A 230686-nucleotide genomic window follows, 5' to 3' on the forward strand; every position below is an offset into this window, starting at 1 on the left:
TCTATTTTTTTTTGGTCCCGTGGTGTAGCGGTTAACATGCCTGCCTGTCACGCAGGAGATCGCCGGTTCGATCCCGGTCGGGACCGTAATTTTGATGATGAACACAGCGATCCTGCTGTGTTTATTTTTTTTGTTTTCATTAAAAACCACTGACAAAACGATATATTTTGATTTACTTCAACAATTTCGCTAAACTATGTAAAGACTCAATAGAGGTGACACGATAATGGCATACACAATTACATTGAACTCGCCTGCAGAAACCGAAGCGTTTGCGGCCAGTTTGGCTGAACTGCTCGAACCTAGAGACCTCTTGACGCTCGAAGGCGATTTAGGGGCTGGGAAAACGACATTTACAAAAGGCTTAGCAAAAGGACTTGGAATTCAGCGGATGGTCAACAGTCCGACTTTTACAATCTTAAAACAATATTCCGGTCGTCTGGAATTGAATCATTTTGATGTCTACCGTCTTGAGAACAGTGACGAAGACATCGGGTTTGATGAATTTTTCAGCAGCGAAGCAGTATCGGTAGTTGAATGGGCAACATTTATAGAAGAATACCTACCCACGGAGCGTCTGGAAATTACAATTACCCGGCAATCAGAGCAAGAACGCAAGATTATCCTCCACCCGATTGGCAGACGCTATGAAAATCTTTGCAAGGAGCTAAACTTATCATGATTTATCTAGGAATCGATACCTCGAATTCTCCTTTGGCGCTTGCGTTAATTGAAGATGGCAAGGTTTTAATAGAAGAAACATCTAATTTAAAAATCAATCATTCGCTAACTGCGATGCCGGCAATTGAAGAAATGATGAAAAAAGCGAAAGTGGCGCCTGCTGATCTGACGCACATTGCCGTAGCGGAAGGACCAGGTTCTTATACAGGTGTGCGTATTGGATTGACCATTGCCAAAACATTGGCTTGGTCTTTGAAAATTCCCCTTCATCCAGTCTCGAGCTTGAAGGTGCTTGCTGCAAACGGCCAAGGGTTTGAGGGGCTGGTTTGTCCACTGATGGATGCGCGGCGCGGTACCGCCTTTATCGGCTTATATGAGGGCAGCAGCTTGATGCCGGTGATTGGCGATCAGCATAGTGATGTAAAAGAGTTTTTATTGAAAGTGAAAGAATTCAATCGTCCTGTACTCTTCACTGGGATGGATGTGTCCTTGCACGAAGCATTAATCAGTGAAGTGTTGGGTGAAACAGCTCATTTCAGCGGAATGCAGAACCGGTTGCCGCGTGCTTCCAATCTCATTTTGCTGGCTCAGGAATCTCCAGAAAGCAATGTTCATCATGCTGTTCCTGAATACCGCCGCATTACAGAAGCAGAAGCCAATTATAATAAAGCGCAAGAAGGACAACCTCTATGATTGAAGATGTGAGATTCAGAAAAATGACTATTGCGGACATTGACGAGGTTTATGAAATAGAGCGCCTGTCTTTTACCTTGCCTTGGACCAAAGACGCTTTTTACTATGAAATGATCAACAACGAACATGCATATTATGTGATTGCTGAAACAAGTGAAGGCATCGTAGGTTATTGCGGAATGTGGCTCGTCATGGACGAAGCACATGTGACGAATATCGCCATCCTTCCCGAACAGCGTGGTAAAAAACTGGGCGAGGGCTTGATGCAGGCGGCAATTGATACTGCGAAAGCGCATGGTGCGATCTTGATGACATTGGAAGCCCGTGTCAGCAACACAGTCGCACAAAATCTTTACCGTAAATTAGGATTTAAAAATGGAGGCATCCGTAAGCGGTATTATACGGACAATTATGAGGATGCCATAGTGATGTGGGTGAATTTTGATGAATAAAGACATTTATATATTAGGAATTGAGACGAGCTGTGATGAGACGGCAGCTTCGATTGTTAAAAATGGCACCGAAATCATCTCCAATGTGGTGGCTTCCCAAATTGAGAGCCACAAACGTTTTGGTGGGGTCGTGCCGGAAATTGCTTCTAGGCACCATGTAGAACAAATTACATTGGTTATTGAAGAAGCGCTTCAGTTGGCAGCAATGGAACCGCATCAGCTGAATGCCGTGGCGGTAACGGAAGGGCCAGGTCTAGTAGGTGCTTTACTGATTGGCGTCAATGCGGCCAAAGCGTTTGCTTTTGCCCATCAGCTGCCTTTAGTAGGAGTCCATCATATCGCAGGCCATATTTATGCCAATCGTTTGGAGCAAGAGATGGAATTTCCACTTCTGGCGCTGGTTATCTCGGGTGGCCATACGGAATTGATCTATATGAAAGAACATGGTGATTTCACTGTAATCGGAGAAACACGGGACGATGCAGCTGGAGAAGCCTATGATAAAGTTGCCCGGACACTGGATCTCCCTTATCCAGGCGGCCCTCATATTGATCGATTGGCACATGCCAGTGATGAGGCTATTGCATTTCCAAGAATTTGGCTGGAGGAAGGTTCTTACGATTTCAGTTTCAGTGGATTGAAATCGTCTGTCTTGAATTACATGCATAACGCAGCTCAGCGCGGCGAAAAAATAGCTCCAGAACATGTAGCAGCCGGTTTCCAGAACAGTGTGGTGGAAGTGGTGACTGGAAAAACGCTGCGCGCAGCTGAGGAATACAAAGTCCAGCAAGTGATTGCTGCTGGTGGAGTAGCCGCGAATAAAGGCTTGCGAAGCTCGTTGGAATCGGTATTCAAAGAAAAAGAGATTCCCTTCTATATTCCTTCTTTGCCTTTATGTACAGATAATGCAGCGATGATTGCAGCCGCAGGCACTGTCATGTACGAAAAAGGATTATATGGCACGATGGCAATGAATGGCCGGCCGGGTATGCCATTAACCTCATGGATTTAATAAAAGCAAGTAATTTCATCATTTCAGGTCATCTGGAATGTGTGTAATTACTTGCTTTTTTTTACCGTAAAATTCAGATATTTATGAAGATGGCAGAATTTTTCTGTCAAGAGAGAACATTTGTACTTATGCACAATTTGTGAATAAACTGTTTATAACTAGGGGGTAAATAGAGGATATCCTACATATTGTGTAAGTAGAAGTGGAAAACTATGTGGATAGTATTTTGTTAACCTGTGGATAACGGGGATAAGTCTGTTGACAGTTGATAAGACAACTTCGAAGTTGTGGGGAAATCTGTGGAAATAAATATTTTGCGAAACCCTATTGACCTATATATAGTAACAAAAAACCGGCTGAAAAACAGCCGGTTCAAAACTAAATACTTTCAATTTTTTCCTGTAGTTCTAACCATTGTGCCATGGTTTCTTCGTGAGAGGCTTTTAAGGATTCCAATTGGTTTTGAAGCGGCAAGACCCGCTCGTGGTCCTGGAAGATTTCCGGCTCACACAATTGTTCTTCAATTTCAGCAATTTGCTGATCTAGTTTCTCCATTACCTGTTCGGCTTCTTCAGATTGGCGGACCAGCTGGCGCTCCAGTTTTTTCGCTTCTTTGTTGATCTGCGAAGTGGAAGTTGCGGTTGGCGCTTTTACTTCCGTCATCGACTCTGCTTCATCAAGAGCTTTCAATTCAGCGATTTCCAATTTTTTCTCTACATAATAATCATAGTCGCCCAGGTATTCGGTTGTGCCGTCTTTAGTAAGCTCAATGACTTTTGTAGCGATCCGGTTCATAAAATAACGGTCATGCGATACAAATAGCAGGGTGCCGGGATAATCCAGCAAGGCGTTCTCGAGTACTTCCTTGCTGTCGAGATCCAAGTGGTTTGTCGGCTCATCAAGAAGCAGGACATTGGCTTTTTGCATCATCAGCTTGGCAAGGGCCACTCGTGCCTTCTCGCCGCCTGATAAAGTTGAGACCGGTTTAAGGACATCATCCCCTGTAAACAAAAAACGCCCAAGGATGCCGCGTATGTCTTTTTCATTGATGAGAGGGTAATCATCCCATAATTCGTTCAGCACCAGCTTATTGCCCTTTAAATTGGCTTGTTCCTGGTCGTAATAGCCGAATTGGATGCCGGTTCCGTAATGAATATCGCCATCAAGCGGTTTCAGCTCTTTCATGATGGTTTTCAGCAACGTCGATTTGCCGACGCCGTTGGGTCCGACCAATGCCATGCTTTCCTGGCGGTACAGTTTTAATGAAATGTTTTCGGATACAGGCTTGCTGCTATAGCCGATTTTCAGCGATTGGACATTCAAGACGTCATTGCCGCTTTGTTTGCCAATAGTAAAGCCGAAGCGGGCTGATTTTTCATTGCCGTCGGGAGCCTCCATCCATTCGGTTTTTTGCAGGGTCTTCCTGCGGCTTTGTGCCATCTTGGTCGTTGAAGCCCGTGCCAGATTGCGTTGGACATAATCTTCCAGCTTGGCTTTTTCGCCTTGCTGTTTTTCAAACTGCTTTTGGTCCAATTCGTATTGTTTAGCTTTTTCATTCAAATAACGGCTGTAGTTGCCGGTATACTTTTTTACTCGGTGTCTGGAAACTTCATAGACCAGCGTTACCACTTGGTCGAGGAAATAACGGTCATGCGAAACGATCAGCAAAGCACCCGGGTAGTTCTTCAAGTAGTTCTCCAGCCAGCTGAGCGTTTCGATGTCCAAGTGGTTGGTCGGTTCATCGAGAATCAGCAATTGCGGCTTGCTGAGCAGGTGCTTGGCAAGCATCAATCTGGTTTTCTGGCCACCGGATAATGACACCACTTTCTTGTCGTAGTCTTCGGGATAGAACTTCATGCCATTCAGGATGGCTCGTGTATCCGCTTCATATTGATAGCCGCCTGCATCTTTGAAATCATGCTGGAGCAGATCGTATTCTTTCATGACTTTGTCGTTTTCTTCAGGATTATTGTATATATCAGGATCGGCCATTTGTGCTTCCAAGCGGCGAAGTTTCGATTCCTGTTCACGGAAATGATGGAAAATCGTCATCATTTCATCCCAGATGGTGGCATCCGACTCCAAATTGGTCTGTTGTTCCAAATAGCCGATCGTCAAATCTTTCGGCATGATGATGTCGCCGCTGTCATGGGACATTTCACCGGCGATGATTTTCAATAAAGTGGATTTTCCTGCACCGTTGCGGCCTACTAATGCAACACGGTCGCGATGCTGTACTTCCAATTTGACGCCTGAAAGGATCTCTTCTGCGCCAAATGATTTATGGACTTGATTCACTTGTAAAACTATCATGTAGGTCACCTCTATTCTCTCTAAGTGTAGCTGATGGGGCGTTGGTTCGCAATTGCACAAGCCTTTACATATCAAGGCTCCTAATGTAAGATGAAAGCGATTTGACAACACCTCAGGAGGATGCGAAAGCGTATGTTACATGAGACATCTAAAATTCCGCAAGCCACAACCAAACGGCTGCCTTTGTATTACCGTTTCCTTCAAAATTTTGCGAATGCCGGACAAAAACGGATCTCTTCGCAGGAATTGAGCGAAGCGATGAAAATTGATTCGGCCACAATCCGCCGCGACTTTTCCCATCTGGGAGCGCTCGGAAAAAAAGGCTATGGCTACGATGTCCAGGAACTGCTGCTCTTTTTTCGGAAGACTTTGGATCAGGACGAAGCTACCAATGTGGCGCTGATCGGTGTCGGAGGACTCGGAAGTGCGTTCTTAAAGTATAATTTCCATCGCAACCACAACACGAAAATCATTGTGGCTTTCGACTCGAACAGTCCGGTGGAAGGCGAAAAGATCAGTGATATCGATACCTACCATCCAGACAAGATTGAAGAGAAGATCAAAGAGTACGGCGTAGAACTGGTTATTTTGACAGTGCCGTCACGCTCGGCCCAGGAAGTGACAGACCGTTTGGCGAAGACCGAAATCAAAGGGATTTTGAATTTTACGCCCGTCCGCATTTCGGTTCCCGACCATATCCGTGTCCAGACCATCGATTTGTCCGTTGAACTGCAGACTTTGATATACCAGATCAAGCAGCAATGACTTAAAACCTTCACATTTCAAAGGCCTTTGGAAATAGCCAAAACAGCTTGAATGATGTAAAATAGAGCCATAATACAGGAGGTGCCACGTATGCCAGGTCCAATGAGTATCATCGTTATCGGGGTTGTTGCCTTGTTAGTTTTCGGTCCTAAAAAGTTGCCGGAACTTGGAAAAGCATTCGGTTCGTCTTTGCGCGAGTTTAAAAACGCTACAAAAGGACTTGTGGATGACGACGACGATAAAGTAGATTTGAAAAAGAAAGATGAGCAAAAGGAAATACGATAGGATGTTTGTCTGATGACAGAAAAAGATATGACGTTAGTTGAACATATAGGTGAATTGAGAAAACGGCTGACCATTGTAGTCGTTTTCTTTGTATTAGCGCTTATTGTCAGCTTTTTTCTTGCCCAACCGCTGATCCAGTATCTGCAGTATACCGAAGAAGCGAAAAACCTGACGTTGAATGCGTTTAAAATTACGGATCCGCTGAAAATTTTTATGCAGGTTACGATGATTTTAGCGCTGATCATCACGTCCCCATTGATCATGTATCAGTTCTGGGCGTTTATCAGTCCAGGTCTTCTCGATAAAGAACGCAGAGCGACATTAAGTTACATTCCGTTCTCTGTTCTATTATTTCTGGGAGGCATCGCTTTTGCGTATTTGATTCTATTTCCTTATGTCATCGGATTTATGCTGAATATCTCTGACAATATGGATATTCAAGAAACAATTGGGATCAATGAGTACTTCCAGTTTCTGTTCCAGATTACGTTGCCGTTCGGTTTGATTTTCCAACTGCCGGTCCTTATGCTGTTTCTGACAAGGCTTGGGATCATTACCCCGATGCTGATGACGAAATACCGCAAGTACTCCTATCTTGGTTTAGTGATCATTGCAGCGTTCATTACACCGCCGGACATCGTCTCGCATATGATTGTGACTTTGCCGTTGATTGTGCTGTATGAATTCAGTGTCATCATCGCTAAGATTGGTTACCGTAAGTTCTTGAAAGCGGAGCAACAGCAGATTATCGAAGAACAGCAACAAATCATTGAAGAAAAATAAAGCCTTCCACCGATCAAAATCGGGGAAGGCTTTTTCTTATGGGAAATATGTTTTTCGTCTCTTTACAGCTGATTAAAAGAAAGTAGAAAAACCGGTTGTTTGAAGTTTTTCCATCTGTTCCTGGAATTCCAAAATTTTGTCCATATTGAGTTGAATCAGCATGACATAGCCATTCAAGCACATATGGGCAATAATCGGGGTGATGATCCGTTTGGTCTTCTGATACAGGAACGCCAAGATCAAGCCGGTAGTGAAGTAAAGCAGCAAATGCGTAAAATCAAAGTGAATCAAAGCGAACACCAATGCACTGATCGCTGTTGCGAAAAAGAAATTGGTCGTTTGGTTCAGTGAACCGAACAGGACGCGGCGAAAAACCAGTTCTTCGAGAATTGGTCCGAACAAGACGATTGAAACGATAGCGAGCGGCACCGCTTCAGCGATATAGACTAAGGAAGCGGTATTCTCAGAACCGGGATCAATGCCGAGAACCTTCATTTCAATTAAAGCGGCGACTGATTGGCCGATCAGCAGAAGCAGAAAGCCGAGAAAGCCCCAGACAACCGACATGAGGACCGTGGATTTTGTGCCTTTCCATATATCGAAAAAGCGCTTGTCCCGGAAAATGATCAGGAGCGTTAAAATGAAACCGATGCCCATAGTCAGGAAAATCAGCCAGCCTGAAGTGGCGGCGCCGGCAGCTTCCCGGTCCATGCCTTGGTCCAGGAAATAATTCAAGGTAGGGGAGATGAACAGAATCGGTGATAACTGTGCAGCAATAAAGATCAACAATACATAAAGCGGCGTTTTTGTCCCTTGTGCTTTCGGGCGGTAGCTGCTGTTCTTTTTGGTTTTCGGGCGAGAGGAGCTGCCGTTTTTCAAGAAACTGTCTATAAAGGTTTTTCGTTTGGTGGGCATGATGTAATTCCTTTCACTGGGGGATGCTCCTTCTATTGTAGAGCTTTCAAAGAACAACCGCAAAGAAATCAAAATACTAATGGTTACCGCTTGCAAAAGACTGAAGATTTTATTAAACTTGGTAGTGGGTTAGCACTCAGAGGTTGAGAGTGCTAATCGAGAACATTTAGATAATTTGAGGAGGGTGTTTCAATTGTTAAGACCACTAGGAGATCGTGTAATTATTGAGCTCATCGAAGCGGAAGAAAAAACGTCAAGCGGAATCGTCTTGCCGGGTTCAGCACAGGAAAAACCGCAGGAGGGCCATGTGATCGCTGTAGGAAATGGACTTATCCGTGAAAACGGGCAGCGCACAGAATTGGACGTGCAAGCTGGCGACCGCGTCATCTTCTCGAAATACGCAGGATCTGAATTGAAATATGAAGGCAAAGAATATTTGATTTTACGTGAAAACGATATATTAGCAGTTTTAGGCTAAAATAAACCAGCGAAACAGGAGGAAGCTAAACATGGCAAAAGATATTAAGTTCAGTGAAGACGCACGCAGTCTAATGCTGCAAGGCGTAGATAAATTAGCAAATGCAGTGAAAGTGACACTTGGGCCAAAAGGGCGCAACGTGGTTCTTGATAAAAAATTCGGTTCGCCGTTGATCACCAATGATGGTGTAACGATTGCAAAAGAAATCGAACTTGAAAATGCTTTTGAAAACATGGGGGCGAGACTTGTTGCGGAAGTAGCTTCTAAAACAAACGACATCGCCGGTGACGGTACAACGACAGCGACGGTTCTTGCGCAGGCAATGATCCGTGAAGGCTTGAAGAACGTTACAGCTGGCGCGAACCCTGTAGGCATCCGCCGTGGAATCGAATTGGCAGTGGAAAACGCGCTTGTGGAATTGAAAGCCATTTCCAAGCCAATCGAAGGAAAAGAGTCGATTGCACAAGTTGCAGCGATTTCATCTGGTGATGAAGAAGTCGGCAAACTGATCGCAGAAGCAATGGAGCGCGTCGGCAACGACGGCGTCATCACTTTGGAAGAATCTCGCGGCTTCACAACTGAACTTGATGTGGTTGAAGGAATGCAATTCGACCGTGGATACCAGTCTCCATACATGGTGACGGATTCAGACAAAATGGAAGCGGTATTGGATAACCCATTCATCTTGGTTACTGACAAGAAAATCGGCAACATCCAGGAAATCCTTCCGATTCTTGAGCAAGTCGTTCAGCAAAGCAAGCCATTGTTGATCGTGGCTGAAGATGTTGAAGGCGAAGCATTGGCGACATTGGTTGTCAATAAATTGCGCGGCACATTCAATGCTGTAGCTGTTAAGGCACCAGGCTTCGGTGACCGCCGCAAAGCGATGCTGGAAGATATCGCTGCACTAACTGGCGCAGAAGTGATTACAGAAGATCTTGGACTTGAATTGAAGACAACGAACATCGCTCAGCTTGGGCGCGCATCAAAAGTGGTTGTTTCGAAAGAAAACACAACCATCGTGGAAGGCGCCGGCGACCAGGAACAAATCGTCGCTCGTGTTACACAGATCCGCAACCAGCTCGAAGAAACAACTTCTGAATTCGACAAAGAGAAATTGCAGGAGCGTCTAGCTAAATTGGCTGGCGGCGTTGCAGTCATCAAAGTCGGAGCGGCTACTGAAACAGAATTGAAAGAACGTAAACTTCGCATTGAAGATGCGTTGAACTCAACTCGTGCAGCTGTCGAAGAAGGCATTGTTGCCGGCGGTGGTACAGCGCTAGTCAACATTTACAACAAGGTTGCAGAACTTCTTGAAACAGAGGAAGGCGACGTAGCAACAGGCGTCAACATTGTGCTTCGTGCACTTGAAGAGCCGGTTCGCCAAATCGCGACAAACGCAGGCCTTGAAGGATCAATCGTCGTTCACCGCCTGAAATCCGAAGAAATCGGCATCGGCTTCAACGCAGCAAATGGACAGTGGGTTAACATGGTGGAAGAAGGAATCGTCGATCCAACCAAAGTTACCCGTTCAGCGCTTCAAAACGCAGCTTCTGTTGCAGCTATGTTCTTGACGACTGAAGCAGTCGTAGCAGACATCCCGGAACCAGCAGCACCAATGGGTGGAATGCCTGATATGGGCGGCATGGGCGGCATGATGTAAGTAATTCTTTAAGTCCTTGAATTGCCTGGGACGAAAAGATGCTTCAATAAACCGTGATTATGTAGCAGTCATAAAAAGTTTAAAGCCATAAGCCACCTCTCAATTTATTGAATTGAGAGGTGGCTTTTTTCTCGTAAACAAAAGAAAATCAGCAATATATGTTCAAATCATGTCGGCCAATGTAGAACTTTTTCTGTATATGACGGCTGTCACTAGCACTCGATTAAATCCTCCTGTAAGTTAGCAAGAGCAGGCCACTTACGATGCTGATAAACTCACATTTAGAGGAGAAACGTCAATGAAAAAAATAGCTTGGATTACCGATACGGCTGCGCAATTGGATGAGGATTTCATCCGAAAACACAATGTCCACATTCTGCCTCTTAGTGTGGTTTTTTCGGATGGATCGTTTCGGGAATCCATCGATTTTACACAAGAAGAGTTTTACGATAAATTACGGATAGCGAAAGTCTCACCTAAAACTTCACAGCCTGCAATTGGCGAGATGGTATCTTTGTATGAAAAATTGGAGTCGGAAGGGTATGACTTTGCGATTGCGCTTCATTTATCGAGTGGCCTGTCAGGGACATTTGAAAGTGCCCAGGCAGCTGCGAAGATGACAAATTTCAATGTCTATCCCATCGATTCAAAAATCGGCTCTTTTCCAATGGGGAAGATGATTGAAGTAGGCGCAGGGTTGTTTGCAGAAGGCAAAGACGCGGAAGAAGTGATGGCAACGATCAATAAAATGGCGACTCGGTCGAGATTGTCCTTTATTCCTTCAAGCTTGAATCAATTGCATAAAAGCGGGCGTGTGTCTGGAACACAAACCTTCGTCACCAATCTGCTGAACATTAAAGTGGTGATCACTTTTGAAGATGGAATAACCGTCCTGAAAGAAAAGGTTCGTTTAAACAAACGGGCGAAAGACAAAGTCACTCTTTCCCTTCGTGCGGATATGGAGACGGGCACTGTTCCGGAAGTTTCCGTTATTCACTGCAATAATGCCACTGACGCAGAAATATGGAAGAGCGAGCTTTTGCAAGAATTTCCAGCATTGAAAGTGCAAGTTGCTGCACTAAGTGTTTGTGTAGGCGTCCATGCAGGCGAAGGAACTACAGGATTAAGCTGGGTTTCTTATTGAGTGTTTTATTGCAAACTGTAACTGAACGAAAAATTGTTGCGATTAACAAACTGGCTGGAAGACCGTATTCTCAAGACCATCAGCAAAAGGGATGAAACCACACCGGTTTCGTCCTTTTTTATTAGGTGTAAATTAAGAAGCAATCTTTGCCGATGAGAAGAAATATTTTTGAATTCATATTAAATGCTTATCAGCTTGATATGTTAAGCTTTAAGAAATACAACAAGATCCCCGTTTTTTGAAGCAAAGAAATGATTTTAAGATTGCTTCATTTCCTTAAGAGAGGATGGATCGATAAAATGAAATTTGAAAATATTCGAGGTGTGCCATGGTAACTACGTATCAAGAATTGCAGATGTATAAAAACTTTGATGAACTGGCCAACGATGTGCTGGAATTGGCAAAAGAAATCTTGCCGGATCAATTGATCTATTTAACGTCACTTAGCGATAGCCAACAAGTTATTCTCAAGCTTTCAAATGAAGATACCAGTATTGCCGTGGCAGAAGGACTGGTGTTAAACCTGAATGAAACGCTTTGCAATCGAGTGGATTTTCAAAACAACCAGCCTCTGATCTATGAAGATATCCAAAAAGAAAGCAGCTTAGAGAAACTTCAGCAGAAGCTTGATGAAGTGAATATCCGGTCTTACTTGGGCTTGCCGATTTCTCTTGTGAATGGAGAGAAATTTGGAACATTATGTGCAATCAATGATGAAGTCACCCACTTTGATGCGAAGAGTATCCAATTACTGCAAAAAATTGTTCGGATGTTTTCTTATTATTTGGATCTTGAGCGTTTTGCTTATCGGGATGCGTTGACGGATCTGTATAACAGACGGTATCTCTCTAATTTCTTTGACAATCATTCCAGTAAAGGTGGCGTGATTTTCTTTCTGGATTTGGATGGGTTTAAAAAGGTAAATGATATCCATGGCCATGAAGCAGGCGATGGCGTGTTGAAGGAAGTAGCTTCCAGGCTTCAGAAGTTGGCGGCTGAACAGCCGGACGCTTTTGCGGTCAGATTAGGAGGCGATGAGTTTGTCATGCATTTTCCTTCTATAGGCAGTAAAGAAGACATAAGCCAACAGGCGCAGCATGTACTCGATCGCTTAAGTAAGTGGGATGCCCAGTATCAACTTTCTACAAGTATCGGAGTTGTCACATATCCGGCCAGTGGTACTGAAGAATTAGCGGCGCTTCTTAAACACGCTGATCAGGCTTTGTACGAGGCAAAAACTTCAGGAAAGAATACGTATAAGTTTTTCTGAAAGGGGTTTATAAGATGGGTGAAGAAAATCAATTGGAGAGGGCCTATAATCAAACGGCCTATAAACTGGCGGGAAATGGTGAACGGAATATCCAGGTTTTAAAAGAAGCATTTCAAAATATAGAAGATGATCTGGAAAGTGATAAGTATGGTAAGGGCCGGGTCATTGAGGATTTCCAAAAGAAAATGGCAGTTTTATTAGGGAAAGAGGATGCGGTCTTTTTCCCGAGCGGCACAATGGCCCAGCAAATTGCCTTGCGAATCTGGTGTGATGAAAAGGGAACCGGAAAAGTAGCGTACCATCCACTTAGCCATTTAGAGATTCATGAAGAAGGCGGTTTAAAAGAATTGCATCATATTGACTCGGTTTTCCTTACTGAACGTGATCAGGTAATCGATCTGAATGACGTCATCAAAATGGAAGACGGGGTTGCGGCTATCTTATTGGAACTGCCCCAACGGGAAATAGGCGGTCAGTTGCCAAGTTTTGAAACGCTTGAACAAATTTCTCAATATTGCCGTGATCGGCAGATTCGGCTTCATCTCGACGGTGCCCGGTTATTGGAAGTTCTCCCTTACTATCAGAAAACAGCACATGATGTCTGTTCTTTATTCGATAGCGTTTACCTTTCTTTATATAAAGGGATTGGCGGAATTGTGGGTGCTATATTAGCAGGTGACAATGATTTTATCAAGCAATCAAAAGTTTGGAAAAGGCGCCACGGCGGCAATCTGATCAGTTTGTATCCTTATATCATACCCGCAGATTATTACTTTGACATGCGTTCCAATAAAATGGAACAGTATTATGAGGAAGCTAAGGAAGTGGCTGAACGGTTTAATGCGTGTTATGGGATTTCAACACTTCCTGCTGTTCCGGTTTCTAATATGTTTCATGTCCAGTTCAGGCAAGCTAAAGAGCAAGTCGAACCGATTTTATTGGAGCTGGAACAGCAAACGGGGATAGGGATAACCAGTTACCTCAAAGAAATGGATGAACAGTCCTGTTATTTCGAAGTACATATGGGAGACGGGTATTCAAAAATTCCAAAAGAATTGCTAGACAGCACATTCGAACAACTCGGCAAAAGCATGAAGAACAGGTTCAACCAGTAGAACGACCTCTCAACAATGCGGTGAATTGTTGAGAGGTTTTTCTGTGCTTCTTGTTTACTAATTGCTGAGGCACTGTATGGGAACTTCCCTTCAAAGCACGTCTCTTTCCAGAAGCGCACGATTCGTGTAAACTGTATAAGGTTAAGAAAAAGTGGAGTGCCTTATATATTGTTGAAAATCAATGATCATAGAATAGATAAATGAAGCACATTTGGATGAAGGCCTGGCCTTCCATCCCGTAATGAAAGGATTGGAATTTGCATATGAAAGAAAATTTTTGGCGTGAGTTGCCGCGACCGTTTTTTGTATTGGCGCCGATGGAAGATGTCACCAATGTGGTATTTCGCCATGTAGTGGCGGAAGCAGCACGGCCTGATGTATTTTTTACGGAGTTCACGAACACGGAAAGTTATTGTCATCCGGAAGGCATTTTCAGTGTACGGGGACGTCTGACGTTTACCGAAGATGAGCAGCCGATGGTGGCTCACATATGGGGCAACAAGCCTGAGCATTTCCGGGAAATGAGCATCGGAATGGCGAAGCAGGGCTTCAAAGGGATTGATATCAATATGGGCTGTCCGGTACCGAACGTTGCCGCCAAAGGAAAAGGCAGTGGGCTGATCAATTATCCGGACAACGCTGCTGAAATCATCCAGGCGGCCAAAGCTGGCGGCTTGCCTGTCAGTGTCAAGACGCGCCTCGGCTACACGGATGTGGAGGAATGGAAAGGCTGGCTGACCCATGTACTGGAGCAGGACATCGCCAATCTGTCGATTCATTTGCGGACGAAAAAAGAAATGAGCGCAGTGCCTGCGCATTGGGAATTGATTCCCGAAATCAAGCAGCTTCGTGATGAAATCGCACCGAATACTTTGTTGACGATCAACGGAGATATTCCAGATCGCCAAACAGGCATGGAACTTGCCGAGAAATACGGCATCGATGGCGTTATGATCGGACGAGGCATTTTCCACAATCCGTTCGCTTTCGAAAAAGAGCCGCGAGAACACAGCACGAAGGAATTGTTTGATCTTTTGCGCTTGCAGCTGGACCTTCATGATAAATATTCGACAGACATCGAGCCGATTGCCTTCAAGCCTCTCCGCCGCTTCTTTAAGATTTATGTTCGCGGAGTCCGTGGAGCCGGTGAATTGAGAAATCAATTGATGTATACCGAAACAACGGATCAAGTGCGTGCCTTGCTGGATGCTTTTGAAGCTTCGAATCAAGAAGTGGAGCTAGCAGAAGCGGTTGAAAAATAAACGCGTTTGAATGGAAGCAGGAGCTTCGTAACAAGCATCTTCCGTTTTTTATTGCAGATTTAACAGTTAAGATGAGTAGCAACAAAATAAAGGACTTTCCACCGCTGGTGGGAAGTCCTTTTGTGATCTTTATTGTAAAAGTAAAAGGGATTTCCAATGTTTTAGGGAATTATGTTATTAACTATTCTGGCAGAAACGAAAAATGGTACAGCTCAATCAAATCGCTAAGAAAGTACAAATAGAGGCGAATAAGGGGATCTAAATGGATTGGAGGGCAGGGGAAGTACAGAAAACCAAAGAAGCTGCTGTTGCTCCTCTTTCAAAATGCTTATTTTAAAGGAAGTCATGAACGATTAAGGCGGGGGAATTGATGAGATACAAAACTTCTTTTGAATACCCGGCAATCCAGCTTCAATGCAGTGAAAAAATGAATCTTCAAAAATTTGTTTAACAGAAGGGAGTTGCTTAAAGTGAAAAAATATTTGGCGGAATTTATCGGTACGTTTATCTTGGTGTTCTTAGGGACAGGGGCAGCAGTTGTTCTCGGAGGGTACACGGGTGGAACAGATACAGGATTTCTTGGCGTTTTGGCCATCGCATTCGCTTTCGGTCTGTCGATTGTAGCGGGCGCATACGCCATCGGCCATATTTCAGGATGCCACGTCAATCCCGCAGTTTCGTTGGCTGTGCTGATTTCCGGTAATATGACAGCTAAGGAGTTTGGCGGTTATGTCGTTGCACAGATATTGGGAGCATTTGCAGGGAGTTCGATTCTGGCTTTTGTTGTCGCAAGTTCGACCAGCTTGGAAGGGTTTGGCGCAAACGGATATGGTGAGTTGAGTGCAGTCGGTTTGAATTTGACAGGAGCGCTTGTGATTGAAGTCATCCTTACCTTCATCTTTGTCCTTGCCATTTTGGGTGTCACTACAAGTAAAGCCACTTCCCACATGGGAGGGATTGTCATCGGCTTGACGTTGACATTGGTTCATATCATCGGCATACCATTGACAGGTACTTCTGTAAACCCTGCCAGAAGTTTAGCTCCTGCTATTTTTGCTGGCGGCGACGCACTTGCTCAATTATGGGTATTTATCGTAGCACCTCTTGTCGGAGCGGCTCTTGCAGCCTTCGTCTTTAAATCTTTCTTTGTCGTTAAAGACGAGACAGGCATTGAAATAGCTGGAGAATCCGATATGAGTGCCACACGCAAATAAAGAAAAGACAGTTTCCTGTTAATTTAGGAAGCTGTCTTTTTCTGTCTTCAGGAAGTTTGTGGTTCATAAATTCTTGATAAAGAAGATAATCTGAATATACATTTCAGCCATTTGTTTAGGCGTTTCTGCTAAGTCATTATCCAGCCACTGCTCGATGAGCCCCAAAAAAGCTGAAGTGGCAAAAGAAGACAAATAATCTTGTGGAACCGTGGTACTGTTGAAAAAAAGTTCGTTGCTAATCATTTTTTCCAGGAAATGCTCTACGAAGAATTGTTTCAACCGCTTATGAAAGCCGACGCGGTTATTGCCGCCTAAAAACACCTTAAAGGTTTCGGCATTCAGTTGAATATAGCGAAATACTTCAACCGCATGCATCGAGATGTTTCCTTTTTCTGCTTCCAGCAACAAGCGATCGGGTTGGAGCCGTTCCAATTGAACTTCCAGACCAGCAAGCAAGTTTTCTTCCATTTGGTCGAGAAGATCGTACTTATCTAAGTAGTGAAGATAAAAAGTTCCTCTGTTTATACCTGAGGCTTTTGCAATGTCCTGGACAGAAACTTTTATAAAGTTCTTTTCCTGAAGCAATTGAAGGAAGCTCTTTTGGATCTTTTCTTTTGTTTTTTCATTCATGTCATCGTAAACAGCCATCATCCATATCCCTCCACAGCTATCAACAGTTAAGTGTTTTTTGTTTATTGCTTTCATTATAGCAGACCCCTAAAATTAACCTATAACCACTCAACAGTGTGTTTAGTGGAATTCGGGGAAAAGGTGATGGAAATGAAAAAAACAACGATCGTCATGTGGATTATGCTACTTATTGCGGCTGTCGTGTTGTCGAAAGCTTTTGTATTAAACGAAGACATTAAAATGTTTTTACTGATCTTTTTTGGAATTGGATCGGCTCTTGCATTCTTGCGTTTGTTTGTGAATAACTCGATTAAAAAAATGAAAGGCAAGAATTGGAAAGTGAAAGTGTTATTTTTCGCTGTGCTCTTAGGATTCGGCCTCCCATTCCAATCGTGGTTCAGAAAGGAAGTCCTGTTTTCGATGGATTCAACTTATTTAGCAGGAAGCATCTCCATGTTGGCGGTCGGGATGGTGTTCATGACGTTATTCGTTGGGTATGCGAAGAATAAGCTGCAGGAGAGAAATGCTGGGGAACCATATACTATTATTAAAAGTAAAGATGAAAAACCTCTAGCCTAGAGGTTTTTTTGTTTGTTCATTAAATTTTGCTGAATATAATGATTGATTATTCAGATATTTATATTGAATTATCTTTGGGTCGCTTCTATAATAAGAGTGATATCAAAGGTGCGCAACAAGAACATTTGTAAAGCCTAAAGAAAAAATCATGTTATTCAATTAAATTTTTTCTACTGATTCAAAAAAGGAGAGGAGAAGATGAGAATAGAGGAAGATCTGGTCTTCATCGACTTGGAGGCTGCAACAAAAGAAGAAGCATTGCAGTTAATGGGGACCCGTTTAGCCGCGGGAGGATTCGTCAAAGAAGGGTTTATCGACAGCGTTATGGGAAGGGAAAAAAATTACCCGACCGGATTGCCTACAGAACCTTACGGGGTAGCGATTCCACATACGGATGGGGACATGGTCCATGAATCGAGAATTGCTTTTGCAAGCTTAAAAAATCCCGTTCAATTTTTAATGATGGGTACAGATGACAAACTCGTGGATGTAAAGCTGATATTCATGCTTGCATTGAACAATCCGGAAGATCAACTGGAAACCCTGCAAAAATTAATAGAATTAATCCAGAATCCCGATATGGTTATAAAACTGGCACACATCAAAAGCGTTGATGAACTGAATGAACTAGTCGAGGGCAGGCTGTAAACTTGCTCGGCTATCCCTAAAATGAGCCTTTTCTTTCTATCAATGAAAATATGAATAGAGGAGTGAACTTGATGGGGTTTCTGCAATGGTTTGTGGATCTAGGGGCTACTGTCTTACTGCCGATTTTGATATTTATCTTCGCGTTGGTATTGGGGACTAAACCGGGAAAAGCATTGCGTGCCGGGATTATTGTCGGGATTGGGTTTGTCGGAATCAATTTGGTCATTGGCTTGCTTGTCGACAGTTTGGGGCCAGCTGCCCAATCGATGGTCGATAATTTCGGTTTTCAGTTGAATACCATTGACGTAGGTTGGCCAGCAGCTTCTGCCATTTCCTATGGTACGTCGTTGGGGAGTTTGGCTATTCCGTTGGGGGTGGGCGTCAACATTCTGTTGCTGACTTTCGGTTTAACCAAAACCTTGAACGTCGATATCTGGAATTTCTGGCATGTGGCATTTACAGGATCGTTGGTCTACGCCTTAACTTCAGATTTTTGGCTTGGGGTATTGACCATAATTGTTCACTTGCTGCTTCTTTATCTGATGGCAGACGTTTTGGCAAAGCATATTGAAAAGTTTTACGGTTTCCAAAACATTACGTTTCCGCACGGGACATCGGCGCCATCCGCTTTTGTTGCCATGCCGATGAATTGGATTTTTGATAGGATTCCCGGTTTCAACAAATTGGAAGCCGATCCGGAATCCATTCAAAAAAGACTCGGGATTCTCGGAGACTCAACCATCATTGGTGTGTTGATCGGAATTCTGATCGGGATACTGGCCGGCTATGACATCCCGGGTATTCTGCAGCTGTCCATTCAGACCGGTGCCGTTATGGTTCTCCTTCCGCGTATGGTCGCTTTGTTGATGGAGGGCTTGATTCCGGTTTCGGAAGCTGCAGGCGAATTTGTTAAGAAACGCTTCCCCGGAAGAGATCTCTATATCGGCATGGACAGCGCTTTGGCAATTGGGCATCCGGCGGTTTTATCCTCCGCGTTGCTGATTATCCCAATTACGATTTTTATGGCTGTTCTGCTGCCTGGAAATTCCGTTTTGCCTTTTGCTGATTTGGCTTCAATTCCATTCTTGATTTGCTTAATGGTGCCGATTTTCAGAGGCAATATTATCCGTACCGTTATCGGAGGTTCCATTTACATCGGAATTGGTTTTTATATCGCTACGTGGATTGCACCCTTATTTACAGAAGCAGCCATTGCATCGAATTTTGAAATGGGCGAGAATACCAGTATTTCCTCATTGATTGATGGAGCGGTTTGGACCACCTTCATCTTTGTTTGGATACCTAAAATCCTTAGCTGGTATGGCATGATCGGGCTGGGGCTGCTAATCTTATTCGGATTGATTTACCAGAATAAAATCAAACCAAAGCGACAGAAACGGACGGAAGCAGTCGCAGAAGGGGAGGAAGTTAAGTGAAAAAGCTATTGATCATGTGCGGAACAGGCATCGCCACTTCGACTGTGGTTAAAGGAAAAGTGGAACAGTGGTTGAAAGACAATAACTTGAGCCAGGATGTGAAGATTTACCAATCAAAAGTCAGTGACGAGATAAACCGGATTGATGAATACGATGTCGTGCTGTCCACCACGTTGGTGCCAAATAATATAAAAGAAAAAGTGATCGATGGGGTGCCGTTGTTGACTGGCATCGGAATAGAGAGCATGTACGAGAAAGTAATGGCTGAGATCAAACGTGAGTAGCTTGTAAAAAAAATACAATCAGCCAGTGGCGTGTAGTGAATCTCGCAACTGGCTGATTGTATTAAGGGTACTAAAGCTCTTCTCCACGTGTCTCAATTATTTGCCTATACCAATGGAATGACAGCTTTTTCTTGCGGTTTAATCCATTTTTGTGGTCGACGTAGATAAAGCCGTACTGCTTTTTATAGCCGTTGAGCCAGCTTAGCAGATCAATGGCAGACCAGGCGTAATAACCTTTCAGGTTAATGCCTTGGCTTATGGCTTTTTTGATGACTTTTAGATGTTCTTCAATGTATTTGATTCGCGGAATGTCGACAATTTCACCGGCGATGATCGGGTCTTCATCACCCAAACCGTTTTCTGTAACATACATCTTGACGTCCCCATAGCGCGCTTTCAGCATATGGAGTCCATCCAGAAACCCTTGTGGCGAGATTTCCCAGCCCCATTTGGTATAAGTTTTATCGTCCATTTTGACAGTTCGGTAAAAGCCATCGAAAGAAGGACTGCCAGGAACCAACGTAGAAGTCTCCCGTGAATGTTCGATAGAAGAAACGGCTTCATGATTTTTTTCTACACGGATGGGCTGGTAGTAATTGAGTCCGATGAAATCATTGTGGTCAGCGTTTCTTTTCAACATGTCCAGCTCTTCGTCAGTCCAATCGGGCGTCCAGCCTTTTTCCTCCAGGTGCTTCACAACATACGGAGGATATTCGCCTTTTAAAATCGGATCGTAATACCAGTGGGTCTCGTACGCATTGGCATGCTCGGCAGCTCTCAAGTTTTCTTCGGTGTCGTCGACGCTATAGGCCGGAAGAAAGACGTGGGTGATACCGATTTCACCGTATTGCTTGAGCGATTTATAGGTTTCCACTGCCTTGGCGTGTGCATAGAAAACATGATGGGTCGCCTGGAAGTATTTCTTTTCATCGTTCTGAATGCCTGGTGGGTGGGCGCCTTTCAAATAGCCCAACCCGCAGAACATGACGGTTTCGTTGAAAGTGATCCAATGCTTGACGCGGTCGCCGAACGATCGGAAACAGATGTCTGCGTATTTGACGAAAGCTTCCGCTGTCCGCTTATTGGTCCAGCCGCCATCTTTTTCAAGTGCCATCGGCAAATCCCAATGATACAGTGTGACAAACGGAACGATGCCGTATTTCAGGCATTCATCGATTAGGTTATTATAAAATTCCAGTCCTTTTTCATTGATACTGCCGTCACCGTCCGGCAAAATACGTGCCCATGAAACGGAGAAGCGGTAAGACTCCAGCCCCATCTCTGCCATCAAACGGATATCTTCTTTGTAGCGATGGTAATGGTCGACGGCGATGTCGCCGTTGGTGCCTTCGAATGTTTTGCCGGGAATTTTGGAAAAGACGTCCCAATTGGTCGGCCCTTTACCATCTTCGTTGGCGGCGCCTTCTACTTGATAGGAAGCAGAAGCTGCACCGAATAAAAAGTCATGTGGAAATTTCCGTGGAATGTCCTTGTTTTGCATAACTTAAAAACCTCCATCTTCAGCTATTATTCAGAGTATAACAGGAGGGAGGGGAACCAGACCACTTTCCGCAAACTTGTAAGTATTTCTACAAATTGACTTCGCCAGATGGAATCGGTATATTAAATGGCGAAGAAGATGATAGGAGTGAACTGTTTGGCCCCGGACGCGGAATTACAGAAGTTGAATTTGATCGATTTGATAAGCGAACGCCATATAACAACGCGGAGAATTTCGGAGAAGGCATGGAATGATAATAGCGAATTCCATATTTCCAATTCTGAATGGTACATTATGGCACGCATTTATAAAAAACAGCCCACCATTGCCTACGTTACGAAAAATGTGGATATTTCCAGGCAGGCGATCCATAAGTTCATTAAAAATTTAGCTTCTAAAGGATTAGTGGAAGTAAGGAATGTGGAAAATAATAAAAAAGAAAAGTGTATCCGGCTGACGGCTTTTGGGGAAGAATGCTATGAGAAAAACGAAGCACTAAAAGTTCAGTTGGAAAATAAGGTCGCTGAGAAAATCGGCCCCGATCAAATGGAAATCCTCAAGGACATTTTGAAATCCGATTGGGGTATTTAGCCGAAAATTCGAAGAACGCCCTGCTTCATCAACCGATTGATGAAGCAGGGCGTTCTTGTATAGTGAAAAGCAGTTATTACACGACCGGAAGAGGTTCATCTTCCTTGATCATGTCATTGATTTGTTTATTGATTTCCTCAAAACTGGTGCCAAGCGCACGTGCCAGTTCTTTGAAAAGAATGATTTGGGTATTGTTTAAAAGTTTATAATCGCGTTCATAGAGCGTCTTTTTCTCTAGTTGCGTTTCAAACTTCTTGCGCATCAGCGTGTTGACGACTCTCGCAATTTCCATGCGTTCTCCCGTATTGATAACTTCAGAATATTTCTTTAAGCGGGAGTTTGGATGGTTGGTCCACTCGCCTCCAGGCTGCTTGAACGTTTCAATGATTTCAAGGGCTTCTTCTTTTTGAAGAAGTTTCAGCATGACAACTTTTTCGTTGTCGACTGGTGTACTGATGGTCACTCGGGTATTCTCCAAAGGATGCAATTTATAATACTGCTTGGTGACGCCAGAAACGGTTACGTCCTGAATATCGTCAATTCTACATAAACCATGGGCGGAATAAATGATGTGATCTCCAATAGTGAACATTTTTTTCCTCCTCAACTTATCTCAACTAAATTCATCATAACATAAAAAACCTAAATTGTAAACTTAGTTGACAATTTAAGCGGATGTATCTATAGACACAGAAAAGACAAAAATAAAAGGTTAAAAAGGTTTAGAAAAGGGAAACTAGAAAAGAATAGGTTAGTTGGTCATCAAAGCGGAGGTCACAATAAAATGAAGAGTGTAGAAGAAGCGAAGCAATTGATCATTGCGGAAAAACTGAGGCATTATAATGAACGGTTTGCGGATATTGAACGGGACCTGCAGTTTTTTTATGATGAATCATTAAATGACCCTGAATCCCTGGAAATTATTACGGTTCTGCAGGATAAAGTAAAGCAACTAAAAGACATTAAAAATAAAGAAAATCAAGAGACAGCGATATAAAGCTGTCTTTTTTTGCTGTCTTTCCGGAAGCCTGATGAACTGTGAATTATGTGCTATTATTAGGGATGGATTTATCCCGCTTTACGGTCAGTGAATCAACTAACAATCAGTGGGGGATGAAGAAAACCCCCACTGATTGAAGTTTGTCTTTATAGTGGATAAGCATTCATTACTGGAAATCAACAGGAGGCAAAGAAAATGGATAATAATGATTTATTGATCAGATTGCGTTATGCACTGGATATAAAAAATAACGACATGGTTGAGATTTTTAAATTGGGCGGCATTGACTTAAGCAAGGACGAAGTGCTGAAAGTGCTGACGAAAACACCTGAAAGCGAAGAAGAGGATGACAGCATTTGGGCCGAACAAGATAACGATGACTACATCCGAGCGGATGACCATCTGTTTGAATCGTTTTTGAATGGCTTCATCATTTTCAAGAGAGGCCGTCAGGAGCCGAAACCAGGGCAACCTGAATTCCCGGAATCGACAAACGAGCGTTCCAACAACTTGCTTTTGAAGAAAGTGAAAATCGCTTTGCAGCTGAACAGTGAGGACATGCTGGAGATTTGGGATTTGGCAGGCGTCACGGTGACAAGAGGCGAGCTGGGTGCATTGCTGCGAAAAGTGGGACATAAAAACTATAAAGAATGCGGAGACCGCTATGCGCGCAATTTCTTGAAAGGCTTGGCGATCAAGTACAGAAGTTAACGCTCTTTATCAGCTCAAAAGGACTTGGAATGAATTATTCCAAGTCCTTTTTATTATTCATCAAAAGCCGCAATTCCCGGAGTGACGCTTCTTGTGACGCAACTTGTAAAAAGGATTCATCCAGAAAGCCACGGAGGTATTCTTCTTTTGCGTTTTTTGAAATTGTTGTTTTCTTGAGAAGCTGCCTTGCTTCAAAAAGAAAATCTAGGTATTGTTCATAACTTTCATCAAACTGAGACTTCAGATCTTGCTTGATTTTCTTTGCAAGCATCGGGCTGGCGCCGTTTGTAGAAACTGCGATGCTCAATTTTCCCCTTTTGACATGAGCAGGGAAATGGATATTGCCAGCCTCCGCTTCATCAGAGGCGTTCACTAGGCAATTGGAAGGTGCAGCTTTTCTGGACTCTGCGTTTGTAGCCGGATCATCGGTGGCGATGATCATCATGAAAGCCTCTTCGGCATCCGCTGGCTCGAAACATTTCTGCTTCCAGAGAATTTTACCTTCATCATCCCAAGCGATTATGGCAGGATCGGCCACCGGACTGATGACCAACAGCTCTGCTCCACTATCTATCAAACCACTCAGCTTGCGCTTCGCGATGCGTCCTCCACCTACCACAATCACTTTTTTTCCTTTCATTTCAATCATGATCGGAATCACCGTCATCTTCTCCGCCTCCTCAACTCTTTTAATATTACCAAAAATAATCTCTATGCGTTTTGTGGCCGCTATTCAATTCAACCTGGTAATTCAGATCTCATTTTTTTCATTAGAAAAATATTTTTTATCCATCACCTGTTGATAGACTAACTTTTCTGTATAGAAAAAAATAAAAAACTTAAAACATAGTTTGACACTAGGAATAGTCTATTATATACTTTGTGAAATCAAATATTTCAAACAATTCAAATGAAAATTGAATATGCGTTCTTATCAAGAGAGACGGAGGGATTGGCCCTTTGATGTCTCAGCAACCCTCCTTTAAGGAAACGGTGCTAACTCCAATAGGCTTTCAATAGCCTAGAAGATAAGAAGATCGTTTTGTTTTTTGGGACCTTCTTCTTGTCGAAGAGGGTCCTTTTCTTTTTGTCCGAACGCCTTGGAGATTTGGTTTCAGAACGTTTTTGAAATAGACGGCACTACATAAAACTAACCTTGGAGGTAATGAAATGACAAGCAAAGCACACGGTGGAGATTTGGTAAACAGACAGGTGACGGGCAGTGAAAGAGAAAAGGCATTGAAAAATGCAGAGTCGCTTCCTTCTTTATTCATTTCGGATTGGGCAATCTCGGATTTGGAATTGATCGGCATCGGCGGCTTCAGTCCGTTGACCGGATTCCTCAGCCAAAAAGATTATGAAAGTGTGGTACATACATCCCGTCTCAGCAATGGAACGGTTTGGAGTGTTCCGATTACGCTATCGGTTACGGCAGGAGAAGCGGACAGCTATCAGGTCGGCGATGAAATTGCTTTAAAAGGCGAAGACGGCGTCATTTACGGAACAATCGAACTGACGGAAAAATACGCATATGACAAGCAATTGGAAGCACAGAAAATTTACGGAACAACAGAAGAAGCACACGCCGGCGTGAAGAAATTATACGAACGCGGCGATGTTTACCTAGCTGGTCCGATTACTTTATTGAATCGACCAGACCACAGCGAATTCGAGGAATTCCACTTGGATCCGGTTGAAACGCGCCAGTTGTTCCAGGAACTTGGCTGGAAGACGATTGTCGGTTTCCAAACGCGCAACCCGGTGCACCGTGCACATGAATACATTCAGAAAGCAGCACTGGAAGTAGTCGACGGCTTATTATTGAACCCATTGGTGGGTGAAACGAAATCGGATGACATTTCAGCGGCAGTGCGGATGGAAAGTTACCAGGTCATTTTGAAGCATTACTATCCGGCAGATAGAGCACGCCTCGCGATCTATCCAGCAGCAATGCGTTATGCAGGGCCAAAAGAAGCGGTTCTTCATGCCATTGTCCGCAAGAATTACGGCTGCACACATTTCATTGTCGGCCGCGACCATGCAGGGGTCGGCGACTATTACGGCACATACGAAGCACAGGAGTTCATCAGCCAGTTTGAAGAAGAACTGGGCATCCAAATCTTTAAATTTGAGCATTCGTTCTACTGCAATGCATGTGAGAACATGGCAACAGCCAAAACGTGCCCGCACACTGCAGAAAACCACGTCCATTTAAGCGGCACGAAAGTGCGCGAATTGCTTCGCAACGGAGAAAAACCGCCAAAACAGTTTTCCCGTCCGGAAGTAGCCGATGTACTTATTAAAGGATTGCGGGAGACCGTAACAAGTAACTAAATTGAAGGATGGTTGCCCATGTCAGTCTCAATGGTTTTTGTGCTAATTGTCATCGTCGCTATGGTCAGTGCGCTCCTGTTTGAAATTGCCCGCCCAGATATGATTGTGTTTTCGGCATTGGTGGTTTTGCTGCTGTCTGGAATTTTAACGACAGAAGAAGCGTTGCGCGGCTTTTCCAATCCGGGAATGCTGACCATCGCCTTATTGTTCATCGTAGTCGGGACTGTACAAAAGCATGGCCTAATCGACCAGATGATGATTGGCTGGCTGAACAAGGGCAAAAGCCTGAAAGGTTCACTGTTCCGTATTTTTCTGCCGCTTCCGTTAATCTCTGCTTTTTTGAATAACACGCCGATTGTCGTGACACTGACCCCATTATTGAAGAAATGGTGTGAAGAAAGGAACATTGCACCATCAAAGGTTTTAATTCCTTTGTCGTATGTAACGATTTTAGGAGGGACCATCACGCTGATGGGAACTTCAACGAATCTGGTAGTCCACGGCATGCTGATCGATTATGGGCTTCCTGGATTTTCACTGTTCCAATTGGCGATTGTCGGCATCCCCATCACTATTGTCGGCTTGATCTATCTATTCACCATCGGCAATATGCTTTTGCCCGAGAATAAAGGATTCAGCCAACAGGTGGCTGAAGATTCCCGGAAATACATTGCTGAAATGGTGGTGGAAGAAACCTTTCCACATATCAACCAAACAGTGGAAGAAGCTAAATTACGTGATTTAAAGGGATTGTACTTGATAGAAATCATCCGGAATCAGACACGGATTTCGTCGGTCAGCTCCAAAACGGTCATCCAGTCTGGAGACCGCTTAATCTTTACCGGGCTCATTGCCACCATCGCAGATCTCCAAAAAAGAAAAGGTCTGACCTTGAAGACGGGTACCAACCTCCAATTGGATGACTTGAAAAACGGCAATACGCAGCTTGCAGAAGCTGTCGTTTCCCATGAATCGTCGCTATTGTCAAAAACCATCAAGCAATCCCAATTCCGCTCACGTTTTGATGCAGGTGTAATGGCCGTTCACCGCAATAACGAACGCATCAAAAGCAAAGTCGGCGATATCATTCTGCGGCCGGGTGACACCTTGCTATTGCTCGCCGGCAATGGGTTTGTGGAAAAGTACCAGCAATCCAACGACTTTTATGTAGTGTCTTCTATGAAAATGCCTAAGGCACTTGAGGAAAGCCGCTTGGTGGGCTGGTTTTCATTACTGGTACTTTTGGGGGCAATCGCCTGTGTCATTGTCGGTTGGTTGAGCATGTTCAAAGCCATGGCATTGGCTGTGCTGATTTTGCTGGTGACCAAGTCGGTTTCAATGGACGATGCAAAAAACGACGTGCAGTTCAATGTGCTGCTGCTGATCGCCAGTGCATTCGGGGTAGGGGCGGCCATGACCAAAACTGGTCTGGCGCAATGGGCGGCGGATGGCTTGTTGGCAATCGGACAGCCGTTCGGCCTGCTAGCTATTCTGATTTTAATTTACCTGCTGACCAGCATCTTCACAGAACTGATCACCAATAGCGCTGCGGCTGTCCTGATGATTCCAATCGGCATTGAAATGGCCAGCAACCTGCAGCTTGATCCCATGGGCTTCGCAGTGATCATCACGATTGCTGCCTCTGCAAGCTTTATTACCCCAATCGGTTATCAGACCAACTTGATCGTCTATGGGCCAGGCGGCTACAAATTCATGGATTATGTCAAAGTGGGCACGCCGCTCAGCATTCTGGTTATGTCGGTGACCATCGGAATCGTTTACTATTACTGGTTTTAGGAGGAGAAAAGATGACCAAATCAACGAATATTGTATGGCATGAATCAAGTGTCACAAAAGAGGACAGACAAAAATTGAATAACCACAAAAGCGGGGTGCTGTGGTTCACCGGGTTATCGGGATCAGGAAAATCGACGGTATCTGTTGCCTTGGAAAAAGAGATCCACGCACTTGGAATCCGTACCTATCTATTGGATGGGGATAATGTTCGCCACGGATTGAATAAAAATTTGGGATTCAGCCCGGAAGACCGGACAGAAAACATTCGCCGCATCGGTGAAGTTGGAAAACTGATGAGTGATGCAGGGGTATTGACGCTATCGGCATTTATTTCGCCGTATCAGGAAAATCGCGACCAGGTGCGTGCCTTGCTTGAAGAAGATGAGTTCATTGAAATATACGTCAAATGCAGTGTGGACACTTGCGAAGACCGCGACCCGAAAGGCCTCTATAAAAAAGCAAGAGCCGGCGAAATCAAAGGATTCACAGGCATCGATGCGCCATATGAAGAACCGGTAAATCCTGAAATCGTCATTGAAACCGACAAGCAGACTTTGGAAGAGTCGGTTCAGGCAATTACAGATTATTTGAAGAAAGCGGGTTACCTGGGCTGATGGCTGGTGGTATTGATCCGGTCAAACTGCTGGAAATCAGTCTTGCAGCTGGCAAAGAAATCATGGCGGTTTACGGACAGGAACTGATCGTTGAAGCGAAAGCGGACGATTCACCACTGACCATTGCCGATCAGCGGTCACATCAGACCATTGAAAGAGGACTGCAGATTGCCTACCCAGACATACCGGTTCTCAGCGAAGAGGGCAGTAAAATCCCTTATGAAGAGCGGAAAAACTGGCAGCGTTTTTGGCTGGTGGATCCACTCGACGGCACGAAGGAATTCATCAAACGCAATGGTGAGTTCACCGTCAACATCGCTTTAATAGAAGAGAACTATCCGGTTTTGGGTGTGATTTACGTGCCGGCCATGGATGTTTTCTACTACGGTGAAGAAAACAGCGGCGCATTTAAATTGGAAGCTGCTTCAGCTGGAAAGTTTGAAAAAGCCGATGAATTATTCGAGGGAAGCATTCTGTTGACTGCAAAAAAAGCTTTAGACCGGACTCGAATCGTAACAAGCCGTTCGCATATGTCCGCTGAAACACAGGAATTCATCGATCGGATAAACGACGATAGCCAACCAATCGAACAGATATCGGCAGGCAGTTCACTGAAGTTTTGTCTGGTAGCAGAAGGGGGAGCGGATTATTACCCCCGCTTTGCGCCGACTATGGAATGGGATACGGCAGCCGGCCAGGCGATTGTCGAAGCAGCTGGCGGAGTTGTGCAGAGCGTTAAAGACCAAACCCGCTTTTCCTACAACAAAGAAAGCCTGAAGAATGGCTGGTTTTTGGCAAGAATCTAAAAAGCTTAAGGCTAGTGAATGAAGAAAATGGAAACTCTTTATTGCAGAAAGTAAATAAATGATATTTTCAGAGTTTTATTGACAGTTATCTTTTATTGCTATAGTATTTAGAGAAATTATTAAAACCAAGTAATCTTATAAGGTATTTCTTATCGTGAGAGGTGGAGGGACTGGCCCTTTGAAGCCTCGGCAACAAGTTCTGGTTTTTGACCGGATACACTGTGCCAATTCCAGCAGGTTCCATTGGGATCTGGAAGATAAGAAGACAGGCCCCGCAAACTGCGAATTGGTACCCTCTCTTCTTGTTCCATTGGAAGAGGGGGGTTTTTTATTTTAGTGGTACGGAGGAATATCCAACCAACGGGACTGCTTACTGAAAATCTTTAATTCAATATATAGAAGTTTAAAGGAGGAAGTTAGGATGAGCCACGCTGTTTCGTACGAGCAATTTACTGGAGATCCATTTAAAGATTTGGCACCGACCGATCTCTTGAAAGGGGCTGCTGATATTCTGCAATGGGCCTATGAATCCTATGGAGAGAATATTGTCTATGCTTGCAGCTTTGGGGCAGAAGGCATGGTGCTGATTGATTTGATCTCCAAGGTGAAAAGCGATGCCGAAGTGGTGTTTCTCGATACCGACGTCCACTTCAACCAAACTTATGAACTGATTGAACGCGTTAAGAAGCGCTACCCGAAATTGAATATCCGGATGAAAAAGCCGGAATTGACGTTAGAAGAGCAAGCCAGCCAGTTCGGTGATGAACTATGGAACAGCCAGCCGGATAAATGCTGTGATATCCGCAAGGTCAAGCCGTTGGAACAAACACTTTCGGGTGCACAGGCTTGGATTTCAGGCCTTAGAAGAGAGCAGTCAGCCAGCCGCAGCAAGACGGATTTCATCAACAAGGACAACCGGTTCAAGTCGGTTAAAGTTTGTCCGCTGATTCATTGGACATGGGACGATGTTTGGCAGTATATCCAATTGAATGGCCTGGAATACAACATTCTGCATGACGAAGGTTATCCGAGCATCGGCTGCAAGCATTGCTCTTTTGCAGTGACGACTGATGGAGACAGCCGCGACGGCAGATGGAAAGGCTTTGCGAAAACTGAATGTGGCCTGCATACATAATTAGGCCGGCAATAGAGTAAATTACCGATCAGAAAATGGCATAATCATCGTTTCTCTGGTTGAAAAAAGGAGTCTAGGAAGCTTATGAAAAAAGTCTATTTAGTGGGTGCAGGTCCAGGCGACCTTGATTTGATTACAGTGAAAGGGTTGAAAGCCATTCAGAAGGCTGATGTCATCCTTTATGATCGCTTAATAAACCAGGAATTGCTGGACGAAGCGAAAGAACATGCCCAATTGATTTATTGCGGCAAAAAACCCGATAACCATTCCTTGAAGCAAGAAGAAATCAACGAGCTGCTTTGCCGGTTCGCATTGCAGGGGAAAATCGTGACACGTTTAAAAGGAGGCGATCCTTTCGTCTTCGGCAGAGGCGGAGAAGAAGCAGAGGCATTGGTGGACCACAATATCCCGTTTGAAATTGTTCCAGGTATCACAGCGGGCATTGCAGCGCCGGCTTACGCCGGAATTCCGGTCACTCACCGTGATTACAGTTCTTCCGTAGCCTTTATTTCAGGAGTCAGCAAAGTGGGCGTCGACCAGGATGAATACTGGGAACATGTCGTCAAAAGCATGGATACGTTGTGCATCTACATGGGTGTCAGCAAGCTTCCTGAAATCTGTGGCCGCTTAATGCGCCACGGATTAAAACCGACGACACCGATCGCCTTGATTGAATGGGGGACGACAGAACGCCAACGGACGGTTACGGGAACACTCGAAGACATTATCCGAAACGCCAAGGATTTCGAGAATCCATCGATGATTGTGGTGGGAGAAGTGGTTCGATTGAGAGACAAATTGCAATGGTATGAGCAGCTGCAGGACGAACAGCAATTCCAGCTTGCCGCCCATGTTGGATAAGGAGATGGTGACATGCAGGCTGTACTTTACGTAAGCCATGGAAGCCGTGTAAAAGAAACACGCGATGAAGCGATGGCGTTTATGGAGCAGGTTCATCAAAAGGTAGATGTAACTCTTCACGAAACCTGCTTTTTGGAGCTGGCCAGTCCGGATATTGGGGAAGGAATTGACAGCCTTGTCAAACAAGGCGCGACAGCAATTGCAGTCGTTCCAGTTCTGTTGCTGAGCGCCGGACATTATTACGAAGACATTCCAGATGAAATCAAAAAATCGGTCTTGCGTTATCCGGATATCCGCTTTACTTACGGAAAACCGCTTGGCGTCCAAGATCGGCTCGTTGAGATTTTAGCTGAGCGTCTGCAGGAGACGACAGTGGAGCGATTGCCTGAAGCGAAGATTCTGCTGGTCGGAAGAGGCGGGAAGAGCTCGGAAATCACCCGTTCGGTTGAAGAAATTGCTGCGAAACTGGCAGTGAAAGCAAATGTACCGAACGTGGAAGTCTGTTATTTGGCTGCAGCTGCCCCGTCATTTGATGAAGGATTGCAAGCTTCCATCAATTCCGGCAGCAACCAGATTTTCGTGGTTCCTTATTTATGGTTCACGGGCCTTTTGGTGAAATCAATGCAGAAGAAAATCAACGCTTTGTCTTCAGACGACCAGCAAATCATCTTATGCGGATATTTAGGCGACCATCCATCCATGGTGGATGCCCTTGCCGAACGCACACAGGAAGCGCTGCAAAGTGAACAGCAATTAGCATGGTGAATGACAGAAGGAGAGATTGAACATGAATGGATTGGCCGGCAAGAAAATCGGCGTCGCCGCAGTCCGCGCTGCAAAAGAAATCAGCTTGCTGATCGAAAAGCAGTCCGGTACACCTGTCATTCTCCCGATTCAGGGAAGACAGCGGCTGAACGAAGACATCAGCGCGCAGAACATCACAGATTTTTTAGCCGAATCTTTTGACTGGGCCATCTTTACGACGGGGATCGGAGCAAGAACTTTAACCGATTCGGCAGAAAGCATCGGACTTCAGTCGCGTTATATCGACAAGCTGAAAGAAACAAAATTGGCTGTTCGAGGCAGCAAAACAATGAAATGGATCAAAGAACATGGCTTAGAACCGGTCCATGTTTCAGAAGACGGAACCATGAATAACCTGCTCGCGGCTTTGGCTGAAGAATATGAAGGCAAGAGCCCGCAGCGGATCTTTTTACAAGCCTACGACCAGGACGACGATAAACTGAAAAGCATCTTGGAGGAAAAGGGCCACTCGGTTTACTTATCCCGGCCTTACTCCTATGAAAAACCAGATCTTTACGTAGTGGACCAATTAAAACAATCCATCATCGCACAGTCCTTGGATGCCATCGTTTTCACCAGTAAAACGCAGGTGAGGAATATCTTCGCCGACGCTGAGCAAAGCCAAGAACTGGCCAACGCTTTCAATGACCGGGTGCTGGCAGTTGCCGTCGGAAAAGTCACCGCCAATGAGCTGGAAAGCAATGGCATCAATCAAGTGCTGCAGCCCGAACACCAAAAGATGGGGGCGATGATCGTAGCAATCGATCATCATTACCGCCAGCAGCAAATTCTTCAATAAATAAAAATAAACGAATTTCGAGGTGAAACAATTTGCAATTGCAGACAATGAACAGCCCATTCGATCAGGAACAGGTCGAGCTTATCAATCGCTTATTGCCGATGCTGACCGACAATCAGAAAATTTGGCTGAACGGCTATTTGGCCGGCACACAATCAGCCGCCACAGTAGCGGTGCAGGAACAACCCGGATTGGAATGGTATGCACAGCAAGGCGGTGCACCGGTTGCCACGCGTGAAATCACCATTCTGGTCGGCTCCCATACCGGCAACTGTCAATCGGTTGCCAAAGAGGTTTCGAAAAAACTGCAGGACAAAGACTATCAAGTGAAGCTTACGCCAATGGATGAGTTTAAACCGAAAGACTTGAAAAAAGTCGAAGATTTATTGGTCATCACCAGTACGCACGGAGACGGCCATCCGCCGGATAACGCCATTGCTCTTTATGACTTCCTGCACAGCAAACGTGCTCCGAAGCTTGATGATGTCCGGTTCTCGGTGTTGTCATTGGGGGACAGCTCCTACGAATTCTTTTGCCAGACCGGGAAGGATTTCGATAAGCGTCTGGAGGAATTGGGCGCCAAACGCATTCATCCGCGTGTAGACGCCGATTTGGATTTTGAAGAACCGGCAGAGGAATGGTTCGACGGCGTCTTCAGCATCTTGAACAAAGACAAAGAAACAGATCGTCCTGGTCCGGGAGCTGCTTCGGCTGCTCAAGAAATTCCAGCTGCCAGCAAGCCTGCCTATTCCCGCAGCAATCCATTCAACGCGGAAGTTCTGGAAAATATCAATTTGAATGGCCGTGGGTCAAATAAGGAAACGCGCCACCTGGAACTCGACTTGGAAGGCTCCGGCCTGCAATACGAACCGGGAGACAGCTTAGGGATCGTTCCTGAAAACGAAGATAAATTGGTTGACCAACTGATTGCAGCGGCAGGATGGAATCCAAATGATTCGGTATCGATCAACAAGCAAGGCGATACGAGTTCCTTGCGGGATGCATTGATCACGATTTTTGAAATCACCAGCTTGTCGAAGCCGTTGCTTGAAAAAGCGGCAGCTTTTGCCCAAGGGGATGCGCTGAACAATTTATTGGAACCTGAAAACAAAGAACAGCTCCAGGCCTACATTTATGGAAGAGACCTGATCGATTTAACGGAAGATTTCGGCCCATGGCAAGCGCCTGCTGCTGAATTCATTAAAATCCTGCGCAAAATACCGGTTCGCCTGTATTCGATTGCCAGCAGTGCAAAAGCGAATCCGGATGAAGTTCATTTGACCGTAGGCGCATTGCGCTACGAAGCGAACGGACGGAAACGGACGGGCGTCTGCTCGACGCAATGTGCAGAACGTTCAGAAGCCGGCGCAACGCTCCCAGTGTTCATCCAAAGCAATAATAGTTTCCGTTTGCCTGAAAATCCGGAGACGCCGATCATCATGATCGGTGCTGGAACAGGAGTCGCTCCTTACCGTGCTTTCATGGAAGAACGGGAAGAAACGGATGCACAAGGAGACGCATGGCTGTTCTTCGGTGAACAGCATTTCGTCACCGATTTCCTTTACCAGACTGAATGGCAAAGATGGTTGAAGGATGGCGTCCTGACGAAGATGGATGTCGCCTTCTCCCGGGATACGGCAGAAAAGATTTATGTGCAGCACCGTTTGATGGAAAAGAGCCAGGAAGTGTATCAATGGTTGGAAGCTGGAGCGAATGTCTATGTCTGCGGCGATGAAAAATACATGGCCAAAGATGTCCATGCTACGTTGGCGACCATTCTGGAGCAGGAAGGCAATATGAGTGCAGAGCAAGCGGAAGAGTATTTGACTTCCATGCGCAGCGACAAACGTTACTTGCGCGATGTTTATTAAGCAGACCCGCTCAACATTGAAAGGAGCTTATCATGAAAATTAAAGAATTGACTGACATAGAAGGCACTCCAAGTGAAATGGAGGTCATCAAAGACCGAACCAACTACTTGCGGGGCAATATTGAAGAAAGCTTTGCGGAGCGCTTGACGGCTTCGATTCCGGATGAAGACACCAAACTATTGAAATTCCACGGCAGCTATATGCAGGATGATCGGGATATCCGCAACGAACGTGCCCAGCAGAAACTTGAGCCTGCCTACCAATTCATGATCCGTGTCCGCCTGCCCGCAGGCGTTGCAACGCCGCATCAATGGCTGACGATGGACAACCTGGCAAACACACATGGCAATGGCACTTTAAAGCTGACGACACGCCAGACTTTCCAGATGCACGGCATTTTGAAATGGAATATGAAGAGCACCATCCAGGAAATGAACCATGCCCTGATGGACACGATTGCTGCTTGCGGAGATGTCAACCGGAATGTCATGTCGACATCCAATCCCTATCAGTCGGATGTTCACGGAGAAGTTTATGACATTTCCCGCGAATTAAGTGAACACCTGCTTCCGAAAACAAGAGCCTATCACGAGATTTGGCTGGATGAAGAAAAAGTTGTCGACAGCAACGAAGCAGAAGAAGTGGAGCCGATGTACGGGCGCTATTATTTGCCGCGGAAATTCAAAATCGGTTTTGCGATTCCACCTGCCAATGATGTCGATATCTACTCCCAGGATCTTGGGTTTATTGCCATCTTGGAAGGCGGCAAGCTGCAAGGCTTCAACGTTACGGTCGGAGGCGGCATGGGCATGACGCATGGCGACACGAACACGTACCCGCAATTGGCACGCGTCATCGGATTCTGCCCGCCGGACAAAGTCAATGAAGTCGGTGAGAAGATCCTGACCATCCAGCGTGATTACGGAAACCGAACGGACCGGAAAAATGCCCGTTTCAAATACACTGTCGACAGATTGGGGCTTGATTGGATCAGAAATGAACTGAACACGCGCCTCGGCTGGGAGATTGAAGAAGAGCGTCCATTCCAGTTCGACCGTAACGGCGACCGTTATGGCTGGATTGAAAGCGACGGCAAATGGCATTTGACGCTATTCATCGAGAATGGCCGTGTTAAAGACTTTGACGGCTACCCATTGATGACAGGGCTCCGTGAAATTGCCCATGTCCACACAGGGGAATTCCGCCTGACAGCCAACCAGAACTTGATCATCAGCAATGTCACAGCGACAAACAAAGCGAAAATCGATGCTTTGGTCGAGAAATACGGACTGACTGATGGCAAAGAAAATTCAGCGCTGCGCCAGAATTCGATGGCGTGTGTGGCATTGCCGACTTGTGGTTTAGCAATGGCAGAAGCGGAACGGTATTTGCCGGTGCTGATCAGCAAAATCGAAGATACGCTGGACGAAGCTGGCCTGCGTGACGAAGAAATCATCATCCGTATGTCGGGCTGCCCGAATAGCTGTTCACGCCCTGCACTTGGGGAAATTGGCTTTATCGGCAAAGCGCCCGGAAAATACAATATGTATTTAGGGGCGGGTTTTGCAGGAGACCGGCTGAACAAAATGTATCGTGAAAACATTGGAGAAGAAGAGATTTTAGCGACGCTGAAACCGATCTTTTTCCAATTTGCAAAAGAACGCCAGGAAAACGAACATTTCGGTGATTTCGTTATTCGCACCGGTTATGTAGCGACGGTCACATCGGGTCTTAATTTCCATAGCTAATCATATAAAGTCCAATCGATAGCCCGGGGGTAGTTTCCGGGCTATTGTTGTCAGGAAAATCCATGAAAGAGGAGTGTTCACATTGAAATACAGTTACATATCCCATCTTTATTGCCCGAAATGCGAGGCCATTTACGATACGAAGCAACAGCATCAATTATGCACATGCGGTTCGCCATTATTGGTGGATTACCATTGGGACGAACTGAAAGCGGATCTGAAACGCGATGAGGTAGAAAAAAGGCAGCCGACTTTATGGAGATACCATGAGATGCTGCCGGTGGAAGACGAAGCGAACGTGGTGTCGCAAGGCGAGGGCATGACGCCGCTGATAGCGATGCCAGCCCTTGGAAAAGACATGGATGTGGAAAATCTCTATATGAAAGACGAGGGATTGGTGCCGACAGGGACGTTTAAAGCAAGAGGCGCAGCTGTCGGCGTGTCCAAGGCGAAGGAAGTAGGCGTCAAGGAATTCGCAATGCCGACTAACGGCAATGCGGGGGCTGCATGGGCCCTTTATGGCGCCAAAGCCGGCATCCAATCGACCATCGTCATGCCGCAGGACGCACCGAAAATCACGCGCAACGAAGTGGCCTTGTCCGGGGCGAATCTGTATTTAGTCAATGGACTGATCAGCGATGCCGGAAAAATCGTCGGACAAGCTGTAAAGGACTTTGGCCTGTACGATGTATCGACGCTAAAAGAGCCATACCGCATCGAAGGCAAGAAAACGATGGGTTTGGAAATTGCCGAACAGATGGGCTGGGAAATGCCGGACGTCATTCTCTACCCGACTGGCGGGGGAGTGGGCTTGATCGGCATCTATAAAGCCTTGAATGAACTGAAGAAACTGGGGTGGATCGAGGGCAATCTGCCGCGCTTGGTGGCTGTTCAGGCGATGGGTTGCGCGCCGATTGTCAAAGCCTGGGAAGAAGGGAAGAACGAATCCGAATTCTGGGCAAGTTCCAGCACACAGGCTTTTGGCATCAATGTGCCGAAAGCGCTGGGCGATTTCCTGGTGTTGGATGCCATCTACAAAACAAAGGGCTGCGCTATTGCAGTGGACGATCAGGAAATGCTTGCTGAACAAGGGAAAATTGCCCGTCTGGAAGGATCCTTCATCTGCCCTGAAGGCGCGGCTGTTTTTGTAGCCATCCGCGAATTGCGGAAACAGAACTGGATTAAAGCTGGTGAAACGGTTGTCGCTTTGAACACCGGAGCGGGCATCAAATACCCGGATACCGTAAATATCGATGTGCCCATTTTGGAAATCGGTGATTCGATCACTGTGAAGTCATAAGGAAGATGGAGAAATTCAGATACGTTGAAGGGGTGAACGAATCATGAAAATTAAAGGGAATTTGCTGGCACAGATTTTAATCGCTTTTGCGGTGGCAGTCATTTTGGGAATTGTGTTTGGTCCGGCAATTGAGGTTGTCGCACCATTGGGCGATTTGTTCTTAAGGCTGATCAAATTTATCATTGCACCTTTGATTTTGGCGACCTTGGTAGTCGGAATCGCCAGCACAGGAGACCCGAAACAGCTCGGGAGAATCGGGATAAAAACCATTTTGTATTATTTGGCCACCACCGGGATTGCCGTTGTCATCGGTTTGGGATTTGCTTATTTGATTTCACCGGGCAAAGGGCTTGATCTCAGCATTCCGGATACGACGGTGGAAGTAAATGAAACAGGCGGCGCCATCGCCACTTTGCTGAATATCATTCCGGAAAATCCGTTTGAAGCACTTGCTTCAGGCAACATTCTGCAGATTATCTTTTTCGCAGTTTTTATTGGGCTGGCGATTACGTTGGTCGGAAAACCGGCTGCGCCCGTCCGGCGTTTCTTCGAAGGGTTTGCAGAGGTGATGTATAAAATAACAGGCATTATCATGCGATTCGCTCCAATCGGTGTTTTAGGGCTAGTGGCACCGGTTGTCGGCCAATACGGGTTATCCGTCTTGCTGCCCTTGGCGAAATTGATTTTGGCGGTGGCCCTTGCCTGCTTATTCCATGCAGCTGTCGTCTATTCACTGGCGGTCAAAACTTTAGGGAAGACCCGTCCGTTGAAATTCTTCCGAGGAATTGCTCCGGCTGCGGCCGTTGCGTTCAGTACGTGCAGCAGTTCGGGCACCTTGCCTGTAACATTCAAGAATACCCAGGAAAACTTAGGGGTTTCCAGAAAAATAAGCAGTTTTGTGCTGCCTCTTGGCGCAACCCTGAATATGGATGGCGCAGCCATTTATCAAGGCATCGCTGTCGTTTTTATCGCCCAGGTTTCTGGAGTAGAGCTTACCTTGTCACAATTGCTGATTGTTATCTTTACAACCATATTAGCTTCCATCGGTGCAGCTGGGGTACCGGGCGCTGGCCTGGTTATGCTGGCGATGGTAGTGAGTGCTGCCGGTCTGCCGCTTGAAGGCATTGCTTTGGTTGCCGGAGTGGACCGCATCCTTGATATGTTCAGAACATCTGTCAACGTGGTTGGCGACGCTTCAGCCGCCGTTGTGGTGGCTGCCACTGAAAACGAGCTGTGGATTGATGAGCCGGCTACAGACATCAGCTCTGATGAAGTTCCAGCTGGTGAGCTCAGTGCTTGGAACTTCAAGTGATAGTGGAATAAAGAACTTAACAACAAGCTGAATTCTGAAACCCTTCATCAGTCCTTAAACCTGGTGAAGGGTTTTTAGTTGGGTGAAATCGTCATTCATGAAAGGGTGCTGTGGAGTTGTCGCCTATCTTATTTGCTTTTGCTGTTCTATGATAAGGAAAGAAGAAAGCCAGAGCGTTTTTTGGAAGGAAGATTAATATGGCAGCGGAAAAATGGAAGGCTTTATTTTGGATCGCACTGGCAGAGCTGTTTGCGCTGAGTCTATGGTTCAGCGCGAGCGTGACAGGACCAGAATTAAAAGAACTGTGGAGCCTCACGACACGAACGGAAGCCTGGTTGTCGGCAGCTGTTCCAGTCGGGTTTATCATCGGCACATTGTTCAGCGTCTACTTCGGCATTGCAGATCGCTTTAATGCGCGGAAAGTCTTTGCACTTTCCGCATTGGCAGGAGCGCTGATCAACGGACTGTTGCCGATTGCCGACAGCGCTCTTACTGGCATTGCATTGCGTGTATTGACTGGGGTGTCACTTGCCGGTGTTTATCCGACCGCGGTCAAACTGCTCTCACTTTGGTTTCCGACAAAACGAGGGTTAGCCCTCGGGATTTTGATTGCCGCTTTGACCTTAGGCTCGTCACTCCCCCATTTTATCAGCATCTTTTTTTCCTCTGTAGATTGGAAACTGGTCATCGTTGTAAGCTCGCTGCTGGCATTGGCTGCATCGGCTATTATGAACTGGATTGTGAAGGACGCCCCAGCTTCTTCACAACGTATGGTATTCTCCTTTAAATTAATTAAAAAAGTCTTGCTTAATAAACCTGTTATGCTGGCGAACTACGGCTATTTCGGCCACATGTGGGAATTGTATGCGATGTGGACATGGTTGCCTGTTTTTATTGCTGCCAGCTTTGCAAGTGCCTTGCCTCAAGTCAGTTCGGCAACCATCGCTTTCTCGTCTTTTGCCTCAATTGGAATTGCAGGAGCGGTTGGCTGTGTACTGGGAGGTTTAGTGGCAGACAAGTTAGGCAGGTCGCGGCTGACCGTTCTTTCTCTCGGAGTCAGTGGTGCCTGTTCAGTTATCATCGGTTTCACGTTCGGACAGGCTTTATGGCTGACGTTGCTGGTCGCAGTGATTTGGGGGATGTCTGTGATTTCCGATTCTGCCCAATTTTCAGCAGCGGTAACGGAATTTGCAGATGCTCCGTATTTAGGGACAGCTCTGACATTCCAAATGTGCATCGGGTTTTTGATCACCATTTTCTCAATCAATTTAATTCCAATTGTGCAAAGCATTATCGGGTGGGAGTGGGTGTTTGCAGTATTGAGCATCGGTCCTGTATTGGGCTTGATTTCCATGATGAAATTCCGTATCTATGAAATAAAATCAGCTAAACAATAGTCTTTAGTACATAGACAAAAAGAACTATCGCTTTTGCGTGAAAATGATTATGATAGAGAGAAAAGAACGTAGATGGTTGCAAAGGGGATAGCAGGATGAATTGGTTGCCGAAGAGAAAAGATAAGGTAGCAGCTTTCTGGGAATGGTTTGAAGATAATAAAGAAGCCTATTTTGATTTGGACGATTCCGGTAGAGACAAGCTCTTTAACCAATTGGAAAAGAAGTTGCATAAAGTAAATCGGCATCTGGCTTTTGAACTCAGTGAAGGGCTGGTGGACGGAAAACGGGAATTCATCGTCAGCGCTGATGGCATGGTGGAAGCATTTGATGCTGTGATCAATCTGGTCGGCCAAGCCCCTGATTTGCCACTCTTTACGATCGTGGCGTTTCGTCAGCCGCAGGAAGAAGAGGTTTCCATCGAGTATGGTGAAATTGAACTGTCATGGGAAGACATTTTCTGTACCTTCGAAAAAGACAGCGATGAAGTCAACCTGATTTTGTACATCAAAGGATTTACAGAAGACAATGAAGATGAATTCGTCTCGGCTTCATTTATTCTGCTGGATACGATCATCGGCGAATACAATGCCGGCATGCGCATCGGTGAAATCGAATTTACCAGTTACGAAGGGCAGCCGGACGTCCGGCCAGTGAAGGAACTGCAAAGCCTTTTTTAATGGAGAGTGAAACCGTACTGAATAACCCAAGCAAAAGGCCTGTCTGAAATCTTCAGACAGGCCTAGACTATAGACAAAGTCTTTCAAAAATGAATAGCGGTGCATACCCCAACCGGTCCGGCCACTTCGCGTTCCGTGGGCTCAGCTTCAGCCTCCTCGTCACTGCGTTCCTGCGGGGTCTTCAGCTTTCGCTGTCCCACAGGAGTCTCCGTGGCCAGCCCGATCGGGGGCGTGTAGCTTCAATCAAAGGAAATAGCCTGCTAGTCAGAATCCGGAAACCATCGTCATCGTCCCAATAAACTTAGTAACTCCTTCATACAAAAATCCGTAACGCAAGGCGGCGAAGGGCAAAGATATGCTCCTGCATCGCTTCGCTAGCTTCGTCGCAAGCCCGCAGGAAAGCGTCCACCTGGAGTGCAGGATCCAATAGAAAGACAACAAATTGCATATTCACCCTTTGAGCGACATAAATATTCTTTTGTCTACAAGCTGGGGCTGTCTGAAATCTTCAGACAGGCCTTTTGCTTTTGAACTTATGAGGATTGTTCTTGCTTATTAAGGCGTTGGCGGGCAGATGAAAGGGCGGGAGTGATGGCTTTCTTTCCAAGTGCTTTGGCTAAGCCGAATTCATAACTGATTTTCCAAAAATGGTTCAGGCTTGTATCAATCATTTGCTTGATCGAATAGCCTGTGCGGCAGTCTGTTGTCAATAGACCAAGAATGGCATATTGCGAATGATTTTCTCTAGCCATTTATACGCCTCCCTATATCAAGTTGATATATATCACTTTGCTATAAAATACTCTTTTTTTGACCTTTCGTATAAAATTTGATAATAAAATGCTTTATGCATTCAATAAACAGGTATAGCAAGTAAAAGGAGGGAGAGTGATGGAGAATAAAGAAAAAGCTGGAAAGAAAACAGGTCGGGCAATTTCCAACAAACTGACAGCAGATATGATTAGCTCACTGCCAACCTGTATAAAAGGGTGGTTATCCGAAATTGGGGCTATTGGCCATGAACAAATCAATTTGGTGAGTCTTAAGCAATCGGGGTAATGAAACTGAAACCAGAACAGAAGCAGTGGACCGTATCCGAAGCAGAGCAAATCAGCTATACGGATCCACCTGCTTTCCGATGGATCGTGAAGCTGAAAATGGGCAAAGGCGTAGTTGTGACAGGAAAAGACAATTTCCTGGAAGGGAAGGCAAGTATGCACATCAAGCTTGCAGGCATCATTCCGATTTCCAAAACAGTTGATGATGAAAAGACCAATGAATCGGCACTCCAGCGCTACCTGATGGAACTCGCCTGGTATCCTTCGGCTGTCCTCAGTCCCTTCATTTCCTGGTAGGAGGTGGACGCACACTCCGCAACAGCGACCATGAATTTTGAAGGCCTTAAAGGTTCTGTCACTTATTTTTTCAATGAACAAAACGAATTGCTGAAAGTGGAAGCCTGGCGCTACAAAGACAGTGGAGAAGACGCCCGTTCCCTGCTGTGCGTGGGCACTGTTAAAAAGCAGCGGAAAGTGGGGGGACTGACCGTTCCAGTGAAGATGGAAATCAGCTGGATGCTGGAAGAAAGGCCGTTTACTTGGTATCGATTTGATGTACATGACATACGATTCAATTCTATCAATGGACAATTTTCATGAAATGATGCTTTTAAGTGATGGACTGCAGACAGGATCAGTAGGCATTCTTGATTTCTTCCAATCATATTTATAGAACTTAACTCCTTTTCCTGGTCCATTTTCAACGGTTAGTTGAACGCATTAAGCTGTTTTATACATTAAATGTATACATTGTGAAAAAAATCACAGAAATTTCATTGTTTTTTGACAGATTGCCTTGACCTGCTCTTCAGATACAGGTACCATATTTAGAATACTTAAAACTGAATAGTGAATTCTTATCGAGAGAAGTTGAGGGACTGGCCCTATGATGCTTCAGCAACCAGCCGAAAGGTCAGGTGCTAAATCCAGCAGGCAAGAAATTGTCTGGCAGATGAAAAGGAACGAGTTTGATATCGTAAAGCCTTCTTTTTCATGAAGGCTTTTTTTGTATATATAGGAGGTTGAGAAGAGTGGGATTATTAGACGAATTAAAGACCAGGATTTTGACGGCGGATGGTGCCATGGGAACATTGCTGTATTCATACGGCATCGAGTATTGCAATGAGGAATTGAATCTGCAGCGCCCGGAAGTGATTGAGAAAATCCATTTGGATTACATCAAAGCCGGCGCGGATATTATCCAGACCAACACATACGGAGCGAATGCAGCGAAGCTGGCACGCTACGGTTTGGAAGAGCAAGTCGCTGGCATCAATAAAGCCGCGATCGACATCGCCAAACGTGCAGCAGCGCCGGGCGGCCAATTCGTTTTCGGAACCATCGGCGGAATCCGCGGAATCCGGAAAAGCGATGCCACCCTGCAGGAAATCATTGCGATGGTGGACCAGCAGGCAAGCCACTTGTTGGCGGGAAATCCCGACGGCCTATTGCTGGAAACCTATTACGATTTCGAAGAACTCGCAGAAACGGTCAAGCACCTGAAAGGGATGACGGATACGCCGTTGATTGCGCAAGTATCCATGCACGACCCGGGGATTCTGCAAAATGGAATGTCGCTGAACGAAGCTCTTCATCAACTGGAAAGTCTGGGAGCGGATATTGTCGGCGTCAACTGCCGTCTTGGCCCGCACCATACCATTCAGGCCTTTGAAGAAGTCACATTGCCTGAAAAAGCGTTTTTATCGGCTTACCCGAACGCCAGCCTGCTGGATGTGGAGGATGGTCGGATCGTCTATGAATCGGAAGCGGATTATTTTGGGCGTGCCGCTTTGTTATTGAGAGAAGAAGGGGTCCGTTTAATTGGAGGCTGCTGCGGCACGACGCCGAAGCACATTGAAGCGGTGAAAAAGCACCTGAACCATTTGCCGCCGATTGTCCATAAAGAAGTCACGAAAAGAAAACCGATTGTCATCCGTGAAGCGGAAGCATTGGCAGTCAAACCGCTTCATGAAAAAGCCAAAACGGAACGGACCATCATTGTGGAACTGGACACACCGCGCCATTTGGATACCACTAAATTCCTGGAAGGCTCTGCCGCTTTGAACGAGGCCGGAGTGGATGCCGTAACCATGGCGGACAATTCTTTGGCATCGCCGCGCATCAGCAATATGGCGATGGGCTCCATCCTCAAACACAAGCAAGACATTCGGGCGCTTGCCCACATTACTTGCCGTGACCGCAACCTGATCGGTCTGCAATCGCATTTGATGGGGCTCGATGCGCTCGGAATCCATGATATACTCGCCGTAACAGGAGATCCGACCAAAGTCGGCGATTTCCCGGGAGCAACCAGCGTCTATGACGTCTCGAGCATGGAATTGATCCAATTGATCAAAAAGCTCAATGAAGGGATTTCATTTTCCGGCAAGCCTTTGCGGAAAAAAGCCAACTTTTCAGTCGCTGCGGCATTCAACCCGAATGTCCGTGTGCTGGACCGGGCCGTAGCGAGACTGGAGAAAAAAATCGAAAGCGGTGCAGATTATTTCATTTCGCAGCCGGTTTACACAAAAGAGAAAATCATCGAAATCCACGAAGCGACCAAACACCTGGAAACACCGATTTTTATCGGAGTTATGCCGTTGACGAGCATCCGCAGTGCCGAATTCCTGCACAATGAAGTGCCGGGAATCAAACTGTCGGAAGATGCGCTTGAACGTATGCGTGCCTGCGGCGAAGACAAAGGCCGCGCGACGGAAGAAGGCATCCAGATTGCGAAAGAATTGATCGATACAGCAGCCGAACTGTTCCATGGCATCTACCTGATCACACCGTTTGTCCGTTACGATATGACCGTGGAATTGATCCATTACATCAGACAACTAGATCAACAGAAAGAGAGCGATCCTATACATGTCCAAACATCTTATTGAACAACAACTCGAAAAAAGAATATTGATCATCGATGGAGCTATGGGAACGATGATCCAGAATGCGGATCTTTCCCCTGAAGATTTTGGTGGTGATGAATTCGACGGCTGCAACGAATATTTGAATATTGTCCGTCCGGAGGTCATTGAAGAAATTCATGCGGCCTATCTGAAAGCGGGAGCTGATATTCTTTGCACCAATACATTCGGCGGAACGCCGATTGTGTTGGATGAGTATGGAATCGGCGATCAGGCAGCGGAAATCAACCGGCGTGGAGTGGAAATCGCCAAAAAGGCGGCTGCTGCTTTTTCGACGCCGGAATGGCCGCGTTTTGTGGCCGGCGCTATTGGACCGACGACAAAAACATTGTCGGTGACGGGCGGCGCGACATTCGATGAAATGCTGGAAAACTTTTATGTGCAAGCCAAGGCTTTGATTGAAGGCGGAGCGGATTTGATCTTGCTGGAGACGAGCCAGGACATGCTGAATGTTAAAGCGGCGACCATCGGCATCAAGCAAGCTTTTGAAGAAACCGGAATCGAATTGCCGATTATGGTGTCCGGAACCATCGAACCAATGGGCACCACACTTGCCGGACAAAGCATCGAAGCGTTTTACATCTCGATCGAACACGTCAAACCTTTGTCGGTCGGCTTGAACTGTGCAACAGGACCGGAATTCATGACGGACCATATCCGTTCACTATCGGAGTTGTCGGACGGCTATGTCAGCTGTTACCCGAACGCCGGCCTGCCCGATGAAGATGGCCATTACCATGAAACGCCGGAATCACTGGCGAAAAAATTGCGCGGCTTTGCCGATAAAGGCTGGCTGAATGTCGTAGGCGGCTGTTGTGGGACGACGCCTGCACATATCAAAGCAGTCCGTGAAGCAATGGAGGGGCTGGCACCAAGAAAGCCGGATCCGGTTGACCATGGCCACGTAGTGTCTGGGATTGAACCACTGCAATACGATGAAACCATGCGTCCGCTGTTTATCGGGGAACGCACAAATGTCATCGGTTCCCGCAAATTCAAGCGCTTGATTATCGATGGGCAGTTTGAAGAAGCTGCAGAAATCGCCCGTGCACAAGTCAAGAATGGTGCACATGTCATCGATATCTGCCTGGCGAACCCGGACCGGGACGAAGTGGAAGACATGACCAACTTCATGAAAGAAGTCGTCAAGAAAGTCAAAGTGCCATTGGTGATTGATTCCACGGATGAAGAAGTCATTGAAGTGGCGCTGAAATATTCACAAGGCAAAGCAATCATCAACTCGATCAACCTGGAAGATGGGGAAGAGCGTTTTGACGCAGTGATGCCGCTGGTGAAAAAATATGGGGCAGCAGTTGTTGTCGGAACGATCGACGAGCCGGGAATGGCCGTTACACGTGAGCGCAAACTGGAAATTGCCGAACGGTCTTATGATCTGCTGGTCAATAAATGGGGTCTGGCACCGGAAGATATCATTTTCGATCCACTGGTCTTCCCGGTCGGTACAGGAGATCAGCAATACATCGGCTCTGCAGTAGAAACCATTGAAGGCATTCGCCTGATCAAGGAAAAAATGCCGCGAGCTTTGACCATTCTTGGCGTCAGCAATGTATCTTTCGGTTTGCCGCCGGTTGGCCGTGAAGTGCTGAATGCGGTTTATCTATACCACTGTACGCAGGCTGGATTGGATTACGCCATCGTCAATACAGAGAAACTGGAGCGTTATGCATCGATTCCGAAGCAGGAAATCGATATGGCCAATGAATTGCTGTTTACGACAACTGATGAAACTTTAGCTGAATTCACCGCTTTCTACCGCGATAAGAAAAAAGAAAAGACCGAAGACGATATCCCGAAAACGGTGCCTGACCGTTTGGCTTATTACATTATCGAAGGCACAAAAGAAGGGTTGATTCCAGACTTGGAAAAAGCCCTGGAGATGTACGATGAACCGCTGGATGTTATCAATGGACCTTTGATGAAAGGAATGGCTGAAGTTGGCCGGCTGTTCAATGACAATCAATTGATTGTCGCCGAAGTGCTGCAAAGTGCCGGCGTCATGAAAGCCGCGGTTTCATTCCTTGAACAGTTCATGGAGAAGAAAGAAGACGATTCCGGAAAAGGAAAAATCGTTCTGGCTACCGTAAAAGGCGATGTCCACGACATCGGCAAAAACCTGGTCGAAATCATTTTGAGCAATAATGGCTTTAAAGTAATCGATGTCGGCATTAAAGTGTCGCCGGCGACTTTGATTGAAGTGATCCGCAAAGAAAAGCCGGACATGATCGGCTTGTCTGGCTTGCTGGTCAAGTCTGCAAAACAGATGGTCATCACCGCCCAGGATTTCAAGGAAGCGGGCATCGATGTGCCGATTCTGGTAGGCGGCGCGGCTTTGTCGAGACGCTTTACGGAAACCAAGATTTCAGCGGAATACGATGGACCGGTCATTTACGCAAAAGACGCGATGCAAGGGCTGGATCTCGCCAACCGTCTTCAAAGTGGAGCCGGAAAAGAGGAATTGCTGCTGGAATTGGATGCCCAACAGGAAAAGCGCCAAGCTTCTGAAGCAGCGCGCGCAGCCAAGCCGGCTGTTGCTGTTGCTGAAAAGCCGGTCAAGACGGTTCGTGAAGACGTACCGGTTTACGTACCGAATGATTTACGGCGCCATGTGCTGAAGGAATATTCAGTGGCGCACCTGTATCCTTACGTCAACATGCGCACCTTGATCGGCCATCATCTTGGGCTGAAAGGCTATAATGATAAAACCCTGGCAAATGGGGATCCGCGTGCGGTTCAGCTGCATGAACTGGCTACGAATTTCTTGGGCTCCGGCTTATTGAAGCCATCTGGACTTTATCAATTTTTCCCGGCTCAAAGTGACGGCGACGATGTCGTCATCTACGACCCGAAAGACGCCAAAACGGAAATCGAACGCTTTACGTTCCCGCGCCAATCGGCTCCGCCATTCCTATGCCTGGCCGATTATTTGAAATCGGTCGACAGCGGGGTAATGGATTATGTGGCCTTTATGCAAGTGACTGCAGGATTCGGTGTCCGTGACGAAGCAACACGTTTGAAAGAACAAGGCAAGTTCCTGGAAAGCCATGCACTTCAAGCAACTGCGCTGGAATTGGCAGAAGGCTTTGCCGAACGCATCCATCAGGAAATCCGCGACCAATGGGGCTTCCCCGACGCAACGGATTTCTCGATGCGCGAACGCTTTGCCGCGAAATACCAAGGACAGCGATTCTCCTTCGGCTACCCGGCTTGTCCGAACCTGGAAGACCAGGCAAAACTGTTCAACCTCATCAAACCCGAGGACATCGGCGTCCATCTGACAGAAGAATACATGATGGATCCCGAAGCTTCCGTATCGGCAATCGTTTTTGCCCATCCTGATGCAAGGTATTTTATTGTGGATCAATGAAGAAAAGCGGAAACGGCCGTGTAGCTCTGCCGGGCATAAGGCAGACCGGCAAAGTGGCGCTCTTTGCCACGGCGCTGGGTTGGCTTATGACCCAAAGAGCTGGGCGCTGTAGCTGGACAAGAAGAAAAGCGGAAGTAGCCGTGTAGCTGGACAATACGTAAACAAAATAATAAGCAGAAGCAGGAAATTAAATTTTCCTTGCTTCTGCTTTTAATTTTGTTTAAAAAAAGACACTCAGCTTGATGCTGAATGTCTTTTCGGGCAGATAGATCAATTAACTTTATCCAGCAAAAAGCCGTAGCCTTCTGCTTCCATTTCCGCTTCTGGGATAAACAGCAGGGCGGCGCTGTTCATGCAATAGCGAAGTCCACCTTTGTCTTTGGGTCCGTCATTGAAAACGTGCCCCAAGTGGCTGTCGCCGGCGCGGCTTCTGATTTCAGTCCGTTTCATGAACAGCATGCCGTCCTCGTGCTCAGTGACGACAGCTGGATCAATGGGTTTAGTGAAACTCGGCCATCCGGTTGTGGAGTCATATTTATCCGCAGAGGAGAACAAGGGCTCTCCGGTAGTGATGTCCACATAAATGCCCGGTTCGTAGAAACCATCGTATTCATTGGAGAAAGAAGGTTCGGTCGCGTCTTCCTGTGTCACTTCATATTGGATGTCCGTCAATTTCGCTTTCAATTCTTCGTCGCTTGGTTTCGGATAAAGCGCCGGATCGATCAATGACTGGGCATCTCCATCGATTTCCTGATCTTCCAACGTATCAAACTCAACGTGGCAATAACCATCCGGATTTTTTTCAAGGTAATCCTGGTGGTATTCTTCTGCCAGATAATAATGCTCAAGCGCTTCGACTTCAGTGACGATCGGGTCGTCATAGCGTTCTTTCTCTGCAGCGACTACTTTGTCGATGACAGCACGGTCGGCTTCATTTTCATAATAAATGCCGGTTCGGTATTGCTCACCACGGTCATTTCCTTGCTGGTTCAGCAGCGTCGGATCGATAATCATGAAGTAATGGCCAAGCAACTTCTCCAAGTCCACACGTTCGGGATCGTATCGGACGTGGACCGTTTCGGCATGTCCGGTATTGTCATGAATCACTTCTTCATAGCTCGGATTTTCGGTGTTGCCGTTTGCATAGCCCGAGGTGACGTCATAGACACCGAAAACCCGTGCCATATAAGCTTCGACTCCCCAGAAGCAGCCGCCGGCCAGCCAAATATCCTGCAGTTTGTCTGTGTCGAATTCGAGGTCTGTGTTTGGATTGTCCGGAAATTTGGAAGTGCTTGTATCTGCCGATTGACCGGTGGCTGCACTGCCGGAATTGAAGGCTGAACACCCGGAAAGTACCAGCAGCAATAAAATCAATAAGCCTAAAAATGAGATCTTTTTCATGAGGAAGCTCCTGCCTTTCATAATTGAGTAAGTTCACATGGATGGATAGGTTGACCGCAGGCAAGGGCAGCTTAAAGTTCATTGATGGAATGGAAATGGTGTAAACGTTTTCTTTGTTTTTCTATCTACAGTTTAATCGAATGCCTGAAAAAGAGGAACTGAAGCGGTTCGAAACAAACGGCTATTTTATGAAGTGTGTCACAAAATGGATTCATGATTTATTGCAGAGCACGTGAGTGGAGAGGAATCGGAATGGCATGCTAAGATTTAAGGACTTGCGAAGGGAGATAGACAGATGATTTCATTGAATATCCTCGATTATTCGCCGATTGACGAAGGCGGGACCGCAGCGGCTGCCCTGAAACAGACGACTGAACTCGCTCAGTTGGCCGAACGTCTCGGCTATAAGCGCTTTTGGGTGGCTGAACATCACCAGGTGGAGTCGGTTGCCGGCAGTACGCCTGAAATGCTGATGATGCATTTGGCGACGTCCACTGAGACCATCCGAATCGGTTCGGGAGGCGTTATGCTGCCGCATTACAGCGCTTATAAAGTTGCGGAGAATTTCCGGATGCTTGAAGCACTGCATCCGGGCCGCATCGATCTTGACATCGGCCGCTCCCGCAGCTACCGGATTGTCAATGAAGCTTTAAATGAAAGCAAAACGAAACGGCTGCCTTATGATCAGCAATTGACGGATTTGCAGAAATACTTTAGTGATGACATTAACAGCGAGCACCGCTTTCGATCGTTGAAGGCCATGCCGATTGTGGAGACAGCGCCTGAATTGTGGCTGCTTGGAACCGGGCAGGGCAGCGCCCGTCTTGCTGCTGAACAAGGAATGGGCTATGCGTATGCCCATTTCGCTAAGCCATCGCAGCAAGGCGTGGAGGTAGTGGACACATACCGTGAAGAATTCCAGCCATCGCCCTTTCTTCAGGAACCGAGAGTAATCATCGCTGTTTTTGCAGTCGTTGCTGAAACGCTGGAAAAAGCCGAGGAGCTGGCGACGGCTTTTGATCTATGGCTGTTGTTTGTTGAATCCGATTCACCGCCTCCTTATTACCCGTCCGTTGAGACGGCGAAAAAGCGCGGCTTCAGCGCCAGTGAACAGAAAAAAGTGGCACGCAACCGGCAGCGTATGCTGATCGGCACACCGGAACAAGTAAAAGCCCAGGTCGAATCCATTGCAGAACGCTATAAGACAGACGAAATCACCATCATTCCGAACATTTTCGGAGCGGATAACCGCATGGACACGCTGCGTTTATTGGCAGGTGCATTTAATCTCAATGGAAAATGAAACCATTTCTGCTGCTTCTGCGTATACATTAAAAAGCAGAAGAGGCGGGGATGATGGATGGCAATCAAAACGAGAAGCAAGGAGAAAAAAGATCGCTGGTGGATTTTTGATGTAATAGACTTTTTCACTAGTATCTTGGATGTGATTTTCTTTCTTCCGCGTTCAGTTTTCCGGTTCCTCAAGGAATTATAAGGAAATCTGCTCGTTGGGGAGTGGAAAATAGTTGTCCTGGAAAATGTGTATCCGCATAAACAGAAAAACCGCGTCAGCGAGTGAGCTGACGCGGCTTTTTCGTGTTCGGAAAGTATTTATGTGAGTTTGGAAAGTATTTCATTCGAAATGGAAAGTATTTGCGCCGTTTTGGAAAGTATTTCACTCCATGCGGATAGTATCGCCAATTAAATGGAAAAAAACCGCCCGAAAAGGCGGCTTTCCACAGTTTTATAGCTTTGCAAAATCAGGGTCAGCGACTTTTACCAATTGCTTGCCGAGGTTGGTGCCTTTGAAGAGTCCAAAAAATGCTTCCGGTGTGTTTTCAAAGCCTTCGACAATCGTTTCGTCGTATTTCAATTTGCCTTCCTGCAGCCATTCGGCAAGTGCCGCGGCGCCTGTCGGCAACTCTTTCGCGTAATCGCCGAGCGTGAAGCCTTTCATCATGGAGCTGGTCTTGATGAATTTCCATTGCATACGCGGACCGACGTCTTCGCCTGGCGAGTTGTAAGACGAAATTGAACCGCATAGTGAAACGCGTGCATTTCTGTTCAGCTGATTGATGACCGCGTCAGATACGTCGCCGCCGACGTTATCGAAGTAAACATCGACGCCATCCGGAAGCGCGTTGATCAAGTCTTCTTCGAAGCTGTCTTTCTTGTAGTTGACGGCTGCGTCAAAGCCGAGCTCATTGACCAAGTAATCGACTTTGTCATCAGATCCCGCGATGCCTACTGCACGTGCGCCTTTGATTTTAGCGATTTGTCCGACAATCGAACCGACTGCACCGGCCGCGCCTGAAACGACAACCGTTTCGCCAGCCTGTGGTTTGCCGATGTCCAGCAAGCCGAAGTAAGCTGTAAGGCCGGTCAATCCAAGAACGCTGAGGCGTGCCGTAATCGGTGCTTGAGATGGATCGACTTTTTGCAATTTCTCTGGAGCTGCTACATTGTATTCAGCCCAGCTAAGGTTACTGTTGACGATGTCGCCTTTTTTAAATAAATCCGAATTGGACTCGACCACTTCGGCAAGAACGCCGCCGACCAATACTTTATTTAATTCGAATGGTGCGATATACGATTTTACGTCTCGCATCCGGCCGCGCATATAAGGGTCTACTGATAAGTAAAGTGTTTTCAAGAGGACTTCGTTTTCGCCCGGTGCCGGAACGTTTTTTTCGACAAATTTAAAATCATCGTTGGTCGGCATGCCTTCAGGGCGATTCACCAAATGAATTTCTTTATGAGTTTGTGCTGTCATGGAAAATTCCTCCTAATTTACGAATTCGTTGAAAAGCGTAACATTCGAACTGGGGCTGGTCAAAAATAATGTACCAGAAAAAGGGGCCGAGCGTGTATTCTTGATTCCTGAAAATCCGTATGCTATTTTGAAATACCGAAGCCTTTCGGAAGAGAACCTATATGCAGAAAAGAGGACGTTTCATGAATCCACTATATACAGAATTATTTAAAGAAATTACATTGCCGAACGGCGTCGTACTGGACGACCGCTTAGGTGTTGCCCCGATGACGACGTATTCCGGAAATGAAGACGGCACCGTCTCCGATCAGGAACTAACCTATTATAACCGCCGCGCTGGACTGGGAAGCCTGTACATATCTGCGTGCATCGCCGTTTCAGAAAACGGCATCGCGTTTCCGAACCAGTTTATCGGTTTTGAAGACAATGCAATTCCGCGTTTAACTCAAATGGCTAAAGAAATGAAATCAAAAGGCAGCAAAGCGATTCTGCAAATTCAGCATGGCGGACGACAAGGGCAGGCTGAGCTGATCAAGACGAATGAAACGGTTGCGCCAAGTTCAGTGCCGAATGCATCAGGCAAGCCGGCACCACGTGAATTGACAGAAGCGGAAATCGAAGCGATCATCGTTGATTTTGGTGAAACGACTAGAAGAGCGATTGAAGCGGGCTTTGACGGCGTAGAAATCCATGGTGCCAATACTTACTTGCTTCAGCAATTCATTTCTACGGCTACAAACCTGCGCCAGGATCAATGGGGAGGCAGTTTGGAAAACCGCATGAAGTTCCCGTTGGCTGTATTGAAAAAAGTCAAAGACATTGTCGCTGAATATGCAGATGAACAGTTTATCGTCGGTTACCGATTGTCTCCGGAAGAAAACAATGAAACGACAGTTGGCTATACTATAGAAGAAACAAAAATTTTGGTGGAAGAATTGATTCAAGGCGGCATCCATTATCTTCATGTATCGCTGATGGAATTCAAGAAAAAACCAAGAGGCGCTGAACAAGGCGACAGCATTGTCCGTATCCTCGCGAACCACATCAATGGCCGCATTGCTTTTGTCGCAGTCGGAAGTGTGAAAACACCTGAAGATGCATTGACGGCATTGGAAGAAGGGGCGGATATCGTCGTGATCGGCCGCCAAGCACTGATCGATCCGGAATGGACCGAAAAAGTGAAGCAAGGCAAAGAACAGGAAATCCATCCGGTCATCACACAAAAAATGGTCGGCACCTTGGATATCCCGCAAAATATGTGGCACCTCATCACATCGTACGGCATGGTCAAAGTAGCAGATAATTGATGCAATAACTCTGAACGCCCAACTCTGGTTGGGCGTCTTTTATTGGTAAGGAAAATAAAATGAAGACCCATTTTGTGGAATACTAGACGTTAAAATTAACTACTTTTTCTGACTTGGTTGATTTTGAAAGCACTTTCATTTAAACTATTACTAAACCGGTTTAGTAAACCGATTTAGTAATAGTTTAATTATTGATAATGAAAATATAAAACTGCTTATATATTGGAAGGAGCAACCAATTTGTCTGATATCTATAGTGTTTTTACGCTGGGCGATGCATTAATCACCTTCAATCCGTCAGAAACGGGCCCATTACGCTACGTTCCGAATTTCACAAGAAAAGTCGGAGGAGCAGAATTGAATTTTGCAATCGGATGCGCACGCTTAGGTTTGCATTCCAAATGGGCTAGCCGCCTTGGCGGCGATGAATTCGGCCGTGTCATTTATAACTTTGCGCGTGGCGAAGGCGTGGACATGGCAGATGTGGAGTTTGTAGAAGGGTATCCGACTTCATTGAACTTTAAGGAAATCCGGGAAGACGGCTCAGGCAAAACCTTCTACTACCGCTACCAGTCTCCGATTTTGACAATGGAACCGAATGACATTGCAGAGGCGATGTTTGAAGGCATCGATATCATTCATCTGACGGGTGTATTTCTGGCGATCGACCCGAAAAACCTGGCGATTGCCAAACGGGTTCTTGAAATTGCTGAACAGTTGGATATCCGTGTTTCATTTGATCCAAACATCCGCTTAAAACTTTGGACCATCGAACAGGCGAAAGCCGCGTATATGGAAATTTTGCCTTCAGTGGATATTTTGTTGACAGGACTGGATGAAATTGAATTGATTATCGGAGATGCTTCTAGAGGAGCGCTGGAACAATGCGCAGCAGACTTTTCCATCAGTCAAATGGTCATCAAAGACGGCGGCAATGGTGCACGTGTCTTTATGGATGGTAAGTGGCACGAAAAAGAAGCGTTCCGTGTCACCCCAATCGATACGGTAGGAGCAGGTGACGGTTTTGATGCCGGATATATTTACTCGGTGCTGCACGGTTACTCTCCTGAAGAGTCACTGGAATTCGCCAATGGCGTCGGTGCGTTGGTGACAACTGTCTCAGGAGATAATGAAGGGTTGCCTTATCTGAAGGAAGTGCAGTCATTGATCCGCAAAGAAACCGTAATTGAACGTTAACCTGAAGGAGGAAATTAATGATGTTAAAACATGATATTCTATCCCAATTGTCTGAAACGAAAGTGGTGGCGGTTATCCGCAGCAATAGCGCAGAAGAAGCGGTTGAATTATCGAAAGCAGCGGTACAAGGCGGTATCCGCGCAATTGAGCTGACGTATACAACGCCGCATGTGCAGCGGGTATTTGAAGCGCTGGAAAATGAAGATGTCCTGCTCGGCGCAGGTTCCGTACTGGACCCGGAAACAGCACGCCATGCCATTTTGGCTGGTGCGAAGTTTATTGTCAGCCCGTCTTTTAGTGAGGACATTGCGCCGATATGCAATCGCTACGGCATTCCTTACCTGCCAGGTTGTATGACAATCCGTGAAATGGTTAAAGCATTGGAATCAGGAAGCGACATCATCAAATTGTTTCCGGCAAATAATTTCGATCCTTCATTTATCAAATCAGTCAACGGACCGTTGCCGCATGTGCGCATTATGCCGACTGGCGGCGTCAATTTGGAAAACATTCAAGATTGGCTGGCAGCCGGCGCAGTAGCCGTAGGGATTGCCAGCGATTTGAATAAAGCTTATGCAGCAGACGGTTTTGATGGAGCAGTGGAACTGAGCCGAAAATACTTGCAGAAAACTGCAGAGTAGAAGGAGTGATGACGATGAATATGACATTTCGTTGGTACGGACAAGGCAATGACACGGTAACACTTGAACACATCAAACAAATTCCGGGCGTTAAAGGAATCGTCTGGGCACTTCATGACAAACCAGCCGGTGAAATTTGGGGAAAAGAAGAAATCCAAAAAGAAGTGGCCTATATTGAATCACACGGTTTTCATGCGGACGTCGTTGAAAGCGTCAATGTTCACGAATCCATTAAACTTGGTAACGCAGAACGCGATCAATACATCGAAAATTATAAGGAATCCATTCGCAACCTGGCGGAAGTGGGCGTCAAAGTCATCTGCTATAATTTCATGCCGATCTTCGACTGGACACGGACCGAAATGTTCCATCCATTGGATGACGGGTCGACAGCTTTGTTCTTTGAAAAATCAAAAGTAGAACAGATGGACCCACAGGAATTGATCCGTACGGTCAGCGAAGCTTCGGATTTGACGCTTCCTGGTTGGGAGCCGGAAAAACTTGAACGCATCACTGAATTGTTTGAGGCTTATAAAGAAGTGGACGAAGCAAAATTGTGGAGTAACTTGGAATTCTTTCTGAAAGAAATCCTGCCGGTTGCTGAAGAAGCAGGCATCAGCATGGCCATTCACCCCGATGATCCGCCATACTCGATTTTCGGATTGCCGCGCATCATCACTGGGGAAGAAAGCTACGAAAAACTTATCGAGATTTCCGATTCGCCGTCCAACGCATTTACTATGTGCACCGGCTCGATGGGGGCAAGCCCGCAGAATGATATGGTTCAAGTGGCTAAAAAATATGCCAGCCGTTCGCCATTCGCGCATATCCGCAACGTCAAAATTTACGACAATGGCGATTTCACAGAAACGTCCCATTACACACAAGATGGTTCGATTGATGTAAAAGGCGTCGTCAAGGAATTGCATGCACAAGACTACAGAGGTTACATACGGCCGGATCATGGCCGCCATATCTGGGGTGAAGTATGCAGACCGGGTTACGGTTTGTATGACCGTGCACTCGGCATCATGTATTTGCTTGGATTATGGGATGCTTATGAAGCAGCTGGAAAAGAAGGTGCAGAATGATTCCAATTCATGAAAACCTGAAAGGCCGTGTAGCGGTAATCACTGGAGGCAGCGGAGTCCTTTGTTCAGAAATGGCGAAAGAACTGGCGCGTCAAGGAATGAAAGTAGCCATTCTTAATCGTACTGCCGAAAAAGGCAAAAGCATCGCAATTGCTATCAAAGAAGCAGGCGGGGAAGCCCTTGCGCTTCCAGCGGATGTATTGGACCGGGCTTCATTGGAACTAGCGAAACAGCAGATTCTTGAAAAATTCGGGCGCATTGATTTGCTGGTCAACGGTGCGGGCGGCAATCACCCAGATGCTATCACGGGACCTGAAAGTTATACAGAAGAATCGGTTGGGCAATCATTCTTCGATTTGGATGCAGCCGGCTTTTCTTCTGTATTCTCATTGAATTTCACTGGTACATTCTTGGCGTGTCAGGTGTTCGGCAAGGAATTGCTGAAAAGCGAAGCACCGGCCATCATTAATTTATCTTCGATGAGCTCATATGCACCGCTGACAAAAATTCCAGCTTACAGTGCGGCAAAAGCATCGATTAACAACTTCACGCAATGGATGGCCGTTCATTTTGCTGAAACTGGTTTGCGTGTCAACTCGATTGCGCCCGGCTTTTTCCTGACAACACAGAACCGCGATTTGTTGATGGACAAAGACGGCAATCCGACGGCCCGCACGAAAAAAATACTGGAAGCGACACCGATGAATAAATTTGGTGAGCCGGAAAACCTGCTCGGAGCCTTATTGTTCTTGGCGGATGAATCCTATTCTTCTTTCGTCACTGGAACTACGATGGCAGTAGATGGTGGTTTCATGGCTTATTCCGGTGTATAAAAATATGCCCGTGCATTTTCCGCGCGGGTCTCTTCTAAAGTTCGTTGAAAGCGATTGCAAATTTTGGAAAAATAAATCAACCATCTACCAGAGTCGATGCGGCATAAGAGTTGGATAGGTTTTAACGGAGGAAAGAATATGGAATGGATTATAGAATCGCTGCCGATTATTTGGGTGGCACTGGGCGTAGCCTTGTTATTGTTCTTGAATATGAAAGTGAAATTAAACAGTTTCCTGTCTTTATTGATTGTAGCGATCATCGTCGGGATTCTGAATGGCTTAAGCCTGAACGATGTAGTCGAATCTGTTAAAGCCGGTTTCGGAAGCACGCTTGGAAGCCTCGCGTTGATTATTGGATTAGGTGCTGTACTCGGTAAGCTGATGGTCGACTCTGGAGCTGCGCAACAAGTTGCTTCAACTTTGTTAAGAAAGTTCGGTGTTAAAAATATTGAATGGGCAATCATCATCGTCGGTGGGATTTTCGGAATCTCTGTTTTCTACGAAGTGGCTTTCATCATTTTGGCGCCTTTGGTCATCAGTATTGCTATTGAAGCAAAAGTTTCCTACATGCGCCTTGGAATAACAATGGTTGCAGCGGCGACTTTGGCACATAGTCTGTTTCCGCCACAACCTGGGCCAACTGCGTTGGTTGCAGCATACGGCGCGGATATGGGAATGGTCTATATATTGGGGGTCGTGGTCTTTATTCCAGCCGTCATTGCTGCGGGGATTATCCTGCCTCGTCTGCTCGGCAATATGGAAAAACCGGTACCGCCTCTTTTAAAAAAGCCGAAAGAATTTAAAGAAGATGAAATGCCAGGATTCGCAATTAGCATCCTTGTACCACTGTTGCCGGCAATCATCATCACCAGTACAACCGTTTTCAATATTTTCGTTGAAGAAGGGACGACGTTCCACGAAATCATCAACTTCTTCGGTACAGCTGAAATCAGCATGCTGCTGGCTGTTTTGGTTGCTATTTATGTCTTCGGACTGCGTCGTGGCAAGAAAATGCACGAAGTCATGGATTCATTCGGCAGCGCCATCCAAAGTATTTCGATGATTATTTTGATTGTTGGTGCAGGTGGTGCCTTTAAACAAATCATCCTGGATTCCGGCGTCGGCGATTATATCGCTGTACTGATGCAGAACACCAGCGTCTCACCGCTGATCATGGCGTGGGTCATTACTGCCATGCTTAGAATCGCAACGGGTACGGGCGTCGTTTCCGCCATCACAGCAGCAGGAATCGTGGGGCCATTGATCCCGACATTCGACGTCAACCCTGTGCTGATGGTACTGGCGACTGCAGCGGGCAGCAACACGATTACACATGTCAATGATGCGTCATTCTGGTTGTTCAAAGAGTACTTCAACTTATCCATCAAAGAAACATTCCAAACATGGGGGCTTTTGCTGTTGACGACATCTGTTGTCGGTCTTGGCGTTGTTCTTCTGTTGAGTTTGTTCATGTAAGGAATCGAAAAAAGTGCAGCATCCAGATTTTTGGGATGCTGCACTTTTTTATTTTCAACCGGTATATACCGAATCGTAAGGATATCGGTAATGTTCATTGCGCGGTTTCATTAAGATAAAGAACAAAGTCAACGGCCCGACACGGCCGGTGAACATCACCAGGCTCAACAGGATTTCGCCAAGAGGACTTAAATCACCGGTAATGCCCATCGACAAGCCGACCGTTCCAAAAGCGGAAACCACTTCAAATGCCAAAGGCAGGAACGGAATTTTCTCCGTCACAGCCAATAAAAACAGGAAGAAGATTACCAGCAATACACTGATTGTGGTGATGGCGAGTGAACGCAATATCGCTTCCAGCCGGATGGATCTTCCAAAAATCTCAGGTTCGCGTTGTGAACGCAAAAACGCAACAGCTGCCAGGATGACAACGACAAATGTGGTCAACTTGATGCCGGAAGCCGTCGAAGCGCTGCCGCCGCCGATGAACATCAACAGCATGGTGAACAGCAGAGTTGGATCTTCAAAATTTCCGTAGTTCAGCGTATTGAATCCTGCAGTACGCGGAGTTACTGCACTGAAATAGGAAGCCCATAACTTATCCGGCAAGGACATATGCCCGAGAGTGCCCGGGTTGCCATATTCCAAAGCGAAAATGACGATCATGCCAATCGCATTTAAAATTAAAGTGCCGCTGACCATCAGTTTGGTATGCAATGCCCATTGGCGAACTGCTTTTTTTTGATAGACATCGATGACAACGGTGAACCCGATGCCCCCTACGATAAATAACGCAGAGATTAATAGGTTCACAAGCGGATCTCCGGTAAAACTCATCAAGTTATCAGGAAACAAGGAGAACCCGGCGTTATTGAACGCGGAAATGACATGGAAGACACTGTAATGGAGTGCATCTTTAAAGCCGAATTCCGGTATCCAGTAGAGGGTCAGCAGTATGATGGCAACCGCTTCTACAGATAAAGCAAAAGTGAGAATCAGTTTAACAAGCTTGACGATGCCGCCAATAGTACTTTGCGACAGTGATTCCTGGACGTAAATCCGGTTTTGGAGCCCAATTTTCTTACGGAACAGAATGAGGATGGCAACCGCGAATGTCATCAATCCGATGCCTCCGCATTGAATCATCACAAGAAGGACCAGCTCCCCAAATCCTGTAAGTACCGTGCCTGGATCAAAGACGCTGAGTCCAGTCACTGTCGTGGCCGAAGTAGCAGTGAAAAAAGCATCGGTCCAGGAAATTGGCCGTGTAGTCGCGAACGGCATCTTCAACAAAATTGTACCTGCCAAGATCAACAACAAAAAGCTTCCGGAAATCACCACCGGGGGAGAAACGGCGATCCGCTTCTTTTTCCAGGAACGCATACGAGACCCTTCCTTCATCGAGAGAACTGAAATATGAGCCTACTCTATGCCTGTTTGAAGAAACTGTCAATGAAAATTATCCACTAATACAACCCTTTCTTTAAAGTTTTGAAAAGAGCATCCGTAGTTGCAGTCTTTTAGTAGTTAGTATAATCAGAAAAAAGTGAATACTTCCTATGAATCCATACAGAATATCGGTATAATTAAAAAAAACAAGGGGGTAGAGAGATGAAGAAAACGAAGGCAAGTGCATTTTCTTTAGTCATTGCCGGAAGCATGGTCTTGGCAGCTTGTGGAGAAGACAATACGACGACGAATCCGGAAGAAGGCGGTGGGGACACTGCTGGATTGGAAGCGAATATTGTCACCATTGCTACTGGTGGAGCATCCGGGCCCTATAACATCATTGGATCAACGCTGGCTGAAACCTACAGTTCACAGTACGGCGTCAACTCGAGAACCCAAACAACCGGGGCCTCTGTGGAGAACGTCAACTTGATCAAAGAAGACAAAATCGAAATGGCATTTACGATGAGTGACGTGGTCAGCCAAGCGGTGGAAGGAACTGAAGGCTTTACAGAGCCGACAGATAAAATCAGCCAAATCGCTGCTTTGTATCCTAACTATGTGCAAATCGTCACCACAGCGGATTCAGGTATTGAAACTTTCGAGGACCTGCGCGGCAAGCGAATTGCAGTGGGCGATCAGAACTCGGGAGTGGAAGTGAACGCGCGTACGCTGCTTGAAGGCTACGGCATCACCTACGATGACATTCAAGTGGATTATCTGGGGTATGCGGAAGCGGCTGACGGCTTGCGTGCCGGACAGATCGACGCGGCCTTCCTGACAAGCGGCCTGCCGAATGCATCACTGCTGGAGCTTTCTGAAACACTGGACATCCGCATGGTTTCCATCGCTCCTGAAGATGTAGAGCGGGTAGCGGAAGACCAGTCCTACTTTATTGCACTTGAGATTCCAGCAGATACTTACGGAAATGAAGAACCTGTTCCGACTGCAGCAATCATGAACGCATTGGTGGTCCACTCGGATATGAGCGAAGACGATGTCTACGAATTGACCAAAACCTTCTTCGAAAATCTGGACACGCTCGAGAATTCTCACCAGGCAGCCGCCGATATTACATTGGAAGCTGCACAGGAAGGCTTGGTGGCACCGTTGCATCCAGGGGCACAGCGTTACTACGATGAACAATAAAGTATTGGCGGGAGGAGCATGTGTGATTATGCTCCTTTTTTTCCTGTTGTGGCGGATCCCTGTCGTACAATTCAACTTTGGCGGGGAACGCTATTATTTGAAAGAAACGGATTTTACCTTGCAATGGATCCATTCAGTGGAAAAAGAACAGTGGCTGGAGTTTTATGAGCGGGACGGCGACAGCCTGTTGCTGGCAGAAACGAAGTTTAAAACTTACGGCGCAGGTGTCCCTTCAGATGGAAAAATCATCCCGTCAAAAGATGGCTATGTCCATATGGAAATCGGACGGCTCTTCAAAGAAATGAATTTGACGGTCTCACAAAATGCACAAACAACGATAAAAACCGCCAACAAGGAAATTCCATTATATGACTATACGGAAGATTACGAGATGGTGACGATCACGATTGAATTTATTGATCTGTGGGATTATATGAGGGGGAATAAACTATGACAAAAGACAACCGGGATTTGGATGTTGAAAGCGTTTCTGCCCATGAAGAAGACAAAACCCTCAGCCAGGAAGTGCTGGAGAAATACGATACAGATGCCAAAGTCCGCAAACTGAAAAATCGGAAGCTGGTTTTTCTGATAGCAGCGATCGCCATCGCTTATTCGATTTATCATCTCTATGTGACCTTCAATCCGATGCCTGCCCTTCAGGCGCGGTCGATCCACGTAGCTGTCGGGATGGGCTTGATTTTCCTTGTCTATCCAACTTTCAAAAAGCAGGATCGCACGAAAATCCCTTTCTATGACTGGATTTTATTTATCTTCAGTTTGGGGACCGCGGGTTATTTGATATACGAATACAACGATATCATGACCACGCGCGGAGGAATCCCGAATACGTTGGATATCATTTTTGCGGTTCTGACGGTTGTGCTGGTCCTTGAAGCAGCACGGCGCGTAACCGGCATCATCCTGCCGATTTTGGCGTTGGTGTTCCTGGCCTACCCATTCATCAGCCATTTCGTTTGGATGCCAAACATGCTGATGACGAGGCCATTCGACCTTGGCGATATTTTTGGGCAACTCTATTTGAAGACGGAAGGTCTTTATTCGACGGCCATTTCGGCTTCCCTGCAATTCATCTTCCTGTTCATCCTGTTTGGTGCGTTTCTCGCCAAATCGGGGATGGGCCAATTGTTCAATGACCTAGCTATGGCTTTAGCCGGCAGCAGGCAAGGCGGACCTGCCAAAGTCGCGGTTATTTCCAGTGGGTTCATGGGCAGCATCAACGGTTCGGCGATTGCCAACGTTGTGGGAACCGGTGCGTTCACCATCCCCTTGATGAAAAAAATCGGCTACAATAAAAACTTTGCCGGCGCCGTAGAAGCGAGTGCCTCTGTGGGCGGGCAAATTTTGCCGCCGATCATGGGGGCGAGTGCCTTTATCATGGCTGAAACCACGGGCATCTCCTACGGAACGATTGCGCTTGCAGCTTTACTGCCGGCAGTGCTGTACTTTCTGGGCGTCATCATGCAGGTGCATTTCCGTGCCGGCAAAGAAAACCTGAAAGGCATTCCGAAAGCGGATTTGCCAAGAACCAAAGAAGTGCTGAAAGAAAAAGGCCATTTGCTGTTGCCGATTGTGGGCTTGATCTTCATGCTTTATACGGGAATGCCGATTGCCTATGCGGCATTCTATACCATCGTGCTGACGGTCATCGTGGCTGCGTTCAGAAAATCGACGCGCATGGGCTTTAAGGATATACTCGAAGCGCTGGAAAATGGCGCACGGCAATCCTTGTCTGTCATGATCGCCTGTGCGGTCGTCGGCATCATCATCGGTGTCGTCAGCCTGACCAGTTTTGGTACGGTTATGACGTCAGCGATTACAAGCTTTGGCGCAGGGTCGTTGTTCTGGACCTTGTTCCTGACAATGCTTGCCTCTATTGTTTTGGGAATGGGCTTGCCGTCCATCCCGGCCTATATCATCACGGCTACCATGACAGCGCCGGCACTTGCTGAATTCGGCATTCCGGTACTGGTTGCGCATTTGTTCGTATTCTACTTCGGAATTTTTGCCAACATTACACCACCGGTCGCACTCGCCGCATTTGCCGGTGCGGGGATATCCGGAGGCGATCCGATGCGGACCGGTTTAAACGCGCTGCGTTTGTCGATTGCGGGATTCATTATCCCGTACCTGTTCGTCTATAACCCAGCCATGCTGATGATCGATACGACCGGCATTGCGGTCAACGCCACCGAGTTTGCCTTGCCGCCGATACTGGAAATCGTGATGATCACCATCACCGCTATAATCGGCATCATTGGTTTAAGTGCAGCTGCAGAAGGCTATTTCCAGACAAAGCTCAATGTGCTGTTCCGCATCGTTCTCGGGGCGGGAGCGTTGATGCTGATTGTCCCCGAAACCTTGACGGATATCATCGGCTTGGCTATTGTATTAGGGATTTTCGTCATCAATTTCCTGAAGAGCAAAAAAGAAAATACGGCAGCCGCTGCCTCGTAACTTTATATCCCAGCCGGACAACAGGACTTCTGTTGTCCGGTTTTTTCAAGATAAATGGAATAAAGCAGCAACTTACGCAGACATATACTTCATTGGGAGAAGTGACTCAACATCTGCAGGACTTTCATGTATGCTAGATAAGTTGAATGAAAAATCTTTACGCACTGCTTTGGGATTTGGATAGGCAATCAGTAAATCTCGAAAGCAGAATTACAGGAGGTTCAAAGATGACTTCTTTGATGCAGAAAATAAAAGAAGTACTGCCCCAGTTATCTGATGCAGAGGGACGGATCGGTGAGTATGTTCTTGAAAATCCAGAAGCTGTCCCACATATGACGATAAAAGAACTCTCTGAAAAATCAAGTGTCAGTGAAGCAACGATTATCCGCTTCTGTAAATCGATCGGCATTGGCAGCTTTAAATCCTTTAAGCTGGCGCTGATGAAAGACTTGACCTTGACGGATAGCAATCTCACGGATTTTTCGGCTTTGACTAAGAAAGACTCTCCTTACGATCTCTTCCATAAAATCATTTACGTCAATAAATCTGCGATTGAATCATGTGCAGACTCGATGGACCGAAAAGAATTGGCAAAAGCGGTTGAAGCGATTCAACATGCTGGGAAAATTGTCTTTTTCGGAGTTGGGGGTTCTTCGACTGCTGCAGTGGATGCCCAGTACAAATTCACCAAACTGGGCTATCATTCGATTACCTCACTTGATTTTCATTACATGCTGTCGGTCATTCCGCACTTAACGGAAAAAGACGTCTTTGTCGCCATCAGTACTTCTGGAAAAACGAAAGATGTACTGGAACTTACACGTTTTGCCCAGAAAAAAGGAGCAACGGCTATTGCCATCACCACGCTGAGCAAATCGCCATTGTACAAAGAAGCAGATATCCGGCTATGCACGCCGAATGTGGAACAGGATTTCCGCATTGGCAGCATTCCTTCCCGGATGACTCAATTGACGGTCATCGACACGCTGTACATGAGCATTTTCCAACAGATTGGAGAAAAGGTTTTGCAGCAATATTACGATGCGCGCAGTGAAATGGAAAATCTGCGAAGATGAAGAGCCGTTAATAAGGCTCTTTTTTTCATGAGAGTTATGAAATTAAAATTCATTATTTAATTAATTTATATTGACATTAAATTTCTTGAGGATAAAATGAAAACAAGAAATAAAAGTAAAAGAGGTGATCCGATGCTGGAGAATTTATCCACAGAGAAACGCAATACCAACACCATGAAGATGGATGAAATGTCAGTGCTGGAAATACTGAAGACAATGAACCAAGAGGATCGTCTCGTACCAAAAGCCATTGAAATGGAATTGGCAGCGATTGAAAAAGCTGTCCAAAAAGCAATCCGTTCTTTTAAAGCCGGTGGACGATTGATTTATATCGGCGCTGGAACGAGTGGCCGCTTAGGGATTTTGGATGCAGTCGAATGTGTCCCGACTTTCGGAGTTTCACCGGAGCAGGTTATTGGGATCATTGCCGGTGGCACAGAAGCGATCAAGACGGCAATTGAAGGTGTAGAAGACAATCCGGAACAGGGTATGGCAGATTTGAAAGCGGTTTCTTTGGCGGCTGAAGATACGGTGGTGGGAATTGCGGCTAGCGGACGGACACCTTATGTAATCGGAGCTCTTCAATATGCTAAGCAAGTCGGTGCAGAAACGGTTGCCATGTCGTGCAATAAAGGTGCCGAGATCAGTGACTATGCAGACACGGCAATCGAAATTGAAACAGGAGCCGAAGTATTGACGGGTTCAACCCGGTTGAAAGCCGGTACTGCCCAGAAGCTGGTTTTGAATATGGTTTCAACAGCTGCTATGATCGGCATCGGCAAAGTGTACGGCAATCTGATGGTGGATGTTCAGGCCACCAATGAAAAATTGATTGAGCGTTCGAAACGCATCATCATGGATGCTGCTCAAATCGATTACGATTCGGCTCAGCATTATTACGACAAAGCGGACGGGCAAGTAAAAACGGCGATCGTCATGAGTCTGCTGGATTGCACGAAAGAGCAGGCCATCGAAAAACTGGAAACGGCCGGTGGATTTATTCGAAAGACTTTATAACATTTGGGGGAGCGGAGGGGCAGTATGAAAAAAGAACAACAAATGGCACATGACATTCTTGCCAAAATCGGTGGAAAAGGGAATGTCAATCAAGTAGCACATTGTATGACACGCTTGCGTTTATCGATTAAAGATGACAGCCTCGTAAATCTAAATGAATTGAAACGTGTTGATGGCGTGATGGGCGTCATTGAAGACGATACACTTCAAATCGTTGTAGGGCCGGGAACAGTCAATAAAGTTGCTGCTGAAATGAGCAATGAAACTGGCTTGGCGATTGGCGAAATGGCTGATATCGATGAAAACGATATGGACTTTGAAGAAAAAGCCGCTTTGAAAAAAGCCAAGCTGAAAGAAAAGAACAAGACACCATTCAAGCTTTTCCTGCGTCGTGTCGGGAATATCTTTATCCCGCTGATTCCAGGCCTGGTGGCTTCAGGAATTATCAACGGAGCAGCCAACTTCGCTAAAAATGCTGGAGTGGATGCTACTGAAACCTGGATGCAGATTTTATTGCTGCTTGGAAGTACAGTATTCGCTTATTTGGCTATTTTGGTCGGCTGGAACACAGCCAAAGAATTTGGCGGAACGCCGGTGCTCGGAGCCATTGCAGGAGGAATCCTATTCAACCCAATGCTGGCCGACATCGTGATTTATGGAGAGCCGCTGGTCGTCGGAAGAGGCGGGTTGTTCGGCGTAATTTTTGCTGCCTGGTTGATGACATTTGTTGAGAAGAACGTCCGCAAAGTGATGCACAGCTCAGTCGATATCCTGTTTACGCCACTGATCACGCTATTGGTTGTCGGCTTCTTCTCGCTTTATGCTGTTGTGCCGGTCGCTGGTCTCCTGTCAGACGGCATCATGACTGTTTTGACGTCTGTACTTGATGTTGGTGGAGTATTGGCAGGAGGGATCCTGGCTGGATTCTTCCTTCCGCTTGTTATGCTCGGCCTGCACCATGGTTTGACGCCGATTCACCTGGAGTTGATGAACACGGTAGGGGCGACTGCTTTGTTGCCGATTCTGGCGATGGCTGGAGCCGGACAAGTTGGCGCTACGATTGCCGTATTTATGAAAACAAAAAATCAGCGCTTAAGAAACATCATTAAAGGAGCTTTGCCTGTTGGCTTCTTAGGCATCGGGGAACCGCTTCTTTACGGCGTGACCTTGCCGCTTGGGCGTCCATTTATCACGGCTTGTATGGGAGCAGCATTTGGTGGAGCTTTCCAGGCAGTGATGCATACAGCTGCGCTGGGAATAGGCGTATCAGGTATCTCGTTGATCCCGTTGATTGCCGAAAGCAAATATCTCTGGTATTTCGTTGGTTTGGTCGTTTCATATATTTTCGGCTTTATCTTCACTTATCTATTTGGATTTAAAGAAGAGATGGCAGAAGGGATTTAAAAGAAAGGGAGAGAAATCTCCCTTTTTTCTATTTAATAAAATGCATGAGTCTAGTGAAAAGGAGTTGGCAGTATGCGTGGAATTTCAGTTTATTTGGGGGACGAGTCGTTTCAGAAATTGGAAATTTATATTGAAAAGGTCAGCAAGCTCGGTTTTGCATCGATTTTCACTTCGCTGCATATTCCGGAGGACAATCCATTGCTTTACAAGGAACGGCTGCAGCAATTAGGGCGCTGGGCAAGACAGTTTGATATGGAACTGATGGCCGACATTGCACCGCAGTCATTGGCTCATCTCGGATTTGGCTGGGATAACGCAGAAGGGTTGCTGGAGTGGGGACTGACAGGGCTACGGATCGATTACGGAGTAGACAATGAAATAATCGCAGCACTTTCCCATCAGATGAAAATCGCATTGAATGCCAGCACCTTAACAAAGGAAGGGCTAGCTGAGTTGGAAGCTGCAGGTTTGAAGAAAAATGCTGTGGAAATGTGGCATAATTTCTATCCGCGACCGGAAACAGGTCTGGACCTTCTGGAATTTGTACATACCAATCGCTGGCTGAAAAGTGAAGGATTGACCGTGATGGCTTTTATTCCGGGAGATGGAATTCTTCGCGGACCTTTACATAAAAGACTGCCGACTCTGGAAGAACACCGGGACATGGCTCCTTTTCAAGCCTATTTGCATTTGAAGGAATACGGCGAAGTGGATAAAGTCCTGGTAGGCGACATTACACTCAGCGAAGATAGCTTAGAGCAATTCAGTTTGTTCAATCAAGGAGAAATCCGGCTGCGGGCACAAGCCCTCGTGGAGGTGGAACCGCTGGCTGTCCAAACCAATCGCTGGGACGCAGCGCGGGACTGCATCCGTTCCATGGAATCGCGCCAATACGGTTTGATCGGCACACATCTGCTCGAACCGAACAACACTCTTGCAAGAGAAAAAGGCAGCATTACGGTCGACAACGAGCGTTATGGCCGTTACCGGGGCGAGTTGCAAATTACGAAGCGAGACTTGCCTGCAGATGACAAGGTCAACGTCATCGGCAAAGTCATTGATGAAGATCTGGCGTTACTTTCCTATATAAAAGGCGGAATGAAGTTTCGGATAGAGTGGATTTGAATAATCGGGAAAAGAGCTGGAATCTTCTTGGGATTCCAGCTCTTTTTCTCCTAGTAGGCTTCAAAGAAACCGCTTACTTTATTTCCGAAATCATTAAAATTGGTATAGACAACTATACCGATAATAGCTATAGTGAAAATTAAGAATACATAAAAGGGAGGAAATTCTATGTTCAGTTTTCTGCAGAAAATAGGGAAATCGTTGATGTTCCCAATCGCTACACTGCCAGCGGCGGCGTTGCTGTTACGCTTTGGGCAGGAAGATATGCTCGGCATTCCGTTCATGTCGGCAGCCGGCGCAGGAATCATCGATAACCTGGCAATCATTTTTGCTATCGGGATTGCGATGGGTCTTGCCCATGATGGAAATGGTGGAGCGGCTTTGGCCGGTGCCATCGCTTATCTCGTATTGACTTCCGCAATCGTGACAATCAACGAGTCGATCAATATGGGCGTTTTTGCCGGTATTTTGTCCGGTATTGTCGGAGGTCTTTTGTATAATAAATTCTATAATGTGAAGTTTCCGCAATGGCTTGCCTTCTTTGGCGGCAGGCGCTTTGTGCCGATCATCACTGCAGCAACCATGACCATTCTGGCTGGTGTGCTCGGCTATGCATGGCCACCGATCCAAGAAGGCATCGACAGTGCAGGCGAGTGGATTTTAAATGCCGGCATGTTCGGTGTCGGGGCATACGGTTTCTTGAACCGCCTGTTGTTGCCGACTGGATTGCACCATGTCATCAACACCATCGTTTGGTTTGATTTCGGTACTTTTACAGATGCTTCCGGAGAAGTAGTCCGTGGGGAAATCAACCGTTTCCTGAAAGGGGATCCAACAGCAGGGCCATTCCTGTCCGGATTCTTCCCGATCATGATGTTCGGTTTGCCGGCTGCTTGTCTTGCCATGTATGCGGCAGCTAAAAAAGAGCGCAAAGCCATTGTTGGCGGCATGCTCTTCAGTATCGCCTTTACATCGTTTTTAACAGGAATCACAGAACCGATTGAATTCTCATTCATGTTCCTATCGCCTATTCTTTACGTAGTCCATGCTTTATTGACAGGTGTCTCGATGATGGTCGCCTATGCATTGGATATCCACCACGGTTTCGGCTTTTCAGCTGGAGCGATTGACTATGTGCTGAATTATGGACTCGCTCAGAATCCATTGCTTTTATTGGTAATGGGCTTGGTTGTCGGAGCCATTTATTTTGTCATCTTCTACTTCCTGATCGTTAAGCTGGACCTGAAAACACCAGGCCGTGAAGACGAAGATGAAGAAGGTGCAGAAAATGCAGGCACTGGCAATAAAGCCGTTGACGCCAGAGCTTACCACACAATTGAAGCGCTTGGCGGGACAGACAATATTGTCGCCGTTGATTATTGCACGACGCGCCTGCGCATGACCGTTAAAGATTCAGATCGTGTAAACGAAAAAGACCTTAAGCGCCACGGTGCAATGGGGGTCATGAAAGTCAATAAAACCAATGTCCAGGTTGTCATCGGCACAGCGGTTGAATTCCTGGCAGACGCCATGAAGCCGCGTTTGGCCAATGGCAATCCGGCTCCTGCAGCTGGATCCGAAGCAGAAGTGATTGAAGAAACAACTGCTGAAGAACCGGCAATGAAAGCGATTGTCGCAGAAGATTTCGAAATGCCGATTACAGGCGAACTGATTCCGTTGTCACAAGTGCCGGATGAAGTGTTTGCAAAAGGCATGATGGGGCCAGGTCTTGCCATCTTGCCAACTGGAGATACGCTCTATTCACCGGTTGACGGACGTGTGGTCAGTGTATTCCCGACTAAACACGCCATCGGCATTGAAACAGATACTGGAATTGAAATCCTGATTCATGTGGGCCTTGATACAGTCAACTTAAAAGGCGAAGGTTTTGAAACATTGGTGGAGCAAGGACAGCTTGTGCAGCGCGGAGATGCAATGTTGAAGCTTGATCTGGAATTCCTGAAAGCCAATGCGCCTTCAATCGCAACACCGATTATTTTCACAAACTTAACTGAACAACAAGTCACTGTCATGAAAGAAGGCTTCCAGGAGCACGGAACAGCTTCCATCCTGAAAGTCGAATAATACTAGTAGAAAAACCAGGAACATCCACCGCGATTTTCCTGGTTTTTCGCAAGGAGTGGTCAAGATGAACAAAAGCATACTGATTTCCGGCATCACCATAGCGGATGCGGTAAAAGAAAGTTACGTTGGAGATCTTCTCTTAAAAGACGGGAAAATCAGCCGCGCCGCAGAAAAGCTTGAAGCACAGGCGGATATTCATATAGACGCAACGGGCAAAAACTGGACAGCGTTTCCCGGGTTTATTGACGTCCACATTCACGGCGCAGCAGGGCACGACGCCATGGATGCCACACCTGAAGCATTAAAGGGATTGGCCGGTGTGTTGCCGAAAGAAGGCACGACGAGTTTTCTGGCGACAACAATGACTCAATCAGATGAAGCCATTTCAGCTGCATTGAAAAATATTCGGGACTTCCGGATAGAGGATGGCCAGGCTGAAATGCTGGGTGTCCACTTGGAAGGGCCGTTCATTTCCGATAAACGGGCAGGGGCACAGCCGGTCGAACACATTGCGGAACCTTCCTATCCATTGTTCCAGAAATGGCAGAAACTCAGTGGGAACCAAATCCGGCTGGTGACGCTTGCTCCCGAAACAACTAATGGATTGGCATTCATTAAGAGCCTGGCAGAGGACGGCGTGATTGCGTCGATCGGCCATTCGGATGGAACGCTTGAAGAAGTGCAGGCAGCTGTCCGTGCAGGCGCGAGCCATGTCACTCATCTTTATAACCAGATGAGTCCATTCCATCACCGCAATCCTGGTGTCGTAGGCGCTGCTTTGACAGAAAAAGACCTGACGGTGGAAGTGATTGCTGATTTTATTCACAGCCATCCGACTTCTGTTGAACTGGCTTTCCGCCAAAAAGGGGCAGAGCGCTTAATCCTCATCACTGATGCGATGCGTGCAAAAGGCCTGGCGCCAGGCGTTTACGATTTGGGTGGGCAGGATGTGCAAGTCACACGGAAAGATGCGCGGCTTGCCGACGGTACATTGGCGGGCAGCATCCTGACGATGGATGCCGCTATCCAAAACGTCCAATCGATTACGGGCTGCAGTTTGAACGAACTGGTTTCAATGACTTCCGCCAATGCGGCAAAAGAACTCGGCCTTACGAATAAAGGCAGTTTGCAGGAAGGGTCAGACGCGGATGTGGCGATTCTTGACGACAGCTTCGCTGTACAACTGACCATTTGCCGAGGAACAATCGCTTATACGAAGGAGTGACTGTGATGAAACTGATACGAGTCGAAAACTACGAAGAGATGAGCAGCAAGGCGGCGCAATTGGTGGAACAACAGATCCGGGACAATCCCCGTTCGGTGCTGGGGCTTGCAACTGGGTCGACTCCGCTCGGCCTTTATGAAAAGCTGATTGAAGGCGTTCGGGAACGCGGCATTTCCTACCGGGATGTCCAAACGTTCAATTTAGATGAATACCGTGGCCTGTCTGGTGAACACCCAAACAGTTATCGCCATTTTATGAATGACAAATTGTTTCAATCCATCGATATTCAGCTGAAAAATACCTACGTTCCAAACGGCAAAGCGTTGCCGGTCGAAGAAGAATGCCGCCGTTACGAAGCATTGATTGATGAACTCGGTCCGCCTCATCTGCAGATTCTTGGCATGGGGACAAACGGCCATATTGGTTTTAATGAGCCAGGCACGCCGGAAACGAGCCGGACTCATTGCGTCAAGCTTGAACAGTCGACGCGCAACAGCAATGCGCGATTTTTCAGCGACCGCGATGAAGTGCCGACGCACGCCATTACAATGGGCATCGAGTCGATCTTAAAAAGTGAAAAAGTTCTCCTGTTGGCTTCGGGCAAAAAGAAAGCACAGGCAGTCAAACGTTTTCTGGAAGGGCGCGTCAGCAAAGATTTTCCGGCTTCATTTTTATGGAAGCACAGCGATGTTACACTGATTGTAGACCGGGAAGCATACGGGCTCGTGAAGGCTGAAGAGGAGTGATCGCTGTGCTGGACAAACAATCGCCGATTCCCATTTACATTCAAATAGAAGAACAGTTGAAACAGCAGATCCAGCAAGGGGATTTCCCGATTGGCACCACGATTCCTTCTGAACGTGAACTGACTGAACGTTTTGACGTCAGCCGCATGACGGTGCGCCAGGCCATCACCAATCTCGTCAATGACGGCTTATTGTACCGTGAAAAAGGGCGTGGCACATTTGTGGCATCACCGAAAGTCGAGCAGCCGCTGAATGGTTTGACGAGCTTCACGGAGGATATGATGGCGCGCGGTATGGTCCCGAGCAGCAAGATGATTAACTTTGAGATTCTGGAGCCGGAATCCGACATTTCGGCCGCTCTGCAAATGGCACAAGGGGATGAGGTCTATTTCGTCGAACGCATTCGCTTTGCCGACGACAAGCCAATGGCTATTGAACGCACCTATTTGCCGGTCAAACAGTTTCCGGACCTGCACCAGGATTCGTTCAAAGGTTCGCTGTATGCTATGATCGAGAAAGACCAGCAACTGACCATCAGCCGCGCCACTCAACGGATGGAAGCGGGCTTGGTGAAAAAAGAAGATGCTGATCTGCTGCAAATCAAACCGCCGGCAGCCATCCTGATGATTGAACGCATCAGCTATCTCGCGGGTGAAATGCCATTCGAAGTGGTCCGCAGCACCTATCGTGCCGACCGCTACAAATTTACGACCGACATACAAAGATAACAAAAGAGGAGAAATGGACATGATTGAAAAAAGCTATACCATCACAAGCGACGAAGGTCTTCATGCACGCCCGGCTTCAAAATTGGTAGGAGCGGTATCCCCGTTTTCTTCAGACGTCAAAATGGTTTATAAGGAAAGAGAAGTAAACCTGAAATCCATCATGGGCGTCATGTCACTTGGCGTTTCCAAAGGCAACAGCATCACTATCACAGCTGACGGCAGCGACGAAGAATCGTTGATGGCCAAAGTCGACGAATTGATCGTGGCTGAAGGACTTGGACAAGCGTAAGCAGCTAGACTGGAGCTGATCGGATGTTAAGCAGTTATTTCAAACAAGTACAGGAACGTCTGGAGCTTGTCGAGAAAAATGAAGCAAAGGCGATGCTTGAAGCAGCCGGGAAAGTGGCATCTGCCATTCAGTCCGGCGGCATCATCCAATTGTTCGGCTGCGGGCATTCGCATATTCTGGCGGAGGAAGTGTTTTACCGCGCCGGTGGTTTGGTGCCGATCAAGCCGATTTTTGTGGAACCGTTGATGCTGCACGAAGGCGCGGTCCAATCGTCGCAACTTGAGCGGCAAAGCGAGTATGCGGCAGGATTCCTGAAAGAACAGGACTTCCGCGCAGGCGATATAGTCTTTATCATCTCGACTTCCGGGCGCAACCCCGTGCCGGTGGATGTTGCATTGGCGGCGCGGGAAAAAGGGGCATTCGTCATCGGCCTGACGTCACTGGAGTATTCCGGTAACCAGCCTTCGCGCCACATAACAGGCCAACACCTGTTTAATGCAGTAGACCTGGTCATCGACAATCATTCCGTGGCAGGGGATGCGATCCTGTCATACGAAGGTGTCGACGTTCCATTCGGCCCGACTTCCACTGTCGTCGGAGCGGCCATACTGAACGGCATTTTCGCGGAAGCCATCAAGAAAATGGCTGATGCGGGCTTTGAACCGCCCATTTTCCGGAGCGGCAATATCGACGGAGCGGACGAACATAACACGCAAATGATCAAGAAATACCACGAACGGATTCCATTGCTTTCCTGATCGTTTTTAGTGCACGGCAGAGATTTTCTGCCGTGCTTTTTTTTGTGCGATTAGGGCTGAACGTGCGTAAATCTGTTTGAGCGTGCGCAAAAGTCGCTGGGCGTGCGTATATATCCATATTCTGCAAACAACCAAAGAAATCCACATCAAAAAGCCAGCCACAGGTCCACTGTGGCTGGCTCTTAAACTATTTCCTTACACAACGCCAATCAAAATCGAAATTCCAAGCAAGACGATACTGAATCCCCACATGATTGGAAGCGAATAACGGATATGGCGCCCCATTTCGAGTCCGGCCAATCCAAGAGCCAGCCAAAGAGCTGGAGAAAACGGGCTGACGAATGTGCCGATGATATTGCCGATCATCATGGCATAGGCAGCCGACAAGGATGAGACGCCGAATTCAGTAACCACTTGTTCCACAATCGGGAATAAAGCGAAGTAATAAGCATCAGTACTAAGCAATAAATCAAAAGGTACACCCAAAAATCCGATGATGATGTGAAGATACGGAATGACGAAGGCGGGCAGGATTTTCACCAGATCATTGGCGATTGAATCCAGCATCAAGGTGCCGTTCAAAATACCAAGGAACGAACCGGCTGCCAAAATGATGGCGGCCATCAACAATGCGTTTGGTGCATGGTCTTTGATTCGGTCCATCTGGTCTTTCATATTCGGGTAGTTCAATGGCAAAGCCAAGCTGACACCAATCATAAAGGCAAAGCCGGCAGGGATGATGCCCCAAACCAAAATGCCGATGACGGCAATGGCCAAAAGAGTATTGACCCAAAGCAATTTCGGACGGCGAAGAGATGCGGCTTTCAATGAAGCTTCATCTTGCGCCCCTTTAACAAGGGGTTGTGCTTCTTCATAAAGTTCTTCGTTAAAATCTCCGCGTTTGGCAATCAAGCGCTTTTCACGGATGGCCAATAAAACAGCCAATCCAATCAACAACACCAACCCAATCACCTGGACTTTGATCAACGGACGCCATAATTCGGTAACATCAACGCCCAGCACAGCTGCCGTACGGCCAAGGGGGCCGCCCCAAGGCAGCATGTTCATGATACTGGCGGAAGTACCGACCAATAGCAGCAACAAGTAAGGGTTCATTTTCAAGCGTTTATACAATGGCAATAAAGCAGGGATGGTGATCAGGAATGTCGAAGCGCCTGATCCATCAAGTTGTGCGACTGCTGCAATCAGCACAGTTCCGACTGCCACTGCAATGACATTTCCACGTGATACCGCAATCATTTTATTGATCAGCGGGTCGAACAAGCCGACATCCTGCATGATGCCGAAAAACAGAATCGCGAAGATGAACATGATGACAACGCTCATCACTGATTCAATGCCACTGTTGAAGAAATCGCCGATTTCAGCAAAGCTGAAGCCCGCTACAAAAGCAGCAACAATCGGCACAAGAACAAGCGCGACGATCGGTGTAATTTTATTGCTGATCAACAATCCGACAATGACAACGATGGTCAATAATCCAATAAGACTTAACATAAGAATTCCTCCCTGTAGATAAAAGACTAAAATGAAGGAGGAATTGTAAACGCATACAAAATCGCATTTTGTGTAAAATCCCTCTGCTTCTAAGTTATTGTTCTTAACTTAGCACAGAGGGATTTGAAAAATAAGATTATTCAATTAAGCAAACTAAAGAGCATTAAGGTGGTTTTGATCATTTTGTCCACGGAATATAACGTCTTTCGGGCCTGCCGATTTCTCCGTAATTCAATTGTGCTTTTGCTTCGCCGATGGAAACGAGATGTTCCAAGTAACGCCGGGCAGTGGAACGGCTGACGCCCACCGCTTTTCCAGTCTCCATGGCGTTGAGGCCTTCCGGGGCGGAGGATTGCAGAATTTCGATGACGCCGACCAAGGTCAGCTGGTCAATGCCTTTAGGCAAATGCCCATCAGCCGTCTCGGAAAGAACGGCAATAGGTTCGATGCCAATCAGCCTGTCGATGTCCGTCTGTTCCAGTTCTTGCCGGGAAGCAAGCAATGCTTTTTGTTCGCCGAAGCGCAATAGTGCTTGTTCAAAACGGGAAAAATCCACCGGCTTGACGAGGTAATCGAAAATGCCGCAGCGCAGCGCTTCTTCAATTGTGGCCGTATCCTTGGCAGCCGACAGCATCATCACGTCAACAGCGTGGAAACTGTGCCGGATTTCCTGAAGCAGTTCCAGCCCCTTGCGGTCAGGAATAAAAACGTCCAGTAAAATCAAATCCGGCAGCTGTCCGCAACTTTGCAGGAACGCCATCGCTTCATCGCCTGTTTTGGCGACGCCATCGACTTGGTAGCCAGCGACCTGCTCCACAAGCTGGCGATTGATTTCGGCAACGCGGAAATCGTCTTCAATAATCAGTACATGAAGCATCTGTCTCATAACGCATTCTCCTTTTTCGGTAATGAAACGACAAAGCAGGCTCCGCCGAGTTCACTTTCCTCTGCATGCAATTCACCGCCGGCACCGGCAATAAGCTGTCTCGTGGTATTTAGCCCATAACCGCGGTCTGGGCCGCTTTTCGATGAAAAGCCCTTGTCGAATAATTGTTGCTCTTGCCCATCCGGAATTCCCGGTCCCGAATCATCGATTTCCAGTAAGATATCATCTCCGACGTCCGTGAAATAGAGGCTGATTTGCTTTCTGTCCGGCGAACATTCCTTCACTGCGTCAAGTGCATTGTCGATCAGATTGCCGATAGCGGTCAGCAATGCACGGCTTTGCTGTTCCGACAAAGGTGTCTGCAGCCGGCTATCCGGGTCAATCGTGAGTTGGACCTGCTGTTCGCTTGCTTGATTGAGCTTGCCGATCAGAATGCCACTGATCAATGGATCGTTAACTTTGTCGATGACTTGCTGGATCCATTCCTGCTGAATGTCATTTTCCATCCGAATAAAATCAAGGACTTCCTCCTTTTTATTCAAATGGACCAGCCCTGAAATGGTGTAGAGCTTATTGGAAAACTCATGGGTTTGTGCGCGCAGTGCGTTGGCGTATTGCTTGATATGTGACAGCTCTTTTGTCAGCCGGTCGATTTCGGTTTTATTGCGGAAAGTGGAAACGGCGCCGACCAGCGTATCTTCATAATAAATCGGACCTGAGTTGACGTAGACCGCATAGCTTCCATAGACCTCTTCCTGATCAAAATGGCTCATCCGGGTTTTCAGAATATCCGGCAAATCGGAAGTGGGGAGGACTTGCCGAATGGGCTGGCCAATGAGTTTGTCCCCATCCCGTTCGTTGCCGAACAACAATTGCTGCGCCATCTGATTGAGCAAGGTAATCCTTCCGGTATCGTCCACGGCGATGATGCCTTCGTGTGTCGACTGCAGGATGGTCTCTTTCTGAAACAGCAGACGCGAGATTTCCTCAGGTTCCAGGCCATGCAGTTTCCGTTTAATGTAGGTGGCGATGGCAATCGCAACAATAATGCCAACTAGCCCAATGATCAACAGCATCAGCCATAACTCATGGTTGTAGTCGCCGATCAGCGTCTGGATGTCTTTAGCGAGAAACCCAACGGACACGACACCGATAATGTCATCTCCTGAGTAAATCGGCACTTTCGCGCGCAGTGAATTGCCAAGCGTTCCAGTAGCCTCAGAAACGTAGGATTCACCATTGTTCAGTGCTCGTTCATTGTCTTCGCCGACCATCTTTTTGCCGATCTGTTCAGGATTGGGGTGCGAGTAGCGGATTTCGTCCCTGTTTCCGACCACGATAAATTCAGCCGCGGTTGACTGCTGAACTGGGGAAACAAGCGGCTGAATAATCGCCGCGGGATCTTGCGTTTTAAAAGCCTCCGCAATATCGGGATTGAGCGCCACGCTTTCGGCTACGCTCAGGGCCTGTTCGCCCATCTGAGCTTCCAGCGTATCGGTGATGAAGTGATTGAGGAAAATGCCAATGACCAAAACGATCGACAAAATCAGCAGAGCGATCAATCCGATCATCTTCATTTTTAAATTTATGGTATCTTTCGGCTGAAAAGGCCGCTTTTGAATATCAGCTTTGTGAAATCGGATCATGGTGAAAAGCTCCTTCATACAGATGTGCTTTTTGTAATAATACCATATGTGGAAAGCGGGGGATCCATGCTTCTTCCAGGCGGAAATCTGGTTCAGTGGAATAAATGCTCGTTCATCAATGAAAAAAGCATCCTCCGCGAAAAATGCAGAGGATGCTGGCTTTATTCAGCGGATAATTCGCTTTCAGTAACCCATTTATGGTTTGTGACGTCTTCATCGGTGTCAGTTGTTTTAAAGTCGACCATGTAGACGGTAGTTGTTTCTGCCGAATCGATCGTGGCCGTGGCGCCGTCCATGCCTTCCATATGATCGGCGGCAATCACCGCTTCATCACCTGGAGAAAGGGGGGCGTCTCCGGGATTCTTCAGTTCTTCATGAATCACCCATTTATGGTTTTCGACCGGTTCGCCGCCTGACGTCGGTGTGAAACTCAACGCGTAGACGGTCGTGTCGTATGCACCGGAGATGGTCGCTTGAGCGCCGTCCATTCCAGGCATATGATCCGCACTTATGATAGCTTGGCTGCCAACAGGAAATGTCGGATTCTCAGCTTCGGCCAGTCCTTCCGGCACTTCACCGGAACTGGAATGATCCATTCCGCCGTGCCCCATCTCTTCGTCCATTTCTTCATTCATCTCGATTTGGTTGTCGGGATCTGCCGGGTTCACTGCGTTTTCCGCCGGTTCATTGCAGGCCGCCAATGTGACAGCTGTCAAAGCGGACATCGTCATCAGGAGAAAGTTGTTTTTCTTCATGTGAATCCCTCTTTCATGTGTTTGGTCTTTACACTGTACCCAAAAAATATGCAAATGCTGTGCAGAATCTGCACAAAAAATCAAAACTTTTCTTGTACAATGAATCCAGATGGGAAGACGAAAGGAATGAGCGGAATGAACAGAAAATGGTTTGCAGCTCCTTTGCTGGCAGGCCTGTTGCTTGCAGGATGTGGAGAAGCCGAAGAACCGGAAGAGTCAAACCCGGAGACGACAACCAACAGCGAGACGGAGACGAATGAAACAGCCGAAACCACGGAGGATTTTGAAGTAGCTTTTGATGGCCGCATGGATCATGTCCACGGTATGGGTTATATTGAAAATGAAGAGGGCCTTTATTTTGCCTCGCATCACGGGTTGAAGATTTACCGGGACGGAAAATGGCTGGAAACCAGTGACCATCTCCATGATTACATGGGCTTTAATGCAGTGGATGACGGCTTTTATACATCAGGCCACCCGGGTCCCGGATCGATGATGCAAAATCCGATCGGCATCCAGCGCAGCAAGGACGGCGGCCGGTCGCTCAATCACATGGGCTTTGAAGGAGAAACGGATTTTCATGGCATGGCGGCCGGCTACCGCAGCCACCACTTGTTTGTTATGAATCCGCAGGAAAATTCACAGATGGGACCAGGGTATTTCCGCAGTGAAGACGAAGGAGAGAACTGGCAACAGGTAAGCGGAACAGGGCTTGAAGGCGAGGTTTCTTCTTTTGCGATGCATCCGAGCGATTCGCAATTGATTGCCGCTGCGACCACTGAAGGGATCTTCCTGTCGAAAGACGGTGGGGAAAGCTTCACCCGGCTGACGGAAGATGGAATCTACGGAACCGCGGTTTTCTTCTATGAGGAAGCGTTGTATTACGCAACATATGGCACACAAGCGGAGCTCATCCAGTATACTTGGGAAAAGGATGAAGAACAGGCGTTTGAACTGCCGGATATGCCGGAAGATGGCATCCTCTATATTGCTCAAAACCCGTCGGATACTGATGAAATAGCCATCTACACAGCTGCGGGGCATGCTTTTATTTCTGAAGATGGCGGAGGTGCCTGGAAGCAGATCCTGAATGCTGGACAAGTTGAAGAATAACAGAAATTTCCTTGATTGGCGGAGGTCCACATGTTCAATAAATTATCCTTGAAAATCGGCTTGTTGTTTTTTGGTTTTATTTTAATCATCGAAGCGCTTTTATTTTCAACGCTTTATTTCACGTTGGTCAATGAACGCGTTGACGAAGTGATGGAGAATTTATTGGCGCGCGGTGAGACACACAGCGATGTGCTGGAGGATAGTTTTGAAGAGATGACGTTAACCCATGTCGGCATTATGGAATCGGCCTCTGATTTTATTGTCGTCATTACCGATGTTTCGGGTGAAATTCTAGTCAATTCCGATGCGTTGGAACCGGAAATGGTGGAAGTGCTCGAGCATACCGATTTCGAAGAGGTGCCTGTCGACGGAGCCATCATCGAGGAAGACTGGCAGGACAAGCGCTATATCGCGACGGACAGTCCCATTACGATAGACGGCCGCCATGAAGGGCATGTCTTTATGTTTGCGCCAACCACCAACATCGAGCGCATCATTGGCCATCTGAAAAACCAATTTCTGTGGATTGGCATGATTACAGTGGTCTTGACCATCATCACCATCCTGCTGCTGTCGCGGTTCATCACGCTGCCGCTGATCCGTATGAAGGAAGCGACGGAGCAATTGAGCCAGGGCAACAACCGGGTGGATCTGACAAATGAACGAAATGATGAGCTCGGGGAATTGGCGAACGCCATCACCAAATTGTCGACGGACCTCGATCACCTGAAAAATGCCCGCAATGAATTCCTGTCGAGCATTTCACATGAATTGCGGACACCACTGACTTATATCAAGGGCTATGCAGATATTCTGGACCGTCCGGACACGACAGAGCGGGAACGCGAAGAATACATGGGCATCATCCGTGAAGAAGCCGCTCATTTAACGGTGCTGGTCGGAAATCTATTCGACTTGGCAAAGCTGGACCGCAATCAATTCGCCATTGAGCAGAACGACGTTTCGATTGCAGCATTGTTGAAGTCGGTGGCGCTGTTGGTTAAACCAGCTTTTGACGAACAGCAAATTTCATTGTCCGTTAATTGCGGGGAAGATATCCAGGCCTTTATTGATTCTGAACGCATTCAACAGGTGTTGTTGAACATACTCGACAACGCCCGCAAACATTCAAGTGCGGGTGGCCATGTAGATGTGGAATGCTGTGAAGAAGGGGATGGCATCGCTATTCGAGTCAGTGACGAAGGCCAGGGAATTCCCCAGGAAGAGCTGCCCTTTGTCTTTGACCGGTTGTACCGCGTAGAAAAATCACGGTCACGTGAACGTGGAGGATCGGGGCTGGGGTTGGCAATCGCCAAAGAAATCGTCGAGTCGCATGGCGGCAGAATCCGCATTGATAGCCAATTGAACAAAGGGACCGCTGTTACGATCCGGCTGAAAAGGGGTGGAAATCATTCATAAAGTATTATTGGTCGATGACGAAAAACGGATGCTCGATCTGGTGGCGCTGTATTTGCGGCCATATGATTACCGTTGCGTCAAAGCAGACAGCGGCAAACAGGCACTCGAGCTGTTGAATAAAGAAGCCTTCGATTTGGTGCTGCTGGATATCATGATGCCGGATATGGACGGCTGGGAAGTGTGCCGCGAAATCCGCAAATTCTCCAATGTGCCGATCATCATGCTGACTGCCCGTGAGCAGCAAGAAGACATCGTTAAAGGGCTTCGGCTTGGAGCGGACGATTACATGACGAAGCCTTTTGGAGAAGAGGAATTGCTGGCGCGGATGGAAGCTCTGCTGCGCCGCAGCGCCCCGCCAAAGCGCATTGAATTGGACGGCTTGGTCTGGGAAGAAGAGGGTTTCGAGTTGAGCTTTAACCACCAGCCGATCCGCCTGACACCTAAAGAGTTTTCCATGCTCGGCCTGTTGATGAAAAACCCGAATAAAGTATTCGAGCGGGACCGCTTGCTCGAATTAGTGTGGGGCTTTGACTCGGAAACGGAAGGCCGTACAGTGGATTCTCATGTCCGCAACGTTCGAGAGAAAATTCGTCAGGCCGGCTTTCCAATCGACGACCATTTCCAGACAGTGTGGGGCATCGGTTATAAATGGATCAATTAGAAAACCGCTGTTGGGAAACTCTCGACAGCGGTTTTCATTGTGCCTTTGGGCTGGTTCGTGCTTCAACTGCCTTACACCAATCGTTCACCCGATACCGACCGTGCTGCATGAATCCCGCTGGCAGCCGCGCCTATGGTTCCGCCGCCAGGGAAAATATGATCGCCGCAGACATACAGGTTCGGCAAACCGGAATGATGCGAAATGGAATTGAACAATGCCGCATCCAAAGTTTGCGGGAAGCCCCCGACGAAACCATTCGGACGTCCTGCAAAACGTTCCCACGCTTTAGGCGCGCCGCTTTCCATATGGACGATGGCTTCCCGGAATTCAGGGATGGCATCTTGGATGGCCTGGAGCATGCGCTCTGTTAAAACCGCACGCGTCTCTTCGTATTTTTCTTTGCCAATCCACTGGTCTGTCCGCGAATGCGTAGAAATCGTCACGGTCTGAAAACCTTCAGGCGCACGCAATTCATCGCCGGGAACCGAGGAGGACATGAAAAAATGGCCGCCTTCTGCCAGCCCGTCACCTGTTGAAATCTGGCGGAAAGCCGGCAGCGGTTCTTTCAGCTTGGCCGAATCGACCGCCAGATACAGCGTCAGGGTCGCCCACGTCTCGCCGGCAATGCCGTCGCGCAACGAAACTTTCAGTTTAGAAACCAGCTCCGGCGCCAAAATCTTCGGCAATTGCTGGATCGGCACATTCAAGATGACATCCGTTGCTTCATAGACATTGCCGCGATGATCGGTTGCCATCCACAAGTTGCCTTTCCGTTCCAACTTCTCCAGCGTCCGCCGCTTTTTCAGGACACCGCCATTGTCTTTCAGGCTGTCGCCCATCAATTCGGAAAAACGGTATAAGCCGCCGGGCACATAATAGGCCCCTTCATGGTAAATATCAAGCGCCACTGCCGCCAATAAATACGCCACATCTTCGCTGCCGGTCTGCATGCTGTCGATCAGCAGGCCGTCGAGCATATGGCGAAACTCCTGCAAGTCACCAAGTCCATGCTTTTTCAGCCGATGGCCTAGAGTTTGATTAAAGAAAGGCAGAAGCTTGACGTGTTTTGGGCGTATGGATTTTGCCAGAAATGCCCATTCGGCCGCCGTTGAAGGAGGCAGGGCAGGGAGCGGGTCCATCAAGGTACGCACAATGGCCGCAGTCTGGTAGATTTCCTTATAGAATGTATGAATCTGATCGCTGTATTCAGGGAAATGTGCCGCAATGCCGTCGACATGGCGTACGCGGTCTTTATGGAACACAAACGTTGCTTCTGGATGGACCATTTCCATGACTTGCTCAAGCGGTTCGATGGCCATCGGTTTGCCGAGAAACCGGAAGACCCGCTCGTGGATGCCTCCCGGTTCAATGCCCATGCCAAGCGTGGCACCGGCAGGAAATAAATACTTATGGCGCTTGAATTTCCCTGCACAGCCCCCGAGTTCCGAAGAAGCTTCGAGCAGCGTCACCGGCCATCCCGCTTTTGCGAGCAACGAACCCGCCGTTAATCCACCGATGCCGGCGCCTATCACCAATACTGTTCGAGCCATCCGAATCCACTCCTTTGGTTCCATTATGTCGAAAAACCCCTATTCCTGCCATCATAAAAGCCCGGCTGCCGGGAATCTCCCAGCAGCCGGGTTTTCAGTAAAAGATTAAGCTACGCTGCGGCAAGCTTCTGCACATTTCTTGCAGGCCTCCGCACATTTTTGGCAGTGGTCATGATCGTGTTTCGCACATTCATCGCCGCATGCTTCACAAATGGCTGCGCAAGCTTGTGCCAACTCAGCAACGAATGGAGAGTTGCGGGTAATGGCGTGTTCCAGATACGCACAAATATCTGCACATTCCCGGTCCAAGCGAATGCATTGCGCCATCATCTTCACATCGTCTTCCTGTAAGCACGCGTCAAAACAGTGGTTGCACGCTGCTGCGCAATCGTGCAAGGTTTTAATCAGTTCTGCATGTTGTTCATGTGCCATCAATAAAACCTCCAGTTTCAGATTTTGTTGCTTCTCTTTTTGATTTCCCTTTCACTTGCTAATTAAACGGAAATCGAGAAACTCCACAAAAACTGCACAATCAGTTTTTTGGCGGCCCTTTTAAATCACGCAGTTGTTCATTGTATTCTTCCTTGGTGATTTCGCCGTTGATATAGCTCTGATGCAGCGCATCAACCGCTCGGTTCGGTCCGCTTGGCTCTGTACTGGCTGATTTTTTGCGTGCTTTAAGCAACGTCAGCCAAAGCAATGTTCCGATTCCGGCTAACAGAACGATAAATCCAACAGCGATGGTTACGCCAAGTGCCGGGTTGCCCGGCGTGAAAAACTCTCCCATGGTCTCCAACTTCCTTTCTGTAACAGACGTTATGGTTTGGTGGATTGTTTCTCCAACTCTTTCATGCGTTTCCGATATTCTTCTTCGCTGATTTCGCCATTGGCATACTGTTCCGCCAGCAGCTTGGATTGCTTATTCTGTGGCGGCAGAATGTCGCGTGGCATGCTTTTGCGGCTCGTGTAGATGACCAAGCCGATAAACGCCATCACCAGAAACATCAAGAATAAAAACATCCACAAGTATAACGGAATTCCGGGGTCGACGGTTTCCATACTCTTCACGCTCCTCCCTGAAATAAAGTCACGCTTTGTTCTCTATTCATTTTACACGTTTCACCATGTGAATAAGAGCACAAATCTACAAATTAGGTTTTTCCTGCGCAAAAAATTACGGATGGAAAATTCTGATAGGTATGCTACGATGGTCTACATATAAAAAGGAGGCACCGCCATGTTCATACATAAAATTGACGAAGACCTGTCCCTCAAACTTCAGGAAATGCGGGATGCCGAACGTATTTTCGAACTAACCGATGCCTCGCGGGACTATTTGAAAGAGTGGCTGCCGTGGCTCGATTTCACCACTAAATTGCAGGATACTCAAGACTTCATCAAGTCCGGCAGCAGCAACTTTGTTGAAGGAAAAAGCCTGGGCGCAGTGATTCTCTATCAAGGGGAAATCGTCGGAATCGCAGGTTTCAACAACATCAACCATGCCAACAAGACAGCCTACATCGGCTACTGGCTGGGCCATGAATACCAAGGAAATGGCATCATGACCCGCGTCGCCAAAGCCTTGACCGATTATGCGCTGAAAGATCTCCAGTTGAATAAAGTCGAGATCCGTGCAGCAGTCGACAACCACAAAAGCCGCAGCATTCCTGAACGCCTCGGCTATACCGAAGAAGGCACCATCCGACAAGCCGAATGGCTGTACGACCACTATGTTGACCATGTGGTGTATGGGATGTTGGCCTCTGAATGGGAATAGGAAAAGCGAGGGCGGCCGTTTAGCTCTGCCGGGTGGACGATCTGGCGAAGCGGCTCGAGGAGCTGGCTGCGGAGTCTGGACAAGGAAAAGCGGAGGCGGCCGTTTAGCTCCGACAAGCGCTGGAGGCCTTGCCGGTAATGGCGTTTCTTCAGCCATTTCTGGAAAGGCTGAAGCGACTCGAGGAGCTGGCTGCCGGAGTCTGGACAAAGAAAAGCAGAGGCGCCCGTTCTGTGCTGATGATTCTTATACACTTCCATTACCCTATTACCCAAAAGCAAAGCAGCAAACCCGCTGCTTTGCTTTTTTAAAAATGAGCGTAGAATACAAAGTATCAACAGGTTTTTATTCTGACTGGAGGGAATGCATATGGACACCAGCATCTCCATCAATAAACTCAGCAAAACCTATGGGAAAACGGCAGTGCTCAAAGAAGTCGACCTGCAAGTTGCAGGCGGCGAGATTTTCGGATTGATCGGTCCATCGGGTTCGGGGAAAACCACTTTGGTGAAGATGATTGTCGGCATCGATTCACCGAGCGGCGGTATGGTAGAGGTGCTCGGCAAACAGGTGCCCAATTTGTCGTTGCTCCAAGACATCGGCTACATGGCGCAATCCGACGCTTTGTATCCGGAACTGACGGGCAGGGAAAACCTGCGTTTTTTCGCTTCACTTTACAAAATGAAACAGGCAGTGCTGAAAGAACGCCTCGCCTATGCAGCGGATTTGGTCCAGTTGACTGATGAACTTGGCAAGAAAGTAGCTGCTTATTCGGGAGGCATGAAGCGCCGATTGTCGCTGGCTATCGCTTTGGTCCACGATCCGCAAATTTTGATTCTGGACGAGCCGACTGTCGGCATCGATCCGGAACTTCGATTGTCGATTTGGAACGAATTGATGCTTTTGAAACGCCAGCAGGGAAAAACCATCATTGTAACAACGCATGTTATGGATGAAGCGGAAAAATGCGATCGCATCGCCATGGTTCGTGAAGGCGGAATCCTGGCAACTGGCACGCCGGACGAATTAAAGGCTGCATATGGAGCAGTTGATTTGGAAGGCGTCTTTCTGCAGGCAGGAAGGGGTGCGCAATGAGAATTTTGGCACTGATTAAACGGATCATGCTGCAGCTGCTGCGCGACAAGCGGACAATGGCACTACTGTTTTTTGCGCCGCTCATCGTCCTGACCCTGATGTATTTCTTTTTCAACGGCGATAATGAAAACCCGCGGCTTGGCGTTGTCGGCGGCACTGAGCTGCTCACCGTTGCTTTGGAAAATGCGTCGATCGATGTGGTTCCCTATAGTGAAGCCGATAGTCAAACCGTCGTCGAAGATGGATTGGACGGCTTGCTGGAAGTAAACGATGGCGGTTTTGAGGTGACATTGGAAAACAATGACCCAGGCACATCACGGGCTTTATTGATGCAGGTGACACAAGCTGCCGCTATGCAAGGGGGAGCGGGAGTCTCTGCAAGCATTGAAGCGGAATATATTTATGGAGATGAGGAGACGGAATTCTTTGATGTTCTCGGACCGATACTTGTGGGCTTTTTCGTTTTCTTTTTCGTCTTCTTGATTTCGGGAATCGGTTTGTTGAAAGAACGGGTGTCCGGCACCTTGGAGCGATTGCTGGCGACGCCAATCCGGCGCTGGGAAATCGTTTTCGCCTATTTGATCGGTTTCGGGATTTTCGCCATCATCCAAACCATCATTGTGGTGTTTTATTCCATTCGGGTTTTGGAGATGGTCATGGTCGGCCAAGTGTGGCACGTCATCGTGATAAATCTTATGCTGGCGTTGGTGGCCTTGTCGCTCGGCATTTTGCTGTCGACTTTTGCATCCTCCGAATTCCAAATGGTCCAGTTCATCCCGATTGTCGTCGTTCCACAAATCTTCTTCGCCGGCATCATCCCGCTCGAAGGCATGGCAGATTGGCTGCAGAACATCAGCCGCATCATGCCGCTGTACTATGCGGCCGATGCCTTGAAAGCCATCATGTACAGAGGGGAAGGGTTGGCGGATGTTTCCAGCAATTTGCTGGCACTCGCTACTTTTGCAGCGGTTTTCATCTTCCTGAACATCATCGCTTTAAAGCGGTACCGCAAATTATGAAATCAAAGCAAGCTGTTCGCTGCGGCGGGCGGCTTTTGCGATTCTTTAGGTTAAGCAGCCGGCTTCAGGAGAACAGTGATTTGAAGTGGTTGATCGCAGTTCGCGCAGGCGGACTGCATCATTTTTCGGGCTTGAACGGGGTTGGAATTCTTGGGGCTTGTAGGGAGCTGGATAGTTGAGGTAGCAGGGGCGGGTAATGAGGTTGAAACGTGGAGTGTTCATGTAGGGGTGTGGAATTCATGTAGAGAGTCGACTAGTTCAGGTAGCGGGATGAATTAGTGAGGTAGAAACCCCAGCTAGTCATGTAGCAACTTGGAGTGTTCATGTAGAGGTGTGGAATTCGTGTAGAGAGTCGACTAGTTCATGTAGCCGGTTGAATTAGTGAGGTAGAAACCCTATATAGGCATGTAGCAACGCGCTATGTTCAGGTAGAAAGACAAAACCCCTGTAAGAACCTGAATAGCTCATGTAGCCGGCTGAAATAGTCATGTAGAAACTTCAAATCACCTTCTAACAACTCATCCGCTCGAGCCAGGATTCAAAAATCCTCGCTAACAGCTACCTCTATCGGGTGACATTTGATAAAATTGATGTGCAGGGAAGTTTTAACCATCCACAGCAGCTAAAGGAGAGAGCAATAGCATGAAATACTTTTTAACTGGAACAGTCATCGCTTTGATCGGCGTGTTGGTGGCCTATTTGATGAACGATTGGTCACTGGTCTACATCATCAGCGGCATCGTTGCAGGCGTTGCATTAATTTGGGGCGTCTTGGCATTGGGCACCGGCAAAAATAAGTCCACAAGAACAACAAGTTCAGAAAAACGCCGCGAAAAGCAGCAGCGCGTAACGAAAATGAGAAATTGGGTATTGTTGGCTGTACCAAATATCATCGCAGTCATTGTTAACTTATTTGTGATTTCATAAAGCGGATGGGGTGATGGGTTGTTAGGGTATTACAGCAGGTTGTCGTCAGAAGTCTATGACCTCGATAAGCCGATCGGCAGTTCGTTCGGGGACATCGAATATTATTTGGAGCGGCTCGCTTCCTGCAACGGACGCATTCTGGAGCCGGCGACAGGAACGGGTCGCATGCTCGTGCCCATGCTGGAAAAAGGCTTCCAGGTGGACGGCTTTGATTTATCCGAGGAAACGCTGGATACGTGCCGTGCCAATTGCAAAGCGCGGGGGCTGGAGCCGAAATTGTTCAATGCCAAAATGGAGTCGTTCTCGATTGATGCAAAGTATGCAGCTATTGTCATTCCGACAGGGACCTTCCTGTTGCTTTATGAACGCGAGGCATCGGTGCAGGCGTTGCACAATTTCCATCACCATTTGGAAGCAGGCGGGCGATTGATTGTCGATTTGCATGTGCCTTCAAACATCGAACTGGAGAAAACGTCGACGCGGACGTGGCAAGCTGCGAACGGCGACACGCTGACAGTGGAAAGCAAGAAAATCGAAGTGGACTGGATCCGGCAATACTTCGTTTCGCAAGGGCGATACGAACGTTGGCGTGAAGGACGGCTTGTCGAGATAGAACTTGAACGTTACCCGATGCGTTGGTACGGAGTTGAGGAATTCAAAGCGATTCTGGAGAAAGTCGGTTTCAACAACATCAGCATCTCATCAGGCTATCAATTTGGCCAGTACCCGAAAAATGCAGATTCCATCATCACTTTTGAAGCAATAAAATAGAAAAACGAGGCGGATTGCGCCTCGTTTTTTTTATGTGTTTAAGGTTATTTTCAATGTGCAGCAATTCGGCTGCCTTCACTTTTCTTATTGTCCAGACTCCAGCACCCAGATTCTAGGGTCATAAGCCCCCTTGGCTATGCGGCTGAAGAAACGCCGCTTCGCCAATGCGTCTTATGCCCGTCGAATCTACATGGGCGCTTCCGCTTTTCGTTATTTCCGATTCAATTCCACTGCATCCCAGATTAGCAGCTTCAGCTCATCCGCCTGGATGTCATCGGCCCGGTTCAGCCGGACATGACGCATTTTTTTGCCGTCGCCTTCCAGTAGATTGGATTCGTCGCGAAGTTCGGCGCCCCGGTAGAAACCGAAGTTGACGTGGTTTTTGGCGGTCTGCATATAGCACACCAGCCCTTCTTTGGCGTAGCTCGGCTTAGCCCATTTAAAGCCTTCGTCCATTTCGGGATAGGCTTCGAACACCAATGTGCGCAGCTGCGCCACGATTTCCTGTGTCGGGCTTTCCAGCGCTTCGATAAATTCATCTACTTGCGGATCTTTGATTGGATGCATAGACGGACTCCCCTTAATTCGTTTTGGATGATACCAGTAAAAACCGTACATCTTGTTCCGTTAAGTTGAACCAATAATGTTTTTGGCGTGCATCGAACAGGATCGACTGCTGCTGGGCGAGCTCGGTGCGTTCGCCTTCGACTTCCACAGTCAACACCCCATCCACCACAAATAAAAACTCGTAGCCGCTGTGCGCAAAAGGATTGCCTTCTGAATCACCCGGCTTCAAGGTCACCAGCATCGGTACGAAGCTGGCTTCTTTTACTCCTTGTGACAAATCTTTGTAATAAAACCGTTCGAGGCGCGTTGCCCAATCGATTTCCTCGGTTTCATTCGTAAAAAACAGGCTGGGGTCCACGTTCAGGGCATCCGCTATTTTGCGCAGCGATTCCAGCGTCACGCTCGATTTGCCGCGTTCAACCTGCGACAGAAAACTGATGGAGACATCCGTTTGTTCCGCCAGCTCTTTTAACGTCATCTTGCGCTCCTTGCGAAGGCTTTTCAGTGTAATCCCAATTGTTCCGTCCGACATGCAGAAACCCCTCTTTGCTAAATGTTCTGCTTTCATCATACCGTAGATGGTGGAGAAATAAAATTATGACAAGATATTGACAGAATATTGCTAACTGACTAAACTGTTGAAAAGGGAGAATTAAAGTGTCACTTCAATTTATTCGCAAGGGGGAAATAGAATGGATAAAAAACAAACACGTAAGGTATTGACAGCGAGTCTGGTGGGAAGTTCGATTGAATGGTTTGATTATTTCCTGTACGGTACGATGGCAGCTTTGGTATTCAATCAATTGTTTTTCGTCAATGAAGATCCGACAGTCGGGCTGATGCTCGCTTACGCATCTTTTGCCTTATCGTTCTTTATCCGTCCATTCGGCGGCATCATCTTCAGCCATATCGGCGATCGCATCGGCCGCAAAAAGACGCTGGTCATCACCTTAAGTTTGATGGGATTTGCCACGTTCGCTATGGGGTTATTGCCGACATATCAGGCGATTGGCGTTGCAGCACCTATTCTGTTGATTTCGCTTCGTTTGATTCAAGGGCTTGGCATCGGCGGCGAGTGGGGAGGGGCGCTGTTGCTGGCAACAGAATACGCACCGCCTGAAAGACGCGGATTTTTCGGCAGTATCCCGCAAATGGGCGTCACCATCGGTATGGTTATGGGAACCTTGGCTTTATACATCATGACGTTATTGCCGGAAGCGGCGTTCATGAGCTGGGGCTGGCGTGTGCCGTTCATCCTGAGTGCGTTCCTGGTGATCTTCGGCTTATGGATCCGTAAAGGCATCGACGAAACGCCGGAATTTAAAGCCGTTCAGGCATCCGGTGAAATTCCTAAAGTGCCGATTGTGGAAACCTTGAAATACCACTGGCGCGAAGTATTGATTGCCATCGGCGCAAAAGTTGTTGAAACGGCACCGTTCTACATTTTCGGAACTTTTGTCGTATCGTATGCAACAACGAATCTTGAATTTTCAAGAACCGCGACGCTGGCGGCGGTTATGATTGCGACAGTCATCACAACGATTTTAATTCCAATCATGGGTGCATTATCCGACCGTGTCGGCCGCAAAAAGATGTACATTACAGGATCTGTGGCGATGGCGTTATTCGCTTTCCCGTATTTCTGGTTGTTGCAGCAAGGGTCTATAGCTTTATTGATCATCGCGACGATTATCGGGCTTGGCATCATTTGGGCGCCGATTACAGCAGTGCTGGGCACGATGTTTTCAGAAATCTTCGACGCCAAAGTGCGTTATACTGGAGTTACATTAGGCTATCAGATCGGTGCAGCCCTGGCAGGCGGAACAGCGCCGCTCGTCGCAACATTCCTATTGGCGACATTCGATAATTCTTATGTGCCGGTAGCGCTTTACATCATCCTGACGGCGGTCATTTCACTCCTGTCCATCTGGGCAGTAAAGGATTTGAGCGGTAGACAGGCTCAACCGGAACCAACTTTAGTAACAAAAGAAAGCCGCGTCTAAGCGGCTTATTTTTTAGGGGGCTATTTACTGTGCTTATCATCAACGAACAGCAGATTCAGCAGCAATACCACATGGAAGACGCCATCCGTGACGTTACGGAAATGCTTCGGGCCAAGCAAGAGGGACAGATCAACAGTCCGCATCGTACGGTTCTTGATTTCCCGGAACGGCAGGCATCGGCGTTATACATGCCGAGTGCCGATATGGCGAATAAAATCTCTGGCGTCAAAATCGTCACCATCTTCCCGGAAAATCCGGCACAGGGCAAGCCGACTACGCAAGGCGTCATCTTATTATCCGACGGCGACAATGGCGAGCATGTCGCGATGATGACCGCTTCTTATTTAACCCGCTTGCGGACAGGGGCGCTCAGCGGCATCGCCACCGATTTGTTGGCACGCAAAGAAAGCCGTGTGCTGACCGTCATCGGCACAGGCGCGATGGCATTTGAGCAGGTGCTTGGCGTACTGGCGGTGCGGCCAATCGAAAAGATCATCCTGGTCAACCGGACGCCGGCAAAAGCGGAGCGCTTCGGGGAAAGCCTTGTGGCATTCGGTGTGGAAATTCCATATGTCGTTGAGACCATCGTCTCGTCGGCAGTTCAACAGGCAGACATCATCTGCTGCGCGACACGTTCGAACGAGCCTGTGTTTAACGGGGAAGACTTGAAGCCAGGAACGCATATCAACGGCGTCGGCTCTTACTTGCCTAGCATGCGTGAAATGGACGAAACCACTATCCTGCGCGCCAATAAAATCGTGGCGGATGACATTGCCGGCGTCAAAGACGAAGCGGGCGAACTGATCCACAGCGCGGCAAGCGGCGCCTGGTCATTCGACCAGCTGCATGCAGAACTTGCGCAATTGGTTGCTGGCGACATTGCCGGACGTGAAGCAGAATCCGAAATCACTTTCTTCAAATGCGTCGGCGCCGCTTATTTCGACTTAGCCGTCGCCAAAGGCGTTTACAGCAAAGCAGAAGCAAGCGGAGCGGGCATGAAAGTGGAATTGTAGTTTTTTGAAGAGGGGATCCCGTAAGCGGCAATTGGCGCTTACGGGATCCTTTCATTATGTGGAGGTTTTGGGTTTTACATGAGATTTTTGTGGTGCTACCTGAACTATTTGCGATTCTACATGAAGAGTGAAGATCTTTACCTGAACAAATCGCGTTTCTACCTGAAGTCTTCGCGGCTACACGAACTATTTGCGATTCTACATGAAGAGTGAGGATCTTTACCTGAACAAATCGCGTTTCTACCTGAAGCCTTCGCGGCTACCTGAACTATTTGCGATTCTACATGAAGAGTGACGATCTTTACCTGAACAAATCGCGTTTCTACCTGAAGCCTTCGCGGCTACACGAACTATTTGCGATTCTACCTGACATATTCTCATCTTTACAGGAACTCCAACAATCCAAAACCTAGAATGCCGAAAAACGCAGTTCGGCTGCGCGAACTGCGTTTTGCTAAAAGCGGTAGGAGCTTACTCCAAACTAGATGGTTGAACGCAGCAACAAGCTTTTAGGGGATATCTCAAGAAAACGGATAAATATGCAAAACTCTCATAAAAACTTATACACTTCATGGGATATTTTGTATAATGATGGAAAGAGGTGGGAGAAGTGAAGCTGATTAGAGGAGACGTTCTGGGGTATAGAGGGATAACAGTCCCTTATAATTTTATTCGAAATTCTGGAAAGGCAAAAACCTTGGCGATTTTTTTTCCGGGAGCAGGATACAAGACCACGTCGCCGTTGTTTCATTTTACAGAGGAAGTCTATCTAAACAGAGTTTATGATGTGCTGTGTGTGGACTATCGTTATGTAGACAAAGAGTACGATGATTTTACAAATGAAGAATTGGACCAAGCTGTGAAAGTGGATGCAGCTGCTGTTTTGGATAAGTTCTTTTTAGATGCGCAATACGATGAATACTACATAGTAGGCAAATCGTTGGGGACCATAGCGATGAGTTTGGAAGTGAAGAAGAGGCGGTTTGAAAAGGCCAAACTGATTTGGCTGACGCCGTTGATCAATCAGCCGGGGGTTTTGGATGCGATGATTGACAGCCCCCACCGCGCTTTATGTTTTATTGGTGATCAGGATCGTTATTATTCTGAAGAAAATTACCGCAAGCTTGAAGCCAATCCAAATCTGGCAACGAAATTGTATCCCGGATTGAATCATAGTTTGGAGTACGGGGACAGGCCGGTGGATTCGATTGGCATGCTCCAGAACATTATTGCAGACATCGATAAATTTTAATCAAAAAAGCAACGCGCCGATGCGCATTGCCTCTTATTCTTCGATATGGCCGATTGGTTTTGCGGGATTGCCGCCGACGATGGTATTGGCGGGTACATCTTTGGTGACCACGGCACCCGAAGCGATGACGGCGTTGTCGCCGATAGTGATGCCGGGATTGATGACAGCACGGCCGCCGATCCAAACATTGTGGCCGATGGTGACGGGTTTGCCGAATTCTTTGCCGGAATTGCGGGCAACCGGATCGAGCGGATGAGTCGCTGTGTAAATGTGGACACCCGGCGCAATCATGCAATTGTCACCGATCCTGATTTCGCAGACATCCAGAAACACACAATCGAAATTGGCGTAGAAGTTATTGCCGACGTGGATGTTAAAACCATAATCGCAGCGGAGATTCGGTTCAACATGGATCAATTCGCCGGTTGAACCAAAGAGTTTTTTCAGCAGAATGGTCCGGTCCTGGCCATCCATTTCGGTTGTTACATTGAACAAGCGGCTAAGGCGGCGGGCATTCATGCGTTTTTGGCGCAGCTCGGAATCCTGCGGATCATACATTTCACTAGCCAGCATCTTTTCTTTTTCCGTTTTCATTCGTCAACCTCCCAGCAATAATCATGATAATCTGATTATATCATAGCTAATTCAGGAAACATTTAGTAAACTTATGGAATATTCTTTATAATAGAGAGAGATAGGAGTGGGAGTTATGAAAGCAATTAACAACAAAGTCATCGGCTACAAAGGAATCGAGGTTCCTTACACAGTGGTGCTGACAGAGGATTATACAAAGAAGTTGGCGATCTTTTTGCCGGGTGCGGGGTACACCGCAAAAAGTCCAATGTTTCATTTTGCAGAAGAGATTTTCTTAAATCAAAACTATGACGTCTTGCGGGTCAACTATCAATATACAGACAAAGCATACGATGAGTTCACCATGAAAGAATTAAATGAAGCGATTGTCCAGGATGTGCGTTTGGTAATCAGTGAAGTGCTCAAAGGAAGAAACTATCAGGAATTCTACTTGATCGGCAAATCCCTCGGCACCATTGCGATGGCTGCCGAAATGAAGCGTCCGGAATTTAACGAAGCCAAAGCCGTTTGGGTAACGCCGTTAATGAATCAAGAAGACGTACTGAACACCATGGTAAACAGCAGGAATCCTGCCCAATGCTATATCGGCGATAAGGATCGCTACTACTCGGCGGGAGCTTTCGAATTGCTGAAAACGAATCCGAGCCTGGAGTCAACATTGCTGCCCGACATCAATCACCGATTGGATTGCGAAACCGATCCACTCAAATCCATCGATGCGTTAAAGCAGATCATCGCTGGAATTAAGAACTTTTAACCATCCACCATCCGCATAACTGTGGGTGGTATTTTTTTAGCTTTGCCGTAGTATTTATTCAGCTATAGTCCAGCCGCAAACAAATAAGAGGACGTGTGTTCTCTTTTTCTGTATAATAAGCCCAGTAAAACTTTGTCTGAAGTTGAAAATGATGAAGGGGTGATAAATTGAACAAAAATATGTTGCAATTATTTGAAGAATGCAGAGATGTCCACGTCCTGTATTCGTATGAGGAAACCGAAAAATATATCGAACAAGTCGTGGCTTATGCCAAGCACGGCGTTGAAGCGGGAGATTATGTCATTCTGATTGAAAATCCCCGTTTGACTCCCAAAATACAAACTGAACTCAAGCTTCAACTTTCTGAACAGCAAATGGAATTCATTCATTTTGTAAGAAGTTATGACTTTTATTATTCCAGCGGAAGTTATCATCCGCCAGCGATTCAGGCGTATTTTGAAAAAACGATCGAACCTTATTTAGCCAAACAAGCCACGTTCAGATCCTGGGCGCATGTAGAATGGGCGACGATGGAAGACCCGATCCACTTGGTGAAGGATTTTGAAAAGATCATCGATGTTGCGGTAAAAGAATACGAATTTCCATTGATTTGCGCCTACGCAAACAAATCAATGCCGAAAGATATTAAAAATATGCTGCTCGAAGTGCATCCATATGTTCTGGTAGAAGACGATGTAGTCGTCTCAGATTTATATGCCGCAGCAGAAGCTTAATCACATAGCCTGTGAAACGTGGCAAAATCTATCGTTAACCTCACACTACCGGGAAAGCCCGGTAGTGTTTTTTTGATTTATGCTAGACTCGCCATCGGAAAAATTTCAGCGGAAACAGTCAATGTTATCTATCTGAGCTATTGCTATCTACGGCTTTCTACAAGGATAATTTGTCTCGCTACATGCCCAAGTGGGGCTGCTACATGAACAAGCGCCACTCCTACCGCGATTGCCACTCTCTACCGGAAGTTACCGCGTTTATACAAGGATAATGTGTCTCGCTACATGCCCAAGTGGGGGTGCTACATGAACAATCGCCACTCCTACCGCGATTGCCACTCTCTACCGGAAGTTACCGCGTTTATACAAGGATAATGTGTCTCGCTACATGCCCAAGTGGGGCTGCTACATGAACAATCGCCACTCCTACCGCGGTTGCCGCTCTCTACCGGAAGCTACCGGGTTTCTACAAGGATAATTTGTCTTGCTACATGCCCAAGTGGGGCTGCTACATGAACAATCGCCACTCCTACCGCGAAAGACGCCTCTTAAGAAAGCATCCTAATAAAAAGCGTTAGCCATCTTCAACCGAAACGCTTATAAAAATCAATGAATTGCCAACATTTAGTTGGCAATTCTGCAAATTCATGTATGATGTTAGAATAATATTCACTTTAAGGGGAAGAGGGGATTTTGATGGCAGAATGGTGGAAAAAGTCGACGGTGTATCAAATTTATCCGAGGAGTTTCATGGATTCGGATGGAGACGGCATCGGCGACATTAGAGGCATTATTCAAAAACTTGATTACTTGCATGAGCTTGGGGTGGACATTCTTTGGTTGTCGCCGGTCTATGATTCACCGAACGATGACAATGGCTACGACATCCGCGATTATTACCAAATCATGAAAGAATTCGGCACCATGGCAGATTTTGATGAATTGCTGGAAGGGGTTCATGCTCGCGGCATGAAGCTCGTTATGGATCTTGTCGTCAATCACACGTCTGATGAACACGAATGGTTCAAAAACCATCCCGACTTTTACATATGGCGCGACGAGCCGACGAATTGGCGTTCATTCTTCAGTGGCTCGACATGGGAATTCGAGAAAGAACGCGGCCAGTATTACCTGCATTTGTTTTCCAAAAAGCAGCCGGATTTAAATTGGGACAATCCGGAATTGCGTGAAGCGGTCTACGAAATGATGCGTTGGTGGCTCGATAAAGGGGTAGATGGCTTCCGCATGGACGTCATCAACATGATTTCAAAAGTGCCGGTCATGCATGATGCACCGGGCGGCGACGGCAGCCATCAATTCATGAATGGTCCGAATGTCCACACCTACTTGAGAGAAATGAACCAGCAGGTGTTGTCGCAATACGATATTGTTACGGTCGGTGAAATGCCGGGCACAACGCCGAAAGAAGCGCGCGATTACACGGCTGCAGAAAACCGCGAACTTAATATGATTTTTACGTTTGAGCATATGGGGCTCGATCAGGCATCTGGCGAGAAATGGGATTTGAAGCCGCTGAAATTGACGGACTTGAAAGAGAATCTGGAAAAATGGCAGCATGGCCTCCATGATGAAGGCTGGAACAGTTTATACTGGAACAACCACGACCAACCGCGTATCGTTTCCCGTTTCGGCAACGACACGGACTATCGTTTGGAATCGGCGAAGATGCTCGCCACATGCCTTCATTTCATGCAAGGGACGCCTTATATTTACCAAGGTGAAGAAATTGGCATGACCAATGTACGCTTTGATTCAATTGCCGATTACAAAGACATCGAAACAGTGAATATGTACGCGGAAAAAAGCGAAGCCGGTATTCCGCACGAGATCATCATGGAGAAGATCCATGTCAAAAGCCGCGACAACGCCCGGACGCCGATGCAATGGTCGGCTGAGCCGAACGGCGGATTTACAACCGGGACGCCTTGGCTGAAAGTGAACCCGAATTACACGGAAATCAATGCTCTGCAGCATAAAGATCCAGAGTCGATTTATCAGTATTACAAAAAACTGATCGGTTTCCGCAAAGACATGGACATCATCACGCACGGCAATTTTGAACTGCAGTACCGCGAAGACGATGAACTGTTTGCCTACACGCGTTCATGGAATGATGAATTGCTGACGGTTTACTGCAATTTTTCGGACCAGCCAAAAGCGGCAGCTCGCCCTGAAGGCCATGTGCTGATCGGCAATTACTCAGCTGATGCCGGTGAAGGGGATATTTTGTTGAGACCGTACGAAGCGGTTGTTTATTACAAATAAAAGCGTAAATGGAGGAAAAGCTATGGCAAACGTATTAGGCGTCGACATTGGTGGAACAAAAGTCCGCATGGGTGTCATTGATGACAAGGGACAGATTTTATACGACGAACAGATTCCAACCGAGATTCCGTTGTACCCGTATCTGGAAGCGAATATCCTGCGCATGCTGGAGGCGAGGCCAGAAATCGATGCAATCGGCATCGGCACACATGGCTTTGTCGATCCGAAGCAAGGCAAAGTCATCTATGCTGCGGAAACATTACCGGGCTGGACCGGCACACCAGTTAAGGAATGGCTGGAGAAGGCAACAGGAAAGCGCGTCGAAGTGGAAAACGATGCAAATGTTGTCGCACTTGCGGAAGCGAAGTTTGGTGCGGCGCAAGGACTGGACCGCGTGGTCGTCTTAACGCTCGGCACAGGCCTTGGCGGTGGCGTATTGTGGGACGGAAAGCTTTTGAGTGGCGGCCCTCATGGAGGAGCAGCTGAACTTGGCCATATGATCCTTTATCCAAATGGCGTGAAATGTGCATGCGGAAGACTGGGCTGCAGCGAAATGTACGTTTCCGGCACGGCATTGCGCCGCCGGATCCGCGAAGCGGGGCTGGACATCACGCCGCCTGAACTGTTTGAGAATGCGGAGAAAGATCCGGCAGCAAAAAAAGTAGTGGAAGAGTTTACAGGCGACTTGGCCCTTGTCATCAGCAGCCTGCAGGCAGCATTTGATATGGAAATGGTCATTATCGGCGGCGGTGTTTCCGAAGCAGCGGACTTATGGATGGAGCCTTTCCAACGGCAGCTCAAACCGATGTTATTGAATCCGTTGCAAGTGGAAGTGGCGCGTTTTGAAAACGATGCAGGCATTTTAGGTGCTGCATTGCTGGTGTTGGAAAATGAATGATCCGCAGAAAAGCAGTGACGGCCTAAGAGCTGTTGCTGCTTTTTTCTGCTCGTGCTAAAACGCAAATTAAGCAAAAAAAAAATGAAATAATTTTAAATTACATATTGTGCAAACGTTTTCATGGTGGTATGATACAAATAATTAATTATTGGAAACACGCTTCAGAGAGTTTCCATTTTTTATTTACGACTTTGTGCAAACGATTGCATAAAAACCAAAAGGGGGAGTTTGGGATGAAGGATTTTAAGTTCAGCAAGGGGTTAGTGGCATCATTGATGTTGTCGGCAGCAGTATTGGCGGGGTGCAGCAGCGACGGGGAAGAAGCTTCAGGTTCAGGAAGCGAAGATCAGGTAACGGTTGATATTTTCCAGTTCAAAGTGGAATTTAAAGACCAGTTTGAAGACGTAGTGGCGCTTTACGAAAAAGAGAACCCGGACGTCAATATTGAAATCACTACTGTCGGAGGCGGAGAAGATTATGGCGCGGCACTTCGTTCACGCTTTGCATCCGGAAACGAACCGGCAATCTTCAACATCGGTGGACCTCAGGACGTTGCGGACTGGAAAGACAATTTGTCTGACTTGGCTGAAACAAAAGCAGCGGGAGCCGCACTTGAAGGCACACTGGACGGCGTAACGGTTGAATCTGAAGTGCTTGGACTTCCTTATAACCAAGAAGGATACGGCTTTATCTACAACACACGCCTGTTTGAAGAAGCCGGAATCGATCCGGCGTCCATCACAGATTTCGCATCACTTGAAGAAGCTGTGAAAGCATTGGATTCGAAAAAAGACGAATTAGGACTTGAATCGGTTTTTGCTTTTCCAGGAAAAGAAGCATGGGTAACAGGACTTCACTTATCGAATACATTCCTGGCACCTGAATTCGACAACAATGTATTGGCGGCATTTGACGCAGAAACTGTCGACTTTAAATACGCAGACGGTTACAAGAAAATCGTCGATCTGCAAAACGAATATTCGAAACAGCCGACTGTGAGCCTTGATTATTCTCAACAAGTCGAAGAACTGTTCTCTCTTGAGCGTGTAGCGATCATCCAACAAGGAAACTGGGCTTACGGCTCAATCGCTGGAATTGACCCTGAACTTGCAGACAGCGGTGTCGGCCTGATGCCGATTCCTGTAGAAGGTCTGGATAACGCAGGCTTACCGGTTGGCGTACCGATGTACTGGGGCGTAAACAAACAAGCGGACGAAGATGTCATCAGAGAATCAAAAGAATTCTTGGATTGGCTTTATACTTCAGACGCTGGAAAAACAGCAGTAGTGGAAGACTTTAAATTCATTCCTGCCTATGAAGGGTACGATACTTCAAAAATCTCCGATCCAATGTCGAAAGCGATTTATGATGCATCCGAGTCAGGCAACACAATCGGTTGGGTGTTCATGGGCTATCCGACTGGATGGGGTGAAGATGAACTTGGCGCAAGTATCCAAAAATACTTGAGCGACGAAGCAAGCTGGGACGAAGTCATCGAATCAGCTAAAGAAGCTTGGAAAACAAGCAGAGCTGAATAATAACATAACAATCCGGTTTTCATCATGAGCGTGATAAACAAAGTAGCCTCTGTGCTACTTTGTTTTGTTACCGGAGCTTTCATGGAATGAGTTAAGGAAGGAAAGGTGCCTACATGCGTACAAAAGATTTATCCTATTGGTTGTTCCTCGCCCCCGTTTTACTGGCGCTAACGCTGGTTGTCATCGTTCCGATGCTGCTTGGAGTTTATTATTCATTCACTTCCTGGAACGGTATTGTAACTGGTGAATTCGTCGGTTTACAAAATTACATTGATTTGTTCAAAGATGAGCGGTTCTTGGATTCTCTGTGGTTCACAACAAAATTCTCGATTGTTTCAGTTATCCTGATCAACATCATCGGACTGTCGCTGGCATTGCTAGTGACGGGACGCGTCCGTTCAAGCAAATTATTGCGTACAACATTCTTTATGCCGAACTTAATCGGCGGATTGATCTTAGGATTCATTTGGCAGTTCATTTTCATCAAAGTATTCGCCAGTGTCGGTGAAATCATCGGCATGGAAAGCCTGCAAGGTTGGCTGTCTACGACAGACACCGGATTCTGGGGCTTGGTTATTTTGATGAGCTGGCAGATGGCCGGGTACATCATGGTCATCTACATCGCTTATTTGGAGGGGATGCCGAAAGAATTGCTGGAGGCTTCTGAAATTGATGGAGCTTCCACATTCCAGCGTTTCCGTTACATCGTCTTCCCACTTGTTGCGCCTGCGTTCACAGTCAGCATGTTCCTGACGCTGTCCAACTCGTTCAAATTGTATGACCAGAACTTGTCGCTGACAGGCGGCGGACCTTACAACTCAACTGAAATGGTGGCAATGGAAATTTTCAAGACTGCGTTCACGCAAAATGCCTTCGCTTATGCGCAGGCCAAAGCGGTCATATTCTTTGTCATCGTTGCAATCATCGCTCTTGTTCAAGTTTATGTGAACAAACGCAAGGAGGTTGAAATGTAATGCGGAAAAAGTGGGACATCAAACTGGAAGTCCTCGGGGGATTATTGGCGCTTTTATGGCTGGCCCCTTTTTATCTCATGTTCGTCAACTCGTTCAAATCAAAAAAAGAAATATTCATGGATACCATCAGCCTGCCGGCAGAATGGAACTTCGATAATTACATCACCGCTTTCGAAGAGCTTGATTTTATGCGTACGCTTTTCAATTCACTGCTGATCACTATCGTCAGCGTGGTTTTGATCATCGTCTTCTCTGCGATGGCTGCGTATGCGCTGTCCCGTGCGAAAAGCAAACTCAGCACGGTGCTGTTTTTTGTATTCGTTGCAGCGATGTTGATTCCATTCCAGTCGGTCATGATTCCGCTCGTGACGGTATTTGGCCAATTTGAAATGCTGAACCGCGGCGGCTTGATTTTCATGTATCTCGGATTCGGTGCAAGCCTATCGATTTTCCTTTACCACGGCGCCTTGAACAATGTTTCGCGCTCGCTGGATGAAGCAGCAACAATCGACGGAGCCAACCGCTGGCAGGTATTCTGGTACATTATCTTCCCGATTCTGAAGCCGATTACGGTGACTGTGGCGATCCTGAACATTATCTGGATTTGGAATGATTACTTATTGCCGTCATTGGTCATCAACACCCCGGGAAGCGAGACAATCCCATTGAAGATGTTCTTCTTCTTTGGGGAATATACGAAACAATGGCATCTGGCGCTTGCCGGCTTGACGCTTGCCATCATTCCAGTTATCATTTTCTACTTTATTGCACAACGTGAAATCATAAAAGGCGTATCGGATGGAGCAGTAAAATAAGGGGGCAGCATCATGGCAGTCACGATTAAAGACGTTGCGAAACAAGCTGGCGTGTCGCCGGCCACTGTGTCCCGTGTCATCGCCGATAATCCACGAATCAGCAGCAAGACCAAACAAAAAGTACGGGAAGTCATGGAAGAACTGGGCTACTTCCCGAATTTCCAGGCCCGTAATCTGGTAGCGAAAAAGAGCCAGACTCTTGGCATCGTTATGGAAAATTCGGCGACACTGGCATTTCAAAATCCTTTCTTTCCGGAAGTGCTGCGTGGCATTTCAACACGTGCGCACGGCAGCCAGTATGGCTTGTATTTGTCGACAGGCGCTACACAGGAAGAAATCCACAGGGAAGTCGTGGAAATGGCACAAGGGAAACGAGTCGACGGCATCATCCTGTTGTATTCGAAAATCGGCGATCCGGTTATGGAATACTTGGGACAATGCGGGTTGCCGTACTCTGTAGTTGGACGTCCGTATAAAGATCCGGAAACCATCTCGTATGTCGACAACGATAACATCAACAACGCCAAAGAAACGGTGGAATATTTGATTAGCCTCGGACATCAGCATATCGCTTTTGTTGGAGGGGCTACGGATTTCGTCGTTTCGCTGGATCGGATGGAAGGTTACCGGCAGGCACTGGACCAACACGGCATCCCCTTTGTTGAAGCCTACGCAGTGAACCAGGAACTCATGCAAGGCAAGGAACGCGAAGCAATCCGCCAGTTGATGGCGCTCGACGTGCCGCCGACAGCCATCGTCACACATGACGACATGGTCGCATACGAAGTGATCGGCTACCTTGAGGATCTGCAAATCAGAGTACCCGAAGACATTTCCATCATCGGTTTTAACAATCACGCCATTTCAAAACATTTAAAGCCGCCGCTCAGCACCGTCGACATTTCCATTTATGAACTCGGACTGCATGCAGCGGAATTGGTATTAGAGAAAATAACGGACGAATCGGTGCCTCCAAAGCAAGTCGTGGTTTCATCCCGGCTGATTGAAAGAGGATCTTGCCGCCGTCTTTGAGAGGGATCGGATATGAATAAAAAATGGTGGAAAGAAGCAGTCGTTTATCAGGTTTATCCGCGCAGCTTCATGGATTCTGACGGCAATGGCCTGGGCGACATCAACGGCATCACAAGCAAATTGGATTACTTGAAAGAATTGGGCATCGATGTCATTTGGGTATGTCCGATGTACAAATCGCCGAATGACGACAATGGGTACGACATCAGCGATTACCAGGCCATTTTGGAAGATTTCGGAACCATGGAGGATTTCGACCGCCTGCTGGAAGAAGTGCACGCGCGTGGCATGAAATTGATCATCGACTTGGTGATCAACCACACGAGCGATGAACATCCTTGGTTTGTGGAATCGCGTTCCTCCCGCCACAATCCGAAGCGTGATTGGTATGTCTGGCGCGATGAGCCGCTCAACTGGGAAAGCATCTTTGGTGGACCGGCTTGGGAATACGACGAAAAGACCGACCAATATTACTTGCATGTCTTTTCAAAAAAACAGCCCGATTTGAACTGGGAAAACCCTGAAGTCCGCAATGAACTCTTTAAAATGGTCAATTGGTGGGTAGCGAAGGGCATCGACGGATTCCGCGTAGATGCCATCAGCCACATCAAAAAAGAGTACACGAACGTTCCGGATCTGGACGGCCATCTCTTTGTACCTTCATGGGAAAAGATGATGAATGTCGACGGCATCCAACCGCTGCTTCAGGAATTATACGATGAAACCTTCAGCAAACACGACATCATGACAGTCGGTGAAGCGAACGGCGTTTCAGCGGATGAAATCCACGATTGGGTCAGTCCCGAGAATGGCAAATTCAATATGATTTTCCAGTTTGAAGACATCGGCTTATGGAACACCGAAGTGCGCAATGGTGTCAACGTCCCGGAATTGAAGACAGTCCTCAGCAAATGGCAGGAAAAAGTGAACGGCAATGGCTGGAATGCTTTATTCATCGAAAACCATGACCGGCCGCGCATCGTTTCGACTTGGGGCAACGACCAGTCGTACTGGCGTGAAAGCGCGACGGCACTCGGCTGCATGTATTTCTTCATGCAAGGGACACCGTTCATCTACCAGGGCCAGGAAATCGGCATGACGAATGCGCCGTTTGAAGAACTCGATCATTTTGATGACGTCCATACACATAATCTGTATTTCCATAAGAAAGAAAGCGGAATGGAACATGATGCCATCATGACCGTTTTGCGTGCGACCAGCCGTGACCATTCCCGCACACCGATGCAATGGAACAGCAGCAACCACGCCGGCTTCTCGGACGTTTTGCCATGGATGGGCGTCAATCCGAATTACGAATGGCTGAATGTCGAAGCGCAGGAAAACGATCCGCATTCGGTACTGTCTTTTTACAAACAGATGATTTGGCTGCGCAAAAACATGGATGTATTCGTCTACGGCGACTACCAGCTGGTGGACATGAACCACGACTCCGTATTTGCCTATACGCGTGAAAACAAAGACGACAAGGTATTGGTCGTAACGAACCTTGCTCAGCATGCGGTCTTATGCGCAGTGGATCCAGAAGATTCCACACTGCTTCTGGCCAATCATCAAAGCATCGACCCCGCGCAATTGCTTCCATATGAAGCGCGTGTCTACAAAATCTCAAAAGATACAAACCTGAATGGATAAGACCAGGGGGCTGAAAAACGCCCCCGACGATAAAGACCGGAGGAAACCGTGGAGGTTTTCTCTGGTTTTTTGTTTTTTATAGGAGGGATGGGGTTTCTACCGGGGTCGCCACTCTTTACAGGAGGATACCGGTTTTCTACCTGCACAACTTGTGTTGCTACATGACAAGTGGAGCTTTCTACATGAACAATCTTCATTTCTACCGGGGTCGCCATTCTCTACAGGAGGATATTGGATTTCTACCCGCATAACTCGCTACGCTACATGACTAGTTGAGCTTTCTACATGAACAATCTTCATTTCTACCGGGGTCGCCACTTTCTACAGGAGGATACCGGTTTTCTACCCGCACAACTCGCGTCGCTACATGACAAGTGGAGCTTTCTACATGAACAATCGGCGTTTCTACCGTGATTACCACTTTTTACAGGAGGATACCGGTTTTCTACCCGCACAACTCGCGCCGCTACATGACAAGTGGAGCTTTCTACATGAACAATCGGCGTTTCTACCAGGGTCGCCACTCTCTACAGAAGGATATTGGATTTCTACCTGCACAACTTGTGCCGCTACATGACTAGTGGAGCTTTCTACATGAACAATCGGGGTTTCTACCGGGGTCGCCACTCTTTACAGGAGGATACCGGTTTTCTACCCACACAACTCGCGCCGCTACATGACAAGTTGAGCTTTCTACATGAACAACCCCCATTTCTACCGCAATCCCACTCTCCACACAAAGACTCAACGCTTCACTTCCTATGGATTCACCCACCCCAATCAAGGGTATAACTCTAACAAAGCAATCAGTATAAAGGAGTCGATCAACGTGGCGTTTGATTATGATTTGGATTACGAGAATTTGGATTTGCGGAAACATCCTGAGCTGTATCGTGTGGGAAAAGGTGAGCAGGGGGTGTTGCTGGTGGAGCCGTATAAGAGTGAAATTTTGCCGCATTGGCGTTTCAAGACGCCGGAAATTGCGCAGGAATCGTGCGATAAGATTTCGGAGATGTTCGAGGAGTACCGTAAGCAGGATGATTTTGTGGGAATGGACATGGCGCGCAAATTCATTCAGATGGGCTACACGCGGGCGCGCCGCTACACCAATTACAAAGGCGGCCGCAAATACAATGAAGACGGCAGCATCAAGGAAAGGGAAATCGATCCGGTGAAGGCGGAATCGGCAGCGATCTTCAAAAAGCGCTGGGACGAAATCCGGGAAGATGAAGATTACTTGAAGCGCAAAAAGAAACATCAAAAAGAATTTGGCTGAGGCGCATCTTTTATTCCACTAAAGCGTCAAGTAGCTTGAGACCAACTTACAGAAAATGGGTGATTGGATGAAGAAGATCGTATTGGCTGGAGGCACCGGATTTGTCGGACAGTATTTGGAACAGAAATTCACAGACCAGGGGTATCAGGTTGTCATTATTTCACGGCAGCCCGGCCATTTGAATTGGAGCAACCATACCGGAATCGTCAACGCGTTGGAAGGCGCTGAGATGGTGATCAATTTGGCGGGGAAATCGGTGAACTGCCGGTATACCGAAGCGAATAAGCGCGAGATTTTCGATTCGCGGATGGAGACGACGGAAGCATTGGGAACCGCGATTCTGGCTTGTGACAATCCGCCTCCGCTTTGGATTAATTCCAGTACGTCGACGATCTACCGCCATGCGGAAGACCGGCCGATGACCGAAGCGAATGGGGAATTCGGCAGCGGCTTTTCGGTGGAGGTCGGCAAAGCGTGGGAGCAGGCGTTTTTCACGTTCAAGCTGCCGAATACACGGCAAGCGGCATTGCGTCTGTCGATTGTTCTCGGCAAAGACGGCGGTGTCATGCCGCCATACGAAAACTTGGTGCGCTTCGGACTTGGGGGCAAGCAAGGCAACGGACGTCAAATGTTCAGCTGGATTCATCTTGAAGATGTTTATCGCATCATCCTGTTTATACGTGACAATGAAAACATCAGCGGCGTCATCAATACCACGTCGCCGGAACCTGTCACCAATCGCGAACTGATGAAGCAATTGCGGCTAACGATGGACCGGAAGTTTGCTTTGCCGGCAACCAAGTGGATGCTGGGAATAGGCGCAGTGGTTATTGGGACAGAACCGGAATTGATCTTGAAAAGCCGCTGGATTTTGCCGGAGCGGCTGCAGCAGGCTGGATTTCGTTTTACCTACCCGACGCTCGATAAAGCGTTGGAAAACATTTTGAACAATTAAATGAGATAGACCGATAGCACTAGAAAACTCTGCGAAAGGCGGAATTTTCTGGTGTTTTCTATTTTATTTTAAAAAAATGCCTTTATTTCGAGATAGTTGGGTTTAGGACGATTGCCTAAAGGCAATGGCAGAGGAGGGGGTGACAAATTGACCATAGACGAGAAATTAATGATGGGCATACTGAACCGGGAACAACAGGCGCTGTCCGATTTGTATGACCGCTACCACCGGATCTTATGGAACATTGCACGCCAAGCCGATTCAGACTCGTCCGTCTGTGAGCAGCTTGTCGCTCAGGTGTTTCACACGGTTTGGAACGAGCCGAGAAACTTTATGCAGAACCGCAAACTGCTGGCGCAGCTCATTGACTGTTGCCATTCGCATAGCGCCAAATCCACCATAAAAATATGTTCTTGAAGCAGTCGCATCTCCGCTTGTTGGAGATGTTTTTTATTGCCATAAAAGCCGGTACTCCAAAGTTGACGGACCGGACCAATCGGAGTAGCTTATAGGATATGTAATGATAGTTCCATTTGGAACGGTTCGGAAATGAAGGAAGGTGCTATAGATGAATGAGAACAAAGAAATGGATGCGTATATGCAATTGATGCTGTCATTTGCCCATGTACAGAAAAATATGGTGCGCTTCATTCAAAAGTCGGCAGTGGAAAAAGGGCTGTCGATTCCGCAATATTCGATTTTGATGACGATCATCAGCTGCAAGGAAATGACCCAGAAAAATATTGGGGAAAAGACCTTCCTGCCGAAAAGTACGTTGAGCCAGGCGGTGGATGGACTAGTCAAAGAAGGCTATCTTGACCGCCGGCAAGTCGAGGACAACCGCCGTGAAACCTTGCTGGCACTCAGCCCGAAAGGCCAGGCGTTGGTGGAGGAACTTCATCTTCAGGAAGATGGCCTGCATCAGGTGTTCAAAGCGGCCAGTGAACAGTTTACGGACGAGCAGGTAAAAGAACTGCTTCGCGCGCACCAAAAAATTTCGACGTATTTAAAAGAAGTGGAATTAGAGGTGGCAACGAAATGATTAAAATCCTGAAAAACCTCAATCCGTATAAATGGGTTGTGCTGGCAGTCGTGTTGCTGGTATTCGGCCAATCGATGGCAGAACTATTCTTGCCGACCTTGATGGCGGACATCATCGACAACGGCGTCGTTAAAGGGGACATTCCGTATATATGGCGGATCGGCGGCTGGATGCTGCTGGTTTCGGCAATCGGTGCTGTCGCTGCGGTCTTTGCCAGTTTTTATTCGTCACAAGCGGCGATGGGGCTCGGACGCGATTTGCGGCAGAAAGTCTTTAAACACGTCAGCCAGTTTTCACTGCAGGAATTCGATGAAGTGGGAACGGCTTCACTGATCACACGCACCACAAACGATATCACCCAGGTGCAGCAAGTGGTCATCATGATGCTGCGCATGGTCATCAGCGCGCCGATCATGCTGGTCGGCGGCGTCATTATGGCGGTTTCGAAAGACGCACAATTGTCGCTGGTCATCATCGGCGCGATGCCGGTATTGGCCATTGCGATCTTGTTGATCTTGAAATACGGAATGCCTTTATTCCAGGAAGTCCAAAAACGTTTGGACGGCTTGAACCTGGTGGTGCGTGAAAACCTGACGGGCATTCGTGTCATCCGCGCTTTTAACCGCGAGCCGGAAGAAAAGGAACGCCTTCAAAAAGCCAACCGTGAATTGGCCGATGTTTCCATTAAAGTCAATAAAGTCATGGCTTTCCTGATGCCGGTGATGATGTTGGTCATGAACATGACCGTCGTCGCTGTCATCTGGTTCGGGGGTATCCGCATCAACAACGGCGCCATGCAAATCGGGGATCTGATGGCCTTTATCCAATACGTCATGATGATCATGTTCGCATTGGTCATGGCTTCGTTCATGTTCGTCATGGTTCCGCGTGCAGCGGTATCGGCGAAGCGCATCAACGAAGTATTGGAAATGAAACCGGCGTTCGCGGACGACGGCACCGCCAAAGCGGACCGTGCACGGGGCACGCTGGAGTTCGAAGATGTCACTTTCTATTATCCGGGAGCGGAAGAACCGGCGCTGTCGAACATCAGCTTCACCGCCAAACCGGGAGAAATCACCGCCTTGATCGGCGGGACGGGCTCCGGCAAGTCGACGCTGGTCAATCTGGTGCCGCGCTTTTATGATGTCAAGAGCGGAACCATCCGCGTCAACGGCGTCGATATCCGCGAAGCTTCGCAACAGGAAATCCGTTCGAAAATCGGCTTTGTGCCACAGAAATCGGTTCTTTTCACCGGGACCATTGCGGACAATATCCGCTTCGGCAAACAAGACGCCACGCAAGCGGAAATGGAACACGCGGCAAGCATTGCGCAAGCGACAGAGTTTATCGATCAAATCAAAGGCGGCTACGCAGCTGAAATCGAGCAGGGAGGTTCCAATCTGTCAGGCGGACAGAAGCAGCGCCTGTCGATTGCCCGTGCATTGATCCGCAAGCCGGATCTCTATATTTTCGATGACAGTTTCTCGGCGCTCGACTTCAAGACAGATGCCAAGCTGCGCAGAGCATTAAAAGACGAAACGCGAAACGCTACAGTCCTATTGGTGGCACAGCGCGTCAGCACCGTCGTCGATGCGGACCGCATCATTGTTTTGGAAAAAGGAAAAATGGTGGGCATGGGCACACACGAAGAACTGTTGAAATCCAATGAAGTTTACCGTGAAATCGCCTTATCCCAATTGTCAGAGGAGGAGATCGCATGACCAAGATGGGACCTCCTCATGGCGGAGCGAACATGCCGCCGCAAAAAGCCAAGGATTTCAAAGGCACATTCCGCCGCCTTGTTTCTTATTTAAAACCGCGCCGCAAGAAACTGGCAGCGGTCTTCCTGGTCGCCATACTCAGTACGGTGTTCACCATCGTCGGACCGAAAATCATGGGGATGGCGATCACCGAATTGTTCGAAGGGGCATACGGCCAGTTGCAGGGCGTGCCGGGCGGCGGCATTGACTTTGGGGTCATCGGCCAGATTCTCGCCGTCCTTGCCGGACTCTATCTGTTCAGCAGTTTGTTCAGCTATATCCAGCAGTATATGATGTCGACGGTGGCGCAGGACACGGTCTATGATCTGCGCCAGGACGTCAATAAAAAACTGGAGAAACTGCCGCTGAAGTATTTTGATGGACACGCAAACGGCGAAACCTTAAGCCGTATGACCAACGACATCGACACCATCGGCAGCACGCTGCAGCAAAGTTTAACGCAATTCATTACTTCCATCGTTACCATTGTCGGGATTCTGGTGATGATGCTGACCATCAGTCCTTTATTGACATTGATCGCACTTGTTTCGTTGCCGCTGTCTTTATTCGTCATCGGACCGATTTTGAAGAAATCCCAGAAATACTTCAGCAGCCAGCAAAAAAATCTGGGGCGCTTGAACGGCCATGTGGAAGAAATGTACACAGGCCACCAAGTCGTCAAAGCATTCGGCCATGAAGCGAAATCCAACGAACAATTCGATGAAGTCAATGAAGAACTGTACCAAGCGGGCCGCAAAGCCCAATTTATTTCGGGGATCATCATGCCGATGATGACGCTGATCGGCAACTTGAGTTATGTCGTTATCAGCATCGTCGGCGGGATCCTGGTGACGCAGCGTGCCATCTCCATCGGGGATATCCAAGCGTTCATCACCTATTCCAAACAGTTTACGCAGCCGATCACCCAAACCGCGAACATCGCCAACATCATTCAATCGACGATTGCCGCGGCTGAACGGGTCTTCGAATTGCTGGATGAGCAAGAGGAAGTGGAAGAAGTGACGACTTCCGTTCTGCCACGTGCGAAAGGCGCTGTCGCTTTTGAAGATGTCGACTTCGGCTATGACCAAGACTTGCTGATCGACAAAATGAACATCGATGTACGGCCTGGGCAGACGGTTGCGATCGTCGGGCCAACCGGTGCCGGCAAAACGACTTTGATCAACCTATTGATGCGCTTCTATGAATTGAATGGCGGACGCATCCTGATTGATGGCCTGGATTCGCGGGAAATGTCGCGTCATGAGCTGCGCCAGAACTTCGGTATGGTGCTGCAGGATACGTGGCTCTTCAACGGCACGATCCGCGACAATATCGCCTACGGTAAAACCGGTGCCAGCGAAGAAGAGATTTTGGCAGCGGCAGAAGCGGCACATGCCGATCACTTTATCCGGACCTTGCCGGATGGCTACGATACCATCCTGAACCAGGAAGTATCGAATATTTCACAAGGGCAAAAACAATTACTGACCATCGCCCGTGCGATTCTCGCCGATCCGCCGATCATGATTCTTGATGAAGCGACTTCGAGCGTCGACACACGGACCGAAATCTTTATCCAGCAAGCGATGAACCTATTGATGAAAGGGCGCACCAGCTTTGTCATCGCCCATCGCCTGTCGACCATCAAAGACGCCGATTTGATTCTTGTAATGGACAAAGGAACGGTCATCGAGCAAGGCACGCACCAACAGCTTCTCGACAAAGACGGTTTCTATGCCGATCTGTACCACAGCCAATTTTCAACGGAAGTGGCTGTTTAAGCCCAAAAAGGTCGACCGCACGATTTGTGCACGGTCGACCTTTTTCTATTGTTGGATTTCTTCAGGCGCTTTTGGCAAGCCGCGCCCCAGCCAGAAAATGGCGCCGATCAACAGCACCGCGCTGATGCCAAGTACTACGGCATTCGGAGCCGCTTTCGCATAGATATCGGCCAGACTGAAAATGGCGAGCGATTCCGGCCAAGTCGGTGCCAGAAACAACGCAGCCGCTGCCAATGAATTATTGATGATGTGCAATAAAATCGGCACCAATAAATTATTGGTCTGCAAATACAGCAGCGACGCCACCACACCAAAGAGGAAAGCGCCGACAATATCCAAATGCAAAATACCGAACAGCAGGCTGGAGATCAAAATGCCTCCCCACATGGAGGTTTTCGCAATCATGCGCTTCAGCAGCACGCCGCGGAACATGAACTCTTCCACAATCGGTGCCAAAATGGCAATCGTGAAAATCGTGAAAACGATATACCCGGGCGTATTCGGCACCGGGAATTCTTCCAGCATGAAATTCACCAACCACGGGGCGACGGGCGCCAACATGAACAACTGGAACCAGAACATGCTGATGGAAAAAGCAATCGACACCACCACCAACGCGAATAAAGCCGGCAGCCATTTCCGGATGCCGTTTAAAGACAGCACATCCCAGACAGAAGACTGGTGTTTGCGGAAATAATAGCCGAAGTAAAGGCCAGGGACCACAACATACAGCACCAATTGGCTGACGACATCAAGCGTGATATCGCTGACATCGAGCGCAATCAGGATAATCAGAGTCGCGATCATCCCTAATACCGAAAACAGGATCAAGTAACGCGCCTTCATTTGTTCAAACATGGAGCACCCCTTTCTGATAAGCAGTTTGGAATTAGTTATATAGAGTATACGCCATTTAACGCAGCGGGTTTCATTTAATAACGGAACCTGGATACCGGCTAACTTTAGACACGGCCAGGCAAACAAGGTATGCTTAACCCAGTTGACCTGACCGTTTTAACGGCGGGGGAAACGGAAGGATGATCTAAATGACATTTCTAGACAAGCTGAATCAATTAAAAGACAAGTCGATTGAAAAAGGCAAAGCGCATTGGGAAGAAAACAAAGACGACTACAAAGAAAAAGCATCGAATTATAAAGATAAAGCCATGGTCATGAAAGACGACGTTGCGAATAAAATCAAAGAGAAGACAAAGAAGTAACTGTGAGTTAACCAGGCGTGTATGCGCTTGGTTATTTTTTTGTGGAGAGGGGGGCTGGGTGAGGGGATGGGGTGGTGTTTTTACAGGTGCTATATGAGTTTGTACATGACATTTTAACGCTCTTACATGAACAATTCGTGTTTCTATCGGGATAGCGGGGGGCAAGGTGAAGATATGTTGTTTCTACAGGCGCTATCCGATTTTCTACCTCACCTATCCTCGCTCTTACATGAACAACTCGCGTTTCTATCGAGATAGTGGGAGGCTAGGTGAGGATATCCGATTTCTACCAGCACTATCCGATTTTCTACCTCGTCTATCTTCGCTCTTACATGAACAACTCACATTCCTACCGTGAGAGCAGAAGTCTACCAGAGGATATGCGGTTTCTACCAGCACTATTTGAGTTTGTACATGAGATATCCTCGCTCCTACATGAACAACTCACATTCCTACCGTGAGAGCAGAAGTCTACCAGAGGATATGTGGTTTCTACCAGCACTATCCGATTTTCTACCTCACCTATCGTCGCTCTTACACGAACAACTCTCAATCCAACCACGAAAGCAGCACCCTACCTCACAAATTCCGCTTTCTACAAGCACTATTCCCATCTCTACCTGCACACTCCACGTCTCTACCTAAACTATCAAGCATCCTACTTTAACGCCCCCTCAAAACCCAACCACTCCTATACAATGAAGTTAATACAGAAAATTCAGTCTTTATATTCTGACCCATTCAAGCGATAATAAGAGAAAGCTAAAGAGCGGAGGTCATGTGATGAGGAAGACCATCTTATCAGCCATCTTCTTTCTATTGATTCTCGTAGTAACGGCGTGCCAGGAGGAGGACGCACAGCCGGCACCTGAACCGCAGGCGGAAGAAGCCGCCGAGACGGTCGAGTCGCCGGAACCCCGTGTTGCCGAGTTTATTGAGCTGTGGAAAGCCGGCGATTTTGCCGGCATGCATACCCATTATTTGAACCAGGGCACGCAGTCGGTTTATGGGGAAGAAAATTTTGTGGTGTGGCAGCGGGAGCTTCACGAACAGTTGGGCATCGACAATTTGGAAATTTCCTACACCAAACCGGAGGAAGATGCCGAATGGACTCAAGAACAGCCGGCGGACTTCACGATTCGGGTAAAATTCGATACGATCATCGGTCCGGTGGAATTCGAAAAGACGCTTACTTTATTGTATGAAGCGCATGGCGAAGTGGAAGACTGGTTTGTGGAATGGGATCCGTCTTTCATTCTGCCGAATCTGGAAGCTGGGGACCAGGTGACGACTGAAATCACTGAGGGTCCGCGCGGCGAGATTGTGGACCGCAACGGGCAAGCGATCGCTTCAAGCAGCACAGGCTATGAAGTCAGTGTGATTCCGGAAAACTTCGATGAGGCCAAGAAGTCACAGCTCGCGGAATTGCTGGGGATGAGCGAGCAGGCGCTGGAGGACAAGCTCAATCAGCCGTGGGTCCAGCCACATTTTCTGGTGCCGATTGCGCAGATCAAAGCGGATCAAAAGAAGTTGGATGAATTGTTTACAATTCGCGGCACGAAGCGGGACGAAGTGGCGATGCGGACCTATCCGTATGGCGCTGCATTGGCGCATATTACCGGCTATACCGGCCCTATTACTGCGGAGCAGCTGGATGCGTGGAGCGGCCAGGGCTATTCGGCTGAAACGCTGGTCGGGCGGCAGGGGCTTGAAAAAATTTTGCAGGAGCGGCTCCGCGGAGAAGCGGGCGGCCGCATCATTTTGAAGAAGCAACGGGAAAACGCCGTCATCACGTCGGTGGACAATGAACCCGTGCCTGGCGAAACGGTGGCGCTGACCATCGATGCCGAATTGCAAAAAGCACTCTACCTTGCAATGGGCGGCAAGGCAGGAACCAGTGCGGCGATCGATCCGGATACCGGCGAAACGCTGGCGCTGGTCAGTTCACCGGGGTTCGATCCCAACGAATTTATTCCGAACATCACCAATAGCCGCTTCCAGGAACTTGCGAACGATTCGCTGCAGCCGTTCTTCAACCGGTTTGCTGCAGTGTATACACCGGGGCAGGTCATACAGCCGGTCACCGCAGCCATCGGACTGGAAAGGGGTACGCTCGATCCGGCGGAAGGGCTCGATATCACCGGAAAGTCTTGGCAGCGCTACCGTTCGTGGGGCGATTACCGGGTGACGCGTCCGCATGACGACGTGCCGAATCCGATTGATTTGAATAAAGCGCTGGCCCATTCGGACAATATCTACTTTGCCCAACAGGCACTCAATATTCCAAATGATGAATTCCGGAGTGGCTTAGAAGACTTCGGCTTTGGCGAAGAAATCGCCTTCCCGATCGAGCTCACTCCTTCGCGGATTTCCAGGGACGGCACATTCGGTTCGGAAGGCCAGCTCGCCGGGACGGCTTCCGGACAAGGGCAGATGCAAGTCAACATCCTGCATCTCGCCACTCTCTACAGTCCCATTTTGGCAAACGGCACTCTCTATAAGCCGACTTTATTACTCGATGACGCAGACCAACAAGTATGGAATGAAGGCTTGCTTAACGCTGAAAATGCCGAAACGCTGCAGGCAAGCTTGGTCAACGCCGGCAGCGAGCTGGGGCTGGAGCTCGCGGGCAAAAGCGGCACCACACGCGAAAGCGGCGAGCAGAACGGTTGGTTTGTCGGCTACAGCCTGGAAAGCCCGGATCTCATTTTCGCGATGATGGTCGAAGGGGAAGAATCCATAGGGGGATTGGTGGAACAGGTAATCAAAGGGCAAGACTAAGCATGGAGCCAGGCGGATACCGCTTGGCTTTTTATTATTTTCCGACAAAAAACGCCCCAAAGGACGCTTGCTGCCAACAACTGCTATTCAAATTGCTGATTTTCCGGCGGACCCAATCGATCGGTCAACACCTCCAAAATGTCATCGAAATATTTTCCTTCGTACCACATTTCCTTATACGACGCGGAGCGGATAATCGCTTTTTTGTCCACTTTCGTCACGTCAATCTGTGCCGTGTGGCTGGACCCCGTCTCCTCGATTTCCTTCCTCTTCTCGCGGATAAATGTCTCCATGTCATCCGCTTCGTAATGCTGGAACGTCTCCACTACCTCGTCAAACAGCGGCATGGTATCTTCCGGGCTTTCGAACAGCCAGGAATACCCCTTATTTTCATTGGCCAAGCGCAAAGTCAGTTGATATTCCAAAAACGCCATCTCCTTTTCAAAGCTAGTTGCCAAACCTGAACATCGATTTTACGAATAAACCCCGTGGCTAAAGACCGTCATCCAGCAAGAAATTGCTGTATTAAGGCTATACCCGATTGGCCGGCAGTCAGTCCTGAAAAATGAAAAATAGGCGAGAGAGAAGTCAAATTGGCGGAAAAAGTATCTTGTTTGCAGAATCCCGCACGTTGTTTGCAGAATCCCAAAAACCACAATTGGAAAAAGAAGAAAGACCACTTCAGGCATCCCGTGCCCGAACCACTCTTTCGTTAAAACCAACACTCCCGGACAAAAAATGTCGATATCATGTCGAATCTCCTAAGTATTTCAATATTTCCAACAAAAAGCGGCACGTGTCACTGTATGCTTTTTATTGGCATGTGCTATATTTCTATTACATAGAAAAGCTGCTTTGTCGCAGTGGATCAAAACGGATTTCAGCTGCTCGTAATTTTAGCGGCTGAACGGAATCAAAAAGGGAGGCGTCTGCATTGGGAAGGGATTAATGAAAATCGGAGAAGTTGCAAAAATGAGCGGAGTATCAACCAGAACCATCGATTACTACACGGTATCCGGCTTGCTGCATAGCGAACGTTCTGAAGCCAACTACCGGCTTTATCCGGCATCCACTTTGCAGACGCTTGAACGGATCCAGCTGCTGAAGAAACAGCGTTTGTCGATTTCCGAAATCAAAGAAATCCTCAACGCGCCGGAAAGTCCGGAAACCGATGGGCTGGTGGATGAAGTTACCGAAGAATTCGAATACCTGCAACAAAAAATCACGCGCTTGGAAGAGCAATTGAAAGATGCGCCAAGTTCCGTGAAGCTGCACATCAGCAAAGCGCTTGAGCATCAAGTGGCAGCCATTGCCGCCTTGATCGCTTTGCTGTAACCAACTTTGGAGGTGAATCCCTTTTACAGGGAGAACACGTGGATATAGTTACCTTATTGAATTTAGCGTTATTAGTGATATTGATTGCCTTGACGGCCTTTTTCGTCGGCTCGGAATTTGCGGTCGTGAAAATCCGCATGTCGCGGCTCGACCAATTGATTGCAGAAGGCAATAAAAAAGCAGTAATGGCCAAAAAAGTGGCCAGCGACTTGGATTATTACCTGTCCGCCTGCCAGCTTGGCATTACCGTAACGGCACTCGGGCTTGGGGCGCTCGGGAAACCGACTGTCGAACGCTTGATGTACCCGATCTTTGAATTTTTTGCCGTATCCGATGCTGTAGCATCTGCTGCTTCCTACGCGATTGCGTTCCTGCTTGTGACGTACCTTCACGTCGTGATCGGTGAGATGGCGCCTAAGACTTTGGCGATCCAATTCGCTGAAAAGATGTCCTTGCTTTTGGCACCGCCATTGTATTGGTTCGGACAAATTATGAAGCCGTTCATCTGGGCGTTGAACGGAGCTGCCCGCGTCCTGTTGAGACTTTTCGGCGTTCAGCCGGCAGGGCATGAACAGGCCTATTCGGAAGAAGAGCTGAAAATCGTCATGGCCCAAAGCTATGAAGGCGGAGCCATCAATGAAACTGAACTTTCCTACATGGAAAACGTCTTTTCATTCGATGAGCGCGTGGCTAAAGACATCATGGTGCCGCGCACCGAATTGGTGACACTGGATAAAGACATGCCGTTAAAAGAAATCATCGAAATTTTGGATGAGAACAATTACACCCGTTACCCAGTCACGGAAGACGGCGACAAAGACCGCGTTCTCGGCTTTGTCAGTGCCAAGAAAATGCTTCCACATATTGTTGCAGGACGCGATTGGCAACTGGAAGAATTCATCCTGGAATTGCCGACCGTCTTTGAAGCGACAGGCCTGCAAGATGCGTTATTGCACATGCAGAATGCCCGCGTCCACATCGCTTTGGTGGCGGACGAGTACGGCGGTACAGCCGGCATGATTACAATGGAAGATATTTTAGAAGAAATCGTCGGCGAAATCCGCGACGAGTTTGATGCAGATGAAGTTCCGGACATCAGCAAAATCAATGAAGACCAATACTTGATTAATGGCCGTGTCCTGTTGAAGGACCTTGAGGAACGTTTCGGACTTTCTTTTGATGACAGCGAAGAGATCGATACCATCGGCGGCTGGATTCATTTCAAGAGCCTGGGAGAAGTTCAGCCAGGCGAAACAGTCACGGAAGACCAGACTCTATGGACGGTAACGGAAATGGACAACCAGCAGATCAAGCAAGTCATGTTCCATAAACAACCGACCAATTAATCGAATAAACTGGATCGTGAAATAGCTAGTAGAACCTACAAAATAACTGGAGGTGAATCCCTCAATTGAGGGATACAACTTGGATGGACAAATAGTAATTAACTTGATACTTGTGGCGTTACTCATCATCGCAACCGCATTTTTCGTCGGTGCCGAATTCGCCATATTGAAAGTACGGATGTCGCGGATCGACCAATTGATATCAGAAGGCAACAAAAAAGCTGTACGGGCAAAAGAAGTAGCTAATCATCTGGACTATTACCTGTCCGCCTGCCAGCTGGGAATCACCGTAACTGCCTTGGCCCTTGGTGCATTAGGGGAGCCGACAGTTGAACGAATGCTGCACCCGCTGTTCGTAGCCTTTGAGGTACCGGCAGCATTATCGACGGTTCTTTCCTATGCGATTGCATTAAGTATCGTAACGTTCCTGCACGTAGTCATCGGAGAATTGGCGCCTAAAACCTTGGCGATTCAGTATGCCGAAAAAATGACCTTGCTCTTGGCACCGCCGCTGTACTGGTTCGGAAAAATCATGAACCCCTTCATTTGGCTCATGAATGGTTCGGCGCGCCTGTTGCTGCGTTTATTCAAAGTAGAGCCGGCCGGCCACGAAGAAGCCCATTCAGAAGAAGAATTAAAACTGATTATGGCGGAAAGCTTCCAGAGCGGTGAGATCAATCAAACCGAATTGACTTACCTGAAAAACATCTTCGCTTTCGATGACCGCATTGTCCGGAACATCATGATTCCACGGGAGAACATGGTCACGGTCGACAGCAATTTGACCCGTGATGAACTGTTCAATGTCATCGACGCACACGAGTACACACGCTATCCGGTCACCGATGCCGGCAATAAAGACCAATTGATCGGCTTCATCAACACCAAAGAAATATTGACGAGCATGGCGGCGGGACGGATTCAAGAACCCGAATCGTTCATCCATGAAATGACCAGCTTTACAGAAACCACACCGATCCAGAAAGTCCTCACAAAAATGCAGCAAAGCCGGACCCATATGGCGGTCGTCACCACAACAGACGGCGTCATTTCAGGACTTGTGACCATGGAAGACATCCTGGAAGAAATCGTCGGAGAAATCAGCGACGATTCGTACGAAGTGGAACCAACTTAATTGGATTAGAAGAGAAGCCTTCAGGTTTCTCTTCTTTTTATGTGATTTGGAAAATTATTGATATAATGGTTGGAAAAGAAACTGAGGAAGGAGAGGTTGAATGCAAAATGAAAACGCAAGAAAATCAAAGCAAGCTGTCCTGTTCTTTGGCGCCTTGACCTTTTTCGCCGTCGCCACATTCATCAGCCTCTATGAAGGAAGCCAGCTCGACGATATTTCCTGGGAATGGCCGTATTCTGCGGTGTTCACTAATTGGTTTAGTGGAGGAGTGACCTCGGCAGATGATATCCTGACCATCGACTACCTCGTCTATTCAGCCAAATTCGAACCGTTGTTTCCGCTCATCATGTTCGTTTCCGGCATGATTTTGTTCCTGCAGCTGTCTTTCTGGATATTCAGAGGAAAGAAGATTGTATGGAGTGTGTTTCTGTTATTATGCGCAACCGCGCTGCTGGTGCTCAGCGGGGCATTAATGGCTTCACCAACCGATGGATTGGAGCTGTTCTCGAAATTTTTCCTCGGAACCGGCATCCTTATCGTGATTTTTACTGCCTCATGGTTAATAAAAGCGAGGAAACTGCCGTCTTGAAAGGCTTGCTTGCGGAATGTGCGAGTTTGTTTGCGGAATCGAGGGCGTTGTTTGCGGAATCCAGCACTTTGTTTGCAGCAGGCTCAAACTATTGAATAAAAGACGAAAACGCTTCCGGCACTCACCATGCCTGCAGCGTTTTTTGTTGGTCCTTACAACAATCCGTAACTGTCATAGCCCTTTCCCGCGCAGCTCCAATTGTTTTTGTTCCAAGGCAATTTTGTCGCGTTGCAATTGAATTTCAGCCAGTTGGATCTGTGATTTTCGGTTCATATCGAAAGCGGCCAGCAGGAGGAAGCCGGTGCCGAGGATGGCCACCAGCAAGAAGATTCCAATTTCCATAGTTATCCCTCCTTTTATTTAATAATAGAATATATTTCCATGAAAGAAAACCTTTAGAGGCCCCTACCCATGGAGTGCCTGTTGCGCGCGGTGCTTATGCTCTTTCGCTACATAAAAATCATACTGTGCCGAACTCGCTGCATTGTTGAAAAGGGGTGGAGTGGCATTAGCATTCACTTTCAACACCGCGTCATAAGCGATGCCGTTCGCGCTAAGCTTGCCCGCAGCCTTGTAATACATATCGTCCCCAAAAGCCGTATAAGCCAAATGCTTCTTTTCAAAAAACAGCCACCGGATCAACCCCATATTTTCCAACCCCTCTCGAGAATTACGGTCTCCGCCTCAACTCTTCGGCGATCGCTTTCAACTGTTCATTGCGTTCTTTTGCCAGTCTCAGGCCGGTAACCACGGCATAAATCACAAAGCCAAATACGACTAAATAAAAAAGAATGGTCAGTATCGGAATCAGGATGAAAAATTCATTCATCATACGCGCACCTCCTTGTACCTGTTATACGGCAGGAGTGGGAAAATGTTTCAAAAAGATCAGTAGAAGTCGCACTTTGGAACTTCTGCCTTTCTAAAACGTTTAGTCAGAAAAGAGTCGGTTGTAAATGAAGGAGGGAAATCATGGAGACGTTCGCTTGGCTGTTTATCGTAGTGGGAACCATCCTGCTTCTCGTCATGACCAGCTCCTATTTCAGCTGGTGGGGCCAAAGCCTGGTCGTCATCTATTACGGAAGCCTGTCGTTTCTGTTTATAGTCATGACCCGCCGCATTAATGAAAAATACAGCAGCATCACTCCGGTTCCGGATGCTTACTGGGATGAAAATTCGCAATGGGCAGAAACTGCATCGCATCTGATACTTCTGCCATTCATCGGTATTTTAATTTACATTTACATCAATTGGTTCACCAATGCCCGCACTGTAATAGCGAGAGTTCTGATTGCTTTCAGCCTGTTGCCGGCAGGGATGCTCGTCTTCTTCTTTTATTTCATTATCGACTTCGGTTATGGCTACCGGCCGTGAAAGAGATGCCATTTTTAATTTGTTGTAAAAAGATTTCCTTTTTTTGAAACATTTAGACGAATAGTTCGTATGAATACTATAGGTCACCATCCCGGAACATGAAGGAGTGTAACTTGATGGCGAGCTCCTATCAGGCAAGCAGCAAGATAATCATTCGAAAAGGAGTGGAAGCAGCATGGAACAAATAGGCATCATTACCGTTATTATTGCTCTACTAATCATCGCAGCGATTGCAGGTGTAGGATATTTCTTATGGATGAGAATCCGTTACCGCACTGCCAAATCCAATGAAGCGCTGATCATCACCGGGCCGAAGCTTGGGGATCCGGCAAAAGATACAAATATTTTCACAGACGATGAAGGGCGTTCGATGAAAATCATTCGAGGCGGCGGTTACCTGCTGAGACGTTTTCAGACCTCTACACCTGTCAGCCTGACATCGTTTCAGTTGAAACTGTCGACGCCACGCGTTTACACGAACGCCGGCGTGCCGATTGTCGCTGATGCTGTAGCGATGGTGAAAGTGGCGGATACGTTGAACGGCATCGCCAACTACGCCGAGCAATTTCTAGGCAAAGAACAAGACGAAATCGAATCAGAAATCATTGAAGTGCTGGGCAGTAACTTGCGTGCTATCCTGTCGAAGATGACGGTAGAAGACATCAACAGTGACCGCGAGAAATTCAATAACGATGTTCAGGATGTTGCACAAAAGCAGCTGGACCTCATGGGCTTTAAAATCACCTCACTCGGTTTGACCGATTTGCGGGATGCCGATGAAAACAATGGCTACCTCGAAAATCTTGGGCGGCCACGGATTGCAGAAGTCCGCAAACTGGCGGAAATCGCGGAAGCCAACACCGAACGCGAAACGCGCATCCACCGGGCGCAAACTGACCAAGAAGCAAAAGAGGAAGAATACAAGCGCCAAATTTCTACAGCCGAATCAAAAAAAGACAAGGACCTGAAAGACGCCGCCTTCAAGGAAGAAACTGAGCGGGCGCGTGCCAAGTCCGAGCAATCATACGAGTTGGAAAAAGCCAAGCTGTCGATGGAGATTCAGGAAGAAGAACTGAATTTGAGATTCATGGAACGTGAACGCGCTGTTAGGCTTGAAGAAGAGGAAAGCAAAGTCCGGAAAACAAAAGCCGATGCCACTTACTATGAAACAACTCGTTCTGCAGAAGCCGATGCCCGCCGAGCGGTCATTGACGGGGAAGCAAAAGCGAAGATCAAACGAGATGAAGGGGCTGCAGAAGCAGAAGTTATCCGTGAGCGAGGGAAAGCAGAAGCAGAATCCCGCAAACTGTTGGCGGAAGCGATGGAAGAACATGGCGATGTCATCATCACCGAAAAACTGATCGACATGCTGCCAATCTTCGCAGAGAAAGTAGCCTTGCCGCTCAGCAATATCGATTCGGTGAAAATCATTGATTCCGGCAACGGCCAAGGCATTCCGTCCTTCGGTAAAAGTGTCACCAAAACAATGGTCGACATGCAGGAACCACTTAAGGAAATGACCGGCATCGACGTCGGTGAGTTGCTGAAATCCTATGTGAATCGCAACAACCGTCCAGCCGAACAGGCCCCGATCGCCACATTGCCGGCTGTCGAAAAACAACCAGGTGTTTCAGAAGAAGAGTTCATTGATCCGAATGAAACTGAAAAAGACAGCTAAAAAGCGGAATACAACCCGTCACCTTTTGCTTTAATCAGCGATGGGGTGACGGGTTTTCTTCATTGAACATGATCCCTTAAAGGGAGATAGGTTTTTAAAGAAGAAGGAGCATTGCTTAGTTTAATCTGTATGATTAAATAAAAAGGTGTTACTATGTCTGTAGATTGGCACAAGAGAAATAGAAGCAGGTGCCGAATGAAGAGGATGTTCAGGGCCAGTTTTTTTCTTATGGGTTACATTTTAAGGGGGTATATTCATGGGAGAAATGTGCAAAGTGTTGATTGTCGATGACGAGATGCTGATCAGGCAGGGAATCATCAATTATATTGATTGGGAACAGGAAGGGTTTCAGATTGTTGGGGAAGCGTCGAATGGCCAAGAAGCGATGGAAATGATCGGGGAATTTTCACCGCATATCGTCGTGACGGATATCGTTATGCCAATTATGGACGGCATCGATCTGGTCAGAGAAGCGAAGAAAGCCTATCCTCATCTTGAAATCATTGTGTTGAGCAGTTTTGAAAACTTCGATTACGTGCGTTCGACTTTCCAGAACGGAGTCGCTGATTATATCCTGAAGCCGAAGTTGAACGGCGCTGAATTATTGCGGATTTTGAAGCAAATCGTCAACAGGATTCCAGGTTTGCAGGAAGCCGACTCGCTGGAAAAGCCGAAGCGTTCCCCTGAGGTGATGCTTGAGAACATGCTGCTCGGCTACGACTCGTCAGCGGATGGGACAGTCTTTCCCAACAGCCGCTTTGTTTTGGTGCGCATACACGGAAATAACCTGGATTCCGCTCAGCTGAAAGCCGTCTTCAACCGGACGCCGCTTGAAGAGCTCGCTGTTTATTCGTTTGCTGCCAGTGATTCGGAATCGATGATTTTGCTGAATTTCAATCCAGTTCAGTTGGAAGACATCAAACGAACCATTGAAAGCCACGCGGCCAAAACTTCGCTTGCCATATGGATGATGTTCGAACCGTTCGATAAAATCGACGACATTAAAAAGGTCCACGATGAAGGCTTCGCGAAGATGAAGAAGTATTTATTTTATTTGCCGGAACAAAATGTATTCGTCTACGACAATTTGCCGGAAGAAAATGAAAAACAAGCCAGCTTTGACCTGAATCATTTTATTGAGATGTTCAAAGACCGCCTGTTCAATACTGCTTTTGCATATCTTGAAAATCATGTGGCGGATTTAGCAGGCCGATACAACAACGACAGCTTTGAATTCAAATCATTTTTAGGGAATATCGTGTTCAACATCATCGTATTACTGGATGCCATGAAATACGACAACAAGGAAATCGAACAAAAGAAATACGGTTATTTCTCGGCCATCAACGATGCGGAACATGTTCACGAAGCGTTGGCGCAATTCAATGCTTTCCTGGAAGAAGTACGGACCAACATTCTGTCGCTTAATAAAACAGGGGAGCAGGAAAACAACATCGATAAAATCCTGGCGTATATTGAACAGCATTATACCGAGCCGCTCCGTCTGTCTGAAATTGCCAGCCATTTTCATTTCAATGCATCGTATCTGTCTTCTTATTTCAGTGCGCACCACAAAGAAGGGTTCAGCGAATACTTGAACCGGGTGCGGATCAAGAAGTCCATGGACCTCTTGGAAAACAGCCTGGTCACCATTTCGAACATCAGCGGAATGGTCGGCTATTCGGATCACAGCTATTTTTGCAAAGTGTTCAAACGCATAACCGGGACGTCGCCAGGCAGTTACCGAAAGGAGTTCCGTGCCCGACATGAAAATGAAGAAAATGGCCTTTCTCATCTTACGAAATAACAGCCTGTTCATCAAAATGTTCCTGATCATGATGCTCAGTATCGTGGCCGTATCTTTATTGATTACCTTCAGCTCGATCCGGATGTCTTCCAACTTGTTTATGGAAACCTTCAGCATTTCAAACACGAAAGCCCTGGAACAGATCGAAATCAGATTCGAAGATTATAGTTTTGCCATCGTCAATGCCACGAATGAAGTCCAGAACAACGGCACCATCAAAAAAGTATTGACGCAGGAAAATACAAACGCTATCGAAACATCGAAATCCTATCACGACATCAGCCGGCAGATTGAACGCATTTATCCGACGGTCGAGTCCTACGACACCAATATGATTGTGCTCGGCAACAACGAACGCCTGTACAATATGAATTATTCCAATTGGCCGGTGTCTTGGGACGTACTGCGAAACCATCCCATAACGAAGTACACCATCAACCGGCCCAATACGCTGCTTTATCAATTTATGCCTTCTACGTCGTTTAATGACAAACCGATGATTGTGGCCACAAAAGCACTCATGGAACGGTCGACCGGCGAAATTTATGGCGTGCTGTATTTTCCGATTCTCGAAGAGCAATGGAAAGAGCTGTATGAAGGGTATACCAGTACGGAAAACGAAGTGCTGCTGGTCAACCGGGCAGGGCAGATCGTTTCCAGCAATAAAGAAGAAATGATCGGTGACAAAGCTGATGAGCTTCTGGCATTGGCGGAAAAAGTGGAAGATGAAGGATTGGAATTCAAAGATGTCACTATCTCTGGCACAGATTACATGCTGATGTCGCAATACCTTCCGACCTATGACATGTATTTGGTGAATCTGGTGGATAAAGACGCAGTATTGGCCAATTTGATCAACACCAAAGAAATTCTATTGATCAGTCTGGGCATCGTCTTGTTGGCTGTGATTGTGGTGTTTCTCATTTCCCGGCGGATAACGAATTCCATCAGCCGTTTGGTCAAGCAGATTTCAACGAGCGCCAAACACGAATTCAATCGGCCGATTGCCGAAACAGGCGGCTACGAAGCGAAGAAAATTGCCAATGCTTTTAATTCCATGCTCAATGAATTACAGGAATATGTCGGCCTTGTTGTCCAGGCGCAGCAAAAACAGCGTTCTGCGGAACTGATGGCGCTGCAGCATCAAATCAATCCGCATTTTCTTTACAATACTTTGGCTTCCATCAAATTCATGATCCAGCAGGGCAAAAAGGAAAAAGCGACGGATATGATCCATGCTTTGATTTCGTTATTGCAAAATGCCCTGAGCAACGTCGACCAAACCATCACCGTCGAACAGGAAATAAAAGACTTAAAAAATTACGTGCTGATCAATCAGGCGAGATACGGCGAAGGCATCAAAGTGAATTTCTTCATTTCGCCCGATTGCCTGGATTACCAGTTGCCGAAGCTGATTCTTCAACCGTTTATCGAAAACGCTTTTTTCCACGCGTTCAACATCCAAAAAGAAGGCTTTGTCCAAATCCTGGTTTCTGAAAAAGGAGGCAACCTGTTATGCGAAATCGTCGATAACGGCGATGGCATGGAAATCAAAGGCGACCATACCAAAGAAGACATCAAAGAGAAACGCCACTTGTTCAGCGGCATCGGCATCCGCAATGTCCATGAGCGCATCCAGATGCTGTATGGAGAAGAATTTGGCGTAGAAATCACCAGTGAAATAGGAAACGGCACAAAAGTGAAAGTCGAATTGCCGCTTCAGATTTCCGCAAAATCTAAAGAAATTACCAGCATCTAAGAATAGTCCGACTAAATTATCGGAAAGTTTGAAATATCTAAAAATTATCAAACAAACACCTAAAGATTGTGCTAACAATCTTTTTTTTTGTGTCGTTATACTGTAGACAAGGTGCAAAGTTAAGCGCTTACAAAAAAGGGGGATTTTCAATGAAGAAATTTTATCTTATGCTTGTGCTGCTTGTCGGTATGGCAGTTTTAGCGGCTTGTTCTTCTGGGGATGAAGAAGCAAGCGGCGGCAGTTCAGAAGGTTCATCAAGCGTAGACACCATTACCGCTTGGGCTTGGGATCCAGCATTCAATATTGCCGCTCTTGAAAAAGCAAAAGAAGCTTACAGCGGAGACGGAGATTTTGAAGTGAACATCATTGAAAATGCGCAAGACGATATCATTCAAAAATTAAACACAGGGCTTAGCTCGGGTACAACAAAAGGAATGCCGAACATTGTGTTGATAGAAGATTACCGTGCACAAAGTTTCCTTCAGGCCTATCCGGATGCTTTCCATCCATTGACGGATGTCATCAACTCAGACGACTTTGCGGATTACAAAATTGCCACAACCAGCTTTGACGGCGAACAATACGGATTGCCATTTGACTCAGGGGTTGCTGGATTGTACGTACGCACAGACTATTTGGAAGAAGCGGGCTACACACCCGAAGACCTGACAAATATTACTTGGGATGAATACATCGAAATCGGTAAAAAAGTAAAAGAAGCAACGGGCAAAAATATGCTGACATTGGACCCGAACGATTTGGGTCAAATCCGTATGATGATCCAGACAAATGGTTCATGGTATGTGGATGAAGACGGTTCAACACCGAACCTTGCAGGCAACGAATCACTTGAAAAAGCATTTGAAACATACAAAAAGATGATGGATGCGGATATCGGAAAAATCGTTTCTGACTGGAGCCAGTTTGTCGGCGCCTTCAACAGCGGCGATGTAGCAAGCGTTCCAACAGGAAACTGGATCACGCCAAGCATTAAACAAGCAGCAGATCAATCAGGCAAATGGGCTGTCGTACCAATGCCGCGATTGGACATGGAAGGCGCAGTCAACGCTTCTAACTTGGGCGGCAGTTCTTGGTACATCTTGAACGTCGATGGCAAAGAACAGGCAGCTGATTTCATGCTGAACACATTTGGATCGAATGTTGATCTTTATCAAACACTGGTAAAAGACATCGGCGCTCTTGGAACTTACTCCGCGGCAGCTGAAGGCGATGCTTATGCAGTTGAAGACGAATTCTTCGGCGGACAGCAACTTCTTACTGACCTGTCTTCATGGACAGACGAAATTCCAGGCGTCAACTACGGTCTACACACATATGCAATTGAAGATATCCTGGTAACAGGAATGCAGGATTATTTGAATGGCACAGAGCTTAAGACAGTACTTGAGAATGTCCAAGGACAAGCTGAAGCACAACTCAAATAATTGATTGGAATTAACTAAAGCCTTGAGTTGCCGCCGATGAACTGGTAGAAGTGCTTTATCGCTCACCAGCCAGGCACAGCTCAAGCTTTTTTTATAGGAGGAATGAGAAAAATGAGCCAGCAATCTACAAAAAAAGGTGAACTGGATCTCCCGGTCAGCTTGCGCTATAAAGAGACCAGACGCGAAAAAAACGGTGTATTCTTCAGGAAAAAAGTCGGTTGGCTGTTTGTCATTATCTCCGTCATCGCTATCACAATCTTCAACTTCTACCCGATGGTCCAAGCATTCCTGCTGTCATTCCAATCAGGGATGGGCGGGAACTTGGAATATGTCGGCTTTGACAACTGGCAGCGATTGTTCGGTGATCCGACGTTTATCGCAGCGTTAACCAATACATCAATCTACTTGCTCATTCAAGTACCCTTGATGATTGTCTTGGCGTTATTCTTCTCGGTCTTGTTAAACGACCCGAAATTGAAATTCAGAGGCTTTTTCAGAATCGCGATTTTCTTGCCCTGTGTCACGTCACTGGTTGCCTACTCAGTTATCTTCAAGTATTTGTTCGGCATCGATGGCATCATCAATCAATTCCTGCTGAACTTCGGTTTTATTTCACAAACGATCAATTTCCTGGCCGATCCGTTTTGGGCGAAGGTGGTCATCATCCTTGCCATCACATGGAGATGGACGGGCTATAACATGATTTTCTATTTGGCGGCATTGCAAAACGTCGACAAGTCAATTTACGAAGCGGCAAGAATTGATGGAGCGAACGCTTTCCAGCAGTTTTTCCAGATTACGGTTCCGATGCTGAAGCCGATCATTTTGTTCACATCGATCACGTCCACCATCGGTACCTTGCAGATCTTTGATGAAATCGTCAACATCACCAACGGCGGACCCGGGAATGCGACGATTTCGATTTCGCAATACATCTACAACCTGTCGTTCGAATACACGCCTGACTTTGGTTATGCGTCAACCGTATCTTACGTCATCGTGATTTTAGTGGTAATCCTTTCGATTATTCAATTCAGAGTGGCGGGTGAGAAAAAATGAAAAACTTGAAAAGCATCTTCATCTACACGTTTCTAAGTCTCGCAGCCATCGTTTCCATTTTTCCGTTCCTGTGGATGCTTGTCAGCATCACCAATAAATCGGTGGATGTGACGCAAGGACGTTTGATTCCGGGAACTCATTTGATTGAAAACATGAAGACTTTATTTGCGACAGTGGATATTGTCCCGGCATTGATGAACTCGGCGATCATCGCAATCATTACGACCATTTTGACGCTGTTGTTGGCATCGCTTGCCGGCTATGGTTTTGAAATCCACCGCAGCAAAGGAAAAGACATCGTCTTCAACATTTTGTTGCTGTCGATGATGATTCCGTTTGCGGCGATCATGGTTCCGCTTTACCGTATGTTCGGCAGCATCAGCGACACAGCACCATTCCTTGGCATCGACTCGCTCGGCGCAGTCATTTTGCCGACGGCGACGACCGCGTTCTTCATCTTTTTCTTCCGGCAGAACACGAAGATGTTCCCGAAAGATTTGGTGGAGGCGGGAAGAATTGACGGGTTGAGTGAAATCGGCGTCTTCTTCCGGATCTACATGCCGACAATGAAAACGACGTACGCAGCAGCGGCCATCATCTCGTTCATGAACAGTTGGAACAACTACCTGTGGCCATTGGTCATCCTGCAATCACCGGAAAAAAGAACAATTCCGTTGTTGATTTCAAACCTGGGCTCCAGCTACGCACCGGATTACGGCGTCATCATGTCAGCCATCGTCATCGCCACTTTGCCGACTGCACTTGTCTTCTTCCTCATGCAGAAGCATTTTGTTGCAGGAATGATGGGGTCGGTTAAGGGTTAAATAGTAGTCAGTTATATCCAATTAGTAGCTGACTACTGCTGTTATACACCGCTTCGGCCGCTTTGGGTAGGCTCCTGCGCAAGCTCGTCGCAAAGGAGTCACCAGGGGTGCCTGGCAACCTCCTTGGCTCCCGCAAGAAGCCAGGAAAACCGCCTGTCTTCTTGCTTCGCCTGGCCCTTGGATGCGCCGGCACTAAGAGATTTACTCTGCTAGCTATGACATTGTATTTTTCATCAACTTACTTATTGATATGGAGCAAAACGGCGGAGACGCCTGCGGGATAGCGAGACAGCCGAGACCCCGCAAGGAGCAAAGCGACTGAGGAGGCTTGGCGCTCGCCCGCGGCAAGCACAGCTGTTTTGCGGAATATCGGCAATCGGAGCTTACTAGTTCAACTTATTTTAGGAGGTAAATTGTGCCGATTTTATATAATGACTCCACTCAAGAGTTTCACCTGCAAACAGAAAAAGTGAGCTATATTTTCAGCGTTTTGGACAATGGCCAGTTGGGTCAGCTTTATTACGGCAAGAAGCTGCGCCATCGGGAGTCGTTCCATCGCTTGTTTCATGTGGAAGCTGCTCCGAATACGGCTTGTGTCAATGAAGGGGATTTGGTTTTTTCATTGGATTTGATCAAACAGGAATATCCGGCCTACGGGGCGACGGACTTCCGGGAGCCGGCTTATCAGGTGCTGCAGGAAGGCGGCAGCCGGATTACGGATTTGGTTTATCAGGACCACCAGATCTTTAAAGGCAAAAAGAAACTGGAAGGCTTGCCCGCTACGTATGCGGAAAGTGATCAGGAAGCGACCACTTTGGAGATTTATCTGTACGACAAAGAAATTGATTTGGAGCTTCGGCTTTCTTATACGGTGTTTGAAAAGTCCAATGCGATTGCGCGTTCTGCACAGTTCATCAATCGGGGGCAAAGAGATGTAAATTTAACAAGAGCATTGAGTGCCAGCATCGATTTGCCGGATTCAAATTTTGAGATGGTGCAGCTGTCGGGTTCGTGGGCACGGGAGCGGCACATCAAAAACCGAAAATTGGTGCCGGGCATCCAAAGCATTGCCAGTACACGCGGGACGAGCAGTGCCCAGCAAAATCCGTTTCTTGCCTTGAAACGGCCGGAGACGACGGAACATCAAGGCGAAGTGTACGGCATGAGCCTGGTCTACAGCGGCAATTTTCTGGCGCAGGTGGAAGTGGATCATTACGATGTGACGCGCTTGATGATGGGCATCAACCCGTTTGATTTTAATTGGGTGCTGGAAAGCGGCGAAAGTTTCCAGACACCGGAAGTGGTGCTGGTGTATTCAGATGAAGGCTTGAATGGCATGAGCCAAATATTCCATCAGCTGTACCGTACTCGCTTGGCACGCGGGAAATGGCGCGACCGGGAACGTCCGGTGCTGATCAACAACTGGGAAGCGACGTATTTTGATTTTGATGAGAATAAAATCTTTGAGCTCGCCAAATCATCCAAAGAATTGGGCGTGGAATTATTCGTCCTGGATGACGGCTGGTTCGGCAAACGCGATGACGACACCACGTCTTTAGGAGATTGGTCAGAAGATCGGCGCAAATTGCCGAACGGCCTCAAGCAATTGGCGAAAGACATTACGGGCTTGGGGATGGAATTCGGCTTGTGGTTTGAGCCGGAAATGGTCTCGAAAGCAAGTGAGTTGTACAAAACCCATCCGGACTGGGTGATCCATGTGCCCAACCGGAAAATGTCGCATGGCCGAAACCAGTTCGTTCTCGATTTTTCCAGACAGGAAGTCGTCGATTTCATCCATAAGATGATGGCGAAGGTCTTGCGGGAAGCGCCGATTTCGTATGTGAAATGGGACATGAACCGCTATATGACAGAAGTCGGTTCTTTGGAATTGCCGGCCAACCGCCAGCGTGAAGTGGCGCACCGTTATATCCTGGGTGTCTATTCTTTGTATGAAAGGCTGACGACGGAATTTCCGCATGTCTTGTTCGAATCCTGTGCGGGAGGCGGCAGCCGGTTCGATCCGGGCTTGCTGTATTACGCGCCGCAAGGATGGACCAGTGACGACACCGATGCGGTTGAACGGTTGAAAATCCAGTACGGCACGTCGCTGGTGTATCCGCTCAGTTCGATGGGCGCTCACGTGTCCGCAGTGCCCAACCATCAAGTAGGACGCATGACGAGCCTGAAGACCCGGGCAAACGTCGCTTATTTCGGCGCATTTGGCTACGAGCTCGATGTGACGGCGATGACGAATGAAGAAAAAGAAGAAGTAAAAGAACAAATCGCTTTCTACAAAGAAAACCGGTCGCTCATCCAGCAAGGCCAGTTTTACCGAATCGAAAGCCCGTTTGCGGAAGATGGCAATCAAACCAGCTGGATGGTCGTGTCAGAAGACCAGAGCGAATCGATACTCGGCTATTACCAAGTCCTGTCCCGGCCAAATCCGGGGTTCACCCGCATTTTCTTTAAGGGGCTGAATCCGGAATTTGAATACACTATCGATGGAATAGACGATACCTTTTACGGAGACGAACTGATGGGCGCCGGCCTGCAGCTGAACCATTACCAGACGAATGAACATCCGGCTGATTTTTCTTCGGTTGTTTACAAATTGAAGCGAGTTAATTAACTCCAGTTACGAATACCGCTTCGGACGCTTTGGTAGAGAAAAGATGATTGATTCTAAAGTAAGAGTTGAAAAACTCCTGCTTCTGCATCGCTGCGCTAGCTTCGAAGCAAAGGAAGTAACCCACACTTCGTTTGGTTTATTTCCTTGCCTGGCCTGGTGACGTGCCGGCGCTAGATAACTGCTATGAAAAAGTGACTTTACTTGTATTGATTCTATCTAAGATATGGAGCAAAACAGCGCAGACGCCCAGGGGACCAAGCGAAGTGCTGAGATCCACTCGGGCGATGAGCCCGAGTTAGCTCAGCGCGAGCCCCCAGGCAAGCAAGCTGTTTTGAGGAATATCGGTTATTAAAAATTGTTAGTTCAACTTACATAGGAGGCGTCGACGTGCTGACTGTTAAAAACGATTCGTTTTATTTTGAGGGCGAGCCTTTCCAGATCTTGTCGGGGGGCATGCATTATTTCCGGACAATGCCGGAACAATGGGAAGACCGCTTGCTGAAGCTGAAGGCTTTGGGGCTCAACACGGTGGAAACCTACATTCCGTGGAATTTCCACGAACCGAAAAAAGGGCAGTTCAATTTTTCGGGAATGGCGGATATCGAACGCTTTATCGAACTGGCGCACACGCTCGGGCTTTATGTCATCCTGCGTCCGGCGCCGTATATATGCGCGGAGTGGGAAATGGGCGGCTTGCCGTCCTGGCTGCTGAAGCACAAAAGCATGGTCATGCGAAGCAGCCATCCGTCTTTCCTAAAACATGTGGAAGATTACTTCAATGAATTGCTGCCGAAGTTCAAAAAGCATCTCTACCAAAACGGCGGGCCGGTCATTGCCATGCAGATCGAAAATGAATACGGTGCGTACGGAAATGATCTGGCTTACCTTCATTTCTTTAAAGAACAGTATGAGAAGCATGAACTGGATACGTTCTTGTTCACATCAGACGGTCCGGACTTTATTCAACAAGGTTCGCTTCCGGATGTCACCACTACCTTGAATTTCGGTTCGCGGGTAACGGAATCATTCGATGCACTCGAAACGTTCAAAGCCGGTTCGCCGAAAATGGTGGCGGAGTTTTGGATCGGCTGGTTTGATTATTGGACCGGTGAACACACGGTTCGGAACGGGGACGATGTGGCTGCGGTCTTTAAGGAAATCATGGAGAAGAACATCTCCGTCAATTTCTATATGTTCCACGGGGGCACGAACTTCGGTTTCATGAACGGCGCCAACCATTACGACATCTATTACCCGACGATCACCAGCTACGATTACGACAGCTTGCTGACGGAAGGCGGAGCGATCACCGAGAAATACAAAGCGGTCAAGAAAGTCCTGAGTGAGTACCGGGAAGTACCGGCGGATTTCGAGGAGACAGTGACGGCGAAAGCCTATGGGGAAGTGACGCTTTCAGAGGCTGTCAGTTTGTTCGATGTCCTGCAAGACATCGGCGAAAAAGTCGAGCACATCGTGCCGCTGGCGATGGAAGACATCGATCAGGCCTACGGCTATACGCTGTACCGGACGACGGTCAACCGCCAAGGCAAATTGAAAGTCAACTCGGGCAACATCCGCGACCGGGGGTTCATTTATATCAACGGCCGTTATATCACCACAACCTACATCAACGATCTAAATAAAGAACTGACCCTGGAGTTCCCGGACTCTGTGAACACGCTGGAGATTCTCGTGGAGAACATGGGGCGCGCCAATTACGGGGAGCATTTGACAGATCCGAAAGGGCTCGTCAAAAACCTGTGGCTTGGCGAACAGTATTTCTTCCACTGGGAAATGTTCAAGGTGGAGTTGGACCGTTTGCCGGAAGCCTATGAGCTGAGCGGCGAAGACCGCTTCCCGAAGTTTTTCCGTGGTTCGTTTGATGCGGCAGAAGGGCTGGACGCTTATGTCGACACCGAGGGCTTCACCAAAGGCAATGTCTTCATCAACGGCTTCAATCTCGGCCGCTACTGGAATACTGCCGGTCCGCAGCAACGCCTTTATTTGCCGGGGCCATTGCTGAAAAAAGAAAACAATGAAATCGTTGTGCTGGAACTGGAAAACACGGCGACTGATAAAATCCACTTGCTGGACCAGCCAAAACTCGGCTAAACATAATTGAAGCAGAAGGGATGGAATAAAATGATCAACGATAAATTACCGAAGATTTGGCATGGTGGGGACTATAACCCGGAACAATGGGATTCGAAAGAAATTTGGGACGAGGATGTCCGGATGTTCAAGCTTGCTGGAATTGATGTGGCAACGTTAAACGTCTTTTCATGGGCATTGAATCAGCCGAATGAAGATACTTATAATTTTGACTGGCTGGACGATAAAATCAACCGCTTGTATGAAAATGGCATCTACACATGCCTGGCCACCAGCACAGCCGCGCATCCAGCGTGGATGGCGAAGAAATACCCAGACGTATTGCGTGTGGATTTCTACGGCCGTAAACGCAAGTTCGGCAGCCGCCACAACTCCTGCCCGAACAGCCCGACGTACCGCGAGTATTCTGAGAAAATTGCAGATAAATTAGCTGAGCGCTACAAGGACCACCCGGCTGTCTTGATTTGGCATGTGTCCAATGAATACGGCGGCTACTGCTATTGCGACAATTGCCAGGACGCGTTCCGCGGCTGGTTGAGCGATAAATACGGCACGATCGAAAAGCTGAACAAAGCGTGGAATACTGGATTCTGGGGGCATACCTTCTACGAATGGGACGAAATCGTCGCACCGAATATGCTGAGCGAAGAACGCGAAGACAACGTTTCCGACTTCCAGGGGATTTCACTGGATTACCGACGCTTCCAATCGGACAGTCTGCTGGATTGCTACAAGCTGGAATACAACGCAATCCGGAAACATGTGCCGAACATCCCGATCACCACCAACTTGATGGGCACGTACCCGATGCTGGATTACTTCAAGTGGGCGAAAGAAATGGACGTCGTGTCCTGGGACAACTACCCGGCAATTGATACGCCGGTCAGCTACACGGCCATGACGCACGACTTGATGCGCGGATTGAAGAACGGCCAGCCGTTCATGCTGATGGAGCAGACGCCGAGCCAGCAAAACTGGCAGCCGTATAACTCCTTGAAGCGTCCGGGCGTTATGCGCTTATGGAGCTACCAGGCAATCGGTCGCGGGGCAGACACCATCCTGTACTTCCAGCTGCGCCGTTCGGTCGGGGCTTGCGAGAAATACCACGGTGCAGTCATCGAACACGTCGGCCATGAAAACACGCGCGTGTTCAATGAAGTCGCCCAATTAGGAAAAGAATTGAACGGCTTATCCGATACGTTGCTCGATGCACGCGTCAACGCCAAAGTGGCGATCGTCTTTGACTGGGAAAATCGCTGGGCGACGGAACTGTCGAGCGGACCTTCCGTATCGCTTGATTATGTCAATGAAGTTCATAAATACTACGACGCGCTCTATAAATTGAATGTCCAAGTCGACATGATCGGCGTCGAAGAAGACTTGAGCCAGTATGATGTCGTCATTGCACCGGTTCTCTATATGGTGAAAGAAGGCTACGCGGCGAAAGTCGAGGCCTTTGTCGAAAACGCCGGAACTTTCCTGACGACGTTCTTCAGCGGCATCGTCAACGAAACCGATATCGTGACACTTGGCGGCTATCCTGGTGAACTGCGCAACGTGCTCGGCATTTGGGCGGAAGAAATCGATGCGCTGCACCCGGACGAAACCAATCAAATCGTCATGAAAGAAGTACGCGGCAAGATGAGCGGCAAGTATTCATGCAACTTGTTGTTTGATTTGATCCACACAGAAGGCGCAGAAGCGGTCGCCGAATACGGCTCTGACTTCTATAAAGGCATGCCGGTCCTGACGGTCAATAAATTCGGCAAAGGAAAAGCGTGGTATGTGGCATCAAGCCCGGACACAGAATTCCTCGTCGACTTCCTCAAGACGGTGTGCGATGAAGCAGGTGTCGAGCCATTGCTTGCCGTACCGGAAGGCGTCGAAACCACGGAACGCGTGAAAGACGGCCGAACCTATTTGTTCGTATTGAATCATAATAACGAAGAAGTCACGATCGAGCTGGCGGACAGCGAGTATAAAGAAGTGCTAACGGATGAACAAGTGAGCGGCAACCTGGTCCTGAAAGAAAAAGGCGTGTTGATTTTGGCGAAGGTATAAGTAAGATAAGTGAATTAATTATAAGCGATGAATGTTTTTAATAGATATTCCGCAAACCAGCTCCGCTTTCGGGCCCACAGGATGTGGGTCATGCAGCTGGTGCGACAGGAAGTCGCGGTCCAGCTGCCACGGTCTTGCGGGAGTCTCCGCTGGTTTGCTTCATATTCTACTAGTTAATAGGATGAAAAGTGTAAATGTAGAGTAGGAAACGTCGATAAACTGCCTGTTCTTCTATAACAGTAAGAACTAACTACTTCTTTATTTCAATTTATAGAGAAGATTAGAAGATAAGTGAATATGTGAGAAGCCCATGTGGACTGCACTGAAATTGTCGGAGACTAATCTGACGGTGGATGTTGAGTTCATAGGGGCTTTTTTTGTTCGTATAATTTCATCATTAATATATTGCATACATCAGAATAGTGTGATAAATTAAACAAAACAATAAAGAAGTCTTAACTTCATAATATCTATAAAAAATGTCTAAACTTTAAAAGGCGGTCTTTATGAATATCAAAGAATTAATCGATAGACATTATCATGAGTTGTCAAAAACACAGAAAAAAGTGGCGGCGCAGGTTTTGGATTATCCGCGGCAAGTGGCTTTAAAGTCGGCGCAGGAGCTGGGAGCGGAAATCGGAGCCAGTGAAACGACGGTAATCCGGTTTTGCTACAGTTTGAAACTGGCAGGTTATACGGAATTGCAGAAAATGATCCGTGAACAGTTGTTGAACCAGGAAAGCAGCTTGTCTTCCTACCGGCAGTCAAAAGTGGAGCTGCAGGATAAGCCGCATTTTATGATGCAGGTGATGGAACAGGACCGGAATATGATTGAAGAGACGATGCGAGAGATTCGGGAAACGGATTATGATATGGCCATCGAGCAGCTGTCTAAGGCGAAAAAAGTTTATATCCTCGGCATGCGCTCGTCATCTGCGGCGGCTAGTTGGCTGTCCTATGCGGTCGGACTCGTCCGTTCGGATGTCCGGTCAATCCGCCCGGAAGTAGAAGACGTGGTTCAAACGATCAGTGAGATGGGCAAGGAGGATGTGTTAGTCGTTATTTCGTTTCACCGCTATCTTCGGAAGCCGATTCAAATTGCGCATCTTGCGAAGAAACAGGGAATTTTTATCCTCGGCATCACGGATTCGCATCTCGCGCCAATCCATTCAGCAGCGGATGTGCTATTCCCGATCCATTCACCCGACAAATCGACTTTGGATGCCACCACTTCTTTGTTCTCTTTTATGAATGCGATCGTTGCCGGGTTGATCGTAAAGGAAAAAGAGGCTTTCGAAAAAAGGCAGGCAAACTACCGTGCAGTAGAAAGTGATTTTTTATTTACGGAAGGGACAGAAAAGCTATGAAAGAAATCATCGAGAACATAAAACCGGTGGCCGAGAAAGTATTCGCCCATCTGCACACACATCCGGAAATCAGCTGGCAGGAAGTGGAAACGACTCGGTACTTGAAAGAATTATTGGAAGCTGAAGGGATTCGGGTAGAGACTTTTGATGACTCGACAGGGCTTGTCGCAGTAATCGGCGAAGGCAAGCCGTGCGTCGGACTTCGAACGGATATCGATGCCCTTTGGCAGGAAGTTGACGGAGAATATCGCGCCAACCATTCCTGTGGCCACGATGCCCATATGACATTGGCTGTCGGGGCATTATTGGTATTGAAGAAACAGGGGATTCCGAAAAAAGGATGCTTGAAAGTTTTGTTCCAGCCTGCAGAGGAAAAAGGGACCGGTGCTTTATCGTTTGTCGAAAAAGGGCTCGTCGATGATATCGATTACCTGTATGGTGTCCATTTACGGCCAAAGCAGGAAGTCGAGGACGGTTATGCGACTGCTGCCATCATGCACGGATCGGCGAAAATGATCGGGGGCAAAATTCTCGGCACTGATGCCCACGGCGCCCGCCCGCACGAAGGACAGAATGCGATTGAAGTCATGGCTTTATTGGTACAGGCGATCCATTCGCTCCACGTCGATCCGATGGTCCCGCATTCGGCAAAAGTGACGATGTTCCAAGCCGGTGGGGAATCCGCCAATATCATTCCCGGAACCGCTGTTTTCAGTATGGATATCCGTGCACAAACCAATGAAGTGATGGACAAATTGTTCGAGAAAGTAAAAAGAGCGGTCACATCCGTTGCGGATCTTACGGGAGTCGAGATTCCGATTGAAATAAAAGCAGAAATCGCTGCAGCCGAAGTGGATGATACGGCAGTCGCCATCATGTCACGGGCGATTGAAGAAACATTGGGCAAAGCGTTTCTGAAACCGCCGATCGTGACGCCTGGCGGCGAGGATTTCCACTTTTATACTTTGAAGCGGCCATCGGTGAAAGCATCGATGCTCGGGTTGGGCTGCGGCCTATCGCCGGGGCTGCACCATCCGCAAATGTCATTCAATCAGGAAAGCCTAATCGGTGGCATTGAAGTCTTGGCGCGTGCGGTCCAGTACACATTCGAACAATCGGAGCGGGGAGAGTGATTGCAGTGGACAAAGAAACGACTTTCCGGCGGCTTGAGACAACTGATGATATGCGGTTGATCCAAACTCTGGAACGGGAAGTTTGGGATATGGATCCGATTCCGACGCATCAGACATTTACGGCATCCAAAAATGGCGGCATCCTGGTCGGCGCTTTCAATGAAGGCAAATTAATCGGCTATTGCTACGGGTTCGCTGGATTCAAAAGAGGCAAAGCCTATTTATGCTCCCATATGATGGGGATCCATCCTGCTTTCCAATCCGCGGGCATCGGCCAAATGCTAAAGGAAGAGCAGCGAAAAATTGCACTGGAAATTGGCTACGATTTGATTCAATGGACATTCGACCCGCTTGAAAGCCGCAATGCGTATTTGAACACCTCAAAGCTGAACGGAATCTGCAGTACCTATCTCGAAAATTGTTACGGGGAGATGGATGACGGCCTGAACCGCGGATTGCCGACAGACCGTCTGCAAATCGAATGGTGGATTTCAAGCAACCATGTCGAAAACAGATGGAAGCCCGATCAGTTCCATTTTACGGTACCGTTTGAGACAAGGACAACAGTCCTTGGCCATCCAATCCTTGAAGTGTTGGAAGAAGAGTTGGATGTTCAGCTGGAAGCCTTCGAAATTCCGGTGCCACAACAATTTCAAACGATCAAAAAAGAAGACCCTGAATTGGCATTGGACTGGCGGATAAAGATACGCCGCATTTTTCAGCAGCTGTTCGCAAACGGTTACGCACTCGTCAGCGTCCGAAAAACGGATGAGGCGGTCCAGTACTATCAATTTATCCCGCGCCACATGCTGTCGCTGGAACACATAGAAAGAGGAGAAGTCTTATGAGAGTTACAGAAGTGAATGTCCGCAAAATGAAAATGATGATGAAAAACCCTTTCACAACAAGTTTCGGCACTTTCCAGGAGAAAGAGTTTCTTCTGGTGGAAGCAAAAGACGAGGACGGCAATTCAGGATGGGGGGAATCGGTCGCGTTCCATTCGCCTTGGTACAGTGAAGAAACCGTCGAAACGAATTTGCATATCATCCGTGATTTCCTGGTGCCGATTGTTTTGGAGAACGACATAGAGCATCCTGATGAAGTGAACGAATTGTTTGGCCATCTACGGAAAAACAATATGGCCAAAGCCGCAGTGGAAGGCGCCGTTTGGGACCTTTATACAAAACGGGAAAAGATCCCGCTGGCTCAAGCGCTAGGTGGGACTAAAGAGAAAATCGAAGTGGGAATCAGCATTGGGATCAATGAAGATATGGAACAATTGGCTGAAACAGTCAGCGGCTTTATTGAAGAAGGATACAAACGCATCAAAGTGAAGATCAAACCAGGCTTTGACGTCCATGTCATGCGCGAATTGCGTAAACGGTTCCCTGATGTCCCGATGATGGCCGATGCCAATTCAGCGTATCGACTTGAGGACTTAGCTGTATTAAAGGAATTGGATCAATTCGGATTGACGATGATTGAGCAGCCGCTCGCATCGGACGACATCATCGACCATGCCAAATTGCAGCCGCAGCTGACGACGCCGATTTGCCTGGATGAAAGCATTCATTCATTGGAAGATGCCCGTAAAGCAGTGGAGCTCGGCAGCACGAAAATCATCAATATCAAAATCGGCCGTGTAGGCGGGTTGACCGAATCGAAAAAAATCCACGACTATTGCCAGGAGCAGAATATCCCGGTTTGGTGCGGTGGGATGCTGGAGTCGGGAATCGGCCGCGCGCACAACGTCGCCTTGACGACTTTGCCTAATTTCATCCTGCCAGGCGATACAGCTGGCTCTTCTCGTTATTGGGAGGAAGATATCATTTCCCCCGAAGTGACTGTAGAGGATGGCTATATCACAGTGCCGACAGAAGCGGGCATTGGCTATGGGATCAATGAGCACGCATTGGATAAATACACAATTGACACATACCAATTCCGGAAGCAATAGAAGGAATATCAGGTAACTTATAATGAAGGAAGTTGGAGGGAAGAAGATGAAAAAGAGTTTTCAAATCGGAGCGGCGTTCATTGGCGTCATTGTTGGAGCTGGATTTGCGTCCGGCCAGGAAGTCTTGCAATTCTTTACAAGCTTTGGAGGCTGGGGAATTTTTGGTGCCATTTTAGCAACTGCCTTCTTCGCATTTCTCGGCATGAATTTGACGCAGCTCGGAAGCCGGCTGCAGACCACGTCCCACCAGAACGTCATTTATCACATATGCGGAAAGTATTTAGGGGTCGCAGTCGACTTTGCCATCACCTTCTTCCTATTTGGCGTAACGGTTGTCATGTTTTCAGGATCCGGCGCGATCTTCGAACAGCAATTCGGTATTTCCAGCCTTTTCGGCAATACTTTGATGGCATTGCTGGTCATTGCCACGGTGTTGTTGAAAGTCGATAAAGTCATTTCCCTCATCAGCTTGTTTACACCGATCCTGCTTTTGGCGGTGCTGGTGCTGACGGTCTATTCATTGGTGAATTTTGATTTCGCTACGGCCGATTTCGCTGCGGCTGCCCAAAACCAGGCAGCACCGAACTGGCTGCTTGGCGCTTGCCTATATGTGTCCTATAATCTGGCGGCGGGTGCTGCGATGATGACCGTCATGGGTGGTACCGTCAAAGATGAAAAAGTTGCCGGTTGGGGCGGCTTGATCGGCGGGCTTGGCCTCGGGCTTTTGATTATTCTGATCAATTTGTCCATGCTGACGCAGTTGAAGGAAATCGCGGCAGTCCCAATGCCGACTTTGTTCATCGCGAATAACATCAGTCCTATGATGGGTGCCGTCATGTCCATTATACTGTTAGGGATGATCTACAATACGGCCGTTGGCATGCTGTATGCCTTTACGGCACGCTTTGTAAAACCAGATACGGCAAAATTCAAAGTTTCTGTCGGCATCTTCGGCGTACTTGCATTCGCTTCAAGCTTTGTCGGTTTCGTCACTTTGGTTAGCACAGTCTACCCGGTCATGGGTTATTTAGGCTTTGTCTTGATCGCCGCCATCGTTTTCGCCTGGTTCCGGACGAAAAAAGGAAAGCGCGAAAACAAAGCGCGCTCCGTTATTAAAGTCGTTTAAGTTTGTCTTCCATCAAAATAACCCGCTCAGGAATTTCCTGCTGAGCGGGTTATTTTGATGGATTTGTATAAAAAGCAGAAAAAGAATCCTTTGTACTAAACATAATCCCTCCTATGCAGGAAAGCTGGATATCTACAAGCCACTTCCGCTGATTCTATGAGGGATTTAACAGTTGTTTGCGGGATACGAGACTTTGTTTGCGCAATACACCGGTTTGTTTGCGGAATAAGAGGTTTTGTTTGCGGAATACCGCACTTTGTTTGCGCAATGAGCATCCGGTCGGGGAAAGTGCGGCGAATAGGCTTGTGAGAAAGAGCCCGGATGCATGCAGCAAAGCTGCGAAAAAGAAGAAATCGGCAAAACGGCCAGAATGTAGAGAAAAAGAATTCAAAAATCCGATGCCTATTTGTATTTTGCATAAGCTAAGCCTATAAGCAGACAAAGCTTGGTGCGGAAGATTATGCAAGCGTTTGTCAAAGAGACGATTGGCATCGCAGCCAGTGGATGAGTGAGTAGGCGGATTGTTCCTGTCAAGCGGCTGCAGCAATTCGGCGCTGCTGAAAAAATTAAGATCCATTTTTAAATTAGGGAATGGAGATTTTCAGGCAGGAAAAAGCTCTTTCATAATCGAAATTAAAGCTAACAATTTTATTCGAATGGAAGGTGGGACAGATGAAGAAAGTAGGGAAGCTCTTTTATGTGAGTTCTGCTTTATTGCTGTTGGCTGGCTGTGGTGAAGAAGATGCACCGATCATGGACGCTTCAAAAGCACGGGGCGAACCGGAGGAGATGCCATTAGAAGAGGGAGGGAAAGAAGGCGCAGAAGATGAAGCGATTACAGATGAAGCTGCTTCCGATTCAGGCGAAGATGCCTTATCGGCTTATTCCAGCGAGCAGATCGAGTACGCCAGGGTATGGCGGCAGCTCGGGCCGAATCAGGAGATAGATGGGCTGTACGTCCAACAGATTCCAGAAGGGACGCCGCTCAATCCGGACGATGACACAAGCGCCGCTTATCCGGAACCTGTCATCCAATTGGCCGGATCGCGCTTGGTGGATGGATCCGTAACTTATAGCAGCAACGGCGACGGCACGATCAATTTGTACAATGTGCCGCTGCGTTGGGATGGCGAGTATCCTGCGGGTGAAGAGTTCTATAACGACATGATTGAAAATACTGAGGTGGTGGAGATTGAGCCGGGGGGTAATGAGGGAATTATTAGGTTGATTGAGTTGATTGAAAATCAGTCGTAAATTGAATAAGGGATCTAATTTGCAAATGAGAAGTAGTAAAAGAAAAAGTCTGAACGCTTTGGCGACAGACTTTTTTTACTTGTGAAAATAAATATTCAAAATTTTCTACAAATTAATAAAGGATTATGCTATCATAAGAAAAAGTTTACTTAAACTATATTTTTTACTGTCACACTGTATTAATGAAAAGGAGATTTTTAAATTATGGACGGAATCTATCAAAAAATTAAGACCTTACGGATCGATCAAGGATTAACGTTAAAAGATTTAAGTGAAAAGACGGAGCTGTCGGTCAGTTTTTTATCTCAGATTGAGAGAGGGTCTTCTTCTCTCGCCATTACCTCATTGAAAAAAATTGCGGATGCTTTCAACGTCCCTATCACATTTTTCTTTGACACAGATACTAATCATAATTACATGTTGCAGGGAAAGGATCGTAAACCATTTCAACTTGAAGGTTCACCTACCACGTATACACGTTTAAATGGAGAGTTCAATGGGCGCTCACTGGAGCCTTTATTGGTCAGGCTGGCGCCTAAACAAGAACAAAGTCAGTCATCCAGCCATCCGGGTGAAGAATTTTACTACGTGTTAAAAGGTGCAGCATTGTTCAAAGTGGACGGAAAAGAGTATTTCGTAAGAGAAGGTGATTCAATCCATTATCCATCTGAAGTACCTCATTCATGGGAAAATCCATTGAACGAGGAAACCCTTATTCTTTGTGTACTGACGCCGGTGTTATTTTAAATCAAAGGAAAGAAGGCTGATCGTTGATGAGAATTGCTACTGATATTGGAGGAACTTTTACTGATTTGGTATACGTAGATAAAAACGGCAAAGTAGGGGTGGCCAAAAGCCATACGACACCGCCGAATTTCGAGCAGGGCGTGGTTGATGTTATCGAGAAAAGTGGAATCGATCAAAAAGACATTGAAACATTTATCCACGGAACGACGGTAATCATCAATGCGCTAACAGAAAGAAAAGGTGTGAAAACGGGGTTGATCACCACGCAAGGATTCCGTGATGTCCTGGAAATCGCCAGGGGGAATCGACCGGATCTATTTAATGTCCGGTACAAAAAACCAGTACCCTTCGTTGAGCGTTATCTGCGGCAGGAAGTGGAAGAACGCCTGAACCAAAAAGGTGAAATCGTCACTCCTCTAAATAAAGAAAAAATTAAAGAGCTCATTGCTTATTTCAAAAAAGAACAGGTTGAGGCGATTGCTGTTTCCTATCTCCATGCTTATAAGAATCCGGTACACGAACTGGAGACCATCCAACTGATACAGGAATTGTGGCCGGAAATCGCCGTTACGGCTTCACACGAAGTGACCAAGGAATGGCGTGAATATGAACGGACGAATACAACGGTCCTTAACTCGTATGTCCAGCCAATCGCCTCTACTTATATTGATAAACTCAGCACAAAGCTTTCGGAAAACGAAGCTGATAGCTTCAATTACATTATGCAGTCCAATGGCGGAACAACTACCTTTGAGCAGGCCAAAAAAACTCCGATCAATATGGTGGAATCGGGACCGGTTGCCGGAATCTATGGAGCAGCTTATCTTGGGGAAATCATTGGGGAGAAAAATGTCATCGCTTTTGATATTGGAGGAACGACAGCGAAATGTTCATTGATCAGCAATGGAGAAGTGAAAGTTTCGACTGATTATTATATCGAAAAAGACGATCTCAATGCAGGATATCCAATCAAAGCGCCGGTTGTTGATATCGTTGAAATCGGCAATGGTGGAGGTTCAATTGCCTGGATTGATGAGGGCGGTTCATTGAAAGTTGGCCCGCATTCAGCTGGAGCTGTACCGGGTCCGGTCGCATACGGACAAGGCGGCACAGAACCAACAACGACAGATGCGAATCTTTTGACAGGGCGCCTGTCACCTGAGAACTTCGATTACAAAGTCGATTTAGCCTCGGTGAAGTCCGCCATCGAAGAAAAAGTATCGAAAGTCTATGGATTGGACGCAGAAGAAGGGGCTCTTGGCATCATCCGAATCGCCAATGCCAATATGCTGAATGCGCTGAAACTGATATCGGTTCGAAAAGGCTACGATCCGCGTGATTTCTCACTTGTAGCATTCGGTGGAGGCGGCTCGATGCACGCACCCGCTTTGGCGCGTGATCTGGGTGTCAAAAAAGTCATCGTTCCGGTCGCTTCATCCGTTTTCTCTGCATGGGGCATGTTGATGACCGATTTGCGGCACGACTACATCCAAACCTATATTAATCGCCTTCAGGACGTGGATTTGACAGAACTGAATAATGAATGGAATAAACTCGAAAATCAGGCGAGAAATCAATACGCTGAAGAAAACGTCAAAGAGGAAGAAATCATCTTTAACCGCTTTGTCGATATGCGTTACGCAGGCCAGGAGCATACCGTGAAAGTGCCGCTTGCAGGTGGAGAAATCACTAAGCAATCTGTTGAAGAGTTGATTGCTCTCTTCCATGATATGCACGAGCAGAGCTTCACCTTCAAGTTAGTCGAAGCGCAAACAGAAATCGTCAACCTGCATTTGACCGCCTTCGGGAATGTTCAAAAGCCTGAGCTGCAAAAATTGGAGTCGACCGGCAGAGAATTAGAGTCAGCTTTAAAAGAAACACGACAGGTTTTTTATGAAGATGGCGGCTGGATTCAAACACCAGTCTACCACCGCGATTTGCTCGAAGCGGGAATGTCCGTTGAAGGCCCTGCCATCATCGAAGAGCCGACCGCGACGACCGTTTTCTATGAAGGACAGACATTGACAGTGGACACTTATGGAAACTTACTTATCGAGACGGAGGTGCAGTAAGATGACTTCAATCAAAAATGTGAAAGTTGATCCGTTTACTATCGAAATCGTCAAAGACTCATTAATCGCTATAGGGGATGAAATGTTCCATGCCTTGGCGCGGACCTCGATGAGTCCGATCATCTATGAGGTGCTTGATTATGCGAGCGGCCTGACAGATGCTAAGGGCCAATTGCTGACACAAGGAAATGGTGTGACAGGTTTTATCGGTATGCTGACGTTTATGGTTAAAGAAACGATCAATAAATTCGGCGAAGAGGGATTAAAAGAAGGCGATATTATTATCATTAATGACTCTTATGTTGGTGGTGGATCTCATTTATCTGATGTTGGACTGGTCCTGCCGATTTTTCATGAAGGAAAGATCGTTGCATTCTCGGCCAACAAAGCGCATTGGACGGATGTCGGAGGCAAAGATCCTGGCTCTTTCAGTAACGATGCGACAGAAATCTATCAGGAAGGCCTGCAATTCCCATGTGTGAAATTATTCAATGAAGGGCAGCTCAATGAAGCAGTACTCGATATCATCAAATCGAATATCCGTTTCCCTGATTTGTCGATTGGTGATTTATGGGCACAGGTTGCGGCACTTCGGACAGGCGAAAAACGCGTTAAAGAGCTCTGCTTGAAAAATGGTGTAGAAGTCGTACAGACCTCTATTGACCACCATTTGGATCATGGCGAACAATTGGCCCGAAAAGAGTTGGCGAAATTGCCGAAAGGTGAATTCTATGCAGAAGATTATGTTGATGATGATGGATTCGGCAACGGCCCTTTTCCGATCAAAGTAAAAGTAACGATTACCGATGACAAGTTCATCTGTGATTTCCGAGGCAGCCATCCTCAGGTGCCAGGTCCGGTGAACTGTACTTATACCGGACTCGTATCAGCAGTGCGCACAATTTTTCTGGCGGCAACCAATCCATCGCAGGATGTCAATGACGGAGTCTTCCGTCCTTTGGAAATCATAACTGACCGAAAATCCATACTGGCTGCGGAACGTCCTGCTCCAGTCTCCATCTATTGGGAAAGCATGCAGGGAGGAGCCGATCTTGTGTGGCAGGCTCTGGCACCATCTCTTCCGGAGCGCCTATCTGCAGGGCAGCTCTTGTCTGTCTGTGCTGTAACATTATCCGGTAATCATCATGAAACGGAAGAACCATTCTTGATTGTAGAACCATCGGCAGGTGGATGGGGAGCAGCGAAAGGACAGGATGGCGCGCGTGGGCAATTTTGTATCGGTGATGGAGAAACATATAACGTACCAGTCGAAGTGGCTGAAACCCGCTATGGTGTGATGATCGACGAATACAGCTTGCGCACAGATGGAGCAGGATCTGGTGAATTCATCGGCGGGGCAGGAGTTACCCGTACGTATCGTGCAATGACAGACAAGCAATTTGTATCGGCTACCTTCGGACGCAATAAATTCTTCCCGTGGGGATTGAATGGTGGAGATGAAGGATCACCGAATGAATTTGTTATTGAAAAAACTACAGGAGAAACAGATGGACCTTTTGGCATCTATCCCCGTTACCCACTTAATAAAGGGGATGTTGTCAGATTGATGACGGCTACTGGCGGCGGTTATGGAGATCCTTTAAAGCGTCCTCATGAGCAGGTGGCGAGAGATGTAAGAAACGGTTATATCAGTATCGAAAAGGCGAAAGAAATTTATGGGGTGTTAGTTAACGAAGAAACCTTCAAAGTTGAGGGATTAACGGGAAGAGGAGTGTAGACATGGACATTTTGAACATCAAAGATTTGGCACAAGAAGGAAATGAATCGTATTCGATGCACACAATCTTTAAAGAACAGCCAAAAGATGGAGCAGTACAAGTCGGGCATGTCGTTATCTACCCTGGTGAAACAGTTCCTTTATCCGGCTTCTCCAAGCATGCTGAAAATGAATACTCGGTTATTGTAAAAGGTTCTTTGTTGACGGAAATCGATGGTCAGCAATACCGCGTTTCAGCAGGGCAGGCAACGTTCATTCCAAAAGGTGAAGAACATATAGCGGTGAATGACGGCGAAGAAGATTGTGAACTAGTTTTTGTAATGGTGGGCTGAAAGAAAATGCTTTGTATTTTAAAGGGGGAATGAGCAATGGAAGATAAAGGGATTAAAAATGCAGTGGGGGCGGATGAGGCTTTAGCAGCAATTCCAGCAAATAAACGGCAGCACTGGCTGACACCAGCCATGATTTTCGGAGGACTTGAATTCACGATTCCTGTTTTAATGGTTGGTGCAACACTTGCGGGATCTTTCGGCATGTCGGAAATTTTCTGGATTCTTTTGGTTTCCTTGTTTATTGTTCAGTGGATTGGTAATGCCATCGCTGGTTATATCGGCGCCAAAACAGGCCGGTCATCTTCCGTAATTGCTCGCTCCAGCTTTGGAGCGGCACAAGCCCGCTTTATTGTAGGCCTAACGATCTTCATAGTATCACTCGGCTGGTGGGCACTGCAGACCGCTGTTGCAGGAAATGCGATATCGGCGATGCTTGGCATCGATTACGAGAATGAATTTGGTCCATGGGCCCTCGTTACTATCGTTGTTGGTTTACTGTTCGCTATCCCATCAATCATCGGCTATGGTTCGATGAAATGGACTGACTATATTGCTGTGCCTGCAGGATTACTTCTGATTATAGGCGGTATTTTCTACGCACTTCAAAATACAGGTTGGAGCACGATTATGGCATGGAGACCTGAACCTTCCATGACGTTTCTGGCTGCCTTAAGCTTGGTTATCGGTATCAATGTCTCCCAGTGGGTGATTGCATCTGATTATACTCGCTATGCAAAACCGAAAGTAAAAGACAATGTTCTTATTCCTCTGGGCATCATTGCTGTCGGATTCCCCTTGTTTTATGTAGGGGCAATCATGTCAGTCGGCGTCGGCGATGCAGACATCGTCAATGTCATGATGAACCTTGGATTTCCGGTATGGGGATTCCTGATTCTCTGGTTTGCAACCTGGACTAGCCAGCTCGTCAATAACTACAGCATGGGGTTGGCTATGGCGAATATTTTTAACGTCAATTCAAATAAAGGCCGAGCCATTTTAACATTGATCGGAACATTGATTGCCATTGTTATTGCCCTTGCTGGAATTCTGGATTACTTCATGGACTTCTTGTACATGACTGCGTTAATTTACCCGGCAATTGCAGGAGTCATGATGGTCGACTTCTTCTTTATCCGCAAGCAGCAATGGGCTGACAATAAAGGATGGAACTGGATGGCCACCATTGCTCTTGTCGTTGGCGTGTTGGTCGGCTATTTAACTCAATACGTCAACACCTTTGGAATCCCGGCAGTTCAATCTTTAATTGCGTCCGGAATTGTTTATTTCGCAGTCATGAAAGCCAAGGCTGCCATCAAACCGGATCATTTTACAGCACCGGTTGAAGAGCGCACAGAAGCTAGACTGCAAGAAGATACCAAGACAGTATAAAAGCAAAATCCTTTTTGGGCAGTTAGTCTGCTTAGAAGGGATTTTTGTTTGAAAAAGGATGAGTCTCTCAATTGTTTCCTCTTTTAGCTGGTATCGTAAGTTTCTAAGCAGGAAAACTTGCGTTGATTATCGAATGTACAGCTAACTAATGAATTCGGAAGTAAAGAAAAGAGAGGTGGGACGGATGAAGAGCGTTGGAAAAGTCTTTTATGTGAGTGCAGCGCTATTGCTGTTGGCGGGCTGCGGTGAAGAGGATGCGCCGATCATGGACGCTTCAAAAGCCAGAGGCGAGCCGGAGGAAACAGCATTGGAAGAAGGCGGAAAAGAAGGAGCAGGAGAGGAGGGTTCTACGGTGGCGACTGACTCAGGTGAAGATGCTTTATCCGAGTATTCCAGTGAACAGATCGAATATGCCAGAGTGTGGCTGCAGCTCGGTCCGAATCAGGAAATAGACGGGCTGTACGTCCAGCAAATCCCTGAAGGTACACCGCTCAATCCCGACGATGAAACTAGCGCCGCTTATCCGGAAGCGGTCATTCAACTGGCAGGCTCGCGCCTGGTGGACGGATCTGTGACGTATAGCGGAAACGGGGACGGCACGATCAATCTGTACAATGTGCCATTGCGCTGGGATGGCGAGTATCCTGCAGGGGAGGATTTCTACAACGACATCATCGAGAACAAGGAACTGGTGGAGATTGAGACCGGAGAAGATGAAGAAGTGATCCGTTTAATTGAGCTGTTGGAAGAATAACAGCTGTCGATCATCACTGTTCGTTGTTCAGAGACAAACATGTCGGGGAGGTTGAATATGGACCGTCTTTCATCAGAAGAGCAGCCATTGCAAATGAAGCGATGGCCGAAAAAGACCATAGCGGCAGGCTATCGCCATACTGTCGCACTCCATTCGGATGGTACGGTGATTGCGGTGGGCGATGATAAATACGGCCAATGCCAGGTGAGCAGCTGGCAAGACATCACAGCGGTGGCAGCAGGAACGGGCCATATCGGAAATTCCCATACGGTCGGACTCCAAAAGAATGGAAAAGTCGTCGCAGTCGGCTGGAATAAATACCAGCAATGCGACGTAAATGATTGGCTGGATATTAAAGCGATCGCCGCAGGATGGCGCCGAACACTTGGACTGAAAACAGACGGAACGGTAGTGGCAGTGGGACAGAATAATGAAGGGCAATGCGATGTAAGTGATTGGCACGAAATTGTCTCGGTTTCTGCGGGTGACTGGCACACGCTTGGCCTTCAAAAAGACGGCACGGTAAAGAGAGCGGGCAACAACCGCTACGGCCAAGGCAATGTCAGTGACTGGGAAGATATTATAGAAACCGCGGCGGGCTATCTTCACAGTGTGGGACTCCAATCCAATGGTACGGTCATAGCGACTGGCTCGAATAAGGACGGCCAATGCCAAGTAGCTGACTGGCGTGGGATTGTGGAAATAGCTGCCGGCAGCAATCACACGATTGGGTTGAAGGCTGACGGAACAGTGGTGGTAGTCGGGCGAAATACTGACGGGCAAGGCGAAACGAGTGACTGGCACGATATTGTAGCGATCTCGGCAGGCAATGCTCATACGATTGGTCTTAAAGCAGATGGAAGTATGGTAGCGGTAGGGCGTAATGATGAAGGGCAGTGTGAGGTGAGTGGAATTTAATAAACATAGTTGATTAAACCTTCAATAAAATAAGTTTGCATATAATGAAATGTAGAATTACAACAAACCCCCTTTCAAGCAGCAGGACTGCCTGGAGGGGGTTGAGTTAATTGCCATTCAATCATCTGTATCTTCTAATTCAACCTCTAATTTGCTAAGTTCCAGAAACATGTTCTGAAAGCCCGAGTCTTGCCAGACCAGATTATAAGTTTCCTCAGGTATATGAACAAATTGACTTTGCTTTAAATCATACAATCGATCTTCACTCTGGTTAAATAAAAAAGGGTACAGCATGAAGTCTTTAACATTCGCTGTGACAAGAATGCTGTCTTCATAATAAGCACTATAAAGAATACGAGAGTCTGAAACACCACCGTATGCGATAGAGAAATCGCCAAGAGCATTCCGGAAATTGGCCCGCAGATATGCAGACATTATTCTGACATGATGTTCCAATTTTATCGAAACAGAAGGGGATATTTCCTGGCAATTAGCTAAAAGACGTTGGATTTTATTATTTTCTCTGTCAGACAAGATATAAGATTGTACCTCTAATTCCCTTTTAACTTCTGCAGGAACGAGAATAACCGCCTCGCCTTTTTCTATTTCTTCTTTTGCGGTTTTCCAAAAATGAACAGCTGCTCTCCGTAGATTGGTGTCGCCATTATTATAGGCGTGGTAACGAAAAAAATTCGTATCTACTGTATACTGCTTGAATTCAGCCATAGCTAGCTTATTCTTCTTCCTGTAACTGATTCAGCATTTCGTCAGCAAAACCAAGTGACTGATTTTTAATCCGAGCACGTTTTTCAATAAACCGTTCCCAGTTAGGCTGATCCATTAATTGTTTGGTCTCAATCCGCCATTTCCCGCTGCCTTCGAAAGTTTGTTTCGCCAACAGTTTCCCTTCGCTGCAATGTCTACGGACCATTTGCTGACTGACACCTATAATGTCTGCCGCATCGCTTACAGTTACATATGGGGGGAGGTTGTATTCCTGACTTAGTGCCTCAAACGCCTCTTGTTTTTCATCTTCTCCAAGTTCATTAGTTCTTCTTTTTAATTCCCGTTCTACTTCTTCGGCCATTCTCATGAGCTGCACATACTCTTTTACCCGCTTATTTTTAATCGCTTCATCAGAAGGGCGGGGTTTTATGTTATCGAGTAGATTAACCATAGTAATCTCTCCTTATTACCTTTTTTTCAATTATACAACTATTTAAAAAGAAACTAAAGAAATAAACGAAACTTTCGAAACTTGTATTCAATTATCTATCTTATGGGAAACTTGCTGCTGATTAAGGTATTGTGTAGTGGTATATAGGCTGTTTTAATCGAATAAAGGCAAAAAGATTGGACGATTCACACTGTCCAATCTTTTGGGGGCATAAAATCAAATTCTTTATATTACTGAAGCAACTGAACCTTCTCAACCGGCGAAAATCCTTGGGTCTTCCGGAATTTCATATTGTGCTGGAAATTTGCCATTGAATCTGAACAATCAATGGCTTCAAAATTCAGGCTGTTCAATGTCGCTTTATCAAAACGAACAGAAAGAATCGGAAGGGTATCTGTTCTGCCGGTTGAGGTGTCCAAAACTTCATCCATCGCATGGACAACAACCAGATCAAAGGGCAGGATGGCAAACATATCTTGAGCAATCCGGATTGCACAACTGCAAACATAATCCTGTGTAATGTCATAGTATTTGGTTTTCGGCATTTCTTTGACGGTTAACTTGCCGGTTTTTGTTAGAGATTTTTGTTCTGTAGGAACGATATCTTTTGAATGAACATTGAATTCAACTTCAAGTGTTTTAGGATCCTCGATAATCTAAACTTGATAGCCATGCCATCCACTCCTTTCTTCAAATTGTGAGGGCAATAACCAAATATAGGAAGTGATAGTTTTGAGTTCTTGTATTTTAAAACTAGAACAATTCTTCATTTGAAACCGCCGTGCATCAAGCATTGGAACGGTAAAATTCAACTTGTCTTTATTTCAAGATAATAAAAAAATCTCAGAAAACTTAGTTTAGTCATTGCACAAAGTAACTAAATATTGGTACAATAACTGATAACGCTTACAACGCGAGAGGAGGAGAGGGCAGGAAAGTGATTCTGCTCTCGATGGCAAAATGAAAAATACCAAGCTTTTATACATCGTTGGGATTACATTAGTAGCTACACTGGGTGGCTTGTTATTCGGCTACGACACGGCTGTCATCTCGGGCGCAGAAGGTGCGCTGCAGACTTATTTCACAGATAGTCTGGGACTCAGTTCCTTTGTCCACGGGCTGACGGTTTCCAGTGCGCTGATCGGCTGTATCATCGGTGGATTTTTATCCGGTACGTTCTCATCGAAAGTCGGCCGGAAATTCACGTTGATCGTAGCCGCATTTTTATTCCTGGCTTCGGCACTCGGCTCTGCTTATCCGGAGTTCCTGTTCTTCACACCAGGTGAGCCTTCGATCGCTTTGCTGGCAACATTCAACTTCTACCGGATCATCGGCGGAATCGGAGTCGGCCTGGCTTCTGCAGTCGCACCGATGTATATCGGGGAAATCGCGCCTCCGAACTTGAGAGGACGTCTTGTCGCCTTGAACCAATTCGCCATCATTTTCGGTATGCTGGTCGTTTACTTCGTCAACTGGGGAATCGCAAGAGGCGAGAGCCTGGCGTGGATCAACGAATTGGGCTGGAGATACATGTTCGCTTCTGAAACGATTCCGGCTTTATTGTTCCTCCTATTGCTGTTTTTCGTTCCGGAAACACCGCGTTACCTCGTCTCTCAACAGAAAGACGACAAAGCCATGGACATTTTATTGAAAACCTACGATATGACCATGGCAAAAGCGACGCTGTATGAAATCAAAAATTCCTTCGACCACAAAAAAGAAAAGCTCTTTGCCTATGGCAGAGGAATCATTGCCATTGGGATTTTGCTGTCGGTATTCCAGCAATTTGTCGGCATTAACGTAGCGCTTTATTACGCGCCGCGAATCTTTGAAAGCATGGGCGCAGGACGCGATGCTTCACTCATGCAGACCATCATCATGGGCCTAGTCAACGTGATTTTTACAGTCATCGCCATTGTCACCGTAGACAAAGTCGGCCGCAAGCCGCTGTTGATCATCGGTTCCATCGGAATGACCATTGGGATGTTCGGAGTAGCCGGACTGGCTTATTTCGAACAGATCGGTACCGCCACATTGGTCTTCATCATCATCTACACGGCATCATTCATGATGTCCTGGGGACCAGTTGTGTGGGTCTTGCTGTCTGAAATCTTCCCGAACAAAATCCGCGGACAGGCGTTGGCGATTGCCGTGGCTTTCCAATGGGCAGCCAACTATTTCGTATCTTCTACCTATCCGCCAATGATGGAAGTCAGCGGTGCAATGACTTACGGAATCTATGGCCTCATGAGCATCCTTTCCGCGCTGTTTGTCTGGAAGTTCATTCCGGAAACCAAAGGCAAATCACTGGAAGAACTCGAAATCATCTTGAAAAAATCACAAGCCGCAAAAGCAGCAACCAATCAATAAAACGGCACCGAGCCGCTCTGACCAGGAATAGACTGGTTGGAGCGGCTCGGTTTTTTTATTATGGGGATATAAGAGCTGGAGTACGTACTTGACGAAATGAAATCGCCTTTACTCGAATTGAAAACGTGATAACTAGGTAAAGGTGGGAAAGCTAAGCCGAAAAAACAGCCCTCCATGGTGAGAAGGGCTGTTAAATGGCATTTAGAGAATTGCTTCCGCAATAACTTTATCAAGTTTGCGGATATCAACTTTCTTAGCCAAGTTCAATTTAAACTTGCCAGCTTTCGTCCAAAGCTCCAGTTCGGTGTTCAAATCAAACGTGCCGGCATTTTCCGAAGAGTACATGATGATCGATTTGAAAGGAATCGTGTAGACTTCGACTTTCTTGCCAGTCAATCCCTGTTTGTCGGAAATGATAATGCGCTTGTTCGTCACGACTGCTGTGTCGCGCACCGTCTTATAAGCGATTTGCGCTACTTCCCCTGGAACCAGCAATTCGTTGACCGAAGACGGCACATCGATTTCTTGCGTAAACGAAACTGTTAAGTGATGCAACTCAGCTTGTAAGGAGATCTGGGCTAATTGGCTCAATTACTTTCGTTTGAAATGAGCAGAACCGGGTTCCAGAAGACGACACACACCTAAAGCCATATCTCCTATGATTTTCAATTTCATGATACCAGCCTATACCGATGATTCACCTAACTATGGAAAGAACCTGTTGGACGCTTACGTACAAATCACTTGGGAATTGTGTTGCTCCCAAGTACAAGACATAACACACTAGAGAATTGCTCCTTTCATTAAAATCGCCATCAATCCAAATAGTTTAACGGTATACTATTTCATGGTAAACTAAATATATTCTTAAATAGTTAAGGGGAGATCATTATGAAATTACAGGACAAAGTAGCAATCATTACAGGCGGTGCTGGCGGCATTGGGAGTGGCATGGCGCTCGCTATGGCAAAAGAAGGCGCTAAAGTTGTGATCATTGATGTGAATGAAGAGCAGGGACATGCAATGGAGCAGGAGCTGCAGGGCATTTCTGCGGATTCGCTTTTCATCAAAGCGGATTTGACTGATCATGCGAATTTGAAGACGGTCGTGGAAACAGTTGTGGAGAAATACGGCAAGCTGGATGTTCTAGTGAATAATGCGCATGCTTCCCGCCAGACGATGTTTGCAGATGTGCCGACAGAAGAATTGGAGCTGTCGATGAATACAGGATTTTACCCGACCTGGTATTTGATGCAGGCGGCCTATCCTTATCTGAAAGAAACAAAAGGCAATGTCATTAATTTTGCATCCGGTGCTGGATTGAATGGCCATGAAACGCAGGCTGCTTATGCCGCTGCAAAAGAAGCGATCCGTGGCATTTCACGGGTAGCGGCAAACGAATGGGGCAGAGACGGCATCAATGTCAACATCATCAGTCCAATCGCTGACTCGCCAGGCGTTCGCGCATGGGCAGAAGCGCAGCCGGAATATTATGAGGCAGTTGTATCCAAAATTCCGATGGGCCGTTTTGGCCATGTGGAAGAAGACATCGGCCGCGTCGCTGTCTTCCTGGCAAGTGAAGATTCCAAATATATCACAGGCCAGACGATTATGGTCGACGGCGGATCCATTCAACTTCGGTAAACCACAGGAGGACTTGAAATGGAAAAAACGAATATTTTTCAACTCATTAACGCAATCGAACAATTGAACAATGGGAATATTGTCCTCTTCACTCGAAAGTTTTCCTACCCTTTGGGGATTTCGCCCATTTTGGTATTGGCTGAGTTAAAGAATAAAGGACCCCGCAAACAAATCGAGCTGGCCGAATTGGTCGGTTTGACCAAAGGGGCATTGACGAATATTTCAACCAAACTTGTGGATTTGTCGCTGGTTGAGCGTCTTTATGAAGAAGAAGATCGCCGCACCATCCGGTTAAAGGTTACGGAAAAAGGATTGGCGGCTTTGGAAGAAGCTCAGGCAATTGGCAATGAAATCTATACCGAGCTGTTCGAAGCTTTTTCAGAAGAGGAACTCAATGAATACCTGCGTCTGCAGAACAAATTGATTCGCAGCCGTTTAACTAATTGGGCGTAATTTTAGTGAATCCACCGTATTTTGTATAGTCAAACTAAATTTTTTGGGGGTTTTATTATGCGTTTGGAAAATAAAGTGGCCATCATTACAGGTGGTGCAAACGGAATCGGAAAAGCGATTGCCGCGGCTTATGCAAAAGAAGGTGCGAAAGTTTCACTTGCTGATTTCAATGAAGAAGCGTTGAATAATACGGTTGCAGAATTTAATTCGCAGGGATTTGAAGCCTTTGGCGTGAAAGTGGATGTCTCTTCTGAAGACGACATTCAGCGGATGGTGGACGATTCGGTGGGCCATTTCGGACGTGTCGACATTCTCGTGAACTGTGCAGGGGTACTGGACAACATGCAGGCGGCGCATAATGTGGAAGATGCCATCTGGAACCGCGTTATGGATATCAACGTAGGCGGCGTGATGCGCGGATCCCGAAAAATCATCCCGCTCTTCACTAAACAAGGCGGCGGCATTATCGTGAACCTGGCTTCAATCTGCGGAATCACAGGCGGACGCGGCGGTCTAACGTATACAGCGGCGAAACATGCAGTTGCCGGCATGACGAAGAACATTGCTTCGACTTACGGTGCACAAGGCGTTCGCTGCAATGCAATCGCACCAGCACAGGTTGATACGGGGTTAACGCAGTCCATCGACAATTACGATATGTTCGGCTTGAAGCAAGCAACCCGCGGAACAGGCACGATGAACCGCAGCGCATCACCGGACGAGATCGCCAGCATCGCCCTTTTCCTGGCAAGCGGCGAATCTTCCTACATCAACGGCGTGGTCCTTGCAGCAGATGCAGGGTGGAGCGCTTACTGAGTTAGTTTTTTATAAAGAAAAATGTAAGACCTGCCATCCGATTTTAGGTGGCAGGTCTTTTTTGTCTACTGCTTTTCCATTTCTTGTTTCTTCAAATGAATTTTTGAGATTTTACCTGCAGCTGTCATGGGGAATTGCTCAAGAAATTCGAGTTCGCGTACTTTTGAATAATGGACAACGCGTTCATTCGTATAGTTTATGAGTTCTTCTTCAGACAAGCAGCTGCCTGGCTTTAAAATAACGAAAGCTTTCGGGATTTCACCAAATTTTTTCGCCGGTTTCCCAATGACAATGGCGTTTTGCACGGCGGGATGAGAGACGATAACTTCTTCGATCCGACTTGGATAAACGTTGTATCCATTGTAAATCAGCATTTCTTTTTTACGATCGACAATCGCGAGATAACCGTCTTCATCGATAATACCGATATCGCCGGTATGCAGCCAGCCATTTCGAAGTGTTACAGCTGTTTCTTCCGGCTTATTAAAATAACCCTTCATGACTTGGGGGCCATAGATGCAAATTTCTCCGGCCTGTCCTGAAGGCAGAGCTTCTTCGCTCGCCCCGTCGAGCGCTACGACTTTGATTTTGGTATTGTAAGTCGGCAATCCAACTGTTCCTGCTTTATGAACACCGCCGGCTACTATGACGCTTCCTGCGACAGAGGCAGTTCCTTCCGTCAATCCATACCCTTCACCTACACGAGCATTGGGGAACATTTCTTTTAGCAGTCCCAATTCTTTTTGTGAAAGGGGAGCCGCACCAGAACTGATGTTGCGGATTGTCGAAAAATCATACGAGTCGATTCCGGGTAAATTGAGCAATATGTTCCACATGGCGGGTGCTCCGTTAATCGAAGACACTTTGTACTTCTCGATTAAATCAAGAAATTGTGCAGGGACAAAACGATCAGGCAATAAAGTCGTAACGCCCTGTGCCATTGGAGAAACGATCATCCCGATGCCTCCTGTTATGTGAAACAAAGGAGAAGGGCTTAATCGTACTTCTTCCGCGAATGGGATGGAGTATTTTATCTTATAGGCTTCAAGGTCCTGCTCCACGGGTGCGAAACGGAGTGCGCCATCTTCATCCAAGATAGGCAAAGCACCAGCTGTCCATGCAGCGATTTGAGTGATGTTACTGACTAAATTTGCGTGTGTAATCATGACACCTTTTGGACTGCCAGTGGTTCCCCCCGTATAGGCGATATGCACAAGATCGTTTTCTGGATCAATGCCGGGATCGAATTCTTCGTCTGAAGCCGCTGCTTTTAATGCAGCAAAACTATGCCATTTTTCGTCCGCTTCCAAATTCACAGGGGTTTCGTTCGTGAAAATTTCAGAATCTCCAGTGACAATGACATGCTTGACTTGCGTATCTGCCAGTACTTCGCGTATGGAATGTGCGACGGATTCGTGTGTCACCACTACTTGAGTTTGTGAGTCGTTCAATTGATGCGTTAAATCTCCTGCTGGCAAATAAGGGTTGAGCGGGGAGTAGACCGCACCTGATAAAATAATTCCGTAATAGGCTGCGAGGTATTGAGGGCATGTCGGCAAATGAGTCGATACAACCATCCCGCGGCCAATGCCGAGTTTCCGCAATGCATTTGCAAAACGCCTGGATTGTTGATGGATCTCATTATAGGTAATTGGCGTATCACGGTATATATAAGCATTCTTTTTACCGAATTGTTTAATGCTGCCTTTTAAAATGGCGCCGGCTGATACATTTGGAATATCGAGAAAATCAGGTAAATCCGGATCATAGTTTACTGTGCTGGAAAGCTGGACATTCATCTGATCACCGCCTGTTTCAGAGTTTTAATTCAATCACGCAAGATTTTTCGCGGGAATAATCCGCAATGGAGTCTGTACCGAAGCCACTGTTTTTCGTGCCGCCAAATGGAAGTTCCGGTCCGACACGTGCGTACGTATTGACCCATACATTTCCAGCATCGAGCGCGGAAACCATACGATGCGCAAGGCTCAAGTCTTTTGTCCAAACACCTGCAGCGAGGCCGTATTCTGTGCCGTTGGCAAGGTTTAATGCCTGTTCTTCAGTGTTAAACGGAATCATCACTGCGACGGGTCCGAAGATTTCTTCCTGGCAGACGCGTAGCGTATTGGATTCCGCTTTTAATAATGTGGGCTCAATCCAGTAGCCTTCTGCTAATTCACTATGATCAGGCGCTACTTCAGCTCCTCCGGATCGGCCGCCGTAAAGCAATTCCGCGCCTTCATCCAGTCCGACTTGGATGTAGTTTCGGACGATGTCAAATTGAGATTTATTGGCCATGGGTCCGGTTGTGGTCGATGGGTCCAGTGTAGGCCCGTACATTTTATACTGTGGGTTTTTTAATCGTGAAATAACGGCTTCCGCGACTTTATCAAAGATGGCACGGTGAACGAGTAGGCGGGAACTTCCGACACAGATCTGTCCGGAATTGCCAGTAAAGATGCTGTACGTACTTATTGCGTCAGCGACTGCATCAATGTCTGCGTCCTCGAAGACAATATTGGCAGATTTTCCGCCGAGTTCTAAAATGAGCGGCTTCGGTTTGTCCGCTGTAGCCCGTGCAATAGTCGAAGCGGTCCGGCCGGATCCCGTTAAACTAATTTTATTGACGTCAGGATGACTCGTTAATACGTCACCAAGCTCAGTTCCATATCCGGAGATGACGTTAAAGACTCCACGGGGAAAAACGTCTTTTAACAACTCTGCTAAATACAATGAGGAAGCGGAAGCTTGTTCAGACGGTTTGATGATCACGGTATTTCCTGCGGCAATGGCGTTAGCGGCTTTGATTGAAAGCGTAAATAATGGAGCATTCCATGGTGTGATTCCGACAACGACTCCATACGGTTCGCGAAGCGTATAACCGAAACTGGCAGATGGCAGCGGAACGGTTTGGCCGCGATTTGCCTCCAATGCACCAGCTGCGGCGTTAAACCAAACTTGCTGCAATACGGGGATTAAGCCATATGACGTTTCTCGGATGACCCAGCCGATGTCTTGTGTTTCAAGAGCTGCCAGAGCTTCTGCGTTTTCGCCGATAAGTTCAGCGGCTTTTCGTAAAGCTGCCGCCCGTTCTTCCGCTGTTGTTTTTTTCCAAGCCGGGAAAGCGTGCTTGGCTGCGGCAACTGCCGATAAGGCATCTTCCTGGGAACTTTGAGGTATGGCTGCCCATACTTTTCCGGTAGAAGGGTCTATACTGTCAATTCTTTCGCCACCGCTTGCATCACGCAATTCGCCGCCAATTAAGTTCTTATAAACTTTTAAATCTGTTGATACGGTCATTTGGTATTCTCCTTCTTAACTAAACTTTACTTTGACTTTAGCTATATAAGTTGAACTAAAAAACTATCCTTTTATATCCCGCTTCGGTCGCTTTGGGCAGGGCTCCCGCGATGAGCCGAGAAGGCCACTCGTCTCATCGCTCCGCCTAGTCTCTGGACGCGAGCCCGAGGAAAGTGCAGCTGTTTTTTGGAATATCGGCAAGTGAAAATCATTAATTCAACATCTATAGTTTTTAAAAAACAGGTACTGGAGTTTGTTTGGTAGATTTCGTGTGCCATCCGAGTGAGTGTGCCGTTTTTTTGCGTGAGTCGCGAACAGAACCAAAATAGTTTTCGTAATAACGCGCACGTTTTAGATAAAGTTGAACATCGAGTTCTTCTGTAAATCCAATCCCACCATGAAGTTGAATGGAGTCGGCTGCTGCTTTAATGTAAGCTTTTGAAATAAAAGATCGAGCGCTATGTACAGCTGTTTGTTTATCTGCCGTATCATTTTCTACAGCCCATGCTGCGTAATAAGAAAGAGAACGCGCTGTTTCTAAATCAAGCTTCATATTAACAATGCCGTGTTTGACCGCTTGGAATCTACCGATGGGTTGATTAAACTGAACACGAATTTTTGCATATTCTGTAGTTGTATGAACAAGTTCATCCATTCCACCTACCATGCTGGAACAGAGAGCCGCGTTGAAATGGAGTAGTGCATCATCCAACATTTGAGTTGCTTCACCGAGTTCACCAAGTAATTCAGCAGGTGCTTGATCAAAGGTCAATTGTGCGATTTGCTGCGTTTCATCAATGCTAGAAAGAATTTTCCGTGATGCGACATCACTTGCTTTAATGAGGAATAGTGACTTACCTTCAGCTGTTTGTGCGCCTGTAATAAAGAAATCAGGATTTCCTAATACAGCAACTAGTGTTTTCGTTCCTGTTACGGCGTAACCACTCGTCGTTTTCCCTGCAATGGTGCTAAATGATTTTGGCGTGAGTCCACGGTTTTGTTCATACCACGCAACAGAGATGGTGCTTTCTCCTATAGCGACTTTTGAGAGCAAATTGGATTTTTGTACTTGCGTTCCGTAATTGTTAATTAACGGTACGGCTAAAGCGATTGTTTCAAGTTGGATGCCCGGCAACAGCACACGTCCGGTCTCTTCAAAAACAGGAACAAGGTCAAGTGCGCCAAGTCCAAGGCCGTCTTGCTCTTCTGAAATCGGAATCGCAGAAATCCCCATTTCTGCAAACCCTGCTGTTACGCGTGTAACGACTTCCAGTTTGCCATCAATTACTGAACGTGCAATATCTGTCTTGCCAAGATCCGTCATATATTTACGAATCGCTGTACGAAACAATTCTTGTTCTTCATTTAATGCAAAATCCATTTTCTTCACCTCTCCTAACGGTTATCGTCCCAAGTCTTTTGGAAGTCCGAGAATGCGTTCACCAATCGTGTTGCGCTGCACTTCGCTTGTGCCGCCGCCAATTGTTGCGCCGAATGAAGCGAGGTATTGAGCCTGCATATCCGAATCAAACAATGCCTCTTCTGCCATGAGAACGCCGGCATGACCTTGAATCGTCATCGCAAAGTCGAAGAGCTCTTTCGTCAATTCGCTAACGAGTAATTTATCGAGCGAACTTTCAGGACCTGGTTTGCCATTTTTTAATGTATGTGTAATGTTGCGATAGTAGTTTAGTTTGGCGCCGTTGATGCGTGTGTATAAATCGGCCAGTCCGTCTTCGACAAATGGATCTTCAATCAAAGAAACACCGCATACTTGTACCGCTTTGGCCATTTCCACAACGCGGTTAAATTGTTGTTCGAGTGTGAAAACCTGAGCCGCAATACCGGAGCGTTCGTGCAACATCAGCGCAATAAGAACTTTCCAGCCTTTGCCGACTTCGCCAACCACATCGGCGTCAGTTGCGATCGCATCTGTTAAGTAAACTTCATTAAATTCTTGGTGACCGTCCATTTGGACGATGGGAACTGTTTCAACGCCCGGTTGGTTCATATCCAGAAGGAATACCGTGATGCCGTCGTGTTTGCCTTCACTTTTTTCTGTTTTCGTTAAAAGGAAACAGCGATCTGCGACATGAGCAAAACTCGTCCAGACTTTTTGACCGTTGATCACCCATTTATCATCTTTTTTCACAGCCGTCGTTTGGATCGCAGAAAGGTCAGAGCCAGCACTTGGTTCCGAGTAACCTTGGCTCCAAACTTGCTCACCAGTTAAAATTTTCTCGATAAATTCTTCTTTTTGTGTAACCGTTCCCATTTGCATTAAAGTCGGAGCGACCATATGAATCCCGATATAGTTAATGAGAGGAGGGGATTGGACGCGAACCATTTCTTGGTGATAAATGATTTCTTCTATTAATGTTGCGTCGCGTCCGCCATATTCTTTCGGCCAAGCAATGGCAGCCCAACCACCTTCGTAAAGGGAGCGTTGCCAGTCACGTAAAAATTGAGAGTAAAGTTTTGAGTCTTCAGGAAGTTTGCGATTTCCTTTTAGCCAACCTTCGGGAAGGTTTTGTTCAAGCCATCCACGTAGTTCGCTGCGAAACTTTTCTTCTTTTTTCGTAAATGTAAAATCCATGGAGACACATCCTTTCGTTTTGTTTCATCGTTAGAAGTAAGGCTAATTTACGTTTCACTCTTTTGCGGATACCCATTGCGGTAACGCACGATCTTCGGTAATATCTACCCACGTCATTTTGAGTGGCATGCCGATTTTCACAGTTTTCGCGTCGCAATTAATAATATTCGCCATCAATTTTACTTCGGGAGCAGCATCGAGTGACGCTACTGTAATAATTGTTGGCAAGTCGTGCTGGAATCCGGGTAAGAAGGGACGATATGACACAACGTATGAATAAACAGTTGCCGAAATATCCGACCCGAGCAATTCCCATTCCGTTTCAGGGTTCCCGCAAGTAGGACACGCAGGCCCGGGTGGGTGGATAAATGAACGACATGCTGCACATTTTTGTAATTTCAATTCGTGTTGATCTGCAGCATCCCAATACGGTTGGTTGTCTCCGTTTTTTAATGGAATTGGTTTTTCATACTCAGTTTTTGTACTCATCAAGATGCCTCCTTTAGTTTCGTAAAATCATCGCACCGGCCATATCAGGACCAGCCCATCCCGTTGCTATCCCTAGCTCACAATTTTTCACTTGGCGATTGGTTTCTTTATAATCATGTCGCAATTGACGAACCAATTCTAATACATTATTCATGCCGTGGGTGTAGCCTTCAGATAACATGCCGCCCGCTGTATTCGAAGGAAGTAGACCGCCCATTTTCAAGTTGCCGGCAGCGACGAAATCACCGACTTCACCTCGTTTGGCGAATCCGTATGCTTCTAATTGGCGAAGAACAACCCAACTAAAACAGTCGTAAATCGCTGCGACTTGAATGTCTTCTGGTTTGACGCCTGCGGAACGATACAACTCTGCGGCTGCGTAGTCGGATGCAACTTCATCTACTTGAGTCCAGTAATGAACGTTGGAATGAGTCGTACGAGGAGCCATGCCGGCAATAAACACGGGCTTCGACTTACAGTTTTTTGCATTCGCTGCAGAAGTTACGATAATCGCATTTGCTTCATCTAATTCGACACAGCAATCATGAATATTAAATGGTGAACTGATGTCAGGAGTCGCTAAATACGTTTCCATATCGAGTGGTTTTCCGTGTAAGAATGCATCCGGATTTCGTTGTGCGTGTTCATAAAAACTAATACATACGTGACCGAGATGTTCTTTCGTGATGCCTGTTTGCTGCATATGACGCGTCGCGAACATACCAAACCATTGTGTAGGACTCGCCGTCCCGTAAGGCATCAGGAAACTACCACCTGGAAGCATTTCTTGTAGCATGTTTGGATCATATCCACGTCCAACTTGGTGACCCGAACTTCCATTCATTGAACGGTAAATCAAGACAGTATTCAGCATGCCTGCTTCAATTAATGCAACAGCATCAGCAATCAGTAATTCTGTACTGCTACCGCCACCGCTTACGTCTTTAACGTATTTAGGATGACAACCAAGAAACGTTGCTAGTTCATGGGAAGGACACGAGTCACCACCAGTAGAGTAATTCATAATGCCATCAAGATCGTTTGCTTCAAGGCCAGCATCTGCTAACGCATTACGTGCTGCAGTGAGTGCCATATGAAGTGGAGTTGCACCTGATTTACGTGAGCGCTTATTTTCGCCGACTCCGACGATTGCGCATTGATTTGAATAAGTTGCCATGTATGGACCTCCTTCATTAATTGCATGGATTTGTATATAAAAGAACAGCAGATCCTGTGCCAACACGCTCTCCGGGTGCTTTTTCTGCAAATAACTCGAGTTCCGCTGCCGGTTGTCCATTGATTTCAGTCAATTGCTTTACAACGCCACCACATGTAATGGCATCGCCAGGTTTTGTCATGGCGCCGAAGCGCATATTGAACTGGTGAACAAGAGACTCAGTTCCAGCAATTTCTTGGACGTATTGTCCAAGAAAGCCCATGATGAGCATGCCGTGTGCAATAACGCCATCCATTCCGATGCTTTTGGCAAAGTCATCATCTGTGTGCAGTGGGTTTAAGTCGCCAGAAGCTTGTGCGTACTGAACGAGTTGCATTTTTGTCACTGCAGGTTTTGTAAATGAAGGAAGAGCGACATTTGGTTGGAGTTCTGAAAAAGAAATGATTGTAATCGCTCTCATTTATTTCGCCTCCTTTTGTGCTTGCCGATAAATGATGGTATTCCGAGAAACGGCTACGAGTGCGCCATCTGCTGTTGTCATATTTGTGTCTAGTACAAGAAATTGCATCGTTCCGCTTTTCCCAACTCGGTCATAGACATCCGTCACGGTCATCGTGCAGTCTAATTTATCGCCGATTCGTACGGGATGGTGGTAGATGAACTCCTGCTCTCCATGCAACATGCGTTTGAAATCGAGTTTAAGGGGAAACTTAGCATTGCTTCCCAGTGCCACTAAAAAAGTAGGAGGGACAGTCGTCCCTTTGTACGCGGTTGTTTTTGCATACGCTTCATTTACATATACCGGGTTGTCATCGCCGATCGCTTGAGCAAATTGCGCTACATGCTCTTGTTCGACTACTGCACTATATGGTTCGCTGGCAATTCCGATCATGCTTTTATCTAAATCCATGAGGCACCTCCTGAATATTTGTTTGAATATTCTATCTAAATTGAATATTATATGAATTAGATTGACAGAACAATGTAGGATTCTCTATATTTACAGTAGATGCAATAGAGGTTTCTCTATTAGAAGGAGTGTAAAGCTATGAGTAATTCTATCGCAACTCTATATCATCGGATGGGGTTCGAATTGCCTTATTCGGTATGGAGAAGAAAAGGAGAGTCCGACCAATTAGAGGAGATGATGAATCCAACCAAAATGGATCCGCTTAATTTGAAGAGTGTTCGAGGAGAAGCCATTCAAACTTTTTTTGAGGATACTGAGCAAAAAGTTCAATTTACATATGCAGATGATTACTGTATCTTTCTCATTTTTACTGAAAAACGTAAAGTTAGCGAAAATGATTTAGCATTGCTTTTTGATTTTTTTTATAAAGGATATGCCGAATTCGTCGATGTTACAGGACGTGTCAAACTGGCGAAAATTGTGGATAGCATTAGTTATACAACTGCATCGCTCAATTTAGAACAAGTTTTCTCCAATATTTTGACTCATACATTAGAGGTCATTACAAATGCAGATTATGGAACGCTTTGGTTATATGATGAAACAAAAAAGAAAATCGTTTGCAAAGCATCAGAAGGCTATCGATACGAAGAAATTCGTCATATGGAGTTTGAAGTCGGAGAAGGTCCTGTTGGTCATGTTTTTGAACAAGGGACCCCAGTGTTAATTAAAGATCCCAGTGATTTGGATTTTGGCGAAGTAAAGCATATTTCGAAAGAAAACAAACAACGGTGGGGAAGGCGAGTGGAAGACATCACGAATATTCGGTCGGTGATTGCTTACCCTATTGTGGTAGAAGAGCGTATTGAATGTGTCATGTATTTAGGACAGATGCATTCGGAATATGTTTTAACCGATCGAGATTTATGGCTGCTACAAATCTTTACCACACAAGTAGGCATCGCCATTCGCAATGCCAAACAGTTTGCAAACATCCGGGAATTGAATGATACCTTAATGCAGCGAGATGCCATCCATGCGACATTGACGGATTTATCGGTTCGCAATATGGGGACTGAAAAAATGGTAGAGGAATTAAGTCGAATGGTAGGACAGCCTTTGGTGTTTGTTGATTTGCTTACAAATGAAATGGTTCCGACTATGTCCATGCTTCCGAAAGGATTATCCTTTAGTAATTTATTGCGCATCATTCAAAAAGAATCTCATGCGAAGAGAATCGAACTCAATACAAAAGAAGCCGATGTCTTATATCCAATTCGTTCAGGTTCTGTTGTGCTTGGCTGTCTCATTGCGAAGTCGCCACAAACTATAAGGCGTCTTGGTGAAGTGGCACTCGAACAAGGAAGTTCAGTACTTGCGTTGGAACGCGTTCAAAAACAAAATGTGCTGGCATTTTATTATAAAAATCAACAAGATTTGTTTGACGAATTACTTCACACTAATGATCCGGAGTTGCTCAATGAAAAAGCAGAGGCTCTCGGGATTCGAGATTCTGGAGGATTTGTCGTGGCAGTGTTACAAGTGACAGGTTGCTCTGATCCTCAAGAACTTGAAGCGCACATTTTTCGAATCATTGCGGAGTTGCGTTCCGCAGCAGGCGCACTTGTACAGACCGTGTTTGGTTGGCAAAATAAAGTCATTTTACTCGCTGGCGTAGCGGGAGCTATAGAACTCAGTTTCTTCGAAAGACAATTGAATGAAATGTTAGTGTATCGAGCAGATGGACGAAATGATTATACGTTGAATGGTGGAATTGGGTCGCTGATTCATTCCTACAGCGAGATTGAGCGATCGTATCGGGAAGCGGAAATTGCGTTAACTAACCCACTTGCAGGCAAGTTTAATCACAAGCTTGTCCGTTACACAGATATCGGAATTAGCCGTTTATTTACCAGTCGAAATACAGAAGAAGTTAGTAAGTTTTTAACAGATATTTTTAATCCATTGAGCGAAATAGATCGTTCAGGCGGCATGTTGGAACAAACACTTCTCGTTTATTTTGAAAAGAATCGTTCGGTGGGAGAAGCGGCAGAAACTTTGCATATTCATATCAACACACTTTATCAACGTCTAAAAAAAATAGAAGAAGTTTTGGGGTTGTCGTTGAAAAATGCAGATGATGCCTTACAACTTCAGTTAGCGTGTTATTTGCATCAACGTGCATAGAAAAAACCGTCCCATCGTAGAAAACCGCCTCCTTGTGTCAAACACAATTCAAGTTATACAATAGAACTGCATAAGAAATTCGCCCTATTCAACTATAGAGCGGATTTCTTTTACATAAAAATCGAAAAAGCTAAGTGAGTACGCGAAGCCGGACTGTTTCGTAATCCAGGAGCTCATCTTCGTCACCTACAATGGCATGCAGCGCTTCGGATAATTCATCAAGATCCAGGTAGTCGCCGGCAAATTGCGGAGTGTACGTGATTTGCAGCATGAAAGTTCTCTTTTGGTATTTTCTTTTACTGTAGCAAAAAACCAACGTTTGCTTAGCAAGTAGAGTAGGAATCGCCAAAAAATACAAATCGACTCAATAAAACCGCCCACACTTCCATAAGACGAAAGTGTGAGCGGTTTGCATAAGAATTATTCATCAGTTTTATCTGTCTCAGGATGTGTAGTAAAAGGTTTTTCTTCATAGTTTGATACATCATACTCTCGGATTGATTGATATTTTTCGGAGTCGAGCCATCAGGAATAGAGGCGTTCATTACGGTGAGCCTTAGAGCATCAGTAGTATTCAGGATCTGAAGCTTCTTCAACTGCAGCCAGGACTAACGCATTTCTTAAATATCCTGCGTTCTGAATTTGAATTCATGCTTACCACCCCTTTACTTAGTGCCTCAATAATATTATAAAGTGTAAGGAATCTAAGGGAATATAGGCTTTCATTAATGACTAATCCCTTTGTTTCACCCCTGCACATCTCCCTCATTATTATATCGATTTAATTCCAAAATTTTACATTAAAAACACGCCCCAGGTAAAGAAGCAATTCTAAACGATTTTGACAATACACTACAATTGCATAGCCAAACTAGCTGCCTCAACATTTCAGGTGTGGTTTTTTCATTTTATTTATTGATATAAATTGTTTGGGGATTGTGTCATTCCATGGGAAGCAGAAGTATGATTTTAATAAGTAGGTAAAAAAAAAAAGCGTCCCTGTGTCAAACACAATTCAAGTTATACACTAAACCTGCATAAGAAATCCGCCTATTCAACGGTAGAGCGGATTTCTTTTACATTAACATTGAAAAAGCTAAGTAGTCATGATTGTTTTGAGCACAGGGAGGAATTGGGGACTGCTGGTAATAATGATATTTGGAAGTTCAGTGCAATTATGGCTTTATTCCTGTGGATGGGTAAGGCAAGGCTGTATTTGGCAGATAAGAAATGTATATAATGGCAATTAAGAATATTCGGTTAGATGTATAAATTCTCTGCCCTATGTCGCTTGACACGGAGCCTCTGCGGGTACGATTTCACGCAAAGGAATGCGCTATGTGACTTTGCATAGCACACGAGCTTATCATACCCGCCACTCCGTATAAAGCGTTGAATATGCGGTAATTCATGCATTCCCTTAATTGCCAAACACTACATTCCTCAAATGCCAGTAACAGCAAGGCTGATCCGTTCGCTGGCACTACAGGAGAAAGAGCTTGATTGGATCAATGCTTCAAGAACCGCGGGGAGTAACCCAATCAAAATCATATTTTCACAGATGATGCCGAACCTAGTGGGTATCACCATCGCAAACGGAACATTATCAGTCGCTGCAAATATTGGCATAGAGTCAGGGCTGTCTTTCCTCGGCTTCGGTTTCCCTGAAGACTACCCGCCTCTTGGAACATTGTTTTCTTATGCGACCCAGACTCAGGCACTGCAACACAGATGGTGGGTATGGCTGCCGGCAGCATTGGAGATCTATATGTACGCAACATCGGCGAAGCATTACTCCATGCAGGGAATACGAGAAAAAGACAGGCTTCATACATCACAAAAGGCGTTGTTGTCTTTTAATAAGACATTATTACAAAAAATTGTTGGATGTCATAAAAAAGTAATATTATTATTTTATTTCAGAAAATTATGATAACCTTATTTTCAAAGGAGCTTCATGTTTTTAGTTAGGATATGAAAGTCTTAACCCATTTTTAATACGGGGTTTCGGGTAAATGAACTTTAATATCTATTCAGTTAAATATCTTAGAAAAGGGAGGAAAAACGATGACGAAAATTTCGTGGTCAAGATTCATGTTACTTGCCATGCTCATTTTTATATTGGCTTTGGCAGCATGTGGCAATAATGAAACTTCAGACCAAGAATCAACGGATGATTCTGATGCTACAACAGATGAGAGTGCTGACGAGAGCCCTGAAACAGCAGAAGGTACTGACGAAGGCACTGAGGAAAGTACAGACGGAGAATCTGCAGAAACTCAACCAAAAGTTACTGAGTTTGAACCGGCATTTCCAGAACAAACAAGAGCACCTGCAGTAGTGACTGAAACAGAGCTTAATGAGGAAGTTATTGCTGAGGGTCTTGGCGTGTCTTGGGGGATGGCAGAGTTTGAACCCAACCGCTTACTTGTTACGCAAAGAGATACAGCAGAACTTCTTATTGTAAACATTAATGAGTTCGCTGTTTCAGAACCAATCGAAGGTACACCAGAAGTAAATAGCGAAGGTCAGGGTGGTTTACTTGATGTAGCCGTTGCACCTGATTTTGACGAATCAAGACTGGTATTTTTAACATTTTCTCAAGATGTCGAAGGTGGTACTGTAACTGCTGTCGGTAAAGGTGTTTTATCAGAAGATGAAGCCTCACTTGAAGGTTTTGAAGTAATCTTCCAGGCGGAACCGGCATATGAGGGTGACTTACACTATGGTGGACGTATTATCTTTGATGAGGATGGCAACCTATTCTTAACAACTGGTGAGCGTTCAGATGATCCAATTCGCGAACGTGCACAAGACTTGGATGCTTACTTAGGTAAAGTCATTCACATTACACAAGATGGAGAAGCAGTAGAGTCGAATCCATTTATCGAAGATGAAGAAGCACTGGATGGTATTTACAGCTACGGTCACCGTAATATTCAAGGTATAGACTACCACCCTGAAACGGGAGACTTATGGATTGTTGAATTCGGTCCACAAGCTGGGGATGAACTGAATATTGTTGAACCAGGCAATAATTATGGATGGCCGATTGTTTCTTATGGTATCGAGTACACTGGTGAATTAATCAATGATGGAATTTCAGAACACGAAGCGCAAGGCTTTATTGAACCAAGATATTATTGGGATCCAACAAGTGCACCAAGTGGTATGGCATTCTATGATAACGACGCAATTCCTGAATGGGAGAACAACTTGTTCATCGGTGGTTTAGTGTCGAGCTATATTGCACGTGTCGTTATTGAAGGTGACACCATCGTTGGAGAAGAACGTCTATTAACTGATGAAGGCGAACGTTTCCGTGATATCCTTGTAACCGAGGATGGCGCGCTTATTGCAATCACTGATGGCGGTGTGATTTATAAGATTACTGCAGCAGATGAATGAAAACGCGCCTCTGTGTCAAAAGGATTCAGTGGATTAACTACAATTGCATTAAGAACAAGCCGTATCTCGTAGCCTTAAAGGTTAACAGATACGGCTTTCTTATTTGAATCCTGCTCCTACTATTTTTCTCGACTATGGAGTAGGCGCATTATGAATGGCTTGCGCTAGGAATGATTTTGACGCTCCTTTATATTTTATTTAAATATTCTAATTTTTTAATGTTTTTACTGGTAATCGAACATAAGTTCTGTTATATTAAATGCATACCACTATGGAATGAGGTGTATTTCGATGGTGCTTGCAATCAAAGAAGTGAACGGATTTGAAAAAGGGAAGAAATATACTAAGGAACTTGAGTTTGTTTCTTGCTTTATAAACGACGAATATCGAGTGATCGCTTTAATAGATAGAGATGGCAATATTGTTTATTGGACAACTACAGAAGATTCGCTTGAATATCGAAACTTCCGCAAAAAAGCTACTTACACATTTAAAGTCAGCTATATTTCTACCATAATCGGTCCTTCCAGACCAAAGGTTATTATTGCAGAATTGAATGATGTAACAGCTGAAAACGGCATGTATGGTGAAGCAGCGCAATATAAATTAAATGCTTAATATATATTTTAAAGAACCTTGACACTTTCAAGGTTCTTTTTTCTGTAGTGTCGAGTCCTATGCACATAGGATTTTCGAAAAATCCGATGAAGCTGACCGGTCAAAATTTATAAGTATGGCCTTTATTATTTCTGCCTCACTCAGCTCCAAAAGGCACAATCCCATAAGTCTCCAAATACAGTTTCAACACACGCAGCCACTGCTTTTCAGTCGCAAGCCCGACATGCCCATCCGGTCGAATCAGGTACAGCGCATCTTGCTTGAATCCTGCGTCTTTCATCTTCGCTTCCCATGCAAACTCATGGAGCTGGAGCGACTGCGAACGGGCAAAGTCGATGAGCTCAGGCTGCGCTTTGCCGTATATGTGAATTTGCCAATCGACTGAGCGCAGCGGCATGAAATTATCGCCTATGTCAGTTTCGATCCACGGCAAACGCATGCCGCCGTAGATTTTGCCGGCTTTGCCTTTGCTCAAGAGGCTGTTGCGGTAATTGATGTGGATTTGAGACAAGATCTTAAACGCATTTTTTGAAGGGAAGGAAAATTTGAATACGGACGGCAAGACGTAAGGTACGGCATACTCCCGCAGCAACGTGCCGGGCAGTTTTTGATTGACGATCGTTTGGAACGCTTTGTCGGTCGTCGCGATCAACCGGCGTGCAAAGGCGATGCGCTCTTGTTCGTAAGTGCTCAATATGCCAGGAGCAGCTTTGCCTTGAACCACCGCTGCGAGTTTCCAACCCAAATTGATGGCGTCCCCAATGCCGGTGTTCATGCCTTGTCCGCCGGTCGGGCTGTGCAGGTGGCCGGCGTCGCCCAGGATAAAGACGCGCCCTTTGGCAAATCGCTCGCTGACTCGGTTATGGACGCGGTAGGTCGAAAACCAATTGACCTTGGCCGCGCTCACACGGATTTTGTTTTCGATGTAATTGGTGATTTCACTGTATTGGACATCGGTGCGCTCATTGAATTCCTCGGGCACAATGCCAAGGATTCGTTTGGTGTTGGCGTTGCGGACGTTCATATACAGCATAAAGCCGTCATTGTCCATGTACATGTCCATCTTTTCCATATCGTCTACCGGCTGCTCAGTTTCGATATCCGCGACAAAGAATAAATGCTTGTACGTGCCGCCGGGAAAGTCGAGTCCCAGTCCTTTCCGGACCATGCTGCCGGCTCCGTCGCATCCGCATAAATAGGCGAACTCCGCTCTTTCTTCTGGCTGTCCTTGCTGCTGCATCACGGCGTTCACGCCAACTCCTGTGTCTTCAAACGAAAGCAAGGAGGTGTTCCATTCGACTTCGACGCCGATTTTATTTAATTCGTCCACGAGAATTTCTTCGTGTTCGTCTTGCGGCAAGCTCAAGATAAACGGAAACGGGCTCAGCCCTTTGCCCAACTTATGGAATTTTACCGTGGCTCTCACTCGTTTACCATCACTGACATCCAGCGACAAAATCGGATGCCCCCGCTTGATGTTGCGTTCGGCCAGACCCAGTTGGTCGTACTGCTCCAATATGCGCGCATGCACGGCGAGTGCACGTGACGCTGTGCCGGTTCCTGCGTTTTTATCGATGATCCGAAACGGCACGCCTTGGCGCGCCAGGCTATAGGCAAGAGCCAGGCCAGTGGGGCCAGCTCCGACGATTAAGATTTGTGGGTTCATCCTAGAGACCTCCTAATGAGTATCACGCCTGCTGATCGATTTAGTTTCAAGTGCCGTGTGAAGCAATAAAATCGAGTATAGGAAAAGTTCTTATAAAAAAAACAGGTGATACCGAACGGAAAAGAGCTTGTACAGCTACTATATCCTTAATCGGCGCATTTCAAGCAAAAAAGTGTCCCCGTGCAAGAAACAATTTTAAGCGATTTTGACAGTACGCTACAATTTAAACACGGAGCAATCAGCGGGACGTGATAGAATAACAGGTAGTGGAACAGAAAAATAAACGGTATGCCTTGTCTAGCAGAAAATGCAGCATTCATGGTTGATAGATGAGTTGAAAGGAATGGGATAGCAAAATGAACAAGATGGTCGAACAAAAAATGAACGAGATGACAGAAGTATTTAACAGTTTGCCGAATTGCCGGATTGAAACCGATGAGGCCGGCCGGATATTGATCTTGAGCGATAATCCGGTTCCTTGGAGTAGCGCACTTGAGAAGAAGGACGCGCACTCGGCGTATAAAATTGGGTCCATTACGCCTCATAAAGCGGCGCTTGGCCTTTATATTGATTTCCCGCATAATCATATAGAGATTGATCGGGTAGACGACATCATCGATCCCGAATTCACATTGACTTATTATGAGCCAGGCACCAAGACATCAACAGTGAAAAGCTGGTGGAGGTTCCGATCGGACGAGAAATTCGACAGCATCCACCTGGTTCTGAGAAAAACAGAACTGGAATTGTATGATTTTAAGAGAGACGACTGGGTTGGATTGATGGGAGAGATTACGGCTGTTCATAAATGATGGATAGCTTAGCTGAATGGCGGAACTCCAATAGCGCTATTATGCCGAACAAATTTCAGGTTACTAACTATATTTACACACTTGCTGAATCAACCTGGCAGGTGTGTTTTTTTATTGTCCCGCACTCAGTAAATGGCCTGAAGGAGTGAGGAAAGTAGATTGTATCCTTTATATCTAATTGCTTAGTTAACTATACAGTACAAAGAAATGATGTATAAGGAAAGGAGTATATTTGCACCTCATTGCTTCAAAATTTTTGACATTAATTGGCATCTTTCGTTTTATTAAAAAGAATGAAGAAGCGTCTGCGTATATAGTAGCAACACCTGTGGTATAGAATAGGAAGAAACTAATACACTGAAGGCATCGGGGGATGAAAAATGAATGAGTTTATTGAGTTCAGAAATCGTGTTTATGACAATGAAAGTAATGATAGTTATCCTCTCCAATTTTTAAATGAGTACATAAATAACAGTAAGGCGATAAACTCCGATGAAGCAAGAGTGGTCGAGCAAATTCGAACGATAAAGCAACTGGAGCTGAACAAGCAACTAGGTGAAAAAGAAATAGATGAATTGATCTCGTTTTTGGGAGAGCATTCCTCTACAGACCGATTTACAGTAGATGCGGTTTTAAACTTGTTCAATGATGAGATCAAGCAAATAGTAGAGAAGAAAATAAAAGACGTACTATTGAACCAACAGTACGATGGTCAAAAGCTCTATCACGTTTTGGATATTTGTATTGAATGTGGTATCGACATTTTAGGTGATAACGATCTCTTATTTATGCTTCAGCAATACGAACTGGATTTAGAGATCACTTCTATCTTACTGGACTATATGGATCGTTTTAAAAGACCGGGATTTAAAGATGCTATATACAAATTATTGACCCTGGATTACCCTGATGGGATAAAGATCCAAGGAATCAATTTATTGATGAATTTGTATCCAATGGAGACTGTTGATCAATCCTTTGTGGAGAAGCATATAAGAAATGAGAAAAACAAAGTGTTTTTTGATAGTTATATGGACTTTCTCAAGACAGATTTTGCCTTTGAAAAGCAAGGCACTTCAATTTTGCAGGCCATGTTCTATGGGGATTTTGAAGATAGCGGGAAAGGGAATAGTGGAGGGTTAGCCGTATTATTAAAAGGTTTGGGTGAAGAGATCTCGAAAGACAGCCGCATCTCCCATGTATTTACGATTACGATCACTCAAGAATTAAACAAGCCCTTTATAAGCTTTCATGGAGATAAACACGTATTTATCAGATTGCCAATCTATTTAGATCAGTCTGTAAGGGACAAGTTCATCAAAAGAGAGTTATTTATAAAAAGACAGATAGCCAATTATTTAAATCGGTCAGAAATAAAGCCCGATGTCTTTCATATCAGATTTTTAGATAACGCGTCTAAAGCTGTGGCTCATCTAAGCAAGGATTTAAATAGTAAACTTGTCTTTACACTAACGCCAGACCCGCACCGAAACATGTTTGATGGATTGGGGCAATTAAAAGAACTTGGTTTCAACGAGCTTATTGAAAAACTGAACAAGATAAAAATAGGCGACGAATTAATCCGCACAAGCGATGGAATCGTTGGCATAGGGAATGGAGATGTGAAAACAGAACTTGCGGTCTATTTCCCTCAATTTAAAGATGACATTGTAAATGGAAAAATTGAAATGATCGGTGAAGGCATACAAACAGGCCAATCAATTGATGGAGAGGCCATCGCTGCCTATTCAAATCGCCTTATCGAATGGAATGAAACAAATAAAGGCTTTTTTGAAAAACCTGTCATCTTAAACGTCGGGAGATTAGCTGTTTTAAAAGGGCAGATGGAACTTTTAAAAGCCTGGTCAAACTCCAAGCTTTCGGAAACCCATAATCTTCTCATAATTGGTGGAGACTTGGAGAGACCGAGTAAAGAAGAAGAAATGGTGATGGAATTTTTCAAGAATTTCTTACAAAAGCATCCTCAATTCAAAGACAGGTTCATACATAAAGGTGCCATGTCGAACTTGGATATAAGACTGCTTGAAAGGGAGATTATTGAGAGAGACTTTGACTATCCTCACATCTATCTGTGCTCCAGTGTAAAAGAAGAGTTTGGCATCGCTATTTTGGAAGCGATGTCGATAGGGTTCCTAACCCTGGGCCCGATAAAAGGTGGAGTTAAAAGTTATATGGAAAATGGGGAAAATGGATTTTTGATCGACACAAGCAATGGGGAAACGATTGCCGAAGAAACGGAAAAACATCTGTATGATTCTAAAATCGACAAAGACGCAGTGAAAAAAATTCAAGCTGCAGGACAAAAAACAGTGGATGAAAACTTTTCTATTCAAAAGATCTCACATGAGTTTGTGTCATTTTATTTGTCTTTAGAAGGAGAAAAAGAAAATGAAATATAAGAAAATCTTTGTTATCAGTCCGCCTTTTTATTCGCATTTTAACCCCTTGCTCGTATTAGCCAAAAGTTTTCAAGAACAGGGTGCAGAAGTGACGTTTGGCTGCAGTATCGAATTTAAGGAAAAAATCTTAAAAGAGAATTTGGCTTTTTATGAAATCGATATAAATTCAAATAAAAATATCGGGAAAGGTGAACACGCAATACAACCGGATACCGAGAGAATCAGATTGGAAGAATTTTTTGAGTCGACAAAAAAAGGTGCAGTAGAAACACTGATTACCCAATCCCGCCACCGAAAGGCTGATATGCTTTATAATCCGCAACAGCTTATCGATAAGATAAAGTTCATAGATGAGGCCATGGATGTTGATCTGTATGTGGTCGATATATTGTCATACTCGGTTACGCTTAGCTTGTATTTTCTAGGGCTGCCTTTTGTGACATTTTGTCCGCCTCATCCCAATACCATTCCAAAAGAAGGAAGGTATTTTAATGTACCCAAAAGCTGGCCTGAGGCGATAACGGTCGAGGAAGAAGATTTGAAGATGTTAAAGCAGGTTTCCACCCAAACACAAAGGGAATTTACTGAAGTTTTCAATAGTATTATCGTTGAAAATAAGTCGATTAAAAAAATTAGCAATGCGTTCAGTTTAGTCTCTGAAATAGCGGTGATCTACAACTATTTTGATTTCAACGACATTGAAAAAAATGAAGAAAATCCGAAGGAACTATTTATCGGGAATTCATTTGAAGCGGTTTCGTTAGATGAAGAATGGATGGAAAAAATAGATACGAAAGAACAGAAAATCATGATCAGTTTAGGGACTTTTTTATCGAACAGAAAAGACGTACTTGAAAAACTCATCCTGTCGGCCAGAGAAAGTAATCCTGATGCGCTATTGATCGTTTCTGCAGGCAGCAATGCGGATGAACTTAAGAAATACAGCTCGCCCAATACAATAATCGAAGGTTTTATCCCTCAAATAGCTCTTATGCAGTATGTAGACACAGTTGTCTTTCATGGTGGATGCAACACCTTAACAGAGGCTATGTACCATGGGAAAAAGATGGTCATCTTACCATTTTCCAGCGATCAATTTAATATTGCATATGATGTTGAGAAGAATAATTTAGGGAGAGTACTGGATCCGAATAATTTCAGCACAGAAGAATTAGCAAAGGCATTTAATGATCTAGAAGAGGCTTCTAAGGACAATTTACTGCATTGGAGAAACATCTCAAGAGAAAGAGGCGCGGATTATGCAGTGAAAAAAATATTGGAGATCGAGGCTGACGACAACGTCTAATATAAAGTTCAGTTGTCTACTACTTGCATCGAATAATATCTAAATAAAAGTGAAAAGTGGTGTTTTATGAAAGAAATAGTTGGAGCAGACACGAAGAGTAAGAATACAAATAAATACGATGTGGATGGTGTACCTCCACTAACAGAAGCCATACCTTTAGGGTTGCAGCATATTTTTGCAATGTTTTTAGGGAATGTCGCTGTCCCTATCATCATCGCAGGTGTGGTTGGCATAACAGGAACTGATTTAACGATACTGGTTCAAAGTGCAATGATCATGGCAGGAGTTGCAACGATTATCCAATGTTACCCAATATGGATGATCGGAGCACGACTCCCAGTAGTTATGGGCACTAGTTTTGGGTTTCTGTCTACAAATATCGTAATCGCAAGCTCCTATGGCATATCAGGATTATTGGGTGCAAGTCTTATAGGGGGGTTATTTGGCGGCACTTTAGGATTTTTCATAAAGAAACTAAGAAGATTCTTTCCAAAGATTGTAACAGGTACAGTAGTGCTTACGATTGGTTTGTCGCTTTTGCCTACAGGTATTGTATCGATGGCAGGAGGAAGTGGATCTGAAAATTTTGGATCAGCTAAAAACTGGATGGTGGCTTTACTGGTATTGGCCATTGTGCTCATTCTAAATAGATATGCAAAGGGAATGGCGAAAACATCCTCCATTTTAATAGGAATTTTCATTGGCTATATGGTGGCTTTGCCGCTGGGGATGGTGGAATTTTCAGCAATAAGAGAAGCTACCTGGTTTTCAGTTCCACAACCCTTTTATTTTCCCATGGAATTTTACTGGGGAGCTATACTCCCTATGTTAATTATGTTTATCGTGACATCTGTTGAGACAGTTGGAGATGTTACAGCGATGACTACTGGGGGAGCAGGCAGAGAACCCACGGAAAATGAGCTTTCCGGCTCAGTCATAGCAAATGGTTTTACCTCTTCCCTGGGAGCGATTTTTAATTCTTTGCCAAATACATCTTTTAGCCAAAATGTAGGAATGATCGCATTTACAAAAGTAATGAGCAGATATGTCGTAGCTGTTGGCGCTGCATTTTTAATATTGGCTGGTCTTATTCCTAAGATTGGAGCGCTTGTATCTACCATGCCACCAGCAGTTATTGGCGGTGCCACAGTCATTATCTTTTCTCAGATTACGTTAACAGGAATAGACATATTGACGTCAGAGCCTTTAAATGAAAGAGCAAAGATCATCATTGGATTATCTTTAGTATTTGGACTCGGATTAAGTCAAGTACCCGATGCGATGAACGCGTTCCCAGAAGTTATCAAGTTGTTGTTTGGCGGATCTGGAATAACAATCGCCTGTTTTGTTGCTATTGTATTGAACCTAGTCATTCCAGAGGATTCAATGAAGGAAGCCGCATAGACGAAATCAGGTCCCTGTGTGTTAAACCCAATTCAGTTTATTGGTAACAATAACATGGAGAAAAAGCCATATCCAGTGAGTTTAAAAATAGTAGAAAAAATGAACTTCCTATCTATATAGATGTGTATATTATGTACGTAACGTACGTTATGTGCTAATATATAAGAAAAGGAGGAATGGTGATGTTATCGACTCTTAATGCTACCGATGTCCGCAAGAATTGGGGGCAATTCAATGATGATGTCATTCGAGTAGGTCCCCGTTTTGTAAAGCGCAGCCGCGACGAATGGGCAGCTCTGAGTTCCGAACAACTTAAAGCAGCTTTTGACTCTTTTCGATTTAAAGCAGAATTTACCAGAGAAGAAGACAATAGTACAACTATGACATTAGAAGGATTTGATTTGGTTGAGAACGCGGAAACCAAAGATGAGGTAATTGATCTAATGGCTGATTCATTGGCGGATTATGCAGAAGATTATATGGCTCAATTTACATTGTATAGCAATTCTCCCAATCGTAAGAAACACTTCCCTTACTTGATGAATGTGATGGCTCAGTCTGATACTGAGGCAGTAAAGGCTTTGATAGATGCCTAGTTTCAGAGATATTGAACGTTTTTGTTGCCGAGATGGATGGGAAGAATACAAGAAAAAAGGTCATCACATCTATTTTATGAAGGTAATGGAAGACGGCACTATTAAAAGAACCAAGGTATCAAGAGGTACTGGTGAAGTTAAAGGGCATCTATGGAAAGAAATTTTGAAGAAACAACTTCAGGTTACAGAAGAAGAATTCAATAACATTAAATAAACCACTAAAAAGCAAATTATATTCGATAAATTTCCACACCCGCTGCGTCAGCATTTCGGGTGTGGATTTTTCATTTTATTCATCCTTACCCGAAAAAAATGTCCTATTCAACCTCGAACCCCTACAGGTTATAATCGATTCAGGGGGAATTCTCATGAACTTAAAAAATTTGAAACCCTACGTGCCGGCAAAGCTCTATAAGCGCGGCCTTGATTATTTTGAGCAGAACTTTGTGGAGCAGTTGACAGAAGATGCGCCCAATCGCTGGCATGCGCGGGTAGCGGGAACCCGGGATTACGAAGTGTCGATCAATTTGACGAAAGATGGCACGATTGTGGGTTCTTACTGTACCTGTCCGTTCGAATCCGATTCGCTGTGCAAACATGAAGTGGCGGTGTGTCTGGCGATCCGAGAACATAAAAAAGAAAACGGTTCGTCTGCAGTGGATGTGCTGACGCAATTAAAGGCGCTGAAAAAAGCGGAGCTGTTGGAAATCCTCGAGGAGCTGGTGGAGAAACAGCCATCCGTCCACCTCTATTTGACAGAGAAACTCTCCGATTCGAGTGATATGAATGAGGAAAAGGCGCGTCGGATCATCCGGAAGTCGGTGAACCGAGCCAGCCGCAGCGGGTTTATCGAGTGGGGACGGACGGATCAGGCACTTGAAGGGGTGTGGGAAGTCCTCGAATATATAGATGGATTGAATTTGCAGCACGATGCCGAAAGGATTATCCGCCTCAGTTTGATTGTCATTGAGGAGTGTACGGGTATCCTGCAAATGGCGGACGATTCATCCGGGGACATCAGTTCAGCGATTTACGAAAGCTTGGAGAAAGTTGACGAAACGCTGGCGGAGTGGCCGGAAGAATTGGACGAAGCGACTGTCGACCGTATACTCATCTTGCTCTATCCGCATATCCTCTTCGCACTGGAACAGGACATTACAGATGCAGCGAGTTATCTGGTGGAAGCAGTCCTGCAATGGAATGAAAGAGGCGATTTCACCGAAAAGCTATATAATTTTATTGCTGATTTGATTGCCAGTGACGAGATGCAAAACAAGACGTACGCTTATACAGAAGAGCAGTTCCACCTTTACCATCTGGCGATGTTGCAGCAGCAAGGCAAGCAGGAATTGGTCGAAGCATTTTACGTGAAGTTCCACCGCTATCCGGCAATCCGCAAATCACAGATCCTGCAGGCGCTGGTTGCGAGTGAATTTGAAAAAGTGATCCGGTTGTGTGAAGAGTCGGAAGGGCTGGATGCGAACCTACCGGGGCTTCTACACGACTGGAAAAAGCTGCGTTTTGCAGCTTACGAAGGATTGGGCAGCACTGCAGAAATGATCGACCTCGGCTTTGAGTTTGCGCTGCAAGGCGAGGAAGAGTATTACGTTAAGCTGAAGGGTTTGGTGAGTGCAGAACAATGGCCGGAGAAGCGGGATGCGCTCCTTGCCGAAATGAAAAATAGTCCACGGAGCCTGCCTTTGTATCTTAGAATTCTTATTGATGAAAAGAGGTTGGAAGAGCTGCTAGATCATTGCCGGAACGATGTCTCTGCAATCGAGCACTTGTATCCGCACCTGCTAGCTGATTATCCGCACGAAGTGAATGGAATCTATACGGCTTATATCTACCGCCTGATCGAACGGGCTTCCAACCGCAAGGCATACTGGAGCGCTTGTCAAAAAATCAAAGATTTCCAACAGGCACTGGGGTCTGGAGCTGCAGCGGGGCTGATTGAAGAGTTGAAGTTTATGTATCCAAAACGGAAGGCGCTGCTTGATGAGTTGGGCAAGATTGATTCGAAATGATTGTGCCGCTCCCTGGAAAGCGAAATTGAATTCACTATAAGTAACAGAATCTAAAACCTAATATGCTATAATTTAGACATAAAAAAGACCGAGTGCGTTAACACTCGGCTGATGCAGCGCATGCCGTATAAGAGCGGCTGGCCAAATTGAAGATGTTTTTAAGCAAAAGAGTAACCACCTACAATCCTGGCAGGGAGAAGGCGGTTACTTTTTTGTTGATGGCAATTGCGAATATCGCCATCTTTCAACAAATATCGAAAACGATAATATTACGACTTAATGATTTCATTATGCGATTTCGTTATTATCTAAGAACCGTTGGATATAAGGTAATTATTATATTCTATGGGAAGCGAATTCTAATCTTATATAAGTTGAACTAAAGAAATAGCATTTTATATACCACTTCGACTCTGAGAAAAAACGCTAAAGATATGGAGTAAAACAGCGAAGACTCCTGCGGCTTAGCGAGACGACCGATACACCGCAGGGAGCGCAGCGGACGAGGAGGATTGGGCGCGAGCCCGCTGGAAAGCGTAGCTGTTTTACGGAATCTCGGCTCCTACAAATCATTAGTTCAACTTATATAGATATTAGAAAATTCTGTATTTACTTATATTGGAACTCACGTATAATGAAAATAAGGAAGTAAAAAGATAGCTCCTGCGCGAAACAGTTTCCTGCTTCCGACCAAAAAAAATCCTGAGAAAAGGCGGTATGTGCAATGATTGAAAATCAATTTTATTCACAAGAAAACCAAGGGCCTTACGAGATTTATGACTTAGGAGATTTTGAATTGGAAGAAGGGGGACGGATACCGGATTGCAAACTGGCTTATGCGACGCATGGAGAATTGAATGAACAGAAGAACAATGTCATTTTGATCCCCACCTGGTTTTCCGGTACCAGCAAAGACTACGAAGCTTACATAGGTGAAGGAAGGGCACTGGATCCAACTAAATACTTCATCATCGTCATCAACCAGATTGGAAACGGGCTCTCAAGTTCGCCGCATAATAGCCCTGACCCTATCAGCATGAGCGATTTTCCGAAGGTCCGCATCGGGGATGATGTCATAGCGCAGCACCGGTTTATTACAGAAAAGTTCGGGATTGAAGAGCTGGCACTGGTGGTGGGCGGTTCGATGGGTGCCCAGCAAACGTATGAGTGGGCGGTCAGATTTCCGGATATGGTGAAACGGGCGGCGCCGATTGCCGGAACGGCGAAAAACACGATCCATGATTTCCTGTTTACACAGACATTGATGGATGCCATCACGTCCGATCCGGGATGGAAGGGCGGAAAATACGCCTCCCATACAGAAGTGGCAGAAGGGTTGAAGCGCCATGCCGATATATGGGCCGTGATGGGCTTTACTCCGGAATTTTTCAAACAGGAAAAATGGGTCTTGTTCGGTGTGGAGACTGCGGAAGAACTGGTGCAAGGTTTCCTTGAACCGTTTTTCCAGATGATGGACCCCAATGCCTTATTGACGATGGCTTGGAAATGGCAGCGGGGTGACGTCAGCCGTTTGACTGATGGGGACTTGGAAAAAGCACTAGGCCGCATTAAAGCCAAGGTATATGTCATGCCGATTGATACCGATATGTTTTTCCCGCCGAGTGATTGTGAACCCGAACAACAGCTGATTCCGAACAGTGAGCTGAGAGTGATCAACAGCATCGCCGGCCATTTTGGTTTGTTCGGCGGCGAAGGGGAAGGGTATCACGGCCAGATTGATGGACATTTGAAAGAATTGCTGGAGGTTTCTGTAGAAGAAGGCGTACTTGAGTAAGCTTCTTAGAGAGAATTCAAGCGCTGGAAGATGAAAGTGAGACAAAGAAAGCAGTACGCGGCCGCGTACTGCTTTTTTCATTTGAGTCACGTTTAAAATAACTCCCGCGCCAACAACCGATAAACATCCAACCGTTTTTCCTGGGAGTGCGGAATGCTGCAGATCATGGCTTCTTCAAAACCGTATTCAAGCTGCTCCCGCTGCAATTGATCGGCTACGTCTTTGGCGGAACCGACTAAATGGAGTTTGCGGCTTGCCTGGATCTGCATGCGGTCCATTTCCGAGAGCGCAGAGTTTTGTGCTTCTTCAGGTGTCATGAGGGGCATGATGCGGCCTTTCATCAACATGAGGCGCGCAATGTCCTGCGGCAATGCTTCGTATTCTGCTTCTTCGGCTGTTTCAGCTGTTGTCACCAAATACGATACCGAGATTTCGGGTTTTTCCATGAAAGCGGAAGCCGTGAAATTTGCCCGGTAGGAATCTAAAATGTCTTTCGTCATGCCGCCGTTGAAGAATTGGGGAAACGAATAGCCGACACCCATTCGGCCAGCTTCCAGTGCACTGTTGCCGCTTGAACCGAGCAGCCAGGCTTCAGGTAATTGGATATGGGTTGGGGAAGCGATGGTTTTATTGTACATATTGTCTTCCGGCGTTTCGTCGTTGATCAGTTTCAGGGCCGTGTCGAATTTTCCGTACATATCGTCCGTCATGGTTCGGCGTCCTTGGGACAAGGCGTAGATGGAACTGTGGTCGCCGCCCGGAGCACGTCCCACGCCGAAATCGATGCGGCCTGGCGCCAGTGCACTCAATGTTTTAAAGACCTCCGCAAGTTTCAAAGGCGAATAATGCATCATCATCACGCCGCCGGTGCCGATTCGGATCTTTTCCGTTTTGGCGCTTAGGTAAGCGGCAGTGACTTCGGGAGCGGAGCTGGAAAATGCGCCGGAGCCGTGATGCTCCGCCATCCACATCCGGCTGTAGCCTAATTTGTCGGCGAGAACCGCGAGTTCCACTGCTTTTTGCATAGCCGCTTCAGCCGTGTTTCCTGTCGTGACAGGCGCTTGGTCCAATACACTTAGTTTCATCTATCTAACTTCCTTTCGTTAACTGCAGGTTTGCATATAGAGGAGTATAGCAGTCCGGCATCTTGAAATCATGCGATCTGCCTTCCCGCTTTTTAGGCCGGAAATAAATAGAAAAACAGCTGTGCCGGAAACATTTCTGTTTCAAGCACAGCTGTTCTTAAGAATTCTGCAGCTCTATTACTTCTCCGCTTCCCGAGCGGCCTTCACACTATTCGGATCAAAGAAATTATCGACTAAATCATAAATGGTGATGAGTTCGTAAAGAATTTTGAATTCGGGCGGGAACAGGATGGGGTGCATGGCATCGCTTGTTGAGACGCCTTTGCTGTCTTCCCAAAAGAAGTCAGTGATGATTTTTAATTGCTGCTGATGCGTTTCTTGGTCGTATTCATTGGCATTCTGCAAGTCTTCCGCCAGCTCCGCAACGGCACGCATAATGATATTTCGCTCGGCTGGTGACCACTTGATGCTGTACAGCGGGATGCGAAGCAAAGCGTTCAAATGGAATTCCAGGTTGTGCAAAAACAGCAATTGCCTTTCTGCCATCTGGAGTTCTGTTTCCCGATTGCGTACCCATGGATAGATGCTGAAATCATCCCGGTGGTACTGAATCAATGTCTCGGTCTTTCTGATTTCCGTCGTCAGCCGTTTTACCAGCTCCTGATCTTTTTGGAGGTTCGCATCACCTTCAAAGAGGACTGTATGAAATGTGTGTTCCAAGAGTCTTCCTGCACGCCGGCTGATGCTCTCGATGTTTTTCAGAATGTCTGTCCGGTAGTTGGGCGGAAAAATGAGCATGTTTACCGCAGTGGATACAAGCAACCCGACAGTCGTTGTCCCCAAGCGAATGAAGAACGAGATCAGGACATGATCGTGAATGACTTCGACCATCGCGACCGCTGTTAATGTGGCAACCAGTAAGCCGGCATGCAGCTTCAGTTTGTAGCAAACTAATATGGTGAAAACAGCAGCAAGTGTATAGGTAATCGGGGAATTCCCGAAGAGTGTAATGAAAAGAACGGCGAATGCGGAACCAATTGCAGAAGCCGGGAACCGTACGAGCCCCTTTTTGATCGAATCGCTGACGGTCGGCTCAATCGTCACAATGGCCGTGATGACCGCAAAGACAGGCGGCCAGCCGAACCATAGACAAATAGTAGCCGTTAAAAATATGGCTATACCTGTTTTCAGAATTCGGCTGCCCTGGAAGGATCGTGCCATATATTTACCATCATCCTTTTTATGTAATTTTTTTAGCTGTAGTTTAGTATATCATCTACTTTTAAATAGACGCTACGACAATTTAAATTCAATGCGAAGACACATCCGCTGCAAGACGATTGCGGATGTGTCTTTTTAGTTAGGTGATTAACATATACTCAACCAATAAAATCGTGGAAATCCGGTGCCTGCCGTTTTCGAGTGGCTTGTTCATAAGCGTAGGCCAGTTCGATTAGACGCGGTTCGCTGAAAGCTTGTGCGCTGAACGTGACGCCGACCGGATGCCCGCTGCTGGTGTAGCCGACAGGAACGGTGATGGACGGATAGCCCGCTCTTGCCGGTTTGGCGGCGCCGCGGTTGTTTTGGAATAGCAGTGCATCCAGCTGGTGTTCTTTCATGACGAGGTCCAGTCCTTCGGTCGTGGAAGAACGCAAATCGATTTCTCGGTGTTCCATATACGTCGGATCAGTTGGATCGTCGCTTAAAGACTGCGCTTTTTCCAGTTCCGCCTGGCCGAATTTCATGCGGCGTTCGGGATCTTGTTTGTTGAAGGCGATAACATCTGCCAGTGACTTGACCGGCACTTCGTCCGGCACGGTGCGCAAATAATCGTTGACGCCTCGCTTGAATTCATACCACAACACGTCGGATTCGAATGTTTGCTGGGGAATTGTCACTTCTTCGACGATAGCACCGAGCACCTTCATTTGTTCGATGGCTTCATCCATAATAGCGATTTCTTCCGGTTCTTCATTGTTCATATAGGTACGGTCAACGCCGATGCGGGCGCCTTTCAAGCCGTCCATTTTCAAATGCAGCGTGTAATCGGTCAATGCCTGTCCAGCACTTCCAAGTGTTGCCGGATCCTGTTCGTCGACACCGGTCATGGCGCCTAACAGAATCGCAGCATCGGCCACGGTACGCGCCATCGGTCCTGCTGTATCCTGGCTTTCAGCAATCGGGATAATGCGCGAGCGGCTGATGAGCCCGACCGTCGGTTTGATGCCGACGATGGAATTGGCGCTCGCCGGACTCAAAATCGATCCGGAAGTTTCAGTGCCAACACCGACAACCGCAAAATTAGAGGCGATGGCAGCACCGGTTCCTGAACTCGATCCACCGACGTCTTCGGCTTTAAAAGTACCGATTCCATAAGGGTTCAGCACCTGGCCGCCAAGTGAACTGTAGCCGCTCACGCCGTCTTTCGACATGAAATAAGCCCATTCGCTCATGTTTACTTTGCCGAGACTAATAGCGCCGGCATTGCGCAATTGTGCGGCAACAAAGGAATCCTCTTTGGCGAAGTTGTGCTCAAGTGCAATGGCGCCGGCCGTAGTTGGCATCCGGTCCGCCGTTTCGATATTGTCTTTCAGCAACACGGGAATGCCGTATAGCGGCCCTTGTCCACCCTGGCCGCGCAATTCATCCAGCTCCGCAGCGATTTTCAAGACATCTGGATTAATAGTTAAGACGGAGTTGATTTTGGGGCCGTTCCGGTCGAATGTTTCGATGCGGTCAAGGTAGGCCTGCACCAATTCGACTGAAGTCAGCTTGTTTTCCTGGAAAGCCTGTTGAATTTCTTCTATTGTTGCTTCGATTAGTTTAAAAGAGGTTGTCTTCATCTCAGGGCTCCTAACTGGTTATGGGAATAGAGTTAAGTGTACACCAATTCTTAATTTTAAATAAAGTTCTGGCTTATCCGGAATTCTATTCAGAGCCATTTCTTTTTTCTTAGAGATTTCAGCATGGCCAACAAGGGGCGAATCGTTTGAGTTTGCGATGGGGGAAGAGTAATCTGAAAATAGAAACGAAAGGAGTGAAGGTGAATGAATAAAGCGATACCAGAAGTGACGCTGAACGATGGAACAACCTTGCCGGTTACGGGACTCGGTACATACGGACTGTGGGGCAATGCGGGGGCGAACGCAGTCAGCAGCGGCATCAATGCGGGTTACCGGTTGATTGACACCGCCTATAATTACGAGAACGAAGGAGCGGTCGGGGAAGGCATCAAACGAAGCGGCATTTCCCGTGAGGAACTTTGGGTGACTTCCAAACTGCCGGGCCGTTACCATACTTACGACAAAGCGATGGTGGCGATTCAGGAATCGCTGTACCGCTCCAATCTGGATTATTTCGATCTCTACGTAATCCACTGGCCGCTTCCGAATCAAGATCTCTATGTGGAAGCGTGGCAAGCCTTGATTGATGCGCAAAAATGGGGCCTTGTCCGGTCGATCGGCGTCAGCAACTTCCTGCCGGAACACCTGGAACGCATTATTCAAGAGACCGGAGTGACGCCGAGTTTGAACCAGATTGAATTGCATCCGTTCTTTAATCAGGAAGAACAGCGGCGCGTGCACGCAGAACACGGGATTCAAACGCAATCGTGGAGCCCAATTGCCAGAGCAGCAGATATTTTGGCGAATGAAACGGTGCGCAAGATTGCCGAAACCCACAATAAAACAGTTCCGCAGGTTGTGCTGCGCTGGCAATACCAAATCGGTTCTGTTTCAATTCCGCGCTCCACTTCTCCTCAGCGGCAGCGGGAAAATCTAGCCATTTTTGATTTTGCATTAAGCGAAGCCGAAATGGCTGACATTGCCAAATTGACCCGTCCGGATGGCCGGCTGTTTGGTATGGACCCGGCTACGCATGAAGAATTTTAAAATCGGTATTAGCTCTAGGTAAATAATGGCACACCTGCAGCAGCACGTTGCAGGTGTGTTTTGAATCGAAAAGGAATGATTGGAGCAGCTAACATCTTCAGAAGTAGAGAACTCCCGCTAAAAAATGGACTCGTGCTCGAAAAGATTTATTAATCGTTTTTTTTACTGAAAATTCTAAATATGGTATTGACAGCGCTTTCTTTTACGTATAACTTATAGGTAACAAGTTAAAGATTGTGTTGGAGACCGAGAGATTCGCACATCAATGAGAACTTCTGACAAGGAGAGCTTTCATTGAGTGCGAATTTTTTTATGGCCTTTCAAACGGTTTTTGCTTTAAAACAGAAAAAAGGAGTGATAATTGATGTCGGAGTTTTTAGCAGAAGTGATCGGTACCATGATCCTGATTATTTTTGGTGCGGGTGTAGTCGCTGGGGTGGTATTGAAAGATTCAAAAGCTGAGAATAGTGGCTGGATCGTCATTACGATTGCTTGGGGTTTGGCCGTAACGATGGGTGTTTATGCAGTCGGCGGTATTTCGGGAGCCCATTTAAATCCGGCGGTGACGCTTGGGTTTGCAGCAGTAGGGGATTTCCCATGGGCGAAAGTGCCGGTTTACATAGCAGCACAGGTTTTGGGGGCGATCATCGGGGCAACAATCGTCTTTTTGAATTACTTGCCGCATTGGAAACGGACAGAAGACCAAGGAGCAAAATTGGGCGTGTTCGCCACGAGTCCTGCTGTACGCAGTCCGTTCTCGAATTTGGTCAGTGAAATCATCGGGACTGCTGTTCTCGTGATGGGCTTGTTGTTCATCGGTGCCAATGAATTCACAGAAGGCTTGAATCCGCTGATTGTCGGCGCCTTGATCATTGCCATCGGGATGTCGCTCGGCGGCACGACGGGTTATGCCATCAACCCGGCACGTGACCTCGGACCGCGTATTGCGCATGCATTGCTGCCGATTCCAAATAAGGGCAGTTCAGACTGGAGCTATGCCTGGGTACCTGTAGTCGGGCCGATTTTCGGCGGTATATATGGAGCCGTTTTCTACAAAGCCATGTTTACAGGAGACTTTAACCTGCTTTTCTGGGGACTCAGTGCAATTATGGCCTTGATATTAGTCGGAGCGGCCAACGCAGAACTGAAGAAAGGCCATACAGTGGCCAATGAAATTGAAGACACTTTAGTGGAAGATACCGAAGTGACGAAAGTCCGTTCATAAAAACATCTGAGGAGGAATAGAGAATGAGCAAAGATTACATTCTGTCGATTGACCAAGGAACAACGAGTTCACGTGCGGTATTGTTTAACCATAAAGGGGAAATTGTTGAAACAGCGCAGCAGGAATTTGAACAGTTCTTCCCGAAACCAGGCTGGGTAGAGCATGATGCCAACGAAATCTGGACGTCTGTTTTAGCTTGTATGGCGGGTGTCTTGCGGAAAGCGGATGTGGATCCGGACCAGATTGCAGGAATCGGGATTACGAACCAGCGCGAGACGGCTGTCGTTTGGGACCGCAATACAGGAAAGCCAGTCTATAAAGCGATTGTCTGGCAATCGCGCCAGACAGGTGACATCTGTAAAGAGCTGAAAGAACAGGGACATGAACAACTGTTCCGCAAGAAAACCGGTCTTTTGATTGATGCCTATTTCTCCGGGACGAAAGTCAAATGGATTTTGGACAATGTGGAAGGGGCACGGGAAAAAGCGGACAACGGCGATTTGATGTTCGGGACCGTCGATTCCTGGCTTGTCTACAAGTTATCAGGCGGAAAAACCCATGTGACGGATTACAGCAACGCTTCGCGTACCTTGATGTACAATATCTACGATTTGGAATGGGATCAGGAACTTCTGGACATCCTGACCGTGCCGAAGAGTATGCTGCCGGAAGTCCGCCAGTCTTCAGAAGTTTACGCGCATACCATTGACTACCATTTCTTCGGACAGGAAGTGCCGATTGCCGGGATTGCCGGTGACCAGCAAGCTGCTTTGTTCGGACAAGCTTGCTTCGAAAAAGGCATGGCGAAAAACACATACGGCACAGGATGCTTTATGCTGATGAACACGGGTGAAGAAGGCGTGGTTTCGGAGCACGGCCTATTGACTACTTTGGCTTGGGGTGTTGACGGCAAAGTGGAATATGCGTTGGAAGGCAGTATCTTCGTTGCCGGTTCCGCCATTCAATGGCTGCGTGACGGTTTGAAGATTCTGGACACTGCACCGGAAAGTGAAGCGTATGCCACTTCAGTCGAATCGACGGATGGCGTCTACATGGTGCCGGCCTTTGTCGGCCTCGGAACTCCTTACTGGGATACAGATGCCCGCGGCGCCATTTTCGGCTTGACGCGCGGTACGACAAAAGCGCATTTCATCCGTGCGACACTTGAATCACTGGCTTACCAGACAAAAGATGTTGTGGATGTCATGATCAAAGATGCCGGCATTGAACTGAAAACCTTGCGTGTAGACGGCGGGGCGGTATCGAATGATTTCCTGATGCAGTTCCAAAGCGACATTCTGGATGTGCCGGTTGAGCGTCCGGTCATTCAGGAAACGACAGCACTGGGGGCAGCTTACCTGGCCGGACTCGCAGTCGGTTTCTGGAAAGACAAAGAAGAGATCGCCAAGCAATGGCAAATCGACAAGACCTTTACACGCGATATGCCAACTGAACAAAGCGAGCATCTGTACGATGGCTGGACACAAGCAGTAGCGGCGACAAGAACATTTAAACAAGAAGCGAAAAAAGCGCCGATTGTCCTGTAACGGCTAGAGTATTCACGTCGTTTTGCGTTACCTATAAAGTGCTATGTTAAATGAAAAATGCCCATCCGATTTTCCGGATGGGCATTTCTTGTTGGAGCACACAGTGCCTAAGTTTTAAACGTATTTCTTATATAAGCGATGCTACGAAAATAAGGTTTTCTAATATTCCCCGTATAACGCCGTCCACGTATTCGTGCCGACAATGCCATCGACTTTCAAGCCTTTATCTGCCTGATATTGGCGGACGTTTTTTTCTGTTTGAGGCCCAAAGATGCCATCAACCGCGGTTTCGAGTCCGTAATGATCCAATGTCCACTGGAGAAGTTCCACTTCAATGCGTTCACTTCCGTTGCGCAAAATAAACTGATGTTCCGGGGCGATGTCCATTAAATTCGCAAGGCGGGCTGGCAGCTTATCTTCGGTGACTGCAGCTGCATGGCTTGTAGCTTCCGCCGGTTGGAAAGTGAGGGGAGAGGCAACCAATAACCCAAATGCCAGCAACGTTGGAATCCATTTCTTCTTCACGGCTGATTCCTCCAGAATTTGTATTTGCCTCCTGTGTACCCAGTTTATTTTTAAACAAAACCAGTATTCAGCCCGTTAAGGAAATAAATTTATTGGTGCCCTTTGAAAATTTTCGCTTCGTCATTGTTCTCCTGCAAACTTATTCTCCGACCATTCCATCGTTATCATTGTCCCGCATGTATGGATATAACCAATGATCACTCATAATGGGCATGCTGAAACCGGCTGCTTTTGCTTCTTTGATCGTCACCTGCCCATTGCCATTTGTATCAACGCTGGATACGTCTCCGCCTGTATCTGCAGGGGCTGACTCGGCAGGTTCACTGTTTGTGGCTGTACTGAATGAAGCATCAGGCTCACTGTCTGTTAAACCGAGAGAGGCGTTTATTTCATCCGGGTTCGCGTTGTCAAATGCATCGACGACTTGGTTCCCTTTGATCGTATAGCTATATTGATAGCTTGAAGGGATTTGTGTTTCGGTATCGGGATAGGTGATGATGGCTTCAAAATTCGTTGCTCCGCCTGCGTCACGGATGCTGTCTTCCATATAAGCTTGATCCCCGTGCCGGTTAAGTGTACTTTCTTGCGGGGTAATATTATAGGCATTCGATACTCCTCCAAGAGAATCGGCAATGACATGCCCTTCATCCAAGATGTCGCTTTCGACGCCCGGAACCTTTGCCTCATCCGAATAATATCTGCCGGACGATAAGACAGGTTCGCTGCTGTCATCCTGTACAATGATTTCCGCAGCAACGACACGTTCTAGCTGCCCGTGTTCATTCGTAAAGGCCCAATATTCACGGTCCCCGTATCCAATGTCAACGACGATGTTGGCTTCACGGTATCCAGACACATCGCCGCCATCCACTTCAATCAGTTTATATCCTGCGAACAGTTCCTTTTTTTGCTGGGCTTCTTCTTCAGCTTTTTTCTTTTTCGCTGCCAGTTCCTGTGCTTCTTTCTCTTTCACAAGTTTCTCGGCCGCTGCTTTTTCTTCAGCTTTTTTCTTTTTCGCTGCCAGTTCCTGCGCTTCTTTCTCTTTCGCCAGCTCCTCAGCCGCCGCTTTTTCTTCGGCTTCTTTTTCAGCTGCCAGGCGTGCTTCTTCTTTTTCTTCTGCAGCCTGGATCTCGGCTTCTTCCAGGGCGATGCGTTGTTCTTCAGCTTCTTTTTCTTTCTGCGCTTCCATTTGTTCACTTTCGACGCCAGCCGCAGTATCGACTTCGTCTGCTGTAAAGGCGACTCCAACGCCAGAACCAATTATTACTGCGAATGAAAGAGCAGTCGCAAGACCAGCTTGCTTAACCGTTAGCCCTTTTTTGAACAAAGCACTGACGAGCAGCAAAACAATACTCGCAGCGAAAGCCAATAAGGCAACCAATATCAATAAAACAAATACCACATCCATTTAATATGTCCCCCTGATTTGTCTCTTTCTAGATCTATATTGCTATTTTCCAAAGATGAATATAACACGATGTAGAAGGTAAATACTAGGGTGTGATAATTTTTTGTCTGGAAATATTTAGTTCTATGGATTTACTTATGCATTCGCATTAATAAAATCTGATACTCTGAGCGGGTTTCTGTATTTTTAAATTATGGTGGCAGACAAATTACACTAACGTAACTGAATAGTTTTAGCTTAGGAGAAATAGGTGACGTAGGTTTGTGTGGAGATTTTTGGATTAATGGAGTCTATATATGGAATGAATGAGAGAAGAAGTTATGAATACTGAAACATTCAAACATGCATCCAGTTTAATAAAAAAACTGGGTGCATGTTTTGATTTAAAATGGGCTGTTCTACTCGACCTATTTAGCGATACAATAAATGGTAGAATCTTTATCTTTTTTACATGCGGGAGGCAGCTATGAAAATTCAAGCAGTGGTTGTAAATGGTCAAAAAATAATTCCATCCATAGAAGTCGGGCTTCAGAAACAGAAGGTCTTCGGCATCCAGACGAATGTGCAGCGCAAGAAAATCCTGCTGGCTGAATTGGCCGAGCAGCCGGATACGTACGTATCGCTTGTTGAGCAGGGAGAGTACAAGCGCCTTACGGTGGAAGAGCTGCTGCGGTTTATGAAAAACATCAGTGGACACGACAAACCGGTTGGCACAATGCTCCGCCTGTTTCAGCTAGAGGATCTGAGGAAGATGAAAATCAGCCATTTGCCTTCGTCGAAACAAATCTATTTGTCACTGCTTCGCATTTATTACGCACATCAGCAAACAATTGTATTGGAAGAACCGTATTTCCAGCTGGAAGAACAGGAGAGGCTCGTGTTTGCGCGATTGCTGCAGGAGCTTTCAGCAGAAAAACGAATCATTATCCTTACGTCCAATCTGGAAGATGCGCTCATCAGCTGCGATGAAATTTTCCGCTTGGACAATGCCGGACTGCATCAGCTGGATTTTGCTGATTCAGACAGTGAGCCGCCAGTGCAGGAAGAGATTGAGGAAGCGGAATTCAAAGTTCAAAAGATCCCGACAAAAAAGAACGACAAAGTTATTTTGTTCAATCCTCCGGAAATTGATTACATTGAAAGCATCAACAGTATGGCCGTGGTACATGTCGGAGGCGAAACCTATAGTTGTGCACTGACTTTGGCCGAGTTGGAAGAGCGCCTGCAACATTACGGCTTTTTCCGTTGCCACCGCTCGTATATCGTCAACCTGCAAAAAGTGCGGGAATTGATCACGTGGACAAAAAACAGCTACAGCCTGCGCTTGACGACCGGTCAGGATTCGGTCGTGCCATTGTCACGGACCAAATTAGTGGAATTGAAAAAGCTTCTGAACATTTAAATTTCCCAGGAAATAATTGGTCAAACCGGCGCTTTTGGGGTGCAGTTCGGCCGGAATAGGGTACATTTCAGCCTGATTTGAAGGTGGTCTTCTCTTTTTCTTTATATGCTTATGCTATCAACGAAAGGGAGTGGCACACATGAACACAATTTCCGTCCAAAATATTCAAAAATCATTTGCTGGCAAACCGGCATTAAAAAATGTCTCATTCGATATTCCGAAAGGAGAGATTTTCGGTTTCCTGGGACCGAGTGGTTCCGGCAAAACGACCTTACTGAAAATTTTGACTGCACAACTGGATCCGACAAGCGGGAGTGCAACCGTGCTGGATAAGCCAGCCAAACTGATGCAAAAAACCGATCAAAAAAGACGCTTCGGCATTTTGACCGATAACAGTGGATTATATGAACGGCTAACGATTGAGGAAAACCTGGAACTGTTTCGTGGCTTGTACGACTTGCCGAAATCATCCATTGATAAAGTACTCAATTTCGTCAATTTGACTGCCGACCGCAAGAAGCGGATCAGTGTCCTGTCAAAAGGGATGCGCCAACGCGTCACCTTGGCCTGTGCCATCATCCACGAACCGGAAATGCTGTTTTTGGATGAACCGACGTCTGCGTTGGATCCGGTGAATACGGCACATATCCATAAAGGCTTACGCTATTTGAATGAAAACGGCACAACCATCTTTTTGACGACACATGATATGACCGAAGCGGAAACGCTGTGTGAACGGGTAGCGATTTTGCACAAAGGCGAAATCCGCGCAATCGGTGCGCCCGCTGAACTTAAAAAGACTCATCGCGACGGCACGCTGACAGTGGAATTGACGTCTGGCCAGAGCGAGCGGCTGCCGATGAACGAAAATTCGGCAACCCAAGTTGCCAACTGGATGAGCCAAGGCCAAATTGATCGCATCTACACAAATGAACTGAGTTTAGGCGATATTTTCATTAAACTGACAGGGAGTGAATTGGTATGAACGTGTCATTGAAACGGATCCAAGCCATAATAGTCAAAGATTATAAAGAGTTTTCCAGAAACTATGCAATTTCAGTCATGATCTTATTCCCCTTACTTTTTGCCTTTATGTACCGTTCAGATGGTGCTGAACAAGCCACTATGTATGCGTTTGTCATAAACTTTTCGTTGGCGATGCTCACCAGTTTTGTCCAGGCTTGTTTGATTGCTGAGGAGAAAGAACGCAACACGCTGCGTTCGCTGATGATGACACCGGCTTCTATGCTGGACGTGCTGATTGGGAAAAGCGCACTTGTATTCATCATTTCTGCGGCAGTGCTGGCGCTGTCGACATACATTTTCGGTTACGATACTTCGAATATGATGGTGCTAGTGGCGGCGATCGGCATTTCCATTCTGCTTTATACGGCAGTCGGGACCATTTGTGGTTTGTATTCAAAAACTTTGATTGAAGCGTCCCTTTCGATTTTCCCGGTATTGATCATCTTTACCATGGGGCCATTCGCTTTGGTATTTGAAGAAGATTACCAGTTTGTGAAAGTCCTGCGCTATTTACCGAGCAGCCAATTGAGTGAATTGCTGAATGCTTTGGAAATCGGAGCGACGACCAATGAACTGATCATGAATTTGGTTATTATTTCCATATGGGCGATTGTGTTGACTGTGATTTCGTTTGTCCTGTATAAAAAACGTTTGATGGATCGTTAAAGAAATGAAGAGAGCCACTATCTGAGTTTTTTCTTTTATAGTCTCACACCCGCAACCTTCTTGTTGCGGGTGTGTTTTTTATATTCGCCTTCCTCATAACCAGAGAGACAGTTGTGTGAACCCATCCAAAATAGGGAAAGCTTTCAGTAGTAGGGTAATTCCTGGATTTGATTGAAAAAGGAGAATGTTAGTGTGACAGAAAAAAGAGACGAAATCATTTTAAGAGGGCTACAAGAAAATAACTTAAAAAACATTGATTTAAATATCCCGAAAGAGAAAATCAATGTCTTTACCGGTCTGTCGGGTTCAGGGAAAAGTTCCGTCGTCTTTGATACTTTGGCAACCGAGAGCAGAAGGCAAATGACTTTGAACTACCCGTTGTATGTCAGACACCAGATGCCGAGGTACGAAAGGCCGCATGCCGATTTGATGCAGCATTTGAGCCCGGTCGTTGTCGTGGAACAGAAACCGGTAAGAGGCAATGTGCGTTCAACGGTTGGCACGTACATGGACATTGATCCGTTGATTCGGCTGCTGTTTTCACGGATCGGCAGCCCATCGATTGGTTCAGCAACGGAGTTTTCCAGTGACAGTTCTTTTGGAAAATGTCCGGAATGCAGCGGATACGGAGAAATCGTTGCGCCGGATATCACCAAACTCATCGATCACACGAAGTCACTCAGGGATTCCGCAGTGAGATTCAAGCCGTTGGCGCCGCCCGGCTGGCAAGGCAGATGGATGGTGGACGGCGGATTGTTCGATCCTGATCTCCCCATCAAAGATTTCTCGCAAGAAAAATACAATCTTTTAGTCTATGGACCGCCGGAAGGCGAACGGGCATTCAGCACTTATTATTACAAAGTAGGCAATAGGGACATCGAATGGGACGGCATCCTTCCCCGGTTTGTTCGCCTGTACATTAACCGGGACCTCACGAAATTGAAAATAACGTCTCAGGAAGATGTCTTGGCAATGACCACGCACACAGCGTGTCCAACGTGCGAAGGTTCGGGACTGAATCCAAAAGTGCTGGAATGCAAAATCAACGGGTTGAATATCGCTCATTATGACCATTTGGAACTGACGGATTTGCTGGAGGAACTGGCGGAAATCCAAGATCCCGTCGGAAAATCAATTGCCCAGCAAGTATTGCCTAACGTCAGACAATTGGTGGACTTGGGCTTGGGTTATTTGAGTCTGAAACGAAAAATGGGCACACTTTCCGGTGGAGAGGCACAGCGCGTGAAAATTGCCCGCCATTTAGGAAGCAGTTTAAATAACATCACTTATATTTTCGATGAACCCAGTGCAGGGCTTCATCCGGAAGAAATCGAAATGCTGACGAAGATGCTGAAAAGTTTACGGGACAACTACAATACCGTAGTGGTCATCGAGCACAATTTAGCCGTCATCAAAACTGCAGATGAAATCATCGAAATGGGCGCCGGTGCGGGAGTGAGCGGCGGGGATGTGGTGTACCAAGGCGAACTGGAAGGCTTGAAAAAAGCTTCAGCCATCACGAATTTAGACCATAAATTGACAATCAATCAAAATCCGAGAAGAGCAGAAAATAGCTTTTCGATTGAAAATGCTTCTGCCAACAACTTAAAAGATGTAAGTGTGGAAATACCTGGAAATGTCCTGGTCTCTGTTTGCGGCGTATCAGGTTCGGGCAAGAGTTCGTTGCTGTTTGGCGCGTTTGCAGAGAAGTATCCGGAAACCATCTTGGTGAGCCAAGGCAGCATCGGAACGTCCAGCCGTTCGACACTCGCGACCTACATGGGGATTATGGATGACATTCGATCGATTCTGTCAAAAGAAACAGGACAGCCGGTGGGATTGTTCAGCTTTAATTCAGCGGGTGCTTGCCCTGTCTGTGAAGGCAAAGGCGTCACTACACCGGACGTGGCTTTTGCAGATCCCGTTTCTGTAACATGTGAAGCATGTAAAGGTACGCGGTATTCAGATGAAGCCCTGTCTTATCGATACAACGGAAAAAATATTGTGGAAATTTTGGAACTCACGATCGAGGAAACCAATCAGTATTTAGATATGCCGAAAATCGTCAAGAAAGTAGATACATTAAAAGATGTTGGGCTCGAATACCTGACGTTAGGGCAGACTACAAGTTCGTTGAGCGGCGGAGAAGTTCAACGCCTTAAACTGGCCAGTCACCTTAAAAAAGAGGGACAAATCTATTTGTTGGATGAACCATCCTTAGGCTTGCACACCAAAGATAATGAAAAACTATTGGACGTTTTCCAAAGGCTAGTCAATAAAGGGAATTCCGTCATCATCATTGAACACAATTTAAACTTAATCGCTGCGAGCGACTGGGTCATCGAAATGGGGCCGGGCGGAGGAAAAAATGGCGGTGAAGTCCTGTTTGAAGGAACACCGGCAGATATGCTCCAGGCGGAAACAGTGACGGCGAAATGGCTGAGAGAAGGTATGGGAGAGTAGTTTTTTCACTAGCTGAGAAAAATGCAGGAATTGTCAGTTTGTTTGAAGCGAAAAACATTCGGGAAAGCCTAGTATTAGGATGATTTATAAACTTGAGGAGGAAATTAAAAATGGCTAAAGTGTTAGCAGTTCTATCAAGTGGACATACGGATACAGAAAATAATTACGAAACCGGCTGGTGGGCCGAAGAATTATTTGCGCCGATGGAAGTATTTCAGAACGCAGGACATCAAGTCGACCTGGCTTCACCAAAAGGTGGGAAACCGACACTTGACCAAGCGAGCATCAGTGAAGATTATGATCCAGACGGCAAATACAAAAAAATGTATGAATCGGGATTAGCAGATGACACAAAAAAACTTTCGGAAATCAATCCGGAAGAATACGACGCAATATTTATCGTCGGAGGCCATGGAGCGATGTATGACCTGGCTAAAGATGAAACCTTGCATAAAATCATCAATGCCGTTTACGACAACGGAAACATTGTTTCAGCGGTTTGCCACGGACCCGCTCCATTGCTTTGGACAACACGTCCCGATGGCAAGAGCATCATTTCCGGCTTGGACGTAACCGGGTATCCGGAAGCGGTTGAACCGGAAGGCCTTCCGGCAATCCTGCCATTCAGCTTGGAAGGTGAAATGAGCAAAGTGGCTAACTATTCCGCTGAGCAAAAAGTGGTCTGGGGCAATGATCAATTGGTGACCGGCCGTGACCCGTTTTCTTCTGAAGCACTGGCTGAGGAATTGGTGAAAGCTTTCGATAAAAGAACTAAATAGGAAATCTGGGTGATGGAACTTCTCATCAACACCAGAAATGCCGAACTTTGCGCAGAAACAGCGCGAAGTTCGGCATTTTTTTTGAAATAGCATCTGTTATGCAACTTTAAAGCCCTGATTCATACCGGATGTCTTCTTCCGTGATGCTGCCTTGGGGGCCAGACCCTTTTACCGCCTCAAGATTGACTCCCAAATCTTTGGCGAGCCTACGGAGCCTCGGCGAAACGCGGACGAAACTACTGGCTTCCTGTTTCTTAGGCTCTGTCTCTTTGGCCATTACCTGTGCGGGCGTTTCCTCTTGGCCGGCTGATCTTTTGCCGGGAACCCCTTCTGGGTCAATGGTTGCCAGCACATCGCCAACTTTTGCGGAGTCTCCTCGTTTTACCGCGATTTCCTGGATGGTTCCGCTGCTTTCGGCTGTGATTTCGGAAACGGCTTTTTCGGTCTGGATTTCCACCAATGGCTGTCCTTTTTCCACGAAATCGCCAACTGACACAAACCAGAGAACCATCAGGCTTTCATTCACATCCTCCGCCAACTGCGGCAATCGGATTTCAATCATTCCAGCACCTCCAGAGTCACTAGGCTTCAGCCATCATTTTTTTTACTTGCTCATAGATTTTATTCGGTCCCGGAATCACGAAGTCTTCCAGAACGCCGCTATACGGAATCGGTACATCGGGAATGGCCAGCCGGCTGATCGGCGCTTCCATTTCAAAAAATGCTTCTTCAGCTATAATTGCTGAAACTTCTGCGGTCATACCATAGGACAGGTAATCTTCATCGACGATGAGAAGACGATGTGTTTTCTTGACGGACTCAATGATGGTGTCTTTATCAATGGGTGCCAGTGACCTTAAGTCAATGACTTCAGCTTCGATTCCTTCTTGGGCGAGGCGTTCTGCAGCTTCGACTGCGTAATGGGTCATCATTTGAATGCCGACAATCGTTACGTCTTTTCCTTCCCGGACGACTTTTGCTTTATTCAACGGAACAGTATAGGAGTCCTCAGGAACATTGTCTACGGCTGCGTCTAACTGCTCCATCCAGCCCAGTCCTTGGAGTGATTTATGGAACATGAAAACAACCGGATTGTCGTCTCGGATCGCTGACACCATCATGCCTTTTAAATCATATGGATTAGACGGTGCGACGACTTTCATCCCTGGCATATGGGCGAATGTTGCATAAAGGGTTTGCGAATGTTGTCCAGCATCCCGGTAGCCTCCGCCGACTGCAGTCATAAGCACCATCGGCAGTTTAACATTGCCGCCCGACATATAAGGGATTTTTGCCATATGGTTATAGATTTGATCCATGCATACGCCAAAAAAATCGACAAACATCAATTCTGCAATCGGCCGCATGCCTTCTGCGGCGGCGCCAATGGCAGCTCCGATAAAGGCGGTTTCGGAAATAGGAGTATCCAGCACCCGCTCAGGTCCAAATTTTTCAATCAACCCTTGTGTCGAACCAAATATACCTCCATACTTTCCGATATCTTCACCTAATACAAAGACATTTGGATCGCGCTCCATTTCCTGCGAAATTGCTTCCGCCATAGCTTTGTTGCCGGTGAGTACTCTTTTTTTTGCTGTTTCCACAATTGATCGGCTCCTTTCCTAGTTTATGAACTGAACACATCTTTCAATGCGGATTCGGGATCAGGGTAGCTGCTGTCTCTTGCAAACTGGTATGCTTCATCGACTTCTTGTTTGGCGCGCTTTTCCATTGTTTCCAGATCGGTTTCATTGATGCTCTCGGATTCAGCCAGCATCTTTTTCAGCTTGAGGAGCGGATCCATTTGGCGAAGCCCCGGCACTTCAGTTTGATCACGGTATAATTCTGGATCTCCCTGGAAGTGGCCGAGGAAACGGTAGGTTTCGATTTCGATGATGGTCGGTCCTTGACCATTGCGTGCTCTTGAGACCGCTTCCTCAGCCACTTTGTACATGGCGATTGGATCATTGTCTTTTACGTAAGCACCTGCAATTCCGTAAGCAGACGCCCGTAAGTCATTTGATTCTACGGATGTAGATGATTTTTTCGGTACTGAAATGCCGTATGAGTTGTCTTCAACTACTACAATAAGCGGTAAATTCCACACGGCTGCCAAGTTCAGTGATTCGTGGAAAGCTCCGGCATTCGCTGCACCTTCACCGATGAAAGCGACAGCTACCCAATCTTTTCCTTTCATTTTGCTGGTCATCGCAGCGCCAACTGCGTGTGGAATACCGGCGCCGACGATTCCGCCGCAAGAAAATTTCACTTCAGGATCAAAAAGATGCATATGTCCGCCTTTCCCTTTGCCCAGACCGGTTTCCTTTCCGAAAATTTCAGCCGTCATTTTCTTTAAATCGACGCCTTTGGCAATGGCGTGATGATGGGGGCGATGGGGAGCCGTCACCGTGTCGTCTTTTGTCAAATGTACACAGATTCCGACTGCGGCCGGTTCTTGTCCAGTGGCCAGATGCATTTCACCTGGTACCGTCCCAGCTCCAATATTGAATACTGGTGTTTTGCCTTCCATATACACTTCTGCCATCTGGTCTTCGTAGTAACGAATTTTCACCATCTGTTCGTACATCCATACCATTTTTTCCATGGATACTGCGGGCTGTTTTTCTTCAAACATAGTCACTCCTTTTCCTCCTTTCGAATGATTAACAAGTTGCATCCAATGGCAGGCGGCAAATTTAAATGTGTCTAAACATCTTCATAGTAACATCTTTTCATTAATTTATGTAAATATTCAGTTTATTTAAATTAGCCATCCTAAATGTGTATCCATTTCATGGAATTTATACTGGATCCTGCGCTCCAGGTGGACGCTTTCCGCGGGATTGCGCCGAAGCTAGCGAAGCGATGCAGGAGCATAACTTTGCCCTTCGCCGCCTTGCGCTCCGGATCCTTGAATGATGTGATTATCGGTCAAGTTATTTTTATATTGTTGCCTAGCTTGTCTTCCCTTTTTTGAAACCAAACGCTTCCAACCGGAATTCATCTGGATTAGACTTTTTCTACAGTCTGATTTAACTAATATTGATACATGCTATTAGAAGCACTATAATAAAACTAAAAAAACAACCAATAGGCACCTATTCAATAAACGAATCCCCAATACATAGTATAAATCGAAAGAAGGGGTTTAACATGTCGTTTCTATTGACTGGTAGAAGGTTGTTAAGTCTATCGACACCGCTGATTGTCACTGTCCTATTCGTCAATGGATGTCAAGATGCCCTCGGAATATCCAATTCAGATCCCATCAGTGAGGAAGGCTCAGGAGAAGAGGTTGATTTGGAACCACAAAGCGACTGGGACCATTACGAAAAACATACCAAACCCGAAATCGAACGTATCCGGGAACAGTTCAATCAAAGTTGGCAAGATCATTTTGAACCGTACGTTTCAGACCTAAGTGCGGATAAAGCAGATGTTTTGATGGAAGAGATGGAGGAATTCGAGGCAGAATACGGAGAGGTTCGCTTGGCCCTCGGTAGCTTAGAGTTTAAAGGAACGATTGAAGAAGTTCAAACGCTAAATGCATATCGCGGCAGTATGTTGGATGCCGTCAACAATCGCTTAAGAGCAGCGGATGAAGTCCAATACGGAGCAGCGCACAAGGTCGAAGATGGTGATATATCTTGGGATTTAGCCCGTGCCGAAGTCGAAGCGTCTCATGCCAGTGTCGTAGAAGCAGATGAGTTTTTATCCATATTCGAATCCGGAGTGTTATTGTTTGAATGATGAATTTGTAAGCTTGCGAAGGAAAGTGAAAAGACGTGGCCAATCTTCAAAAGTATAAAAGAAGACTATTGATTCGGAGCATATTCTGTTTTGAAGCGCTAAACTCAAAATGCCACCTTTAGACGTACTAGAATGAATCATTGTTTATTTTTAAGAAACCTCAATCGGTGAGAAAAAGAAGGATGAGGATTGATATTTTAGTCTCTTTTGTTACGCTAGAGTTCACACGCTTCGGAAGGGAGTCTTCAAATGGAGTCGTTGATGGAAATTATCCTCATAATCTTGCCTATTGTGTTTGTAGGAGCGATTGCTATATTTGTAATCACCCGGCTTAAAATCAAACAAAAGCGGGGCACGCTCGGCAAGAAAGAACCAGCAGAAGCTCAAACGATGTTGGACAGTTTGATTCCCCTCGGTATGATTTTCGGTAGCGCACTCGGTGTAGTTGTTGGTATCATTTTCAGCATTTCGTTGGGCAACGCCATTGTATTAGGGTCAGGAATTGGCATGCTGGTCGGCTATTTTGCATACGAATTTTACAGTAAAGAAGAGAGCCGTTCATGATTGCTGCTTTTGCTATAGCCTCTTTAGCATAGTCCGGGTTGCTGAAACTTTTAGGTCTCACTTGCGTATTAGAATCAACAAGTCTAATGAAACAAGGAGGTAATTTCATGGTTGCAGTCATTCCAGCATTGTTGGTTATCTTTTTAGGCGCTTATGCTGCTTCATCAAAAAAGAACAAACAACTCCATTAAATTATTTTCTTATTTCGATGCTCTTTCTATTTACTCACTAGAATTTCAAGTCAATAAAACCGTATTTCGGAGCCTTAAAGGTTTCGGGATACGGTTTTTTCATTGAGCAAAAATATAGAGAAATTACTTAAAGAAAAAATCTCTCATATAGTCTCCCGTTAAATAGTTGAATCTTTTTCAGCATAGCTTCCGTATAATTAAAGCGATAAGGCAAAAACAAATCTGCGCCTTTAACTGGCTTTACTTGGTTCAATGGCTTTTTAACGTTTCTACTTACTCTTCACGAAAGGCATGATTAAATGGGTACCGTTTCACTTGTTATCTTCCTCTTTATTCTTCCATGCGCATGGTTTTTCTGGACGAGCATGGATTTGAAAAACGGCAAAAAGAATAAAACACATTGGAAAATATCTCTGGCCGCTCTCTTTGCAGTGGTCCTGATCAGCGTCGGTTTAAATTATTATTTCTCCAATGCCTATCAGCTTTCTTTTTTTCAGAATGGATCTGAAAGCATAGTTGCACTCATTCTTTGTGCCGCATTCCTGCTGGTGATTGTCATCGTCAATCTGATCACCAGCCGTCTGTTTAAAGGTGCACCTAAATCAGTCCACAATCCTAAGGCAGTCAGGCGTTTCATGGCAGTATTCTGTGCTGTTATTTTGTTTTTCACCATGTGGGTGTATCCGTTGGCGGAGAAGGCATCGTATATCAACAAAATTGAAAATGCTCTAGCATTGTCCGAACAACAACAAGGCGATGAGGAAATCACAGTGTTGTTTATGAGCTCTGAAAGAAAATGCATGCGGACGAATACATCGAATTGCCATTCCCAATCCTACCAAAACGCATTCTTTCTTAAAAACAACTTAAGTACACAAAAAGAAGTCCAAGTGCGGATTCGAGCACTTGATTCCGAACAAAATGAATTGAAGGTAATCGATTCGGATATCATGACGCTGGAAGCAGGCGAATTAAAGTTGGTCGAAACGGAGGAATCATTTGATGAAGCGAGCATCTGGAGCCGCTCTTCCTTTGAAACGGATCGCCGAGTCCAATCTTATGAATCTCTCTACAGGTACCGTGATCGGGAATAACTCACACTTTCTTAGCTTAATGGAAATGGAGCGGGAGAAAACCAGCTTATGACATACCACCACGTTTCGCTGAAATCTGGTAAACTTAGCGATATTGGTAGGTAAATACTATAGAACACTGCAAAAAGAGCTTTTCAGGAAACTGGAAAGCTCTTTAAAAAACTTGGTGTTTCAATATAGCTGTCTTTAAAAAGCTTAAAAGAAATGAGGGATAAGATATGGAAAACATCTTTCTATTATCAGCTGCCTTAGCCATTTTATTGGTAATGGTTATTGTTATTTATTTCCGCAGAAAAAACAGGATCGTTCCAGAGGGTGACCAAATATCGCCCCAAGAAAGTGGCGCGCCAATCGACAATGACAAACCGGATGTGGAAGAAGATGCAAATGAACCCTTCCTGCCCCAAGTTACAGAAGTTCAAAATGAAGAAAGCGTAAAATCCAAATACAAAAAAATTGAAATTCCATCAGTGTTGAAGATGGATATCCAACAAACCCTTGCTGCTGGATCAATGATCATCGAAGATTATAAAACGTATAAAGTGGAATTCAGCCCTGAAGTTGTAAAAGGCTTGAAAGATAAAAGCATGACGCTGATTGAAAAGGCCAATGGCAAAGGCTATCTTCCAGCAGTAAACAAAGAAGGTGTGAAAGGGATATATAAGCAAGGGGTATTGGTAAGGAAAATCAATCCAGGATTGGTGGCACATGCGAGTTACGGTTTGTTGGCAGCTGTTGTCGGACAACAACAATTGGCGGAGATCCAAAGTTCGCTGAAAAGCATTGAAAGGAAATTAGATGCTCTTGTTCAAAATAGAGATAATGATTTTGCTGGAAAAATCGAATCGAGATTTGGTTATTTTAAAGAAGTCATCGAACGTTTTCGGAGAAACGGGATTACCCTTGGCGGAGTGGAAGACCATAAAATAGAAGGGTTTTACGCAGACACTCTCCAAGATTTGAAAGTTTTAATGAAAGACCTTAAAGCGATTGGCAATCAGATTGAAGGGTTAAAGGAATATGAAAACATTCGCAAATGGGGTGAAGCCCCGGTAAAAAAAGAGTATGAAACCCTCATTGAACAGTTTGAAAAGAAGCAAGAGCTGGTTCGATTAAATATAAAGTTTATCGAAGAATGTTACGAGCCCTATCTCAGCACCATACGGAATTACGGGGAAGTCAATGTGAAATCACAAACCTTGTCTGACTTGATAGTCGAGAACCATTCAATTATCAATAACATTGAAGACAAAGTCAGAAGTATTGAAGAAAATTACAAAGTAAAGATCAACTTAGGCATAAAAGCTTTGAAATACCGGGATTTGGGAAGCTTAAAAGAACTTGTGCCGGCAAGAATCGATCAGCAAAAAGACATGGCTCAAGAAGTCCCTTCAGAAATATTAGTGGAGACGGCCGATGGAGGCAAGGTATATGCGTATATTCCAAAGTGAAAATCGGAAACCCGATCCAGAAAAGATGCAATACTAAGAGAACCCGCAACGTAAAAGCCCCTCTTTTACGTTGCGGGTTTTATTGTTTATCTCAACTTTTGACTCTGTCCAACACCCCGAAATAATTCCCCTTCGTCAGCTGAAAAATTAAAGTTTTTGCCAACATCTTATCTATAAAAATATCATTGAAAAAAGTTTTTTGATATGATGGAAAACTTAGATAATTTATATGCGAATATGGTATTATCAAATTAAAAAATGCAGCACTGTTTTATATTTTGACACGAAGAAAGGGAGGTGGCTTTCAGGAAATATGAATGATTTACTGGTTGAAAACACCCTCATTTATTAGAAGGGCCAAGCCACTGGGGATTGCCCATTTCTTTGATCTCGAGATTTAGTTGTGTTTAAAAAAGGAGGGGAAGATGAAATGACACTTGTGTCGAAGTCGTTAATGCCTGATATCTTTTTCTTGCCGGAATGGGGAAAAATTTATGCGAGACAGGAAAAGGGCGGACATGAGGTTTTTGATTTCGCAACGGATTATGGACAGGTGTCTTATCAATTTGTGGTGCGGCCGATTCCAATTGATGTAGGAGGCGTCAGGTACTACGATACCATCACCCCTTTTGGACCATGTGGGCCGGTGATTATCCGGTGTGCTGATGGCAGAAGAGCTGAACTCGCGGCGTCATTCGATGCAGCATTCCAGGAATACTGCAATGACCACAACATTGTTTCTGAATACGTCCGCTTCAATACATGGGTGAAGAATGCTGAAGACTTCGAGAACATCTACAGCCTCGACAACCGAGGAATATCAACGTATATTGACTTGACTGTGGATGATTATTTTATGGACGAATTCACTTCCAAAACGCGTGGGCAAGTTCGCCGAGCCTTAAAAAACAATGTGGAAATCGAGTATGATTACACGGGTTCCACCGTCGGCGAGTTTCATCGGCTTTATGAAATCATGGCGAAGCGCAACGACATTCCGGATCATTACCGTTTCTCAAAAGAGCTGCTGGCCGAATCGTTCTCTTTGCTGGAAGGAAAACAATTCATCGTCTATACGAAATACAACGGGAATTATATTTCGGGTTCTTTGTATGCGCATCATGGGGATTTACTGCATTACCATCTGACAGCGAATGACCCTGATTTTTTCCATGTCGCGGGCAATAGCCTGGTGCTGAACGAAGGGTGCCGCTGGGGAGTTGAGCATGGCATGAAGCACGTACATCTCGGCGGATCTACCGGAGAAGAACTGTACCGCTTCAAGCGAGGGTTTACGAAAACCGAGCCACTCGACATCCTGACCGGCAAGAAAATCCGCAATGAAACGATCTATAAGCTCCTGTCGGATTATCAATTGAGCAGAGGCGACGTTGAGAATCCCAACTATTTTCCGCTTTACCGAGGATGACGCAAGCTTAAGCGTTTTGATGCCACAGGCTTGTCTGGAATAAATACACTGCCGCACTGAAGGAATCCATTTTCCTCGGTGCGGCATTTTTTATGATGTGCTCGGATTATTTAAAGGATTGGTGCTGAAAAGAGGATGGCACGTTTTACTTCATCGCTATTTTATTTCCATAGAACGATGGTTTCTTTGATCCGGTTTTCCAATCCCCGTGCCAGCCGCGCGATGATTACTAGCAGTACTGCCAAACTCACGATCAACACAACAAGATTCGGTGTGCTCTTCGAATACAAATCATTGATATTCGATACCATGAGCCATTGCGGGAAAAATGGATTCATGAAGCTTTGATAGACGGCGATCAGGTTGTTAGCGATATGGAGCAAAATCGGCACGAGCAGATTGCCGGTCTTTAAGTAGAGGAGCGAAGCGACCACCGCGAATAGGAATGCGCCGAAGAAGTTGACGTGGAAAAGGGCGAAAATCATACTCGACAAACCGAGCCCGCTCCAAAAGCCTAATGCTGCCATCAATCGGCTTAAAATCAGTCCCCGAAATACGAACTCTTCTGCGATCGGTGCGATGATCGACAAGATGAAGCTGGTCGCGATTAAGTACCACAAAGCATCAGGGAACGGCTGCGGCGTCAGCGCGAAATTGACCGTAGCGGGAGCGATGGGCAGGAGTGCTCTTAACTGCAGCCAGTAGACACTCATGGAAAATGCCAATACCAGCGCGGTAAGGCCAAAAATCGGCAATACCCACTGGAGGATGTTGCGGAAGAAAACCAGTTGGCGCAGTTTGACGCCCCGGTTTTTAAAATGATAGCTAAGAAATGACACAGGCAAAACGATATAGAAAATCAATTGAAGTGCGACACTGATAAGGAGCACGTTTTGTGTAGCCTGCAGTATGATGAAAATCGCCACAATGAATGCACCCGCCATCCAGCCGTGTACAAATCGGGATCTTTTTTCCTCGAACATCGTCAACGCCGCCTTTCGTTTCAGGTTGCAATCGATAGATACCATGAAAAATATAAATGATTTCGCAATATGCTTTTGAGAGAAAAATATCATTAAGTCAAATTAATAACTTTAATTTATTTTAATAATAGCATGGCTTTAGACTTTAAAAATATTTATCCGACTCTAAATGGGCGATAAAAAAGTTCTGTAGTAGAAGAACCTTAAATTTGTTTTGCTTGATCTCGTAAGCCCAAACAACAAAAGGATAGATTGGCGGTTTTCGTATCTGGACTGTTGGTTTACAAAATTAGGTTCCATTGGTATATTGAGCGTGAATGCGATAGTCCGCAAATACGAATAAGGAAAAGAGGTTGGAAGAATGGATGTAAAATTCCCTATTGGAAAATTAGAAGTTCCTGAAAACGTGAAAGCTGAGCATATCGAGGAATGGCTCGGGAAAATCGGAAATTATACCGTGCGGTTGCGGGAAGTGGTCGATTCTTTGAGTGAAGAGCAATTGGGCAAAAAGTATCGGGAGGGCAGCTGGACAGTTCGTCAGCTTGTGCATCATATTGCAGATTCCCAACTCAATATGTACCAGCGCCTGAGACTGGCTTTGACGGATGACAATCCAACGGTTCCCGCTTTCAATCAGGAAAAGTGGGCGGAACTTCCGGACAATGAATTGCCGGTGGAAAGCTCGATCCGCATCCTGGAAGGGCTGAACGAACGGATTGTGGCACTTGGGCAGCAACTGGATGAAAAGCAATTGGACCGTGTCTTTACCCACGAAACGAACGGTGAAATCAGTGTCGCTACCAAACTGGCGAAACTCTGCTGGCATGAAGAGCATCATTTTGAGCATATCAAGATCGCTTTGGGAAAATGAGTTCTTCCTTTATTTCAATCGACATTAAGGCTTAACAAGGAATGGGCATTTACGTGATTCCGCACAAGAGCTGAAAGCCGCTAAACAACTCTAATCGAATGCTTACGCAAACGAAAATTCATATTCTTAACTTTCCACACCTGAGGCAGTACACTATCAGGTGTGTTTTTTTATTCATGTGATAACATTCAAGGTTCTGAAAAAGAATGCTCGTACACATTTTCGTTTCTTTTGCAGAGATCAGTTTTACGGATTAACTAATTAGGGAAGAGAGAATGTAGAAGGCTTGTATAAGGAATGTTTCAGATTGACTGGATTCGGCTGTGTATAGCGATCTTCATGGAACAATAGAAAAAACGACTGAAAGGATGCGTTAAGATGAATGAAAGTACGGTGAAAAAAACCACGATCTTCACCATAGTGAATTTGGTTTTATATTTTTTGACGCTTGGCGTTAATTACCTCGGTTCTTCCGGATTTTTCAATGGCCAGAGCCAAGGAGATATCTCCGACCAATACTTGACGCTGATCTCACCAGCGCCTTTTACGTTTTCGATTTGGGGCGTCATCTATAGTCTGGTGCTGATTACGTTGGTCTATATGTTTATTAAACGGAAAGATGCAAAAGTCATCAAGCTGGTCTTGTTGATCACGCCATGGTTTGTCTTGCTTTCGCTGTGCAACATGGGCTGGATCATTGCGTTTTCCTATGAGCGATTGGGCATTTCCACGGTTCTGATCATCGGCATGTTGTTCTCTTTGCTTGTTATCATCGGGAAAATCTATACGCATCGCTTTGAAGTTCCATCGACGCTTGCAGGACTAAGTTTCACGTTCTACTGTGCATGGGTGACCATCGCGACCGTCGTCAATGTCTCGTTGCTTTTGGTTCAGCTGGAATGGAACGGTTTCGGCATTTCTTATTCGGTTTGGACGCTGATCATCTTGGCGGTTGCTGTCGCATTTGTCCTCATTTATTTGACGAAGTATAAAAATGCGGCCTATCCACTGCCTTTAGCATGGGCGTTTTTCGGAATTTATGGTTCGTATGCGAGCGGTCGGGTCAATCCGGAATTAGCGGCGGCCATCCAAGGCTTTTTGATTGCCGGCATCGTGATTTTCCTGATTGCGGCAATCTGGAGATTCATTAAGAACGGAAACTCTCTCTTCTTGAGACATTCGGATCAATAAAGTCTTTAAAGATAAAAGCAGACACAAAAGCTCTTTTCAGGAGTTTTGTGTCTGCTTTTTCTTTCTGCCCCATTAATGAATATCCCGTTTTCTGAAACTTCCGCCTCGAACTTCGGCTACATCGTAAACTGCGACGAATGCGTTCTTGTCAATTTCAAAAATGATTTCTTTCATTTTGCTGTCTTCCAGCCGGTTGATGATGCACGTAACTTCTTTATACTGTTCGTTCGTGTAGGCACCTTTCACGAAACTGTAAGTGGCATTGCGTCCAAGCCGGTCGTAGATGGTCTGGACAAGCAATTCCGGTTCTTGCGAAATGATTTTATACGTCTTGGATCCGCTGAAACCTTCTTCAACCAGATGAATCACTTTAGAAGCAATGAAATAGGCGATTCCTGAAAGGAATGCGCCTTGCAGGCCGAACACAAAGGAGACGACAATAAAGACAAAGATATTCAGGAACAAGATCATGTCACTTGTCCCGAATGGCAATTTGCGTGAAAGCAGCACGGCCAGCATATCGATGCCATCGAGCGCCCCGCCGTTGCGGAGGGCAAGGCCCATGCCGAAACCGATGATGATCCCGCCGATCACCGTAACCAATAAAGTGTCTCCTTCAATGATGGTCGGGATGTGGTGCATAATGGTTGTTGCGTAAGCAAGGGAAGCGATGCCGATGATGGAGTAGATGGCAAAGCTTTTTCCAATCTGCTTATAACCTAAATAGACGAATGGAATGTTCAGTACAGCAATCAGCAAGCCAAGCGGCAAGCCGAATAATTGGGAGCCGACGATACTGAGGCCTGTGATTCCGCCGTCTGAGACATTGTTTGGAATCAAGACAGCTTCAAGGCCGTATGCGGTGATGAACGCACCGATGATGATGGGCAAGGCCCGTAATATCACTTTCGCTTTGTTCGCTTTTCGTTTCGTGTCTGGTGCAGTCATTTTAATCCTCTTTCCTATCGTTTCATGGTGGTAGTTTTTCTCTCTAACTATTAAATATAATCGTTTTATTGCTATTTTAGTAGGATGAATTTGAAAAAACGCAATCTGGTATAGATAAAATCTCGACGAATCTTCGCTCAATAGGGAAGGGGAAATTCTGAACGATGCCGATCAAATATGGTTTTTGCCTTCGTATTTAATTGGTTTGTATTGTGAAGGCGTTAGATTGACAGAGTCTTGGAATTGTACTATTATGACTTTGAATTTTATAAGAGATTACCGGTTTTGTTAGGAATAAATGCACTCTGCCAAAAAACCTTAAAGCCAAATTTTCGAAAGAAACCCAGCCGCCAACCAGCCATGGTTCCTCAATGCTAAATACTTAGGAGGTTCTTCCATGAAACCGTTGATCGTCTATTATTCCCACTCAGGAAATAATGAAAAATTGGCAATCGAACTGCGCGACAGAATCGGCTGTGACATGTATGAAATCAAAGAGAAAAAGAAACGGAAAGATTTGGCCATCCTTATGGATTTCCTGGTGAAGCGCAATTCGCGCTTGGCTCCGTTGGATTTTGATGTCAGCGACTATGGACCGATTATTCTCTTGGCACCTGTGTGGGCAGGAAAAGTTGCCGCACCGATGCGGACATTCATCCAAATGGAAAAAGACAAGTTAACGGATTATTCCTTTATCACCTTATGCAGTGGTGCAGCTGGACAGCGGGAAAAAATAGCAGCCGAACTATCCGCTCTGACGCCGCAAAAACCAATAGCAGCTGCTGAACTGTGGATCAACAACCTGCTTCCGGAAGAGCAGCGTAATAAGATCAAGTACGCCACCAACTTCCGCGTTGAAAAGCAGCATCTGCAGCAACTTAATGAAGAAATTCAATTTTTTATTGAAATGGCCTTGCATACCCAAAAAGAAAAGGTGCTCCTGTAAAGCAACAGACTGTAGACCCGCGTCGTTTAATCGATTGGGTATACAGTCTTTTTTGGCTATAGAGAGAAGCAGATAGATAATGGAGATTGACCGCAAAGTTATAGGTGAAAATGAAAAACTACTTTCTGTGAATGAAGGAATTCGGTTACGGTAAGAATAGAATATAAGAAAAATGCCATCTTTAAATCAATAAAGATGGCATTTCACTGTTTAAGGGTATAGGGAAGTATGCACAGTTTTATGGATCAGCGAGAAGGGTGAGGCAGAAAGTTTTCGCCCATTTACGTAAGGAGGGCCAATCATGGATATTGGAATCATCGGAACCGGCAATATTGCTACGTATTTATTGGAACAAATGAACCATAACGGGCTGGCGAACGGAAGAATAACCGCAGTTTTCGGGCGCAACGAAGAAGCAGGCCATCGGTTGAGTGAACAGTTTCAAGTCGATTTCTATACAGATCTTCAAGCATTCTTGAAATTGCCGCTTGATATCGTAGTGGAAGCAGCTACTGTGGAAGCGGCCAGCCTCTACTTGAAAGACGTGGTGGCTCAAAAGAAAGACCTCGTGGTCAGCAGCATCGGGGTGTTTAAAGAAGCTGCTTTTTTTGAAGAATTGAAAAGTCTGGCGGAGTCTTCGGGTACGTATATCTATCTGCCGTCCGGTGCCATCGGTGGGCTGGACGTCCTGCAATCGGCGAAAGCGGCTGGTGGCTTGGAGCGGGTCCGAATCACAACCAGAAAATCACCAGCCTCGCTTGGCATGGAAGCAGATGTAGAAAAAGTGATATTCGAAGGTTCTGCATACGAAGCCGTCGGGAAATTTCCGAAGAACGTCAATGTGGCACTGGTGCTTGCGATTGCTGGAATTGGTGTCGACAAGACAAAAGTGCGCATCGTCGTCGACCCGTCCATTGAACAAAACACCCACACCATCGAAGCGGAAGGTGAATTCGGGAAGATGCAGCTGCAAGTCGAAAACAATCCGATGCCTAGCAATCCGAAAACGAGTCTTCTCGCGGCATTGAGCATTCTGGCCGTTCTGCAGAATAAAGATTCCGCGTTGAAGATTGGGAACTGAAGATAAGCAGATGGGCAGTGAAGGCAGATTTCCTACGGATCGTCTTACTTTGCCATTCATTGAATTCATAGCAAAAGACGTTTCCAGCATAGCCATAATTGGCTTTGCAGGAAACGTCTTTTGTTATTCCATCATCAAAGAAATGTCTGCAGCCGCTTCTTTCAAACGATGGATATACTCTTCTATTTTGTCTTCGTTTATCCGGAAATCCGGTCCCGCAATAGATAGGCCACCAAGTATATATTTACCTCCCCGAAGAATTGGGGCAGAGATGCCGATGGCGCTCTCGTCGACTTCGGAATTAGTCAGCGAGTATCCATTCTTTCTGATTTCAGCCAATTCCCGCTCCATCGTTTCTTTATCTGATGGGGAAGAGGCGGAGTTGATGAGGAATTGCTGGTGTTCTTCAGCTAAATAGGCCAGCAGGATTTTGGAAGAAGCTCCTCTGAAAATATCGAGAATTTGCCCTTCTTCGTAGGAGTATCTTAGGTTGTGCTTGCTTTCCAAATGTGCCAACACGACTACTTTAGAACCTTTGACTGCGGTCAGGTTGATGGATTCGCCTAAATCGTCACTGAGTTCCTGCATGATCGGCAATGCTGCCTCAATTAGCGAGGAGAAGGAATCTTCTTTTACGCGTGAAATTTCATCGACCAGCCAACCTGGTGCATAAAGGCCCTTTCCTACTGTTTCCAGAAGTCCTGCTTGAAGCAGTCCTTTGATTTGGCGGTATAAGGAACTTCTGGGGATATTCGTTTCAGCCAAAATCTTATCGATATGAAGTGGCGAACTGTTTGTATGGAAAAGCTGCAAAATTTGAAAGCTCATCTACCCACTCCTAACAGTCCCATAATTCGAGACATTTTATTTGTCTTAATATTCTTTATAATATACGATTCCACATAATAAATCAAAGCACAAAGGGGTTAATTTATGAGTACAAATGTAGTTTTGTTTCTGACTATCGGCATTGTGTTGTTTGGGATTGTTCTTTTTTCTTATTTTTTGGGACGAAAAAAACAAGGGATTGAAAATTGGTACGTAGGAGGCCGTTCACTTCCGCTTTATGTTCAAATCGGCACTCAGTTTGCGACGGTCATGGGAGGCGCTGTAATTGTTGGTCTGGTGGGAACGGCCTATTCGAGCGGTTGGTCGACGTTAACGTATGGATTATTGACCATGATTGGTTTTATTCCGTTCCTGTTTATGGCGAAATGGCTTCGAAATAGTGAGTTTGAAACAATGCCGGATATCATCAAAACAATTTATGGAAACCATCCGGTTTTATCTGTCTTGACGATTTTGAGTACCTTGATTGTTCCGTTCGGGTGGATGATTACACAGCTCGTCGGTTTCGGAAAGATCTTCTCGACCATTACTGGGGTGGATGCTTCACTGATGGTAACGATTTTTGCGGTCATCAGTTTGGCATTTGTCTTGCCTGCTGGAATGACTTCAGTGGCTTGGACAGATTTTATCTTCGGTTGTGCGATGGCTGTCGGAGCTATCGTTGCTTTCTTCATGGCGATGGATATGGGCGGTGGGTTCCAAACCATCATGACAAATACACCAAACGAGATTTCGGATTTTCCTAGCGGGCTTGTCGGTGTGGGAATGGGGACAGTGCTGTTTTGGGTATTTGGAGTCATGCCAGGAAATTTGACCAATCAGCAATTATACCAGCGTATATTCTCTGCAGATAACTCAAGAAACGCGACCATTTCCATTGGTGTAACCGCTCTATTGTTTGCGCTTGCAACATTTTGGTCGTCTACAATTGGTTTGACTGTACGTTCTCTTAATCCTTCTTTGGATAACCCTGAAAATGCGACTGGTTGGTTTTTGACACAGACACCAAGTTGGTTTTTGATTATGTTTGCTGTATTCATCGTGGCCACAATCATGTCTACGTTGAGCAGTGCGGTCCAGTCAGTCGTTGTGACTATCACGAAAGACATTTACACAAATTACGTTAATCCAAAAGTGGAAGAAAAGAAACTGGTTTCGGTATCACGAATCGTATCAGTAGTTGTCTTGGCATTGGCTGTTTCGCTGGCAAACTTCTATCCCCAGGCACTCAGTTGGATCGTCGCGTCATTCGCCTATTCGGTATCGGCATTGCTCGTTCCCATTCTGGGAGGGTTTATCCTGAGAGATAAGAACGTCTTGGATCATCGTGCCGGAATCGCCAGTATTGTCATGGGAATAGCAGGTTCTGGAATTGCCCATTTCCTTGGTTCAGACTTGTATGTCCTGTATGGCTTGATTGCATCAATGGTGGGGTTAATCGCATCGTATATCGTTTTATCGGTCGCGAACACATCCACGAAAGTGAAGGAGAATTAAAATGAAATTCGAAAAAGTAATCAAAGGACATATTGTGGCACCTAATGAAGATTTCTTAGGTGAAATTGGAATAAATAGTGGAAAGATAAGCGAAATTTCAAAGACAACAGGTGTGCTTGAAGGGGAAGATGTTCATGATTACGGAGAAAACTTCGTATTCCCTGGATTTATCGATGCCCACGTCCATTGCTACAGCAATCCAAATGAAGGAATCAAACAGGCTTCTTTTGCAGCGGCGAAAGGCGGAATCACAACTTTCCTGGATATGCCGTATGATTTGCCGGTCCCAGTAGCGAATGCCGAAGTGCTGAACAAGAAAATCGCAATCATCAATAAAGAGTCCGTAGTCGATATCGCCTTATGGGGAACAATTCCAAAAGAAAATGGCACAAAAGTAATCGATGAGTTGGCGGATGCCGGAGTGGCAGCCTTTAAGTTATCGACCTTTGAAACCGATCCATATCGTTTTCCGAGAATCGCGGACGCAGATATTTTGGAAGCAATGAAGAAAACGGCGGAGCGAGATTTGGTCATCGCTTTCCATGCAGAAAATGATGAATTGCTGACACGGTATATCGAAGAAGCCCAAACGAACAATCAGTTGAAACCGATTTACCACAATTTGACCCGACCACCAGTGACAGAAACGACTGCGGTCATCAAGTTGCTGGATATGGCTTCCTGGACAAATGCAAAACTGCATATCGTCCACGTCAGCCATGGGAGAAGCTTGGATTACATCAATTGGTTCAAGCAGCAGGGAACCAATGTCACAGCGGAAACTTGCTACAATTACTTATTATTGACTACGGAGGATCTGAAGAAACACGGTCCTAAAGCAAAAATTAATCCACCTCTGCGACAGCCTCAGGAAGTGGCGGAACTTGAAGGCTATTTGCTCGATGACAGCATTGACTTTATTACATCTGACCATGCACCGTGGCAAAAAGCGGATAAGTCAATCGGTGATGACGATATCTTCAAAGCGAAATCAGGAACTCCGGGTCTGGAAATTATGATTCCGTTGCTGTTTGATTATTTAATACGGAGCAAGGAGTTGTCTGTAAGCCACTTTGCTGATTTGCTGGCACTCGCTCCTGCCAAGCGTTTCAATCTACTCCACAAAGGATCAATTGAGTTGGGGAAAGATGCTGATATTACGGTTATTAACAATAATACAGCATGGGAAATAGATGAAAACAACTTTCTCTCCGTATCTGATATTTCGCCTTACCATGGCCATCAAGTAAACAATCAAATTGAAGCGACATTTGTCAGAGGACAAATGGTGTACTCCGCTGAAGTGGGTGTGAATGAGCGTGGAACTGGCCGTTTTGTTAAACCAAACGAATGATTGGAGATGTAGCAGGAAATGAAAGTGAACAATCAACGATTAATGGAACTCTTAGCTGAGGTGAATCAAATCAGCTCAGACGGTGAAGGCATTACTCGTCTGGCTTATACGGAACAAGAACAAACAGCTTTGGACTGGTTCATTGAAAAATGCCGGCAGTATGCTATCCGAACGCATCGCGACGCCATCGGTAATGTATTTGGAACTATAGGGCCGGAAAGTGGGAACGGTATTCTGATCGGTTCGCATTTGGATTCGGTCAGAAATGGAGGCGAATACGATGGGGCATTGGGTGTGGTTGCGGGATTGGAAGTGTTAATCACATTGGCGGAGAGCGGAGAACCATTGGACAGACCTGTAACAGTTGTGGCTTTCCGTGGTGAAGAAGCCAATATTCTGGGCGGCACATTTGGAAGCCGTGCATTTTGTGGACAAATTCAGTTTGACGATGATTTTATCCAAAGGCTGGCCAATACACCATTTACTCTTCAGCAAGTGAAAGAAACAGCAGGTACGGAACATTACAGTAATTATTTAGAGCTTCATATCGAACAGGGTAAAAAATTGGAAGCCAGCAGTACGGATATCGGAATCGTCCACGCGATTGCTGGAATCAAGCGACTTGACGTCACGGTTCATGGAGAAGCTGCGCATTCGGGTACTATGGGGATGAATGAACGGGATGATGCGTTGATCAGCACAGCGAAGATTCTATTGGAGTTTGAACGAATCGTTAAAATATTCGGCGAGCCGAACGTTGGAACAGTGGGAGAATTGGCTGTTCACCCGAATTTAGCCAATGTGGTGCCGGGACAAGTTGATTTCACGCTCGAAATCAGAGGCATAGACATCAAAATGATGCGTGAAATTGCGGACCGGTTTTCAAGTTACGCATCTGTCCATCACAAGGTGACGATCAATCCGAATATCGAAAAAGCCCCTTCTGACCTATCGGAAAAATTAATTGCGACAACCAAACAGGTCTGCAAGGAAACTGGAGTGGATTACCAGGTAATGATGAGCGGAGCCAACCATGATGCCAACTCATTGGCAGCGGTTATGGATTCAGGCCTCATCTTTATTCCTTGCCTTCATGGCATCAGCCACAACCCCAAAGAATATGCAGCTCCCAGTAATATTGAAAAAGGTGCCAATGTACTACTGGGAAGTGTTTTGAAGTTGGCTGCGGAATTAAACTAGTGGATCTCATGTCTCAGCATCCTACCACATTCGAAGCGGACTTCGAATGTGGTTTTTATTTTTCAAACTTTTTAATTTGGAAAATTTGGCTTACTATTTAAGAAATATGAAAGAAATGCAGATTGTTTGAAAGGGGAGAAAACATGAAATTTTCGTGCGCAATGGTCAATAAGCAATTGAGGTTCAAAGGGATGCTGCTGGATAAGTTGGTAACGAAATCGTCGGAAGAGGCGTTTATCCAGTCGATGCACAATTCGAAAAACCAGATGGATAAACGGTTTAAAGGGAGAGACAAGGAAGGCTTGGCGTGCAGCGAAGAGTGGGTGAGCCGCGGAGATGGTTCTTCTATTCGTGTACGAATCTATAAACCGCTCCGTCGGGTGAAGAATATACCCGGAGTCTTATGGATTCACGGCGGCGGTTACGCGCAAGGAGTTCCGGAGATGAGCGACGACTTGTACAAGCGTTTGATCGACACAAGCGATTGTGTCATTGTGGCACCGGATTACCGGCTGTCGATCGACGCGCCTTATCCGGCAGCGCTGGATGATTGTTACAAAGTCCTGTTATGGATGAAAGCCCATGCAAAAGAACTGGGAATTCGCGACGATCAGCTGATGGCGGGAGGCGAAAGTGCGGGTGGTGGATTGACGGTTGCACTGGCATTGCTTGCGCGTGATAGAGGAACTGCAAATCTGGCATTCCAGATGCCTCTTTATCCAATGCTCGATGACCGGATGCTGTCGGAATCTGCACGGGACAACAACGCCTATGTGTGGAATTCAGACACGAACCGGTGGGGCTGGAAATTGTATCTTGGTGAATTGTTCAACAAAGATGTGCCCATCTATGCCGCTCCTGGCCGTGCAGCGGATTACCGTAACTTGCCGCCAGCTGTCACGTTTGTCGGAGACATCGAGCCGTTCCGTGATGAGACGATCCAGTATGTCACTGATTTGAAAGCTGCCGGTGTTCCTGTCGACTTCAGGATGTACAAAGGCGCTTACCATGGCTTTGACATCATCAGTCCAAAAGCAGACATCAGCAAGGCGGCAAGGGACTTTTTGATGGAATCTTTCAAGTATGCGGCTGTACATTACTTTGCGCCTCAACGTTAATCAACTAGGGGAGATTGTGGCTATCTTATAATAAAAATAAACCGCCATTCCTTTTCCGGAATGGCGGTTGTTTCTATTGTCCGTATTGGGTTTTTACCAGCTCCAGCAGATCGGTTTTGCTGAGGTATTTTTCGGGAGCCAGGAAGGTCACGGTGACGACGCCCGGATGGCGGCCGATTTCAATGGCGCCGGTGATGGTCGAACGGTTCATGATTTCTGGAACAGTGACGCCGAAGAAATCCGCGGCACGCTGGAGTCCGTTTTCTGTGGCATCGTTCAAGTTCGGTCCAGATCCGATAAAGGACACCGGATAGGATTCTTCAATTTTAGTGACGTTCCAGGTGTCTGCAATCTGCTGTGCGGAATGTTTTTCCTCTGCGGTGAAAGGTTTCGCCGTGTACGGCAAGTCTTCAACGTTCGGCAGCAAGATCGGTCCTTTTATGTTCAAGCCTTTCAGCACATGAACCTGGAGGTGGGCGATGCCCGAAACGTCTGCAGTGTGGCCAGCGATTTCACCGTCACCTTGCATGGCGTGCATATCGCCGAGGTAAACACCGCCGCCGGGAACTTTCACTGGACAAATCAATACAGCGCCGGCACGCACCCGGTTGACGTCCAGATGGCCATCTGTCCGGTGGGTTTCCAACTCTTCCTGTGTGCTCTTGTAATCATGTGCAGCACCTACCAGAAAAGAACCGAAATCGCCGGCGTTGTGGGAATCGGGGGTCGGGCGTGATGGTGTGGTCCCTAATTGGCCAAGAAATGGCCGCATGCGTGCCATCGTGCCGACTAAGTCGTGCGGTGCGAACGTCACCACTGGGTTCTGGACGGAAGCTTCGGGTGTTTTCATGAACGTCCGTCCAGCTTTCGCAATGGTTTCGGCAGCTTCCTGAGGCAAGGTCAAGCCGACATCGCCTTTTTCACCGAAAAAGATGGTATAGCCATTGGTGAAGACAAAAGGAGTCGCATCCGCTCCGCAGTTAGCACAGCGTATGGCTTCCATGCCGATGCCTTTGATGACTGTTTCGGGATTTTTTGTGCCGCATTCCGGACACTTGGCTGCTACGTAGCCATCGCCGTCTGCACGGTCTTCGATCATTTGGTCGTTGCCGGAAGCCGTGGCTTGTGAAGTTACGGTAATGGATTGAATCCGGATGGCAATGGCATCTCCGGGTTCAGCCCCTTCTACGTAGACGGGCTTGGTCACTTCATGGCCGCCTTTAATGCTTGGCGTAATCATCGGTCCCCAACAGCCCGGCGCCGTATTGGCGATGATCGTTCCGCCGTCTTTTACTGGTCCCAGCATTTCTTTTCCGGGATCCAGAATGCCATCTACAAAATGATTCACGAATAATGTCTCAACCGCTGTTTTATTCACAAAAATCCTCCTCTTTCCTTAAATTGTCTGACTACTTGAATTATAGTATGTGGAAAACATCTTTAATAGTTTTCAGCTTCGGCATGTACCGTTTTCTGAAAAGAGCTATAAAGGAGGTGCTGCCTAATGATGAAAATATTCGTACTGTGTTTAGCTTGTTTCTTTGGAATTTCAGGTCTGTGGTTAGCGTGGATTAATCTACATCTAGTGGGTGGGGGTGAAAGTGAGGCGGAAATCATGTATAATGGTCTGATGGCTCGTTACAAAAACATGGGAAAGATCACGGGAAGAGTGGTTTTGGCTGACAAATGCCGTTCGCTTCCGTGATGAAAAAGCAGGGAGATAGACTGATTTAACAGATGTTAAGAACAACTAGTTAAGTGGAAAACTGTCCGGTCCGTTAGCTGGCCGAAACAGTTTACAAGGGTTAAATACGATTGCTTCTTCAAAAAAAATAAGAATTATATTGGTTTTTGCATGTATACATATGTTGTCCAATGGAAGTAAACCCGCCGCTAATAATTTAAGACGGGAGCTATACACTAAGATGAAAAAAGTTTCAGGAGTATTTTTTAGTTCAGTGGCTATCATGTTGGTGCTTGTTTTGTTCGGTATCACCATGCCGGATACACTGGAAAAAGTAACAGGCAATATGCAGGCGTTTATCACGACGCATTTTGGCTGGTATTATTTATTGGTTGTCACGTTTTTTGTAGCAGTTTGTGCTTATTTCTTATTCAGCCCGGTTGGCCGGATCAGACTTGGAAAACAAGATGAAAAGCCTGAGTTTTCACGCCCAACTTGGGTCGCAATGATTTTTAGCGCCGGTGTCGGCATTGGATTGATTTTTTACGGAACAGCTGAACCACTCAGCCATTTTGCCATCAGTTCACCAACCGGAATCACAGGAACTGAAGAAGCCGCAAAAGACGCCATGCGGTACACGTTTTTCCATTGGGGCATCCACGCGTGGGCGATTTATGGGATTGTCGGACTGACTGTCGCTTACTTTACGTTCAGAAAAGGCGAACTCGGTTTAATCAGCAAGACATTGCGCCCGCTATTAGGCGATCGTGTTGACGGATTCGTCGGAAAAGCGATCGATGTCATCGCTGTGGTGTCAACCGTAATTGGGGTAGCGACTACCCTTGGCTTCGGTACCGCGCAAATCAACGGGGGCTTGACCTACTTGTTTGGCATTCCAGCAAGTTTCTTGATGCAGCTTGTCATCGTACTTGTGCTGACGGTTTTGTTTTTGGTTTCAGCATCAACCGGTCTGAGCAAAGGAATCAAGATTCTAAGCAACGCCAATATGGGATTGACGGCTGTCCTGTTTGTTTTTGTATTGATTTTTGGGCCGACTTTATTAATTATGAATTTATTCACAGACACGCTTGGTGCGTATGTCCAGACATTCGTCAATATGAGTTTCCGCTTGGCTCCGTTCAATGAAGAAGGCCGCGAGTGGATCAATGGCTGGACCATCTTCTATTGGTCTTGGTGGATTGCCTGGTCACCGTTTGTCGGTATTTTCATTGCCCGGGTTTCAAGAGGCAGAACCATCCGGGAATTTGTCGTTTACGTCTTGTTGATTCCTTCGCTTATCGGGTTTATTTGGTTCTCGACATTTGGGACAGCAGCAATTTCAGGAGAAAATACGGGTGCTGTGGCTCTTTCCTCATTACCGACTGAAGCTTCGCTCTTCGGTTTGCTGGAGCAGTATCCATTCAGTTTAGCGTTGTCGATTTTGACCATTCTGATCATCATCACTTTCTTCGTCACATCTGCCGATTCAGGCACTTATGTTCTGGGAATGATGACGTCGAATGGATCACTTTTCCCGAGCGTACGAATCAAATTGATTTGGGGCTTTTTCCTTTCTACTACAGCGCTTGTCCTTCTCTATTCGGGAGGGCTGCAGGCATTGCAGAATACGATGATTATCGTGGCTTTCCCATTCTCCATGGTTATTGTTTTGATGACTTTCAGTCTGATCAAAGCAGTCAACCTGGAAGCGAGAGAAATGGGCATTGGCCAGTTGAAAAAGAAAGAATCCAAAAAAGAAGTAAAAGTTCGATAAGAAAGAAGGAGTTTGCAGTGTACGATTTCCCAAAAGACACGTTGACGAGCTGAACATTTGGTCTGTTGTCTCTCTTCCTGCTTATTACTCTTTCATTGGTGAAAATTGAATCATAAAAAAGGGGATACCAACGACTTAACGAGTTGTGGGTATCGCCTTTTTTGTTGAAACGTATTTGGAAGAGGAGACGAAGTTCATCAACTGGAACTGCATCTCCTTTTCTTTATGATTTGTCCTGATAGATGGCTCTTGTACCTGGAGGCAGAGTCAACAATTCCAGCAATTGATCCACCACTTTTTTTCTTGTCTCAAAGTCGAAAGGCTCGCCGCATGGACGGCCCATTTTAAAGGGAACATGGAGCGTGCGCGGAGCTCCGACTTTGTCCGTGATTTCCGGGAACAAGGTGACCATCGCTGTTGGAATATGTGAAACTTCTAAAGCCCGGGCATACAGCCCAAGCACGTTATGGCAAGATCCTCAGCCAGGCACCAGAAGCGCTGCATCAATGCCTTCGTTATTGAACAGTTCGACCACTTTTGGAATGAAATCTTTTTCGGCTATGGCTGTATCCAGAATGCCGCCGTTCAATCCAATGTTCACATTGGAAGCCACGCCAATCTTTCCATCCGCCGCTGCTTTTTTCAGCTGCTGGAGCGGAAACACGATGGACGGATCGGTTTTGGCGAACTTTGTATCGATATAGATATGCGTCACTGTCAGTTCCTGTTCGGTGACGTCATTGGGGATGAGCCGAAACGAAGGGTCTCCGGCCGGGTTGTCCACGTCAAACGGTTCGTCCGATTTCAAGTGGACGCCAGCAGTCGAAACAAGTGCCACTTTACACTGAGACAACGGCTTTTGCAAAAAGGCTTCGGGCAGACTTTTGTTTTCTTTCATATGGTTCATGGTGAACTTCTGGTAGGCCTTCGTGAAATTACTTGAAAATGTCCGTGACAGCTTCGATTTGACTTGTGTCTTCATTTTCATGATCAGCCATTCCTCCAGTTCCATTCGTTTACTGGATAGTATTCGCTGGCTTCTCGGAAATTCCTTTAAGATTTTTGTGATTTTATTGCGTGGCCATACAGCTGCTGTTTTTCTTCACCGTTTAGATCCATTTTCATGAAATGAGAAGAGTGGAAATAACATAAAAAAGTAACTGGAAATGTGTTAGGAATTATTTCCTGCTATGTTACTATTAGACTGTGTAAACGAGTCAGCTGGTGTTGAGGTGAAGACTTGGAAGCAGATCTTAAAAGTGGAAGGGAGCCGGACAGGTGGAGTTCAACTACAATATATCCGAAGAGGCATATCTGCAATTTAACGACTACTATGCAAAGAATTCAGAGACAGTGAAGAAATCGTTGATGATTCAACGAATAACAGTACCGATCATGTATTTGGTGATGGCCGTTTTTTTGTCTTTTGTATTGGATATGCCGGTTCTCTTTTTAATGATTCCGTTCTTTATTCTTGGGGTTTTATGGGCTGTTTTTTATCCTGCTTATTTCTATCGCCTGATCCGGCGCAATGCCCGGAAGATGGTTCGAGAAGGGAAAGGTGAAGGGATATTGGGAGACCATACAATGATTTTTACCGTAGAGGGCCTTCGGGAAATCAGTTCTACAGGTGAAAAAATGCAGTCTTGGTCAGGAATCGAAAAAATAGGCGAAGACCCATCCAACTTTTATTTATTCAATAGTGGAATGTCTGCTTATATTGTATCTAAAAATAAGATGGATGATGTTGATGGCGTCAGAAGATTATTGCATAGCAAGATTACTAAAAAAGTGTAAGTCCTATACTCATCCACTAAATGTCATGTATCGATACAGTGGCAGCTCCCCCAAAAAAGCAGCCCGGCAGATGATTCCATCCGCCGGGCTGCTTTTGCATTTAAAAGAAATCGATAACCCGCTTTAGCTTCTTAGCGCCAATGCCAAATACATAGCGACCGCGTCTTTGAACTCCGACGGATCCAACCCGGTAATGTCCCGGATCTTTTTCAGGCGATAGCCCAAGGTATGGCGGTGGATTTTTAAGCGGTCAGCGGTTTCACCCTGGCTTTGATTAGCGGCGAAGTAGGTGGTCAGTGTCTGGCATAGGGATTCGTTCAATCCTGCAAGAATTCTGCCGGTGAATTTGGCGACTTCATCTTCGGGATTCCGTTTCAACAGCGCCAACAATTCCACATCTTCGTAATAAATCAATTGCTGGCCGAGGGTTCCGAAATCCAGGGCATTCCGCGCTGCCAGGTAAGAAGTCCGGACATCGAATATGCTGTCGACCATAATGCCGACGCCGATTCTGCCCGGTGCGTTCTTTTGCAGAAAATGAAGCATATTGTATAGTTTGGCTTCCAACTCGGATGGATTGTCATTTGCCACCAACAGGAAAATTTCATTGAGTTGAGAATGGCCAGCGGCAACGGCATGTCCTGAAAATTGTTCTTCCAGCTGTTCGATAATCCGATGGGAAAGGGAAGGCATTTTCTTCAGTTCAATCAGCAATGTGACAAATGAAATCTTGCCTTCCAAGCCCATTTGGAAAATCCGTTCATGCACAGCGGCGGACAAGGGCTTGCCGCTGGTCAGTTCATCGAATATCAACTCGTTGCGTTTTCGGTTCCATTCGACATGGGAAGTGATGAGGGATTGGTGGACCATCATTTCCGTCGTCAATTGGACCAGCGTTGAAATCTCCTGGAGTTCTTCCGGCTTGCCGGTGATGCCGATGACCCCGACTAATTTTCCTTGGAAGTGGATTGGCATATTGATGCCCGGTTTCACGCCGTGCCAATTGTTTAAATCCTCTTCTGCGATGGATAATGTCTCACCGCTTTTGGCTACATGCGCGGCGCCTTCGTGAATCTTTTCGATTCGTTCGGCTTCGCCTGAAGCCAAGATCATGCCATTGGGGTCCATGACGTTCAAATTGCGGTTCAGGCGGATCATGGTTTGTTCGACGATTTCTTCGGCTAACTGTTTTGTGATCATAACTTCTCCTCTATGTATATTTATTCTAACTATTCCGCCAAAAATATATACATCAAGTATAATGTATCTCCCTGACCTTTTCATTATAATTTTATGTAAGCGCTTTAACAGAATGGCAAGGAGGTTTTGCAGTGAAAATCATAGTAGCACCCGATTCATTTAAAGGCAGCTTGTCTGCAACAGGCGCGGCTCAGGCAATGGCGGCAGGAATTCATGAACTGGACAGTGGAGTAGACGTGGTTCTGCTGCCTGCAGCCGATGGCGGTGAAGGGACGATGAACACGATGGTGGAAGCGACTGGCGGAAAATTGGTCGCTAAGCAAGTCGAAGATCCGATTGGAAGAACAATTTCTGCAAGCTACGGAATTTTGGGCGACGGCAAAACCTGTGTGATTGAAATTGCGGAAGCGTCGGGATTGCCCTTGCTTGAAAAGCATGAACGGAATCCGCTCATCGCTTCTTCTTATGGCACGGGCGAATTGATTCGGCACGCATTGGACGCTGGTTTTCGGCGCTTCATCATCGGACTCGGCGGCAGTGCCACAAACGACGGCGGCGCCGGGATGCTCGAGGCACTCGGCATGAAACTGTTGGGCGAGAATGGCAAGGCATTGGCACGCGGCGGAGGGGAACTTGGGCGACTGGCGACACTGGATCGTTCTGGATTTGACTCGCGCATTACGGAAAGCACTTTCCTGATCGCTTCTGATGTGGAAAATCCATTGGTCGGTGAACACGGAGCTTCTGCGGTATTCGGACCGCAAAAAGGAGCAACTTCTGAAAATGTCCGGAGACTCGATGGCAACCTGCGAAATTTTGCAGACATCACCGAAAGGCTCACCGGCGTGAAACTCCATGATAAAAAAGGATCCGGTGCAGCGGGAGGTGCCGGTGGTGCGATGCAGGCGTTTTTCGCAGGGGAGATGAGGCGCGGCGTCGATGTGGTGTTGGAGGCAATTTCATTTCAGCGCTATGTGGAAACGGCCGACTTGATCATCACAGGAGAAGGCAGAACAGACAGCCAGACCTTATCCGGCAAAACACCTTTTGGCATTTCAGAAGCTGCGAAAACAGGGGGCAAGCCCGTAATCTTAATTTCCGGGATGGTCGACCGCCGAAGCCTTGCCCTGCTGAAACCGTATTTTACTGAAATCCACTCGGTGGTGGGCGGTGACATAACGGCGGAACAATCGAAAAAAGATGCTTTCCGCCAGTTGAAACACAAAACGCACAAGGTCGTTGAAACGTACCTGAAAAAATAAAAGGGGTGTTGAGATGTTATTCGTGATTATTGCTATAAGTGTTGTATTGGTTGTGTTGTTGACAGCCGTATTGAAACTTCATCCTTTCCTGTCCTTATTGATCGGAGCATTCTTCATGGGAATCGCCTCCGGCATGCCGCTTGCGGATGTCGTACTCAGCGTCAATGAAGGCTTTGGCGGATTGATGACCAGCATCGGGATCGTTATCGTCGCCGGTACCATCATCGGTGTCATTCTGGAAAAATCCGGTGCTGCTTACCGGATGGCGGAAGTGGTTTTGCGCCTGATCGGAGAAAAGCGGCCGCAGCTGGCTATGTCGATCATCGGCTTTATCGTTTCAATCCCTGTTTTTTGCGATTCTGGATTCATTATTTTATCAAGCTTGAAAAAAGCCCTGGCGAAACGTGCGAAAGTGTCGATTGCTTCCATGTCAGTAGCGCTTGCCACCGGTTTGTATGCGACGCATACATTGGTGCCTCCTACACCTGGGCCGATTGCAGCTGCCGGCAACATCGGTGCTGAAAATTACTTGGGAACAATTATTCTGATCGGTTTGGTTACCGCCATTCCTGCAGCAATTGTCGGTTATTTCTGGGCAGTCAAAGTCGCTTCGAAAATCGAAGTGCCGGAAGACACCGTCAAAAACGGCGATTTAAATTATGAAGAAGTCATCAAATCCTTTGGGGAAATGCCTTCTACATTTAAAGCCTTCCTGCCGATTGTGCTTCCTGTCGTATTGATTGGAGCAGGTTCGATTGC

At 46.5% G+C, this 230686-nt stretch carries 209 protein-coding genes, 1 tRNA gene, 2 pseudogenes and 3 riboswitches (1 of these 215 cut by a window edge); of the genes and pseudogenes, 157 read left to right on the forward strand and 55 right to left on the reverse strand.

What is annotated here, in order from left to right; all coding sequences use genetic code 11:
- Window positions 1-13 precede the first annotated feature (13 nt).
- From QMA04_RS09090 to tsaD, 5 genes are all read left to right on the forward strand, one after another.
- Window positions 14-86, forward strand: a tRNA-Asp gene (locus QMA04_RS09090).
- Window positions 87-226: 140 nt separating this feature from the next.
- On the forward strand, window positions 227-682 hold the full coding sequence (gene tsaE / locus QMA04_RS09095) for a tRNA (adenosine(37)-N6)-threonylcarbamoyltransferase complex ATPase subunit type 1 TsaE (RefSeq protein WP_191716447.1): 456 nt from the start codon (window positions 227-229) through the stop codon (window positions 680-682).
- Window positions 679-1374, forward strand: a complete 696-nt coding sequence (gene tsaB / locus QMA04_RS09100) for a tRNA (adenosine(37)-N6)-threonylcarbamoyltransferase complex dimerization subunit type 1 TsaB (protein WP_191716446.1) — start codon at window positions 679-681, stop codon at window positions 1372-1374. The genes tsaE and tsaB overlap by 4 nt, the downstream gene beginning before the upstream one ends.
- Window positions 1371-1826 (forward strand): ribosomal protein S18-alanine N-acetyltransferase, encoded by a 456-nt coding sequence (rimI, locus tag QMA04_RS09105; protein ID WP_203341167.1) that lies wholly within the window; start codon window positions 1371-1373, stop codon window positions 1824-1826. The genes tsaB and rimI overlap by 4 nt, the downstream gene beginning before the upstream one ends.
- Window positions 1819-2838 carry a tRNA (adenosine(37)-N6)-threonylcarbamoyltransferase complex transferase subunit TsaD gene (gene tsaD, locus QMA04_RS09110; RefSeq protein WP_290185273.1) on the forward strand — a complete coding sequence of 340 codons (1020 nt, stop codon included), beginning with the start codon at window positions 1819-1821 and terminating at the stop codon, window positions 2836-2838. Before rimI ends, tsaD begins: the two co-directional genes overlap by 8 nt.
- A 378-nt stretch (window positions 2839-3216) precedes the next feature.
- Here tsaD and QMA04_RS09115 read toward each other — a convergent pair whose 3' ends face one another.
- Entirely contained in the window at window positions 3217-5151 is a 1935-nt protein-coding gene (locus QMA04_RS09115; RefSeq protein ID WP_191716443.1) for an ABC-F family ATP-binding cassette domain-containing protein, read from the reverse strand.
- A 132-nt stretch (window positions 5152-5283) separates the two neighbouring features.
- Here QMA04_RS09115 and QMA04_RS09120 point away from each other — a divergent pair, with 132 nt between their 5' ends.
- The 3 genes from QMA04_RS09120 to tatC all read left to right on the forward strand — a co-directional run bounded on the left by QMA04_RS09120 (window position 5284) and on the right by tatC (window position 6984).
- Window positions 5284-5916 (forward strand): redox-sensing transcriptional repressor Rex, encoded by a 633-nt coding sequence (locus QMA04_RS09120; protein ID WP_191716442.1) that lies wholly within the window; start codon window positions 5284-5286, stop codon window positions 5914-5916.
- Between the two features lie 90 nt (window positions 5917-6006).
- Window positions 6007-6201 (forward strand): twin-arginine translocase TatA/TatE family subunit, encoded by a 195-nt coding sequence (locus QMA04_RS09125; protein ID WP_191716441.1) that lies wholly within the window; start codon window positions 6007-6009, stop codon window positions 6199-6201.
- 12 nt (window positions 6202-6213) lie between these two features.
- Window positions 6214-6984: a twin-arginine translocase subunit TatC gene (tatC, locus tag QMA04_RS09130; RefSeq protein ID WP_191716440.1), complete on the forward strand. Its 771-nt coding sequence runs from the start codon at window positions 6214-6216 to the stop codon at window positions 6982-6984.
- Window positions 6985-7056: 72 nt separating this feature from the next.
- On the opposite strand, the gene QMA04_RS09135 is transcribed toward tatC, so the two are convergent.
- Window positions 7057-7899 (reverse strand): CPBP family intramembrane glutamic endopeptidase, encoded by an 843-nt coding sequence (locus QMA04_RS09135; RefSeq protein ID WP_290185276.1) that lies wholly within the window; start codon window positions 7897-7899, stop codon window positions 7057-7059.
- A 193-nt stretch (window positions 7900-8092) separates the two neighbouring features.
- On the opposite strand from QMA04_RS09135, the gene groES reads away from it, so the two are divergent.
- From groES to QMA04_RS09170, 7 genes are all read left to right on the forward strand, one after another.
- Complete coding sequence (groES, locus tag QMA04_RS09140; RefSeq protein ID WP_006831533.1) at window positions 8093-8377, forward strand: co-chaperone GroES; 285 nt, start codon at window positions 8093-8095, stop codon at window positions 8375-8377.
- Window positions 8378-8408: 31 nt separating this feature from the next.
- Window positions 8409-10040 carry a chaperonin GroEL gene (gene groL, locus QMA04_RS09145; protein WP_191716438.1) on the forward strand — a complete coding sequence of 544 codons (1632 nt, stop codon included), beginning with the start codon at window positions 8409-8411 and terminating at the stop codon, window positions 10038-10040.
- Window positions 10041-10338: 298 nt separating this feature from the next.
- Complete coding sequence (locus QMA04_RS09150; RefSeq protein ID WP_290185280.1) at window positions 10339-11184, forward strand: DegV family protein; 846 nt, start codon at window positions 10339-10341, stop codon at window positions 11182-11184.
- A 328-nt stretch (window positions 11185-11512) separates the two neighbouring features.
- Window positions 11513-12454 (forward strand): sensor domain-containing diguanylate cyclase, encoded by a 942-nt coding sequence (locus QMA04_RS09155; RefSeq protein ID WP_290185282.1) that lies wholly within the window; start codon window positions 11513-11515, stop codon window positions 12452-12454.
- 14 nt (window positions 12455-12468) lie between these two features.
- Window positions 12469-13569 carry a threonine aldolase family protein gene (locus QMA04_RS09160; protein WP_290185284.1) on the forward strand — a complete coding sequence of 367 codons (1101 nt, stop codon included), beginning with the start codon at window positions 12469-12471 and terminating at the stop codon, window positions 13567-13569.
- Between the two features lie 263 nt (window positions 13570-13832).
- Window positions 13833-14831: a tRNA dihydrouridine synthase gene (locus QMA04_RS09165; RefSeq protein WP_203341161.1), complete on the forward strand. Its 999-nt coding sequence runs from the start codon at window positions 13833-13835 to the stop codon at window positions 14829-14831.
- A 470-nt stretch (window positions 14832-15301) separates the two neighbouring features.
- Entirely contained in the window at window positions 15302-16045 is a 744-nt protein-coding gene (locus QMA04_RS09170; RefSeq protein ID WP_191716427.1) for an aquaporin, read from the forward strand.
- A gap of 63 nt (window positions 16046-16108) precedes the next feature.
- On the opposite strand, the gene QMA04_RS09175 is transcribed toward QMA04_RS09170, so the two are convergent.
- On the reverse strand, window positions 16109-16696 hold the full coding sequence (locus QMA04_RS09175; RefSeq protein ID WP_191716426.1) for a TetR/AcrR family transcriptional regulator: 588 nt from the start codon (window positions 16694-16696) through the stop codon (window positions 16109-16111).
- 123 nt (window positions 16697-16819) lie between these two features.
- On the opposite strand from QMA04_RS09175, the gene QMA04_RS09180 reads away from it, so the two are divergent.
- From QMA04_RS09180 to QMA04_RS09195, 4 genes are all read left to right on the forward strand, one after another.
- Window positions 16820-17254: an MFS transporter permease gene (locus tag QMA04_RS09180; RefSeq protein ID WP_290185288.1), complete on the forward strand. Its 435-nt coding sequence runs from the start codon at window positions 16820-16822 to the stop codon at window positions 17252-17254.
- Window positions 17255-17452: 198 nt separating this feature from the next.
- Complete coding sequence (locus QMA04_RS09185; protein ID WP_290185290.1) at window positions 17453-17902, forward strand: PTS sugar transporter subunit IIA; 450 nt, start codon at window positions 17453-17455, stop codon at window positions 17900-17902.
- Window positions 17903-17973: 71 nt separating this feature from the next.
- Window positions 17974-19338 (forward strand): PTS galactitol transporter subunit IIC, encoded by a 1365-nt coding sequence (locus QMA04_RS09190; RefSeq protein ID WP_290185292.1) that lies wholly within the window; start codon window positions 17974-17976, stop codon window positions 19336-19338.
- Window positions 19335-19622: a PTS sugar transporter subunit IIB gene (locus QMA04_RS09195; protein WP_290185294.1), complete on the forward strand. Its 288-nt coding sequence runs from the start codon at window positions 19335-19337 to the stop codon at window positions 19620-19622. The genes QMA04_RS09190 and QMA04_RS09195 overlap by 4 nt, the downstream gene beginning before the upstream one ends.
- A 70-nt stretch (window positions 19623-19692) precedes the next feature.
- On the opposite strand, the gene QMA04_RS09200 is transcribed toward QMA04_RS09195, so the two are convergent.
- Entirely contained in the window at window positions 19693-21123 is a 1431-nt protein-coding gene (locus QMA04_RS09200; RefSeq protein WP_191716425.1) for a glycoside hydrolase family 1 protein, read from the reverse strand.
- A 126-nt stretch (window positions 21124-21249) separates the two neighbouring features.
- Between QMA04_RS09200 and QMA04_RS09205 the strand changes: the two genes are divergently transcribed.
- Window positions 21250-21714 carry a MarR family winged helix-turn-helix transcriptional regulator gene (locus QMA04_RS09205; protein WP_191716424.1) on the forward strand — a complete coding sequence of 155 codons (465 nt, stop codon included), beginning with the start codon at window positions 21250-21252 and terminating at the stop codon, window positions 21712-21714.
- Between the two features lie 76 nt (window positions 21715-21790).
- On the opposite strand, the gene QMA04_RS09210 is transcribed toward QMA04_RS09205, so the two are convergent.
- A complete protein-coding gene (locus tag QMA04_RS09210; RefSeq protein WP_191716423.1) occupies window positions 21791-22306 on the reverse strand; it encodes a CarD family transcriptional regulator in 516 nt (171 codons plus the stop codon).
- Between the two features lie 192 nt (window positions 22307-22498).
- Between QMA04_RS09210 and QMA04_RS09215 the strand changes: the two genes are divergently transcribed.
- Both QMA04_RS09215 and QMA04_RS09220 read left to right on the forward strand, forming a co-directional pair.
- On the forward strand, window positions 22499-22711 hold the full coding sequence (locus QMA04_RS09215; protein ID WP_191716422.1) for a hypothetical protein: 213 nt from the start codon (window positions 22499-22501) through the stop codon (window positions 22709-22711).
- Window positions 22712-22909: 198 nt separating this feature from the next.
- Window positions 22910-23425, forward strand: a complete 516-nt coding sequence (locus tag QMA04_RS09220; RefSeq protein WP_203341156.1) for a YehS family protein — start codon at window positions 22910-22912, stop codon at window positions 23423-23425.
- A 34-nt stretch (window positions 23426-23459) separates the two neighbouring features.
- On the opposite strand, the gene QMA04_RS09225 is transcribed toward QMA04_RS09220, so the two are convergent.
- On the reverse strand, window positions 23460-24092 hold the full coding sequence (locus QMA04_RS09225) for an NAD(P)-binding protein (protein WP_290185299.1): 633 nt from the start codon (window positions 24090-24092) through the stop codon (window positions 23460-23462).
- Between the two features lie 261 nt (window positions 24093-24353).
- A riboswitch (SAM riboswitch) is annotated at window positions 24354-24460 on the forward strand.
- A 135-nt stretch (window positions 24461-24595) separates the two neighbouring features.
- On the opposite strand from QMA04_RS09225, the gene sat reads away from it, so the two are divergent.
- The 14 genes from sat (at window position 24596) to QMA04_RS09295 (ending at window position 40880) form a co-directional block, all read left to right on the forward strand.
- Entirely contained in the window at window positions 24596-25759 is a 1164-nt protein-coding gene (gene sat, locus QMA04_RS09230; RefSeq protein ID WP_290185301.1) for a sulfate adenylyltransferase, read from the forward strand.
- Window positions 25760-25777: 18 nt separating this feature from the next.
- Entirely contained in the window at window positions 25778-27556 is a 1779-nt protein-coding gene (locus tag QMA04_RS09235; RefSeq protein ID WP_290185303.1) for an SLC13 family permease, read from the forward strand.
- An 11-nt stretch (window positions 27557-27567) separates the two neighbouring features.
- The gene (gene cysC / locus QMA04_RS09240) at window positions 27568-28170 is read left to right on the forward strand and encodes an adenylyl-sulfate kinase (RefSeq protein WP_290185305.1); all 603 of its coding nucleotides are present in this window, start codon (window positions 27568-27570) and stop codon (window positions 28168-28170) included.
- Window positions 28170-28976 (forward strand): 3'(2'),5'-bisphosphate nucleotidase CysQ, encoded by an 807-nt coding sequence (cysQ, locus tag QMA04_RS09245; protein ID WP_290185307.1) that lies wholly within the window; start codon window positions 28170-28172, stop codon window positions 28974-28976. Before cysC ends, cysQ begins: the two co-directional genes overlap by 1 nt.
- A 146-nt stretch (window positions 28977-29122) precedes the next feature.
- Window positions 29123-29240, forward strand: a riboswitch (SAM riboswitch).
- Window positions 29241-29397: 157 nt separating this feature from the next.
- On the forward strand, window positions 29398-30111 hold the full coding sequence (locus QMA04_RS09250; protein ID WP_290185309.1) for a phosphoadenylyl-sulfate reductase: 714 nt from the start codon (window positions 29398-29400) through the stop codon (window positions 30109-30111).
- Between the two features lie 84 nt (window positions 30112-30195).
- Window positions 30196-30972: a uroporphyrinogen-III C-methyltransferase gene (cobA, locus tag QMA04_RS09255; RefSeq protein ID WP_290185311.1), complete on the forward strand. Its 777-nt coding sequence runs from the start codon at window positions 30196-30198 to the stop codon at window positions 30970-30972.
- Between the two features lie 12 nt (window positions 30973-30984).
- Window positions 30985-31737, forward strand: a complete 753-nt coding sequence (locus tag QMA04_RS09260) for a sirohydrochlorin chelatase (RefSeq protein ID WP_290185313.1) — start codon at window positions 30985-30987, stop codon at window positions 31735-31737.
- Between the two features lie 22 nt (window positions 31738-31759).
- Window positions 31760-32575, forward strand: coding sequence for a uroporphyrinogen-III synthase (locus QMA04_RS09265; RefSeq protein ID WP_290185315.1), 816 nt, complete (start codon window positions 31760-31762; stop codon window positions 32573-32575).
- 32 nt (window positions 32576-32607) lie between these two features.
- On the forward strand, window positions 32608-34446 hold the full coding sequence (locus tag QMA04_RS09270) for an assimilatory sulfite reductase (NADPH) flavoprotein subunit (RefSeq protein ID WP_290185317.1): 1839 nt from the start codon (window positions 32608-32610) through the stop codon (window positions 34444-34446).
- A 32-nt stretch (window positions 34447-34478) separates the two neighbouring features.
- On the forward strand, window positions 34479-36194 hold the full coding sequence (gene cysI / locus QMA04_RS09275; protein ID WP_290185319.1) for an assimilatory sulfite reductase (NADPH) hemoprotein subunit: 1716 nt from the start codon (window positions 34479-34481) through the stop codon (window positions 36192-36194).
- Between the two features lie 82 nt (window positions 36195-36276).
- Window positions 36277-37494: a threonine synthase gene (locus tag QMA04_RS09280; protein ID WP_290185322.1), complete on the forward strand. Its 1218-nt coding sequence runs from the start codon at window positions 36277-36279 to the stop codon at window positions 37492-37494.
- A 43-nt stretch (window positions 37495-37537) separates the two neighbouring features.
- Window positions 37538-38806, forward strand: a complete 1269-nt coding sequence (locus QMA04_RS09285; protein ID WP_290185324.1) for a dicarboxylate/amino acid:cation symporter — start codon at window positions 37538-37540, stop codon at window positions 38804-38806.
- Window positions 38807-39003: 197 nt separating this feature from the next.
- A complete protein-coding gene (locus QMA04_RS09290; RefSeq protein ID WP_290185326.1) occupies window positions 39004-40203 on the forward strand; it encodes an MFS transporter in 1200 nt (399 codons plus the stop codon).
- A gap of 95 nt (window positions 40204-40298) precedes the next feature.
- Window positions 40299-40880: a hypothetical protein gene (locus QMA04_RS09295; protein WP_290185328.1), complete on the forward strand. Its 582-nt coding sequence runs from the start codon at window positions 40299-40301 to the stop codon at window positions 40878-40880.
- Between the two features lie 629 nt (window positions 40881-41509).
- Here the strand turns inward: QMA04_RS09295 and QMA04_RS09300 are convergent.
- Window positions 41510-41632: pseudogene (locus tag QMA04_RS09300) on the reverse strand (PadR family transcriptional regulator); the annotation flags it as partial.
- A 139-nt stretch (window positions 41633-41771) separates the two neighbouring features.
- Between QMA04_RS09300 and QMA04_RS09305 the strand changes: the two are divergent.
- The 4 genes and pseudogenes from QMA04_RS09305 (at window position 41772) to metH (ending at window position 48250) form a co-directional block, all read left to right on the forward strand.
- Window positions 41772-41939 (forward strand): hypothetical protein, encoded by a 168-nt coding sequence (locus QMA04_RS09305; protein WP_290185330.1) that lies wholly within the window; start codon window positions 41772-41774, stop codon window positions 41937-41939.
- A pseudogene (locus QMA04_RS18220) lies at window positions 41939-42538 on the forward strand (DUF6920 family protein). The gene QMA04_RS09305 and the pseudogene QMA04_RS18220 overlap by 1 nt, the downstream one beginning before the upstream one ends.
- Before the next feature lie 254 nt (window positions 42539-42792).
- Window positions 42793-42897, forward strand: a riboswitch (SAM riboswitch).
- Between the two features lie 72 nt (window positions 42898-42969).
- Window positions 42970-44829, forward strand: coding sequence for a bifunctional homocysteine S-methyltransferase/methylenetetrahydrofolate reductase (locus QMA04_RS09320; RefSeq protein WP_290185336.1), 1860 nt, complete (start codon window positions 42970-42972; stop codon window positions 44827-44829).
- The gene (metH, locus tag QMA04_RS09325; RefSeq protein ID WP_290185338.1) at window positions 44810-48250 is read left to right on the forward strand and encodes a methionine synthase; all 3441 of its coding nucleotides are present in this window, start codon (window positions 44810-44812) and stop codon (window positions 48248-48250) included. Before QMA04_RS09320 ends, metH begins: the two co-directional genes overlap by 20 nt.
- Before the next feature lie 270 nt (window positions 48251-48520).
- Here metH and msrB read toward each other — a convergent pair whose 3' ends face one another.
- Window positions 48521-49651: a peptide-methionine (R)-S-oxide reductase MsrB gene (gene msrB, locus QMA04_RS09330; protein ID WP_290185339.1), complete on the reverse strand. Its 1131-nt coding sequence runs from the start codon at window positions 49649-49651 to the stop codon at window positions 48521-48523.
- Between the two features lie 295 nt (window positions 49652-49946).
- On the opposite strand from msrB, the gene QMA04_RS09335 reads away from it, so the two are divergent.
- Complete coding sequence (locus QMA04_RS09335) at window positions 49947-50954, forward strand: LLM class flavin-dependent oxidoreductase (RefSeq protein WP_290185342.1); 1008 nt, start codon at window positions 49947-49949, stop codon at window positions 50952-50954.
- 441 nt (window positions 50955-51395) lie between these two features.
- On the opposite strand, the gene QMA04_RS09340 is transcribed toward QMA04_RS09335, so the two are convergent.
- Window positions 51396-52424 carry an NADP-dependent oxidoreductase gene (locus QMA04_RS09340; RefSeq protein ID WP_191716401.1) on the reverse strand — a complete coding sequence of 343 codons (1029 nt, stop codon included), beginning with the start codon at window positions 52422-52424 and terminating at the stop codon, window positions 51396-51398.
- Between the two features lie 182 nt (window positions 52425-52606).
- On the opposite strand from QMA04_RS09340, the gene QMA04_RS09345 reads away from it, so the two are divergent.
- The 6 genes from QMA04_RS09345 (at window position 52607) to QMA04_RS09370 (ending at window position 58969) form a co-directional block, all read left to right on the forward strand.
- Window positions 52607-53731: an NADH-dependent flavin oxidoreductase gene (locus tag QMA04_RS09345; protein ID WP_290185343.1), complete on the forward strand. Its 1125-nt coding sequence runs from the start codon at window positions 52607-52609 to the stop codon at window positions 53729-53731.
- 240 nt (window positions 53732-53971) lie between these two features.
- The gene (locus tag QMA04_RS09350) at window positions 53972-54928 is read left to right on the forward strand and encodes a sugar kinase (protein ID WP_290185345.1); all 957 of its coding nucleotides are present in this window, start codon (window positions 53972-53974) and stop codon (window positions 54926-54928) included.
- Between the two features lie 17 nt (window positions 54929-54945).
- Entirely contained in the window at window positions 54946-55569 is a 624-nt protein-coding gene (locus QMA04_RS09355) for a bifunctional 2-keto-4-hydroxyglutarate aldolase/2-keto-3-deoxy-6-phosphogluconate aldolase (protein ID WP_290185347.1), read from the forward strand.
- Window positions 55570-55583: 14 nt separating this feature from the next.
- On the forward strand, window positions 55584-56660 hold the full coding sequence (gene uxuA / locus QMA04_RS09360; RefSeq protein ID WP_290185349.1) for a mannonate dehydratase: 1077 nt from the start codon (window positions 55584-55586) through the stop codon (window positions 56658-56660).
- Window positions 56657-57493, forward strand: a complete 837-nt coding sequence (locus QMA04_RS09365; RefSeq protein ID WP_290185351.1) for an SDR family oxidoreductase — start codon at window positions 56657-56659, stop codon at window positions 57491-57493. Before uxuA ends, QMA04_RS09365 begins: the two co-directional genes overlap by 4 nt.
- 138 nt (window positions 57494-57631) lie before the next feature.
- A complete protein-coding gene (locus tag QMA04_RS09370; protein ID WP_290185352.1) occupies window positions 57632-58969 on the forward strand; it encodes a gluconate:H+ symporter in 1338 nt (445 codons plus the stop codon).
- A 54-nt stretch (window positions 58970-59023) separates the two neighbouring features.
- On the opposite strand, the gene QMA04_RS09375 is transcribed toward QMA04_RS09370, so the two are convergent.
- Window positions 59024-60352 (reverse strand): TrkH family potassium uptake protein, encoded by a 1329-nt coding sequence (locus tag QMA04_RS09375; protein ID WP_290185353.1) that lies wholly within the window; start codon window positions 60350-60352, stop codon window positions 59024-59026.
- A gap of 228 nt (window positions 60353-60580) precedes the next feature.
- Between QMA04_RS09375 and QMA04_RS09380 the strand changes: the two genes are divergently transcribed.
- The 13 genes from QMA04_RS09380 to QMA04_RS09440 all read left to right on the forward strand — a co-directional run bounded on the left by QMA04_RS09380 (window position 60581) and on the right by QMA04_RS09440 (window position 74498).
- Complete coding sequence (locus QMA04_RS09380) at window positions 60581-61567, forward strand: TAXI family TRAP transporter solute-binding subunit (protein ID WP_191716399.1); 987 nt, start codon at window positions 60581-60583, stop codon at window positions 61565-61567.
- A gap of 28 nt (window positions 61568-61595) precedes the next feature.
- Window positions 61596-62021, forward strand: a complete 426-nt coding sequence (locus QMA04_RS09385; RefSeq protein WP_225218612.1) for a DUF1850 domain-containing protein — start codon at window positions 61596-61598, stop codon at window positions 62019-62021.
- Window positions 62018-64045 carry a TRAP transporter permease gene (locus QMA04_RS09390; protein WP_191716397.1) on the forward strand — a complete coding sequence of 676 codons (2028 nt, stop codon included), beginning with the start codon at window positions 62018-62020 and terminating at the stop codon, window positions 64043-64045. The genes QMA04_RS09385 and QMA04_RS09390 overlap by 4 nt, the downstream gene beginning before the upstream one ends.
- Window positions 64046-64272: 227 nt before the next feature.
- Window positions 64273-65121, forward strand: coding sequence for a MurR/RpiR family transcriptional regulator (locus QMA04_RS09395; protein WP_290185354.1), 849 nt, complete (start codon window positions 64273-64275; stop codon window positions 65119-65121).
- A gap of 132 nt (window positions 65122-65253) precedes the next feature.
- Window positions 65254-66138 carry an N-acetylmuramic acid 6-phosphate etherase gene (gene murQ, locus QMA04_RS09400; protein WP_191716395.1) on the forward strand — a complete coding sequence of 295 codons (885 nt, stop codon included), beginning with the start codon at window positions 65254-65256 and terminating at the stop codon, window positions 66136-66138.
- Between the two features lie 24 nt (window positions 66139-66162).
- A complete protein-coding gene (locus QMA04_RS09405) occupies window positions 66163-67542 on the forward strand; it encodes a PTS transporter subunit EIIC (RefSeq protein WP_191716394.1) in 1380 nt (459 codons plus the stop codon).
- A gap of 72 nt (window positions 67543-67614) precedes the next feature.
- Window positions 67615-68667 (forward strand): DUF871 domain-containing protein, encoded by a 1053-nt coding sequence (locus QMA04_RS09410; RefSeq protein WP_191716393.1) that lies wholly within the window; start codon window positions 67615-67617, stop codon window positions 68665-68667.
- 168 nt (window positions 68668-68835) lie between these two features.
- A complete protein-coding gene (gene nagE, locus QMA04_RS09415) occupies window positions 68836-70752 on the forward strand; it encodes an N-acetylglucosamine-specific PTS transporter subunit IIBC (RefSeq protein WP_290185358.1) in 1917 nt (638 codons plus the stop codon).
- Between the two features lie 64 nt (window positions 70753-70816).
- Window positions 70817-71977: an N-acetylglucosamine-6-phosphate deacetylase gene (gene nagA / locus QMA04_RS09420; protein ID WP_290185359.1), complete on the forward strand. Its 1161-nt coding sequence runs from the start codon at window positions 70817-70819 to the stop codon at window positions 71975-71977.
- A 5-nt stretch (window positions 71978-71982) separates the two neighbouring features.
- Window positions 71983-72723, forward strand: a complete 741-nt coding sequence (gene nagB / locus QMA04_RS09425) for a glucosamine-6-phosphate deaminase (RefSeq protein WP_290185360.1) — start codon at window positions 71983-71985, stop codon at window positions 72721-72723.
- Between the two features lie 5 nt (window positions 72724-72728).
- A complete protein-coding gene (locus QMA04_RS09430; RefSeq protein ID WP_290185362.1) occupies window positions 72729-73451 on the forward strand; it encodes a GntR family transcriptional regulator in 723 nt (240 codons plus the stop codon).
- A 19-nt stretch (window positions 73452-73470) separates the two neighbouring features.
- The gene (locus QMA04_RS09435; protein WP_191716388.1) at window positions 73471-73740 is read left to right on the forward strand and encodes a phosphocarrier protein HPr; all 270 of its coding nucleotides are present in this window, start codon (window positions 73471-73473) and stop codon (window positions 73738-73740) included.
- Window positions 73741-73763: 23 nt separating this feature from the next.
- Window positions 73764-74498, forward strand: coding sequence for an SIS domain-containing protein (locus QMA04_RS09440; RefSeq protein ID WP_290185364.1), 735 nt, complete (start codon window positions 73764-73766; stop codon window positions 74496-74498).
- Window positions 74499-74693: 195 nt separating this feature from the next.
- Here the strand turns inward: QMA04_RS09440 and QMA04_RS09445 are convergent, their stop codons facing one another.
- The 4 genes from QMA04_RS09445 to QMA04_RS09460 form a co-directional block, all read right to left on the reverse strand.
- Window positions 74694-76016 carry a CitMHS family transporter gene (locus QMA04_RS09445; protein WP_290185366.1) on the reverse strand — a complete coding sequence of 441 codons (1323 nt, stop codon included), beginning with the start codon at window positions 76014-76016 and terminating at the stop codon, window positions 74694-74696.
- Window positions 76017-76194: 178 nt separating this feature from the next.
- On the reverse strand, window positions 76195-76902 hold the full coding sequence (locus QMA04_RS09450) for a response regulator (RefSeq protein ID WP_191716385.1): 708 nt from the start codon (window positions 76900-76902) through the stop codon (window positions 76195-76197).
- Complete coding sequence (locus tag QMA04_RS09455; RefSeq protein ID WP_290185369.1) at window positions 76899-78548, reverse strand: ATP-binding protein; 1650 nt, start codon at window positions 78546-78548, stop codon at window positions 76899-76901. Before QMA04_RS09455 ends, QMA04_RS09450 begins: the two co-directional genes overlap by 4 nt.
- Before the next feature lie 161 nt (window positions 78549-78709).
- A complete protein-coding gene (locus tag QMA04_RS09460; protein ID WP_290185371.1) occupies window positions 78710-79303 on the reverse strand; it encodes a YdhK family protein in 594 nt (197 codons plus the stop codon).
- A gap of 135 nt (window positions 79304-79438) precedes the next feature.
- Between QMA04_RS09460 and QMA04_RS09465 the strand changes: the two genes are divergently transcribed.
- Genes QMA04_RS09465 through QMA04_RS09475 form a run of 3 tightly spaced genes read left to right on the forward strand, consistent with a single transcriptional unit; the run spans window position 79439 to window position 82496 of the window.
- Window positions 79439-80416, forward strand: a complete 978-nt coding sequence (locus tag QMA04_RS09465) for a F510_1955 family glycosylhydrolase (RefSeq protein WP_290185372.1) — start codon at window positions 79439-79441, stop codon at window positions 80414-80416.
- A 30-nt stretch (window positions 80417-80446) separates the two neighbouring features.
- On the forward strand, window positions 80447-81835 hold the full coding sequence (locus QMA04_RS09470) for a sensor histidine kinase (protein WP_290185374.1): 1389 nt from the start codon (window positions 80447-80449) through the stop codon (window positions 81833-81835).
- Window positions 81828-82496 carry a response regulator transcription factor gene (locus QMA04_RS09475; RefSeq protein ID WP_203341172.1) on the forward strand — a complete coding sequence of 223 codons (669 nt, stop codon included), beginning with the start codon at window positions 81828-81830 and terminating at the stop codon, window positions 82494-82496. Before QMA04_RS09470 ends, QMA04_RS09475 begins: the two co-directional genes overlap by 8 nt.
- 71 nt (window positions 82497-82567) lie before the next feature.
- On the opposite strand, the gene QMA04_RS09480 is transcribed toward QMA04_RS09475, so the two are convergent.
- From QMA04_RS09480 to QMA04_RS09495, 4 genes are all read right to left on the reverse strand, one after another.
- Entirely contained in the window at window positions 82568-84046 is a 1479-nt protein-coding gene (locus QMA04_RS09480; RefSeq protein ID WP_290185375.1) for a phytoene desaturase family protein, read from the reverse strand.
- Window positions 84047-84151: 105 nt separating this feature from the next.
- Window positions 84152-84478 (reverse strand): four-helix bundle copper-binding protein, encoded by a 327-nt coding sequence (locus QMA04_RS09485; protein ID WP_191716379.1) that lies wholly within the window; start codon window positions 84476-84478, stop codon window positions 84152-84154.
- A gap of 100 nt (window positions 84479-84578) precedes the next feature.
- Window positions 84579-84833, reverse strand: coding sequence for an SHOCT domain-containing protein (locus tag QMA04_RS09490; RefSeq protein WP_191716378.1), 255 nt, complete (start codon window positions 84831-84833; stop codon window positions 84579-84581).
- Between the two features lie 29 nt (window positions 84834-84862).
- Entirely contained in the window at window positions 84863-85105 is a 243-nt protein-coding gene (locus QMA04_RS09495) for an SHOCT domain-containing protein (protein ID WP_290185376.1), read from the reverse strand.
- 178 nt (window positions 85106-85283) lie between these two features.
- On the opposite strand from QMA04_RS09495, the gene QMA04_RS09500 reads away from it, so the two are divergent.
- The 5 genes from QMA04_RS09500 to QMA04_RS09520 all read left to right on the forward strand — a co-directional run bounded on the left by QMA04_RS09500 (window position 85284) and on the right by QMA04_RS09520 (window position 89632).
- Window positions 85284-85823 (forward strand): GNAT family N-acetyltransferase, encoded by a 540-nt coding sequence (locus QMA04_RS09500; protein WP_290185378.1) that lies wholly within the window; start codon window positions 85284-85286, stop codon window positions 85821-85823.
- Between the two features lie 366 nt (window positions 85824-86189).
- Entirely contained in the window at window positions 86190-86915 is a 726-nt protein-coding gene (locus tag QMA04_RS09505; RefSeq protein ID WP_290185379.1) for an ABC transporter ATP-binding protein, read from the forward strand.
- Window positions 86912-87934 (forward strand): ABC transporter permease, encoded by a 1023-nt coding sequence (locus QMA04_RS09510; RefSeq protein WP_290185380.1) that lies wholly within the window; start codon window positions 86912-86914, stop codon window positions 87932-87934. Before QMA04_RS09505 ends, QMA04_RS09510 begins: the two co-directional genes overlap by 4 nt.
- A gap of 642 nt (window positions 87935-88576) precedes the next feature.
- The gene (locus QMA04_RS09515; protein ID WP_191716373.1) at window positions 88577-88861 is read left to right on the forward strand and encodes a DUF5316 domain-containing protein; all 285 of its coding nucleotides are present in this window, start codon (window positions 88577-88579) and stop codon (window positions 88859-88861) included.
- A gap of 18 nt (window positions 88862-88879) precedes the next feature.
- Window positions 88880-89632, forward strand: coding sequence for a class I SAM-dependent methyltransferase (locus QMA04_RS09520; protein ID WP_290185382.1), 753 nt, complete (start codon window positions 88880-88882; stop codon window positions 89630-89632).
- 210 nt (window positions 89633-89842) lie between these two features.
- Here the strand turns inward: QMA04_RS09520 and QMA04_RS09525 are convergent, their stop codons facing one another.
- Window positions 89843-90199 (reverse strand): DUF1801 domain-containing protein, encoded by a 357-nt coding sequence (locus tag QMA04_RS09525; protein ID WP_203341113.1) that lies wholly within the window; start codon window positions 90197-90199, stop codon window positions 89843-89845.
- A 13-nt stretch (window positions 90200-90212) separates the two neighbouring features.
- Window positions 90213-90731 carry a helix-turn-helix domain-containing protein gene (locus QMA04_RS09530; protein ID WP_290185384.1) on the reverse strand — a complete coding sequence of 173 codons (519 nt, stop codon included), beginning with the start codon at window positions 90729-90731 and terminating at the stop codon, window positions 90213-90215.
- Window positions 90732-90891: 160 nt separating this feature from the next.
- Here QMA04_RS09530 and QMA04_RS09535 point away from each other — a divergent pair, with 160 nt between their 5' ends.
- The 3 genes from QMA04_RS09535 (at window position 90892) to QMA04_RS09545 (ending at window position 94467) form a co-directional block, all read left to right on the forward strand.
- Window positions 90892-92202, forward strand: a complete 1311-nt coding sequence (locus tag QMA04_RS09535; RefSeq protein ID WP_290185385.1) for an MFS transporter — start codon at window positions 90892-90894, stop codon at window positions 92200-92202.
- A gap of 29 nt (window positions 92203-92231) precedes the next feature.
- Window positions 92232-93215: an ornithine cyclodeaminase family protein gene (locus tag QMA04_RS09540; protein ID WP_290185387.1), complete on the forward strand. Its 984-nt coding sequence runs from the start codon at window positions 92232-92234 to the stop codon at window positions 93213-93215.
- Window positions 93216-93825: 610 nt separating this feature from the next.
- Window positions 93826-94467: an alpha/beta fold hydrolase gene (locus tag QMA04_RS09545; RefSeq protein ID WP_290185389.1), complete on the forward strand. Its 642-nt coding sequence runs from the start codon at window positions 93826-93828 to the stop codon at window positions 94465-94467.
- Between the two features lie 33 nt (window positions 94468-94500).
- Here the strand turns inward: QMA04_RS09545 and QMA04_RS09550 are convergent, their stop codons facing one another.
- A complete protein-coding gene (locus QMA04_RS09550) occupies window positions 94501-95061 on the reverse strand; it encodes a maltose acetyltransferase domain-containing protein (protein ID WP_290185391.1) in 561 nt (186 codons plus the stop codon).
- A 115-nt stretch (window positions 95062-95176) separates the two neighbouring features.
- On the opposite strand from QMA04_RS09550, the gene QMA04_RS09555 reads away from it, so the two are divergent.
- The 15 genes from QMA04_RS09555 (at window position 95177) to QMA04_RS09625 (ending at window position 112565) form a co-directional block, all read left to right on the forward strand.
- The gene (locus tag QMA04_RS09555; RefSeq protein WP_203341108.1) at window positions 95177-95818 is read left to right on the forward strand and encodes an alpha/beta family hydrolase; all 642 of its coding nucleotides are present in this window, start codon (window positions 95177-95179) and stop codon (window positions 95816-95818) included.
- 167 nt (window positions 95819-95985) lie between these two features.
- Window positions 95986-96552 carry an MEDS domain-containing protein gene (locus QMA04_RS09560; RefSeq protein WP_290185395.1) on the forward strand — a complete coding sequence of 189 codons (567 nt, stop codon included), beginning with the start codon at window positions 95986-95988 and terminating at the stop codon, window positions 96550-96552.
- Between the two features lie 696 nt (window positions 96553-97248).
- Entirely contained in the window at window positions 97249-98838 is a 1590-nt protein-coding gene (locus tag QMA04_RS09565; protein ID WP_290185397.1) for a glycoside hydrolase family 13 protein, read from the forward strand.
- A gap of 22 nt (window positions 98839-98860) precedes the next feature.
- The gene (locus QMA04_RS09570; RefSeq protein WP_290185399.1) at window positions 98861-99736 is read left to right on the forward strand and encodes an ROK family protein; all 876 of its coding nucleotides are present in this window, start codon (window positions 98861-98863) and stop codon (window positions 99734-99736) included.
- Window positions 99737-99969: 233 nt separating this feature from the next.
- Window positions 99970-101274 (forward strand): ABC transporter substrate-binding protein, encoded by a 1305-nt coding sequence (locus QMA04_RS09575; protein WP_290185401.1) that lies wholly within the window; start codon window positions 99970-99972, stop codon window positions 101272-101274.
- 113 nt (window positions 101275-101387) lie between these two features.
- Window positions 101388-102248 carry a carbohydrate ABC transporter permease gene (locus tag QMA04_RS09580; protein ID WP_191716360.1) on the forward strand — a complete coding sequence of 287 codons (861 nt, stop codon included), beginning with the start codon at window positions 101388-101390 and terminating at the stop codon, window positions 102246-102248.
- Entirely contained in the window at window positions 102248-103063 is an 816-nt protein-coding gene (locus QMA04_RS09585; RefSeq protein ID WP_191716359.1) for a carbohydrate ABC transporter permease, read from the forward strand. Before QMA04_RS09580 ends, QMA04_RS09585 begins: the two co-directional genes overlap by 1 nt.
- Window positions 103064-103075: 12 nt before the next feature.
- Entirely contained in the window at window positions 103076-104095 is a 1020-nt protein-coding gene (locus QMA04_RS09590) for a LacI family DNA-binding transcriptional regulator (RefSeq protein ID WP_290185404.1), read from the forward strand.
- 12 nt (window positions 104096-104107) lie between these two features.
- Entirely contained in the window at window positions 104108-105748 is a 1641-nt protein-coding gene (locus QMA04_RS09595; protein ID WP_290185406.1) for a glycoside hydrolase family 13 protein, read from the forward strand.
- Window positions 105749-106577: 829 nt separating this feature from the next.
- Window positions 106578-107024 carry a DUF4385 domain-containing protein gene (locus QMA04_RS09600; protein WP_223635164.1) on the forward strand — a complete coding sequence of 149 codons (447 nt, stop codon included), beginning with the start codon at window positions 106578-106580 and terminating at the stop codon, window positions 107022-107024.
- Between the two features lie 67 nt (window positions 107025-107091).
- A complete protein-coding gene (locus tag QMA04_RS09605) occupies window positions 107092-107979 on the forward strand; it encodes a TIGR01777 family oxidoreductase (RefSeq protein WP_191716355.1) in 888 nt (295 codons plus the stop codon).
- 147 nt (window positions 107980-108126) lie between these two features.
- Window positions 108127-108396 carry an RNA polymerase sigma factor gene (locus tag QMA04_RS09610; protein ID WP_191716354.1) on the forward strand — a complete coding sequence of 90 codons (270 nt, stop codon included), beginning with the start codon at window positions 108127-108129 and terminating at the stop codon, window positions 108394-108396.
- Window positions 108397-108547: 151 nt separating this feature from the next.
- Window positions 108548-109021 carry a MarR family winged helix-turn-helix transcriptional regulator gene (locus QMA04_RS09615; RefSeq protein ID WP_191716353.1) on the forward strand — a complete coding sequence of 158 codons (474 nt, stop codon included), beginning with the start codon at window positions 108548-108550 and terminating at the stop codon, window positions 109019-109021.
- On the forward strand, window positions 109018-110742 hold the full coding sequence (locus QMA04_RS09620) for an ABC transporter ATP-binding protein (RefSeq protein ID WP_191716352.1): 1725 nt from the start codon (window positions 109018-109020) through the stop codon (window positions 110740-110742). Before QMA04_RS09615 ends, QMA04_RS09620 begins: the two co-directional genes overlap by 4 nt.
- On the forward strand, window positions 110739-112565 hold the full coding sequence (locus QMA04_RS09625; RefSeq protein WP_191716351.1) for an ABC transporter ATP-binding protein: 1827 nt from the start codon (window positions 110739-110741) through the stop codon (window positions 112563-112565). The genes QMA04_RS09620 and QMA04_RS09625 overlap by 4 nt, the downstream gene beginning before the upstream one ends.
- 45 nt (window positions 112566-112610) lie before the next feature.
- On the opposite strand, the gene QMA04_RS09630 is transcribed toward QMA04_RS09625, so the two are convergent.
- On the reverse strand, window positions 112611-113423 hold the full coding sequence (locus QMA04_RS09630) for a CPBP family intramembrane glutamic endopeptidase (protein WP_290185413.1): 813 nt from the start codon (window positions 113421-113423) through the stop codon (window positions 112611-112613).
- Window positions 113424-113611: 188 nt separating this feature from the next.
- Here QMA04_RS09630 and QMA04_RS09635 point away from each other — a divergent pair, with 188 nt between their 5' ends.
- Both QMA04_RS09635 and QMA04_RS09640 read left to right on the forward strand, forming a co-directional pair.
- Window positions 113612-113785, forward strand: coding sequence for a hypothetical protein (locus QMA04_RS09635; protein ID WP_290185415.1), 174 nt, complete (start codon window positions 113612-113614; stop codon window positions 113783-113785).
- 783 nt (window positions 113786-114568) lie between these two features.
- Window positions 114569-116566: a penicillin-binding transpeptidase domain-containing protein gene (locus QMA04_RS09640; protein ID WP_290185417.1), complete on the forward strand. Its 1998-nt coding sequence runs from the start codon at window positions 114569-114571 to the stop codon at window positions 116564-116566.
- Window positions 116567-116649: 83 nt separating this feature from the next.
- Here QMA04_RS09640 and QMA04_RS09645 read toward each other — a convergent pair whose 3' ends face one another.
- The gene (locus tag QMA04_RS09645) at window positions 116650-116991 is read right to left on the reverse strand and encodes a hypothetical protein (RefSeq protein WP_290185419.1); all 342 of its coding nucleotides are present in this window, start codon (window positions 116989-116991) and stop codon (window positions 116650-116652) included.
- 523 nt (window positions 116992-117514) lie between these two features.
- Here QMA04_RS09645 and QMA04_RS09650 point away from each other — a divergent pair.
- The 4 genes from QMA04_RS09650 (at window position 117515) to QMA04_RS09665 (ending at window position 120971) form a co-directional block, all read left to right on the forward strand.
- Window positions 117515-117901, forward strand: a complete 387-nt coding sequence (locus tag QMA04_RS09650; protein ID WP_290185421.1) for a MerR family transcriptional regulator — start codon at window positions 117515-117517, stop codon at window positions 117899-117901.
- Between the two features lie 38 nt (window positions 117902-117939).
- Complete coding sequence (locus QMA04_RS09655; protein ID WP_290185423.1) at window positions 117940-119247, forward strand: hemolysin family protein; 1308 nt, start codon at window positions 117940-117942, stop codon at window positions 119245-119247.
- A 79-nt stretch (window positions 119248-119326) separates the two neighbouring features.
- The gene (locus tag QMA04_RS09660) at window positions 119327-120382 is read left to right on the forward strand and encodes a hemolysin family protein (RefSeq protein WP_290185425.1); all 1056 of its coding nucleotides are present in this window, start codon (window positions 119327-119329) and stop codon (window positions 120380-120382) included.
- Between the two features lie 100 nt (window positions 120383-120482).
- On the forward strand, window positions 120483-120971 hold the full coding sequence (locus tag QMA04_RS09665; protein WP_290185427.1) for a DUF4306 domain-containing protein: 489 nt from the start codon (window positions 120483-120485) through the stop codon (window positions 120969-120971).
- Window positions 120972-121142: 171 nt separating this feature from the next.
- On the opposite strand, the gene QMA04_RS09670 is transcribed toward QMA04_RS09665, so the two are convergent.
- From QMA04_RS09670 to QMA04_RS09680, 3 genes are all read right to left on the reverse strand, one after another.
- The gene (locus QMA04_RS09670; protein WP_290185429.1) at window positions 121143-121313 is read right to left on the reverse strand and encodes a hypothetical protein; all 171 of its coding nucleotides are present in this window, start codon (window positions 121311-121313) and stop codon (window positions 121143-121145) included.
- Between the two features lie 63 nt (window positions 121314-121376).
- Window positions 121377-121619, reverse strand: coding sequence for a hypothetical protein (locus QMA04_RS09675; protein ID WP_290185430.1), 243 nt, complete (start codon window positions 121617-121619; stop codon window positions 121377-121379).
- Between the two features lie 22 nt (window positions 121620-121641).
- Window positions 121642-121803 (reverse strand): hypothetical protein, encoded by a 162-nt coding sequence (locus tag QMA04_RS09680; protein ID WP_290185431.1) that lies wholly within the window; start codon window positions 121801-121803, stop codon window positions 121642-121644.
- Window positions 121804-121943: 140 nt separating this feature from the next.
- On the opposite strand from QMA04_RS09680, the gene QMA04_RS09685 reads away from it, so the two are divergent.
- The 23 genes from QMA04_RS09685 to QMA04_RS09795 all read left to right on the forward strand — a co-directional run bounded on the left by QMA04_RS09685 (window position 121944) and on the right by QMA04_RS09795 (window position 152506).
- Window positions 121944-122345 carry a hypothetical protein gene (locus QMA04_RS09685; protein ID WP_290185432.1) on the forward strand — a complete coding sequence of 134 codons (402 nt, stop codon included), beginning with the start codon at window positions 121944-121946 and terminating at the stop codon, window positions 122343-122345.
- Between the two features lie 175 nt (window positions 122346-122520).
- On the forward strand, window positions 122521-124023 hold the full coding sequence (locus tag QMA04_RS09690; protein WP_290185433.1) for a flotillin family protein: 1503 nt from the start codon (window positions 122521-122523) through the stop codon (window positions 124021-124023).
- A 256-nt stretch (window positions 124024-124279) separates the two neighbouring features.
- Entirely contained in the window at window positions 124280-125830 is a 1551-nt protein-coding gene (locus tag QMA04_RS09695; protein ID WP_290185434.1) for a response regulator transcription factor, read from the forward strand.
- A complete protein-coding gene (locus QMA04_RS09700; RefSeq protein ID WP_290185435.1) occupies window positions 125790-127589 on the forward strand; it encodes a sensor histidine kinase in 1800 nt (599 codons plus the stop codon). The genes QMA04_RS09695 and QMA04_RS09700 overlap by 41 nt, the downstream gene beginning before the upstream one ends.
- Before the next feature lie 149 nt (window positions 127590-127738).
- The gene (locus tag QMA04_RS09705) at window positions 127739-129034 is read left to right on the forward strand and encodes an ABC transporter substrate-binding protein (protein WP_290185436.1); all 1296 of its coding nucleotides are present in this window, start codon (window positions 127739-127741) and stop codon (window positions 129032-129034) included.
- Between the two features lie 111 nt (window positions 129035-129145).
- On the forward strand, window positions 129146-130093 hold the full coding sequence (locus QMA04_RS09710; RefSeq protein WP_238943259.1) for a carbohydrate ABC transporter permease: 948 nt from the start codon (window positions 129146-129148) through the stop codon (window positions 130091-130093).
- Window positions 130090-130917, forward strand: coding sequence for a carbohydrate ABC transporter permease (locus tag QMA04_RS09715; protein ID WP_191716338.1), 828 nt, complete (start codon window positions 130090-130092; stop codon window positions 130915-130917). Before QMA04_RS09710 ends, QMA04_RS09715 begins: the two co-directional genes overlap by 4 nt.
- Window positions 130918-131332: 415 nt before the next feature.
- Window positions 131333-133546, forward strand: coding sequence for an alpha-galactosidase (locus tag QMA04_RS09720; protein WP_290185439.1), 2214 nt, complete (start codon window positions 131333-131335; stop codon window positions 133544-133546).
- 387 nt (window positions 133547-133933) lie between these two features.
- Complete coding sequence (locus QMA04_RS09725) at window positions 133934-135658, forward strand: glycoside hydrolase family 35 protein (RefSeq protein WP_290185441.1); 1725 nt, start codon at window positions 133934-133936, stop codon at window positions 135656-135658.
- Between the two features lie 30 nt (window positions 135659-135688).
- A complete protein-coding gene (locus QMA04_RS09730) occupies window positions 135689-137719 on the forward strand; it encodes a beta-galactosidase (RefSeq protein WP_290185443.1) in 2031 nt (676 codons plus the stop codon).
- 506 nt (window positions 137720-138225) lie between these two features.
- The gene (locus tag QMA04_RS09735) at window positions 138226-139086 is read left to right on the forward strand and encodes a MurR/RpiR family transcriptional regulator (protein WP_290185445.1); all 861 of its coding nucleotides are present in this window, start codon (window positions 138226-138228) and stop codon (window positions 139084-139086) included.
- Window positions 139083-140219 carry a M20 peptidase aminoacylase family protein gene (locus tag QMA04_RS09740; protein WP_290185447.1) on the forward strand — a complete coding sequence of 379 codons (1137 nt, stop codon included), beginning with the start codon at window positions 139083-139085 and terminating at the stop codon, window positions 140217-140219. Before QMA04_RS09735 ends, QMA04_RS09740 begins: the two co-directional genes overlap by 4 nt.
- A complete protein-coding gene (locus QMA04_RS09745; RefSeq protein ID WP_290185449.1) occupies window positions 140216-141067 on the forward strand; it encodes a GNAT family N-acetyltransferase in 852 nt (283 codons plus the stop codon). The genes QMA04_RS09740 and QMA04_RS09745 overlap by 4 nt, the downstream gene beginning before the upstream one ends.
- A complete protein-coding gene (gene menC, locus QMA04_RS09750; protein WP_290185451.1) occupies window positions 141064-142176 on the forward strand; it encodes an o-succinylbenzoate synthase in 1113 nt (370 codons plus the stop codon). The genes QMA04_RS09745 and menC overlap by 4 nt, the downstream gene beginning before the upstream one ends.
- Window positions 142177-142222: 46 nt before the next feature.
- Complete coding sequence (locus QMA04_RS09755) at window positions 142223-143302, forward strand: YkvI family membrane protein (protein WP_290185453.1); 1080 nt, start codon at window positions 142223-142225, stop codon at window positions 143300-143302.
- Window positions 143303-143974: 672 nt separating this feature from the next.
- Window positions 143975-144556: a hypothetical protein gene (locus tag QMA04_RS09760; RefSeq protein WP_290185455.1), complete on the forward strand. Its 582-nt coding sequence runs from the start codon at window positions 143975-143977 to the stop codon at window positions 144554-144556.
- 204 nt (window positions 144557-144760) lie between these two features.
- Window positions 144761-145303 carry a helix-turn-helix domain-containing protein gene (locus QMA04_RS09765; protein ID WP_290185457.1) on the forward strand — a complete coding sequence of 181 codons (543 nt, stop codon included), beginning with the start codon at window positions 144761-144763 and terminating at the stop codon, window positions 145301-145303.
- A gap of 26 nt (window positions 145304-145329) precedes the next feature.
- Window positions 145330-147375, forward strand: coding sequence for a hydantoinase/oxoprolinase family protein (locus QMA04_RS09770; protein ID WP_290185459.1), 2046 nt, complete (start codon window positions 145330-145332; stop codon window positions 147373-147375).
- 1 nt (window position 147376) lies between these two features.
- On the forward strand, window positions 147377-149113 hold the full coding sequence (locus tag QMA04_RS09775) for a hydantoinase B/oxoprolinase family protein (protein WP_290185461.1): 1737 nt from the start codon (window positions 147377-147379) through the stop codon (window positions 149111-149113).
- Between the two features lie 2 nt (window positions 149114-149115).
- The gene (locus QMA04_RS09780; RefSeq protein WP_290185463.1) at window positions 149116-149445 is read left to right on the forward strand and encodes a cupin domain-containing protein; all 330 of its coding nucleotides are present in this window, start codon (window positions 149116-149118) and stop codon (window positions 149443-149445) included.
- Between the two features lie 36 nt (window positions 149446-149481).
- On the forward strand, window positions 149482-150834 hold the full coding sequence (locus QMA04_RS09785) for a purine-cytosine permease family protein (protein ID WP_290185465.1): 1353 nt from the start codon (window positions 149482-149484) through the stop codon (window positions 150832-150834).
- A 184-nt stretch (window positions 150835-151018) separates the two neighbouring features.
- Window positions 151019-151588, forward strand: a complete 570-nt coding sequence (locus QMA04_RS09790; protein ID WP_290185467.1) for a hypothetical protein — start codon at window positions 151019-151021, stop codon at window positions 151586-151588.
- Window positions 151589-151645: 57 nt separating this feature from the next.
- Window positions 151646-152506 carry an RCC1 domain-containing protein gene (locus QMA04_RS09795; protein ID WP_290185470.1) on the forward strand — a complete coding sequence of 287 codons (861 nt, stop codon included), beginning with the start codon at window positions 151646-151648 and terminating at the stop codon, window positions 152504-152506.
- A 117-nt stretch (window positions 152507-152623) separates the two neighbouring features.
- Here the strand turns inward: QMA04_RS09795 and QMA04_RS09800 are convergent, their stop codons facing one another.
- From QMA04_RS09800 to QMA04_RS09810, 3 genes are all read right to left on the reverse strand, one after another.
- On the reverse strand, window positions 152624-153232 hold the full coding sequence (locus QMA04_RS09800) for a PIN domain-containing protein (RefSeq protein WP_290185472.1): 609 nt from the start codon (window positions 153230-153232) through the stop codon (window positions 152624-152626).
- A gap of 7 nt (window positions 153233-153239) precedes the next feature.
- Window positions 153240-153683, reverse strand: coding sequence for a helix-turn-helix domain-containing protein (locus tag QMA04_RS09805; RefSeq protein ID WP_290185474.1), 444 nt, complete (start codon window positions 153681-153683; stop codon window positions 153240-153242).
- A 230-nt stretch (window positions 153684-153913) separates the two neighbouring features.
- Window positions 153914-154228 (reverse strand): hypothetical protein, encoded by a 315-nt coding sequence (locus QMA04_RS09810; RefSeq protein ID WP_290185476.1) that lies wholly within the window; start codon window positions 154226-154228, stop codon window positions 153914-153916.
- 415 nt (window positions 154229-154643) lie between these two features.
- On the opposite strand from QMA04_RS09810, the gene xylE reads away from it, so the two are divergent.
- On the forward strand, window positions 154644-156053 hold the full coding sequence (gene xylE / locus QMA04_RS09815) for a D-xylose transporter XylE (RefSeq protein ID WP_483313716.1): 1410 nt from the start codon (window positions 154644-154646) through the stop codon (window positions 156051-156053).
- A gap of 201 nt (window positions 156054-156254) precedes the next feature.
- Here xylE and QMA04_RS09820 read toward each other — a convergent pair whose 3' ends face one another.
- Entirely contained in the window at window positions 156255-156575 is a 321-nt protein-coding gene (locus tag QMA04_RS09820; protein ID WP_404825539.1) for a PH domain-containing protein, read from the reverse strand.
- A gap of 366 nt (window positions 156576-156941) precedes the next feature.
- On the opposite strand from QMA04_RS09820, the gene QMA04_RS09825 reads away from it, so the two are divergent.
- From QMA04_RS09825 to QMA04_RS09835, 3 genes are read left to right on the forward strand one after another with little or no spacing between them, the layout of a single operon-like run.
- Window positions 156942-157697 (forward strand): SDR family NAD(P)-dependent oxidoreductase, encoded by a 756-nt coding sequence (locus QMA04_RS09825; protein WP_191716466.1) that lies wholly within the window; start codon window positions 156942-156944, stop codon window positions 157695-157697.
- An 18-nt stretch (window positions 157698-157715) separates the two neighbouring features.
- Window positions 157716-158150: a MarR family winged helix-turn-helix transcriptional regulator gene (locus QMA04_RS09830; RefSeq protein WP_191716327.1), complete on the forward strand. Its 435-nt coding sequence runs from the start codon at window positions 157716-157718 to the stop codon at window positions 158148-158150.
- 57 nt (window positions 158151-158207) lie between these two features.
- The gene (locus QMA04_RS09835; protein ID WP_290185480.1) at window positions 158208-158966 is read left to right on the forward strand and encodes an SDR family oxidoreductase; all 759 of its coding nucleotides are present in this window, start codon (window positions 158208-158210) and stop codon (window positions 158964-158966) included.
- Between the two features lie 65 nt (window positions 158967-159031).
- On the opposite strand, the gene QMA04_RS09840 is transcribed toward QMA04_RS09835, so the two are convergent.
- The 8 genes from QMA04_RS09840 to QMA04_RS09875 all read right to left on the reverse strand — a co-directional run bounded on the left by QMA04_RS09840 (window position 159032) and on the right by QMA04_RS09875 (window position 167438).
- Complete coding sequence (locus tag QMA04_RS09840) at window positions 159032-160765, reverse strand: AMP-binding protein (RefSeq protein ID WP_191716325.1); 1734 nt, start codon at window positions 160763-160765, stop codon at window positions 159032-159034.
- Between the two features lie 16 nt (window positions 160766-160781).
- Window positions 160782-162266: an aldehyde dehydrogenase family protein gene (locus tag QMA04_RS09845; protein ID WP_191716324.1), complete on the reverse strand. Its 1485-nt coding sequence runs from the start codon at window positions 162264-162266 to the stop codon at window positions 160782-160784.
- 232 nt (window positions 162267-162498) lie between these two features.
- Complete coding sequence (locus tag QMA04_RS09850; protein WP_191716323.1) at window positions 162499-163647, reverse strand: acyl-CoA dehydrogenase family protein; 1149 nt, start codon at window positions 163645-163647, stop codon at window positions 162499-162501.
- A 21-nt stretch (window positions 163648-163668) separates the two neighbouring features.
- Window positions 163669-164862, reverse strand: coding sequence for an acyl-CoA dehydrogenase family protein (locus tag QMA04_RS09855; protein ID WP_290185484.1), 1194 nt, complete (start codon window positions 164860-164862; stop codon window positions 163669-163671).
- 54 nt (window positions 164863-164916) lie between these two features.
- Window positions 164917-165351, reverse strand: coding sequence for a Zn-ribbon domain-containing OB-fold protein (locus tag QMA04_RS09860; protein ID WP_191716321.1), 435 nt, complete (start codon window positions 165349-165351; stop codon window positions 164917-164919).
- A 13-nt stretch (window positions 165352-165364) separates the two neighbouring features.
- Window positions 165365-166528 (reverse strand): thiolase C-terminal domain-containing protein, encoded by a 1164-nt coding sequence (locus tag QMA04_RS09865; protein ID WP_191716320.1) that lies wholly within the window; start codon window positions 166526-166528, stop codon window positions 165365-165367.
- Window positions 166529-166544: 16 nt separating this feature from the next.
- Window positions 166545-166988, reverse strand: a complete 444-nt coding sequence (locus QMA04_RS09870) for a MaoC/PaaZ C-terminal domain-containing protein (protein WP_191716319.1) — start codon at window positions 166986-166988, stop codon at window positions 166545-166547.
- A complete protein-coding gene (locus tag QMA04_RS09875) occupies window positions 166989-167438 on the reverse strand; it encodes a MaoC family dehydratase N-terminal domain-containing protein (protein ID WP_191716318.1) in 450 nt (149 codons plus the stop codon).
- 138 nt (window positions 167439-167576) lie between these two features.
- On the opposite strand from QMA04_RS09875, the gene QMA04_RS09880 reads away from it, so the two are divergent.
- Window positions 167577-169625 (forward strand): helix-turn-helix domain-containing protein, encoded by a 2049-nt coding sequence (locus tag QMA04_RS09880; RefSeq protein ID WP_191716317.1) that lies wholly within the window; start codon window positions 167577-167579, stop codon window positions 169623-169625.
- 130 nt (window positions 169626-169755) lie between these two features.
- Here QMA04_RS09880 and QMA04_RS09885 read toward each other — a convergent pair whose 3' ends face one another.
- Window positions 169756-169896, reverse strand: coding sequence for a DUF6904 family protein (locus QMA04_RS09885; RefSeq protein ID WP_191716316.1), 141 nt, complete (start codon window positions 169894-169896; stop codon window positions 169756-169758).
- A 1176-nt stretch (window positions 169897-171072) separates the two neighbouring features.
- On the opposite strand from QMA04_RS09885, the gene QMA04_RS09890 reads away from it, so the two are divergent.
- The 3 genes from QMA04_RS09890 (at window position 171073) to QMA04_RS09900 (ending at window position 173651) form a co-directional block, all read left to right on the forward strand.
- Complete coding sequence (locus tag QMA04_RS09890; RefSeq protein WP_290185490.1) at window positions 171073-171558, forward strand: ABC transporter permease subunit; 486 nt, start codon at window positions 171073-171075, stop codon at window positions 171556-171558.
- Between the two features lie 134 nt (window positions 171559-171692).
- A complete protein-coding gene (locus QMA04_RS09895) occupies window positions 171693-173033 on the forward strand; it encodes a PQQ-dependent sugar dehydrogenase (protein WP_290185492.1) in 1341 nt (446 codons plus the stop codon).
- 291 nt (window positions 173034-173324) lie between these two features.
- A complete protein-coding gene (locus QMA04_RS09900; protein ID WP_290185494.1) occupies window positions 173325-173651 on the forward strand; it encodes a hypothetical protein in 327 nt (108 codons plus the stop codon).
- A 136-nt stretch (window positions 173652-173787) separates the two neighbouring features.
- Here QMA04_RS09900 and QMA04_RS09905 read toward each other — a convergent pair whose 3' ends face one another.
- The gene (locus tag QMA04_RS09905) at window positions 173788-175317 is read right to left on the reverse strand and encodes an FAD-dependent monooxygenase (RefSeq protein WP_290185496.1); all 1530 of its coding nucleotides are present in this window, start codon (window positions 175315-175317) and stop codon (window positions 173788-173790) included.
- Window positions 175318-175673: 356 nt separating this feature from the next.
- On the opposite strand from QMA04_RS09905, the gene QMA04_RS09910 reads away from it, so the two are divergent.
- From QMA04_RS09910 to QMA04_RS09945, 8 genes are all read left to right on the forward strand, one after another.
- Complete coding sequence (locus QMA04_RS09910; protein ID WP_290185498.1) at window positions 175674-176129, forward strand: hypothetical protein; 456 nt, start codon at window positions 175674-175676, stop codon at window positions 176127-176129.
- 380 nt (window positions 176130-176509) lie between these two features.
- Window positions 176510-178549 (forward strand): glycosyltransferase family 4 protein, encoded by a 2040-nt coding sequence (locus QMA04_RS09915; protein ID WP_191716311.1) that lies wholly within the window; start codon window positions 176510-176512, stop codon window positions 178547-178549.
- Window positions 178539-179855, forward strand: coding sequence for a glycosyltransferase (locus QMA04_RS09920; protein ID WP_290185501.1), 1317 nt, complete (start codon window positions 178539-178541; stop codon window positions 179853-179855). Before QMA04_RS09915 ends, QMA04_RS09920 begins: the two co-directional genes overlap by 11 nt.
- 66 nt (window positions 179856-179921) lie before the next feature.
- Window positions 179922-181259, forward strand: coding sequence for a uracil-xanthine permease family protein (locus QMA04_RS09925; protein WP_191716309.1), 1338 nt, complete (start codon window positions 179922-179924; stop codon window positions 181257-181259).
- 182 nt (window positions 181260-181441) lie between these two features.
- On the forward strand, window positions 181442-181855 hold the full coding sequence (locus QMA04_RS09930; protein ID WP_191716308.1) for a hypothetical protein: 414 nt from the start codon (window positions 181442-181444) through the stop codon (window positions 181853-181855).
- The gene (locus QMA04_RS09935) at window positions 181848-182069 is read left to right on the forward strand and encodes a type II toxin-antitoxin system HicA family toxin (protein WP_290185504.1); all 222 of its coding nucleotides are present in this window, start codon (window positions 181848-181850) and stop codon (window positions 182067-182069) included. Before QMA04_RS09930 ends, QMA04_RS09935 begins: the two co-directional genes overlap by 8 nt.
- Window positions 182070-182223: 154 nt before the next feature.
- A complete protein-coding gene (locus QMA04_RS09940) occupies window positions 182224-183882 on the forward strand; it encodes an SWIM zinc finger family protein (protein WP_290185506.1) in 1659 nt (552 codons plus the stop codon).
- Between the two features lie 724 nt (window positions 183883-184606).
- Window positions 184607-185677 carry an alpha/beta fold hydrolase gene (locus tag QMA04_RS09945; RefSeq protein ID WP_290185508.1) on the forward strand — a complete coding sequence of 357 codons (1071 nt, stop codon included), beginning with the start codon at window positions 184607-184609 and terminating at the stop codon, window positions 185675-185677.
- A 92-nt stretch (window positions 185678-185769) separates the two neighbouring features.
- Here QMA04_RS09945 and QMA04_RS09950 read toward each other — a convergent pair whose 3' ends face one another.
- The 3 genes from QMA04_RS09950 to QMA04_RS09960 all read right to left on the reverse strand — a co-directional run bounded on the left by QMA04_RS09950 (window position 185770) and on the right by QMA04_RS09960 (window position 189605).
- A complete protein-coding gene (locus QMA04_RS09950) occupies window positions 185770-186762 on the reverse strand; it encodes an MsnO8 family LLM class oxidoreductase (protein WP_290185510.1) in 993 nt (330 codons plus the stop codon).
- Between the two features lie 177 nt (window positions 186763-186939).
- Complete coding sequence (locus tag QMA04_RS09955) at window positions 186940-187983, reverse strand: aromatic acid exporter family protein (protein WP_290185512.1); 1044 nt, start codon at window positions 187981-187983, stop codon at window positions 186940-186942.
- 158 nt (window positions 187984-188141) lie between these two features.
- A complete protein-coding gene (locus QMA04_RS09960; RefSeq protein ID WP_290185513.1) occupies window positions 188142-189605 on the reverse strand; it encodes an amidase family protein in 1464 nt (487 codons plus the stop codon).
- Between the two features lie 204 nt (window positions 189606-189809).
- On the opposite strand from QMA04_RS09960, the gene QMA04_RS09965 reads away from it, so the two are divergent.
- From QMA04_RS09965 to glpK, 3 genes are all read left to right on the forward strand, one after another.
- A complete protein-coding gene (locus QMA04_RS09965; RefSeq protein ID WP_290185515.1) occupies window positions 189810-190652 on the forward strand; it encodes an aldo/keto reductase in 843 nt (280 codons plus the stop codon).
- Between the two features lie 364 nt (window positions 190653-191016).
- Window positions 191017-191877, forward strand: coding sequence for an MIP/aquaporin family protein (locus QMA04_RS09970; RefSeq protein WP_290185517.1), 861 nt, complete (start codon window positions 191017-191019; stop codon window positions 191875-191877).
- Between the two features lie 23 nt (window positions 191878-191900).
- Complete coding sequence (gene glpK / locus QMA04_RS09975; protein WP_290185519.1) at window positions 191901-193424, forward strand: glycerol kinase GlpK; 1524 nt, start codon at window positions 191901-191903, stop codon at window positions 193422-193424.
- A 159-nt stretch (window positions 193425-193583) separates the two neighbouring features.
- Here the strand turns inward: glpK and QMA04_RS09980 are convergent, their stop codons facing one another.
- Together QMA04_RS09980 and QMA04_RS09985 are read right to left on the reverse strand one after the other, a co-directional pair.
- Window positions 193584-193949: a peptidoglycan-binding domain-containing protein gene (locus tag QMA04_RS09980; RefSeq protein WP_290185520.1), complete on the reverse strand. Its 366-nt coding sequence runs from the start codon at window positions 193947-193949 to the stop codon at window positions 193584-193586.
- A gap of 139 nt (window positions 193950-194088) precedes the next feature.
- Window positions 194089-195000: a DNA/RNA non-specific endonuclease gene (locus QMA04_RS09985; RefSeq protein ID WP_483313717.1), complete on the reverse strand. Its 912-nt coding sequence runs from the start codon at window positions 194998-195000 to the stop codon at window positions 194089-194091.
- Between the two features lie 823 nt (window positions 195001-195823).
- Between QMA04_RS09985 and QMA04_RS09990 the strand changes: the two genes are divergently transcribed.
- The 5 genes from QMA04_RS09990 to QMA04_RS10010 all read left to right on the forward strand — a co-directional run bounded on the left by QMA04_RS09990 (window position 195824) and on the right by QMA04_RS10010 (window position 201693).
- Window positions 195824-196759: a LytTR family transcriptional regulator DNA-binding domain-containing protein gene (locus QMA04_RS09990; RefSeq protein WP_290185521.1), complete on the forward strand. Its 936-nt coding sequence runs from the start codon at window positions 195824-195826 to the stop codon at window positions 196757-196759.
- Between the two features lie 139 nt (window positions 196760-196898).
- Window positions 196899-197744, forward strand: coding sequence for an ABC transporter ATP-binding protein (locus tag QMA04_RS09995; RefSeq protein ID WP_290185522.1), 846 nt, complete (start codon window positions 196899-196901; stop codon window positions 197742-197744).
- Window positions 197741-198451 (forward strand): ABC transporter permease, encoded by a 711-nt coding sequence (locus tag QMA04_RS10000; RefSeq protein WP_290185524.1) that lies wholly within the window; start codon window positions 197741-197743, stop codon window positions 198449-198451. The genes QMA04_RS09995 and QMA04_RS10000 overlap by 4 nt, the downstream gene beginning before the upstream one ends.
- A gap of 192 nt (window positions 198452-198643) precedes the next feature.
- Window positions 198644-200914 (forward strand): ATP-binding cassette domain-containing protein, encoded by a 2271-nt coding sequence (locus tag QMA04_RS10005; RefSeq protein WP_290185526.1) that lies wholly within the window; start codon window positions 198644-198646, stop codon window positions 200912-200914.
- A 110-nt stretch (window positions 200915-201024) separates the two neighbouring features.
- Window positions 201025-201693, forward strand: a complete 669-nt coding sequence (locus tag QMA04_RS10010) for a type 1 glutamine amidotransferase domain-containing protein (RefSeq protein WP_290185528.1) — start codon at window positions 201025-201027, stop codon at window positions 201691-201693.
- A 106-nt stretch (window positions 201694-201799) separates the two neighbouring features.
- On the opposite strand, the gene QMA04_RS10015 is transcribed toward QMA04_RS10010, so the two are convergent.
- The 3 genes from QMA04_RS10015 to QMA04_RS10025 are packed head-to-tail and all read right to left on the reverse strand — an operon-like array spanning window position 201800 to window position 204328.
- Entirely contained in the window at window positions 201800-202255 is a 456-nt protein-coding gene (locus tag QMA04_RS10015; RefSeq protein ID WP_290185529.1) for a biotin/lipoyl-containing protein, read from the reverse strand.
- A gap of 19 nt (window positions 202256-202274) precedes the next feature.
- Complete coding sequence (locus QMA04_RS10020) at window positions 202275-203297, reverse strand: alpha-ketoacid dehydrogenase subunit beta (RefSeq protein WP_191716290.1); 1023 nt, start codon at window positions 203295-203297, stop codon at window positions 202275-202277.
- Between the two features lie 23 nt (window positions 203298-203320).
- Window positions 203321-204328, reverse strand: a complete 1008-nt coding sequence (locus tag QMA04_RS10025) for a thiamine pyrophosphate-dependent dehydrogenase E1 component subunit alpha (protein ID WP_290185788.1) — start codon at window positions 204326-204328, stop codon at window positions 203321-203323.
- A 518-nt stretch (window positions 204329-204846) separates the two neighbouring features.
- Here QMA04_RS10025 and QMA04_RS10030 point away from each other — a divergent pair.
- From QMA04_RS10030 to QMA04_RS10050, 5 genes are all read left to right on the forward strand, one after another.
- Window positions 204847-205443: a hypothetical protein gene (locus tag QMA04_RS10030; protein WP_290185533.1), complete on the forward strand. Its 597-nt coding sequence runs from the start codon at window positions 204847-204849 to the stop codon at window positions 205441-205443.
- Window positions 205444-205704: 261 nt separating this feature from the next.
- Window positions 205705-206007, forward strand: coding sequence for a hypothetical protein (locus tag QMA04_RS10035; RefSeq protein WP_483313718.1), 303 nt, complete (start codon window positions 205705-205707; stop codon window positions 206005-206007).
- A 562-nt stretch (window positions 206008-206569) separates the two neighbouring features.
- Window positions 206570-207292 carry a hypothetical protein gene (locus QMA04_RS10040; RefSeq protein WP_191716287.1) on the forward strand — a complete coding sequence of 241 codons (723 nt, stop codon included), beginning with the start codon at window positions 206570-206572 and terminating at the stop codon, window positions 207290-207292.
- Between the two features lie 218 nt (window positions 207293-207510).
- Window positions 207511-208743 (forward strand): DUF1572 domain-containing protein, encoded by a 1233-nt coding sequence (locus QMA04_RS10045; protein WP_290185537.1) that lies wholly within the window; start codon window positions 207511-207513, stop codon window positions 208741-208743.
- 430 nt (window positions 208744-209173) lie between these two features.
- Window positions 209174-210172, forward strand: a complete 999-nt coding sequence (locus QMA04_RS10050) for a GNAT family N-acetyltransferase (protein WP_290185538.1) — start codon at window positions 209174-209176, stop codon at window positions 210170-210172.
- Window positions 210173-210333: 161 nt separating this feature from the next.
- Here the strand turns inward: QMA04_RS10050 and QMA04_RS10055 are convergent, their stop codons facing one another.
- Window positions 210334-211155: a CPBP family intramembrane glutamic endopeptidase gene (locus tag QMA04_RS10055; RefSeq protein WP_290185540.1), complete on the reverse strand. Its 822-nt coding sequence runs from the start codon at window positions 211153-211155 to the stop codon at window positions 210334-210336.
- 361 nt (window positions 211156-211516) lie between these two features.
- Between QMA04_RS10055 and QMA04_RS10060 the strand changes: the two genes are divergently transcribed.
- Entirely contained in the window at window positions 211517-212026 is a 510-nt protein-coding gene (locus tag QMA04_RS10060; protein ID WP_191716283.1) for a YfiT family bacillithiol transferase, read from the forward strand.
- Window positions 212027-212404: 378 nt separating this feature from the next.
- Window positions 212405-213217, forward strand: a complete 813-nt coding sequence (locus QMA04_RS10065) for a TspO/MBR family protein (protein WP_191716282.1) — start codon at window positions 212405-212407, stop codon at window positions 213215-213217.
- Window positions 213218-213289: 72 nt separating this feature from the next.
- Here the strand turns inward: QMA04_RS10065 and QMA04_RS10070 are convergent, their stop codons facing one another.
- Window positions 213290-214165 (reverse strand): YitT family protein, encoded by an 876-nt coding sequence (locus QMA04_RS10070; protein WP_191716281.1) that lies wholly within the window; start codon window positions 214163-214165, stop codon window positions 213290-213292.
- Window positions 214166-214562: 397 nt separating this feature from the next.
- Between QMA04_RS10070 and QMA04_RS10075 the strand changes: the two genes are divergently transcribed.
- Window positions 214563-215111 carry a flavodoxin family protein gene (locus QMA04_RS10075; RefSeq protein ID WP_290185543.1) on the forward strand — a complete coding sequence of 183 codons (549 nt, stop codon included), beginning with the start codon at window positions 214563-214565 and terminating at the stop codon, window positions 215109-215111.
- Window positions 215112-215412: 301 nt separating this feature from the next.
- The gene (gene nadX / locus QMA04_RS10080) at window positions 215413-216192 is read left to right on the forward strand and encodes an aspartate dehydrogenase (RefSeq protein ID WP_290185545.1); all 780 of its coding nucleotides are present in this window, start codon (window positions 215413-215415) and stop codon (window positions 216190-216192) included.
- A 123-nt stretch (window positions 216193-216315) separates the two neighbouring features.
- On the opposite strand, the gene QMA04_RS10085 is transcribed toward nadX, so the two are convergent.
- The gene (locus QMA04_RS10085) at window positions 216316-217020 is read right to left on the reverse strand and encodes an IclR family transcriptional regulator (RefSeq protein ID WP_191716278.1); all 705 of its coding nucleotides are present in this window, start codon (window positions 217018-217020) and stop codon (window positions 216316-216318) included.
- Between the two features lie 105 nt (window positions 217021-217125).
- On the opposite strand from QMA04_RS10085, the gene QMA04_RS10090 reads away from it, so the two are divergent.
- The 4 genes from QMA04_RS10090 to QMA04_RS10105 all read left to right on the forward strand — a co-directional run bounded on the left by QMA04_RS10090 (window position 217126) and on the right by QMA04_RS10105 (window position 222210).
- The gene (locus tag QMA04_RS10090) at window positions 217126-218538 is read left to right on the forward strand and encodes a sodium:solute symporter family protein (RefSeq protein ID WP_191716276.1); all 1413 of its coding nucleotides are present in this window, start codon (window positions 217126-217128) and stop codon (window positions 218536-218538) included.
- A 1-nt stretch (window position 218539) separates the two neighbouring features.
- Window positions 218540-219892, forward strand: a complete 1353-nt coding sequence (locus QMA04_RS10095) for a dihydroorotase (protein WP_290185549.1) — start codon at window positions 218540-218542, stop codon at window positions 219890-219892.
- A gap of 18 nt (window positions 219893-219910) precedes the next feature.
- Window positions 219911-221092 (forward strand): Zn-dependent hydrolase, encoded by a 1182-nt coding sequence (locus tag QMA04_RS10100; protein WP_290185551.1) that lies wholly within the window; start codon window positions 219911-219913, stop codon window positions 221090-221092.
- A gap of 143 nt (window positions 221093-221235) precedes the next feature.
- Window positions 221236-222210: an alpha/beta hydrolase gene (locus tag QMA04_RS10105; RefSeq protein WP_191716273.1), complete on the forward strand. Its 975-nt coding sequence runs from the start codon at window positions 221236-221238 to the stop codon at window positions 222208-222210.
- A 73-nt stretch (window positions 222211-222283) separates the two neighbouring features.
- On the opposite strand, the gene QMA04_RS10110 is transcribed toward QMA04_RS10105, so the two are convergent.
- A complete protein-coding gene (locus tag QMA04_RS10110) occupies window positions 222284-223588 on the reverse strand; it encodes an acetamidase/formamidase family protein (RefSeq protein ID WP_290185553.1) in 1305 nt (434 codons plus the stop codon).
- Window positions 223589-223714: 126 nt separating this feature from the next.
- Between QMA04_RS10110 and QMA04_RS10115 the strand changes: the two genes are divergently transcribed.
- Together QMA04_RS10115 and QMA04_RS10120 are read left to right on the forward strand one after the other, a co-directional pair.
- Window positions 223715-223915: a hypothetical protein gene (locus QMA04_RS10115; RefSeq protein ID WP_191716271.1), complete on the forward strand. Its 201-nt coding sequence runs from the start codon at window positions 223715-223717 to the stop codon at window positions 223913-223915.
- 220 nt (window positions 223916-224135) lie between these two features.
- Window positions 224136-225668, forward strand: a complete 1533-nt coding sequence (locus QMA04_RS10120; protein WP_191716269.1) for a glycine betaine uptake BCCT transporter — start codon at window positions 224136-224138, stop codon at window positions 225666-225668.
- A 223-nt stretch (window positions 225669-225891) separates the two neighbouring features.
- Here QMA04_RS10120 and QMA04_RS10125 read toward each other — a convergent pair whose 3' ends face one another.
- A complete protein-coding gene (locus tag QMA04_RS10125) occupies window positions 225892-226131 on the reverse strand; it encodes a hypothetical protein (RefSeq protein WP_191716268.1) in 240 nt (79 codons plus the stop codon).
- Window positions 226132-226146: 15 nt separating this feature from the next.
- A complete protein-coding gene (locus QMA04_RS10130) occupies window positions 226147-226656 on the reverse strand; it encodes a glycine/sarcosine/betaine reductase selenoprotein B family protein (protein WP_191716266.1) in 510 nt (169 codons plus the stop codon).
- Window positions 226657-226946: 290 nt separating this feature from the next.
- On the opposite strand from QMA04_RS10130, the gene QMA04_RS10135 reads away from it, so the two are divergent.
- Window positions 226947-227465 (forward strand): YcxB family protein, encoded by a 519-nt coding sequence (locus tag QMA04_RS10135; protein WP_290185555.1) that lies wholly within the window; start codon window positions 226947-226949, stop codon window positions 227463-227465.
- A gap of 123 nt (window positions 227466-227588) precedes the next feature.
- On the opposite strand, the gene QMA04_RS10140 is transcribed toward QMA04_RS10135, so the two are convergent.
- Window positions 227589-228665, reverse strand: a complete 1077-nt coding sequence (locus QMA04_RS10140) for a CdaR family transcriptional regulator (RefSeq protein ID WP_290185557.1) — start codon at window positions 228663-228665, stop codon at window positions 227589-227591.
- A 131-nt stretch (window positions 228666-228796) separates the two neighbouring features.
- Here QMA04_RS10140 and QMA04_RS10145 point away from each other — a divergent pair, with 131 nt between their 5' ends.
- Both QMA04_RS10145 and QMA04_RS10150 read left to right on the forward strand, forming a co-directional pair.
- The gene (locus QMA04_RS10145) at window positions 228797-229927 is read left to right on the forward strand and encodes a glycerate kinase (protein ID WP_290185558.1); all 1131 of its coding nucleotides are present in this window, start codon (window positions 228797-228799) and stop codon (window positions 229925-229927) included.
- 13 nt (window positions 229928-229940) lie between these two features.
- Window positions 229941-230686, forward strand: the 5' portion of a protein-coding gene (locus tag QMA04_RS10150) for a GntP family permease (RefSeq protein WP_290185559.1). 604 nt of this gene lie beyond the right edge of the window; the window shows 746 of its 1350 coding nt (coding positions 1-746); its start codon is at window positions 229941-229943; its stop codon lies off the right edge, out of view.

Source organism: Planococcus sp. APC 3900, from assembly GCF_030407735.1.
GTDB lineage: Bacteria > Bacillota > Bacilli > Bacillales_A > Planococcaceae > Planococcus > Planococcus notacanthi.

Excerpts from the sequence above, each read along its gene's own strand:
- tsaE (WP_191716447.1), top strand. The coding sequence starts at position 227 with ATGGCATACACAATTACATTGAACTCGCCTGCAGAAACCGAAGCGTTT.
- tsaB (WP_191716446.1), top strand. The coding sequence starts at position 679 with ATGATTTATCTAGGAATCGATACCTCGAATTCTCCTTTGGCGCTTGCG.
- rimI (WP_203341167.1), top strand. The coding sequence starts at position 1,371 with ATGATTGAAGATGTGAGATTCAGAAAAATGACTATTGCGGACATTGAC.
- tsaD (WP_290185273.1), top strand. The coding sequence starts at position 1,819 with ATGAATAAAGACATTTATATATTAGGAATTGAGACGAGCTGTGATGAG.
- QMA04_RS09115 (WP_191716443.1), bottom strand. The coding sequence starts at position 5,151 with ATGATAGTTTTACAAGTGAATCAAGTCCATAAATCATTTGGCGCAGAA.
- QMA04_RS09120 (WP_191716442.1), top strand. The coding sequence starts at position 5,284 with ATGTTACATGAGACATCTAAAATTCCGCAAGCCACAACCAAACGGCTG.
- QMA04_RS09125 (WP_191716441.1), top strand. The coding sequence starts at position 6,007 with ATGCCAGGTCCAATGAGTATCATCGTTATCGGGGTTGTTGCCTTGTTA.
- tatC (WP_191716440.1), top strand. The coding sequence starts at position 6,214 with ATGACAGAAAAAGATATGACGTTAGTTGAACATATAGGTGAATTGAGA.
- QMA04_RS09135 (WP_290185276.1), bottom strand. The coding sequence starts at position 7,899 with ATGCCCACCAAACGAAAAACCTTTATAGACAGTTTCTTGAAAAACGGC.
- groL (WP_191716438.1), top strand. The coding sequence starts at position 8,409 with ATGGCAAAAGATATTAAGTTCAGTGAAGACGCACGCAGTCTAATGCTG.
- QMA04_RS09150 (WP_290185280.1), top strand. The coding sequence starts at position 10,339 with ATGAAAAAAATAGCTTGGATTACCGATACGGCTGCGCAATTGGATGAG.
- QMA04_RS09155 (WP_290185282.1), top strand. The coding sequence starts at position 11,513 with ATGGTAACTACGTATCAAGAATTGCAGATGTATAAAAACTTTGATGAA.
- QMA04_RS09160 (WP_290185284.1), top strand. The coding sequence starts at position 12,469 with ATGGGTGAAGAAAATCAATTGGAGAGGGCCTATAATCAAACGGCCTAT.
- QMA04_RS09165 (WP_203341161.1), top strand. The coding sequence starts at position 13,833 with ATGAAAGAAAATTTTTGGCGTGAGTTGCCGCGACCGTTTTTTGTATTG.
- QMA04_RS09175 (WP_191716426.1), bottom strand. The coding sequence starts at position 16,696 with ATGATGGCTGTTTACGATGACATGAATGAAAAAACAAAAGAAAAGATC.
- QMA04_RS09180 (WP_290185288.1), top strand. The coding sequence starts at position 16,820 with ATGGAAATGAAAAAAACAACGATCGTCATGTGGATTATGCTACTTATT.
- QMA04_RS09185 (WP_290185290.1), top strand. The coding sequence starts at position 17,453 with ATGAGAATAGAGGAAGATCTGGTCTTCATCGACTTGGAGGCTGCAACA.
- QMA04_RS09190 (WP_290185292.1), top strand. The coding sequence starts at position 17,974 with ATGGGGTTTCTGCAATGGTTTGTGGATCTAGGGGCTACTGTCTTACTG.
- QMA04_RS09200 (WP_191716425.1), bottom strand. The coding sequence starts at position 21,123 with ATGCAAAACAAGGACATTCCACGGAAATTTCCACATGACTTTTTATTC.
- QMA04_RS09205 (WP_191716424.1), top strand. The coding sequence starts at position 21,250 with ATGGCGAAGAAGATGATAGGAGTGAACTGTTTGGCCCCGGACGCGGAA.
- QMA04_RS09210 (WP_191716423.1), bottom strand. The coding sequence starts at position 22,306 with ATGTTCACTATTGGAGATCACATCATTTATTCCGCCCATGGTTTATGT.
- QMA04_RS09215 (WP_191716422.1), top strand. The coding sequence starts at position 22,499 with ATGAAGAGTGTAGAAGAAGCGAAGCAATTGATCATTGCGGAAAAACTG.
- QMA04_RS09220 (WP_203341156.1), top strand. The coding sequence starts at position 22,910 with ATGGATAATAATGATTTATTGATCAGATTGCGTTATGCACTGGATATA.
- QMA04_RS09225 (WP_290185299.1), bottom strand. The coding sequence starts at position 24,092 with ATGACGGTGATTCCGATCATGATTGAAATGAAAGGAAAAAAAGTGATT.
- sat (WP_290185301.1), top strand. The coding sequence starts at position 24,596 with ATGACAAGCAAAGCACACGGTGGAGATTTGGTAAACAGACAGGTGACG.
- QMA04_RS09235 (WP_290185303.1), top strand. The coding sequence starts at position 25,778 with ATGTCAGTCTCAATGGTTTTTGTGCTAATTGTCATCGTCGCTATGGTC.
- cysC (WP_290185305.1), top strand. The coding sequence starts at position 27,568 with ATGACCAAATCAACGAATATTGTATGGCATGAATCAAGTGTCACAAAA.
- cysQ (WP_290185307.1), top strand. The coding sequence starts at position 28,170 with ATGGCTGGTGGTATTGATCCGGTCAAACTGCTGGAAATCAGTCTTGCA.
- QMA04_RS09250 (WP_290185309.1), top strand. The coding sequence starts at position 29,398 with ATGAGCCACGCTGTTTCGTACGAGCAATTTACTGGAGATCCATTTAAA.
- cobA (WP_290185311.1), top strand. The coding sequence starts at position 30,196 with ATGAAAAAAGTCTATTTAGTGGGTGCAGGTCCAGGCGACCTTGATTTG.
- QMA04_RS09260 (WP_290185313.1), top strand. The coding sequence starts at position 30,985 with ATGCAGGCTGTACTTTACGTAAGCCATGGAAGCCGTGTAAAAGAAACA.
- QMA04_RS09265 (WP_290185315.1), top strand. The coding sequence starts at position 31,760 with ATGAATGGATTGGCCGGCAAGAAAATCGGCGTCGCCGCAGTCCGCGCT.
- cysI (WP_290185319.1), top strand. The coding sequence starts at position 34,479 with ATGAAAATTAAAGAATTGACTGACATAGAAGGCACTCCAAGTGAAATG.
- QMA04_RS09285 (WP_290185324.1), top strand. The coding sequence starts at position 37,538 with ATGAAAATTAAAGGGAATTTGCTGGCACAGATTTTAATCGCTTTTGCG.
- QMA04_RS09290 (WP_290185326.1), top strand. The coding sequence starts at position 39,004 with ATGGCAGCGGAAAAATGGAAGGCTTTATTTTGGATCGCACTGGCAGAG.
- QMA04_RS09295 (WP_290185328.1), top strand. The coding sequence starts at position 40,299 with ATGAATTGGTTGCCGAAGAGAAAAGATAAGGTAGCAGCTTTCTGGGAA.
- QMA04_RS09305 (WP_290185330.1), top strand. The coding sequence starts at position 41,772 with ATGGAGAATAAAGAAAAAGCTGGAAAGAAAACAGGTCGGGCAATTTCC.
- metH (WP_290185338.1), top strand. The coding sequence starts at position 44,810 with ATGTCCAAACATCTTATTGAACAACAACTCGAAAAAAGAATATTGATC.
- msrB (WP_290185339.1), bottom strand. The coding sequence starts at position 49,651 with ATGAAAAAGATCTCATTTTTAGGCTTATTGATTTTATTGCTGCTGGTA.
- QMA04_RS09335 (WP_290185342.1), top strand. The coding sequence starts at position 49,947 with ATGATTTCATTGAATATCCTCGATTATTCGCCGATTGACGAAGGCGGG.
- QMA04_RS09340 (WP_191716401.1), bottom strand. The coding sequence starts at position 52,424 with ATGACAGCACAAACTCATAAAGAAATTCATTTGGTGAATCGCCCTGAA.
- QMA04_RS09345 (WP_290185343.1), top strand. The coding sequence starts at position 52,607 with ATGAATCCACTATATACAGAATTATTTAAAGAAATTACATTGCCGAAC.
- QMA04_RS09355 (WP_290185347.1), top strand. The coding sequence starts at position 54,946 with ATGATGTTAAAACATGATATTCTATCCCAATTGTCTGAAACGAAAGTG.
- uxuA (WP_290185349.1), top strand. The coding sequence starts at position 55,584 with ATGAATATGACATTTCGTTGGTACGGACAAGGCAATGACACGGTAACA.
- QMA04_RS09365 (WP_290185351.1), top strand. The coding sequence starts at position 56,657 with ATGATTCCAATTCATGAAAACCTGAAAGGCCGTGTAGCGGTAATCACT.
- QMA04_RS09370 (WP_290185352.1), top strand. The coding sequence starts at position 57,632 with ATGGAATGGATTATAGAATCGCTGCCGATTATTTGGGTGGCACTGGGC.
- QMA04_RS09375 (WP_290185353.1), bottom strand. The coding sequence starts at position 60,352 with ATGCGTTCCTGGAAAAAGAAGCGGATCGCCGTTTCTCCCCCGGTGGTG.
- QMA04_RS09380 (WP_191716399.1), top strand. The coding sequence starts at position 60,581 with ATGAAGAAAACGAAGGCAAGTGCATTTTCTTTAGTCATTGCCGGAAGC.
- QMA04_RS09385 (WP_225218612.1), top strand. The coding sequence starts at position 61,596 with ATGCTCCTTTTTTTCCTGTTGTGGCGGATCCCTGTCGTACAATTCAAC.
- QMA04_RS09390 (WP_191716397.1), top strand. The coding sequence starts at position 62,018 with ATGACAAAAGACAACCGGGATTTGGATGTTGAAAGCGTTTCTGCCCAT.
- QMA04_RS09395 (WP_290185354.1), top strand. The coding sequence starts at position 64,273 with ATGACTTCTTTGATGCAGAAAATAAAAGAAGTACTGCCCCAGTTATCT.
- murQ (WP_191716395.1), top strand. The coding sequence starts at position 65,254 with ATGCTGGAGAATTTATCCACAGAGAAACGCAATACCAACACCATGAAG.
- QMA04_RS09405 (WP_191716394.1), top strand. The coding sequence starts at position 66,163 with ATGAAAAAAGAACAACAAATGGCACATGACATTCTTGCCAAAATCGGT.
- QMA04_RS09410 (WP_191716393.1), top strand. The coding sequence starts at position 67,615 with ATGCGTGGAATTTCAGTTTATTTGGGGGACGAGTCGTTTCAGAAATTG.
- nagE (WP_290185358.1), top strand. The coding sequence starts at position 68,836 with ATGTTCAGTTTTCTGCAGAAAATAGGGAAATCGTTGATGTTCCCAATC.
- nagA (WP_290185359.1), top strand. The coding sequence starts at position 70,817 with ATGAACAAAAGCATACTGATTTCCGGCATCACCATAGCGGATGCGGTA.
- nagB (WP_290185360.1), top strand. The coding sequence starts at position 71,983 with ATGAAACTGATACGAGTCGAAAACTACGAAGAGATGAGCAGCAAGGCG.
- QMA04_RS09435 (WP_191716388.1), top strand. The coding sequence starts at position 73,471 with ATGATTGAAAAAAGCTATACCATCACAAGCGACGAAGGTCTTCATGCA.
- QMA04_RS09440 (WP_290185364.1), top strand. The coding sequence starts at position 73,764 with ATGTTAAGCAGTTATTTCAAACAAGTACAGGAACGTCTGGAGCTTGTC.
- QMA04_RS09445 (WP_290185366.1), bottom strand. The coding sequence starts at position 76,016 with ATGTTAAGTCTTATTGGATTATTGACCATCGTTGTCATTGTCGGATTG.
- QMA04_RS09450 (WP_191716385.1), bottom strand. The coding sequence starts at position 76,902 with ATGAGACAGATGCTTCATGTACTGATTATTGAAGACGATTTCCGCGTT.
- QMA04_RS09455 (WP_290185369.1), bottom strand. The coding sequence starts at position 78,548 with ATGATCCGATTTCACAAAGCTGATATTCAAAAGCGGCCTTTTCAGCCG.
- QMA04_RS09460 (WP_290185371.1), bottom strand. The coding sequence starts at position 79,303 with ATGAAGAAAAACAACTTTCTCCTGATGACGATGTCCGCTTTGACAGCT.
- QMA04_RS09465 (WP_290185372.1), top strand. The coding sequence starts at position 79,439 with ATGAACAGAAAATGGTTTGCAGCTCCTTTGCTGGCAGGCCTGTTGCTT.
- QMA04_RS09470 (WP_290185374.1), top strand. The coding sequence starts at position 80,447 with ATGTTCAATAAATTATCCTTGAAAATCGGCTTGTTGTTTTTTGGTTTT.
- QMA04_RS09480 (WP_290185375.1), bottom strand. The coding sequence starts at position 84,046 with ATGGCTCGAACAGTATTGGTGATAGGCGCCGGCATCGGTGGATTAACG.
- QMA04_RS09485 (WP_191716379.1), bottom strand. The coding sequence starts at position 84,478 with ATGGCACATGAACAACATGCAGAACTGATTAAAACCTTGCACGATTGC.
- QMA04_RS09490 (WP_191716378.1), bottom strand. The coding sequence starts at position 84,833 with ATGGGAGAGTTTTTCACGCCGGGCAACCCGGCACTTGGCGTAACCATC.
- QMA04_RS09495 (WP_290185376.1), bottom strand. The coding sequence starts at position 85,105 with ATGGAAACCGTCGACCCCGGAATTCCGTTATACTTGTGGATGTTTTTA.
- QMA04_RS09500 (WP_290185378.1), top strand. The coding sequence starts at position 85,284 with ATGTTCATACATAAAATTGACGAAGACCTGTCCCTCAAACTTCAGGAA.
- QMA04_RS09505 (WP_290185379.1), top strand. The coding sequence starts at position 86,190 with ATGGACACCAGCATCTCCATCAATAAACTCAGCAAAACCTATGGGAAA.
- QMA04_RS09510 (WP_290185380.1), top strand. The coding sequence starts at position 86,912 with ATGAGAATTTTGGCACTGATTAAACGGATCATGCTGCAGCTGCTGCGC.
- QMA04_RS09515 (WP_191716373.1), top strand. The coding sequence starts at position 88,577 with ATGAAATACTTTTTAACTGGAACAGTCATCGCTTTGATCGGCGTGTTG.
- QMA04_RS09525 (WP_203341113.1), bottom strand. The coding sequence starts at position 90,199 with ATGCATCCAATCAAAGATCCGCAAGTAGATGAATTTATCGAAGCGCTG.
- QMA04_RS09530 (WP_290185384.1), bottom strand. The coding sequence starts at position 90,731 with ATGTCGGACGGAACAATTGGGATTACACTGAAAAGCCTTCGCAAGGAG.
- QMA04_RS09535 (WP_290185385.1), top strand. The coding sequence starts at position 90,892 with ATGGATAAAAAACAAACACGTAAGGTATTGACAGCGAGTCTGGTGGGA.
- QMA04_RS09550 (WP_290185391.1), bottom strand. The coding sequence starts at position 95,061 with ATGAAAACGGAAAAAGAAAAGATGCTGGCTAGTGAAATGTATGATCCG.
- QMA04_RS09555 (WP_203341108.1), top strand. The coding sequence starts at position 95,177 with ATGAAAGCAATTAACAACAAAGTCATCGGCTACAAAGGAATCGAGGTT.
- QMA04_RS09565 (WP_290185397.1), top strand. The coding sequence starts at position 97,249 with ATGGCAGAATGGTGGAAAAAGTCGACGGTGTATCAAATTTATCCGAGG.
- QMA04_RS09570 (WP_290185399.1), top strand. The coding sequence starts at position 98,861 with ATGGCAAACGTATTAGGCGTCGACATTGGTGGAACAAAAGTCCGCATG.
- QMA04_RS09575 (WP_290185401.1), top strand. The coding sequence starts at position 99,970 with ATGAAGGATTTTAAGTTCAGCAAGGGGTTAGTGGCATCATTGATGTTG.
- QMA04_RS09580 (WP_191716360.1), top strand. The coding sequence starts at position 101,388 with ATGCGTACAAAAGATTTATCCTATTGGTTGTTCCTCGCCCCCGTTTTA.
- QMA04_RS09585 (WP_191716359.1), top strand. The coding sequence starts at position 102,248 with ATGCGGAAAAAGTGGGACATCAAACTGGAAGTCCTCGGGGGATTATTG.
- QMA04_RS09590 (WP_290185404.1), top strand. The coding sequence starts at position 103,076 with ATGGCAGTCACGATTAAAGACGTTGCGAAACAAGCTGGCGTGTCGCCG.
- QMA04_RS09595 (WP_290185406.1), top strand. The coding sequence starts at position 104,108 with ATGAATAAAAAATGGTGGAAAGAAGCAGTCGTTTATCAGGTTTATCCG.
- QMA04_RS09605 (WP_191716355.1), top strand. The coding sequence starts at position 107,092 with ATGAAGAAGATCGTATTGGCTGGAGGCACCGGATTTGTCGGACAGTAT.
- QMA04_RS09615 (WP_191716353.1), top strand. The coding sequence starts at position 108,548 with ATGAATGAGAACAAAGAAATGGATGCGTATATGCAATTGATGCTGTCA.
- QMA04_RS09620 (WP_191716352.1), top strand. The coding sequence starts at position 109,018 with ATGATTAAAATCCTGAAAAACCTCAATCCGTATAAATGGGTTGTGCTG.
- QMA04_RS09625 (WP_191716351.1), top strand. The coding sequence starts at position 110,739 with ATGACCAAGATGGGACCTCCTCATGGCGGAGCGAACATGCCGCCGCAA.
- QMA04_RS09630 (WP_290185413.1), bottom strand. The coding sequence starts at position 113,423 with ATGTTTGAACAAATGAAGGCGCGTTACTTGATCCTGTTTTCGGTATTA.
- QMA04_RS09635 (WP_290185415.1), top strand. The coding sequence starts at position 113,612 with ATGACATTTCTAGACAAGCTGAATCAATTAAAAGACAAGTCGATTGAA.
- QMA04_RS09640 (WP_290185417.1), top strand. The coding sequence starts at position 114,569 with ATGAGGAAGACCATCTTATCAGCCATCTTCTTTCTATTGATTCTCGTA.
- QMA04_RS09650 (WP_290185421.1), top strand. The coding sequence starts at position 117,515 with ATGAAAATCGGAGAAGTTGCAAAAATGAGCGGAGTATCAACCAGAACC.
- QMA04_RS09665 (WP_290185427.1), top strand. The coding sequence starts at position 120,483 with ATGCAAAATGAAAACGCAAGAAAATCAAAGCAAGCTGTCCTGTTCTTT.
- QMA04_RS09670 (WP_290185429.1), bottom strand. The coding sequence starts at position 121,313 with ATGGAAATTGGAATCTTCTTGCTGGTGGCCATCCTCGGCACCGGCTTC.
- QMA04_RS09675 (WP_290185430.1), bottom strand. The coding sequence starts at position 121,619 with ATGGGGTTGATCCGGTGGCTGTTTTTTGAAAAGAAGCATTTGGCTTAT.
- QMA04_RS09680 (WP_290185431.1), bottom strand. The coding sequence starts at position 121,803 with ATGATGAATGAATTTTTCATCCTGATTCCGATACTGACCATTCTTTTT.
- QMA04_RS09685 (WP_290185432.1), top strand. The coding sequence starts at position 121,944 with ATGGAGACGTTCGCTTGGCTGTTTATCGTAGTGGGAACCATCCTGCTT.
- QMA04_RS09690 (WP_290185433.1), top strand. The coding sequence starts at position 122,521 with ATGGAACAAATAGGCATCATTACCGTTATTATTGCTCTACTAATCATC.
- QMA04_RS09695 (WP_290185434.1), top strand. The coding sequence starts at position 124,280 with ATGGGAGAAATGTGCAAAGTGTTGATTGTCGATGACGAGATGCTGATC.
- QMA04_RS09700 (WP_290185435.1), top strand. The coding sequence starts at position 125,790 with ATGAAAATGAAGAAAATGGCCTTTCTCATCTTACGAAATAACAGCCTG.
- QMA04_RS09705 (WP_290185436.1), top strand. The coding sequence starts at position 127,739 with ATGAAGAAATTTTATCTTATGCTTGTGCTGCTTGTCGGTATGGCAGTT.
- QMA04_RS09710 (WP_238943259.1), top strand. The coding sequence starts at position 129,146 with ATGAGCCAGCAATCTACAAAAAAAGGTGAACTGGATCTCCCGGTCAGC.
- QMA04_RS09715 (WP_191716338.1), top strand. The coding sequence starts at position 130,090 with ATGAAAAACTTGAAAAGCATCTTCATCTACACGTTTCTAAGTCTCGCA.
- QMA04_RS09730 (WP_290185443.1), top strand. The coding sequence starts at position 135,689 with ATGATCAACGATAAATTACCGAAGATTTGGCATGGTGGGGACTATAAC.
- QMA04_RS09735 (WP_290185445.1), top strand. The coding sequence starts at position 138,226 with ATGAATATCAAAGAATTAATCGATAGACATTATCATGAGTTGTCAAAA.
- QMA04_RS09740 (WP_290185447.1), top strand. The coding sequence starts at position 139,083 with ATGAAAGAAATCATCGAGAACATAAAACCGGTGGCCGAGAAAGTATTC.
- menC (WP_290185451.1), top strand. The coding sequence starts at position 141,064 with ATGAGAGTTACAGAAGTGAATGTCCGCAAAATGAAAATGATGATGAAA.
- QMA04_RS09755 (WP_290185453.1), top strand. The coding sequence starts at position 142,223 with ATGAAAAAGAGTTTTCAAATCGGAGCGGCGTTCATTGGCGTCATTGTT.
- QMA04_RS09760 (WP_290185455.1), top strand. The coding sequence starts at position 143,975 with ATGAAGAAAGTAGGGAAGCTCTTTTATGTGAGTTCTGCTTTATTGCTG.
- QMA04_RS09765 (WP_290185457.1), top strand. The coding sequence starts at position 144,761 with ATGGACGGAATCTATCAAAAAATTAAGACCTTACGGATCGATCAAGGA.
- QMA04_RS09770 (WP_290185459.1), top strand. The coding sequence starts at position 145,330 with ATGAGAATTGCTACTGATATTGGAGGAACTTTTACTGATTTGGTATAC.
- QMA04_RS09775 (WP_290185461.1), top strand. The coding sequence starts at position 147,377 with ATGACTTCAATCAAAAATGTGAAAGTTGATCCGTTTACTATCGAAATC.
- QMA04_RS09780 (WP_290185463.1), top strand. The coding sequence starts at position 149,116 with ATGGACATTTTGAACATCAAAGATTTGGCACAAGAAGGAAATGAATCG.
- QMA04_RS09785 (WP_290185465.1), top strand. The coding sequence starts at position 149,482 with ATGGAAGATAAAGGGATTAAAAATGCAGTGGGGGCGGATGAGGCTTTA.
- QMA04_RS09790 (WP_290185467.1), top strand. The coding sequence starts at position 151,019 with ATGAAGAGCGTTGGAAAAGTCTTTTATGTGAGTGCAGCGCTATTGCTG.
- QMA04_RS09795 (WP_290185470.1), top strand. The coding sequence starts at position 151,646 with ATGGACCGTCTTTCATCAGAAGAGCAGCCATTGCAAATGAAGCGATGG.
- QMA04_RS09800 (WP_290185472.1), bottom strand. The coding sequence starts at position 153,232 with ATGGCTGAATTCAAGCAGTATACAGTAGATACGAATTTTTTTCGTTAC.
- QMA04_RS09805 (WP_290185474.1), bottom strand. The coding sequence starts at position 153,683 with ATGGTTAATCTACTCGATAACATAAAACCCCGCCCTTCTGATGAAGCG.
- QMA04_RS09810 (WP_290185476.1), bottom strand. The coding sequence starts at position 154,228 with ATGCCGAAAACCAAATACTATGACATTACACAGGATTATGTTTGCAGT.
- xylE (WP_483313716.1), top strand. The coding sequence starts at position 154,644 with ATGAAAAATACCAAGCTTTTATACATCGTTGGGATTACATTAGTAGCT.
- QMA04_RS09830 (WP_191716327.1), top strand. The coding sequence starts at position 157,716 with ATGGAAAAAACGAATATTTTTCAACTCATTAACGCAATCGAACAATTG.
- QMA04_RS09835 (WP_290185480.1), top strand. The coding sequence starts at position 158,208 with ATGCGTTTGGAAAATAAAGTGGCCATCATTACAGGTGGTGCAAACGGA.
- QMA04_RS09840 (WP_191716325.1), bottom strand. The coding sequence starts at position 160,765 with ATGAATGTCCAGCTTTCCAGCACAGTAAACTATGATCCGGATTTACCT.
- QMA04_RS09845 (WP_191716324.1), bottom strand. The coding sequence starts at position 162,266 with ATGACCGTATCAACAGATTTAAAAGTTTATAAGAACTTAATTGGCGGC.
- QMA04_RS09850 (WP_191716323.1), bottom strand. The coding sequence starts at position 163,647 with ATGGATTTTGCATTAAATGAAGAACAAGAATTGTTTCGTACAGCGATT.
- QMA04_RS09855 (WP_290185484.1), bottom strand. The coding sequence starts at position 164,862 with ATGGATTTTACATTTACGAAAAAAGAAGAAAAGTTTCGCAGCGAACTA.
- QMA04_RS09860 (WP_191716321.1), bottom strand. The coding sequence starts at position 165,351 with ATGAGTACAAAAACTGAGTATGAAAAACCAATTCCATTAAAAAACGGA.
- QMA04_RS09865 (WP_191716320.1), bottom strand. The coding sequence starts at position 166,528 with ATGGCAACTTATTCAAATCAATGCGCAATCGTCGGAGTCGGCGAAAAT.
- QMA04_RS09870 (WP_191716319.1), bottom strand. The coding sequence starts at position 166,988 with ATGAGAGCGATTACAATCATTTCTTTTTCAGAACTCCAACCAAATGTC.
- QMA04_RS09875 (WP_191716318.1), bottom strand. The coding sequence starts at position 167,438 with ATGGATTTAGATAAAAGCATGATCGGAATTGCCAGCGAACCATATAGT.
- QMA04_RS09880 (WP_191716317.1), top strand. The coding sequence starts at position 167,577 with ATGAGTAATTCTATCGCAACTCTATATCATCGGATGGGGTTCGAATTG.
- QMA04_RS09885 (WP_191716316.1), bottom strand. The coding sequence starts at position 169,896 with ATGCTGCAAATCACGTACACTCCGCAATTTGCCGGCGACTACCTGGAT.
- QMA04_RS09890 (WP_290185490.1), top strand. The coding sequence starts at position 171,073 with ATGCCAGTAACAGCAAGGCTGATCCGTTCGCTGGCACTACAGGAGAAA.
- QMA04_RS09895 (WP_290185492.1), top strand. The coding sequence starts at position 171,693 with ATGACGAAAATTTCGTGGTCAAGATTCATGTTACTTGCCATGCTCATT.
- QMA04_RS09900 (WP_290185494.1), top strand. The coding sequence starts at position 173,325 with ATGGTGCTTGCAATCAAAGAAGTGAACGGATTTGAAAAAGGGAAGAAA.
- QMA04_RS09905 (WP_290185496.1), bottom strand. The coding sequence starts at position 175,317 with ATGAACCCACAAATCTTAATCGTCGGAGCTGGCCCCACTGGCCTGGCT.
- QMA04_RS09910 (WP_290185498.1), top strand. The coding sequence starts at position 175,674 with ATGAACAAGATGGTCGAACAAAAAATGAACGAGATGACAGAAGTATTT.
- QMA04_RS09915 (WP_191716311.1), top strand. The coding sequence starts at position 176,510 with ATGAATGAGTTTATTGAGTTCAGAAATCGTGTTTATGACAATGAAAGT.
- QMA04_RS09920 (WP_290185501.1), top strand. The coding sequence starts at position 178,539 with ATGAAATATAAGAAAATCTTTGTTATCAGTCCGCCTTTTTATTCGCAT.
- QMA04_RS09925 (WP_191716309.1), top strand. The coding sequence starts at position 179,922 with ATGAAAGAAATAGTTGGAGCAGACACGAAGAGTAAGAATACAAATAAA.
- QMA04_RS09930 (WP_191716308.1), top strand. The coding sequence starts at position 181,442 with ATGTTATCGACTCTTAATGCTACCGATGTCCGCAAGAATTGGGGGCAA.
- QMA04_RS09935 (WP_290185504.1), top strand. The coding sequence starts at position 181,848 with ATGCCTAGTTTCAGAGATATTGAACGTTTTTGTTGCCGAGATGGATGG.
- QMA04_RS09940 (WP_290185506.1), top strand. The coding sequence starts at position 182,224 with ATGAACTTAAAAAATTTGAAACCCTACGTGCCGGCAAAGCTCTATAAG.
- QMA04_RS09945 (WP_290185508.1), top strand. The coding sequence starts at position 184,607 with ATGATTGAAAATCAATTTTATTCACAAGAAAACCAAGGGCCTTACGAG.
- QMA04_RS09950 (WP_290185510.1), bottom strand. The coding sequence starts at position 186,762 with ATGAAACTAAGTGTATTGGACCAAGCGCCTGTCACGACAGGAAACACG.
- QMA04_RS09955 (WP_290185512.1), bottom strand. The coding sequence starts at position 187,983 with ATGGCACGATCCTTCCAGGGCAGCCGAATTCTGAAAACAGGTATAGCC.
- QMA04_RS09960 (WP_290185513.1), bottom strand. The coding sequence starts at position 189,605 with ATGAAGACAACCTCTTTTAAACTAATCGAAGCAACAATAGAAGAAATT.
- QMA04_RS09965 (WP_290185515.1), top strand. The coding sequence starts at position 189,810 with ATGAATAAAGCGATACCAGAAGTGACGCTGAACGATGGAACAACCTTG.
- QMA04_RS09970 (WP_290185517.1), top strand. The coding sequence starts at position 191,017 with ATGTCGGAGTTTTTAGCAGAAGTGATCGGTACCATGATCCTGATTATT.
- glpK (WP_290185519.1), top strand. The coding sequence starts at position 191,901 with ATGAGCAAAGATTACATTCTGTCGATTGACCAAGGAACAACGAGTTCA.
- QMA04_RS09990 (WP_290185521.1), top strand. The coding sequence starts at position 195,824 with ATGAAAATTCAAGCAGTGGTTGTAAATGGTCAAAAAATAATTCCATCC.
- QMA04_RS09995 (WP_290185522.1), top strand. The coding sequence starts at position 196,899 with ATGAACACAATTTCCGTCCAAAATATTCAAAAATCATTTGCTGGCAAA.
- QMA04_RS10000 (WP_290185524.1), top strand. The coding sequence starts at position 197,741 with ATGAACGTGTCATTGAAACGGATCCAAGCCATAATAGTCAAAGATTAT.
- QMA04_RS10010 (WP_290185528.1), top strand. The coding sequence starts at position 201,025 with ATGGCTAAAGTGTTAGCAGTTCTATCAAGTGGACATACGGATACAGAA.
- QMA04_RS10015 (WP_290185529.1), bottom strand. The coding sequence starts at position 202,255 with ATGATTGAAATCCGATTGCCGCAGTTGGCGGAGGATGTGAATGAAAGC.
- QMA04_RS10025 (WP_290185788.1), bottom strand. The coding sequence starts at position 204,328 with ATGTTTGAAGAAAAACAGCCCGCAGTATCCATGGAAAAAATGGTATGG.
- QMA04_RS10030 (WP_290185533.1), top strand. The coding sequence starts at position 204,847 with ATGTCGTTTCTATTGACTGGTAGAAGGTTGTTAAGTCTATCGACACCG.
- QMA04_RS10035 (WP_483313718.1), top strand. The coding sequence starts at position 205,705 with ATGGAAATTATCCTCATAATCTTGCCTATTGTGTTTGTAGGAGCGATT.
- QMA04_RS10045 (WP_290185537.1), top strand. The coding sequence starts at position 207,511 with ATGGAAAACATCTTTCTATTATCAGCTGCCTTAGCCATTTTATTGGTA.
- QMA04_RS10050 (WP_290185538.1), top strand. The coding sequence starts at position 209,174 with ATGACACTTGTGTCGAAGTCGTTAATGCCTGATATCTTTTTCTTGCCG.
- QMA04_RS10055 (WP_290185540.1), bottom strand. The coding sequence starts at position 211,155 with ATGTTCGAGGAAAAAAGATCCCGATTTGTACACGGCTGGATGGCGGGT.
- QMA04_RS10060 (WP_191716283.1), top strand. The coding sequence starts at position 211,517 with ATGGATGTAAAATTCCCTATTGGAAAATTAGAAGTTCCTGAAAACGTG.
- QMA04_RS10065 (WP_191716282.1), top strand. The coding sequence starts at position 212,405 with ATGAATGAAAGTACGGTGAAAAAAACCACGATCTTCACCATAGTGAAT.
- QMA04_RS10070 (WP_191716281.1), bottom strand. The coding sequence starts at position 214,165 with ATGACTGCACCAGACACGAAACGAAAAGCGAACAAAGCGAAAGTGATA.
- QMA04_RS10075 (WP_290185543.1), top strand. The coding sequence starts at position 214,563 with ATGAAACCGTTGATCGTCTATTATTCCCACTCAGGAAATAATGAAAAA.
- nadX (WP_290185545.1), top strand. The coding sequence starts at position 215,413 with ATGGATATTGGAATCATCGGAACCGGCAATATTGCTACGTATTTATTG.
- QMA04_RS10085 (WP_191716278.1), bottom strand. The coding sequence starts at position 217,020 with ATGAGCTTTCAAATTTTGCAGCTTTTCCATACAAACAGTTCGCCACTT.
- QMA04_RS10090 (WP_191716276.1), top strand. The coding sequence starts at position 217,126 with ATGAGTACAAATGTAGTTTTGTTTCTGACTATCGGCATTGTGTTGTTT.
- QMA04_RS10095 (WP_290185549.1), top strand. The coding sequence starts at position 218,540 with ATGAAATTCGAAAAAGTAATCAAAGGACATATTGTGGCACCTAATGAA.
- QMA04_RS10100 (WP_290185551.1), top strand. The coding sequence starts at position 219,911 with ATGAAAGTGAACAATCAACGATTAATGGAACTCTTAGCTGAGGTGAAT.
- QMA04_RS10105 (WP_191716273.1), top strand. The coding sequence starts at position 221,236 with ATGAAATTTTCGTGCGCAATGGTCAATAAGCAATTGAGGTTCAAAGGG.
- QMA04_RS10115 (WP_191716271.1), top strand. The coding sequence starts at position 223,715 with ATGATGAAAATATTCGTACTGTGTTTAGCTTGTTTCTTTGGAATTTCA.
- QMA04_RS10120 (WP_191716269.1), top strand. The coding sequence starts at position 224,136 with ATGAAAAAAGTTTCAGGAGTATTTTTTAGTTCAGTGGCTATCATGTTG.
- QMA04_RS10130 (WP_191716266.1), bottom strand. The coding sequence starts at position 226,656 with ATGAAAATGAAGACACAAGTCAAATCGAAGCTGTCACGGACATTTTCA.
- QMA04_RS10140 (WP_290185557.1), bottom strand. The coding sequence starts at position 228,665 with ATGATCACAAAACAGTTAGCCGAAGAAATCGTCGAACAAACCATGATC.